Annotated in this window: 225 protein-coding genes, 1 other RNA gene and 3 pseudogenes (2 of these 229 only partly in view); 101 read left to right on the top strand and 128 right to left on the bottom strand. The window is 51.3% G+C overall.

Going from position 1 to position 228372, the window contains the following annotated elements; all coding sequences use genetic code 11:
• The 4 genes from rlmN to ilvA form a co-directional block, all read right to left on the bottom strand.
• A protein-coding gene (rlmN, locus tag H3L98_RS08135) for a dual-specificity RNA methyltransferase RlmN (RefSeq protein WP_027021577.1) crosses the window boundary here: on the bottom strand, window positions 1-766 show its 5' portion. It extends 344 nt beyond the left edge of the window; 766 of the gene's 1110 nt are visible here — the first part of the coding sequence; it begins with the start codon at window positions 764-766; its stop codon lies beyond the left edge, outside the window.
• A 30-nt stretch (window positions 767-796) separates the two neighbouring features.
• On the bottom strand, window positions 797-1579 hold the full coding sequence (locus H3L98_RS08130; RefSeq protein ID WP_027021576.1) for an ABC transporter substrate-binding protein: 783 nt from the start codon (window positions 1577-1579) through the stop codon (window positions 797-799).
• A gap of 211 nt (window positions 1580-1790) precedes the next feature.
• On the bottom strand, window positions 1791-2222 hold the full coding sequence (gene ndk / locus H3L98_RS08125) for a nucleoside-diphosphate kinase (RefSeq protein ID WP_027021575.1): 432 nt from the start codon (window positions 2220-2222) through the stop codon (window positions 1791-1793).
• Between the two features lie 146 nt (window positions 2223-2368).
• The gene (gene ilvA / locus H3L98_RS08120) at window positions 2369-3904 is read right to left on the bottom strand and encodes a threonine ammonia-lyase, biosynthetic (RefSeq protein WP_027021574.1); all 1536 of its coding nucleotides are present in this window, start codon (window positions 3902-3904) and stop codon (window positions 2369-2371) included.
• A 418-nt stretch (window positions 3905-4322) separates the two neighbouring features.
• Between ilvA and H3L98_RS08115 the strand changes: the two genes are divergently transcribed.
• The 4 genes from H3L98_RS08115 to H3L98_RS08100 are packed head-to-tail and all read left to right on the top strand — an operon-like array spanning window position 4323 to window position 8109.
• Window positions 4323-5579: a D-alanyl-D-alanine carboxypeptidase family protein gene (locus tag H3L98_RS08115; protein ID WP_027021572.1), complete on the top strand. Its 1257-nt coding sequence runs from the start codon at window positions 4323-4325 to the stop codon at window positions 5577-5579.
• 15 nt (window positions 5580-5594) lie between these two features.
• Window positions 5595-6464, top strand: a complete 870-nt coding sequence (gene lgt, locus H3L98_RS08110; RefSeq protein WP_027021571.1) for a prolipoprotein diacylglyceryl transferase — start codon at window positions 5595-5597, stop codon at window positions 6462-6464.
• A 12-nt stretch (window positions 6465-6476) separates the two neighbouring features.
• Window positions 6477-6890, top strand: a complete 414-nt coding sequence (locus tag H3L98_RS08105) for an HIT family protein (protein WP_027021570.1) — start codon at window positions 6477-6479, stop codon at window positions 6888-6890.
• A 16-nt stretch (window positions 6891-6906) separates the two neighbouring features.
• Window positions 6907-8109, top strand: coding sequence for an LD-carboxypeptidase (locus H3L98_RS08100; protein ID WP_084481875.1), 1203 nt, complete (start codon window positions 6907-6909; stop codon window positions 8107-8109).
• A gap of 62 nt (window positions 8110-8171) precedes the next feature.
• Here the strand turns inward: H3L98_RS08100 and hemN are convergent, their stop codons facing one another.
• Window positions 8172-9578 (bottom strand): oxygen-independent coproporphyrinogen III oxidase, encoded by a 1407-nt coding sequence (gene hemN, locus H3L98_RS08095; protein ID WP_034333063.1) that lies wholly within the window; start codon window positions 9576-9578, stop codon window positions 8172-8174.
• 141 nt (window positions 9579-9719) lie between these two features.
• On the opposite strand from hemN, the gene fnr reads away from it, so the two are divergent.
• Together fnr and mutY are read left to right on the top strand one after the other, a co-directional pair.
• Window positions 9720-10484, top strand: a complete 765-nt coding sequence (gene fnr, locus H3L98_RS08090; RefSeq protein ID WP_051531998.1) for a fumarate/nitrate reduction transcriptional regulator Fnr — start codon at window positions 9720-9722, stop codon at window positions 10482-10484.
• A gap of 10 nt (window positions 10485-10494) precedes the next feature.
• Window positions 10495-11562, top strand: a complete 1068-nt coding sequence (gene mutY / locus H3L98_RS08085) for an A/G-specific adenine glycosylase (protein ID WP_027021566.1) — start codon at window positions 10495-10497, stop codon at window positions 11560-11562.
• 110 nt (window positions 11563-11672) lie between these two features.
• Here the strand turns inward: mutY and H3L98_RS08080 are convergent.
• The 5 genes and pseudogenes from H3L98_RS08080 to ribBA form a co-directional block, all read right to left on the bottom strand.
• Window positions 11673-12427 (bottom strand): annotated as a pseudogene (locus H3L98_RS08080) (IS5 family transposase).
• A gap of 170 nt (window positions 12428-12597) precedes the next feature.
• Window positions 12598-13551: an asparaginase gene (locus H3L98_RS08075; RefSeq protein ID WP_027021563.1), complete on the bottom strand. Its 954-nt coding sequence runs from the start codon at window positions 13549-13551 to the stop codon at window positions 12598-12600.
• A gap of 39 nt (window positions 13552-13590) precedes the next feature.
• Window positions 13591-14457: a phosphoribosylaminoimidazolesuccinocarboxamide synthase gene (locus H3L98_RS08070; protein ID WP_027021562.1), complete on the bottom strand. Its 867-nt coding sequence runs from the start codon at window positions 14455-14457 to the stop codon at window positions 13591-13593.
• A gap of 108 nt (window positions 14458-14565) precedes the next feature.
• On the bottom strand, window positions 14566-15339 hold the full coding sequence (locus tag H3L98_RS08065; protein ID WP_027021561.1) for an inositol monophosphatase family protein: 774 nt from the start codon (window positions 15337-15339) through the stop codon (window positions 14566-14568).
• Between the two features lie 50 nt (window positions 15340-15389).
• Window positions 15390-16475 (bottom strand): bifunctional 3,4-dihydroxy-2-butanone-4-phosphate synthase/GTP cyclohydrolase II, encoded by a 1086-nt coding sequence (gene ribBA / locus H3L98_RS08060; protein ID WP_156932222.1) that lies wholly within the window; start codon window positions 16473-16475, stop codon window positions 15390-15392.
• Window positions 16476-16632: 157 nt separating this feature from the next.
• On the opposite strand from ribBA, the gene gltS reads away from it, so the two are divergent.
• The 7 genes from gltS (at window position 16633) to H3L98_RS08025 (ending at window position 22721) form a co-directional block, all read left to right on the top strand.
• A complete protein-coding gene (gltS, locus tag H3L98_RS08055) occupies window positions 16633-17889 on the top strand; it encodes a sodium/glutamate symporter (RefSeq protein ID WP_027021559.1) in 1257 nt (418 codons plus the stop codon).
• 72 nt (window positions 17890-17961) lie between these two features.
• On the top strand, window positions 17962-19059 hold the full coding sequence (locus H3L98_RS08050; protein ID WP_027021558.1) for a lysozyme inhibitor LprI family protein: 1098 nt from the start codon (window positions 17962-17964) through the stop codon (window positions 19057-19059).
• Window positions 19060-19134: 75 nt separating this feature from the next.
• The gene (locus H3L98_RS08045) at window positions 19135-20040 is read left to right on the top strand and encodes an AAA family ATPase (protein WP_027021557.1); all 906 of its coding nucleotides are present in this window, start codon (window positions 19135-19137) and stop codon (window positions 20038-20040) included.
• Window positions 20003-20968 carry a DUF58 domain-containing protein gene (locus H3L98_RS08040; protein ID WP_246327803.1) on the top strand — a complete coding sequence of 322 codons (966 nt, stop codon included), beginning with the start codon at window positions 20003-20005 and terminating at the stop codon, window positions 20966-20968. Before H3L98_RS08045 ends, H3L98_RS08040 begins: the two co-directional genes overlap by 38 nt.
• Before the next feature lie 4 nt (window positions 20969-20972).
• Window positions 20973-21554 carry an SMI1/KNR4 family protein gene (locus H3L98_RS08035; protein ID WP_182078429.1) on the top strand — a complete coding sequence of 194 codons (582 nt, stop codon included), beginning with the start codon at window positions 20973-20975 and terminating at the stop codon, window positions 21552-21554.
• A 30-nt stretch (window positions 21555-21584) separates the two neighbouring features.
• On the top strand, window positions 21585-22142 hold the full coding sequence (locus tag H3L98_RS08030; protein ID WP_220458626.1) for an SMI1/KNR4 family protein: 558 nt from the start codon (window positions 21585-21587) through the stop codon (window positions 22140-22142).
• Between the two features lie 30 nt (window positions 22143-22172).
• Window positions 22173-22721, top strand: coding sequence for an SMI1/KNR4 family protein (locus tag H3L98_RS08025; RefSeq protein ID WP_027021554.1), 549 nt, complete (start codon window positions 22173-22175; stop codon window positions 22719-22721).
• Between the two features lie 51 nt (window positions 22722-22772).
• Here the strand turns inward: H3L98_RS08025 and H3L98_RS08020 are convergent, their stop codons facing one another.
• The 5 genes from H3L98_RS08020 to H3L98_RS08000 are packed head-to-tail and all read right to left on the bottom strand — an operon-like array spanning window position 22773 to window position 25185.
• Entirely contained in the window at window positions 22773-23336 is a 564-nt protein-coding gene (locus H3L98_RS08020; RefSeq protein ID WP_027021553.1) for a tetratricopeptide repeat protein, read from the bottom strand.
• Between the two features lie 40 nt (window positions 23337-23376).
• Window positions 23377-23859 carry an aminoacyl-tRNA deacylase gene (locus H3L98_RS08015; RefSeq protein WP_027021552.1) on the bottom strand — a complete coding sequence of 161 codons (483 nt, stop codon included), beginning with the start codon at window positions 23857-23859 and terminating at the stop codon, window positions 23377-23379.
• 4 nt (window positions 23860-23863) lie between these two features.
• Window positions 23864-24439 carry an aminoacyl-tRNA hydrolase gene (gene pth, locus H3L98_RS08010; RefSeq protein ID WP_027021551.1) on the bottom strand — a complete coding sequence of 192 codons (576 nt, stop codon included), beginning with the start codon at window positions 24437-24439 and terminating at the stop codon, window positions 23864-23866.
• Between the two features lie 25 nt (window positions 24440-24464).
• Complete coding sequence (locus tag H3L98_RS08005; protein ID WP_027021550.1) at window positions 24465-24758, bottom strand: RnfH family protein; 294 nt, start codon at window positions 24756-24758, stop codon at window positions 24465-24467.
• Complete coding sequence (locus H3L98_RS08000; RefSeq protein ID WP_027021549.1) at window positions 24751-25185, bottom strand: type II toxin-antitoxin system RatA family toxin; 435 nt, start codon at window positions 25183-25185, stop codon at window positions 24751-24753. Before H3L98_RS08000 ends, H3L98_RS08005 begins: the two co-directional genes overlap by 8 nt.
• Window positions 25186-25295: 110 nt before the next feature.
• On the opposite strand from H3L98_RS08000, the gene rarD reads away from it, so the two are divergent.
• From rarD to H3L98_RS07960, 8 genes are all read left to right on the top strand, one after another.
• Window positions 25296-26204: an EamA family transporter RarD gene (gene rarD, locus H3L98_RS07995; RefSeq protein WP_027021548.1), complete on the top strand. Its 909-nt coding sequence runs from the start codon at window positions 25296-25298 to the stop codon at window positions 26202-26204.
• Between the two features lie 10 nt (window positions 26205-26214).
• Complete coding sequence (locus H3L98_RS07990) at window positions 26215-26574, top strand: hypothetical protein (RefSeq protein WP_027021547.1); 360 nt, start codon at window positions 26215-26217, stop codon at window positions 26572-26574.
• 15 nt (window positions 26575-26589) lie between these two features.
• Window positions 26590-27033 (top strand): protein YgfX, encoded by a 444-nt coding sequence (locus tag H3L98_RS07985; protein ID WP_156932220.1) that lies wholly within the window; start codon window positions 26590-26592, stop codon window positions 27031-27033.
• Window positions 27034-27109: 76 nt separating this feature from the next.
• Window positions 27110-28342, top strand: coding sequence for an aspartate kinase (locus H3L98_RS07980; RefSeq protein ID WP_027021546.1), 1233 nt, complete (start codon window positions 27110-27112; stop codon window positions 28340-28342).
• Complete coding sequence (gene deoD / locus H3L98_RS07975) at window positions 28342-29052, top strand: purine-nucleoside phosphorylase (RefSeq protein ID WP_027021545.1); 711 nt, start codon at window positions 28342-28344, stop codon at window positions 29050-29052. The genes H3L98_RS07980 and deoD overlap by 1 nt, the downstream gene beginning before the upstream one ends.
• 104 nt (window positions 29053-29156) lie before the next feature.
• Window positions 29157-31469: a Tle-like phospholipase domain-containing protein gene (locus tag H3L98_RS07970; protein WP_051531996.1), complete on the top strand. Its 2313-nt coding sequence runs from the start codon at window positions 29157-29159 to the stop codon at window positions 31467-31469.
• A gap of 154 nt (window positions 31470-31623) precedes the next feature.
• Window positions 31624-32925: a histidine--tRNA ligase gene (hisS, locus tag H3L98_RS07965; RefSeq protein WP_027021544.1), complete on the top strand. Its 1302-nt coding sequence runs from the start codon at window positions 31624-31626 to the stop codon at window positions 32923-32925.
• A 1-nt stretch (window position 32926) separates the two neighbouring features.
• Complete coding sequence (locus H3L98_RS07960) at window positions 32927-33529, top strand: YfgM family protein (RefSeq protein WP_027021543.1); 603 nt, start codon at window positions 32927-32929, stop codon at window positions 33527-33529.
• Window positions 33530-33698: 169 nt separating this feature from the next.
• Here the strand turns inward: H3L98_RS07960 and lysS are convergent, their stop codons facing one another.
• Entirely contained in the window at window positions 33699-35216 is a 1518-nt protein-coding gene (gene lysS / locus H3L98_RS07955; RefSeq protein ID WP_027021542.1) for a lysine--tRNA ligase, read from the bottom strand.
• 305 nt (window positions 35217-35521) lie between these two features.
• Between lysS and H3L98_RS07950 the strand changes: the two genes are divergently transcribed.
• From H3L98_RS07950 to H3L98_RS07940, 3 genes are read left to right on the top strand one after another with little or no spacing between them, the layout of a single operon-like run.
• Complete coding sequence (locus H3L98_RS07950; protein WP_246327802.1) at window positions 35522-36055, top strand: PAS domain-containing protein; 534 nt, start codon at window positions 35522-35524, stop codon at window positions 36053-36055.
• A 21-nt stretch (window positions 36056-36076) separates the two neighbouring features.
• Window positions 36077-36454, top strand: a complete 378-nt coding sequence (locus tag H3L98_RS07945) for a roadblock/LC7 domain-containing protein (protein WP_027021540.1) — start codon at window positions 36077-36079, stop codon at window positions 36452-36454.
• Window positions 36455-36466: 12 nt separating this feature from the next.
• Window positions 36467-37213, top strand: a complete 747-nt coding sequence (locus H3L98_RS07940; RefSeq protein WP_027021539.1) for a PhnD/SsuA/transferrin family substrate-binding protein — start codon at window positions 36467-36469, stop codon at window positions 37211-37213.
• A gap of 63 nt (window positions 37214-37276) precedes the next feature.
• Here the strand turns inward: H3L98_RS07940 and H3L98_RS07935 are convergent, their stop codons facing one another.
• Complete coding sequence (locus H3L98_RS07935) at window positions 37277-38209, bottom strand: tRNA dihydrouridine synthase (RefSeq protein ID WP_084481874.1); 933 nt, start codon at window positions 38207-38209, stop codon at window positions 37277-37279.
• A gap of 491 nt (window positions 38210-38700) precedes the next feature.
• On the opposite strand from H3L98_RS07935, the gene H3L98_RS07930 reads away from it, so the two are divergent.
• The 10 genes from H3L98_RS07930 to H3L98_RS07885 all read left to right on the top strand — a co-directional run bounded on the left by H3L98_RS07930 (window position 38701) and on the right by H3L98_RS07885 (window position 50504).
• Complete coding sequence (locus H3L98_RS07930; protein WP_027021537.1) at window positions 38701-40011, top strand: ammonium transporter; 1311 nt, start codon at window positions 38701-38703, stop codon at window positions 40009-40011.
• A gap of 220 nt (window positions 40012-40231) precedes the next feature.
• The gene (locus tag H3L98_RS07925; protein WP_027021536.1) at window positions 40232-42499 is read left to right on the top strand and encodes a Tex family protein; all 2268 of its coding nucleotides are present in this window, start codon (window positions 40232-40234) and stop codon (window positions 42497-42499) included.
• A gap of 247 nt (window positions 42500-42746) precedes the next feature.
• Window positions 42747-44480, top strand: a complete 1734-nt coding sequence (locus H3L98_RS07920; RefSeq protein ID WP_246327801.1) for an HsdM family class I SAM-dependent methyltransferase — start codon at window positions 42747-42749, stop codon at window positions 44478-44480.
• Complete coding sequence (locus H3L98_RS07915; protein WP_211247093.1) at window positions 44443-45576, top strand: restriction endonuclease subunit S; 1134 nt, start codon at window positions 44443-44445, stop codon at window positions 45574-45576. Before H3L98_RS07920 ends, H3L98_RS07915 begins: the two co-directional genes overlap by 38 nt.
• Window positions 45567-46199 carry an HI_0552 family protein gene (locus H3L98_RS07910; protein WP_034333051.1) on the top strand — a complete coding sequence of 211 codons (633 nt, stop codon included), beginning with the start codon at window positions 45567-45569 and terminating at the stop codon, window positions 46197-46199. Before H3L98_RS07915 ends, H3L98_RS07910 begins: the two co-directional genes overlap by 10 nt.
• Window positions 46199-46813, top strand: coding sequence for a uracil-DNA glycosylase family protein (locus tag H3L98_RS07905; protein WP_051531994.1), 615 nt, complete (start codon window positions 46199-46201; stop codon window positions 46811-46813). The genes H3L98_RS07910 and H3L98_RS07905 overlap by 1 nt, the downstream gene beginning before the upstream one ends.
• A gap of 46 nt (window positions 46814-46859) precedes the next feature.
• Window positions 46860-47741: a DegV family protein gene (locus tag H3L98_RS07900; RefSeq protein WP_051531993.1), complete on the top strand. Its 882-nt coding sequence runs from the start codon at window positions 46860-46862 to the stop codon at window positions 47739-47741.
• A 59-nt stretch (window positions 47742-47800) separates the two neighbouring features.
• The gene (locus H3L98_RS07895; RefSeq protein ID WP_027021533.1) at window positions 47801-48961 is read left to right on the top strand and encodes a THUMP domain-containing class I SAM-dependent RNA methyltransferase; all 1161 of its coding nucleotides are present in this window, start codon (window positions 47801-47803) and stop codon (window positions 48959-48961) included.
• A 2-nt stretch (window positions 48962-48963) separates the two neighbouring features.
• The gene (locus tag H3L98_RS07890; RefSeq protein ID WP_027021532.1) at window positions 48964-49440 is read left to right on the top strand and encodes a CinA family protein; all 477 of its coding nucleotides are present in this window, start codon (window positions 48964-48966) and stop codon (window positions 49438-49440) included.
• Window positions 49437-50504 (top strand): histone deacetylase family protein, encoded by a 1068-nt coding sequence (locus tag H3L98_RS07885; RefSeq protein ID WP_051531992.1) that lies wholly within the window; start codon window positions 49437-49439, stop codon window positions 50502-50504. The genes H3L98_RS07890 and H3L98_RS07885 overlap by 4 nt, the downstream gene beginning before the upstream one ends.
• A gap of 1 nt (window position 50505) precedes the next feature.
• Here H3L98_RS07885 and H3L98_RS07880 read toward each other — a convergent pair whose 3' ends face one another.
• From H3L98_RS07880 to H3L98_RS07815, 14 genes are all read right to left on the bottom strand, one after another.
• Window positions 50506-50841 carry a DMT family transporter gene (locus tag H3L98_RS07880; RefSeq protein ID WP_027021530.1) on the bottom strand — a complete coding sequence of 112 codons (336 nt, stop codon included), beginning with the start codon at window positions 50839-50841 and terminating at the stop codon, window positions 50506-50508.
• Window positions 50838-51371 (bottom strand): RDD family protein, encoded by a 534-nt coding sequence (locus H3L98_RS07875; RefSeq protein ID WP_027021529.1) that lies wholly within the window; start codon window positions 51369-51371, stop codon window positions 50838-50840. Before H3L98_RS07875 ends, H3L98_RS07880 begins: the two co-directional genes overlap by 4 nt.
• Before the next feature lie 151 nt (window positions 51372-51522).
• Window positions 51523-52695: a radical SAM family heme chaperone HemW gene (gene hemW / locus H3L98_RS07870; RefSeq protein WP_034333050.1), complete on the bottom strand. Its 1173-nt coding sequence runs from the start codon at window positions 52693-52695 to the stop codon at window positions 51523-51525.
• Between the two features lie 65 nt (window positions 52696-52760).
• A complete protein-coding gene (locus H3L98_RS07865) occupies window positions 52761-53096 on the bottom strand; it encodes a YbaB/EbfC family nucleoid-associated protein (RefSeq protein ID WP_027021527.1) in 336 nt (111 codons plus the stop codon).
• Window positions 53097-53221: 125 nt separating this feature from the next.
• A complete protein-coding gene (locus H3L98_RS07860) occupies window positions 53222-53698 on the bottom strand; it encodes a chorismate--pyruvate lyase family protein (protein WP_027021526.1) in 477 nt (158 codons plus the stop codon).
• On the bottom strand, window positions 53695-54729 hold the full coding sequence (purM, locus tag H3L98_RS07855; RefSeq protein WP_027021525.1) for a phosphoribosylformylglycinamidine cyclo-ligase: 1035 nt from the start codon (window positions 54727-54729) through the stop codon (window positions 53695-53697). Before purM ends, H3L98_RS07860 begins: the two co-directional genes overlap by 4 nt.
• Window positions 54730-54843: 114 nt before the next feature.
• Window positions 54844-56214, bottom strand: coding sequence for an adenylosuccinate lyase (purB, locus tag H3L98_RS07850; protein ID WP_027021524.1), 1371 nt, complete (start codon window positions 56212-56214; stop codon window positions 54844-54846).
• A 38-nt stretch (window positions 56215-56252) separates the two neighbouring features.
• Window positions 56253-57026, bottom strand: coding sequence for a substrate-binding periplasmic protein (locus tag H3L98_RS07845; RefSeq protein ID WP_169733450.1), 774 nt, complete (start codon window positions 57024-57026; stop codon window positions 56253-56255).
• A 260-nt stretch (window positions 57027-57286) separates the two neighbouring features.
• Window positions 57287-58828 carry a sigma-54-dependent transcriptional regulator gene (locus H3L98_RS07840; RefSeq protein ID WP_027021523.1) on the bottom strand — a complete coding sequence of 514 codons (1542 nt, stop codon included), beginning with the start codon at window positions 58826-58828 and terminating at the stop codon, window positions 57287-57289.
• A complete protein-coding gene (locus H3L98_RS07835; RefSeq protein WP_027021522.1) occupies window positions 58825-60459 on the bottom strand; it encodes an ATP-binding protein in 1635 nt (544 codons plus the stop codon). The genes H3L98_RS07840 and H3L98_RS07835 overlap by 4 nt, the downstream gene beginning before the upstream one ends.
• Window positions 60456-62762: a DNA topoisomerase IV subunit A gene (parC, locus tag H3L98_RS07830; RefSeq protein WP_027021521.1), complete on the bottom strand. Its 2307-nt coding sequence runs from the start codon at window positions 62760-62762 to the stop codon at window positions 60456-60458. The genes H3L98_RS07835 and parC overlap by 4 nt, the downstream gene beginning before the upstream one ends.
• 55 nt (window positions 62763-62817) lie before the next feature.
• Window positions 62818-63102 carry a class I ribonucleotide reductase maintenance protein YfaE gene (gene yfaE / locus H3L98_RS07825; protein ID WP_027021520.1) on the bottom strand — a complete coding sequence of 95 codons (285 nt, stop codon included), beginning with the start codon at window positions 63100-63102 and terminating at the stop codon, window positions 62818-62820.
• Window positions 63102-64235, bottom strand: coding sequence for a class Ia ribonucleoside-diphosphate reductase subunit beta (gene nrdB, locus H3L98_RS07820; protein WP_027021519.1), 1134 nt, complete (start codon window positions 64233-64235; stop codon window positions 63102-63104). Before nrdB ends, yfaE begins: the two co-directional genes overlap by 1 nt.
• Before the next feature lie 194 nt (window positions 64236-64429).
• A complete protein-coding gene (locus tag H3L98_RS07815; RefSeq protein ID WP_027021518.1) occupies window positions 64430-64819 on the bottom strand; it encodes a RidA family protein in 390 nt (129 codons plus the stop codon).
• Between the two features lie 186 nt (window positions 64820-65005).
• Here H3L98_RS07815 and H3L98_RS10835 point away from each other — a divergent pair, with 186 nt between their 5' ends.
• The 3 genes from H3L98_RS10835 to miaA all read left to right on the top strand — a co-directional run bounded on the left by H3L98_RS10835 (window position 65006) and on the right by miaA (window position 68478).
• A complete protein-coding gene (locus tag H3L98_RS10835) occupies window positions 65006-65932 on the top strand; it encodes a SprT-like domain-containing protein (protein ID WP_027021517.1) in 927 nt (308 codons plus the stop codon).
• A gap of 121 nt (window positions 65933-66053) precedes the next feature.
• Window positions 66054-67427 carry a UDP-N-acetylmuramate:L-alanyl-gamma-D-glutamyl-meso-diaminopimelate ligase gene (gene mpl / locus H3L98_RS07805; RefSeq protein ID WP_034333046.1) on the top strand — a complete coding sequence of 458 codons (1374 nt, stop codon included), beginning with the start codon at window positions 66054-66056 and terminating at the stop codon, window positions 67425-67427.
• Window positions 67428-67527: 100 nt separating this feature from the next.
• Window positions 67528-68478 (top strand): tRNA (adenosine(37)-N6)-dimethylallyltransferase MiaA, encoded by a 951-nt coding sequence (gene miaA, locus H3L98_RS07800; protein ID WP_027021516.1) that lies wholly within the window; start codon window positions 67528-67530, stop codon window positions 68476-68478.
• A 156-nt stretch (window positions 68479-68634) separates the two neighbouring features.
• Here the strand turns inward: miaA and H3L98_RS07795 are convergent, their stop codons facing one another.
• The 6 genes from H3L98_RS07795 to mltG form a co-directional block, all read right to left on the bottom strand.
• A complete protein-coding gene (locus tag H3L98_RS07795) occupies window positions 68635-69483 on the bottom strand; it encodes a hypothetical protein (protein ID WP_027021515.1) in 849 nt (282 codons plus the stop codon).
• Complete coding sequence (locus tag H3L98_RS07790) at window positions 69480-69908, bottom strand: hypothetical protein (RefSeq protein WP_051531990.1); 429 nt, start codon at window positions 69906-69908, stop codon at window positions 69480-69482. The genes H3L98_RS07795 and H3L98_RS07790 overlap by 4 nt, the downstream gene beginning before the upstream one ends.
• A gap of 124 nt (window positions 69909-70032) precedes the next feature.
• On the bottom strand, window positions 70033-70713 hold the full coding sequence (locus H3L98_RS07785; protein ID WP_027021514.1) for a response regulator transcription factor: 681 nt from the start codon (window positions 70711-70713) through the stop codon (window positions 70033-70035).
• Window positions 70714-70843: 130 nt separating this feature from the next.
• Window positions 70844-71515, bottom strand: coding sequence for a TIGR02117 family protein (locus H3L98_RS07780; RefSeq protein ID WP_051531989.1), 672 nt, complete (start codon window positions 71513-71515; stop codon window positions 70844-70846).
• Window positions 71516-71530: 15 nt separating this feature from the next.
• Window positions 71531-71785: a BolA family protein gene (locus tag H3L98_RS07775; protein ID WP_027021512.1), complete on the bottom strand. Its 255-nt coding sequence runs from the start codon at window positions 71783-71785 to the stop codon at window positions 71531-71533.
• A 22-nt stretch (window positions 71786-71807) separates the two neighbouring features.
• Window positions 71808-72800, bottom strand: a complete 993-nt coding sequence (gene mltG, locus H3L98_RS07770) for an endolytic transglycosylase MltG (RefSeq protein WP_027021511.1) — start codon at window positions 72798-72800, stop codon at window positions 71808-71810.
• 473 nt (window positions 72801-73273) lie between these two features.
• Between mltG and H3L98_RS07765 the strand changes: the two genes are divergently transcribed.
• Both H3L98_RS07765 and H3L98_RS07760 read left to right on the top strand, forming a co-directional pair.
• Window positions 73274-74269 carry a peptidoglycan DD-metalloendopeptidase family protein gene (locus tag H3L98_RS07765; RefSeq protein ID WP_051531988.1) on the top strand — a complete coding sequence of 332 codons (996 nt, stop codon included), beginning with the start codon at window positions 73274-73276 and terminating at the stop codon, window positions 74267-74269.
• A 68-nt stretch (window positions 74270-74337) separates the two neighbouring features.
• Window positions 74338-75198: a hypothetical protein gene (locus H3L98_RS07760; protein ID WP_027021508.1), complete on the top strand. Its 861-nt coding sequence runs from the start codon at window positions 74338-74340 to the stop codon at window positions 75196-75198.
• A 102-nt stretch (window positions 75199-75300) separates the two neighbouring features.
• On the opposite strand, the gene purF is transcribed toward H3L98_RS07760, so the two are convergent.
• The 5 genes and pseudogenes from purF to plsY all read right to left on the bottom strand — a co-directional run.
• Window positions 75301-76773: an amidophosphoribosyltransferase gene (purF, locus tag H3L98_RS07755; RefSeq protein ID WP_051531987.1), complete on the bottom strand. Its 1473-nt coding sequence runs from the start codon at window positions 76771-76773 to the stop codon at window positions 75301-75303.
• Between the two features lie 28 nt (window positions 76774-76801).
• On the bottom strand, window positions 76802-77377 hold the full coding sequence (locus H3L98_RS07750; RefSeq protein WP_051531986.1) for a CvpA family protein: 576 nt from the start codon (window positions 77375-77377) through the stop codon (window positions 76802-76804).
• Window positions 77377-78522, bottom strand: coding sequence for an SPOR domain-containing protein (locus tag H3L98_RS07745; protein ID WP_084481836.1), 1146 nt, complete (start codon window positions 78520-78522; stop codon window positions 77377-77379). Before H3L98_RS07745 ends, H3L98_RS07750 begins: the two co-directional genes overlap by 1 nt.
• Window positions 78523-78582: 60 nt before the next feature.
• Window positions 78583-79869 (bottom strand): bifunctional tetrahydrofolate synthase/dihydrofolate synthase, encoded by a 1287-nt coding sequence (folC, locus tag H3L98_RS07740; RefSeq protein WP_027021506.1) that lies wholly within the window; start codon window positions 79867-79869, stop codon window positions 78583-78585.
• Between the two features lie 336 nt (window positions 79870-80205).
• Window positions 80206-80811: pseudogene (gene plsY, locus H3L98_RS07735) on the bottom strand (glycerol-3-phosphate 1-O-acyltransferase PlsY); the annotation flags it as partial.
• A 62-nt stretch (window positions 80812-80873) separates the two neighbouring features.
• On the opposite strand from plsY, the gene folB reads away from it, so the two are divergent.
• Window positions 80874-81227, top strand: a complete 354-nt coding sequence (folB, locus tag H3L98_RS07730) for a dihydroneopterin aldolase (RefSeq protein ID WP_027021505.1) — start codon at window positions 80874-80876, stop codon at window positions 81225-81227.
• 62 nt (window positions 81228-81289) lie between these two features.
• On the opposite strand, the gene H3L98_RS07725 is transcribed toward folB, so the two are convergent.
• The 6 genes from H3L98_RS07725 to H3L98_RS07700 form a co-directional block, all read right to left on the bottom strand.
• On the bottom strand, window positions 81290-82117 hold the full coding sequence (locus H3L98_RS07725; RefSeq protein ID WP_027021504.1) for a c-type cytochrome: 828 nt from the start codon (window positions 82115-82117) through the stop codon (window positions 81290-81292).
• 352 nt (window positions 82118-82469) lie between these two features.
• Window positions 82470-85055: a bifunctional aconitate hydratase 2/2-methylisocitrate dehydratase gene (gene acnB, locus H3L98_RS07720; protein ID WP_027021503.1), complete on the bottom strand. Its 2586-nt coding sequence runs from the start codon at window positions 85053-85055 to the stop codon at window positions 82470-82472.
• Window positions 85056-85346: 291 nt separating this feature from the next.
• Window positions 85347-86198, bottom strand: coding sequence for a KPN_02809 family neutral zinc metallopeptidase (gene ypfJ / locus H3L98_RS07715; RefSeq protein WP_027021502.1), 852 nt, complete (start codon window positions 86196-86198; stop codon window positions 85347-85349).
• Window positions 86199-86306: 108 nt separating this feature from the next.
• The gene (gene apbC / locus H3L98_RS07710) at window positions 86307-87365 is read right to left on the bottom strand and encodes an iron-sulfur cluster carrier protein ApbC (protein ID WP_027021501.1); all 1059 of its coding nucleotides are present in this window, start codon (window positions 87363-87365) and stop codon (window positions 86307-86309) included.
• Complete coding sequence (grxD, locus tag H3L98_RS07705; protein WP_027021500.1) at window positions 87362-87679, bottom strand: Grx4 family monothiol glutaredoxin; 318 nt, start codon at window positions 87677-87679, stop codon at window positions 87362-87364. The genes apbC and grxD overlap by 4 nt, the downstream gene beginning before the upstream one ends.
• A 70-nt stretch (window positions 87680-87749) precedes the next feature.
• Complete coding sequence (locus tag H3L98_RS07700) at window positions 87750-88568, bottom strand: M15 family metallopeptidase (RefSeq protein ID WP_051531984.1); 819 nt, start codon at window positions 88566-88568, stop codon at window positions 87750-87752.
• Between the two features lie 170 nt (window positions 88569-88738).
• Between H3L98_RS07700 and H3L98_RS07695 the strand changes: the two genes are divergently transcribed.
• Window positions 88739-89551, top strand: coding sequence for an outer membrane protein assembly factor BamD (locus tag H3L98_RS07695; protein WP_027021499.1), 813 nt, complete (start codon window positions 88739-88741; stop codon window positions 89549-89551).
• Window positions 89552-89563: 12 nt separating this feature from the next.
• Window positions 89564-90745 (top strand): 2-methylaconitate cis-trans isomerase PrpF, encoded by a 1182-nt coding sequence (prpF, locus tag H3L98_RS07690; RefSeq protein ID WP_027021498.1) that lies wholly within the window; start codon window positions 89564-89566, stop codon window positions 90743-90745.
• Between the two features lie 161 nt (window positions 90746-90906).
• Here the strand turns inward: prpF and H3L98_RS07685 are convergent, their stop codons facing one another.
• From H3L98_RS07685 to H3L98_RS07670, 4 genes are all read right to left on the bottom strand, one after another.
• Complete coding sequence (locus H3L98_RS07685; protein ID WP_027021497.1) at window positions 90907-91833, bottom strand: 5-oxoprolinase subunit C family protein; 927 nt, start codon at window positions 91831-91833, stop codon at window positions 90907-90909.
• 10 nt (window positions 91834-91843) lie between these two features.
• Window positions 91844-92488: a 5-oxoprolinase subunit PxpB gene (gene pxpB / locus H3L98_RS07680; protein WP_027021496.1), complete on the bottom strand. Its 645-nt coding sequence runs from the start codon at window positions 92486-92488 to the stop codon at window positions 91844-91846.
• A gap of 136 nt (window positions 92489-92624) precedes the next feature.
• A complete protein-coding gene (locus tag H3L98_RS07675) occupies window positions 92625-93467 on the bottom strand; it encodes a class II glutamine amidotransferase (protein WP_027021495.1) in 843 nt (280 codons plus the stop codon).
• 27 nt (window positions 93468-93494) lie between these two features.
• On the bottom strand, window positions 93495-94067 hold the full coding sequence (locus tag H3L98_RS07670) for a toxin-antitoxin system YwqK family antitoxin (RefSeq protein WP_051531983.1): 573 nt from the start codon (window positions 94065-94067) through the stop codon (window positions 93495-93497).
• Window positions 94068-94301: 234 nt separating this feature from the next.
• Between H3L98_RS07670 and obgE the strand changes: the two genes are divergently transcribed.
• Window positions 94302-95429, top strand: a complete 1128-nt coding sequence (obgE, locus tag H3L98_RS07665; protein ID WP_027021494.1) for a GTPase ObgE — start codon at window positions 94302-94304, stop codon at window positions 95427-95429.
• 58 nt (window positions 95430-95487) lie between these two features.
• Here obgE and H3L98_RS07660 read toward each other — a convergent pair whose 3' ends face one another.
• From H3L98_RS07660 to H3L98_RS07650, 3 genes are read right to left on the bottom strand one after another with little or no spacing between them, the layout of a single operon-like run.
• On the bottom strand, window positions 95488-95757 hold the full coding sequence (locus H3L98_RS07660; protein ID WP_027021493.1) for a hypothetical protein: 270 nt from the start codon (window positions 95755-95757) through the stop codon (window positions 95488-95490).
• Window positions 95758-95761: 4 nt separating this feature from the next.
• Window positions 95762-96208 carry a phage holin family protein gene (locus H3L98_RS07655; protein WP_051531982.1) on the bottom strand — a complete coding sequence of 149 codons (447 nt, stop codon included), beginning with the start codon at window positions 96206-96208 and terminating at the stop codon, window positions 95762-95764.
• The gene (locus H3L98_RS07650; RefSeq protein ID WP_034333041.1) at window positions 96208-96450 is read right to left on the bottom strand and encodes an ElaB/YgaM/YqjD family protein; all 243 of its coding nucleotides are present in this window, start codon (window positions 96448-96450) and stop codon (window positions 96208-96210) included. The genes H3L98_RS07655 and H3L98_RS07650 overlap by 1 nt, the downstream gene beginning before the upstream one ends.
• Before the next feature lie 186 nt (window positions 96451-96636).
• On the opposite strand from H3L98_RS07650, the gene nhaC reads away from it, so the two are divergent.
• Entirely contained in the window at window positions 96637-98034 is a 1398-nt protein-coding gene (nhaC, locus tag H3L98_RS07645) for a Na+/H+ antiporter NhaC (protein WP_027021492.1), read from the top strand.
• 48 nt (window positions 98035-98082) lie between these two features.
• Here nhaC and H3L98_RS07640 read toward each other — a convergent pair whose 3' ends face one another.
• From H3L98_RS07640 to H3L98_RS07575, 14 genes are all read right to left on the bottom strand, one after another.
• Window positions 98083-99438, bottom strand: a complete 1356-nt coding sequence (locus H3L98_RS07640; RefSeq protein ID WP_027021491.1) for a PFL family protein — start codon at window positions 99436-99438, stop codon at window positions 98083-98085.
• Between the two features lie 20 nt (window positions 99439-99458).
• Window positions 99459-99731 (bottom strand): ACT domain-containing protein, encoded by a 273-nt coding sequence (locus tag H3L98_RS07635; protein ID WP_027021490.1) that lies wholly within the window; start codon window positions 99729-99731, stop codon window positions 99459-99461.
• Between the two features lie 16 nt (window positions 99732-99747).
• Window positions 99748-100143, bottom strand: coding sequence for a ClpXP protease specificity-enhancing factor (locus H3L98_RS07630; RefSeq protein WP_027021489.1), 396 nt, complete (start codon window positions 100141-100143; stop codon window positions 99748-99750).
• 13 nt (window positions 100144-100156) lie between these two features.
• Window positions 100157-100762: a glutathione S-transferase N-terminal domain-containing protein gene (locus tag H3L98_RS07625; protein ID WP_027021488.1), complete on the bottom strand. Its 606-nt coding sequence runs from the start codon at window positions 100760-100762 to the stop codon at window positions 100157-100159.
• A 138-nt stretch (window positions 100763-100900) separates the two neighbouring features.
• Window positions 100901-101896: a DNA-processing protein DprA gene (locus tag H3L98_RS07620; protein WP_051531981.1), complete on the bottom strand. Its 996-nt coding sequence runs from the start codon at window positions 101894-101896 to the stop codon at window positions 100901-100903.
• A gap of 27 nt (window positions 101897-101923) precedes the next feature.
• Window positions 101924-102652: a phosphoribosyltransferase gene (locus tag H3L98_RS07615; RefSeq protein WP_051531980.1), complete on the bottom strand. Its 729-nt coding sequence runs from the start codon at window positions 102650-102652 to the stop codon at window positions 101924-101926.
• Window positions 102653-102656: 4 nt separating this feature from the next.
• Window positions 102657-103166, bottom strand: a complete 510-nt coding sequence (locus H3L98_RS07610; protein ID WP_338025832.1) for an NIF family HAD-type phosphatase — start codon at window positions 103164-103166, stop codon at window positions 102657-102659.
• A 227-nt stretch (window positions 103167-103393) separates the two neighbouring features.
• The gene (gene pta, locus H3L98_RS07605) at window positions 103394-104884 is read right to left on the bottom strand and encodes a phosphate acetyltransferase (protein ID WP_027021486.1); all 1491 of its coding nucleotides are present in this window, start codon (window positions 104882-104884) and stop codon (window positions 103394-103396) included.
• 103 nt (window positions 104885-104987) lie between these two features.
• On the bottom strand, window positions 104988-105293 hold the full coding sequence (locus H3L98_RS07600) for a hypothetical protein (protein WP_246327800.1): 306 nt from the start codon (window positions 105291-105293) through the stop codon (window positions 104988-104990).
• Entirely contained in the window at window positions 105283-106413 is a 1131-nt protein-coding gene (locus tag H3L98_RS07595) for a methyltransferase (protein ID WP_034333039.1), read from the bottom strand. The genes H3L98_RS07600 and H3L98_RS07595 overlap by 11 nt, the downstream gene beginning before the upstream one ends.
• Window positions 106403-107032 carry a Smr/MutS family protein gene (locus H3L98_RS07590; RefSeq protein WP_034333036.1) on the bottom strand — a complete coding sequence of 210 codons (630 nt, stop codon included), beginning with the start codon at window positions 107030-107032 and terminating at the stop codon, window positions 106403-106405. Before H3L98_RS07590 ends, H3L98_RS07595 begins: the two co-directional genes overlap by 11 nt.
• Window positions 107029-107856, bottom strand: a complete 828-nt coding sequence (locus tag H3L98_RS07585; protein ID WP_027021482.1) for an alpha/beta hydrolase — start codon at window positions 107854-107856, stop codon at window positions 107029-107031. The genes H3L98_RS07590 and H3L98_RS07585 overlap by 4 nt, the downstream gene beginning before the upstream one ends.
• The gene (locus H3L98_RS07580; protein ID WP_027021481.1) at window positions 107853-109775 is read right to left on the bottom strand and encodes an ATP-binding cassette domain-containing protein; all 1923 of its coding nucleotides are present in this window, start codon (window positions 109773-109775) and stop codon (window positions 107853-107855) included. The genes H3L98_RS07585 and H3L98_RS07580 overlap by 4 nt, the downstream gene beginning before the upstream one ends.
• 24 nt (window positions 109776-109799) lie before the next feature.
• On the bottom strand, window positions 109800-110663 hold the full coding sequence (locus H3L98_RS07575; protein ID WP_027021480.1) for a lysophospholipid acyltransferase family protein: 864 nt from the start codon (window positions 110661-110663) through the stop codon (window positions 109800-109802).
• 122 nt (window positions 110664-110785) lie between these two features.
• Between H3L98_RS07575 and H3L98_RS07570 the strand changes: the two genes are divergently transcribed.
• The 4 genes from H3L98_RS07570 (at window position 110786) to H3L98_RS07555 (ending at window position 113381) form a co-directional block, all read left to right on the top strand.
• Window positions 110786-111955 (top strand): O-succinylhomoserine sulfhydrylase, encoded by a 1170-nt coding sequence (locus H3L98_RS07570; RefSeq protein ID WP_027021479.1) that lies wholly within the window; start codon window positions 110786-110788, stop codon window positions 111953-111955.
• A gap of 86 nt (window positions 111956-112041) precedes the next feature.
• Complete coding sequence (locus tag H3L98_RS07565; protein WP_027021478.1) at window positions 112042-112239, top strand: DUF2788 domain-containing protein; 198 nt, start codon at window positions 112042-112044, stop codon at window positions 112237-112239.
• A 65-nt stretch (window positions 112240-112304) separates the two neighbouring features.
• Complete coding sequence (locus H3L98_RS07560; RefSeq protein ID WP_027021477.1) at window positions 112305-112838, top strand: RNA pyrophosphohydrolase; 534 nt, start codon at window positions 112305-112307, stop codon at window positions 112836-112838.
• Between the two features lie 21 nt (window positions 112839-112859).
• On the top strand, window positions 112860-113381 hold the full coding sequence (locus tag H3L98_RS07555; RefSeq protein WP_156932216.1) for a hypothetical protein: 522 nt from the start codon (window positions 112860-112862) through the stop codon (window positions 113379-113381).
• Window positions 113382-113410: 29 nt separating this feature from the next.
• Here H3L98_RS07555 and H3L98_RS07550 read toward each other — a convergent pair whose 3' ends face one another.
• From H3L98_RS07550 to H3L98_RS07540, 3 genes are read right to left on the bottom strand one after another with little or no spacing between them, the layout of a single operon-like run.
• Window positions 113411-113734, bottom strand: a complete 324-nt coding sequence (locus H3L98_RS07550; protein WP_027021475.1) for a rhodanese-like domain-containing protein — start codon at window positions 113732-113734, stop codon at window positions 113411-113413.
• 59 nt (window positions 113735-113793) lie between these two features.
• The gene (locus H3L98_RS07545) at window positions 113794-114453 is read right to left on the bottom strand and encodes a protein-L-isoaspartate O-methyltransferase family protein (RefSeq protein WP_027021474.1); all 660 of its coding nucleotides are present in this window, start codon (window positions 114451-114453) and stop codon (window positions 113794-113796) included.
• 51 nt (window positions 114454-114504) lie between these two features.
• The gene (locus H3L98_RS07540; RefSeq protein WP_027021473.1) at window positions 114505-115164 is read right to left on the bottom strand and encodes a MarC family protein; all 660 of its coding nucleotides are present in this window, start codon (window positions 115162-115164) and stop codon (window positions 114505-114507) included.
• A gap of 205 nt (window positions 115165-115369) precedes the next feature.
• On the opposite strand from H3L98_RS07540, the gene lpdA reads away from it, so the two are divergent.
• Window positions 115370-117151 carry a dihydrolipoyl dehydrogenase gene (gene lpdA, locus H3L98_RS07535; protein ID WP_027021472.1) on the top strand — a complete coding sequence of 594 codons (1782 nt, stop codon included), beginning with the start codon at window positions 115370-115372 and terminating at the stop codon, window positions 117149-117151.
• Between the two features lie 60 nt (window positions 117152-117211).
• Here the strand turns inward: lpdA and greB are convergent, their stop codons facing one another.
• The 5 genes from greB to betB form a co-directional block, all read right to left on the bottom strand.
• On the bottom strand, window positions 117212-117703 hold the full coding sequence (greB, locus tag H3L98_RS07530; RefSeq protein WP_027021471.1) for a transcription elongation factor GreB: 492 nt from the start codon (window positions 117701-117703) through the stop codon (window positions 117212-117214).
• Window positions 117704-117729: 26 nt separating this feature from the next.
• Window positions 117730-118467, bottom strand: a complete 738-nt coding sequence (locus tag H3L98_RS07525) for a HesA/MoeB/ThiF family protein (protein WP_027021470.1) — start codon at window positions 118465-118467, stop codon at window positions 117730-117732.
• Window positions 118468-118524: 57 nt separating this feature from the next.
• Entirely contained in the window at window positions 118525-120534 is a 2010-nt protein-coding gene (gene betT / locus H3L98_RS07520) for a choline BCCT transporter BetT (protein WP_027021469.1), read from the bottom strand.
• A 39-nt stretch (window positions 120535-120573) separates the two neighbouring features.
• Complete coding sequence (gene betA, locus H3L98_RS07515; protein WP_027021468.1) at window positions 120574-122259, bottom strand: choline dehydrogenase; 1686 nt, start codon at window positions 122257-122259, stop codon at window positions 120574-120576.
• Between the two features lie 407 nt (window positions 122260-122666).
• Window positions 122667-124136 carry a betaine-aldehyde dehydrogenase gene (gene betB, locus H3L98_RS07510; RefSeq protein WP_027021467.1) on the bottom strand — a complete coding sequence of 490 codons (1470 nt, stop codon included), beginning with the start codon at window positions 124134-124136 and terminating at the stop codon, window positions 122667-122669.
• A 127-nt stretch (window positions 124137-124263) separates the two neighbouring features.
• On the opposite strand from betB, the gene H3L98_RS07505 reads away from it, so the two are divergent.
• On the top strand, window positions 124264-124800 hold the full coding sequence (locus H3L98_RS07505; RefSeq protein ID WP_027021466.1) for an NUDIX hydrolase: 537 nt from the start codon (window positions 124264-124266) through the stop codon (window positions 124798-124800).
• The gene (gene gluQRS / locus H3L98_RS07500) at window positions 124797-125687 is read left to right on the top strand and encodes a tRNA glutamyl-Q(34) synthetase GluQRS (protein WP_034333032.1); all 891 of its coding nucleotides are present in this window, start codon (window positions 124797-124799) and stop codon (window positions 125685-125687) included. The genes H3L98_RS07505 and gluQRS overlap by 4 nt, the downstream gene beginning before the upstream one ends.
• A gap of 46 nt (window positions 125688-125733) precedes the next feature.
• Here gluQRS and H3L98_RS07495 read toward each other — a convergent pair whose 3' ends face one another.
• The 6 genes from H3L98_RS07495 to dapA form a co-directional block, all read right to left on the bottom strand.
• Window positions 125734-126165 (bottom strand): protein tyrosine phosphatase family protein, encoded by a 432-nt coding sequence (locus H3L98_RS07495; protein WP_034333030.1) that lies wholly within the window; start codon window positions 126163-126165, stop codon window positions 125734-125736.
• An 80-nt stretch (window positions 126166-126245) separates the two neighbouring features.
• Window positions 126246-127658, bottom strand: coding sequence for a glutamate--tRNA ligase (gene gltX / locus H3L98_RS07490; protein ID WP_034333027.1), 1413 nt, complete (start codon window positions 127656-127658; stop codon window positions 126246-126248).
• A gap of 148 nt (window positions 127659-127806) precedes the next feature.
• Window positions 127807-128400, bottom strand: coding sequence for a non-canonical purine NTP pyrophosphatase (locus H3L98_RS07485; protein WP_027021462.1), 594 nt, complete (start codon window positions 128398-128400; stop codon window positions 127807-127809).
• 3 nt (window positions 128401-128403) lie between these two features.
• Entirely contained in the window at window positions 128404-128616 is a 213-nt protein-coding gene (locus H3L98_RS07480; protein WP_027021461.1) for an NGO_0222 family membrane protein, read from the bottom strand.
• Between the two features lie 66 nt (window positions 128617-128682).
• Window positions 128683-129777 (bottom strand): outer membrane protein assembly factor BamC, encoded by a 1095-nt coding sequence (gene bamC / locus H3L98_RS07475; RefSeq protein ID WP_027021460.1) that lies wholly within the window; start codon window positions 129775-129777, stop codon window positions 128683-128685.
• A 30-nt stretch (window positions 129778-129807) separates the two neighbouring features.
• Window positions 129808-130683 (bottom strand): 4-hydroxy-tetrahydrodipicolinate synthase, encoded by an 876-nt coding sequence (dapA, locus tag H3L98_RS07470; protein ID WP_027021459.1) that lies wholly within the window; start codon window positions 130681-130683, stop codon window positions 129808-129810.
• 130 nt (window positions 130684-130813) lie between these two features.
• On the opposite strand from dapA, the gene H3L98_RS07465 reads away from it, so the two are divergent.
• Window positions 130814-131689: a lipid A biosynthesis lauroyl acyltransferase gene (locus H3L98_RS07465; protein ID WP_027021458.1), complete on the top strand. Its 876-nt coding sequence runs from the start codon at window positions 130814-130816 to the stop codon at window positions 131687-131689.
• 2 nt (window positions 131690-131691) lie between these two features.
• On the opposite strand, the gene H3L98_RS07460 is transcribed toward H3L98_RS07465, so the two are convergent.
• The 16 genes and pseudogenes from H3L98_RS07460 to H3L98_RS07390 form a co-directional block, all read right to left on the bottom strand.
• A complete protein-coding gene (locus tag H3L98_RS07460) occupies window positions 131692-133083 on the bottom strand; it encodes an FAD-binding oxidoreductase (protein WP_027021457.1) in 1392 nt (463 codons plus the stop codon).
• 4 nt (window positions 133084-133087) lie between these two features.
• Window positions 133088-134119 (bottom strand): Holliday junction branch migration DNA helicase RuvB, encoded by a 1032-nt coding sequence (ruvB, locus tag H3L98_RS07455; protein WP_027021456.1) that lies wholly within the window; start codon window positions 134117-134119, stop codon window positions 133088-133090.
• A 59-nt stretch (window positions 134120-134178) separates the two neighbouring features.
• Window positions 134179-134919: a 5-oxoprolinase subunit PxpA gene (gene pxpA, locus H3L98_RS07450; protein WP_027021455.1), complete on the bottom strand. Its 741-nt coding sequence runs from the start codon at window positions 134917-134919 to the stop codon at window positions 134179-134181.
• 77 nt (window positions 134920-134996) lie between these two features.
• Window positions 134997-137600, bottom strand: coding sequence for a Fe/S-dependent 2-methylisocitrate dehydratase AcnD (gene acnD, locus H3L98_RS07445; protein ID WP_027021454.1), 2604 nt, complete (start codon window positions 137598-137600; stop codon window positions 134997-134999).
• Window positions 137601-137734: 134 nt separating this feature from the next.
• Window positions 137735-137980, bottom strand: a complete 246-nt coding sequence (locus H3L98_RS10830) for a DMT family transporter (protein ID WP_220458625.1) — start codon at window positions 137978-137980, stop codon at window positions 137735-137737.
• Between the two features lie 159 nt (window positions 137981-138139).
• Window positions 138140-138919 carry a trans-aconitate 2-methyltransferase gene (tam, locus tag H3L98_RS07435; protein ID WP_027021453.1) on the bottom strand — a complete coding sequence of 260 codons (780 nt, stop codon included), beginning with the start codon at window positions 138917-138919 and terminating at the stop codon, window positions 138140-138142.
• Complete coding sequence (locus H3L98_RS10945) at window positions 138916-139335, bottom strand: DMT family transporter (RefSeq protein WP_246327852.1); 420 nt, start codon at window positions 139333-139335, stop codon at window positions 138916-138918. Before H3L98_RS10945 ends, tam begins: the two co-directional genes overlap by 4 nt.
• A gap of 76 nt (window positions 139336-139411) precedes the next feature.
• Window positions 139412-139798 (bottom strand): annotated as a pseudogene (locus H3L98_RS10940) (EamA family transporter); the annotation flags it as partial.
• A gap of 18 nt (window positions 139799-139816) precedes the next feature.
• Window positions 139817-140416: an RICIN domain-containing protein gene (locus H3L98_RS07425; protein WP_027021452.1), complete on the bottom strand. Its 600-nt coding sequence runs from the start codon at window positions 140414-140416 to the stop codon at window positions 139817-139819.
• Window positions 140417-140471: 55 nt separating this feature from the next.
• Entirely contained in the window at window positions 140472-141110 is a 639-nt protein-coding gene (locus H3L98_RS07420) for a LysE family translocator (RefSeq protein WP_027021451.1), read from the bottom strand.
• 69 nt (window positions 141111-141179) lie between these two features.
• Window positions 141180-142334 carry a bifunctional 2-methylcitrate synthase/citrate synthase gene (gene prpC, locus H3L98_RS07415; RefSeq protein ID WP_027021450.1) on the bottom strand — a complete coding sequence of 385 codons (1155 nt, stop codon included), beginning with the start codon at window positions 142332-142334 and terminating at the stop codon, window positions 141180-141182.
• A 107-nt stretch (window positions 142335-142441) separates the two neighbouring features.
• The gene (locus H3L98_RS07410; RefSeq protein ID WP_027021449.1) at window positions 142442-142999 is read right to left on the bottom strand and encodes a hypothetical protein; all 558 of its coding nucleotides are present in this window, start codon (window positions 142997-142999) and stop codon (window positions 142442-142444) included.
• Between the two features lie 35 nt (window positions 143000-143034).
• The gene (locus H3L98_RS07405; RefSeq protein WP_027021448.1) at window positions 143035-143532 is read right to left on the bottom strand and encodes a lipoprotein; all 498 of its coding nucleotides are present in this window, start codon (window positions 143530-143532) and stop codon (window positions 143035-143037) included.
• 166 nt (window positions 143533-143698) lie between these two features.
• On the bottom strand, window positions 143699-144580 hold the full coding sequence (gene prpB / locus H3L98_RS07400; protein WP_027021447.1) for a methylisocitrate lyase: 882 nt from the start codon (window positions 144578-144580) through the stop codon (window positions 143699-143701).
• A 106-nt stretch (window positions 144581-144686) separates the two neighbouring features.
• On the bottom strand, window positions 144687-145247 hold the full coding sequence (locus tag H3L98_RS07395) for an adenine phosphoribosyltransferase (protein WP_027021446.1): 561 nt from the start codon (window positions 145245-145247) through the stop codon (window positions 144687-144689).
• A 119-nt stretch (window positions 145248-145366) separates the two neighbouring features.
• Window positions 145367-145681, bottom strand: coding sequence for a hypothetical protein (locus tag H3L98_RS07390; protein WP_027021445.1), 315 nt, complete (start codon window positions 145679-145681; stop codon window positions 145367-145369).
• Window positions 145682-145882: 201 nt separating this feature from the next.
• On the opposite strand from H3L98_RS07390, the gene H3L98_RS07385 reads away from it, so the two are divergent.
• Both H3L98_RS07385 and rpoH read left to right on the top strand, forming a co-directional pair.
• Window positions 145883-147541 (top strand): AMP-binding protein, encoded by a 1659-nt coding sequence (locus H3L98_RS07385; RefSeq protein ID WP_027021444.1) that lies wholly within the window; start codon window positions 145883-145885, stop codon window positions 147539-147541.
• A 168-nt stretch (window positions 147542-147709) separates the two neighbouring features.
• The gene (gene rpoH, locus H3L98_RS07380) at window positions 147710-148576 is read left to right on the top strand and encodes an RNA polymerase sigma factor RpoH (RefSeq protein WP_027021443.1); all 867 of its coding nucleotides are present in this window, start codon (window positions 147710-147712) and stop codon (window positions 148574-148576) included.
• 69 nt (window positions 148577-148645) lie between these two features.
• Here the strand turns inward: rpoH and H3L98_RS07375 are convergent, their stop codons facing one another.
• Entirely contained in the window at window positions 148646-149527 is an 882-nt protein-coding gene (locus tag H3L98_RS07375) for a hypothetical protein (RefSeq protein ID WP_027021442.1), read from the bottom strand.
• A 190-nt stretch (window positions 149528-149717) separates the two neighbouring features.
• Between H3L98_RS07375 and thrB the strand changes: the two genes are divergently transcribed.
• Window positions 149718-150638 (top strand): homoserine kinase, encoded by a 921-nt coding sequence (gene thrB, locus H3L98_RS07370; protein ID WP_027021441.1) that lies wholly within the window; start codon window positions 149718-149720, stop codon window positions 150636-150638.
• Window positions 150639-150650: 12 nt separating this feature from the next.
• On the opposite strand, the gene H3L98_RS07365 is transcribed toward thrB, so the two are convergent.
• A complete protein-coding gene (locus H3L98_RS07365; protein WP_027021440.1) occupies window positions 150651-150884 on the bottom strand; it encodes an RNA-binding S4 domain-containing protein in 234 nt (77 codons plus the stop codon).
• Window positions 150885-151242: 358 nt separating this feature from the next.
• Here H3L98_RS07365 and yccS point away from each other — a divergent pair, with 358 nt between their 5' ends.
• From yccS to argS, 4 genes are all read left to right on the top strand, one after another.
• Window positions 151243-153516, top strand: a complete 2274-nt coding sequence (yccS, locus tag H3L98_RS07360) for a YccS family putative transporter (RefSeq protein WP_027021439.1) — start codon at window positions 151243-151245, stop codon at window positions 153514-153516.
• A gap of 77 nt (window positions 153517-153593) precedes the next feature.
• A complete protein-coding gene (locus H3L98_RS07355) occupies window positions 153594-154460 on the top strand; it encodes a ParB/RepB/Spo0J family partition protein (protein ID WP_027021438.1) in 867 nt (288 codons plus the stop codon).
• Between the two features lie 4 nt (window positions 154461-154464).
• Window positions 154465-155022: a pseudouridine synthase gene (locus tag H3L98_RS07350; RefSeq protein ID WP_027021437.1), complete on the top strand. Its 558-nt coding sequence runs from the start codon at window positions 154465-154467 to the stop codon at window positions 155020-155022.
• A gap of 51 nt (window positions 155023-155073) precedes the next feature.
• The gene (argS, locus tag H3L98_RS07345; RefSeq protein ID WP_027021436.1) at window positions 155074-156792 is read left to right on the top strand and encodes an arginine--tRNA ligase; all 1719 of its coding nucleotides are present in this window, start codon (window positions 155074-155076) and stop codon (window positions 156790-156792) included.
• A 41-nt stretch (window positions 156793-156833) separates the two neighbouring features.
• Here argS and H3L98_RS07340 read toward each other — a convergent pair whose 3' ends face one another.
• From H3L98_RS07340 to H3L98_RS07325, 4 genes are all read right to left on the bottom strand, one after another.
• Window positions 156834-158027 (bottom strand): NRAMP family divalent metal transporter, encoded by a 1194-nt coding sequence (locus tag H3L98_RS07340; protein ID WP_027021435.1) that lies wholly within the window; start codon window positions 158025-158027, stop codon window positions 156834-156836.
• A 24-nt stretch (window positions 158028-158051) separates the two neighbouring features.
• A complete protein-coding gene (gene trmA / locus H3L98_RS07335) occupies window positions 158052-159164 on the bottom strand; it encodes a tRNA (uridine(54)-C5)-methyltransferase TrmA (RefSeq protein ID WP_246327799.1) in 1113 nt (370 codons plus the stop codon).
• A 51-nt stretch (window positions 159165-159215) separates the two neighbouring features.
• Complete coding sequence (metK, locus tag H3L98_RS07330; protein ID WP_027021433.1) at window positions 159216-160385, bottom strand: methionine adenosyltransferase; 1170 nt, start codon at window positions 160383-160385, stop codon at window positions 159216-159218.
• A gap of 115 nt (window positions 160386-160500) precedes the next feature.
• Window positions 160501-161301, bottom strand: a complete 801-nt coding sequence (locus tag H3L98_RS07325; protein WP_027021432.1) for an FkbM family methyltransferase — start codon at window positions 161299-161301, stop codon at window positions 160501-160503.
• 126 nt (window positions 161302-161427) lie between these two features.
• Between H3L98_RS07325 and iscX the strand changes: the two genes are divergently transcribed.
• Window positions 161428-161625 carry a Fe-S cluster assembly protein IscX gene (gene iscX, locus H3L98_RS07320; RefSeq protein WP_027021431.1) on the top strand — a complete coding sequence of 66 codons (198 nt, stop codon included), beginning with the start codon at window positions 161428-161430 and terminating at the stop codon, window positions 161623-161625.
• Window positions 161626-161659: 34 nt separating this feature from the next.
• On the opposite strand, the gene H3L98_RS11010 is transcribed toward iscX, so the two are convergent.
• From H3L98_RS11010 to H3L98_RS07290, 7 genes are all read right to left on the bottom strand, one after another.
• Window positions 161660-161782, bottom strand: coding sequence for a hypothetical protein (locus H3L98_RS11010; protein ID WP_276512624.1), 123 nt, complete (start codon window positions 161780-161782; stop codon window positions 161660-161662).
• Window positions 161783-161785: 3 nt separating this feature from the next.
• Complete coding sequence (locus tag H3L98_RS07315) at window positions 161786-163117, bottom strand: DEAD/DEAH box helicase (protein WP_027021430.1); 1332 nt, start codon at window positions 163115-163117, stop codon at window positions 161786-161788.
• Between the two features lie 79 nt (window positions 163118-163196).
• Complete coding sequence (locus H3L98_RS07310; protein ID WP_156932212.1) at window positions 163197-163376, bottom strand: hypothetical protein; 180 nt, start codon at window positions 163374-163376, stop codon at window positions 163197-163199.
• Window positions 163366-163884: a PqiC family protein gene (locus H3L98_RS07305; protein WP_027021429.1), complete on the bottom strand. Its 519-nt coding sequence runs from the start codon at window positions 163882-163884 to the stop codon at window positions 163366-163368. The genes H3L98_RS07310 and H3L98_RS07305 overlap by 11 nt, the downstream gene beginning before the upstream one ends.
• Window positions 163884-165623 carry a PqiB family protein gene (locus tag H3L98_RS07300; RefSeq protein WP_027021428.1) on the bottom strand — a complete coding sequence of 580 codons (1740 nt, stop codon included), beginning with the start codon at window positions 165621-165623 and terminating at the stop codon, window positions 163884-163886. The genes H3L98_RS07305 and H3L98_RS07300 overlap by 1 nt, the downstream gene beginning before the upstream one ends.
• A 52-nt stretch (window positions 165624-165675) precedes the next feature.
• Window positions 165676-166167, bottom strand: a complete 492-nt coding sequence (locus H3L98_RS07295; protein ID WP_156932210.1) for a hypothetical protein — start codon at window positions 166165-166167, stop codon at window positions 165676-165678.
• A 14-nt stretch (window positions 166168-166181) separates the two neighbouring features.
• Window positions 166182-167483: a paraquat-inducible protein A gene (locus H3L98_RS07290; protein ID WP_246327798.1), complete on the bottom strand. Its 1302-nt coding sequence runs from the start codon at window positions 167481-167483 to the stop codon at window positions 166182-166184.
• Between the two features lie 175 nt (window positions 167484-167658).
• Here H3L98_RS07290 and ung point away from each other — a divergent pair, with 175 nt between their 5' ends.
• The 6 genes from ung to argG all read left to right on the top strand — a co-directional run bounded on the left by ung (window position 167659) and on the right by argG (window position 175507).
• A complete protein-coding gene (ung, locus tag H3L98_RS07285) occupies window positions 167659-168318 on the top strand; it encodes a uracil-DNA glycosylase (RefSeq protein ID WP_027021425.1) in 660 nt (219 codons plus the stop codon).
• Between the two features lie 121 nt (window positions 168319-168439).
• Window positions 168440-170005 (top strand): glycerol-3-phosphate dehydrogenase/oxidase, encoded by a 1566-nt coding sequence (locus tag H3L98_RS07280; protein WP_027021424.1) that lies wholly within the window; start codon window positions 168440-168442, stop codon window positions 170003-170005.
• A gap of 158 nt (window positions 170006-170163) precedes the next feature.
• Window positions 170164-171657 (top strand): glycerol kinase GlpK, encoded by a 1494-nt coding sequence (gene glpK, locus H3L98_RS07275; protein ID WP_027021423.1) that lies wholly within the window; start codon window positions 170164-170166, stop codon window positions 171655-171657.
• A gap of 81 nt (window positions 171658-171738) precedes the next feature.
• The gene (locus tag H3L98_RS07270; RefSeq protein ID WP_027021422.1) at window positions 171739-172488 is read left to right on the top strand and encodes an MIP/aquaporin family protein; all 750 of its coding nucleotides are present in this window, start codon (window positions 171739-171741) and stop codon (window positions 172486-172488) included.
• Window positions 172489-172640: 152 nt separating this feature from the next.
• Entirely contained in the window at window positions 172641-174098 is a 1458-nt protein-coding gene (locus tag H3L98_RS07265; protein ID WP_027021421.1) for a TrkH family potassium uptake protein, read from the top strand.
• Window positions 174099-174175: 77 nt separating this feature from the next.
• Window positions 174176-175507: an argininosuccinate synthase gene (gene argG, locus H3L98_RS07260; RefSeq protein WP_027021420.1), complete on the top strand. Its 1332-nt coding sequence runs from the start codon at window positions 174176-174178 to the stop codon at window positions 175505-175507.
• 71 nt (window positions 175508-175578) lie between these two features.
• On the opposite strand, the gene H3L98_RS07255 is transcribed toward argG, so the two are convergent.
• The 4 genes from H3L98_RS07255 to H3L98_RS07240 all read right to left on the bottom strand — a co-directional run bounded on the left by H3L98_RS07255 (window position 175579) and on the right by H3L98_RS07240 (window position 179557).
• Window positions 175579-176775 (bottom strand): acetate kinase, encoded by a 1197-nt coding sequence (locus tag H3L98_RS07255; RefSeq protein ID WP_027021419.1) that lies wholly within the window; start codon window positions 176773-176775, stop codon window positions 175579-175581.
• 39 nt (window positions 176776-176814) lie between these two features.
• Entirely contained in the window at window positions 176815-178188 is a 1374-nt protein-coding gene (gene brnQ, locus H3L98_RS07250; RefSeq protein ID WP_027021418.1) for a branched-chain amino acid transport system II carrier protein, read from the bottom strand.
• A 197-nt stretch (window positions 178189-178385) separates the two neighbouring features.
• Entirely contained in the window at window positions 178386-178850 is a 465-nt protein-coding gene (gene recX / locus H3L98_RS07245; protein WP_027021417.1) for a recombination regulator RecX, read from the bottom strand.
• Window positions 178847-179557: a phosphoglycolate phosphatase gene (locus tag H3L98_RS07240; RefSeq protein ID WP_027021416.1), complete on the bottom strand. Its 711-nt coding sequence runs from the start codon at window positions 179555-179557 to the stop codon at window positions 178847-178849. Before H3L98_RS07240 ends, recX begins: the two co-directional genes overlap by 4 nt.
• 160 nt (window positions 179558-179717) lie before the next feature.
• Here H3L98_RS07240 and cysK point away from each other — a divergent pair, with 160 nt between their 5' ends.
• The 3 genes from cysK to trpE all read left to right on the top strand — a co-directional run bounded on the left by cysK (window position 179718) and on the right by trpE (window position 182637).
• Window positions 179718-180650, top strand: coding sequence for a cysteine synthase A (gene cysK / locus H3L98_RS07235; RefSeq protein ID WP_027021415.1), 933 nt, complete (start codon window positions 179718-179720; stop codon window positions 180648-180650).
• Between the two features lie 84 nt (window positions 180651-180734).
• Window positions 180735-181118: an aspartate 1-decarboxylase gene (gene panD / locus H3L98_RS07230; protein ID WP_027021414.1), complete on the top strand. Its 384-nt coding sequence runs from the start codon at window positions 180735-180737 to the stop codon at window positions 181116-181118.
• A 43-nt stretch (window positions 181119-181161) separates the two neighbouring features.
• The gene (gene trpE, locus H3L98_RS07225; protein ID WP_027021413.1) at window positions 181162-182637 is read left to right on the top strand and encodes an anthranilate synthase component I; all 1476 of its coding nucleotides are present in this window, start codon (window positions 181162-181164) and stop codon (window positions 182635-182637) included.
• 144 nt (window positions 182638-182781) lie between these two features.
• Here trpE and ssrA read toward each other — a convergent pair.
• Window positions 182782-183144: a transfer-messenger RNA gene (gene ssrA / locus H3L98_RS07220) on the bottom strand.
• Window positions 183145-183235: 91 nt separating this feature from the next.
• Here ssrA and H3L98_RS07215 point away from each other — a divergent pair.
• The 7 genes from H3L98_RS07215 to H3L98_RS07185 all read left to right on the top strand — a co-directional run bounded on the left by H3L98_RS07215 (window position 183236) and on the right by H3L98_RS07185 (window position 190698).
• Window positions 183236-183745, top strand: a complete 510-nt coding sequence (locus tag H3L98_RS07215) for a DUF1841 family protein (protein ID WP_027021412.1) — start codon at window positions 183236-183238, stop codon at window positions 183743-183745.
• The gene (locus H3L98_RS07210; protein WP_027021411.1) at window positions 183745-184464 is read left to right on the top strand and encodes a uroporphyrinogen-III synthase; all 720 of its coding nucleotides are present in this window, start codon (window positions 183745-183747) and stop codon (window positions 184462-184464) included. Before H3L98_RS07215 ends, H3L98_RS07210 begins: the two co-directional genes overlap by 1 nt.
• Before the next feature lie 76 nt (window positions 184465-184540).
• Window positions 184541-186394: a uroporphyrinogen-III C-methyltransferase gene (locus H3L98_RS07205; RefSeq protein WP_051531979.1), complete on the top strand. Its 1854-nt coding sequence runs from the start codon at window positions 184541-184543 to the stop codon at window positions 186392-186394.
• Between the two features lie 18 nt (window positions 186395-186412).
• Window positions 186413-187612 carry a heme biosynthesis HemY N-terminal domain-containing protein gene (locus H3L98_RS07200; protein WP_027021410.1) on the top strand — a complete coding sequence of 400 codons (1200 nt, stop codon included), beginning with the start codon at window positions 186413-186415 and terminating at the stop codon, window positions 187610-187612.
• 79 nt (window positions 187613-187691) lie between these two features.
• Window positions 187692-187916, top strand: a complete 225-nt coding sequence (locus H3L98_RS07195; RefSeq protein WP_027021409.1) for a YgjV family protein — start codon at window positions 187692-187694, stop codon at window positions 187914-187916.
• Window positions 187910-188680, top strand: a complete 771-nt coding sequence (locus H3L98_RS07190) for a ferredoxin--NADP reductase (RefSeq protein ID WP_084481871.1) — start codon at window positions 187910-187912, stop codon at window positions 188678-188680. Before H3L98_RS07195 ends, H3L98_RS07190 begins: the two co-directional genes overlap by 7 nt.
• Window positions 188681-188682: 2 nt before the next feature.
• On the top strand, window positions 188683-190698 hold the full coding sequence (locus H3L98_RS07185) for a UvrD-helicase domain-containing protein (RefSeq protein ID WP_156932208.1): 2016 nt from the start codon (window positions 188683-188685) through the stop codon (window positions 190696-190698).
• Window positions 190699-190756: 58 nt separating this feature from the next.
• On the opposite strand, the gene rplI is transcribed toward H3L98_RS07185, so the two are convergent.
• From rplI to rpsF, 4 genes are read right to left on the bottom strand one after another with little or no spacing between them, the layout of a single operon-like run.
• The gene (gene rplI / locus H3L98_RS07180) at window positions 190757-191209 is read right to left on the bottom strand and encodes a 50S ribosomal protein L9 (RefSeq protein ID WP_027021406.1); all 453 of its coding nucleotides are present in this window, start codon (window positions 191207-191209) and stop codon (window positions 190757-190759) included.
• A 15-nt stretch (window positions 191210-191224) separates the two neighbouring features.
• Window positions 191225-191455: a 30S ribosomal protein S18 gene (gene rpsR / locus H3L98_RS07175; protein ID WP_027008785.1), complete on the bottom strand. Its 231-nt coding sequence runs from the start codon at window positions 191453-191455 to the stop codon at window positions 191225-191227.
• 6 nt (window positions 191456-191461) lie between these two features.
• Window positions 191462-191758 carry a primosomal replication protein N gene (priB, locus tag H3L98_RS07170; protein ID WP_027021405.1) on the bottom strand — a complete coding sequence of 99 codons (297 nt, stop codon included), beginning with the start codon at window positions 191756-191758 and terminating at the stop codon, window positions 191462-191464.
• 2 nt (window positions 191759-191760) lie between these two features.
• Window positions 191761-192144 (bottom strand): 30S ribosomal protein S6, encoded by a 384-nt coding sequence (gene rpsF, locus H3L98_RS07165; protein ID WP_027021404.1) that lies wholly within the window; start codon window positions 192142-192144, stop codon window positions 191761-191763.
• Between the two features lie 224 nt (window positions 192145-192368).
• Between rpsF and H3L98_RS07160 the strand changes: the two genes are divergently transcribed.
• The 3 genes from H3L98_RS07160 (at window position 192369) to mfd (ending at window position 197009) form a co-directional block, all read left to right on the top strand.
• Window positions 192369-192938: a type IV pilin protein gene (locus H3L98_RS07160; protein ID WP_051531978.1), complete on the top strand. Its 570-nt coding sequence runs from the start codon at window positions 192369-192371 to the stop codon at window positions 192936-192938.
• A 123-nt stretch (window positions 192939-193061) separates the two neighbouring features.
• Window positions 193062-193517: a type IV pilin protein gene (locus tag H3L98_RS07155; protein ID WP_027021403.1), complete on the top strand. Its 456-nt coding sequence runs from the start codon at window positions 193062-193064 to the stop codon at window positions 193515-193517.
• A 102-nt stretch (window positions 193518-193619) separates the two neighbouring features.
• Entirely contained in the window at window positions 193620-197009 is a 3390-nt protein-coding gene (gene mfd, locus H3L98_RS07150; RefSeq protein WP_027021402.1) for a transcription-repair coupling factor, read from the top strand.
• A 344-nt stretch (window positions 197010-197353) separates the two neighbouring features.
• On the opposite strand, the gene H3L98_RS07145 is transcribed toward mfd, so the two are convergent.
• Complete coding sequence (locus H3L98_RS07145; protein ID WP_420838872.1) at window positions 197354-197851, bottom strand: acyl-CoA thioesterase; 498 nt, start codon at window positions 197849-197851, stop codon at window positions 197354-197356.
• A 146-nt stretch (window positions 197852-197997) separates the two neighbouring features.
• Here H3L98_RS07145 and H3L98_RS07140 point away from each other — a divergent pair, with 146 nt between their 5' ends.
• From H3L98_RS07140 to H3L98_RS07090, 11 genes are all read left to right on the top strand, one after another.
• Window positions 197998-199998: a serine/threonine-protein kinase gene (locus H3L98_RS07140; RefSeq protein WP_051531977.1), complete on the top strand. Its 2001-nt coding sequence runs from the start codon at window positions 197998-198000 to the stop codon at window positions 199996-199998.
• A gap of 54 nt (window positions 199999-200052) precedes the next feature.
• Window positions 200053-202023, top strand: coding sequence for a transglutaminase TgpA family protein (locus tag H3L98_RS07135; protein WP_034333018.1), 1971 nt, complete (start codon window positions 200053-200055; stop codon window positions 202021-202023).
• A gap of 30 nt (window positions 202024-202053) precedes the next feature.
• On the top strand, window positions 202054-202929 hold the full coding sequence (locus H3L98_RS07130) for a DMT family transporter (protein WP_027021399.1): 876 nt from the start codon (window positions 202054-202056) through the stop codon (window positions 202927-202929).
• 106 nt (window positions 202930-203035) lie between these two features.
• Window positions 203036-203584, top strand: a complete 549-nt coding sequence (locus H3L98_RS07125; RefSeq protein WP_027021398.1) for a carboxymuconolactone decarboxylase family protein — start codon at window positions 203036-203038, stop codon at window positions 203582-203584.
• Window positions 203585-203662: 78 nt separating this feature from the next.
• A complete protein-coding gene (locus tag H3L98_RS07120; protein WP_027021397.1) occupies window positions 203663-204766 on the top strand; it encodes an acyl-CoA dehydrogenase family protein in 1104 nt (367 codons plus the stop codon).
• A gap of 28 nt (window positions 204767-204794) precedes the next feature.
• The gene (locus H3L98_RS07115) at window positions 204795-205592 is read left to right on the top strand and encodes an ABC transporter ATP-binding protein (RefSeq protein ID WP_027021396.1); all 798 of its coding nucleotides are present in this window, start codon (window positions 204795-204797) and stop codon (window positions 205590-205592) included.
• A 67-nt stretch (window positions 205593-205659) separates the two neighbouring features.
• Window positions 205660-206454 carry an RNA ligase family protein gene (locus H3L98_RS07110; RefSeq protein WP_034333348.1) on the top strand — a complete coding sequence of 265 codons (795 nt, stop codon included), beginning with the start codon at window positions 205660-205662 and terminating at the stop codon, window positions 206452-206454.
• 1 nt (window position 206455) lies between these two features.
• Window positions 206456-207589: an AAA family ATPase gene (locus H3L98_RS07105; protein ID WP_027021394.1), complete on the top strand. Its 1134-nt coding sequence runs from the start codon at window positions 206456-206458 to the stop codon at window positions 207587-207589.
• 84 nt (window positions 207590-207673) lie between these two features.
• Complete coding sequence (locus tag H3L98_RS07100; protein WP_027021393.1) at window positions 207674-208843, top strand: ABC transporter substrate-binding protein; 1170 nt, start codon at window positions 207674-207676, stop codon at window positions 208841-208843.
• 30 nt (window positions 208844-208873) lie between these two features.
• Window positions 208874-209635, top strand: a complete 762-nt coding sequence (locus H3L98_RS07095; protein WP_027021392.1) for an ABC transporter permease — start codon at window positions 208874-208876, stop codon at window positions 209633-209635.
• Window positions 209636-209707: 72 nt separating this feature from the next.
• Window positions 209708-210055, top strand: a complete 348-nt coding sequence (locus H3L98_RS07090; RefSeq protein ID WP_027021391.1) for a carboxymuconolactone decarboxylase family protein — start codon at window positions 209708-209710, stop codon at window positions 210053-210055.
• On the opposite strand, the gene H3L98_RS10825 is transcribed toward H3L98_RS07090, so the two are convergent.
• Window positions 210014-210259: a hypothetical protein gene (locus H3L98_RS10825; protein WP_156932206.1), complete on the bottom strand. Its 246-nt coding sequence runs from the start codon at window positions 210257-210259 to the stop codon at window positions 210014-210016. The two genes, H3L98_RS07090 and H3L98_RS10825, sit on opposite strands and share 42 nt — an antisense overlap.
• Window positions 210260-210333: 74 nt before the next feature.
• Here H3L98_RS10825 and H3L98_RS07085 point away from each other — a divergent pair, with 74 nt between their 5' ends.
• From H3L98_RS07085 to recB, 5 genes are all read left to right on the top strand, one after another.
• On the top strand, window positions 210334-211179 hold the full coding sequence (locus tag H3L98_RS07085; RefSeq protein ID WP_027021390.1) for a basic amino acid ABC transporter substrate-binding protein: 846 nt from the start codon (window positions 210334-210336) through the stop codon (window positions 211177-211179).
• 50 nt (window positions 211180-211229) lie between these two features.
• Window positions 211230-212207 carry a malate dehydrogenase gene (locus tag H3L98_RS07080; protein ID WP_027021389.1) on the top strand — a complete coding sequence of 326 codons (978 nt, stop codon included), beginning with the start codon at window positions 211230-211232 and terminating at the stop codon, window positions 212205-212207.
• A 73-nt stretch (window positions 212208-212280) separates the two neighbouring features.
• On the top strand, window positions 212281-214068 hold the full coding sequence (locus H3L98_RS07075; protein ID WP_338025818.1) for a Na/Pi cotransporter family protein: 1788 nt from the start codon (window positions 212281-212283) through the stop codon (window positions 214066-214068).
• Window positions 214065-214775 carry a rhomboid family intramembrane serine protease gene (locus tag H3L98_RS07070; RefSeq protein WP_027021388.1) on the top strand — a complete coding sequence of 237 codons (711 nt, stop codon included), beginning with the start codon at window positions 214065-214067 and terminating at the stop codon, window positions 214773-214775. The genes H3L98_RS07075 and H3L98_RS07070 overlap by 4 nt, the downstream gene beginning before the upstream one ends.
• On the top strand, window positions 214772-218320 hold the full coding sequence (recB, locus tag H3L98_RS07065) for an exodeoxyribonuclease V subunit beta (RefSeq protein WP_027021387.1): 3549 nt from the start codon (window positions 214772-214774) through the stop codon (window positions 218318-218320). Before H3L98_RS07070 ends, recB begins: the two co-directional genes overlap by 4 nt.
• Window positions 218321-218393: 73 nt before the next feature.
• Here recB and H3L98_RS07060 read toward each other — a convergent pair whose 3' ends face one another.
• From H3L98_RS07060 to H3L98_RS07050, 3 genes are all read right to left on the bottom strand, one after another.
• Complete coding sequence (locus H3L98_RS07060) at window positions 218394-219455, bottom strand: protein phosphatase 2C domain-containing protein (RefSeq protein WP_027021386.1); 1062 nt, start codon at window positions 219453-219455, stop codon at window positions 218394-218396.
• A gap of 25 nt (window positions 219456-219480) precedes the next feature.
• Entirely contained in the window at window positions 219481-220452 is a 972-nt protein-coding gene (locus H3L98_RS07055) for a kinase (protein WP_027021385.1), read from the bottom strand.
• Between the two features lie 99 nt (window positions 220453-220551).
• The gene (locus H3L98_RS07050) at window positions 220552-221196 is read right to left on the bottom strand and encodes a vWA domain-containing protein (protein WP_034333015.1); all 645 of its coding nucleotides are present in this window, start codon (window positions 221194-221196) and stop codon (window positions 220552-220554) included.
• 147 nt (window positions 221197-221343) lie between these two features.
• On the opposite strand from H3L98_RS07050, the gene H3L98_RS07045 reads away from it, so the two are divergent.
• The 5 genes from H3L98_RS07045 to H3L98_RS07025 all read left to right on the top strand — a co-directional run bounded on the left by H3L98_RS07045 (window position 221344) and on the right by H3L98_RS07025 (window position 226694).
• Window positions 221344-222642: a replication-associated recombination protein A gene (locus H3L98_RS07045; protein WP_027021383.1), complete on the top strand. Its 1299-nt coding sequence runs from the start codon at window positions 221344-221346 to the stop codon at window positions 222640-222642.
• A 107-nt stretch (window positions 222643-222749) separates the two neighbouring features.
• On the top strand, window positions 222750-224540 hold the full coding sequence (gene lnt, locus H3L98_RS07040; RefSeq protein WP_084481833.1) for an apolipoprotein N-acyltransferase: 1791 nt from the start codon (window positions 222750-222752) through the stop codon (window positions 224538-224540).
• The gene (gene holB / locus H3L98_RS07035) at window positions 224537-225532 is read left to right on the top strand and encodes a DNA polymerase III subunit delta' (RefSeq protein WP_027021382.1); all 996 of its coding nucleotides are present in this window, start codon (window positions 224537-224539) and stop codon (window positions 225530-225532) included. Before lnt ends, holB begins: the two co-directional genes overlap by 4 nt.
• Window positions 225529-225918, top strand: a complete 390-nt coding sequence (locus H3L98_RS07030; protein WP_027021381.1) for a PilZ domain-containing protein — start codon at window positions 225529-225531, stop codon at window positions 225916-225918. Before holB ends, H3L98_RS07030 begins: the two co-directional genes overlap by 4 nt.
• Window positions 225919-225920: 2 nt before the next feature.
• A complete protein-coding gene (locus tag H3L98_RS07025; protein ID WP_027021380.1) occupies window positions 225921-226694 on the top strand; it encodes a TatD family hydrolase in 774 nt (257 codons plus the stop codon).
• Here H3L98_RS07025 and H3L98_RS07020 read toward each other — a convergent pair whose 3' ends face one another.
• Both H3L98_RS07020 and H3L98_RS07015 read right to left on the bottom strand, forming a co-directional pair.
• Complete coding sequence (locus tag H3L98_RS07020) at window positions 226695-227222, bottom strand: FxsA family protein (RefSeq protein WP_051531975.1); 528 nt, start codon at window positions 227220-227222, stop codon at window positions 226695-226697. It lies immediately after the preceding gene.
• An 84-nt stretch (window positions 227223-227306) separates the two neighbouring features.
• Window positions 227307-228260 (bottom strand): PhoH family protein, encoded by a 954-nt coding sequence (locus tag H3L98_RS07015; protein WP_027021379.1) that lies wholly within the window; start codon window positions 228258-228260, stop codon window positions 227307-227309.
• 109 nt (window positions 228261-228369) lie between these two features.
• On the opposite strand from H3L98_RS07015, the gene H3L98_RS07010 reads away from it, so the two are divergent.
• On the top strand, window positions 228370-228372 hold the 5' end (the start) of the coding sequence (locus H3L98_RS07010; protein ID WP_051531974.1) for a murein hydrolase activator EnvC family protein. The gene runs 1266 nt beyond the window's last position; 3 of the gene's 1269 nt are visible here — the first part of the coding sequence; it begins with the start codon at window positions 228370-228372; its stop codon lies beyond the right edge, outside the window.

The following is a 228372-nucleotide window of genomic DNA, read 5'->3' as shown; positions in this document are numbered from 1 at the left end:
CGCGTGGGGCTTTTTCCAAATAGCGGTTGCAGGCTGCCATCAGGGTTTTGAGCGGATATTTTTTGTTCAGCGGCACGATTTCATCGCGCACGGCATCGTTGGATGCATGCAACGACACCGCCAATGCCACGGGCATATCTTCTTTTAATCTGTCCATTTGCGGCACCATGCCCGAAGTGGAAACGGTAACACGGCGGCGGCTCAAACCGTAGCCGTGGTCGTCCAACATAATGGATAAGGCGGTGACAACATTGTCGTAATTCGCCAAAGGTTCGCCCATGCCCATCATCACCACATTGGAAATCACACGTTCGTTTTTGGGGGTAACGCCCAAGGCTTTGTTTGCCCACCATAATTGTCCGATGATTTCGGCGGCGGACAGGTTGCGGTTAAAGCCTTGCCGTCCGGTGGAACAAAACGTACATTCCAAAGCGCAACCCACCTGCGAGGAAATACACAGCGTGCCGCGTTCGGCTTCGGGGATAAACACGGTTTCCACGCCGTTGCCCGTACCCACATCCAACAGCCATTTGCGCGTGCCGTCTTTGGATTCCTGCGCTGCCATCAGCGCGGGAATGCCCACGGTGGCGCAGCCGTTCAATTTGGTGCGCAGGGACTTTGCCAAATCGGTCATTTGGTCAAAGTTTTCCGCGCCGCCTTGGTGTATCCAGCGCATCACTTGGCGGGCGCGGAAAGGTTTTTCGCCCATTTGGGCAAAATGTTCGGTTAGGGCGGGCAGGTTGTAATTCAGCAGGTTGGTTTTCATAAAAACAGGGCGTTTCGGTTGGGTAGGGGCTTATTGCGCTTGAGGCCAATATTTTCTGTATAGGGCATCGTAAGTGCCGTCTTGACGGACTTTAATCAAACCGTCGTTCAGTATTTTCAGCAGTTGGGTATTGCCTTTTTTTACGGCAAACACATAATGTTTTTTCGGCAGTGAGGCATCGGTTAATACAAATAAATCGGGGTGTCGGGACCGGTATTCTTTGGCGTAGTGGTACATGACCGCGCTGCTGCCGACTGCGGCGGCGGATTGTTCTGTCAGCACGTCTTTTACGGCTTCCCAAGTGGTGGTGGTGCGCACGATATTGGCATCACCCGCGCTGTTAAACATGGGAATCAGGGTTTCGGCAATGGAATCTTTTTTCAAGGCGACGTTTTTGCCGCGTAAATCGCTGAAATGACGTGCGCCTGCGGCGTCTTTGTTGGCAAGCATGGCAAATTCGTATTCAAAATGCGGTTCGGTCATATCCATGCGCTCGGCGCGTTCTTTGGAATGGGTTACTGCGCCTGCCACAATATCGGCTTGATTATTGTTCAAAGTATCAAAAATGCCCTGCCAGCCGTGCAGCTCAAACGTTAATTTGATGTTTTGTTTTTCGGCAATGGCTTGTAAAAGCTCCAATTCAAAGCCGCTGATGTCTTGTCCGTTGCGTATCACCAGCGGGATATTAAGCATTTCGGTGGCAACGCGGTAGCTGGGTGTGATATCGGCGGGGGCGGCTTGTGCTGTTTTTTTCTTGTCGCCGCAAGCTGCCAGCAGGGTGCTGCACAACAGTACCGCTATCCATTTGTTCATCTTATTCCTTTTCGGTTTGAAACCCTGCCGTTTACGGCGGTAAAATCAGTTTTTGTTCGGGCGGGGGTGTTACCCCGTCCGAATCGGGGCGACACATCGGGCTGTGCTTGATGTGCAGTCCTGTGTGTTGAAATAAATATTACGGGGGCAGATGCAATGTCAATATGCGCCGCTGCGCCGCTTGGCAACCAGCGGCGCAGCGGTCGGGCGTTTAGCGGGTGCGCGGGCAAAGCTCGGTAGCGGCAAAGAAATAGGCGATTTCAATGGCGGCGTTTTCCAAGCTGTCGGAACCGTGTACGGCGTTTTCGTCAATCGATTCGGCAAAATCGGCGCGAATCGTGCCAGCTGCGGCGTCTTTGGGATTGGTTGCGCCCATAATTTCGCGGTTTTTGGCAACGGCGTTTTCGCCTTCCAATACCTGAATCATCACAGGACCGCTCATCATAAAGCTAACCAAATCATTGAAAAAAGGACGCTCTTTGTGTACGGCGTAAAAGCCTTCGGCTTCGCTGCGCGACAGGTGCTTCATTTTGGCGGCAACGATTTTCAAACCTTGCTCTTCAAAACGGCTGTAAATTTTACCGATAACGTTTTTGCCTACGGCATCGGGTTTGATGATGGAAATGGTGCGTTCAATGGCCATTTGGATTCCTTACAAATTACAAAGACGGCAGCAAAACTGCCGCAGTGGGTAAAAAACGGGCGTTTTGCCCGCGTTTGCCGTGAAAGCGGAAAACGGCGGGTATTTTAGCAAGTTTTAAGCGGTTTAAACAGGTGTGCGGCGGCGCATCAGCCCTGTCCCAAAAACAGGCGGTAGGCGATGTTGTCGGTTTGTTCTTCGTAGGTATAACCCAAACGCTGCAAAAAGCTTTCAAAAGCGTGATTGTCGCACGGCGGCACGTCAATGCCCACCAAAATGCGCCCGTAATCGGCACCGTGGTTGCGGTAATGAAACAGGCTGATGTTCCATTGCTCGTGCATGTGGTTGAGAAAACGCGCCAATGCACCAGGGCGTTCGGGGAACTCAAAGCTAATCACGCGCTCGTGGGCGACTTTGTGGGTGCGTCCGCCCACCATATAGCGCAGGTGGACTTTTGCCATTTCGTTGTCGCTCAAATCGGTGTTGTCCAACCCTGCGGCAGTCAGTTCGGCACTGATGCGGGCGTTGTCGCCGCTGCTGGCGGTTTGAATGCCGACAAAAATATGCGCGGTGTCGTCGTCGCCGTAACGGTAGTTGAATTCGGTGATGTTGCGCGAACCGAGAATATCAATAAAGTGGCGGAAGCTGCCGGGGCGTTCGGGAATGGCAACGGCAAAAATGGCTTCGTTGCCTTCGCCCAGTTCGCTGCGTTCGGAAACGTGGCGTAAACGGTGGAAATTCATGTTGGCGCCGCTGGTGACGGCAATCACGCTGTTGCCGTTGCCGCGCCCTTCGGCAAGGTATTTTTTCAAACCCGCCAACGCCAGTGCGCCCGAGGGTTCGCAAATGCTGCGGGTGTCGTCAAAAATATCTTTGAGTGCGCCGCACACGGTATCGGTATCCACGGTAATGATGCCGTCCAACAGGTCGCGGCACAGGCGGAAGGTTTCGTCGCCCACGCGCTTCACGGCGGTGCCGTCGGCAAACAATCCGACATCGGGCAGGGTAACGGGATATCCTGCTTCAATGGATTGCTTCATGGCGCAGGAATCTTCGGTTTGTACGCCGAATACTTGGATTTCGGGACGGATTTGTTTGATACACGCTGCCACGCCCGCTGCCAGTCCGCCGCCGCCAATGGCAACAAACACGGCATCAATGGGTTTGGCGTGCTGGCGCACGATTTCCATGCCTACCGTGCCTTGTCCTGCAATCACATCGGGGTCGTCAAACGGGGGGATATAGGTTTGTCCGCTTTGGGCAAGCAGTTGCATGGCGTGGTCGTAAGCATCGTTATAGGATACGCCGTGCAACACCACTTCCGCACCCAAGGCGCGTACGGCATCAATTTTGATTTGCGGGGTGGTTTCGGGCATCACAATGGTGGCGCGACAGCCCAGTTTTTGTGCCGACAGGGCAACGCCTTGAGCATGGTTGCCCGCGCTGGCGGCAATCACGCCTTTGGCAAGGGCGTGTTCGGGCAGTTTTGCCATTTTGTTGTACGCGCCGCGAATCTTAAAGGAAAACACGGGTTGCAGGTCTTCGCGTTTTAAAAACACGGGGGTGTCCAGCCGCCGCGACAGGTTGGCGGCGCGGGTGAGCGGGGTTTCGCGTGCCACGTCATACACGGCGGCGGTGGCGATGCGGGTTAGGTAGTCGGCATGGGGAAAGGGCTTGGCGGTCATGGGTGTACCTTTTGTTGAGCGTGGCGGATAAGACGGTAAAACGATGGTTTTTCTGCCAAAGTCAAGCAACTTGACAGGAAAACGCTAAAAAAGCCGTTACCTTAACGGCTGTGCGTGGGGAATGCAAGCCCTGCGCGGCTGTGGCGTTTGTTGCGCGAAAAACAACAGCACCCGCCCCGAAAATTGGGAAACGGCGGGTTGTCGGGTTATAATCGGCGGCTAACTGGCTTGCCTTTTGGCGGGCAACGAGGGTGTTTGGATGGAAATTACTGTATCGGTAACAAGGTGTTAGCCTGATGACCTTGCGCCATGCCACCCTCGGAATCATGATAACTGCACCATGCGGGTGTATTCCCGCAGGCAGCCGTCCTGCCGCCATCACCTCAATGGCGGGGTTTTAAACCAAAAAGGAATTTTGATGAAGTTTCCCCTTTTGCTGCTGGGCGTAAGCACCTTGCTGGTGTTGCCCGCGTCTGCCGACAATAAAAAAGATGCCTCTGCCCCGCAAGCGACTTCGGCTGTGCAGGCTTCTGCTGCGTCTGCGCCTGCCGCCGCTTCTGCCCCCGCCGCACCGTCTGCATCACTGAAAATTGACGTGGATTCGCCCCCCGAAATTGCTGCTGCCGCCTATTTGGTTAAAGACTTGCACAGCAATCAAGTATTGCTGTCCAAAAATGCCGACCAACCCATTGAACCCGCTTCACTCACCAAGCTGATGACGGCATATTTAACGTTCAAAGCTTTGGAAAGCGGCAAGCTGCAACCCGAACAAATGCTGAAAGTATCCGAAAAAGCGTGGAAAGCAGAAGGCTCGCGCATGTTTTTGGAAATCAAAAAGCCCGTGAGCGTGAGTGATTTGATTAAAGGGCTGATTGTTCAGTCGGGCAACGATGCCGCGATTACGCTGGCAGAAGCCTTGGGCGGTAGCGAAGAAGAATTTGCCAAACAAATGAACGCCGAAGCCAAACGCTTGGGCATGATGCACACCCACTTTGAAAACAGCACGGGTTTACCGGGCAAATCCCACCTGACCACCGTGCAGGATTTGATGACGCTAACCGCCGCCATTATCCGCGATTATCCGCAGTATTACCCGATTTACGGTATTAAAACCTTTACTTACAACAGCATTACCCAGCCCAACCGCAATCTGCTGCTTTACCGCGACCCCAGTGTGGACGGTTTGAAAACAGGGCATACCGCCAGCGCAGGTTACAACCTGATTGCTTCCAGCAAACGCAACGGGCGCAGGGTGGTATCGGTGGTGGTGGGTACGTCCAGCGAAGAAGCACGCGCCACCGAAAGCAGCAAACTGCTGAACTATGCCCTGCAAAACTTTGATACCCCGCAAATGTATCAAGCAGGGCAGAGCGTGGCACGGGTAAAAGTGTATAAAGGCGCGGAAAAAGAACTGGCTGTGGGTTTTCTCGACAATATTTACATTACCCTACCGCACCAAAACGCCGAACGCATCAAACCGGTATTGGAAACCCGCCAGCCCGTACTCGCCCCCATCCGCAAAGGCAGCGAAATGGGTACGCTGAAATTTATGGACGGCGATAAGGTATTGGCAGAAAAGAAAGTGGTCGCCTTAAACGATGTGTCGGAAGCAGGCTTTTTCGGCAGGTTGTGGGACGGCATCATGCTGTGGTTCCGCGATATTTTTTCAGATTAAACAGAAAGTAACATCATGTTTATTCATCCGCAGTTTGACCCTGTTGCCGTGGCGTTGGGACCTTTGGCAATCCGTTGGTATGCCTTGAGCTATATTGTTGGTTTTGTGTTGTTTGTGTGGTTGGGGCGCAAACGCATCCGCCAAGGCGTAGCGCCGTTAAATGCCACGCAGCTGGACGATTTGCTGACTTGGGGCGTGGCGGGCGTGATTTTGGGCGGACGTTTGGGCTATGTGCTGTTTTATCAGCGCGATGCGTATTTGGCAGACCCTTTGTCCATCTTAAAAATTTGGGAAGGCGGTATGTCGTTTCACGGCGGATTTTTGGGCGTGGTGCTGGCGATTTTGCTGTATGCGCGCAAACACCGTATTCCGTTTTTGAAATTATTGGATTTTGTTGCGCCTTTAGTGCCTTTGGGCTTGGCATCGGGGCGCATCGGCAATTTTATCAACGGCGAACTGTGGGGGCGCGTAACTGACCCGTCGCGTTTTTGGGCAACGGGTTTTCCGCAAGCTGCCTACGCCGACCAAGCACTCGCCGCTGCCAATTCCCAATATGCGGCTTGGTACGCGCAATTCGGTATGCTGCCGCGCCACCCGTCACAACTGTATCAATTTGCTTTGGAAGGGCTGTGCCTGTTTGTGCTGCTGTGGTGGTTTTCTAAAAAACCGCGTGCGGCGGGGCAGGTGTCGGCGCTGTTTTTGGCGGGCTACGGCGTGTTCCGTTTTATCGCCGAATTCGCCCGCCAGCCCGATGCCCATTTGGGCTTGTTGGGTGCGGGTTTGTCGATGGGGCAGTGGCTGAGTGTGCCGATGATGGTGTTGGGTGTGTTGATGTTTGTGTTGTCGGGCATGTATGCGGACAAGCCAAAAAACCTGTCTAAATAATGGGATAAAATCATGTCGGATTGTCCTTTGTGCTGTCCTGTAGGCGAAGAAGTTTTGTGGGAAACGCCGCAGTTGCGCGTGATTGCGGTACACGATGAAGCCAATGCGCCTGCGTTTTGCCGCGTGATTTGGCGTGAACACATTGCCGAAATGTCCGATTTGCCACCCGCCGACCGTGCCACGCTGATGGATGCGGTGTTTCGTGTGGAAACGGCGATGCGGCAGGTATTGCACCCTACCAAAATCAATTTGGCGAGTTTGGGTAATGTCGTACCGCATCTGCATTGGCATATTATTGCGCGTTTTGCCGATGATGCCTGTTTCCCCGCGCCTGTGTGGGCGCAAGCAGTACGCACCCACGGCACGCTTCCGCCTGACAACTGGGCGCAACAGGTTGCCGCTCTATTAAATCATTCTGAAACATAACAATAAAGGAATCATGATGAACATGCTTTTTTCGCGCCGCCGCCTGTTGCAAGGTGCAGCGGCAGCCGCGGGCAGCAGCCTGTTGGCAGCGTGTGGCAGCGGCGGTAAAACCGTTACTGTTCAACCGCGCCCGCAGCAGCCCAATTTCCCCCCCGCAGGCAGTGGTAAAAAACCTACCTCGTCCGTTAAAACCCCGCCGCAAGTGAGTAATGGCTTTGACAACAGTTTGCGCCTGTTTGCCAGTTCGGGCTATGCCGAAGACTCATCCCGCTTGGAAACAGGCTTAAACCGCTTGTTTCAAGCAGGATTTGCCGTCAGCAACCACCAAGCCGCTTACCGCCGTTTTCAACGTTTTGCGGGCAGCGATGCCGAGCGCATTGCCGATTTACAAAATGTTGCCAACGGACGCGCCCCCGTTCCCAAAGTGCTGATGGGCGTACGCGGCGGTTACGGCGCAGCGCGGCTGCTGCCGCATATTGATTGGGCAAGCCTTGCCGCCAAAATGCGCGACAAACAAACCTTATTGTTTGGATTCAGCGATGTAACTGCCATTCAAACCGCCTTGCTGGCACACGGTATGCCCAGCTTTGCCGGTCCCATGCTTTACAGCGAGTTTGCCAAAGCCGTGCCTTCGCCCTACACCATGGACAGCTTTATCCAAACCACCACATCCACCCATACCACTGTTACCGTTTCTGCCTTTCAAAGCAGTCCCGTACGTAATATGGAAGGCACATTGTGGGGCGGTAATTTAAGCGTATTGGCATCTTTGGCGGGAAGCCCTTATCTTCCTGACGTAAAAGGCGGGATTTTGTTTTTGGAAGACGTATCCGAGCAGCCCTACCGCATAGAACGCATGCTCTATACCCTGTTATTGTCGGGCATATTGAAAAAACAGCAAGCCATTGTGTTGGGCGATTTCCGCATGGGCAATATCCGCGACACCTACGACAGCAGCTACAACCTGACCGCCGTGGCGCAAACCGTTTCCCGTGCGGCGGGGATTCCTGTTTATACGGGTTTTCCGTTTGGGCATATCGCCAACAAAACCACTTTCCCCTTGGGCGCACACGCCCGTTTGCAAGGCATAGGCGGCGGTTATCAGATTAGCTTTAGCGGCTATCCCACCTTGAATCCCAATGCCCTGAATCTGGAAGCCCTGCGCCCGCCACCTGTGGGCTTGGAAACAGGCAATGAATGGGGTGAAAGCGAATTTTAATCAACTATCATAAAAACAATGCCATTCCCGATGATTGCGGAATGGCATTTTTGATTGTGGGATTAAACGGTTTGCGAATACTTGGCGGCGGTTTCGCGGTGGCGCAAATGGTAGTCAAATACCATAGCGATATTGCGGATTAAAAAACGTCCTTTGGCGCTCACGGTCAATCCTGTGTCGTGCAAATCCAGCAAGCCCGATTGTGCCAATCCGCGCAAATCTTTTAGTTCGGCGGCGAAATAGTCGGCAAAACTTGTGCCTGCTTCGTTTTCGTAATCGGCAAAATCCAGCGCGAAACGGCACATTAAATCTTGAATCAGGCGACGGCGCAGGACGTCGTCGCTGTTTAAGGCGTAACCGCGCAATACGGGCAAACGTCCTTCGTCTATCGCGGCGTAATATTGCGCCAAATCTTTTTCGTTTTGGCTGTAGGTATCGCCCACTTTGCCAATGGACGAAACACCCACTGCCACCAAATCGCAATCGGCGTGGGTGGAATAGCCTTGGAAATTGCGTTGCAAACGTCCTTCGCGCAGGGCAAGGGCAAGTTCGTCTTCGGGTTTGGCAAAGTGGTCCATGCCGATAAAGACATAGCCGCGTTCGTCCAGCAGCTGCACGGCGTATTGCAAAATATCCAGTTTTTCTTCGCTGGACGGTACAACGGCGGTATCAATGCGCCGCTGCGGTTTGAACACATGGGGCAGGTGGGCGTAGTGGTAAAGGGCGAGACGGTCGGGGTTCAGCGATAAAACGGTGTCGAGGGTGGGTTTGATGCTGTCGGTGCTTTGGTGGGGCAGTCCGTAAATCAAATCCACGCTGACGGATTTAAACCCTGCTTCACGCGCAGCTTCAATCACGTTGCGGGTTTCGTCCAAACTTTGAATGCGGTTGACGGCTTTTTGTACTTTGGGGTCAAAATCCTGAATGCCGACACTCATGCGGTTAAAGCCTAGCTTGCCCAAACGGTGGACGCTTTCGCGGCTGACTTTGCGCGGGTCAATTTCAATAGAATATTCGCCTTCGGGCATCAGGGTAAAGTGGCGGCGTATCATGTCGAATACGCGCTCAAGCTGTTCATCGCTTAAAAAGGTGGGCGTGCCGCCGCCAAAGTGCAGTTGTGCCAAGGGGTGTGCGCCGCCCAAATGGGGGGCGAGCAGGGCAAATTCGCGTTCCAAATAATCCAAATAGGCATCGGCGCGGCTTTTGTCTTTGGTGATGATTTTGTTGCAGCCGCAGTAGTAACAGATGGTGGTGCAAAAGGGAATGTGGATATACAGCGAAACGGGTTTGCTAGGGTGGGCGGCAAGCGTGTGGTGCAGGGTGTCACGGTATTGGCTTTCGCCAAAACCCTGATGAAAACGGTCGGCGGTGGGGTAGGATGTGTAGCGTGGTCCGCTGGCGGGCAGTGAAGCAATCAGTTTGCGGTCAAAATCAATGCGCGGGGCAGGGGTAATGGCAATGGTCGGCATGGTGGTTCGTGTTTTGTTCTAGGGCAAATTTTGTTAGAATAGGTTTATTTATATAACGCTGCTTTGATTTATGTCAATTGCAAAATTTGTGTTTTGCAATGATGTCAAATGCTCATACACACACGCTTCCTACGGTCTGTTATGTCCAAATCCCTATGCCAACCCAAAACCGAATGTGCGCATTGTTCCCTGCGCGAACTGTGCCTGCCTGCGGGATTAAGTCCCGACGAGTTCCGACAGGTAGATGATATGATGCGCCAAAGCCGCCGTTTGAAAAAAGGCGAATACCTGTTTCACGCGGGCGAGAAATTTTTATCGCTGTATGCGGTGCGTACGGGCTTTTTTAAAACTTCGGTAGGCACGCACGACGGGCGCGACCAAGTGACGGGCTTTTTTATGTCGGGCGAGCTGATGGGCATGGACGGGATTTATGCGTCCCGACACACTTGCGATGCGGTGGCGTTGGAAGACGGCGAAGTGTGCGAATTGCCGTTTGGCTGCTTGGAAGAACTGGGGCAGCGGCTGCCGCAGCTGCATACCCATGTGTTGCGCCTGATGAGCCGCGAGCTGATACGCGACCAAAATGTGATGCTGCTGTTGGGGAATATGCGCGCAGAAGAGCGTTTGGCGGCGTTTTTGCTGAATTTGTCGCAGCGGCTGCACCTGCGCGGTTTTGCTGCCAATGATTTTATTTTGCGGATGTCGCGTGAGGAAATCGGCAGTTATTTGGGCTTAAAGCTGGAAACGGTAAGCCGTACTTTGTCGCGTTTTAATCAAGACGGGCTGATTGCGGTGGAACACAAACACATTCGCTTGTTACAACCGCAGCGTTTGCAGGATATGGTGTCGGGGCAGCAGGAAAAACCCAGCAGCGGCTGCGGCGATTGTCCGTCCCGCCGTGTGTGAGACTGTGCCGATGTCGTCTCAACATTCTCAAGATTTTTCACAACGCCTGATTACTTGGCAGAAACAGCACGGCCGCCACGATTTGCCGTGGCAGGTGTCTGACCCTTACCGCGTGTGGCTGTCGGAAATCATGTTGCAGCAAACGCAAGTGGCGACTGTGCGCGATTATTATCCGCGTTTTGTGGCGGCGTTTCCCGATGTGGCGGCGTTGGCGGCGGCGGAACAAGATGCGGTGCTGGCGTTGTGGGCGGGATTGGGCTATTACAGCCGTGCCCGCAATTTGCACAAAGCCGCACAACAAATCATCAGCGATTTTAACGGCGGGTTTCCGCAACAGCGCAGCCAATTGGAACAATTGTGCGGGGTGGGGCGCAGCACGGCTGCGGCGATTGCGGCATTTGCTTTCCGCCAGCGCGAAACCATTTTAGACGGCAATGTGAAGCGCGTACTCTGTCGCGTTTTTGCTTTGGACGGCAATCCTGCCGATAAAGCCTTTGAAAAACAATTGTGGGCGGTGGCAGAAAATCTGTTGCCTGCGCGGGCAGACGACATGCCTGCTTACACGCAGGGTTTGATGGATTTGGGTGCGACCGTGTGCAAACGCAGCCGTCCCGATTGTGCGGTTTGCCCGATGGCGGACATCTGCCAAGCCAAAGCGCAAAACCGCACCGCCGAACTGCCGCGTAGAAAAACCGCCGCTGCCGTTGCGGAAATGCCGCTGTTTTGGTTGCAACTGCGTAACGCGCAGGGGAAAATCCTGCTGCACAAACGCCCGCAGCGGGGCATTTGGGCGGGTTTGTATTGCTTGCCTTGTTTTGATTCGGCAGACGAGATGCACCGTTTTGCGGAAAATGCGGGCGTGGCAGGGGCTGTGCGGACAGATACGCCGTTTAGCCACCGTTTAACCCACCGTTTGTTGCAGGTTCAGCCGTTTGCAGCAGATTTGCCTGATGATTCGGCTTTGTCTTGGGCAGACGGGGTGTGGGTCAATCCGCAGGATTTAAGGGATTATGCTTTGCCCAAGCCATTGATGCGTTATTTGGGCGAGGCGGTGCGGCAGGCGGATTTATTTGGTTAGAGTTGCTACAAATTAAATAGATACTCCCTCCCCCGTGCAAACGGGGGAGAGTTGGGGTGGGGGAATGTGCTATGAATCAAGCATTCCCCCACCCTAGGGCGTGTCATCATTTAATCCAAAGAAACGGCAGCAGCCAAACAAATTCCCCCAAAAAAAGCTGCTGCCGTTTTGTCATAACGGGTCGCAAGCGCACGGTATTGTTTCAAACGGGCAAAGAAATTCTCAATCAAATGCCGCCTGCGGTACAAAAACCTGTCGTACTCCCGCCGTTGCCTGCGGTTACACAAACTCGGAATCACAACCTGTCTGCCCGAATCAAGCAAGGGTTTGACCACCCTCGCGTGTGCATCATAGCCTTTATCCGCAATCAAAACCTTGGCTTTCAAATGGGGCAGCAGCCTGTCTGCCCCATCTAAATCCGAATACTGCCCTGCCGTCAAAACAATCCGCAACGGTCTGCCCGACCCGTCTGCCAATACATGTATCTTGGTACTCAATCCGCCCCTGCTGCGCCCGATGCACCGCCCCCTTTTTCCGCACCTGAACTGTGTTGGTGAGCGCGTATGATGGTGGAATCAATCATGGCATATTCGTTATCCGCATCTTGGCTCAGTACCTCAAGCACTTTTTCCCATACGCCGCTTTTACTCCAACGCATATGGCGCAGATGCACGACACGGAAATCTCCGAAGCGTTCGGGCAAATCCCGCCACGATATTCCCGCACGGTATCTGTACAATACCGCATCCACAAACAACCTGTTGTTTTTTGCCGTAACACCGACACAGCCTGCCCTGCCCGGCAGCAGGTCTTTTATCCGTTCCCATTGGCTGTCTGTCAGCGCATATCTTCTGTTCGTATTCATGACTTGAGATTATAGGCGAATATTAAATGATGACACACCCTAGCCCTCCCCCACTTTGGCGGGGGAGGGAGCAGCTTGAGGCGAAAAAAATCGTTTGAACTCCATTCTCTAGGCAAAAAATAGGCGGCAATCTGAATATCGGATTACCGCCTGTGCCATATCATCTGAATTTAAATCAGTTTCAAACGTTGCAGTTCCTCCTGCAAATCGGCGGCGAGCCAGCCGTTGCCCGATGCCAAACGCAGTAGGGCGGTGGCGGTTTCCACATTGCAATAACCACCGTTAATCGCGCCCGATGCGCGTAAACGGCTGCCTTGCGCGTACACGGCTGCTGCTTGACCTTCAGGCACTTGGCTGATGTTTAACACCAAACGGCTGGGGTTTTGCGAAGTAAACTGGTGAATCGCGTCCAATAAATCAATATCGGCGGGGGAATTGCCGTGTCCGTAACTCATCAGCACCGCGCCATTGAGCGGAAAGGTGCGCAGGGTGTGGGCGGCGGCTTTGATGCCGATGCCGGGGGTAAGCAGCAGGGCGGCCACGCGCTGACCCGAATCCAAACGGCGCGGCAGGTGATTAAAGGCAGGTGCGGGGCGTTCGGGCGACCATTCGCCAAAATGCGGGTTGGCAAAGCCGTCAGAACGGACGGTGCTGGTTTTGCTGCTGCCTACAGCGGGGAAGAGTTTGCCGTTAAACGCCAGCAACACTTCGTGTACATCATCGCGCAGCAGGGCAGAAACGGCGGTTTCCAAATTGCAGGGGGCATCGCTGCCGTCCGTACCAAACGGGATTTGTGCGCCTGTGAGTACCACGGGTTTGCCTTGGGTGTCCAAGCTGAGGGCAAGGACGTTGGCGGTATAGGCGAGTGTGTCGGTGCCGTGCAGCACCAGTACGCCGTCATAATCGGGCAGGGCGTTTTCCAGTATCGTCAGCCATTCTGCCCAGTGCTGCGGCGATACGGCGGAACTGTCAATCAGGGGGTTGCAGATGTGCCAGTGAAAATGGATTTGCTGCTGATAGGGCTGTAGGGCGGTGTGGACGATGGCGGTGTCGGGTTTCAGCCCGTCTGGGCTTTGGGTCATGCCGATGCTGCCGCCTGTGTAAAGCACAAAAATGTTTTTCACGGTTTGGATTCCTTGTTTTTATTTGAATTACAAATAGGGTCAGTCTGCCGCTGTCAGGATGGCAAACGCTTCGCGGTATTTTGCCAAGGTTTTGTCAATCACGTCTTGGGGAACGGTGGGGGCGGGGGGCTGTTTGTTCCAACCGCTTTGTTCCAGCCAGTCGCGCACAAACTGTTTGTCAAACGACGGCGGATTCGTGCCTGCCTGATAGCTGTTTACCGACCAAAAACGGCTGGAATCGGGGGTCAGCACTTCGTCCATCAGCGTTAATGTGCCATTTTCGTCCACACCAAATTCAAATTTGGTATCGCAGATAATAATGCCGCGTTGGGCTGCGTAGGCAGCGGCTTCGCGGTAAAGCTGTAGCGATTTGTCGCGCACCTGCTCTGCCAGCTCTGTACCGACAATGGCGCAGGCTTGGGCAAAATCAATGTTTTCATCGTGTTCGCCTGCTTCGGCTTTGGTAGAGGGGGTAAACAGCGGTTCGGGCAGTTTGTCGGCTTCGCGCAGATTGGCAGGTAAGGCAATGCCGCACACTGTGCCGTGTTGGCGGTATTCTTTCCAACCGCTGCCCGCCAAATAACCGCGCACCACCGCTTCAATTTTCACGGGCGTGAGGCGTTTGGCAACCACGGCGCGTTTTTCGATGGCGCGGGCTTCGGCTTCGGGCAACACGTCGTACACGCTTTGTCCGGTAAAGTGGTTGGGCATGATGTGTGCCAGTTTGTCAAACCAGAAATTGGAAATTTGAGTCAGGATTTCGCCTTTGCCAACAATGGGCGCGGGCAGAATTACGTCAAAAGCAGACAAACGGTCGCTGGCGACAATCAGCATGGTGTGTTCGTCAATTTCGTATAAATCGCGCACTTTGCCAGAATAGAGTTTGGGCAGGCTGATGGTGGTCATGGTGCTTCCTTGCGGCAGAGTCAAAAAATTATTTTACCGCGAATAAGAGCGGCTTTGAAGCGGGTTTGCGCCCGTAAAAAACGCCCGAACAGGATTCGGGCGCGGGATTTAAGCGTGTTGGGCGGCGATGTGCAGCAGCTGGGCGAGAATTTTTGGATTGGCAGCAAATGCTTCGCCTTTATCCAACCAATGTTCGTTGCCTTCGGCATCTGTCACAATGCCGCCTGCTTCCTGCACCAGCAACGCACCCGCAGCGGCTTGGCAGGGGTGCAGCTTAAAACGCACCAAACCATCGCGGCGACCCGCAGCCACGGCGCAGAAATCCAATACCGCTGCGCCTTCGCAACGCACACCGGCGGTACGCGCCGACAAACCGTTTAACAGGCTGTCGTTTTCGCGGTCAAAACCTGCTGCCACCAGTGCGTTGGTGGCTTCAATGCGGGCAGACACGCGCAAACGCCGTCCGTTCAGCCACGCGCCTTTGCCGCGTGAAGCGGTGTAAAGCTCGTTGCGTTCGGGGGAAAACACCAGCGCATCTTGCAAGATACCTTTGTGACGCAGGGCGATGGCAACGGCATAATGGGCGCTGCCGTGCAGGTAGTCGCTTTCGCCTTCCAGCGGGGCAATCAGCCATTCGTGACCTTTGCCCGTCAGTTCGCCGCCGTTGTCGGCACTGATGATGCGGTGGTCGGGATAGGCTTCGCACAGGATTTCGGTAATGGTGTGGGCGGCGTGGCTGCGGATTTCGGCGGCAAAGTCGTTAAAGGCTTTGCTGTCGGGTTTGAATTCCAGCAGGTTGTTGGCGGCGCGTAAGGTGTTGTCACCCGCACGGCGGGCGGCTTTAAACGCGGTATTGAGGGCGGGGCTGTGAAGTTGGCTCATGGCGGGCTTTCGGAACGGGTCAGACGCAAAGGGGCGGGATTATACGCGATTCAGGCAGGCTCTTCAAAACCCGCAATTTCCAAGCCAAAGCCCGTCAATCCGTTTAATGAAGAGGTTTTGCCCATCACGCGCATTTTTTTCACTTGCAAACCCGCTAAAATTTGTGCGCCGATGCCATAGGTTTTTTTGTCCCACTTTTTGATTTGAAAGCTGTTTTTCGGCAAAGTGCGTTCCAGCAGTGCGCTGCCGTCTTCGGTGCGGTGCAATAAAATCAACACCCCGCATTCGGCTTCCTGAATCCGTTCCAAAGCAGCGGGCAACTGCCAAGAATGGCTGGGGTCGGACATCAAAAAATCCATCGCGCTAAAAGGTTCGTGAACGCGCACCAGCGTTTCTTCGGCGTGAACGGGGTCGCCTTTGACCAATGCCAAATGGGTATCGCCATTCAGTTTATCCACATAAACATGCTGGCGGAATTCGCCCCACGGTGTGTCAATGCGGGTGTCGCCCATTTCTTCCAACAGGCTTTCGGTGCGGCTGCGGTATTCAATCAGGTCGGCAATCGTGCCGATTTTTAAACCATGTGTTTCGGCAAAACGCATCAGTTCGGGCATACGCGCCATCGTGCCGTCATCATTTAAAATTTCGCAAATCACGCCTGCGCCCGCCAAACCCGCCATCTGTGCCAAATCCACAGCGGCTTCGGTGTGTCCTGCGCGTACCAGCACGCCGCCTTTTTGGGCGCGTAAGGGGAAAATATGCCCTGGTTGAACAATGTGTTCGGGCTTAACCGCAGGCGAGACGGCGGTGCGGATGGTGTGGGCACGGTCGGCGGCGGAAATGCCCGTACTGATGCCGTCTGCCGCTTCAATCGACACGGTAAAATTGGTGCCGTATTGTGCGCCGTTGTGTTGGGTCATCATTGGCAGGCCCAGTTTGTCAATTAGCGCGTTTTCCATCGGCAAACACACCAAACCACGGGCGTGTTTAATCATAAAATTAATGGCTTCGGGTGTTACAAACTGCGCTGCCATCACCAAATCGCCTTCGTTTTCACGGTCTTCGGCATCGGTAATAATCACCATTTTGCCAGCGGCAATATCGGCAAGAATATCGGGAATGGGGGAAATATGCATAATAAATTGGGAGACAAGGTGGAATATCAGGGCGCGATTGTACGGCATTTGACGGTAGGCTTTCAAATGCCCGCGCCTGTGTATTTTGACTTTTTACCGTATAAAAGTTTATGATGCGCCTATTTTATATTGATAAAACAGAAACGGAGTAAGGATTATGAATCCGACCACTGTAGAACCGATTGTATTAAACGGTTATTACACCCTGATTGCCGCCACGCTGGTGTTGCTGTTGGGTAAATTTTTGGTATCGCGCATCAAGTTTTTGCGCGATTTTAATATTCCCGAACCTGTGGCGGGCGGTTTGCTGACCGCGCTGCTGGTAACGGTATTACACGCCGCTTTCGGCTTGGAATTTCAAATTGAAAAATCGCTGCAAGACGCCTTTATGCTGATTTTCTTTGCTTCTATCGGTTTGTCGGCAGATTTTTCGCGTTTGAAACAAGGCGGTTTGCCTTTGCTGGTGTTTTTGGCGCTGGTAAGCGGCTTTATCGTGGTGCAAAACGCTGTGGGCGTGGGCATGGCATCTGCCTTGGGACTGGACCCGCTGGTGGGCTTGATTACCGGCTCGATTACGCTGGTGGGCGGACACGGCACGGGCGCGACTTACGGCGATATCCTTACCAAACAATACGGCATTGTCGGCGCATCGGAAATGGCGATTGTGTCGGCAACATTCGGTTTGGTGGCGGGCGGTTTGATTGGCGGACCCGTGGCACGTCGTTTGGTGAATAATATGGGGCGCAAACCCGTACAGGAAACCACAGCTAAAAGCACATCTGCCGATGCACCGGGGCGTTATGACGACCAAACCTTTGAAAGCGCGCGCCATCAACGCTTAATTACCGCTGAATCGGCAGTGGAAACCATGGCACTGTTTGCCGCGTGTTTGGCATTTTCGGCAGTGATGAAAGGCATGTTTGCCGAACATGAAGTGTTGAAAAAATTGCCACAATTTGTGTGGGCTTTGGGTTTTGGCGTGGTGTTGCGCAACCTGCTGACCACCGTGTTTAAATTTGATATGTTTGACCGTGCCATTGACGTGTTCGGTAATGCTTCGTTAAGCCTGTTTTTGGCAATGGCGCTGATGAGCATGAAGCTGTGGCAGTTGTCGGGCATGGTGGGTGCGATGTCGGCAATTTTGGCGGTGCAAACGGTGGTAATGATTTTGTTTGCCTATTTTGTCACTTTCCGTGTGATGGGTAAAAACTACGATGCGGCGGTGCTGGCAGCGGGACATTGCGGTTTCGGTATGGGCGCAACGCCTACGGCGGTTGCCAATATGCAGTCTATTACCAATACTTTTGGCGCATCGCACAAGGCGTTTTTGATTGTGCCTTTGGTGGGCGCGTTCTTTATCGATTTTGTCAATTTTGCCTTAATCGGTGTGTTTATGGAAATGTTTGGTAAATAACGGCTGTTGTGCCGATGCCTGAAAACGCGGGGTGTGAACGGGAAAATCCGCACGCTCCGCGTATTTTTTGTTATGATTGATACACGTTTGTTCAGTATTCAGGAACCCGTGATGATGCCAAAGCGCACGATAGCGAAAACCGCTTCGTTTTTGGGTACGGCGCTGTTGTTGTGTGCCTGCCCCGCCGATTCCGACCGCGAACCGGCCGTTTCCAAAGAAGTCCGCGAACTGGCAGACTGCCGCCATCCTGCGGTGCTGCCCGATATCCGCGACAACCTGCGTCAAACCATGCGCCGCGAAGCGCAGCGTTTGGCAGAACAGGACAAACGCCGTTTTGTGGATGCCGATAAGGTAACGGCGGCTGCCGACCGTTTGCAGGTGCGTATGCAGTCGGTGCAGGCAGATTCCAAATTGTGTACCGCGCAAATCAGCGTGATTATTCCGCAAGCGGTACTGGACACCGCCGAGCGTTACGCGCCAATTTTGGAAAGTGCTGGTCCCGCTGAAATTATTTTAAACCGCACCGCCAACAACAACCTGCGTTTTGACGGACAAGCGGTGATGGCGCAGTTGGATTACCGCGTTAATCCCGACAACCGCCATTTTGCCGTTAATTACAGCGACGGTAATTTGAGTTTGTTGGGCAATGTGCTGACTGCTGCGCTGTTGTCTTATGGCGTTAAAGACATAATTATGGTAAACGGCAAAGCCGTGAACCGCGATGCCGCCTTGCGTAATATGGATTTTCCGAAAGTTCAAGCGGTGATTCGTCCGCACGAAGTGGAAACCTTACAACCCCCGCCACCTGCTGCCGTGCCTGCCGCGCCGCGTGTGTCTGACGATGCCGCGCCCGTTGAAACCGCCCCGCCGCCGCCCGTTGCCGAAGAAGAACCCGTCAGCCGCATCAGCGAAAGCCGCTTGCAGCAAGCCCGTTCCGACCACGAAAACGCCGACCGCGACATCAAAAACGCTTGGCACAATATTGACCCGCAGGTACAGCAAAACCTGATGGAAGACCAACGCGCTTGGGAAGACCGCAAAAACAGCAGCTGCCGCAAATCCGCCGCCAGAGGCGCAGACGAATCGGAAAGCCAATTTTTGCACATTCAATGCGATATCCGCGAAACACGGAAACGCATCAAAGAGTTAAACGAATACAGCATTCGTTAAACCATTCGCTTTTGCAGGCTTTGCCTTTGGGTTAAGTCTGCAAAATTTTTATTTTTCTTTTTTTAATAGAAACTGATGAATAAGACTTTTGAACCCGTATTCAAGCAGTTGGATACGGTGATTTTGGGTAAGCAGGCTCTGTTGAAACAACTGATTGCCTGCGTGCTGGCAGGCGGACACGTTTTGCTGGAAGACGTACCGGGTGTGGGCAAAACCACCTTGGCGAGTGCATTGGCGGGCGTGTTGGGGATTCCGCTGCGGCGGGTGCAGTTTACCAACGATATGTTGCCTGCTGATTTATTGGGCGTAAACGTGTTTCAGCCTGCCGATGCCGCGTTTAAATTTCACCCTGGTCCCGTGTTTACCCCCTTTGTGCTGGCAGACGAAATCAACCGCGCCCCTCCCAAAGTGCAATCTGCCCTGCTGGAAGCCATGGAAGAAGGGCAAGTGTCGGTAGATGGCAAAACCTACCGCCTGCCCAAGCCGTTTTTGGTGGTGGCGACACAAAACCCCAGCGAACAATTGGGCACATTCCCCCTGCCCGAATCGCAGCTTGACCGCTTTATGATGCGTTTGAGCATGGGTTATCCCGTGCAAGCTGCCGAAACACAGTTGTACCATCAGGGCGACCGCCGCCGTTTGTTACCTAAAATTCAAGCTGTTGCCTCGCCGCAGATTTTGTTGCAATGGCAGCAGCAAGCCGCCGCGCAAACCGTTTCCGAAGCCGTGGCAGCTTATGTGTACCGCTTGGTATCGGCAACGCGCCGTCCGGGGGTGTTTGCCTTGGGATTAAGCCCGCGTGCGGGTTTGGCGGTGATTAAAGCCGCCAAAGCATGGTCGCTGCTGGAAGGGCGCAATTTTGTTTTGCCCGAAGACGTAAAAGCCGTGTGGGTATCGGTCGCGAACCACCGTTTACAAACCCTGCACCGCCAAAATTCCGCCGATGCCTTGGCAGAGATGCTTGACCATGTTGCCGTCTAAAGCCGATTCACACGAAGTTTTGCTGTTGCACCCCGAAGGCGCGGTATCGCGCCGCCATTTGCGTTTGCGCCCGACCAAGCTGTGTGTGGGTTTGGCGGTGGTGTGCGCGGCAGTGTGGGTGGGCGCAGCCAATTATCAAGTAAACGTGGCGTATGCGGTCAGTTTTTGGCTGGCGGGATTTATCGGCGTGGCAGCGCTGATGACGGTGCGCCAATTGTCGGGTTTGACCTTATCGGCAGATTTTCAAGAAGAAGTGTTTGCGGGCGACCACGCCGCCGTGCGTTTACGCGCCCGTTCCACCGCCAAACGCCCACGCGTATTTTGGTGGCGCGGCGCAGGGGCAGGCGAAACCGCGCAATGGCAACGTGCCGATGTACACAGCGAAACCTATGAAACCCAGTGGGCAATCGCCGTGTCGCGGCGCGGACACTTTCCCGCCCCTTTGTTGCTGGAAATCGCCAGTACCGCCCCTTTCGGCTTGTTTTACATCCGTTTGCACGCCGAATGGCAAACCGATGCCGTCGTTTTTCCCGCACCCCTAGCGCACGATGTGCCTACTGCAGAACGCCCCGCCACCAGCGAAGATGCCCCCGTCCGCAGCGGTGGCAACGGCGACGATATTGCCTTTTTAAGCCAACATATTGACGGCGTATCTTTACAGCATGTGGCGTGGAAAAGCTATGCCAAAACAGGCGAATTAATGGATAAAGTGTTTGAAGCACCGCAGCCCGAAGCCGATAAGGAAACCTTTTCCTACCGCGATTATCCCGCAGGCACGCCCAAAGACAAGCTGGCATCGTGGCTGACCTACCGCGTATTGCAGGCAGAACAAGCAGGCAGACCCTACACGCTGGAGCTGCCCGATGGTGCTATTACCCCGCAAAACGGTCAGCGCGAAAAATGTTTGAATGCCTTGGCGTTTCTGTAGGATTGTGGCTCAATTAACCAAACATAAGCAATCAATGAATAACTTAATTCAAATGCTATTAAGCATTAAAAATCCTGCAAATCATTTTATTGAACGCCCTGAATTGATTCGGGGCTATACAGAAGATGAAATTAAGCAGATTGAACAAAAATATAACTTTCCTGTTCATGGTCAATTTAAAGAACTATTGATGACAATGGGTAAATGTTCTGGTGGTCTCTTGTTAAGTGATGATATATACATATATCGAGAGGGCTATGCAAACCATCATTTAGATGGTTATGTGAGAGATAGTATACAACACGATAAGGACTATGAATATTTTATGCAGTCCATTGGTAATGTTAATTTAACTGAAAAAAGATTCTTTATATTTGCAGGTATTAATGAACATATTGTTCAATATTTTATGTTTGCATCAGATGGTAATGACATAGTTTATGAATGGGATGAGAATGAAGAAACAGTAAAAGAATTTGGCACATTATTTGATTTTTTAAAATATTACCGAAAAATTACCACATCACAAATTACTGGGGAAGAAAACAATGATTTTAAAGAATTAACAACAGGCAAATTGTTATAGTGGCGTTTTATTAACAACCAAGTCAGCATAATGAAAATGGACAATTTAATTCAAATACTATTAAGCATTAAAAATTCTGCAAATCATTTCATTGAACGTCCTGAACTGATTCAGGGCTATACCGAAGATGAAATTAAGCAGATTGAACAAAAATATAACTTTCCTGTTCATGGTCAATTTAAAGAACTATTGATGACAATGGGTAAATGTTCTGGTGGGTTATTATTCGGAGATGATGTTTATCTATATAGAGATGCAATAGATACTTATTATTTCTCTAATATTTCAAACATGGAAATACAAGAAGACCCCGATTGCCAAGAATTTATTAAAAAAATGGGAAATATTAATCTAGTGGAAAAGAAATATTTTGTCCTTGCTGGTATCAATGAACATCGGTTTCAATATTTTATGCTTCTTGAAAATAAGAATAACATTATTTATGAATGGGATACAGATACCGATGAAGTGAAAGAATTTGGTACATTATTTGATTTTTTAAAATATTACCGTCAAATTACTATATGTCCTATTACTGGGGAAAACAATCATGTTTTTGAAAGCCTCACAACAGGCAGATTGTTATAATGGCGTTTTATTAAAAACCAAGGCAGCATAATGAAAATGGACAACTTAATTCAAATGCTATTAAGCATTAAAAATCCTGAAAATCATTTCATTGAACGTCCTGAACTGATTCAGGGCTATACCGAAGATGAAATTAAGCAGATTGAACAAAAATATAACTTTCCTGTTCATGGTCAATTTAAAGAACTATTGATGACAATGGGTAAATGTTCTGGTGGACTATTATTTGGGGAGGATATTTATATATATAAAAGTGGTGTGGAATATTATTTTGGAGAATCATCAAGGGTAGAATTAATTAATGACCAAGATTGCCAAGCATTTATTTGTGCTGTTGGTGATGTTGTTAAAAGAAAAATAATTACGGTGGCTGGAATAAATGAAAATATAGTTTCCTACTTTATGTTTGCATCAGATGATAATGATATGGTTTATGAATGGGATGAGAATGAAGAGACACTAAAAGAATTTGGTACATTATTTGATTTTTTAAAATATTATCGCCAAATTACTATATGTCCTATTACTGGGGAAAGTAATAATGATTTTAAGGAATTAACAACAGGTAGATTGTTATAATGGCGTTTTATTAACAAGCAAGGCACCGTAATTGAAACGGTGCCTTGGTTTTTATTTTTTGCCTGAAGACTGCTGCTTTTCCAGCTGCTGCAATTCGCGCAGGGAAGCGGCGGCGGTGGGGTGTCCGCGCATGGCGGCTTGCCCGAACCAGTATTTTGCTTGAAAAAGATTGCGTTCTACGCCCGTGCCGCTGGCATAACGCACGGCAAGATTGTTTTGTGCTTCGGGGTGTCCTTGCTTGGCGGCGAGTGTGTACCATTTGGCGGCTTGGGCGAAATCTTGTTTTGTGCCTTGTCCGCGTGCGTGCATCAGTCCTGCTTCAAACTGGGCTTCGGCAATGCCTTGGGCGGCGGCTTTGCTGTACCATTTTAGGGCTTGGGTGTTGTCGGCTTTTACGCCCAAACCGTCGCGGTAAAGCACGGCGATATTGTTTTGTGCTACGGCATCGCCACGGTCTGCCAAGGGCTTGAGCAGGAGGAAGGCGCGGCGGTAATCGCCTTTTTGTCCTGCTTGAACGGCTTGGCGGTACACGGTTTGGGTGTCGGCAGCGGGGGCGGCGGGCGCGGCGTGGGCGAATACCAGCGCGGCAGCGGCAAGCCACAGGGTGCGTTTCATGGCGGATTCCTTTTCTTGATGTTGAAAACAACAAACGGGTTTAATCGGCAGCGGCATCAACGGCGGTAGCGGGCAGGCTGTGCAGCGCATCGGGGCGCAACGACACTAAAAAGCCGCGTTTGCCGCCGTTGATGTAGATTTCGGGCAGTGCAAAAATGCTGTGTTGGGCATACACAGGCAAGGCGGCTTTGATACCGAACGGGCTGATTCCCCCCACCAGATAGCCTGTCCATTTGTTTGCCTGCTGCGGGGTGGCAGGTTCAAGGTGGCGCATACCCAGCAGCCGCGCCAGCTTGCGGGTGGATACCTGACGGTCGCCGTGCATCAGCATAATGCAGCCTTGTTTGGCTTCGTTTTGCAACACAATGGTTTTAATCACACAATGTTCGTCCACGCCCAAACACTGCGCCGAATGCGCGGTGCCGCCGTGTTCGCGGTAAGGGTAGGGGTGCGGGGTGAAATCAATTTGCTGTGTTCGCAAAAAGCGCACGGCAGGGGTAATGGGATAATCGGGCTTTGCCATGCCGTTATGCCCCGCTGTGTAGGGCGCGTACCGCTGCTTCGCGCTCGCCGTTTAAAATTAAGGGCAGGTGTTGCAGGGATTGCTCAATGGCGCGGTCTAACAGCTCGCGCTCGGCGGCAGAGGGTTTGTTTAACACATAGCCCGTTACCAAATTGCGGTCGCCGGGGTGTCCGATGCCCAAGCGCAAACGGTAAAAATCGGGCGTACCCAAACGCGCCTGTATGTCTTTCAAACCGTTGTGTCCGCCGTTGCCGCCGCCTTGTTTGAAACGGATGCGCCCGCAGGGAATGTCCAATTCATCGTGTACTGCCAAAATTTCATCGGGGGCGATTTTGTAAAACTGCGCCAACGCTGCCACTGCCTTGCCCGACAAATTCATATAGGTTTCGGGCTTGAGCAGGTAAATCTCGCGCCCTGCGGCACGCGCCCGCGCCATGTCGCCAAAAAATTTCTTTTCGTTGCGCCAGCTTACCTGCCATTGCTGCGCCAATTGGTCTAACAGCCAAAAGCCTGCGTTGTGGCGGGTGTCGCGGTATTCGTTGCCGGGGTTGCCCAAACCGACAATCATTCTGATGTTCATCAAAAATTCCTTAAATGGTTGAAAGCTATGCTTGGTGTTGCTTGGCTTGGGCGGCGCGTTTGCGCCGTGCCTGTTTGGGGTTGGCGATTAGGGCGCGATACACTTCAATGCGGTCGTGCGCCTGTAAAACGGTGTGGTCGTCTGCCCGCTTGCCGAAAATCCCCAGCGGTACGCCATTGGTGTCCAATTCGGGAAAATCCTGTGCTAAAGGGCTTTTGTGCAGGGCGTGGCGCACGGTTGTCCCCGCAGGCACGCGCAAACGGTACAACACCTGCTTTTCGGGGCAGGCGTAGGCAATTTCAATATCAATGTCAGCCATAACGTTTGTCCGCTTCTTTGACAAAGGCATCAACGAGTTTGCGGCAAATGCCGTCAAACACAGGACGGATTAAACGCGCCAGCAAGCCCGTTAATTCGTAATGTAGGGAAAATTCAATTTTACAGGCATCGTCGCCCACGGGGGTAAAACGCCACGTTCCGTGTAGGCTTTTAAACGGACCTTCCAACAGGTTCATGCGGATTTCGCTGTAAGGGGTGTTGGTGTTGCGGGTGGCAAACGATTGGCGCAAACCCATGTAGTCTATGTGCAAACGGGCTTGCAATTCGGTGTTGCTGCGGCTGATGACTTCGGTTTTGCCGTACCACGGCAGAAAATCGGGATAGTGTTCCACTTCGTCAACCAAGCGGTACATGTGTTCGGCGCTGTGCAAAACCAGCATCGATTTGTGAATGTGGGCGGCAGACATGGCGTTTAATCGGCAAAAATAAATATTATAACCGATGTTGTGCAGGGTGCGTTTTGGCGTGAGGCTTCGGGCTTTTTGTTATAATCGCCGATTTTGGCGGAAGGACGGCTATGGATGAGGCGGCGCGTTATCGGCAGGGTCTGTATTATTCGCTGTTATGCTATGTGATATGGGGCTTGTTTCCGATTTATTGGTATCCTTTAAACCAGTCTGCTATGCCTGCGGAACAGATTTTGGCGCAACGGGTGTTGTGGTCGGCGCTGTTTACCTTGGGACTGATGTTGTGGCTGAAACAGGGCAAGGCGGTAATCAATGCGTTGCGCCGTCCGAAACTGTTGGCGGTGTTTGTGCTGTCGGGGCTGCTGATTGGTTTGAACTGGCTGGTGTATTTGTGGGCGATTGTGAATAACCGTGTTTTGGAAGCCAGTTTGGGCTATTTTATCAATCCTTTGTTCAGTGTATTTTTGGGCAGGGTGGTGTTGAAAGAAGGCTTAAACCGTATTCAAATGATTGCGCTGGTGTTGGCGGGGGCAGGCATTGCGTGGCTTGCCGTGCCTGCGGGCAACGTGCCTTGGGTGGCGATACTGCTGACTGCCAGCTTTGGGCTGTATGGTTTAATCCGCAAACTCGCGCCCATGGACGCTTTACCTGGATTGTTTTTGGAAACGTGGTTGCTGCTGCCTGTGGCAGGTGCGTATCTGCTGTGGTGCGCCGTGCAGGGGCAATTGTTTGGTTTTGCCGAACTGAATCCGCTGCAAAACGCGGTACTGCTCGGTTCGGGCGCGGCAACCACCTTGCCTTTGCTGCTGTTTGCGGCGGGGGCAAAACGCATTTCCCTGTCGCTGTTGGGGGTGCTGCAATATATTTCGCCCACGCTGCAACTGCTGTCGGGGCTGCTGCTGTTTGGCGAACGTTTGGACGAGCAACGTTTGACGGGCTATGTGCTGGTGTGGCTGGCGGTGGGCGTGTTTTTGTGGGGGCTTCGGCGAGCGGCTTCCGTTCCGTCAAAATCATCTTGAGGAAAGAACCATGTATCTGATTGACCGTACCGCTGTGGTGCTGAAACCCACCGAAGTGTTTTTAAACTGGCTCAAAAGCTGCGACGACGACCTGCCCGATTTAACGCTGGCGCAGTTACGCGCCAATTGCAGCGTGTTTCTCGTGCCACAGTTTGACGAACCCGAACAGGCAGTAGCGTATTTTGATGAAAAATACCAATGGATTTTTGAAGCAGAATTAAGCTCTTGGGCGATTGAGCGTCCTTTGTGGCCCAAGCAGATGGATTTGCAGACGTTTTGGGAATTTTTTGATTTGGAAGTGCATGATACGGTAACGGATTTGGAAGAGGCGCAATGGCACGTTTCGCCCTTGCCCGATAATATGGCGTAAGCAGCGGTGCGCGGCTTGGAATTTGCTTTCCGTCCGTCCCAATGGCGGCGAATCGGTTGTATGTTGCTGTTTGCGCTGCTGATGGGCTGTTGTGTGTGGTATCTGCACGGCGGGGCGCGGGCATTGGTGCTGGTGTTATTATTGGCAACGGCGGCGTATGCGTGGCGCGAACCGTCTGTGGTGGTACGCAAACTGCGTATTGATGCTTACGGGCGGGTGTGGCTGTATGTGGCGGGCAGGCGCAAACCTTTGGCGGTAACGCTGGCATCAGGCAGCTTTATACACGTTTACGGCTGTTTTTTGTGTTGGCGCACCGAAAAAGGACGGCGCATTGACCAAATGGTCTTGCCCGATATGCTGTCGCGCGATGATTTCCGCAAACTGCGCGTGTGGGCGCGTTTCGGACAGGAAAAAATCCGCCCGCGCCGTCCGCAAGCGGATACGTCATCAGCGGGTTAATCTGCTATACTGGCACACTCGCCGTACAGCTGCGGCGGGGTAAAGATTTTTTGCTCTAAATATTGAGAACATCATTATGGCTTTAATTGTACAAAAATACGGCGGTACGTCTGTCGGTTCGGTAGAACGCATCAAAAACGTTGCCAAACGTGTTGCCAAAACCCGTGCCGAAGGGCATGACGTGGTGGTGGTGGTGTCGGCGATGAGCGGCGAAACCAACCGTTTGGTGGCATTGGCAAACGAAATGCAGGCGTTCCCCGACCCGCGTGAATTGGATGTGGTGCTGTCCACTGGTGAACAGGTTACCATCGGGCTGCTGGCAATGGCGTTGAAAGACATCGGCGTAGATGCCAAAAGCTACACGGGCTGGCAGGTGGCGGTGCAAACCGATACCGCACACAGCAAGGCTCGCATCGAGCAGATTGACGACAGCAAAATGCGCGCCGACCTGCAAGCGGGCAGGGTGGTGATTGTGGCGGGTTTCCAAGGCGTTACCGCCGATGGCGACATCAGCACTTTGGGGCGCGGCGGTTCGGACACTTCTGCTGTGGCATTGGCGGCAGCGTTAAAAGCAGACGAATGCCAGATTTACACCGATGTGGACGGCGTTTACACCACCGACCCGCGTGTCGTACCCGAAGCACGGCGCATGGACACCGTCAGCTTTGACGAAATGTTGGAATTGGCGAGTTTGGGCAGCAAAGTGCTGCAAATCCGCTCGGTGGAATTTGCGGGCAAATACAAAGTCCGTTTGCGCGTGCTCAGCAGCCTGCAGGAAGGCGGCGACGGCACGCTGATTACTTTTGAGGAAGACGAAAACATGGAACAAGCCATCGTATCAGGCATTGCCTTTGACAAAAACCAAGCCCGCATCAATGTGCGCGGTGTACCCGACAAGCCCGGCATCGCCTATCAGATTTTGGGCGCGGTTGCCGATGCCAATATTGATGTGGATATGATTATCCAAAATGTCGGCAACGAAGGCACGACTGATTTTTCCTTTACCGTACCGCGCGGCGACTACCAACCCACTTTGGATTTGCTCGGCAAACTCAAAGACACCATCGGCGCAGAAGAAGTCAGCGGCGACGACAGCGTGTGCAAAGTTTCCATTGTGGGCGTGGGTATGCGTTCGCATGTGGGCGTGGCATCGCGCATGTTCCGCGCCTTGGCTGCCGACAACATCAATATCCAAATGATTTCCACATCAGAAATCAAAATTTCGGTGCTGATTGACGAAAAATACATGGAATTGGCGACCCGTGTCTTGCACAAAGAGTTTGAATTGGATAAAGAAAAGGAAGCCTGATGTCCACCCCGCATATTTCCGCCCCCGCAGGCGCGTTTGCCGAAACCGTGCTGATGCCGGGCGACCCCTTACGCGCCCAATACATCGCCGAAACCTTTTTGGAAAACGCCGAACAAGTGACTGCCGTGCGTAATATGTACGGCTACACAGGCACTTATCAAGGCAAACGCCTGTCGGTGATGGGACACGGCATGGGCATTCCGTCTTGTTCCATTTACGCCAAAGAACTGATTACCGAATACGGTGTAAAAAACCTGATTCGCGTGGGTTCGTGCGGCGCGGTGCTGGACGATGTGCATGTGCGCGATGTGGTAATTGGCATGGGCGCGTGTACCGACAGCAAAGTGAACCGTATGCGTTTTAACGGACATGATTTTGCCGCGATTGCCGATTTCGGTTTAACACGGGCACTGGTGCAGTCGGCGCAGCAAAACGGCATTGCCGCCAAAGTGGGTAATCTGTTTTCGTCTGATTTGTTCTACCACCCCGACCGCAGCCTGACCGACACCCTGCGCCGTTATGGTATTCTCGGTGTGGAGATGGAAGCAGCGGGACTGTACGGCGTGGCAGCCGAATTCGGCGCGAAAGCCGCCTGTATCTGCACCGTTTCCGACCACATTGTTCGCGAAGAATACACCACGTCCGAAGAGCGTCAGCGCACCTTTAATGACATGATTACCATCGCTTTAGACGCTGCGAAAAACCTGTAAACCACACGGTTTATAGAAAATCAGGCTGTTTTACCCCGTGTAAAACAGCCTGTGTTATTATGCGTAATTTTTACCCCTGTTTCTAAACCGTTTGGAGTTACAGAATGTCCACACCCAAAGGCAAACCCCAAGCCCGTTTGCAAACCGAAATCCCCGAACAAGGCGTAGAACTGCTGCCGATTGAAGCAGAAAACCCCACGCCCGCTGCCGAAAATAGCGCTATCCTTACCGAAGAAATCCCCGAAGCAGCAGCCGTTAGCAATACACGCACCTCTTATGTGTCTGATGCGTTGCCCAGTGCTGCCGTGCCAACTGCTGCCCCCGCCGCAGTGAAAGCATCAAGCATTCCCGTAATGCCTTTTGGCGTGGCGGGCGGATTGCTGGCGTTGGGCGGATTTGCCCTAGCTGCCAAAGGCAGCGGCTCGGACAGCGGAAAATCCGACCAAGCCCCCAATAATTCTGCCAATCAAGGCAACGACAACGGCAGTAATCCCCCGCCTGCCGAGCCTGTTGCCAACCACATCCGCTTGGTGTATGGCAACGACAGCCAGCAAATCAAGCCCTTGGACAAATGGCAAGACAATGTATTGCATGCAGGCAAAAAGTTAACCGTAGCCGATGTGCCTGAAAACAATATTTTGGCGCAATACACCCAAAAACACGGCGCAAGCAAAGTGCAAAGCAATATCCGTCAAGCCTACCTGCCCGACAGCGACGGCGACGGTATTATTGACCACCATGACAGCAATCCTAATGTCTGGAATGTGTCTGACCGTGATTTGCGGATGTTTGCCACATTGGCATACGAAAAGCCCCAAGCCTTATCTAATATCTTTGATGAAAAAGATAGCTATAGTATTCAAAGCGTGGGCAGCGACCCAAAACGCTTTAACGGAGCAACCGACCCCAGAGAACTGGTTGAACATTGGCAGTTATTAAAAGCCTATAACGGTCATGATTTGTTTGGTACGGGCTTGGACTATGCCGTTTTCGGTAACGGCAAAACCGCCAACGGTTATCAGAATGTTGTGGTGGCATTTCGTGGCACAAGCAATGTTGCAGATATTACTGCCGATGCAAAATTGGCAGTAGGCGTAAGACCAAGCCAGGTATTTGAGCTTTCAGAAAAAGTAACGGCTGATTTAGCACGTTTTAATCCTGAGAAAGTTTATTCTACAGGACATTCTTTGGGTGGTTATTTGGCACAATATTTTGCCGCGCACAATATGAAAAATAATGAAGCATTTAAGCACAGTGCTTTATTTAATCCTGCCATTTTAAAAACAGGATTACAGTCCAGTTCGGATTTGAAAGAAGCCCGCCGTTTAACCGACCGTTGGCTGACCCGCGAAGCCGATTTAGACCACACCGATAAATCCGACCCCAAACAGATTACCAAAACCACGTCTTTTGTTATTACTGGCGAATGGTTAAGCGATGTTTTCGGTGCATATGACAGAACCACTTGGGTATCTGCCCAAGCCGGTAATCAGGAATCCAAACATGCGATGGCAAATTTTTATGCCGAAGACAGCGAAATCCGCCAACATTTCAGTTCGGGCTATCGCACCGATAAATACTATGAAAACCAAGATGATGACGGCGATGGCTTAAGCTATTCGCAGGAAAAACACCTTGGCTTGAATGTCGGCAAAAACGACAACCAAACCGATACCGACCGCGACGGTTTTTCAGATGCTTTGGAAGTAAAAGTCGGCAGCGACCGCTTTAATGCGGAAATTGATATTGATTTGCGCGATTACTACAACATCAAACCCAATGAAGAAGTGGTGCTTGCCATTGCAGGCAAAGAAACCGCAACAGGGGATTTGATTGAAGCCTTGGGCGTGGAATTGTCGGCGCAGGTGCAGGATAACCAATTGGTTTATACCCCGTCGGGTGCGCCGCCGCTGACTTTGGGCATCAATAACGCAGAATGGGCGCAATGGCTGGCGCATAACAAAATCATTATCAACGGTACACAGGGTGGCGACACTTTGGCGGGTGTGCAGGATAAAGCGGCGGTGCTGTACGGCGCGGCAGGCGATGATGTGTTGGCGGCGGGCAGCGGTTTGGATGTGATGGCAGGTGGGGCGGGCAACGACACCTTCCGTTTTTCGGCGGACAAACTCAACCGAGACGGCAGCGCGGACGTGATTAGCGATTTTTCGGCAGGCGATCGTTTGGATTTAAGCGGTATGCGTTCTTTGTTTGCCGACCACGGCGGCGGTTTTCAGTTTGGCGATATTCTGTTTGACAATACCAAACATTTGTTTGAAAAGAAATCTGCGCTGGTGTGGAATCAGAGCGAACAAACTTTGTCGTACAAAACCGCCGATTCCGACACTTTGCACGCCTTTGTGCGCTTTGATGATGAGCAGAATCTGGCAGCCGTACACGCTGCTTTGATTGGCTAAATCCAAAGAACATTACGCAGCCGCCAAATGGTTTGGCTGCGTGATTTTTTTGTCCGATACATCAATCAGGCAAACAGCGCAGGTTTATTGGGTTATAATAAAAGCTGTTTTATCTTTAACTTGCCGCGCCGTTTGTGGCTGCGGTTGCGTGTTTATGAGCCAAAAAATCCAAGCCGTTAAAGGCATGAATGATTTGCTTCCTGTAGAGCAAAAAGATTTTAAACTGACCGCTGCGTTTTGGCAGGCGTTTGAAAACACCGTGCAAAAATGGGCGAAACGCTACGGCTACCGTCAAATCCGCACCCCGATTGTGGAACAGACGGGGCTGTTTGTGCGTTCCATCGGCGAAGAAACCGATGTGGTCGGCAAAGAAATGTACACTTTTTCCGACAGCAACGACCGTTTGAGTTTGAGCCTGCGCCCCGAAGGCACAGCAAGCTGTTTACGCGCGGTGGTGGAACACAATTTAACCCACGAGTCGCCGCAAAAACTGTGGTATATGGGACCGATGTTCCGCCGCGAACGCCCGCAAAAAGGGCGTTACCGCCAGTTTCATCAGGTGGGCGTGGAAGCCTTGGGCTTTGATAATGTGCAGATTGATGCGGAAATCATTGCCATGTGTGCCGATTTGTGGCGCGAATTGGGGATTGCTGAATTTTTAACGCTGGAAATCAACTGTTTGGGCAACCGTGAAGAACGCGCCGCCCATCGCAGTGCTTTAGTGGCGTATCTGACCGAACACGAAGCGGCTTTAGACGAAGACAGCCGCCGCCGTCTGCACACCAATCCTTTGCGCGTGTTGGACACCAAAAATCCCGATTTACAAACCATTGCCAACCAAGCACCGCGTTTGGCGGATTATTTGGGCGAACAGTCGCGCGGGCATTATCAGCAGTTTAAAGCATTGCTGGACGGTTTGGGGATTGCCTATGTGGAAAACCACCGTTTGGTGCGCGGTTTGGATTATTATAATCACACGGTATTTGAATGGGTTACCGATAAATTGGGCGCACAGGCAACCGTGTGTGGCGGCGGACGTTATGACGGGTTGATGGCGGAATTGGGCGGAAAAGACACGCCGTCTATCGGTTTTGCCATGGGCGTGGAACGTCTGCTGCTGCTGGTGCGCGAATACGGAAGTTTACACGTTGATACTGCGCCCGATGTGTTTGTGATGCAGCAGGGCGAAGGCGCGGCGTTGCAAGCGATGAAATACGCAGCGTTGCTGCGCGAAGCGGGTTGGGACGTGTTGCAGTTTTCAGGCGGTGGAAAATTGCAAAAGCAGTTTAAACACGCCGATAAAAGCGGGGCGCGTTTTGCCCTGATTGTGGCGGAACAGGAATTGGCAGACGGCAGTGTTACCCTGAAAGATTTGCGCGGTAACAGCGGTCAGACCACCGTGTCTGCCGATGCGGTAATTTCTCAATTAGAACAATGGCAACAAAAGGATAATTAAAATGTCAGCACATCATGACGAACAACAGGATATTGAAAATGCCAAGTATTTTTGGCGCAACGGCGGTAAATGGCTGTTTGCTGCGCTGGTGGCGGGGGCATTGGGTTATTTGGGGCATGTGATATACCAAAACCATCAGCAAAACCGCAATGAAGAGGCTTCTTTAATGGCATTAAAAGCCCAGCAAAGCGGCGATGCGGCGCAGTTGGCAACGTTGCAGCAGCAGTTTGACGGCAGTGCCGCTGCCGCGCAAGCCACTTTAAACGCTGCACAGCAGGCGTTTGACAAAGGCAATTATGAGGAAGCAGCCAAAGCCTACCGTTGGGTGTTGGAACATCAAAAAAATGATGTTTTCCAAGCCGTTGCCGCGCAAAATTTGGCAAATGTGCTGGTGCAGCAAAAGCAGTACGAACAGGCTTTAAGCGTGTTGGCAACGCCTGTTGCGGCGGCGTTTGTGCCTTTGGCAGACGAGGGGCGCGGCGATGTGTATGCCGCGCAGGGCAAACAGGCGGAAGCCAAAACCGCTTATCAGGCTGCTTTGGACAAACTGCCGCAAGATGCGCCCAACCGTGAAGCCTTGCAATTAAAATTGGCACAGCTTTAAAACTATAGTTGATTAAAATCGCAACGATACGGCGTTGCCAACGCCCTGATGTACTACCCGTACACGGCGGGCGTTGTCGCCTTGTCTCGTTTTATTTTAATCAACTATATATGGTTGATTAAAATCCCCGATAAGTGATTTATCGGGGATAATTTAATGCTTGAATCTATCAGGCTTCGGGGCGCATTTGCGGGAACAGCACCACATCGCGAATGGTTTGTGCATCGGTCAGCAGCATGACCAAACGGTCAATGCCGATGCCGCAGCCGCCTGTGGGGGGCAAACCGTATTCCATGGCACGGATATAGTCGGCATCATAGTGCATGGCTTCATCATCGCCTGCGTCTTTTTGTGCCACTTGCGCTTTAAAACGCGCCGCTTGGTCTTCGGGGTCGTTTAACTCCGAATAGCCGTTTGCTAACTCGCGCCCGACTACAAACAATTCAAAACGCTCGGTCAGACCCGCCTGTGTATCGGAAGCGCGCGCCAAAGGCGACACTTCCACAGGGTAGTCCACAATAAAAGTGGGGTTCCACAATTTGCTTTCGGCGCAACCTTCAAATAATGCCAGTTGCAAACTGCCGATACCGGGGCTGGGTGGCAGGCTTTCGCCGTGTTTCACAATTTCCTGTTTCAGCCATTCGGGGTCGTTTAACTGCTCGTCCGTGTAATGCGGATTGTATTTTTTAATCGCCTGCAAAATGGTTAAACGTTCAAACGGGCTTTCCAAATCCACTTCCTTGCCGTTATAAGTCAGTTTCAGGCTGCCTGAAACCGCTTGGGCGGCGGCGCGAATCACGTTTTCCGTCATTTCCATCATGCGTTGGTAGCCGCAAAACGCCTCGTAAAACTCCATCATGGTAAATTCGGGATTGTGGCGCACGCTCATGCCTTCGTTGCGGAAATTGCGGTTGATTTCAAACACGCGCTCCAAACCGCCCACCACCAGCCGTTTTAAATACAATTCGGGCGCAATGCGCAGATACAGGGGCATATCCAAGGCATTGTGATGGGTCACAAACGGTTTTGCCGTTGCCCCGCCCGGAATCGGGTGCATCATCGGCGTTTCCACTTCCAAATAACGCTCGTCCACCATAAATTGACGGATGGCCTGCACAATTTGGCTGCGTTTGATAAAAATATCGCGGCTGTCGGCGTTGGCAATCAAATCCACATAACGCTGACGGTATTTGGTTTCTTGGTCGGACAAGCCTTTGTGTTTGTCGGGCAGCGGGCGCAGCGATTTGCTTAACAAGCGAATGTGCGCCACGCGCACGGTTAATTCGCCGTGATTGGTTTTAAACAGCGTGCCTTCCGCGCCGATAATGTCGCCCATATCCCAATGATTGAACGCGTCCAATACTTCTTGGCTCACGCCTTTATTGTTTAAATACAACTGGATTTGCCCGCTGACGTCTTGAATGGTGGCAAAACTCGCCTTACCCATTTGGCGTTTGAGCATCATGCGCCCCGCGATTTTCACGGGAATATTTTGCGGGTCCAGTTCGTCTTTGCTGATGTCGCCGTATTGCGCCTGCAAATCGCCCGCAAAGGCATCGCGGCGGAAATCATTCGGAAAGGCAATGCCTTGGCTGCGGATGGCGTTCAGTTTTTCGCGGCGGACGGCGATGATTTGGTTTTCGTCCAAAATCGTTTCTTCGGCGGCGGAATGCTGTGTTTCGCTCATGCTGAATCTTTCTTGAAAATAATCGTGTTTGATAAAACAAAACTTTAAATTGTACGCGTTTTGGCGGTTTTTTGAAAGAACTGCGCCTGCGCGGAATATGGCGTATGTTTGACCGATGTCAAAATTTTTGTGCAGCGCAAACGGGTGGTTTTGTGTATATTTGCCTGCCCGCCAACATCAAACCCAATGGGTGTGATTGTTTTTTGCTTTCAGCAGAAACAATGATTTGTGCGGGGACGTGAATCCGTACCAACACTGGCAGTGTGCGCTGCGGATTTGGTTACATTAAAAATCAAGGACAATAAATGACCGAAAAGAAAACCCAAACGATGTCTGTCAGGGTGTTGCAGATGCCCGAGCCGCAAGGGGCGAATCGGGCTGTGTCGCGGAAAAATTATTATGGCGAGGAATATCGGGTGTTTGTTACCGATTATGAAGCCGAATATCCCGACGGCTGCCTGATTACTTCGCGCACCGATTTGAACGGCATCATCACACACGCCAACGAGCCTTTTGTGGAATTGAGCGGCTGGACGCGCGAAGAGCTGATTGGCAGTCCGCATTGTGTGCTGCGCCATCCGGATATGCCCGAAGCTGTGTTCCGCGATTTGTGGGAAACGCTGCAGGCAGGCAAAAAATGGTACGGCTATGTGAAAAACCTGCGTAAAGACGGCGGCTGTTATTGGGTGTATGCCACCGTGATTCCCAATATCCGCAAAGGCGAAGTGCAGGGTTATACCTCGGTGCGCCGCAAACCCGCCCGCAGCAAAATTGAAGAAGTCAGCGCCCTGTATGCCGAAATGCTGGCGCAGGAACAAAACCATACCGCTGCAGCATAACACATATTTCAGGAGTTTCTGATGAATAAGCGTTACATCCAACGTGTGTTGGAAGATTTAAACCATTCCACCGCCGACATTACCGCTTCGGCACTGATTTCTACCGACGGTTTGGCAATTGCCGAAGCCTTGCGCCAAGGCACGGATATTGACCGTGTGGGCGGTGTGTCGGCGGCATTGCAGGCATTGGGCAACCGCGCCACCAAAGAATTAAGCTGCGGCAAACTGGACCAAATTATGGTAAAGGGCGACGACGGCTATATTTTGCTGGTTCGCGCCGGCGAAGAAGCGGTGCTGATGCTCACTGCCCGCGAAGATGCCAAATTGGGCATGATTTTGCTTAAAGCGCGTCAGGCAGTCAAAGAATTGGCGCAGCACGACTTGTCCAAAGCCTTCTAACGGGGGCGCGATATGTTGAATTTTCTGATTGCCCCCGATTTTCCGCCCGAAAACTTTTCCGGCTGGCACATTTTCAATACCCTGCTGCAAAAGCGCACCGGTTTGCGTATCCGCTTGCTTACCCCTGCCGATTCGCAGGAAGAAAGCCAAATGTATCAGCAAAACCGCGTGGATTTGGTGTATGCCAATCCCTTTCACGCTGCCGAGTTAATCCGCCGCGAAGGTTATCTGCCTGTGGTGCGCCCGATTGACTGCCCCGATGAAATGGTAATTGCCACCTATGCCGATGCGCCGTTTCAGCATTCGGACGAGCTGCCCGAACAATCGCGTATTTTGGTAACCGACAATGCCGATGTGCGTTTGGTGGGTTTGCGTTTGTTGGAATCGGCGGCTTTGTCGGAATACGATATCCGTTGGGAAAAAGCCGCTACTTTTCAGGCTGCTGCACGCCGTTTGATTGCGCGTGAAGCCGAGGCTGCATTTTTTCTGTCTTCTGCCTACCGCGCGTTTAACACCAGCACCCGCGAGCGTTTGCACGTACTGATGGAAAGCCGTTTGGACGACATCAGCCATGTGTTGGTGGTACACCCCGATTCGGCGGCGCACCGCCGTCCCCTGTGCGATGCCTTTACACAAATGCGCCGCGACAGGGCAGGCGAAATGGTGTTGGCAGATTTGGGGATTAGTCAAGGTTTTGAGCAGCTTGATGAAGAAGATGCGGAATTTATGATTGATTTGATGGATACTTTGCGCGACTAAACGGCGCAGGTTTTTTCAATGAAAACAACGGCAGCAGAAGTGGATGTTTCTGCTGCCGTTTGGTTATTGGAAACTGGCGATGATTGGTTGAATACGGGCAATATCGGTTTCTTTGCGGATAAGCGTAAACAGGGTTTCGGCTTCGGGATAGGCGGTTTTCATCATACCCAGCCATTGTTTTAAACGGGCGATGGCGTATTTGCCTTGGGCTTCGTGCTGTAGGCACAAATCAATAAACAACTGAATCCATGTGATAATTTCATTTTGGAATTGAGCTTCATCAATGGGAAGACCTTGTTCGTATCGCCAAATTTGTCGCGCCAAATCGGGACGCATTACTGCACCGCGCCCCAGCATAATGTGGGTGCAACCGCTGGTTTGGCGGATGGCGTGGTAGTCTTGCAGGGTAAACACGTCGCCGTTTGCCATCACGGGAATGCGGATATGTTGGCGGATGCGCGGCAGCCATGCCCAATCGGCAGGGGGACGGTAGCCTTGCGCTTTGGTGCGGGCGTGGACGGTGAGCAGCGATGCCCCGCCTGCTTCGGCGGCTTGGGCGTTTTCCAATGCCAAATCGGTGTGGTCGTAACCCAAACGCATTTTGGCGGTCAGTACAACCGTGTCGGGCAGGGCTTGGCGTACGCTGCGGACAATGCGGTACACTTTTTCGGGTTCTTTTAATAATACCGCACCGCCTTGATGTTTATTAACGGTGGGGGCAGGGCAGCCGAAATTTAAATCAATATGCCTTGCACCAAAACGCACAGCTTCACAGGCGTTTTGTGCCATCATGGCTTCGTCGCTGCCCAAAATCTGCACGGCGCACGGCACGCCTGCGGGGGTTAAGTTGGCGTGCGCCAGTTCGGGAACATGGCGCAGCCACGCAGCGCGTCCGTGTATGGTGTGGGTAATGCGGACAAATTCGCTCACGCAGCCGTGATAGCCGCCGATGCGGGTCAGCAAATCGCGCATGACGGGGTCGCATAAGCCTTGCATGGGCGCAAGCCAAATTTGTATTACTTCTTTTGAATCGGTTAATGGATTGTTTTCTGTTTGTTTTACTTCGGGAATCATTTTGTGCTTACCTGTGTGTTTTCGGGTACGGTGGCTGAAAACAGCCAAATATTGACGGTTCGGATTATCGCTGTTTGGGGTTTTATCACAAGGTGGGGTGGATATAAACCGTTACGGATTTTGTAGTTATATGTTTTCTTTCGCTAATCAATAAATTGTTAAATTGGTGTTTAAACTTCTTTACAAAAATTGTCAATTGGGCGGAAAAGTGCGGTAAGATAATTTGGTCTTTCCTGAACCATATGGCAAGACCAAAATATGACGGGAATATGCAAAAGTCTAAAATTTCCTAAATGTTTTATGCTGTTGTGTGATTCGGGATAATATGGCAAGGTTGGGGAACAGCTTTGTCTGACCCAATCTGATTTGGCTTTTTTAAACAGCAAAAATCAAACAGTAGAAAGGAATAAACCATGAAACGAGGTGTATGGGTATCAAGCCTTATCTTTCCAACAGTGGTACAGGCTGCGGCAACAGACGGGTGGAGGCAGCCGTTTTCGGTATTGGATTCGGGCGATACGGCTTGGGTGATGGTGTCGGCGATACTGGTGTTGTTTATGACGCTGCCGGGTTTGGCATTGTTTTATGGCGGCATGGTCAGGAAGAAAAATCTGTTGTCGACCATGATGCACAGCTTTTCGGCGGCGGCATTGGTCAGTGTGTTGTGGGCGGCGGTGGGCTATTCGCTGGCGTTTGTGCCGAATAATGCGCTGATTGGCGGTACGGGACGTTTGTTTTTGGCGGGCATGGGGGTGGATGCGGCGGCACAAACGGCAACCGTAATGCCCAACGCGCCGACAGTCCCGGAAACGGTGTTTATGTTTTTTCAGATGACGTTTGCGATTATCGGGGCGGCGATTATTTCAGGGGCGTTTGCCGAGCGGATGCGCTTTGGTGCGATGATGTGGTTTACGGGGGCGTGGTTTTTGCTGGTGTATGTGCCGGTGTGCCATTGGGTGTGGGGCGGCGGCTTTATGGCTAATGGCGGTGTATTGGATTATGCGGGCGGTACGGTGGTGCATGTGAATGCGGGCGTGGCGGGTTTGGTGGCGTGTTTGATGTTGGGACGGCGCGTGGGTTACGGGCGCGAAGCGATGCCGCCGCACAATATGGCGTTTACTTTGGTGGGCGCAGCGATGTTGTGGGTGGGCTGGTTCGGTTTTAACGGCGGTTCGGCGGTGGCGGCGAATGCGGCGGCGGGAATGGCGGTGGCAACCACGCAGATTGCAGCAGCAACAGGGGCGTTGGCATGGATGGTGTGTGAAAAAGTGGTCGGACACCGCCCGTCTGCTTTGGGTTTGGCTTCGGGCGCAGTGGCAGGCTTGGTGGGGATTACACCCGCAGCGGGTTTTGTAAATTTACAGGGAGCGTTTGCCATTGGCGCACTCACAGCGGCAGCGTGTTATCTTTCTGTCGCAGTGTTGAAACGCAAATTGGGTTATGACGACAGCTTGGACGCTTTCGGTATTCACGGTTTTGGCGGGATTGTCGGGGCATTGCTGACGGGGCTGTGTTTTGACAATTCGGTTTTCGGCGGTACGGCAGAACCGATGCGGCAATTGTGGATTCAGTTTAAAGATGTGGCGGTAACGGCGGTGTACAGCGGTGTGGTCAGTGCGGGCGTGCTGTGGCTGATTCAGCGTTTTGGCGGCGGTTTGCGGGTGGAATACGATGTCGAGCGTGAAGGCTTGGATTTGCATATTCACGGCGAACGTGTTGAATAACGTTCTTTTGCGGCTGCCTGTTTCTGTTTGACGGTTTGTTACCCTGTCAAACAGAAACAGGCAGCCAAATCAAATCATAGCGTACGCATCGCGTATGCCATTTTCTGCCTGATTTCCTTTTGCTTCTTTTGGGTTTGGAATTCCGCCGTTTGCAGCGGTAAAATAAAACTTTTTTCAGGCAGGGCGACACCCTGTCTGTGCGTTTAACCGAAAGACTGTAATGGATATTCACGCCCTGCTTGCCACCGAATTGGCTGCTTCCCCCGCTCAAATCACCGCCGCCGTTGCCTTGTTGGACGAAGGCGCAACCGTGCCTTTTATCGCCCGCTACCGCAAAGAAGCCACAGGCGGTTTGGACGACACACAATTACGCCAACTGTCTGAACGCCTGACTTATCTGCGCGAACTGCAAGAGCGCAAAACCACCGTGTTAAACAGCATCAGCGAGCAAGGCAAACTTACTGCCGAACTGCAAGCCGCCATTGAAGCCTGCGACAACAAAACCGCGTTGGAAGACCTGTATCTGCCCTACAAACCCAAACGCCGCACCAAAGCTCAAATCGCACGCGAACACGGTTTGCAGCCTTTGGCAGATGCCTTGCTGTCTGACCCCACGCGCCAGCCTGAAAGCGAAGCCGCCGCCTATCTGAACGAACACATTGCCGACACCAAAGCCGCTTTGGACGGCGCACGCGCCATTTTAATCGAGCAATTTGCCGAAGATGCCGAACTGGTCGGGCGTTTGCGCGAAAAACTGTGGCACGAAGCCGAAATCCGTGCCGAAGTGCTGGCAGGCAAAGAAGCTGAAGGCGAAAAATTCCGCGATTATTTTGACCACCGCGAAGCCCTGTGCCGCATGCCCGGCCACCGTGCCTTGGCGGTGCTGCGCGGACGCAATGAAGGCGTGTTGCGCGTATTTTTAAGCTATCAGGACGACCACGCCCTCGCCGCCGAAGATGCCTATGCCGACACCGTTGCCGCCCATTTCGGCATTGCCGAGCGCGGACGTGCCGCCGATGCGTGGTTGCGCGACACCGTGCGGCTGGCGTGGCGCGGCAAACTGTTTGTTTCCTTGGAAACCGAAGCCCTGTCTGCCTTAAAAGAACAGGCGGATGCCGATGCCATTACCGTTTTTGCCAAAAACCTCAAAGACCTGCTGCTTGCCGCCCCCGCAGGACGTTTGCCCACTTTGGGTCTTGACCCTGGTTTCCGCACAGGCATCAAAACCGCCGTCGTGGACGACACAGGCAAATTATTGGACACCGCCGTTGTCTATCTGCACCAACAGGAAAACGCCCTGAACACCTTGGCGCGTTTGGTTAAACAACATCACATCAAACTGATTGCCATCGGCAACGGCACCGCCAGCCGCGAAACCGACAAACTCGCCGCCGAACTGTTGCACAGGCTGCCTGAAAGCGGCTTGCACAAAATCACCGTATCCGAAGCGGGCGCGTCTGTCTATTCCGCTTCCGAGCTTGCCGCCGCCGAGTTTCCCGATTTGGACGTGAGCCTGCGCGGTGCCGTTTCCATCGCCCGCCGCCTGCAAGACCCGCTTGCCGAACTGGTGAAAATTGACCCCAAATCCATCGGTGTCGGGCAGTATCAACACGATGTCAATCAAAGCCGTTTGGCAAAATCGCTGGATGCCGTGGTGGAAGACTGCGTCAACGCCGTGGGTGTGGACGTAAACACCGCTTCTGCGCCCTTGCTGGCACGGATTTCAGGTTTAAACAACACTTTAGCCAAAAACATCGTTGCTTATCGCGATGCCAACGGCGCATTTGCCAACCGAAATGCCCTGCTTAAAGTCCCCCGTTTGGGCGAAAAAACCTTTGAACAGGCAGCAGGTTTTCTGCGTATTAACGGCGGCAGCGAACCTTTGGACGCCTCTGCCGTCCACCCCGAAGCCTATCCCGTGGTTGCCAAAATGCTGGCGCAGCAAAAACTGACCGCCGCCGAACTGATTGGCAACCGCGACCAAATCCGCCAAATTAAAGCCACCGATTTTATTGACGAACGTTTTGGTTTGCCCACCATCAGCGATATTTTGGCAGAGCTGGAAAAACCGGGGCGCGACCCACGCGGCGAATTTAAAACCGCCGCTTTTGCCGAAGGCATTAACGAAATCAGCGATTTGCAGGTAGGCATGATTTTGGAAGGCGTGGTGTCCAATGTCGCCAATTTCGGCGCATTTGTCGATATCGGCGTGCATCAGGACGGCTTGGTGCATATTTCCGCACTGGCGGATAAATTTGTGCAAGATCCGCGCGAAGTGGTGAAAGCGGGCGACGTGGTAAAAGTGAAAGTGCTGGAAGTAGATGCCCCGCGCAAACGCATTGCCCTGTCTATGCGCCTGAACGACGATGCCCCCGCCAAAAGCCAAAACACACAGCCTGAAAAACGCCGCGCCCCGCGCCCAGACAAACGCGAAACCGCCCCGCGCAATTCCGCTATGGCAGATGCGTTTGCCAAGTTGAAGAGGTAAAATAGAGACTGCTTTAAAACTTTTTGTACTTTATATTCAATTTTATAACTTTAACGTAATAAAAATTATGGCAAAAAAAGAAGTCAAAACCGATTTATGGGTTTATGAATTATTGAAAGAAGCTGGTATTTCATTAGACCCACAAGGCAGTTCCATTAAAGAATTGGATGACGCACTCAAAACTGCGTCCAAATCAGGCAAAGGTAATACAGGTTTTCCTGAATATTGTGGTGTGGTACAAGATTTCGTGATTGTGATTGAAGACAAAGCGGATATTGCCAAACACATTCAACGCAATACCGAACAACTGATTTGCCAAGAAAAGAAAAGCATTACCGATTTTGCGGTTAATGGTGCTTTGCATTATGGCATTCATTTGGCGAAAAAAACCAGTTATAACAAAGTGATTGCGATTGGTGTGTCAGGTGATGACAAACGCCACAAAATTTCACCCTTGTTTATCAATGAGCGGGGTGAATACAAAGAGTTGGAAGATGTTGAGACATTTACGCTTTTTAATGAGAAAAACATCAAAGGATATTACACCAAATACATTTTGAAAGAACAAACGGACGAAGAGAGAACCACCGCTGAAATTTTAAAAGATGCCAAAGCCTTGCATGAAGATTTACGCAATTATGGCAGCATTCAAGATAAAGACAAACCATTGATTGTTTCTGGTATTTTGTTGGCATTGCGCGAAATTGATTTTCAAAATTTCAGTTTAGATTTGTTGAATGGAGATGATGTCAAAACCGATGGGCAGAAAATTTGTGAAGCGATTGCCAGCAATTTGCAACGCGCTCAAGTTCAACCCGAAGTCAAAAAAGACAAATTGCTCAGTCAATTTTTGGTAATTAAAGATACCAAAGCGATTAACGAAGTCAATCCTACTTTGGGTAAAACGCCTTTGAAACATTACGCCCAATTTATTTATGAGCATATTTATAAAAACATCAAAAACATTCAATCGTCAGAAGACTATTTAGGGCGGTTTTATGGCGAATTTATGTCGTATTCAGGTGGCGATGGGCAAACGCTTGGTATTATACTAACTCCACGTCATGTTGTTGAGTTATTTTGTGAATTGATTGATCTAAAGCCGAGTGATAAGGTTTTTGACCCTTGCTGCGGTACGGCAGGTTTTTTGATTGCAGCCATGCACCATATGTTGGAAAAAACCGATAAAGATGTGGAAAAACGCCGTATTCGCAAAGAAAACTTACACGGCATTGAATTACAACCGTATATGTTTACCATTGCTACCACCAATATGATTTTGCGTGGCGATGGTAAAAGTAATTTAGAGCAAGAAGATTTTTTAAAACAAAATCCTGCACAATTACAGCTAAAAGGCTGCAATATCGGCATGATGAATCCGCCGTATTCGCAAGGCTCAACAAACAATCCAAATTTATATGAAATGGCTTTTACCGAACGTTTGCTGGATTCTTTGACGGCAGACGGCAAAGCAATTGTGATTGTGCCACAATCATCAATGACAGGAAAAACCAAAGAGGAACAATCTATTAAAGAAAATATTTTGAAAAAACACACGTTGGAAGGTGTGATTACGTTGAATAAAAATACTTTTTACGGTGTAGGAACCAACCCTTGTATCGCCATTTTCACCACTGGCATCGCGCATGATAAAGACAAAATGGTCAAATTTATCAATTTTGAAAATGACGGTTTTGAAGTGCAAAAACACATTGGTTTGGTGGAAACGGTTAGTGCAAAAGACAAAAAAGAACATTTATTGGACGTTTGGCATGGCAGGCTGTCTGCGGAAAGCAAATTCTGCGTGGAAACCACGATTGAAGCCGATGATGAATGGCTGCATTCGTTTTACTATTTCAATGATGAAATTCCAACGGAAGCGGATTTTGAACAAGTGATTGCCGATTATTTGACTTTTGAAGTCAATATGATAACACATGGTCGTGGGTATTTATTTGGATTGGGGAAAGATGATGAGTGAGTTGAGGACACATTCAGGCAACTTGAAAGAAATTGAATGGCGTGAATTTTTTATTTCCGATATTTTTACCAAAATTCAACGTGGGAAGCGATTAACCAAAGGCAATCAACAAGCTGGTGAAATGCCATATGTTTCATCAACTGCGAGTAACAATGGCGTGGATAATTTCATTGGTAATTCGTTAGGTGTCCGCATTTTTGAGAATTGTTTGACATTGGCAAACAGTGGCAGTGTTGGCTCAACTTTTTTTCATCATTATCGATTCGTTGCCAGCGACCATGTTACTGCTTTGCAAATGGAACAGCCTAATAAATATGTTTATCTATTTCTTTCAACTTTACTTAAACGGTTGGAAGAAAAATATTCATTTAATCGTGAAATCAATGATAAACGGATTCAGCGAGAGAAAATCTTATTGCCAGTTAATTCAGAAGGAAAACCCGATTGGCAATTTATGGAAAATTTTATGCGCCAAATTGAGCAAAATAAAATTCACACTCTATTAAAATATTATAATTCATTGAATTATATTGAAAATTTCGTGCAGGGGGGGGTAGCGTTTTGCAAAACTCAAATTAAGTGGGCGGTTTTTGCGATTGAAGAGGTTTGCGAGATTTTGTCAGGTGTTCGGCTAACCAAACAGGATATGATTATTGGTAATATGCCATTTGTTGGTGCAAGCGACAGCAATAATGGCATTACTGCTTTTGTTGCCAATCAAAACAGCAGTTTGGATAAAAATGTTTTGGGTGTGAATTACAATGGTAGCGTGGTGGAAAATTTTTATCATCCGTATGAATGTTTGTTTTCCGATGATGTGAAACGCTTGAAAATCAAATCTGAAAATGCGGATAAATATGCTTATTTGTTTTTAAAAGCGGCGATTTTGCAACAAAAATCCAAATATCAATATGGCTATAAATTCAATGCCACACGAATGTCGCGTCAAAAAATCATGCTGCCTGAAAATGGAAATGGGCAACCTGATTGGGTGTATATGTCGCAGTATATGGAACAAATTAAACTACGACAAATTATGCATTATTTGACATGTCTCAAGCTATCTGTAAAACGAAAGTGTCAAACATGCAATTAAGTGAACAGCACTGCGATTTACTCAGCCAACCCTTCTATCAATTTGTGCAATTAAAACAATATTGCCCCGAACAAATCGAACCGTTAAAAGCGGCTTATAAAGCGGCGTGGCAGGATTGGCGCGAAACGGTCAATGCAGCGGCGCAGGTTTTGGGTGCGCCGTTTGCGCCGCCGCATATTGAACGCTGGTGTAACGGCTGGCAGGTACGCGCTCATTTTTTTGCCTTTCTCAAATATGCACATTATCAGGATTCGGCGGCGATTTTATCGCTGTTGCTCAACCGCCGCCGTTTAACCGTCAGTTTGGATTGGCACGCCCACCGCGCCGACCGTTCCGCCTACACTTTGGCGGATTACCAAAACGGTTTTATTGCGTTGGACAAAAAGCGTTTTGCCGATTTTGAGTTTTGGCGCGACAGCGAGGGCGAGTATGCCGATTACATCACGGTAAACCAGTTGCCTGAAAACGGTTTGCCCTTGCGTGATCAGCAAGACTTTTACTGTATCGGCAAACACATCGCCAAAGAAAATTTGGCGGATACCAATGCGGTTGTGTGGATAGCGGACACGGTGCGGGATTTGTTGCCTTTATACGAAGCCTGCCATATTCAAACGGATAAATAATGAACAGTGAAAATATTGCCATTGAACCCCACCCGCTGCCGCCGTTTGCGCCGCCGCATACCAAATTGCTGATGCTCGGCAGTTTTCCGCCACCGCGCGGGCGTTGGAAAATGGATTTTTATTATCCCAATTTTCAAAACGATATGTGGCGGATTTTCGGGCTGGTGTTTTTTGGCGATAAGGATTATTTTGTGGATACGGCTGCCAAAACGTTTCGCGAACAGGCAATCCGTGCGTTTTTAAATCAAGCGGGCATTGCGGTGGGCGATGCGGCGGCGCAAGTGCGCCGTTTGCGCGGTAATGCTTCCGACCGTTTTTTGGAAGTGGTGCAGGCAGTGGATTTATCCGAGCTGCTGACACGGCTGCCGCAGTGTCAAACTGTGGCGTTTACCGGCGATAAGGCGGCGCAAATCCTGCTGCCGCAGTTGGGCGCAGGGGCGAAATTGCCAACTATTGCTGCGCCCGTTACCGCCTGCTGTGCGGGGCGTGAGCTGACTTTATACCGTCTGCCTTCTTCATCACGCGCCTATCCTTTGCCTTTGCTGCAAAAGGCGCAAGCCTACCGCAAAGTTATGGCAGCGGCATCGCTGCCGTTGTATATCAATTTACGTTAAAATTCTTTACAATAACGGTATGACTGTGCATTAGGAAACTGTCTGTATGGGTAAAAAACTGGTTGTGGCAATGTCCACTTCGTGTTTGGATTATCACCCTTATCAACACAATATCCGTATTTTGCGTTTAAATATTGAATTGGGCAACAGGCGTTATATTGACGGTTTGAGCCTGAAAAACGGTGATTTTCAGAACTGGATGTTGGAAAATCCGCAGGCATTGGCGAAAACCTCGCCGCCGAGCCGTTTGGAAATTACCAAATTTTTCTTAAAAATTATGGATGAAGGCTATCGGGAAGTGCTGTTTGTGGGCATGTCGGAAGCCTTGAGCAAAACCTGCGCCCGTGTGCGCGAAATTATTCCGCTGTTTGAAGGAAAAATGATTATCCGTGTGTTTGACAGCCGCAGCGGAACGTTTATTGAGGGCATGATGGCATTGGAAGCAGACCGTTGTTTTAAAAAGGGTCTGTCTATGGAACAAACTTTGTCGCGCTTGGATGAGCTGCGCAGCGACTGCCAAGTGATGTTCGGGGTGTCGGATTTGAGCTATCTGCTGTATAACGGGCGTTTGTCGCGGGTGTCGGGCTTTGTTGCCAATCTGTTGCGCTTAAAACCGCTGATTCATATCAACCGCAGGGGCGAGGCGGAAGTGGCGGAACGGATTATGACGACGGCGCGGGCAATGCGGGTGTTGTCCGACCGTGTGGCGCGGGTGTTGGAACACGGCAGTTATTCGGTGTTTACGCTGTATTCGGGCGATTTGGAACTGCACCGCGATTTGGAAGATATTTTGGAATCGCGTAATCAGTTGCGCCATCTGCCGTCTTATCCCATCAGCCCTGTGGTGGCGGCGCATATCGGTCCGCATGCGTTTGGGGTGGGCTTGATTCGCGCCCCCGTGCATGAAACGGCAAAAAACGCTGCCTGACAGACACGCTGCGGCAAACGCAGTATAATCGCTGCTGACTGCTTTTTTGAAATGTTTTCATGATTTATACTTTATTTGCCACTTGCCCGCGCGGTTTGGAAGGCGTGTTGGCGCAAGAATTAAGCGCAATCGGCTGTACGGCGGTTCGGGCGACAGATGGCGGGGTGTCGTGTGTGGGCGGTTTGGCGGAAGTGTACCGCGCCAATTTGCACAGCCGCACCGCTTCACGTGTGTTATTGGAACTGGCGCGGGGCAAGTACCGCAGCGAACAGGATATTTATGGCTTGGCGCAGCGTTGTGCGTGGACACAATGGTTTGATGTGCAACAGCGTTTTAAAATCCATATCGAGGGCAAACGTTCGCCGTTAAAAAGCCTGAACTTTGCTGCTTTAAAAGTAAAAGACGCGGTGTGCGATGTGTTCCGTGCGGAAACGGGCGCACGTCCGAGCGTGAGCAAAGAGCAACCTGATGTGCGTATTCATGTGTTTGCGGGCGAGCGTGAAGCGGTGCTGCTGTTGGACACCAGCGGCGAGGCATTGTTTAAACGCGGTTATCGCCGCGAGCAGGGCGATGCGCCTTTGCGTGAGAATTTGGCGGCGGGACTGCTGGTGTTGGCGGGATATAACGGTACGCAGCCGTTTCAAGACCCGTTTTGCGGCAGCGGCACAATTGCCATTGAAGCGGCTTGGCTGGCACAAAATCGCGCCCCCGGATTGATGCGTGGTTTTGCGTTTGAGCATTTAAAGGGCTTTGATGCGGGGCTGTGGCAGCAGGTGCGTGATGAAGCGCGTGCTGCGGTGCGCGATGTGCCTGTTGCGCCGATTGCTGCGTCCGACCACGACCGCGCCATGATTGCCGCTGCGCGTAGCAATGCGGCGGCGGCAGGGGTGGCAGATGTGATTGCGTTTTCCTGTCAAGACGTATGCGATACGCGCCCGCCTGCCGAGGCGGGCATTCTGCTGTCTAATCCGCCTTACGGCGTGCGTTTGGCGGAAGTACAGGCTTTGCACGCGCTGTATCCGCAGTTGGGTAGCTGGCTGAAACAGCATTATGCAGGTTGGATGGCGGCACTGCTCAGCAGCGACCGCGAAATGACCAAGCTGATGCGCTTGTCGCCCAAACGCAAAATCCCTGTGTTTAACGGCAATTTGGATTGCCGTTTGTATCTGCTTGAAATGGTGGCGGGCGCAAACCGCCGCAAAGCGTCTGAAAACCTGTAACCATGACCCGAATCGAATACATCGCCCGCGAACTCACTGCCCGCAAACAAACCGTTACCACTGCTGAATCCTGCACGGGTGGGCTGTTGGCGGCGGAACTGACCTCGCAAGCGGGCAGTTCTGCCTTTTTCCAACGCGGTTTTGTCACTTATTCCAACCAAGCCAAAACCGAACAGCTCAATGTGATGCCCGCCACTTTGCGCCATTACGGTGCAGTCAGCGAAGAAACCGTGCGTGAAATGGCATTGGGCGCACTGGTGGCGACCCGCAACGATTATGCCTTGGCGATAACGGGCATTGCTGGACCGGACGGCGGCAGCGAAGCCAAACCCGTAGGAACAGTGTGGTTCGGGTTTGCCACCAAACAGCGTATTTGGGCGAAACAATACCGTTTTGACGGCGACCGCCGCCAAATCCGCACCCAAGCCGTGCAATACGCGCTGGCGATGTTGGAACACTATTTAAAAACATCCGCATGAAGCCCTTACGCCTACCGCCGCGCTTGATGCGCTTGTTTTTACTGCCTGTGCGTTATCTGCGTTTTTTCAAACGCCGCCTGTTACGCGCCGTGGGCTACCGCGGGCGTACCGCGTGGGTCAGTTCCCCGCACTGCTTGGCAGCCTTTACCGATGCCCTGCACCCCGAACAGCCCGAACGCATCACCGTAATTGAACAGGCATTAAAAAAATCGCCGCTGTGGGCGCGTTTGCAAAAAACCGATGCCCCCGAAGTATCGGACATCCAATTGGCGCGGGTGCACAGCCGCCGTTATTTGGCGGATTTGGAAAACCGTTTGCCCACGGATAACGGCGTGGTTAAAATCAATGAAGACACCTATTTGGCTCACAATACCTTAAACGCAGCCCGTTACGCAGCGGGTGCGGTGGTCAAAGCCGTAGATATGGTCATGCGCAAACACGCCAAGAACGCCTTTTGTGCCGTGCGTCCACCGGGGCATCACGCCGCTGCCGACCAAGCATCGGGTTTTTGTTTTATCAATAATATTGCCGTAGGCGTGATGCACGCCGTTGCCGAATACCGTCTTAAACGCATTGCCGTGATTGATTTTGACCTGCACCACGGCGACGGCACAGAAAATATTTTTGCGGGCGACCCGCGTGTGTTGATGCTGTCGTCTTTTGAATTTCCGCTTTATCCCTTTAACGGCAGCGAAACCGATGCCGTGCGCGGCGACCGCCACCATATTTTCAATTATCCGTTACAGGCAGGTGACGGCAGTGCCGCGTTCCGTTATTTGGTGCGGGCGCAATGGTTGCCGAAACTGGCTTCGTTTAATCCGCAGATGATTTTCTTGTCGGCGGGATTTGACGCACACCGTGATGATGACATCGGACATTTGTGTTTGACCGAAGCCGATTTTGCTTGGCTAACCCGAAAAATTGTGTTGATTGCCGAACGTCACGCGCAGGGGCGTATTGTGTCGGTGCTGGAAGGGGGCTATTACCTGCCGTCGTTAGCGGCTTCGGCGAAAGCCCATATCGGCGCGTTGATACAGGCGCGGGGTTTTAAAAAATGGTTGTAAATCAATGTCCGCCTGTTGAGCGCGAAAACAATTGAATCACCACCACCCCGCCGATAATCATTGCCATGCCTGCCAAGGCGGGAAAATCAGGTTTTTGTCCCCAAAACGCCCAGCCGATTAAAGCCGTCAGCACAATGCCCGAGCCCGACCAAATGGCATAAGTAATGCCTACGGGCAAGGTGCGGAATACCAGCGACACCAGATAAAACGCCACCGCGAATGCCACCAACGCGCCCAATGTGGGCGCGATGCGGGTAAAGCCGTTGCTGTATTTCAATAAGCTGGTACCGCATACTTCCGCAGCAATCGCACACGCCAGCAGTATCCAGTGATTCATGGTGTGTTCCTTAAGTCTTCCAAGCGCGTTCCCGCCAAATGGTCGTATAAAAACTGCCGTTGCGGATGAAACAGCGCAAATCCCCACGGCAAAATCCACCACAGCAGCGCGGTAAAAAACGCCATGCGCGGGGCAACGCCCATGTGTTTAAAAGCGATATACGCCATCAGCGGAATAAAAATCAAAAAGATACTCGCCCAAGCAAAACGCAGGCGCAAACGTGCCAAGCTGGGGCGTGCGCCGTCTGCCGCGCTTAAACCAATGCGCCACACCCGCATCGGCAGCGTTTGCGATTCGCGCCGCCAATTCAGTCTGAAATACAGCCACCATCCGCCCAACAGCAATACGGCTTGTATCACGGGCATAAAGGGCAATAAGGCGGGCAAACGGTGTTGCGCGAGGGTTTGCAGCACGGCGGCGGGCAACAGTGCCACCATACCGACTGCGCCCACCAGCAAAGATTCGTAACTGAGGGCAAACAGGCGGCGGCGCAGCGGCGCAGGACGGAAATCGGAACGGTTGTCGGACATTATTGGGGCGGGTGTGGGTAAAAACGGGGATTATACCCAGCCTGTGCCGTCTATAGTCAATATGCTTTATTTCTCATACGGCGTTGGCTCGCCTTGCCGTATTACCCATACTGTCTGCGGCATCGCCGCCTTGTATGAAAAATAAATCACATTAACTATATAAAAATAATCCGATTAAATCGTTTAAAAAACGTCTGCCTAAAGCGGTGGCGCGGAAATAACGCGGGTCGCTGTCGAGCAGACCTTTTTGTTGGGCTTGGGCGATGGCGCGGGCGATACGGGCAGGGGAAACGCCTGTGCGTTCGGGCAACCACGCGGCAGGCACGCCGTCCTGCAGGCGCAGCGCGTTCATCATAAATTCGCCCGCCAAATCCTGAACGGGAATATCGCGGCGCACAATCGCATCGGCGGGATTACCGTGCATGGCGCGTAAATAGTCGTTGGGGTGACGGCTGCGGACGGTGCGTTCGATGCGCTGCGGATAGGAAATTTTGCCATGTGCGCCCGCGCCGATGCCGATGTAGTCGCCAAACTGCCAATAATTCAGATTGTGGCGGGCGCGTTGGCTGGTGTGTTTGGCAAACGCGCTGGTTTCGTAAGCCTGAAAACCGTTTTGGGTGAGGGTGTGATGAACGGCATCTTCAATGTCTTGCGCGGCATCATCTACAGGCAAACCTGATGGCGGACGGTGGGCGAAAGCGGTATTGGGTTCTAAAGTGAGGTGGTAGGCACTGATGTGCGACACGCCCAAATCGCAAGCGGTTTGTACATCATGTTGTGCTTGTGTGGGGGTTTGCTGGGGTAGGGCATACATTAAATCAATGTTTACCCGTTCAAAAATCTGGGTGGCAGTGTGCAGCGCGGCGCGGGCTTCATCGGCGTTGTGAATGCGCCCAAGGGTGTGCAGTTTGTCGTTGTCAAAACTTTGCACGCCGACGGATAAGCGGTTGATGCCTGCTTCTTTAAAACCTTGAAAACGCTCGCGTTCAAATGTACCGGGGTTGGCTTCTAAAGTGATTTCGGCTTCGGGATTGAGTTTGACCAGCGCACGGATGCCGCTGAGTAAGGTGTTAATCGATTCGGCACTGAATACGCTGGGCGTGCCGCCGCCGATAAACACGGTTTCCACGCTGCGCCCCCAAATATTGGGTAATTCTTGTTGTAAATCAATCAATAGGGCGTTGATATAGTGTGTTTCGTCTAACACGGCGGGCAAGCGGTGCGAATTAAAATCGCAATAGGGACATTTTTGTACGCACCACGGAATATGGACGTATAGGGACAAGGGCGGCAGCGCGGGCAGGGAAGCGGCGGATAGGGGCATAATGGATGTTCCGATAAAAAATAACGGCATCGGCGGCGCACCGATGCCGTTGTCAGCAGAATGATTTATTTAAAGAAATCGCCCATACCGGGGGGCAAACCTTGGGTAAATTGCGACATCCGCGCAGAAGTGGCGGCTTCGGCTTTATCGTGGGCTTCATTGAGCGCGGCAAGCACCAAATCTTCCAACATTTCTGCATCGTCTGCGGCTTCGGCAATCAGGTCGGGGCTGATGTGTACGGCGCGGACAGCGTGGTTACAGGTGGCGGTAATGCGAACCAAGCCGTTGCCCGCTTCGCCCACCACTTCGGTTTGTGCCAATTCGGCTTGGGCTTTTTTGATGTTGTCCTGCATTCTTTGCGCCTGCTGCATCAGGCCGCCGAGTCCGGCTTTTCCAAACATGGGGATATTCCTTTTGTGTGATTCAATAAACGGCTGCCTGTGCAGACAGCGTGAAAAAAGGCGGATTATAGCGCGTTTTGCGGCAGCGGTAGGGATTGCGTGTAGTGGGTGTGGTAAAAATGCCGTTAAACAAAATCTGCCATTGCTGCCAAAAAACATTCCGCCAAATACAAAATTTCCCCGTTCGGATTACCAAACCACGACCGCCGCGCCAGCACACTGCCTGAAAGTGCTATGCTGTATTGCATCGGGCTGCGTGTCCATTGGCAAGCCTTATCGCCAAATAAAATTTCCCCCAAAGGGCGGCTGCCGCAATGCAATACGGTTTGCCACGCCGAACCGATGGCGCAGGCGCTGTAGGCGCGTACCACCGCCGTGCCGTTTAAGCGCAAATCCACTTCGCGGATAAAGGCTTGTGTGTTGGGTAAACAGTCCTGCAAACAGGCAGGCACGTCCGCCACGCCCAAATAACGCAAATCCACATCAAACGCCGCCCCCGTGGCGCGTAGGGCTTGGGTCAGCGATTGCTGCGTTGCCAAGCGGTAGAGTGCGCTGTCGGGGGCGGCGGGGCAGTTTTCCTGCCAAATTAGGGCAGGATTCATGCGATTTGGGTTTGATGTTCGTCGCCATTGCGGGTGCGGATTTCGCCCAAGCGGTACACGGTTTCGCCCAATTCGCTTAACAGGGCGGCAACGGCATCCGCCACTTCGGCAGACACCACCAGCGTCATGCCGATGCCGCAGTTAAAGGTGCGGTACATTTCCTGCGTGTCCACATTGCCTGCCTGTTGCAGCCATTGGAACAGCTTGGGCATCTGCCATGCGGAAGCCTTGATTTGAGCAACGCAGTTTTCAGGCAGCACGCGCGGCAGGTTTTCGGTGATGCCGCCGCCCGTGATGTGTGCCATACCTTTGATTTCGTATTGTTTTAAGACTTGTAAAATCGGTTTCACATACAAGCGTGTCGGCGCAATAATGGCTTCGCGCAGGGTTTTGCCGCCGTCAAACGGAGCGTCCAAATCGGGTTTGTCCCGCGCCAAAATTTTGCGAATCAATGAATAACCGTTGGAATGGGCGCCGTTGGATGCCAAGCCCAGCACCACATCGCCTGTGGCAATGCTGCGCCCGTTAATCACTTGGTCTTTTTCCACCACGCCCACGGCAAAGCCCGCCAAATCGTATTCGCCTTCGGGGTACATTCCGGGCATTTCGGCGGTTTCGCCGCCAATCAGGGCGCAACCCGATTGTTCGCAGCCTTCGGCAATGCCTTTAATCACATCGGTGGCGCGCGCCACATCCAGCTTGCCGCAGGCGAAATAATCTAGGAAAAACAAAGGTTCTGCACCTTGAACCAAAATATCGTTTACGCTCATCGCCACCAAATCAATGCCAACGGTGTCGTGTTTGTCCCATTCAAACGCCAGCTTGAGTTTCGTCCCCACGCCGTCCGTGCCGCTGACCAACACGGGATTGCGGTATTTGCGGCTGATTTCCACCAGTGCGCCAAATCCGCCCAAATCGCCCAATACTTCGGGGCGCAGGGTGCGTTTGGCAAAAGGCTTGATGTTTTCAACCAGTTGGTCGCCGGCGGCGATGTCCACGCCGGCATCGCGGTAGCTGAGGGATTGGCTCATAATGGGCTTTCCTGAAAAAGACATGGGTAGCAAAGCTGCCTAAACGTGCGGAAAAACCACATATTCAGGCAGCAGAAAAACGGCGTATATTATACGGAAAGGCGGGGATTTTGTCTAAATCCGCTTCGCCAAATCCGCTGCTTTACCGATGTAAAGCGCGGGCGTGAGTGCCAGCAATTCCTGTTTGGCTTCGGCGGGAATCGCCAAAGTTTCAATAAATTGGCGCAAGGATTCGGGCGTGATGCCGTCTTTACCGCGTGTCAGGGCTTTTAACTGTTCATAAGCCTGCGGCACGGCGTAGCGGCGCATCACGGTTTGAATCGGCTCGGCAAGCAGTTCCCAAGTGGCATCCAAATCGGCGGCAAGCGCGGCGGGATTGGCTTCCAGCTTGTTCAGACCGCGCAGATGCGCCACCCAGCCCAGCAGGGTGTAACCCGCCGCCACGCCCATATTGCGCAACACGGTGCTGTCGGTCAAATCACGCTGCCAGCGTGAAACGGGTAGTTTTTCCGCCAAAAAGCCGAGTAGGGCATTAGCAACGCCCAGATTACCTTCGGAATTTTCAAAATCAATCGGATTGACTTTGTGCGGCATGGTAGATGAACCGACTTCGCCTTCTTTCACTTTTTGCTTGAAATAGCCCAGCGAAATATAACCCCACACATCGCGGTTGAAATCAATCAAAATGGTGTTGATGCGGGAGAGAACTTGGAATAATTCCGCCATATAATCATGTGGTTCAATCTGAATGGTGTAGGGATTGAAGGTCAAGCCCAAAGCCTGTTCCACAAAGTTGCGGCAATGGTTTTCCCAATCAAAATCAGGATACGCGCTTAAATGGGCGTTGTAGTTGCCGACTGCGCCGTTGATTTTGCCCAAGCATTCTTGGTTTTGCAACTGTTTGATTTGACGTTGCAAACGGTAAAGCACATTGGCGATTTCTTTGCCCAGCGTGGTGGGGGTGGCGGGCTGACCGTGGGTGCGGCTCATCATCGGCACGTCTGCCAAAGCGTGTGCCATTTCGCGCAACTTGGCGCAGATTTCGTCCAACTTCGGCAGCAGCACTTCATCGCGGGCTTGGCGCAACATCAGCGCGTGCGACAGGTTGTTGATGTCTTCGCTGGTGCAGGCAAAATGGATAAATTCGGCGGCGGCGGCGATTTCGGCATGGTCGGCAAAACGTTGTTTCAACCAATATTCAATGGCTTTGACATCGTGGTTGGTGGTGGCTTCAATGGCTTTGACGGCAGCGGCATCGTTTAAGTCAAAATCGCGCATCACCGCGTCAATTTCGCTGACGGTGGCGGCGGAAAACGGCGGCACTTCGGCGATTTGCGGCGCGGCGGCAAGGGTTTTAAGCCATTCCAGTTCCACGCGCACGCGGGCTTTCATCAGCCCGTATTCGGAAAACACGGGGCGCAGCGGTTCGGCGGCGGCGGCATAGCGGCCGTCTAGGGGGGAAAGGGCAAAAATGGGGTCAATCATGGGTAATACTTTATTATGTGGTTAGGTAAATCAATGGTTTATTTGTGGGTTTCGCCAAACCATTTTTGGTAAATGCGTTCGTAGCTGCCATCGGCTTTGATTTTTGCCAAGCCGCTGTTGAGTTTGCCTTGCAATTCGCTATTGCCTAATTTGACGGCGAAAGCCAGTTGTTCTTTAACGGCTTTGGGGTCGCGTATCAGTTCCAAACCGTATTGCGAACCGTATTGTTTGGTGTAGTACTGCATCACGCCGAAGTCGCCCACTGCACCGTCGGTTTGGGCGGTCATGGTGCGGCTTACGCTCATCCAAGTGGTCGGAATATCCACCACTTGCCCGTAGCCTTTTTGGTATTGCTGGACAATCTGTTCCTGTACCGTGCCTTTTTTGGCGGCGATTTTTTTACCGATAATATCGTTAAAGCTCTTGATATTGCTGTTTTTATGCACCAGCAGCACCGATTCGGTTTCAAAATGCGGGTTGGCAAACAGCATTTTGCTTTTACGCGCATCGGTTACGGTAATGCCTGCGCTGATAATATCGGCTTTGCCCTGTTGTAAGGCATCAAACAGTTCTGCCCACAAATAGGGGGTGTAGTGCAAGGAAAATCCTTCTTTTTTGCCGATGGCTTCCAATATTTCGTATTCAAAACCGCTGGCTTGGTCGCCGCCGTGCATGATAAACGGCGGATGCGACTGCTCAATAAACACGCGGTATTGCGTTTTGGGCGCGGGGGCATCGGCAGCGGGCGCGTCTTCAGGCGAACAGCCCTGCAAACAGGGCAGCAACAAAAAAACAGACAACAGGCGTTTCATCAGGATTCCTTTTTGGTTTGAAACCCCGCCGTTCACGGCGGTAAAATAAGCCTTTTTTATTCGGGCGGGGACAACCCCGTCCGAATCGGGGCAACACATAGGGCTGTGCTTGATGTGCAGCCCTGTGTGTTGAAACGGCAAGTAACAGGGAAATACCGATTATCGCGCCAAATGGAGCTGTGTGAATGTTGTCGCAGCAGTTTGGTGGTAAATTGTGTTTTTATGTTGTGTAGTTGCAACAAAACGGCTGGTGTAGTCGCTTATTCGATTGACAAACGGTCCAAGCGGTAGCGCATGCTGCGGAAGCTGATGCCCAATACTTTGGCGGCTTGGGTGCGGTTGTAGCGGGTGTGCGTGAGTGCCAATTGCAAAATCTGGCGTTCCACATCGTCCAAATAGTCTTGCAATTGGGTGTGCCCCATCTGAAAACCGGGTAAGCCTGTGCTTTCGGCAGGTTCTTCCACCAGCAGGTGTTCGCTGCCGAGGCTCATCGGTTCGCTGTGGATTTGTAAATCTTCCACGTCAATCACATTATCGGCGGCAAGGGCAACGGCACGTTCCAAAATATTTTCCAGCTCGCGGAAATTGCCCGGATAGTTGTAGTGCAACAGGGCATCGCGGGCGGCGGCAGTCATTTTGATGCCTTGTCCGCCGTGGTGTTTTTTCAGCAGGTAAACAATCAGTTGTTCTAAATCTTCATGCATTTCGCGCAGCGGCGGCATGTGCAGCGACACCACGTTTAAGCGGTAGAACAAGTCTTGGCGGAAGCTGCCGTCCTGCACCAGCGCGGCAAGGTTTTTGTGGGTGGCGGAAATAATGCGCACATCAACTTTGACTTCTTGGGCATCGCCGATGCGGCGCACGGCTTTTTCCTGAATGGCACGTAACAGCTTGACCTGCATGGCTAAAGGCAAATCCGCCACTTCGTCTAAAAACAGCGTGCCGCCGTGGGCGTGTTGGAAAAAGCCCAAACGGTCTTGGTCTGCGCCCGTAAAACTGCCTTTTTTGTAGCCGAAAAATTCGCTTTCCATCAGGTTTTCGGGAATCGCGCCGCAGTTTACCGCGATAAAGGGCTTGTCGCGGCGGGCGGAAAGCTCGTGAATACTGCGCGCAGCCTGTTCTTTGCCCGAACCGCTTTCGCCTGAAATATACACGGGCACTTGGGTTTGCGACAGTTTGCGGATGAGGCGGCGGGCTTCTTCAATCTGCTGCGATTTGCCGAGAATGCGCGGAATATCGTGTTCGTGTTTGAGTCCGTGCAGGGCGGGCGCGGCGGGTTCGGTAAACACGTCAATACGGCTTTGCTCGGAAAACGCGGGTGTTTCGGGTGCGGGGCGCACGGGGGGAGGTGTAACGGGTGCGGGCGCGGCTGGCGCGGCTTCGGCAGGACGCTGCGGCGGTGTGAGCGGACGGTTGCTTTCGTCCTGTACTTTTACGGCAGATTTTACCAAAGTCCGCAGCTGTGCCAGCGTGATGGGTTTTTGCAGGTAGTCAAACGCGCCGATTTTTAAGGCTTGCACGGCTTGGTCGGCATTGCCGAAAGCGGTAATCACCGCCACGGGGGTGTCGTGTCCGCCGTTCATAATGTGTTCCACCACTTCCAAGCCCGAACCGTCGGGCATGCGCATATCGGTGAGCACCAGCGAATAGCGGTTTTCGTCCAGTTTTTTCTTGGCAATGGTCACACCTTCGGCGGTGTCCACGTCCAAACCCATTTTCATCAGGGTCATTTCCATCAAGTCGCGGATATCGGCTTCATCGTCCACCACCAGCACGGGGCGGTTAAGGCTGTTTCGGGTCATGATTCGGCTTTCGGTAAAATCAGTTCAAAGGCTTTTTTGTCGGGCAGGTAGCGCAAATCGCCTTTATTGGCGTGTGCCAGCTCGCGGGCAATATACAGCCCCAAGCCCGTACCTTCTGCTTGTGTGGTGTAAAACGGTTCAAATAAATGTTGGATGATATTGTCGGGCACGCCGCCGCCATCGTCAAATACCCGCAGCGAAAAATTGCCGTTTTTGTGCGGATACACGGTAAGCGTAACCGAATGTTTGCGTTTGCTGCCGTGCCGCCACGCATTGTTGCACAAATTCCATAGGATTTGCTGCAGGTGCATGGCATCAAAAATTACGGCGGTATTTTTAACAATACTCACGGCAATGCCGTTGGCGGCTTCGGGACGGGTGAGCAGGAATTCCTGATAAAAATTATTCCAAAACTCTTCAAAAATAATGGTCTGACGGTTAATGCGGTCGCGCTTGTTCAGGCTGGACACTTCTTCAATCATCTTGTCGATACGGGCAATGTTTTTATCGATGATGCCGCATAATTTGGCAGTCATCGGGTCGGGACGTTCTTCGTTGTCGTTGTTTTCAATCATCAGCCCGTTGGCTTGGCGCACGGCGGAAAGCGGATTGCGGATTTCGTGGGCAAAATTGGCGGTAAGCAGCCCCAGCGATGCCAGTTTGACCGATTGCGCTTCCAGCTGGCGTTCTTTTTCGGCACGGATAAACAAAATCAGCAGTTCTGTGTTTTCCTGAATCACAGGAACGGCGCGCACGTTCATGTCGCGCTCGTTAATCATCAAACCAGTTTCAAACAATTGCTTGCTGTTGCCCTGCCAGCGGCGGATGACATCACGCAAAAACGGGGCGCGGCTGTTTGCCTTGATATTGGAAAAATACTGCAGGGTTTGGCGGTTGTGCAGCCACACGCGGCAATCGGCGTCCACCACCAGCACCGCTTCCTGCATACGGTTCAATACCACCTTATTGAGTGCGCTGATGCGTTCAAACGCCGTGCGGTGTTTTTTAACCGATTCGCCTGCGCGTGATAAAAACGATGCCGAATAAGACGTCAGCAGCGACACCAGATAACAGCCCGCAATCAGCAAAATATTGCCTGTAATGCTATTGAAATAACTGGGTGCTTCCGAAGAAAACGGCCATTCGCGCCAAATCAGAAACAGCAACAGCAAAATCGCCGCATAACCCGCATACAGCATGGGATAACGCCCGTAACTGAGCAGGCACGAAATCGCCAAAAACGGCAAAATCAAAATCGCAAAGCCCGAATTCACCCCGCCCAAAAGGTGTGTCAGCAGTACCATCATGGTAATATCGGCAACGGCAGAAGCACTGGGCGTTTCACTGTGCTTCTGCTTTTGCCAATTGGGTTGGATGATGCAGAAAATGGTCATAATACCGTAAGTCCACAGCCAAACATGCATGCCGTTGGAATTCAGGTAGGTAAAGACGGGCGACAAATGGTTATTTTGGATTTCAAACAATTCGCTTAACTGCTGCGAAAAAGCAGTAAACATCATCAATGTAAAAAAAATGGTGATGCGGGCGATATTGGTAAAACCGATGATGCGGTCAATTTGTTCTTCCCAATCACGCGCCTGCCAAGGGCGCTGCTGTACGGATTCGCTCATAGGGTTGGTTCCGATTGATGGGCAATGGCGGCGTACACAGCATAGGGCGTACCGCTGATGTTCAACAGCTTGCCTTTACGCCCGCGCTTGCCCGCAATATCCGCCACGCGCAAGGTTTCGCGGCTGATGCCCCCGCGTTTGCCTGCGGTTTCCAAAACATATTCGGCAGACGACACCACCGCACACAATGCCAAATGGTCGTCTGCATCCAAGGCGGTCAGCTGCAAACCGCGTCCTTTTGCCATTTCTTTCAAATCGCGCAGCGGAAAGGCACTCAAACGCTTGTTTGCGCTGGCAAGCACCACATGGCTGGTTGGGTCGGCTTGCGCGGAACGGTACACGCGCACGGGCGGCAGCACTGTCTCGCCGCTTTCCAAACGCATGATTTCCTTACCTGCTTTTACCCGCGACACCATATCGCCCAACGTGCAGATAAAACCGTATCCCCCCGAATGGGCGAGTAAATAACGGTCTTCGGGCGCACCTGCCAGCAGACACAACACCGCCGCGCCTGTTTGCAAAGCAATTAAAGAAGCCAATGGCACACCGTCGCCGCGCCCGCGCGGAATATCTGCCGCATCCACCGTATAACTGCGCCCCAGCGTGTCCAGCACCACCACGGGGCGCACGCTGCGGATTTCCAAAACCTGCTGCAAGGCATCGCCTTCTTTAAACGCCGTTTGCGACACATCCAAACCGTGTCCCGCACGGCTGCGAATCCAGCCTTGTTGCGACACAATCAGTGTCAGCGGTTCATCGGCAGTGGTTTGGGTAAGGGTGGCGCGTTCGGCAGCTTGCAGCAGCGTGCGCCGTTCATCGCCAAAGCGTTTGGCATCGGCTTGAATTTCTTTAATAATCAGTTTTTTCTTATCCGATTCGCTGGCAAGCAGATTTTGCAAACTTTCCGCTTCTTCACGCAGTTTGTCCAATTCTTGTTCTAACTTGATGCCTTCCAAACGTGCCAATTGGCGCAAACGGATTTCCAAAATATCTTCTGCCTGAATGTCGCTTAAGGCAAAACGCGCCATCAGCTCGCCTTTGGGTTCGTCTGATTCGCGGATTAAGGCAATCACTTCATCTAAATGCAGAAAAACGGTGTGTCGCCCTTCCAAAATATGTACCCGTTTTTCCACCTGCGCCAAACGGTGCGCCAAACGGCGGGTAACGGTTTGGGTGCGGAAATCCAGCCATTCCTGCAAAATGGTTTTCAGGTTTTTTTGTGCGGGACGGTTGTCTGCGCCCATCATCACCAAATTGACCGATACATTGCCTTCCAGCGAGGTTTGCGCCATCAGGGTGTTCATCAGTGCTTCGGGCTGAATGCGGGAAGATTTGGGTTCAAAAACCAAACGCACGGGCTGTTCGCTGTCGCTTTCGTCGCGCACGCGTTCCAGCAAATCCAACATCAGTTTTTTGGTATTGACTTGTTCTTGCGAAAGCTGTTTTTTGCCTGCTTTGGGTTTGGGATTGGTTTGCTCTTCAATTTCGGCAAGGATTTTTTGGGCGTTGGTTTGCGGGGGCAGTTCATATACGATGATGCGCCATTGTCCGCGTGCCAGCTGTTCTACACGGTAGCGGGCGCGGACGCGGATGCTGCCTTTGCCGCTGTCGTACAGGCGTTGCAAATCGGCGGGGGCGGTGATGATGTGTCCGCCACCCGCAAAATCGGGGGCAGGCAGATAGGCAGTGAGCGCAGCGGTGTCCAGTTCGGGATTTTTCAGCAGGGCAACGGCTGCGGCTGCGGTTTCGTTGAGATTGTGAGAAGGGATTTCGGTTGCCATGCCCACGGCAATGCCCGATGCGCCATTGAGCAGCAGCATGGGCAAACGGGCAGGCAGACAGTCAGGCTCGCGGAATGCGCCGTCATAATTGGGAATAAAATCGGCAGTGCCTTGGTCCAGTTCGTCTAACAGCAGTTCCGCCAAGGGCGTGAGACGGGCTTCGGTGTAACGCATTGCCGCTGCGCCGTCGCCGTCACGCGAACCAAAATTGCCGATGCCGTCAATCAGCGGATAACGCAGGGTAAAATCCTGTGCCATGCGCACCATGGCATCGTAGGCGGAAGCGTCGCCGTGGGGGTGGTATTTACCAAGAATTTCGCCCACCACCCGCGCCGATTTAACGGGCTTGGCGGCGTGGGTCAGCCCCATGTCTTTCATGGCAAACAAAATGCGCCGCTGTACGGGCTTTTGTCCGTCGCGCACATCGGGCAGGGCGCGTCCTTTGACCACGCTCATGGCGTATTCAAGATAGGCGCGTTGGGCATATTCGGCAAGGGCTAGGTGGTCGGCGTGTTCGGTCATGGCGCAACTGGGTAAAATGGCTTATTGTAAACCAAATCGGCAGTTGCGCGAATCCTTATTCTGGGAATGGCTGGGTGTGTGCTTGGATAAGACCACACACCACTTCCACTTCGCTTGTGGCGGCGTGGCAGCAGCAGGGCAATACCTCGCCCGCCGCCACAAACGCCATCGGCATTTCCGAGTACACCACTTCGCCCGACACCAGCCGCAGCCGACACGACCCGCAATAACCGCTGCGGCATTGGTATTCTACCGCGTGTCCCGTGCGTTCCAAGCCTTCTAACAGCGTTTCGCCCTCGCGCAACACAAATTCCGTATCGGCGGTGCGTACCCGCGCCATCATAGCTCAAAGTCGCCCAAATCTTCCGCGTTTACTTTCGCATCAATTTGACCGATTAAATAAGACGAAATTTCCACTTCCTGCGGCGCAACCTGCACATTGTCGGACGACAGCCACGCATTAATCCACGGAATCGGATTTTGGTTTGCCCCCGGAAACGCCTGCGGCAAGCCCACTGCGCCCATTCGTAAATTGGTAATATACTCAATATATTGACTGAGAATATCTTTGTTCAGACCAATCATTGAGCCATCTTTAAACAGGTATTCTGCCCATTCTTTTTCCTGCTGCGCCGCTTTTTTAAACAATTCAAAACTTTCGTTTTGCAATTCGGCGGCGATTTCTGCCATTTCGGGGTCGTCTGCGCCGTTACGCATCAGGTTCAACATATGTTGGGTAGAAGTCAGGTGCAAGGCTTCATCACGCGCAATCAGCTTGATAATCTTGGCATTGCCTTCCATCAACTCGCGTTCGGCAAAGGCAAACGAGCAGGCAAACGACACATAAAAACGAATGGCTTCCAACACATTCACGCACATCAGGCACACATACAGTTTTTTCTTTAATTCGCGCAGCGAAACGGTAATGCTTTTGCCGTTTACCGTGTGTTTGCCTTCGCCCAACAGATTGTAATATTGGGTGTATTCAATCAAATCATCGTAATAGCAGGCAATGTCTTCGGCGCGGGCGATGATGTATTCGTTTTGCACAATATCGTCAAACACAATGGACGGGTCGTTAACAATATTGCGGATAATGTGGGTGTAGCTGCGTGAGTGAATGGTTTCGGAAAAAGACCATGTTTCAATCCATGTTTCCAGCTCGGGAATGGACACCAAGGGCAGTAAAGCAACATTGGGACTGCGCCCTTGAATGGAATCTAATAAGGTTTGGTATTTTAAATTGCTGATAAAAATGTGTTTTTCGTGGTCGGGCAGATTGGCGTAGTCAATACGGTCGCGGGAAACGTCAATCTCTTCGGGACGCCAAAAGAAAGACAGTTGTTTTTCAATTAGTTTTTCAAAAATTTCGTATTTTTGTTGGTCGTAACGCGCCACATTAACGGATTGTCCGAAAAACATGGGTTCGTTCAGGGCGTTGTTGGCTTCTTTGCTGAAGGTGCTGTAGTGCATGGTGAGGTGTTCGCAAGACATGGTGTTTCCAATTTAAAGCGGGTAAAAAAATCGGGGGCTATTTTACGCCAATTGCGGGGGAAGTGTAGAACGCAAAAAAACGACCGCAGCGGCGGTCGCAAAGGGATTTTTTTGTGTTTCAAGCACTCACGATATGGGCTTTATGCTGGGGATTAAGGATGACAATATTGGCATTATTCGGGCAACACCAGCACGGCTTCGGCTTCTACCAGTGCGCCTTTGGGCAGCGAGGCAACGCCAACGGCAGCGCGGGCAGGGTAGGGCTGGGCGAAATATTGTGCCATGACTTCGTTAAAGGTGGCGAAGTGGGACAGGTCGGTAAGATAGGCGTTGATTTTGACAATGTCGTCCAAACTGCCGCCTGCGGCTTGACACATGGCACGCAGGTTTTTGAAAACTTGGTGGGTTTGTGCGGCAAAATCGTTGTCGGAAACGAGTTGCATGGTGGTGGGGTCAAGCGGGATTTGTCCGCTTAAATACACGGTGTTGCCGCTGCGGACGGCTTGGCTGTATGCGCCGATGGCGGCGGGGGCTTGGTCGGTGTGGATAATGGTTTTGGACATGATGTGCCTTTCGCAAGGTGGAGAAAAGGGTATTATAGCGGTTGCAGCGGAGCGGGGGAAAGGTTGTGAACGGTAAGGCATGGTGTGTTTAAGAAATTGGCTTTATCGGGGCAATACGGATAGGGATATTGTTTGACGGGATAAAAGCGCCGATAATTTGTATTTTTCTGTTTTGAGTGTGCCGCCATGACTGTTTCTGCCCCACCGCCACCCGCGCCCACCACGCAAACGCATCAGGCTTTGCAGTTTGCTTATGATTTTTTTAACCGCAGCCTGTTTCACGGACAACTGCCGCCGTGTTTGATTTCGCTGCAACGCAAGGCGAAAACGCAGGGTTATTTTTCGTTCCGCCGCTTTATTGACGACAACGGGCGTTATACCGATGAAATCGCGCTCAATCCTGAATTTTTCGGCGTGTTGCCTGTGTTGGATACGCTTTCTACACTGGTGCATGAAATGTGCCATTTGTGGCAGCAGCATTTTGGCAAACCGGGGCGGCGCGGTTATCACAATAAAGAATGGGCAGACAAAATGGAAGCCATCGGGCTGATGCCTTCCGACACCCACAAACCAGGTGGCAAGCGCACGGGCGAGCACATGGGCGACTATATTATTGAAGACGGGCTGTTTATGCAGGCAGCGCGGAATCTGCTGCGTACCGAGTTTTCGATACATTGGTATGACGTGTATCCGCCCTATTCGGCATCGTTTGGTCAGGCGATGACGCACACGCAATATTTGAATATTGACGGCGATTTAAAACGTCCGCCTGCCTTGGCAGTGGAAAAGGGGATGCGCCCGATGTATCAATTGCCACAACAGCCTTATCATCTGGTGCGCGAACAGCCTTTGGCATTGCTGACGGGACAGCCTTCGCCCTATCACACGCCCGCGCCGCCGCCTGCTGCCCCGCCTGCGCCTGTGGATTTACCTGAAGTGTTGGACCCCGCTGCGGTGCGCCGTTTGCTGTACGCACAAGACGGCGCAGCCAGCGAAAACCGCAGCAACCGTTTGAAATACCAATGCCCGTCTTGCCTGAATGCAGTGTGGGGCAAACCCAAACTCAATATTATTTGCGGCGATTGTTCGGTGCATTTTGAAGTGTGTTCGTAAGGCAATTTGTCGGCATTTCGCCACAACTACCCAGCATGGCAGACACAGGCGCAACGGCGCGGACGGGTTTTGTTATAATTTGGCGGTTTGATGACCTGTTTTTTATTCTGAATTTTTATTTATGAAACACATTCACATTATCGGCATTGGCGGTACGTTTATGGGCGGGCTGGCGGCATTGGCACAGGCAGCGGGCTTCCGCGTGAGCGGCTGCGACGGCAAACTCTATCCGCCGATGAGCACCCAGTTGGCACAATTGGGCATTGACGTTCATGAAGGCTACGATGCCGAACAGCTTTCTTTATTTCCTGCCGATGTGTATGTGATTGGTAATGTTGCCAAACGCGGCATGGCGGTGGTGGAAGCGATATTAAATCAAAACCTGCCTTACACTTCCGGACCGCAATGGTTGGCAGAAAATATTTTACAAGGCAAACAAGTGTTTGCTGTAGCAGGTACGCACGGTAAAACCACCACGGCATCCATGTTGGCGTGGGTGCTGGAGTGCAGCGGACACGCAGCGGGTTTTCTGATTGGCGGCATTCCGCAAAATTTTGGTATTTCTGCCCGTTTGTCCGCAAACCATTCGCCTTATTTTGTAATGGAAGCAGACGAATACGACACCGCGTTTTTTGACAAACGTTCCAAATTTGTCCATTACCGTCCGCGTGTGGCGGTGCTGAACAATCTGGAATACGACCACGCCGATATTTTCCCCGATTTAAACGCCATTCAAACCCAGTTTCACCACTTGGTGCGTACCGTACCCGCGCAGGGGCTGATTGTTGCCAACGCGCGCGAAACCGCGCTTGCCGACACCCTGCAACGCGGTTGCTGGTCGCCCGTTGTGCCGTTTGGTGACAGCACGGGTTGGCACGGCGGCACAGCGGATGCCGACGGTGCGTTTGACGTGTATTACCAAGGGCAGAAACAAGGGCGCATCACATGGGATTTAAGCGGCGAACACAACCGCTTAAACGCGCTTGCCGCCATTGCCGCTGCCGCGCATATTGGTGTGGACGCTGCGGCTGCCTGTGCCGCGCTCAGCCGTTTTGAAAACGTGAAACGGCGCATGGAAATCAAAGGGCGCGTGGCGGATATTACCGTGTATGATGATTTCGCCCATCATCCCACCGCCATTGCCACCACCGTGGCGGGTTTGCGCCACAAAATCGGCGCGGCGCGTTTGCTTGCCGTGCTGGAACCGCGTTCCAACACCATGAAATTAGGCACGATGAAAGCTGCTTTGCCCGAAAGCCTGCGCGATGCTGACCATGTGTTCTGCTACGGCGGCGGTGTGGATTGGGATGTGGCAGACGCGCTTGCCCCTTTGGGCGACAAACTCAGTTGCGACAGCGATTTTGACCGTTTTGTCGCCCAAATCGCCGCGCACGCACAGGCAGGCGACCATATTTTGGTGATGAGTAATGGCGGTTTTGGCGGCATTCACGGCAAATTGTTGGACGCATTGGCGCAACGTTTTATAGTTGATTAAAATCGCAACGATACCGCGAACGCCCTGATGTACTGCCCGTACACGGCGGGCGTTTCCGCCTTGTCTCGTTTTTATTTTCATCAACTATAGCAGTTAAATCATGAATAGCTTTCCCCGCGCTTTTGCGATATTGGGCGCAACCGCCACAGGCAAAACCGCGCTTGCCCTGCATATTGCCAAGCACTTCCCCTGCGAAATCATCAGTTTGGACAGTGCGCTGGTGTACCGCGACATGGACATCGGTACCGCCAAGCCCACGCCCGCCGAACGTGCTGCTGTTCCACATCATCTGATTGATATTATTAGCCCTTTACAAAGCTATAGCGCAGCAGAATTTGTGGACGACTGCACCCGTTTGGTGGCGGAAATCCGCGCCCGCGGGCGTATTCCGCTGATTGTTGGCGGTACAATGATGTATTTTCAGGCATTAACGCAAGGGCTGAATGCCTTGCCTGCCGCTGATGCCGCTGTCCGCGCCGAGTTGCAAACCTTAAAACAACAACACGGACTGCCTTTTTTATACCATCAATTGCAAGAAATTGACCCCGAAACCGCTGCCCGCCTAAAGCCTGCCGACAGCCAACGCATTGAACGTGCTTTAGAAGTGTGGCGACTGACGGGCAAGCCATTAAGCCAGCATCTTGCCGAGCAGCAACACACGCCTGCCGTGCAGCTGCATACGCTGGTGTTGATGCCAAACGACCGCGCCGAGTTGCACTGCCGCATTGCTCTGCGTTTTGAACAAATGTTGGCGCAAGGCTTTGTCAATGAAGTGGAAAATCTGAAAGCGCGTTATCCTGAATTGCACGGCGGATTGCCCGCGCTGCGCTGCACGGGCTATCGGCAGGTATGGGATTTCTTAAACGGCGCAAGCACTTATCCGCAGTTTGTGGAACAGGGCATCGCCGCCACACGCCAGCTTGCCAAACGCCAGCTGACATGGCTGCGCCGTTTGCCTGCCGATACTGTGGCAGACCCGTTTGCGCTGTCATCCGCGCAGTTGGCAGATGTGGCGTTGTCTGCCTTGCAAACATTTGAAAAGCAATTATAAAAAAACAACCGCCGCTGTGTTTGGTAACAGCGGCGATTTTTAAAAATATATAGTTGATAAAAATAAAAACGAGACAAGGCGATAACGCCTGCCGTGTACGAGTAGTACATCAGGGTGTTGGCAACGCCGTATCGTTGCGATTTTAATCAACTATATTTATTTGGCGGCGTGCGAAACACAACCCAATGTTACCGCATTTAATTTATCGTTAAACGCCGCTTCGGGGCGCATGATTTGGCTGATGATTTTATCGGGCTTGCCACCTGCTTTTTTGCTGACTGCACGCGCCTGTTCTTCAGTAGCGAACGGTCCTGACCACACATCTTTTTCAGGCGGAATATCAGCATAATACACCGTTTGTTCGGCGGGGCTGTAGCGGCGCAACGCTTGTTTGATTTTGCTGAAATCGTCTTGAATCACCAAATACGGCGTTTGCCAACCCAAAAGCTCGTTGCGGCTTTCGGTTTCTACACGCACCGCCAACATGGACACGGGCATGCCGTGGTAAGCGGCTTTGTGCAGCGGCATCAGATAGTGCATATCCGACCAGCCTTCGCCCGTGTCCAACTGCACTTTTACCGCGCCCAAAGTGTCGTCAAACGGCGCGGGCAGGGTAGGCTTGAAACGCAGCGAATCTTTTTCCACACAGGCTTTATCGATTTCGCCGCTGTCGTTGACACATGATTCAAAAGGAAAATCAAATTTCATTGCCAAGCGGTTGATGGCGGAATCGGGGCGGCACATTTCGTCTGCCAGCGCCGACCAATCCACTGCATCGTCTGCCACCTGTGCCGCCGATGCCGCAGACGGCGCATCTGCATCTTTTATCGGCGGATTTTTCCACATAAAAAACAATGAAGTCAGCACCACGCCGCCGAAAAACGCGCCAATGTGAGAATAATACGGGCGTAAGGTTTGGTGTAGGCGCAGGGCAAGCGGTTTCACTTTTACGGCAATTGCTTTGCCTTTGGCGGCGAGTGGTGCAAGTTTTTCTTTCAATTTCATTGTGATGCCCCTTTAGCTTGAGTAGCCAGCGTGTTCAGACACTGTTTGTCGCGTGCGGTAAACGCGGCTTCGCCACCCAATAACGCCAATTGCTGCGGCGCGTCCAATTTGGCAAACGAACGGATTTGTTCCGCACTTAATTTTTGCAAAGGCTCGTCCCACATGCAGCGGCAGTATTCGCCCACCAATTTGCCCTCGCTGTCTTGCAGTTTGCGCGACTGCAATTGCTGCTGCCAATGCGGGGCAAACGGTACGTTTTTGATGCAGCTGTCGATAATGGCGGCTTTGGCGCGGGGTTTGCTCATGCCGCATTGGCTCAAAAAGAACAAGCCCGCAAACAGCAGTGCGATGACCCGCAGCCAAATCATGATGGTGCGGTATCGGCGTGAGGGTTGCGGTGTTTCGTTTGGGGTGGTTTCGGTCATGCGGAAATCGGGTGGAAACAGAATGGGCGCATCTTACACATTACATTGGCAATTGTACAGATTGCCAGCCAAACAAAAAGGCTTGAATCGGGACTTCAAGCCTGTATATGTGTATGAATAATTTCTAGTTTTTAACAAACAGATAACCCAAGCCGCGCACGGTTTGAATCAATGAAGGGTCGCCCAGTTTGTGACGGATGCTGGAAATATGCACGTCAATGCTGCGGTCAAATTTGGCAAGTTTGCGGTCAAGGGCTTCCAGCGACAGGGTTTCTTTGCTGACAACTTGTCCCGCGTGGCGCATCAGGGCTTCCAGCAGGTTAAATTCGGTGCTGGTTAATTCCAAAGGGGTGTCGCCGATGGCGGCTTGGCGTTTGGCGGGATACAGGGTTACGTTGCTGACCGACAGGCTGTTGGCGGTGCTGCCGTTGTCGCTGCCTTGTTGGGCGCGGCGCAAAATGGCGTTGATACGCGCCAGTAGTTCGCGGGGGGTGCAGGGCTTGGGAACATAGTCGTCCGCGCCCATTTCCAAGCCGATAATGCGGTCAATGTCGTCGCCTTTGGCAGTCAGCATGATAATGGGGATTTTGCTTTGGGCGCGGACGGTTTTGAGAACGTCCAAGCCGCTCATTTTCGGCATCATCGAATCCAAAATCACCACATCGTAGCCGTTGCCGCCGAGAATTTCCTTCACGCCGCTTTCGCCGTCGGGCATGCGGTTCACTTCCAAACCTTCGGCGGTCAGGTATTCGGCGAGCAGTTCGGTTAGGGTATCGTCGTCATCGACCAATAATACGCGGCTCATGATTGTTCCTTATGTGACGGATGAGGGTTCAAAACGCGGTATCTTAACAGTTATAGGCGTTTATTCCTAGCGTGGCGGGCGGGGCTTTTGCGTGTTTTTGCAAAAGGCGGATTGTCTTAACAATTGGGTTTTAGCGGTAGCCGTCCAGCACATCGCCCGAAAACGGTGTCCAAATCACGGCGGTTAAGCCGCTTTTTTTCAACACATTATTGGTCCAGCTATTGCAGGTGTTGAATAGATGATAACGCCCGTTTGCTTCGTAAAACAGGTCTTTATCGCCATAACCTGCGGCGGCAAACACGGCTTCGCCGTTGGGCGAAAGCGGCAGCGACGCACGGATTTGCTCAACAATACGGGCGTATTCGGCGGCACTGACGTGTATGGAAACGGTGCGCCGCTTGTCGGTAATCAGTGCAGACGGATAATAGGAAACGTGCATCACGCTCTGCCCCGTGCCGCTCAAGGCTTCCAAGGCAGTCAGCGCGTCCAAATCGCCCCAAGTGCGGGTGTGCAGGAAAAAACGGCGGCTGCCCCAACCAATGCCAATGTATTCGGCTAATTCGGCGTGCAACGGGTCTGCCAAACGCTGCGGCGGAAACACGGTGTGCCAGTCGTGTCCGTTTTGGCGCACGGGCAACACAATATCGCTGTGTACGCCGTTGTCCACCAAAAAGATTTCAATATCGCCCATATCGGGCGAACGGCTGGCGTGAACGGGCAAGTTGCCCAGCAGCAGGGCGGCGGCAAAATACAAGCCGACACACCAGCACAGGGCAAGCAGAGTGATTTTCAGCGCGCGCATGGCAATAATCAGGGCTTAAGCTTGGCTTTGACGCGCCTGCCATTCGGCGGGGGTGGCAGCGGTGCTGATGGACAGGGCATGCAGTTCGTTGCTTGCCAATTGCGCCGCCAAACCGTCTTTAATCAGGCGGTGACGCGCCAAGCGGTTTTTGCCTTCAAAAGCAGACGAAACAATCACGGCAAAAAAATGGTGTCCGTCGCCTTCCACTTCAATGTGTTCGCAGGCAATCAGTTGTTCAATCATGGCTTTGACTTGTTCGGGGTGCAGCATGGGTGTTCCTTAATATCGGGGTTTATTTTTTCAAGATGTATTTTCGTACGGCGGCATTGTGTTCTTCAAGCGAATGACTGAAATAACTCTTGCCACTGTTGTCCATTTTGGCAACAAAATACAGGTATTTGGCATCGCTGGGGTGAGCGGCGGCGTGCAAGGCGTCTTTACCAGGGAGGGCGATGGGGGTAGGCGTGAGTCCGCTGCGGGTATAGGTGTTGTAGGGGGTGTCGCGCTGCAAATCGGCGCGGCGGATATTGCCTTTGTAATCGTCGCCCATGCCGTAAATCACGGTGGGGTCGGTTTGCAGGCGCATACCAATGTTCAAGCGGTTGCGGAACACGGCGGCAACGTGGTTGCGGTCGTCGGGGTGTCCCGTTTCTTTTTCCACAATGCTTGCCATAATCAGCAGTTCGTAAGGATTTTTATAGGGCAGGTCTTTTTCGCGCCCCTGCCATGCCTGTTGTAAACGGTTTTGCATGGTGCGATAAGCGCTGCGGTAAATTTGTAAATCACTACTGCCTTGGTCGGCTTCATAGCTGTCGGGGAAAAATAATCCTTCGGGGTGCTTGTAGGCGATGTTGGGGTCGATGGCTTTGAGCAGTTTTTCATCGCTCCAACCTAGGGTGTCGTGCTGCAAATCGGGATTGGCATCCATGATTTTACGCATTTGGGCAAAGCGCATGCCTTCAATAATTTTGACTTTGGTGGTTTGTGGGCGTTGTTGCAGCAGTTGTGCCAGCTGCCATGTGGAAACATTGTTTGGAATTTTGTAATTGCCCGCGTGCAGGCGTTGGCTCAAACCTTGAAAACGGGCAGCAAAGGCAAATGCCAAGCGGTTGTGAATAATATGGTTGTCTGCCAAGCGGGACGATACGGCAGATATGCCTTGCCCTTTTTCAATTTTAAGCACGAAAACGCCGTTATTGCTTTTGGGGACGAAGAGGGCGGTGGCAAACAGTGCGGCGGCAACAATGCCGAGTAATGTACCTAATAAGATGATTTTTTTCATCAATATTCCTTTGGGTTAACATGTCGCCATTGGCGGCGACAAGATAAGGTTTGGGCTATGCGGTGCTGCGGAACAGCTCCGTGTTTGAATATCCTGCACGGCGGGTGCAGAAAAGTGTTTTTACGGCATATTTTTTAGAAACTGTAATTAAGTTTTTAAAAATCAGTTGGTTATATTAAAATTTAAACGCGGACACAAGTGTGGCGCGTTTGCATCGTTTTGGTGGGGGCAGGCGGATTTTATTGGCAGCGCTCAGGCAGGCAACAGTATAATCGCCAACGGGCGGACTTTGCTGCCGCGTGTGCGGCGCAGCCGAATAAAACCCGCAGTATAAAGGATATGCCCGTTCGGAACAAATGGCGCGGCGCATTCCCGATATAGGGCGGACAAGGGCATAGCAAACTTGAGAAAAGCCTGAAGTTTGATTATGATGGCGGCTGATTATTTTTTAACTCGAGATGAAGGCAGATTCGATTATGTTTCATTCCCAATTTTCCTGCGCGATGACGGTTACTGCCGCTCTGGTCTTGAGCGCGTGCGCCGCCCAGCATCAGGCACCCGCGCCCGTAGTAGCCGGCGGTTTTGACGGCGCGGTCGGCGGCGTGGCGTATAATCCCTATACTACCGTTGATTACTCCGCTACTACTCCCGTTCCCCCCCCTGTTGCAGGTTCTAATCCTTACGGTGCTGCCCCCTATGTGCCTTCTGGCAGCGCGGCGGTTCCGTCTAATATTTACAATCCTGCTGTTGCCCCCCTGCCGCAGATTCCCGGTTTGAAAGGCGTAAACAGCGTTGGGCAGACCGTGGGCAACGTAAACGGTCATTACATCGGCAACTATGCCCCTGTTGACCCCAATGCCAGCACTCACCGCGTCAGCGCGGGCGACACCGTGTACAATATTGCCAAACGCTACAACATCAGCCAAGACAGCCTGCGCGCGTGGAACAATATGCACGACAACACCATCAGTATCGGGCAAGTGTTGCGTGTCAAAGCCCCCGGCAGCAAACCTGCTCCTGCTGTTAAGTCTGCACCTGCCATCAACCCCGTTTTCACTCCCCCGCCCGTACCCAAAAAATCATCCGTGCCCGATATTCCCTCTTCACAAATCGTGTGGACCTCGCCCGTCAGCAGCGGCAGCATCATCCGCTCGTTTGGCGGCGAAAACAAAGGCATTGACGTAGCAGGCACGCGCGGTCAGCCCGTCTTGGCCGCCGCAGACGGACAAGTCGTGTACAGTGGTACTAACTTACGCGGTTACGGCAACTTGGTGATTATCCAACACAATGCCGTTTACTTAACCGCTTACGGACACAACGATGCACTGCTGGTGCGCGAAGGTCAATATGTCCGCCGTGGTCAGCAAATCGCCCGCATGGGCAGCAGCGATTCCAGCAGCGGTGTCAAACTGCATTTTGAAGTGCGCGAAAACGGCAATCCCGTTAATCCCGCCCGTTTTGTGAAATTCTAAACGGCACAGCTAACCCGATTTCAGGATATCCCGCAGCGGCATATCCTGATTTTTTTGGAAGAAAAACCATGATTATCGTGATGTGCGCCGATGCGGACGAACAAGACATCAGCCAAGTGGTATCGGCAATCCGCAGCAAAGGTTTGCGCGAACACATTTCGCGCGGCGACGAATGCACCATTATCGGCGCGTTGGGCGACGAGCGCGTTTTTGATACCGCGCAAATGGAAGCCCTGCCCAAAGTACAAAAAGCCATTCGTGTGGTACACGATTGGCGTTTGGTCAGCCGAGAAGCACAGGCGCACGATACCGTTTTAACCGTGCGCGGCATTCGTTTTGGCGGTGGAAACAAACAGCAGGTACACAGCGGCGGCGATGCAAGCAGCAGCGCATCTGCCGTGTACCTTGACCCGTTTTTTGTTTCTGCCAACCCCTATGCTGCCGATTCTGAAGCCGTTTTTTCCTTGCCCGACTGCAAGCGCCACATTGAAGCCTGCCATCAGGCAGAAAAAGCCGTGTGGGTACGCATCCGCGATGGCAGACATATTGAAACCGCTTTATCCGCGCAGGCAGATGTTTTGTGTTTGGGGGGCGAAATGATGGACAACCGCAGCCTGTTACAAGAATTGGGCAGCTTAAACACCCCTGTGGTGGTGTACAAAAACAAGCATCACACCGTACGCGATTGGCTGTTGGCAGCCGAACAGGTGGTAATGTGCGGCAACCGTCATGTATTATTGGGCGAAGCTGGCACATTAAGTTTGCATGGCGAACCGCTGCGTTTGGATGCAGATGCGATTGCCAAAGCCAAGAAACTCAGCCATTTACCGATTGTGGCAGACGTTTCCCGATTGGCGCACCGTTATATGGACACGGACACTTTACAGGCGCTGGCATGGGCAGCGGGCGCAGATGTGGTGGTGGTGTAAACGTTTCAATACACAGGGCAACACATAAAGCATCGTTCTATGTGTTGCCCTGATTGGTACGGGCTTGCGTTTCGCCCGAATAAAAAGCAATCTTAATGAAATTTAAGCAGATTTCTTGCTCTGCGCCAACGCCAACAAATATTGGTCGTCAATATCCCCTGTTAAATAACAGCCGCTAAAGCAGGAATTATCAAAGCCTTCAATCGCGGGATTGAGTTGGCGAACCACGCGTTCCAAATCGTCCAGATTTTGGAAAATACAGATATCTGCGCTGATTTCGCGGGCAATTTCTTCGGCAGTGCGCCCGTTGGCAATCAGCTCTTCGCGGGTAGGCATATCAATACCGTAAACATTGGGATAGCGCACTTCGGGGGCGGCGGAAGCAAAAAAGATTTTTTTCGCGCCCGATGCGCGTACCATTTCCACAATTTCGCGGCTGGTGGTGCCGCGCACAATGGAATCATCAACCAACAGTACGTTTTTACCTTCAAACTCGCTGGGAATGGGGTTGAGCTTTTGGCGGACGGATTTTTTGCGCGTTGCCTGCCCCGGCATAATAAAGGTGCGCCCGATGTAGCGGTTTTTAATCAGTCCTTCGCGGTAGGGCTTGCCCAAGTGGTGCGCCAGCTCCATGGCGATGGGACGGCTGGTGTCGGGAATGGGCATCACCACGTCAATTTCGCTGATGTCCATGCTTTGTTTGACTTTTTCTGCCAGTGCCACGCCCATATCAGCGCGCGCCTGATGCACGGCTACGCCGTCTAACACGGCATCGGGACGGGCAAAATAAACGTATTCAAACAAACAGGGCATCAAACGGGCGTTGGGGGCGCATTGGCGGGTGTGTAATTGTCCGTCAAGGGTAACGAACACGGCTTCACCAGGGGCGATGTCGCGCAAGAATTCAAACGACAGGGTGCTGAATACCACGTTTTCTGAAGCAACGGCATAGGCGGTTTTGCCGTTTTGTTCGGCTTTGCCTAATGCTAGGGGACGGATGCCGTTGGGGTCGCGGAAAGCCAGCAAGCCATAACCTGCAATCATGGCAACAACGGCATACGCACCGCGTACCTGTGCTTGCACTTGGGCAACGGCATGGAAAATATCGTCAATTTTCAGGTGGAAAGGGGTATCGCTGTGGCTGACTTGCTGGCGCAGTTCGTGGGCGAAAACATTGAGAAAAACTTCGGAATCGGATTGGGTATTGACGTGGCGCAGGTATTGGCGGTACACGGTGTCGTGCAGTTGCGCGGTGTTGGTCAGGTTGCCGTTGTGGGCAAACACAATGCCAAACGGCGAACCTGCGTAAAAGGGCTGGGCTTCGGCTGAACTTTTGGCGTCGCCAGAGGTGGGGTAGCGCACATGGGCGATACCGGCATTGCCGAGCAGGTTACGCATATTGCGGGTGCGGAACACTTCGCGCACCATGCCTTTGTCTTTGTGAATGTGAAAACGGTTGTTTTCAAGGGTAACGATGCCTGCGGCATCCTGACCGCGGTGCTGTAAGACTTGCAGACCGTCATACAGTAATTGGTTTACGGGTTCGTGTGCTACTAATCCGAATACGCCACACATAAGGGTAAGACTCCGTGGGAAGGGTAAATCAGGGTTGAAGTTTTTCAACTTCGGGGGGGCGCCTGCGGGGTTTGCGCGGGGGCGGTTCGCTGCTGCCGTTGACATCGCGGGCGGGAAAGTGGACTTGGTCGGCAAACACTTCGGGCAGCATGGGGGTTGCGCCTTTGACGAGGTTTTCAAAAAATTCGGAAGTGTGGGCGTCGCGCCAGTCGTCTGAATAGGGCAAATTGCTGAATGAGCAGACAAAAACTGCCAAGCAGACAAATAAAATGCCTTTGAGTATGCCCAACAGCCCGCCAAGCATGCGGTTGACATTGGTGAGTTTGGCTTTGCTGATGGCAGAATGTAGGGCAAAACGCACAAAGTGCTGCAACAGCCGTGCGCCGACAAACACAATCACAAACGAACAGACCACTGCCATTTGGCGCGGCTGCATGGTGGGCAGCACGGCATCGGCAACTGATGAAGCCAGCATTCTGGCGAGTATCAGCGACACAATCCAGCCGAAAAAATTGAACAGTTCGTCAATCAGTCCGCGCGAGGTGGCAATCAGCAAACATACGGTAATGGTGCCGACGGCAAGCAGGTCAAAAAGGGTAAACATTATTTGCCGACCACTACGCCGTTCATGCCTTTGTCTTTGATGCGTTCAAGGGCATTTTTGGCTTCGTTTTGATTGGCAAACGTGCCGGTACGCACGCGGTAAACCGTGCCTTTGGCGGTTTGCACTTCTTCAATGCGCGAGCTGTAGTTGATGCCTTTGAGCTGCTGCTGCACGCGCAGGGCGTGGTTTTTGTCGGCAAACGCGCCTGCCTGAATGGTGACACGGCGGTTACCTGAAGCGGGGGCTTCGGCGGTTTTGTCGCTGCTGCGTTTGGCTTCGGTTTTGGCTTTGTCGTTGGCAGCGGTTTTGTTTTGTTTTTCCAGCTTGGCGCGTTCGGCGGCGCGTTGTTTGTCGGCAGCGGTTTGGGCTTCACGGGCTTTGGCGGCGGCGGCGTTTTCTTTGGCATTGCGCTCGGCGGCGGCTTTGTCGCTTAAGGCTTGGGCTTTTTTGCGGCGTTGTTCTTCTTCGCGCTCTTTGCTGCGTTCGGCGGCGGTGTTGCGTTTGGGGTCTTTTTTGGCATCGGCAACAAGGGTTTTGTCGCTGTTTTCTTTGCCTTTGGGGTCTTTATTCTCTTTGGCGGCTTGTTCGGCGCGTTCGGCTTCTTGTTTACGCTGCTGTGCCAAACGTTGGGCTTTGGCGCGTTGCTGACGGGCTTCTAAAGCGGCTTTTTCTTCGGGCGACAGGGGCGCGGCGGCTTGAATTTTTTTGCTTAAACGGATGGGGTCGTTTTTGCTGTCGTCAATATTGTGCAGGGGCGCGGCGGCAGAAGCTTTGTTGTCGGGATAGAGGATTTCGGCGGTTACGCGGTTTTCGGCGGTTTGCGCTTCGGGAGCAAGTGCGGGGGTAACGGGGGCGTTGTTTTGTTGCGAAGCGGCGGCAAACAGCCCGCCGGCAATCAGCACCAATGCGCCTGCACCCACCAAACGGCGGCGGTTTTTGCGTTTGAAGGATTCGTATTCTTCTACAATGTAATCACTGCTGCGGTCGGGCTGCGGGGCGGCGGCGGGCGTGGTTTCGGCATCAATAATGCCGTCGTCCTGCCCGTTATTCTGATGGTTGTCGGGCATGGGGGCATTGGGGTGGGCGGCGGTTACATCGTATTCTTGTTCGTCGTCGCCGGATGGTGTGCGGTGCATCGGTCTCATCAATTTTCCTTTTGGGTGGGCGCGGAAAACGCCGTCAGTCTGTGTTGAATCGGTGGCGGGCTAATGACACACGGCGGCGGCTTCCGCAACGGTGTGGAACGAGCCGAATACAACGATTCTATCATTTTCCGCCGCGCCTGATAAGGCGGCACGGCAGGCAGTGGCAATATCGGGGAAGCTGGTGTGGCAAATTATGCCCTGCGCGTTCATTTTGGCGACCAATTCGGGCAAACCGATGGCACGGGGGACGTTGAGCGGGGCGATATACCACTCGTCAAACTGGTCTTTCAAAATATCCAACACCGTATCAATGTCTTTATCGGCAAGCATGGCAAATACCGCGATGCGGCGGGCAGCGTAGGGCAGGGCAATCAGATTTTGGCGCAGGGCGCGTGCCGCGTGCGGATTGTGTGCCACATCCAACACCACCAGCGGTCGCCCTGGTAATACCTGAAAACGCCCTGGATTTTCCGCCGTCAGCAAACCGCGCTTGATGGCGCCGATGTCCACGGGCAAACGCTCGTTTAAACATTCTACCGCTGCCAAAGCACAAGCGGCGTTGCGGATTTGGCAGCTGCCGCGCAGCGCGGGCGTGGGCAAGGCATGGCGTTTGCGCGGTGCCAATCCTGTTCCCGCAGGCGCAAAACGGAACGACCATTGCAGGCTGTCCAACACGCTGTGGTCAAAATCCTGTTTGGCTAAAATCAGTTGTGCGCCAATGTCGCGGGCATGGGCTTTCAAACGGGCGGGCGGCGGCGTGTGTCCGCATACGGCGGGTTTGCCTGTGCGGAAAATGCCTGCTTTTTCAAAAGCGATGTCTTCAATATTGTCGCCCAAATACGCCTGATGGTCCAAATCCACCGCCGTGACCACCGCGCAATCGGCATCAAACACATTTACCGCGTCCAAGCGTCCGCCCAAACCCACTTCCAAAATCATCACATCAACCTGTTCGCGGATAAAAATATCCACCGCTGCCAAGGTATTGAATTCAAAATAGGTAAGCGATACATCGCCCCGCGCCGCTTCAATGCGTTCAAACGCCGCCACAATGGTGCTGTCGGACACGGGACGGCAGTTTACCGCGATGCGCTCGTTAAAACGCAGCAGGTGCGGGCTGGTAAGCGTGCCCGTTTTGTAACCCGCTTCGCGGTAGATTTTGGACAAAAACGCACACACCGAACCTTTGCCGTTGGTGCCTGCCACCGCAATTACGGGGCAATGCGGGTGCAAGTGCATGGCATCACGCACTTGCGCGATGCGTTCCAAGCCCATATCAATCAAACCTTTGCTGTGAGCGGTTTCCAGATGGGCAAGCCATTGTTCCAAAGTATTCGGGCGGGTCATGATGCGGATTCCTTTCGTTGGGCGTAATGTAATGATTGATTTATAACGGTTTCAGGCTGCCTGAAACGGTAAAATTGCATCAGACAGCCTGTGTTTGTTTTACTGCTTAAAACGTGTTTAAGATTGTTTTTCGGCAGGTTTGTTGTCGGTGTTTGCCGCTTTTACAGCAGCTTCGGCGTTTTGTGCTGCAGCATCAGCGTTTTCAGTAACAGCCGTTGTAGCAGCCGTTTCAGCGGGTGTTTCCGCAACGGTTTCATCTGCTTTAGCCGCAACTTCGGTATTTTCGGCAGCAGTTTGTTCGTTCTGTCCGTTTTCAGCCAAAGGCTTGGCGGTTTCGCCAATCAGCAGTTCTTTGCCTTCACGCAAACGCTTGATATTGTCTTTGTGGCGGTACAGTACCAACGCAGCAATCAGCATCAGCGCCCAACCCATTTTCGGGTGGTGCGGTTCAATAATAAAGAACAGGAACGGCGCACACGCTGCCGCCACCAGTGCTGCCAGCGATGATTTTTTGTATTTAAACGCAATCACCAGCCAAATCGCCAACGCAAATAAAGTTGTCCAAAACGACATGCCCAAAATCACGCCCAGCGCAGTGGCAACGCCTTTTCCGCCTTTAAATTCAAAGAACATCGGGTACATATGCCCTAAAACCACGGCAATCGCCGCCACTGCCACAATGCCGTCGCCCACGCTGTCAAACATGGCGCGGAAAGCATAGGCAATCCATACTGCCAGCAAGCCCTTGAGCGCATCGCCCGCCAAAGTGTAGGCAGCGGCATCTTTGCGTCCGCTGCGCAACATATTGCTGGCGCCGGGATTGCCTGAGCCGTAGGTGCGCGGGTCGTCCATGCCAAACCAGCGCGATACGATAATGGCGCTGGATAGCGAACCCAAGGCATACGCCGCCGCAGCCACCAAGGGAATCAACAAAAAACTCATAACATTCACTCCAAAGTTTTGGTTTACAATAGCAGACTGCTATTTTAACGGAACTTAACGCGATGGACAAAATTTTCCTGCACGGTATGCGTGTCAGCACCTTAATCGGTGTGTACGATTGGGAACGCCAGCACAAGCAAGAACTTGTTTTTGATTTGGATATTGGCGTATCGGCGCGTTCGGTACAGCATGACGATATTGCACGAACCGTGCATTACGGGCTGGTGTGCGAGCGTTTGCGGCAGGATTTGGCGGCGCGTGATTTCCTACTGCTGGAAAGTTTGGCGGAACACACGGCGCAATTTTTGTTTGCGGCGTTTGAACCTGTGCAGTGGCTGCGTATCCGTATTATTAAGCCCGGTATTTTGCCAGCTGTGCGCGAAGTAGGGGTGGAAATTGAACGCAACCGCGTTTAAATGTGGCAAATAAAAAACAGCGCATGGGAAAAATGCGCTGTTTTTGGTTTTTGATGATGAGTTTAAAGTTTTTCGCCAGCTTCTTGAGCCATGTAAGTGACCACGGCTTTAACTTGTTCGTCAGTTAATTGGGCTGCACCGCCTTTGGGGGGCATTACACCGCCTTTGGGGTTGGTAAAGCCTTCAATAGCGTGTTTGAACAAAACTTCTTTGCCCTGTTTGATGCGGGGCAGCCAATCGCTTTTATTACCCAGCTTGGGGGCGAAAGGAATAGCGGAAGTCGCACCGTGGCAGGCAGAACAGGAAATTTGGAAAATATCCTGCGCAGCAGCCATATCGGTTTGTGGGGCTGCGGTATCAGATTCAGAGGTAGCATCGGAAGCCGCTGCGCCTTCTGCTTTAACAGGCGGTTCGGTAAAGTTCGCGCCGCTTTGGTTCGCCATATAGGCAACGGCACGCGCCACTTCATCATCGGTCAAGCTGGTGTCGCCGCCTTTGGCTGGCATATCGCCCTGACCTTTAAAACCGTTTACTGCATTGCTGACCAAAGTGGTAAAACCTTTGGCAATGCGCGGTGCCCATTCGCCGTTATTACCCAGTTTGGGAGAGAAAGCAACGGTTTTGTCTGCGCCGTGGCACTGAATACACACTTTGTCAAAAACCTGCTTGCCGGTGCGCTGACCGGGGGGCGTACCATCGCCCATGGTAATCTGTCCGCTGGGCATAATGCGGGTTTGAGTAGCCTCTTTGCCCATTTTGGCAATATCGGAAACAAAGTAACCGCCAGTGGCTAATTTAACCAGTAAAAACAATACGGAAACTAAAATTACCAAGCCGCTGACGGCGGTAAACAGGGCAGAACCCCGTTGTTTGTGTTGGGAAGAAGTCATTTGGAACGTCCTTGCCGTTTGGTATGGGGTGGTTTGTGTTTTGTGTTGCGTGGATTAACACGAACTTGCAGAATTATACTGAAATTGGCGAGGCTTTCCAATTGTAAAATTTGGTTTGCATCAAAAAATGTGCGGAATGGGGAAATGGGCAACAGGGTTGAACAACCCTGTTATTTTGTGTTTTGCAATGTGAAAAGAAAGAAGGCATGGAGCAAAAATGGCGGGAGAAACCGTTTGGCGAGAAACGTGTAAAAATACGTAGGAAAGAAAAATAATAAGCAGTTAAACAGGCTGCCTGAAAACCCAAACTTCGGTTTTTCAGGCAGCCTGTTTTGATTTACACGTTAAACACTTATACGTTTACTTTTTCAGCCACTTCGTTGTAGCTGTCAATTTCGTTAAAGTTCATGTAGCGGTAAATTTGTTCGCCTTGCTCGTTGATGATGCCGATATTGGCTTGGTATTCTTCCACGGTGGGGATTTTGCCCAGTTTGGAGCAAATCGCCGCTAATTCCGCCGAACCCAAGAACACATTGGTGTTTTTACCCAAGCGGTTGGGGAAGTTGCGGGTGGAAGTGGACATCACGGTTGCGCCTTCGCGTACTTGGGCTTGGTTACCCATACACAACGAACAACCCGGCATTTCCATACGCGCACCCGCACGTCCCAACACGCCGTAGTGTCCTTCATCGGAAAGCTGTTTGGCGTCCATTTTGGTGGGGGGCGCAATCCACAGGCGCACAGGGGTGTCGGTTTTGCCTTCCAGCAGCTTGGATGCGGCGCGGAAGTGTCCGATATTGGTCATGCACGAACCGATAAATACTTCGTCAATCACGGTGCCGGAACGCTCGGACATAAAGCATACGTCGTCGGGGTCGTTGGGGCATGCGATAATCGGTTCTTTGATGTCGTCCATATTGATTTCAATCACGGCGGCGTACTCGGCATCGGCATCGGCTTCCAGCAGTTGCGGATTCGCCAGCCATGCTTCCATGGCTTTGATGCGGCGTTCCAGCGTGCGGGCATCGGCGTAATTGTCGGCAATCATGTTTTTCATCAACACGATATTGGACTTCATGTATTCAATAATCGGCTCTTGGTTCAGCTTAACGGTACAGCCTGCGGCAGAACGTTCGGCAGAAGCATCAGACAGCTCAAATGCTTGTTCCACTTTCAAATCGGGCAAGCCTTCAATTTCCAAAATGCGACCCGAGAAGATGTTTTTCTTACCTGCTTTGGCAACGGTCAGCAAGCCTTGTTTGATGGCGTACAGGGGAATGGCGTTCACCAAGTCGCGCAGGGTTACACCTGGTTGCAGGCTGCCTGAAAAGCGCACCAGCACGGATTCGGGCATATCCAAGGGCATCACGCCTGTGGCAGCGGCAAACGCCACCAAGCCTGAACCTGCGGGGAAGGAAATACCCAAGGGGAAACGGGTGTGCGAGTCGCCGCCTGTGCCGACGGTATCGGGCAACAACAGACGGTTCAGCCACGAGTGAATCACGCCGTCACCAGGGCGCAGCGACACGCCGCCGCGTGTAGCGATAAATTCGGGCAGTTCTTTGTGGGTTTTGACGTCCACAGGCTTGGGATAAGCGGCGGTGTGGCAGAAGGACTGCATCACCAAATCGGCAGAAAAGCCCAAGCACGCCAAGTCTTTCAACTCGTCGCGGGTCATCGGACCGGTGGTGTCTTGCGAGCCGACTGTGGTCATGCGCGGTTCGCAGTAAGTGCCGGGGCGCACGCCTTGACCTTCAGGCAGACCGCAGGCGCGACCCACCATTTTTTGTGCCAGCGTAAAGCCTGCTTTGCTTTCGGCGGGGGCTTGCGGCAAACGGAATACTTCAGAAGCAGGCAAGCCCAAGGCTTCACGCGCTTTGGCGGTTAAGCCGCGACCGATAATCAGGTTAATACGACCGCCTGCCTGAACTTCGTCCAGCAACACTTGCGATTTCAATTCAAATTCGGCAACGGTTTCGCCGTTTTTCACGATTTTGCCTTCATAGGGCAAAATATCCACCACGTCGCCCATTTTCAGCGCGGAAACATCCACTTCAATCGGCAATGCGCCTGAATCTTCTTGGGTGTTGAAGAAAATCGGGGCGATTTTTCCGCCCAAGCACACGCCGCCGTAGCGTTTGTTCGGCACATAGGGAATGTCCAAACCCGTATGCCAAATCACGGAATTGGTTGCAGATTTGCGCGAAGAACCCGTACCGACTACGTCGCCCACATAAGCCACGGGGTGACCTTTGGCTTTCAGTTCTTCCAACAGCTTAATCGGACCGATTTCGCCTGCTTTATCAGGCACAATGCCGTCACGCGGGTTTTTCAGCATCGCCAGCGCGTGCAGGGGAATGTCGGGGCGCGACCACGCATCGGGCGCGGGCGACAAATCATCGGTATTGGTTTCGCCGTCCACTTTAAACACGGTAACGGTGATTTTTTCGGGCACTTTTTCGCGGCTGGTAAACCATTCGGCATCCGCCCATGATTGCAACACGGCTTGGGCGTGGGCGTTGCCTTTTTCGGCTTTTTCCTGCACGTCGTGGAAAGCGTCAAACATCAGCAGGGTGTGTTTCAGACCTTCGGCGGCAACGGGGGCAAGCTGTTCGTTGTCCAGCAGTTCAATCAGCGGATGGATGTTGTAACCGCCGAGCATGGTACCCAGCAGTTTGGCGGCAAATTCGGGCGATACCAAGGGGCTTTGCACCGAACCTTCGGCAACGGCTGCCAAAAATGAGGCTTTCACTTTGGAAGCATCGTCCACACCGGGGGGGATGCGGTTGGCCAGTAAATCAACTAAAAATTCGCCTTCGCCTGCGGGCGGGTTTTTCAGCAGTTCCACCAGTTCGGCAGTTTGCTGCGCGGTAAGCGGCAGGGCGGGAATACCGAGGGCTTCGCGCTCGGCGGCGGCTTTGCGGTACGCTTCTAACATTTTCCGGTTCCTTGTTTGACAAAGTGTTTTTCTTTTTGGGGAAAGGCAGTTATGTGATTTATGCCCCATAAGGGAAATCAAGCACTCACTGCAACCGAAATCGGCTGTGTGCCGACGGTTAAGCCCAATCATAACCTAATTTTACAAAATGCGGAATAAGCGGCGGGAAAATGGTGGCGGCGGGGTTTGACGGAATTGGTTTTTTCGGCAGGCAAACGGGCAACGGCGGATTACATTTTAAAAAAAAACAAAAACCGATACCCAAGGGCATCGGTTGCGGAAAGTGTCCGTTTAAGAACGGGCAAAGGTATTGCACTGCTCAATATCGCCGCTGTTCAACCCACGTTGAAACCACGCTTTGCGCTGGGCAGACGTGCCGTGGGTGTAAGTGTGCGGTACGGTATAGCCTTGGGCGCGGTGCTGCAAACGGTCGTCGCCCACCGCTTCGGCAGCGTTAAACGCTTCTTCCAAGTCGCCCGCTTCAAACAAACCGTCTTTTTCGGCGTAATGCGCCCAAATGCCCGCATAACAATCCGCCTGCAATTCCAGTTTAACCGACAAAGCATTGGCTTCACGTTTGCTGACAACCTGTTGTGCTTTGTGTACTTCACTAATCGTGCCAAGTACCGTTTGAACATGGTGTCCCACTTCGTGCGCCAACACATAGGCAAACGCCGCATCGCCTTCCGCGCCCAATTCGTTTTTCATGGTGTTGTAAAACGACAGGTCAATATACAGTTTTTGGTCGGCGGGGCAGTAAAACGGACCTGCTGAAGCGTGTCCCGCGCCACAGGCGGTACGGGTTGCGCCCGAATACAGGCGCATGGTGGGCATTTGGTAGTGCGCCCCGTGGCGGCGGAAATAGTCGCTCCACACTTTTTCAGTTTCGCGCAACACCACCGAACTGAATTTCGCCAATTCCTCTTCTTGTTGTGAGTATTTTCTCGGTGCGCTTTGTTCTTGAATAGACATGGGCGCACCACCACCCACCAGCCCGCTTAAATCCACACCGTAATACGCGCCCACCAGCATCACAATCAAACCGATAATGCCCATGCCGCCGCGTCCGCCACCGCCCCCGCCGCCGCTGCGCCCGCGATGGTCTTCTACATTCTGACTGCCTTCTCTATCCTGCCAACGCATAATCTGTTCCTTTATTTTGATTTGTCAAATAACAAGAATAAGGCGAATGCGCTGTTTGTTCAAGTTTGGAAACTGAAAAACAGGCATTCGCCACGATGTGAAACGGTGTTATTCCACCACGATTTTGGGAAAACGGCTGCTGAAGTCGCGGCGTTTGTCGGATACGGCGGCAGCCACATCAAACGCAGCGCGGCGGTACAACGCGGCGATTTCGGGGCGTTGCCGGTGTAGTGTGGCACTCGCACCCGTGTCCATGGCTTCGCGCAGCGGTAAACTAAGCGGCAGTTGCCCCAATAGCGGCACGCCCAATGTTTCCGCCAAATGCTTGCCGCCATCACTGCCAAATAGGGCTTCGCGGCAACCGCATTGCGAACAGATATGCACCGACATATTTTCCAGCACGCCCAATACGGGAATATGCACTTTTTCAAACATATCCACGGCTTTGCGGGCATCCAGCAAGGCAATATCCTGCGGCGTGGTCACGACTACCGCGCCCGTGACGGGGATTTTTTGCGACAAGGTTAATTGAATGTCACCCGTACCGGGGGGCAAGTCCACCAGCAGGTAATCCACATCGTCCCATTCGCTCTGGAACAGCAGTTGTTGCAGGGCTTGCGACACCATTGGTCCGCGCCACACCACGGCTTGATTGGGGTCAATCAAAAAACCGATGGACATCACTTGTATGCCTTGCGCGTTACGCACGGGGATAAAGCGTTGGTTTTGCTGCTGCGGCTGCTGTTGCGTCACGCCCAACATGGTGGGCTGGCTGGGACCGTATAAATCGGCATCCAACACGCCCACTTTCGCGCCCATATCGTGCAGGGCTTGGGCGAGGTTGGCGGTGGTGGTGGATTTGCCCACGCCGCCTTTGCCCGAAGCCACAGCAATAATGTTTTTTACGCCTTTTACCGTGGCAAGATTGGCTTGCACCTGATGGCTGACAATCTGCGTTTCCAGCTGTACTTCGGCGTTATCCTGCCCCAAAGCGGCGCGTACCTGTGCGGTCAGCACATCGGCAAGATGGGCAACGGGAAAACCGAAATGCAGCACCACGCGGCAATGATTGCCGTGCTGTTTGTAAGCGGCAACGGCTTTTTCACTGCCCAGCGTGCGCCCGCTGTCGCCAATGGCAACCGCGTCTAATGCGGCGGGGTGGCTCATGCCGCGTTGCTGCCCAACAGGGCTTGCAGTTCGCCTGCTTCAAACATTTCGGTCATGATGTCGCTGCCGCCTTGAAATTCGCCATTAACATACAGCTGCGGAATGGTGGGCCAATCGGAAAATACTTTAATGCCTTGGCGGATGGCATCGTCTTCCAATACGTTTACGGTAACAAAATCCTGACAGCCTGCGGCTTGCAAAATTTGTACGGCACGGGCAGAAAAACCGCATTGCGGAAACTGTTTGCTGCCTTTCATAAACAAAACCACGCGGTTTTCGCTAACGAGTTGGCGGATGTGTTCTTGAACGTCCATTTGAAAATTCCTTAAAAAGTTGTGTGTGAAAAGTGGGCGATTATAACGATAATCGGCGTGGGGTGTTTAGTTAATTCACGCATTCAGGCGCAAGCGAATCCACAAAAGGGCGCAATAATTCGGGCTTTTGCTGCAAAACGGCGTGTCCTGCCAAATCGGGATACAAAGCCTCGTGTAAACGTGCCGAGCGTTGGCGATGCAGCGCTTCGGCAGAAGGCAGGTGCGACCAATGCCACGCTTCGTCTTCGTGTCCGCCGCTGCGCTGTCCTTGGGCGCGTCCGTCATACACTTGGCAAAAGCTGTAACGGTGGGCGTTTTGCCGCAGCCATTGCCAAACTTTCTGCCCTTCGGGGCTGTGCCAATAGGCGGTTTCCACGCTGTTAAAATCCACGTCTGTACCCCAATGGTGACGGCTAAACCCCGGTACGGCAGAAAATTGCGTCAATTTTTCTACTCGTGCCGTTTCGTCAGGGATTTCACGGGCGTATTGTTGCCATTTCTTGTCCCAAATATTTTTTTGATGCCAATACGAACGGAAACCCGATACCACTTTGAGGGGAATGTTGTCGCGCTGCGCCGCTGCCATCAGTGCGCTTAAATCTTCCAAGGCATCGCGGTGGACGAAAGTGGCTTTGTTGGCAAGGGCATCGGGCAGGCGTACCAAATGGGTGCTTTGTGAAGGCAGAATGCGCCCGTCTAAAATTTCGGCGGGTATCGGTGCTTCGGCGGGGCGCGGTTTGGGTGCTGGTGGCGGCGCAGGAACAGACGGCGCAGCGGGCGGAACGGCATCGCGGCTGTTTTCAAACCCACTTCGCAACCACAGCCCAATGCCTAGCGCAATCAGCAAAACCATTAACACCATTACTGCCACCGTCACACGGCGGCGCATTCGCCCGTTTATCCTACGCACACCAACCACCTGTTAGCCAAAAGCGCGATTATAACCGTCTGCCGCCGTCGCGTATCGCGTATGATTCCCAAATTCGGCGAAAAATGGCAAAATAGCCTTTCTTATATCAAGTATCAAGCCACAATCAATAAAAGGAAAAAGGAATCCTGATGAAAAAACATTTAGCGGTGCTGGTGTTCGGTTCGTTGCTGTTGAGCGCCTGCGCCGGCACCAGCCAAAGTAAAATTGACAAAGATGCCCGTTTAACCCAAGACTGGACGGCAGACAGCGTCTATTCCGAAGCCCGCAAAGAATTGGACGCAGGCAATTACAGCCGCGCCGTTTCCCTGTTTGAAGTGCTGCGTTCGCGCCAGCCCGAAGGACGTTATGTGGAACAGGCACTGATGGAAGAAGCCTACGCCCATTACAAAAACGAAGAACCTGTAAAAGCCTTGGCAGCTTTGGCGCGATTTGAACGACACTTTCCCGCCAGTGCCAATATGGATTACGCCTTGTATTTGCGCGGTTTGGTGCAATTTGCCGAAGATACCTCTTTTTTAAACAAACTTTCCGCACAAGATTGGTCTGACCGCGACCCCGAAGCCAACCGCAAAGCCTTTCAAACTTTTGAAACGCTGGTGAAACGCTTTCCCAACAGCAAATACGCTAACGATGCCCGCAAACGCATGAAACGGCTGGTAGAAGCCTTGGGCGGACACGAAATCGCCATTGCCCGTTATTACGCCAAACGCGGCGCGTATCTGGCTGCCAACAACCGCGCCCAAAGCATTCTCAAACAATACCAAAACACTTCTTATCCCGAAGAAGCCTTGGCGATTATGATTTTTACCTACAACAAAATGAACAAACCGCAATTGGCAGACGACAGCCGCCGCGTCTTGGAAAAAAGTTTCCCGCAAAGCGCCTACCTGCAAAAAGGGTGGGTGGCAGACGATATGCCGTGGTGGCGTTATTGGAAATAGAAGGATAACATCATGAAACAAATCAAAATCCCCGCCGTGTATTACCGTGGCGGCACATCCAAAGGCGTATTTTTTAAGCTGGGCGATTTGCCCGCAGCGGCGCAAAGTGCAGGCAAGGTACGCGACCAAATCCTGTTGCGCGTGCTGGGCAGTCCCGACCCCTACGGCAAGCAGATTGACGGCTTGGGCAACGCCAGTTCTTCTACCAGCAAGGCGGTGATTTTGGATAAATCGTCCAAACCTGACCACGATGTGGATTATCTGTTTGGGCAAGTGTCTGTGGATAAACCGTTTGTGGATTGGAGCGGCAACTGCGGCAATTTAACCGCTGCGGTGGGTGCGTTTGCCATTTCGCAAGGCTTGGTGGATAAAGCAAAAATTCCCGATAACGGCGTTTGTACGGTGCGGATTTGGCAGGCGAATATCGGTAAAACCATTGTCGCTAAAATCCCCATCACAGACGGCGAAGTACAGGAATGCGGTGATTTTGAATTGGACGGTGTTACCTTTCCCGCTGCCGAAGTGGAAATTGCCTTTCTTGACCCCGCAGACGGCGAAGGTGATATGTTTCCCACAGGCAATGTGGTGGACGAATTGGACATTCCCGAATGGGGACGTTTACGCGCCACGCTGATTAATTCGGGGATTCCCACGATTTTTGTGAATGCGGCGGATTTGGGCTACAGCGGTACGGAGTTGCAGGACGACATCAATGCTCATCCTGCGGAATTGGCAAAATTGGAAACCATCCGCGCTTATGGGGCGTTGAAAATGGGTTTGATTAACGATGTGTCGGAAGCGGCAAACCGCGCCCATACGCCCAAAATTGCTTGGGTAGCCCCGCCGCAGGATTATGTGTCGTCTGCGGGCAAAACGGTGGCGGCGGCAGACGTGGATTTGCTGGTGCGGGCAATGAGCATGGGCAAGCTGCATCATGCCATGATGGGGACGGCTTCGGTGGCGATTGCCACGGCGGCGGCGGTGTCGGGAACACTGGTGCATGCGGCGGCGGGCGGCGGTACGCGCGAATCGGTGCGTTTCGGTCATCCTTCGGGAACGCTGCGCGTGGGCGCGGCGGCGCAGCAGGGCGCAGACGGCAGATGGCGGGCGGCAAAAGCGGTGATGAGCCGCAGCGCACGGGTGATTATGGAAGGTTGGGTGCGTGTGCCTGAAGATTGTTTGCAGGAAGTATAGTTGATTAAAATTGCAACGATAAGGCGTTGCCAATGCCCTGATGTACTGCGCGTACACGGCGGGCGTTGTCGTCTTATCTCGTTTTTATTTTCATCAACTATAAGATTAAGGTGTTGAGATAAAAAATTCCCCCGAATCAGATGGTTCGGGGGAATTTTTTATCACTGATTGGCAATCATGCGGATTTGGTTGAGATAGGCTTCGTTGCGGCGGCGCAGTTTGGCAGCTTCTTCGGCGGTGGCGATTTGAAAATAAATGCGGCTGCCAAAGCGCACTTGTGCCAGCCTTCCCAAATCGGCTTGGGCGATGCAGGCGATTTTGGGATAGCCGCCTGTGGTTTGGGTGTCTGCCATCAGCACGATGGGTTGTCCGTTGGGGGGAACTTGTACCGTGCCGAATTGTACGGCGTGGGACGGCATTTCTTCGTGCTGGGCGCGTTCCAGCACGCCGCCGCCGAAACGGTAGCCCATGCGGTTGCTGTTGCTTTGCAGCGTCCATGCGTTTTGCCAAAAGCGGTAATGGGCTTTGCGGGTAAAGTGGCTGTATTCAGACGAAATCACGGCATGAATGCGGTGGGTAAACCCGATGGGGGCGATGCCGATGCGCGATTGCGGGGTGGGTTGGCTGCTGCCTAGGGGCAGAATGTCGCCCGCTTGCAAGGCGCGACCGTGCCATCCGCCAAACTGTGCTTTGGCATCGGTGCTGCGCGAGCCCAACACTTCTTCTACGGCGAATCCGCCACGTATGCACACATAACCATACATGCCTTGCACGGCGCGAATCAGGCGCAGGGTTTGCCCTTTACGCACGGGATAACGCCAATAGGAATGCACGGCTGCGCCGTCTAATTCGGCTTGATAGAGTGCGCCCGTGATGCAAAAGCTGCTGTCGCACTCAAAACGCAGGGTTAGTCCGCCCAGTGCAGTTTCAATGGCGGCGGCGGATTCGGGGTTGCCGAGTAAAATATTGCCTGCGCGTAGGGCAAGCGTATCCATTGCGCCCGCATGACCGATACCGTGGCGGCGCAGTCCGTGTCGTCCGAGGTCTTGCAGGGTGGAAAAGGCGGGGGTGTCGAGAACGGTAATCATGGCGGGAAAATCAGAGGGTCAGGGAAGCAAGGGTAAACGACACGGTGTCGCCCGCTGCCAGCAGGGCAGGCGGTTCGGCATCGGCACGAAACAGCGGCAGTTCGGTGCGCCCGATAATCTGCCACCCCCCCGGTGAGGCAAAGGGATAAATCCCCGTTTGGCTGCCACCGATGCCCACCGAACCCGCTGCTACCTGTGTGCGCGGCACATCACGGCGTGGGGTGTGCAGGTGTTCGGGCAAGCCGCCCAAATAGGGAAACCCCGGTTGAAAACCCATCATAAACACCGTGTAAACGGGTTGGGTGTGGCGTGCCACCACTTCGGCGGGTGTGATGCCGTGATAGGTTGCCACCGCCGCCAAATCTTCCCCGTATTCGCCGCCGTAATGCACGGGAATCTCAATGTGTTTGCCTTGAAAATCGGTTGCTGCGGTGTGAGACCACTGTTCGCGCAACACATCGGCGAGCGCGTGTAAATCCGCATCGGGGTGGGCGAATACGGTAACATTATTCATGCCGACAATGCTTTCGGCAACATCAGACAAACGGGCAGCGGCATCGGCAAATGCCCACCATTTGCGTTGGGCAGACAAATCCGCCACATCATCGTGGCAGCACAATAGGGCGTTTTCGCTGACGGGGGTGATTGTGAGCATGGTTTTGTTAAGGTTTGTGTGTTTTTGTAAGCTGCGTTTATAAAATGTTAGGGGGTTTTTGTCAATTCCCCAATCGGCAGAGCAATAAAAGGCGGACACCGCTGTTGTTCGCCTTGTTGCGTTTTTTTGTTACCAATTAAAGTGCCGCACCCACACTGCGGGCAATCCGCAAACCTTCTTCTTTGCTTAAATACACAGGCAAGTCGGGTCTGTCGCGGCAGACGATTTCGCCCTGTTGAAACAACACCAATTCATTTTGTGCCAACTGAGTCCACGTTTCGTTGTCGGTAAGCGGCAGCGTGGCAATCACCGCCACACGGTCTTTGGGCGTGGTCACTTCGGTAAAGTCAATCGACACTTCCGCATCCGATAAATTCGCCTTGCCAAACGGCGCTTGGCGCACAATATAAAACAACAGCGTGCTGGTGTGGGCAAACAGCATTTCGCCGTTAGACAACATCATATTAAACAAACCGTGGGCGCGGATTTCGCCAACCAAATCGCGCACAGCAGCAAACAAAACATCGCGTTCGGGCTGCTCGGTAAAACGTTGGCGCAGTTGTTCCAAAATATAGCAAAACGCTCGTTCCGAATCGGTATTGCCCACGGGGGTAAAATACTCGCCCTGTGGTGGAACAAAACCGTTTAAATGTCCGTTGTGGGCGAACAGCCAGTAGCGTCCCCACAATTCGCGACGGAAAGGGTGGGTGTTTTCCAATAACACTTGCCCTTGCGTGGCTTTGCGGATGTGGGCAATCACGTTTTCGGATTTGATTTGGTATTGGCGTATCAGCTCGGCAACGGGCGAATGGGCGCTGGGGCGGTTGTCGAGAAACAGGCGCAAGCCGCGTCCTTCAAAAAAACCGATGCCGAAGCCGTCCGTGTGGTGGTCGGTCAGTCCGCCGCGTTTGCTAAAGCCTTCAAACGAAAACACGATATCAGTAGGGGTATTGCAGTTCATTCCCAGCAGTTGGCACATAACACTATCCTTTTGATGATTCGGGGCTTATTCGTCGTCGTTGTTTTGACCGCCGATGGGATTGCCCTGTTCGTCCCAACTTTGCTCGGACACCAACACGCCTTCCACATACACGCGCTCGGAACGTTTGTTGCCGTTGTTGTGCCATGCCATGCTCATGCCCGTGCGTTTGCCGTCTGTGACATGAAATTCGGCGGTCAGGTTGCCATTGGCGTTCCAAGTGATGATATTGACGGGTTCGCCGTGGCGCATTTCAATTTCCTGCTGTTTGCCGCCGTTGGGGTACCACGCCCGCGACGTGCCGTGTTCCACATTGTTTTCAAAATACTTTTCGCTGCGTTTGCTGCCGTTGCGGTACCACATGGTGCCTTTGCCTTCAATTTTGCCTTCGCGGTACACCAGCTCTTCGGATTTGTTGCCGTTGTCGTGCCAGCGCGTCCAAGTGCCGTCCGGCTGCCCGTTTTTAAACGATGCGGTGAGTTTTTTGCTGCCGTTGGGATAGTGTTGGACGATATTGCCGTTGTCGGGGTGGGTGCTTTGCGCCCAAACGCTGCCGCAGCACAAAATGGCAGCGGCGGTCAGAAACGTTTTTGCGAACATGATTTCGGAAAAATAGAAAATAAGGGTATGAAAAAAAGCAAGATGATAACACAGCTGCTGCGTGGTTTAAAGTTTACTGTTTGAATTAACTGGAAAAAAGCCAAAAATGCCTGCGCAGGGGCGAAAAGGGCGAAAAAATGTGGCGTTTTCGCTATAATGTTTGGCAGTTTTTTAATCTTGCCAACACGGTGAAAACGCAGCAGCGTTCGCCCGTGCCGGCAAAAAGGAATGTGAATGAAATTTATTGACGAAGCCAAAATCGATGTGGCGGCGGGGCGCGGCGGCAACGGTGCAGTCAGCTTCCGCCGTGAAAAATTTGTCCCGCGCGGCGGACCAGACGGCGGCGACGGCGGCAAGGGCGGCAGCGTGTATGCGGTGGCAGACGAAAACGTCAATACCTTGGTGGAATACCGTTTTGTCAAACGCTATCAGGCAAAAAACGGCGAAAAAGGACACGGTTCTGACCGCTACGGCGCAGGCGCAGACGATATTGAGTTAAAAATGCCTGTTGGTACGCTGATACGCGATGCCGACACGGGCGAAACCGTTGCCGATTTAACCACACACGGACAGCGCGTGTGCTTGGCGCGTGGCGGGCGCGGCGGTTTGGGTAATATCCATTTTAAATCATCGGTCAATCGCGCCCCCAAGCAAGCCACTCCCGGTGAAGAAGGCGAAGTGCGTACCCTGTTGTTAGAATTGAAAGTCTTGGCAGATGTGGGCTTGTTGGGTATGCCTAATGCGGGCAAATCTACCCTGATTCGCGCCGTTTCCGCCGCCCGCCCGAAAGTGGCGGATTATCCGTTTACCACCTTGCACCCCAATTTGGGCGTGGTGCGCTTGGACGACAACAACAGCTTTGTGATGGCGGATATTCCGGGATTGATTGAAGGTGCAGCCGAAGGAGCGGGCTTGGGACACCGCTTTTTGCGCCATTTGTCGCGCACGGGTTTGCTGCTGCACGTTGTTGATTTGGCACCGTTTGACGAAAGCACCGACCCTGCCGCCGAAGCCTTGGCGATTGTGGGCGAATTGGAAAAATACAGCGCGGATTTGGCAGACAAACCGCGTTGGCTGGTGTTGAACAAAACCGATATGTTGGACGAAGACGAATTGGAAGCGCGTACCGCCGAATTTTTACAGCGCACAGGCTGGGCGTTTCCGCCGCCTGACGACCGTTTCGGTTTTGACCTGAACGCCCCGCGCCTGTTCCGCATCAGTGCCTTGGCGCATCAGGGTACGCAGGATTTGGTACACAGCATCAGCCTGTATTTGGCGGAAAGCAAAAAATTGGCAGCGCAACAGCAGGCAGAACCCGTTGCGCCCGTGCCAACCGATACTTCGGTTTTGCAAGCCGAATAAATCGCCGTTAAAAAACCACGCCCCTTGTTCTCAACACAAGGGGCGTTTTGATTGTAGATTATTTTTTGCGTTTTGCCAACTGCCAAGCCGTCATCAGTACCGCCGCAGCAATGCGCTTTTTCTTACCCACGGGCAATGCCCCGATAATGGCACGGCTGACGGGCGAGCGGCGCACGGCAGCAACGGTTTGCGCCAATTGCGCGGCACGTTGCAGGGTGTCGGCGGCTTTTTGAGCCTGTTGGCGCACCGAAGACTGCGGTGGCGGCGAAGTATCAATATGGCGGCGCAATTGGCTGCAACGGGCTTCTATTTCTTCACGTTTGTCCATAATGTTATTTTCCTTGTGGTGGTGCAACAGCAGGTTTCTCTGATGCTTCAACAATCTCGGCATCGTGGCTATCGGGGCGCAACTGGCGTTGCAGCAGACGTAAATCGCCACCGATGGCGTTTAAAGTGTGCGTGGTTTGAGCCGCGCATTGTCGCCACAAAGCAGGTACGCGCCGCAGCAGCCACGCGCCTGCCAACAGCGTCAGTACGCCCAAGCTGCCGAATACCCACACTTTGGCTTGTGCAGGCAGCCAAACATATAAGGCAATCATCAGCGCAGTCAGTGCTACCATCAGCAAAACTGCTGCTGCTGCTACCATGATGGCAATTTTAACCATCTGCGCCATTTGTCCGCGCAAATCCCAGCGCAGCAGGCGCAAACGCAGCCACAGTAATTCGCTGCCTTGCGCCAACAGCCATTTAGTGCGCTGCCAATCGTGTCGGATACCCATTATTTGCGCCGCTTCTTGAATAATGTGCCCATCAGCAAACCGAATAAGGCGGCAATGCCTACCGCGTGATAGGGTTTTTCTTTAATCAAACGGTCGGCGCGTTGCGCGTGCGGCTGCAACTGCTTTTGCGCTTCTTGTTTTAAAGCATTTAATTTGTTGCACCAATCGCCTTGTTGTTTGGCAGACTGCTGCTGTGTTTGCACGGGAACGGGCAGGGTGTTGGGTTGGGAATCGGGTTTCATGTTTTTACTCTCGTTGTGGTTGATGATGGGTGTGTGAACAAATGATATGGGGTTATGAACAGGCTTTGCAAGGCATGATTGCGGACAGACTGCGTTTTTTTCTGCAAAGGTTGTGCAAATTTTTGTATTGTCAATTGGGGGAATACGCAGTATAAAGCCGTTTACAAGCAAATTGGAGACACGCTTATGAGCGAAACTTTATTAAAAATGAAACCTGCCGAAGCGCTAACGATTGCGGTGGCGATTGTGGCGGTGATGGGCTTTACCATGATTGGTTTGGGCTGGGTACCGCATTTGTCGATTATTTTGGTGATGTGCGGGTTGTTGGCTTACGGCGCGTTTAAACGCCAAAGTTTTGCCGATATGCAGGAACAGATGGCAAAAGGGGTGGTGTCGGGCATTGGCGCGATTTACCTGTTTTTCTTTATCGGGCTGCTGGTGTCGGCGCTGATGATGTCGGGGGCGATTCCCACGCTGATGTATTATGGTTTTGACTGGTTGTCGCCGCAGTTTTTTTATTTGTCGGCGTTTGTGCTGTGTTCGGTGATTGGTGTGTCTTTGGGCAGCGGTTTCACCACTTGTGCCACGGCGGGGGTGGCGTTTATGGGCATGGCATCGGCATTTGATGCCAATCCTGCGGTGGTGGCGGGTGCGGTGGTGTCGGGGGCGTTGTTTGGCGACAAAATGTCGCCGCTGTCGGACACCACGGGTATCGCCGCTTCCATTGTGGGGATTGATTTGTTTGAACACATCAAAAACATGATGTACACCACCGTTCCCGCATGGCTGCTGACGGCGTTGTTGTTTTGGCTGATGGCGGGACAAACGGTACAGGCGGATTTAGCGGAAACGGCGGCGTTGCAGCAAAAATTGCTGGACAGCGGTTTGGTGCATACTTATGCACTGATTCCGTTTGCGGTGCTGCTGGTGTTGGCAGTGCGTAAGGTAAACGCCGTTTACACCATTATCGCCACGATTTTTACGGCGGTGGCGATTACCTTTATTCACAGCAATCCGAGCATGGCGCAATTGGGCGGCTGGTTTTTTGGCGGTTACAAACCCGCTGAAGGCGTGGATTTGGGCGCGGTAGGCAAGCTGGTGTCGCGCGGCGGCATGGAAAGCATGTTTTTTACGCAAACCATTGTGATTTTGGCATTGAGTTTGGGGGGATTGTTGCACGGTTTGGGGATTTTGCCTGCTTTGTTGGCGGGTATTGCCCATTTGCTGACAGGCGTGGGACGTGCTACTGCCACCGCTGCTGCCACTGCCTTTGGTATCAATGTGTTAATCGGCGAACAATATTTAAGCCTGCTGCTGACAGGTAATACCTTTAAACCTTTGTATCAAAAACTAAACCTGCACCCGCGCAATTTGGCGCGTACCATTGAAGATGCGGGAACGGTTATCAATCCTTTGGTGCCTTGGGGCGTGTATGGTGCGTTTTTGGCGGGAATTTTGGGTGTGCCTGTGATTGACTATGTGCCTTATGCGTTTTTCTGCTATTTAAGTCTGATTTTAACGCTGGCTTACGGCTTTACGGGGTTTACCATCAGCCGCAGCGATGAAGCAGGCAAGGAACACTAAAAACCATGCCCGCCGTTTTTGGCGGGCATGGTTTTTGAGCAATAGACTTTAGTTTTTTAAAGCCTGAACAGGCGCGGGAATGCGTCCGCCGCGATTGACAAATACTTCGCACGAACCTGATTTCACAGGCATAATCGGCGCGTAACCGAGCAAACCGCCAAATTCCACGCTTTCGCCCACGTCTTTGCCCGTAACGGGAATAATACGCACGGCGGTGGTTTTGCCGTTAATCATGCCGATGGCGGCTTCGTCAGCAATAATGCCTGCGATGGTGGAAGCGGGCGTGTGTCCGGGAACGGCAATCATGTCCAAACCCACCGAGCAAACTGCAGTCATCGCTTCCAATTTGTCTAAAGTGAGTATGCCTGCTTCGGCAGCGGCAATCATGCCTTCGTCTTCAGAAACGGGAATAAACGCACCGCTTAAACCGCCCACCGTGCTGCTTGCCATCATGCCGCCTTTTTTAACTGCATCGTTGAGCAATGCCAACGCCGCCGTGGTGCCGTGCGTACCGCAGACACTCAAGCCCATCGCTTCCAAAATCCGCGCCACGCTGTCGCCCACCGCAGGGGTTGGCGCGAGCGACAAGTCCAAAATGCTAAACGGAATATTCAGCCGTTTTGCCGCTTCGTGTCCGATTAACTCGCCCACACGCGTGATTTTAAACGCCGTTTTTTTCACGATTTCGGCGATTTCGGTTAAATCTTCCGCATTACGTCCCGCCAAGGCGGCTTGAACCACTCCCGGTCCCGACACGCCCACATTCAGCATCACATCGCCTTCGCCCGCACCGTGAAACGCGCCCGCCATAAACGGATTGTCGTTTACCGCATTGCAAAACACCACGATTTTGGCACAGCCGAAACCTTCGGGCGTGGCTTCGGCAGTGCGTTTGATGGTTTCGCCCATCAGTTTTACCGCATCCATATTGATGCCTGCGCGGGTGCTGCCGATGTTTACCGAAGCACACACAATATCCGTTTGCGCCATCGCTTCAGGCAAGGAATCAATCAACACCTTGCCCGATGGGGTTAAACCCTTTTGCGCCAGCGTGGAAAATCCGCCGATAAACGACACACCGATGGCTTTCGCAGCCTTATCCAGCGTTTGCGCGATGGAAACATAGCTGTTTGCCCCTGTTGCCGCCGCGATTTGCGCGATGGGCGTAACCGAAATGCGCTGATTCACAATCGGCACGCCGTATTTTGCCGACAAATCGTGTGCCGTTTGCACCAAATTTGCCCCTGTGCGGGTGATTTTGTCGTAAATTTTCTGATTTAAGGTGTGAATATCGCTGCTGATGCAGTCGTGTAAATCAATGCCGATGGTAAGCGTACGCACATCAAAATTTTGGTCGGCAACCATTTTCACGGTTTCCAAAATTTCAGCCGATTGAAAACTCATCTTGTTCCTTAAAAGTGGAATTAAATACGGTGCATGGCATCAAACAAAGCCTCATTCTGCATGCGGATATCCAATTGCAGTTCTTGGCTTTTTTGTGCAAACAAATCCAACATCGCTTGGCGCGGCTGCGGGCATTGCGCCGTATCCACCAAAATAATCATGGTAAAAAAATCGTCCATCAGCTGCTGGCTGATATTTAAAATATTTAAGCGGTGTTCCGCCAAAATTTTAGACACATCATACACAATCCCGACACGGTCTTTGCCGATAACGGTAATTACGGAACGCGACACAGGGTTTCCTTTCTGTTTATTTAACCAGTTTTAAGTTTTTCTTTTTCTTGGGTTTGGCAGGTGCAGATTCGGCAGCGTCTTTCGGCTGCCATTCTTCCACCTCAAAGCCCATGCCTTCGCCCGTTTCCTTGGCGAAAATTCCCATCACATGCCCTGTGGGAATCCAAATTTCCTGCGATTCGCCCTGAAAACGCGCATGAAAACTAATCCATTCCGCATCAATCTGCAAATCTTTGGTTGCCGCCGCGCTGATGCTCAACACAATCTGATTGTCCTGTACAAACTGCATCGGCACGCGCGTGTGTTCGTTTACCCAAACGGCAATATGCGGCGTGTAGCCATTGTCGTAACACCACTCGTACAGGGCGCGTAACAAATAAGGCTTGGTAGAAAGTGATTTGGTTTCAGACATATCAGCCCTTTCATTAGCGGCGCATGGCTTTTTCGGCGGGGGTAAGCGCATCAATAAACGCAGGGCGTTGGAAAATACGCTCGGCAGATTTCAAAATCGGCGCAGCGGATTTGCCCAACTTAATTTCATAATGGTTCAAACGCCACAATAAGGGCGCAAGTGCCACATCAATCATGGAAAAATCGTCGCCCAATACATATTTGTTTTTGGTAAACGCGGGTGCAATCATGGTTAAACCATTGGCGATGGCTTCACGGGCTTTGCTTTGTTCTTTGCTGGTGGCGGCAGGGTTTTCCAAGGTTTGCACATGCACAAACAGCTCTTTTTCCAAACGGTGCAACACCAAACGCCCGCGCCCGCGCATCACGGGGTCGCCCGGCATCAGCTGCGGGTGGGGGAAACGCTCGTCAATGTATTCGTTGATAATATTGGATTCAAACAGGATTAAATCGCGTTCTACCAGCACGGGAACTTGATTGTAGGGGTTCATCATAGCAAGGTCTTCGGGCTTGTTGAACACATCTACATCTTTGATTTCAAAGTCCATGCCTTTTTCATATAAAACAAAGCGGCAGCGGTGGCTAAACGGGCAGGTAATACCTGAATACAGGGTCATCATAATCGGGATTCCTATAAAGGTGTTTGAAAACTAAAGGGAAATAATAGCAAAATCGGCGCGTTTTTGCTAGAAAAACGCGCCAAGTGATTTATTTAATTAGGAAAGTTTTGTTTACGCTCGTGATGTTAAGCGCTATTTTTAAAATCCTAAATTAGCTTGTTCAGATGATTTTAATATAGCTGTCTCCTGTTTAAGGGATTGTTTCAGCCAATTATGAAATGATGATGGTTGCTCAGGAGAAATAATAATGGCATTCGGACTATCTTCTTTGATAATTTGTCTATTTAAATCAAACATTGGATGGGAAGTATATTTTTCATGGTACATGACTGCACGGGGCAAATTGTATTCCTTGGCTTTTGCCAAAGCATGGCGAGCTCCACTGTCAATTTTAGAGTTATTAGGATCTTTACTGTCGGGTGAATAACTGGCTGCCAAAACTGTACAGTCACTAAATAATGCTTGTAAACGGTCGCGCTCAATGTAATATTTACTTTGTGTGCGGAAATCTAATGCAGGCTTGTAATATTCGCTAATGACCAATCCACCTTGTTCAACAATTTCGTTTGCTAATTGAATATGCTGTTTGGGAAGAATTTGATTAAGTGGGCTGGGTAAGATAGCAATAGTTTTACCTCCAGATAGCAATGCCTGATGGTGAGCGATACCGTCACAACCTAATGCCAATCCACTAACGATATTGGCACCATCATGAACGAAAGAATCTACCATTTGACGTTCATCTTGTTCAATTTGTTTATCAGGTGTGAGTACACCAATTACCGCTAGATTGGTATGGTGTTTGCTTAAAAGTTCTAAATTTCCTTTATAAAATATGACAATAGGCTGATTGCTGTCTTTTACGTTTCCTCGAACAATAGGAAAGTCACTATCACCTAATGCAGTAACACCATCACAGTTCATGCCTAAGTTTTCTATTTGTTGGCAAATGTCATTGTATCTTTGGCGAAAAATATGTTCATTTACAGGTTCATTTACCTTTTTTTCTAACAATTCACAGATTTCTACGGAATGTTTAAGGTGTTTTAGGTTATTAAATGCCCATGCATTACCAATATTCTTAAAAGTTAATGCGGTTAAGATATTAATTGCATTTTCAGAAATATGAGTCATTTTTTTAATCCAATTGATTTGTTTAATTTATTTATTGAGAAATTCGCGTAGTAGTTGTAGACAATATTGATTATATTGCTTGTCTAGGGGGTTTATGTCTGAATTTGATTCATTTGCTTGGTAAGTGGCATAGCCTTTATAAACAGTTCTGGCGATGGCGAAAAATGTAACATTTTGTGCTCCACAATCCAGTAAGGCTTGGATGGCATCTTCATCTACATTAATTGTTTTTGTGTAAATATCATCAATCAGCAAAATATTTTTCCCTTTTATCTCTGGTGATAAGGTGCAAGTATTTTTTGTAATACCAGGATAGGGGTCAGAACCATTGCCTGCATCATTGGGTAAATGGGTGGTACGGGTATCAGTATGGCGCACAATATAATTTGTGCCGTCAATGATATTAGGGTAATGTTGTTGTAGTTTTAAAATAATATGTTGGATAGTTAATCGAAATAGAAGCTGGCTTGGGGCATAGCTGTCTAGACTTTTTGCACGGGGCACGACACAAATTGCTATAGATTGCTGTTTGGATAGGGATAAAATTTCTAGAACTTCATCAGTTAAAGTGGATGCAAGCTGGTTGACTGCTGACTTTAATTGGGATTCCGATAGATTTTTAAAGGTATTTTTTAGAGTTACCAAATAATCAGGATTGTTAGGTTGTTTGTATTTAATGTAGTCGCAACGGTAATATGCTTGAATATTCTGTTGTAAATATTCGTTTGCCTCAATGGTGAATGATTGCAATGTCATGGTATTAAATCCTTGGGAAAGTTACAAAAAATAGTTGAGAGGTAGGAATATTGCATTGGGATGCATATTGCAACTCATTTAAATTGTCGTCAAAAATTACAACTTGATTCGGATTCAAACGCAATTTTCTTATCATGAAGGGATATTTTGCTTGTGATTTGTCACAAAAATAAGTGGCTTTAAATAAGTTGTTAAGTTGCAAATGGGTGAGAATTTGTCGGGCGCGTTGTTCTAAACTGTGACTGATTAGATAAACGGGTATATGTGAATGAACAATATGGATAAAGTTAGTCAGATCTGTATTAACCGTAATTTGAGACAGGAAGTTTGGAAAAACTTTCTGTTTATATGTGATGATTTGGTTTGATTGCTTGGGATAGTTTATTTTGATGGTTTCAGCAGTAATGCGTTTTACTGTTAAGGGGGAAGAGTTTGGATAATAGTGGAATATGGCTTCTTGATAAGCTAAATTATTGGCAGTATCGCTTGATACTAATGTTCCATCCATATCCACAAAAATGATAGGATTATTGGGAAGTGTCAAATCAGATTGCAGATTGCAGATTGCAGATTGCAGATTATACTTTCCATTTTATCTTTTTTTAAGATTATCTAAATTTCTTCTAATACTAACATGCTTTGATGGTTGTGACAACATTAATATGTGGTAATATATAAAATATAGCTGTTTGAAATTGGTAAAACCTATTTCAAACAGCTGTTTATTTTTAAATGGTCGCTTTATTGTTCCATCTGCACTGCTTGAATCGCGGTCAGGGCGATGGTGTAAACAATATCTTCCACCAATGCGCCGCGCGACAGGTCGTTTACGGGCTTGCGCAAGCCTTGCAGCATGGGTCCCACACTCAAGACATTGGCGTTGCGCTGTACCGCTTTATAAGTGCAGTTGCCCGTGTTCAGGTCGGGGAAGACAAACACGGTGGCCTTGCCTGCCACGGGGCTGTTCGGGGCTTTGGATTTGGCAACGCTTTCCACCACGGCGGCATCGTATTGCAAAGGTCCGTCTACCGCCAAATCGGGGCGTTTTTCTTTCACCAATTTAGTGGCTTCAGCAACGGCATCCACGTCTGCGCCTGCGCCTGATGTGCCTGTGGAATAGGAAATCATGGCAACACGCGGTTCAATACCAAAGGCTTTGGCGGAATCAGCAGACTGAATGGCGATTTCGGCAAGCTGTTCGGGGGTGGGGTTGGGATTCACGGCGCAGTCGCCATAGACGACGGTTTGCCCTGGCAGCAACATAAAGAAAACGCTGGACACAATGCTGGCACCGGGGGCGGTTTTAATCAGTTGTAGGGCGGGGCGGATGGTGTTGGCGGTGGTGTGTACCGCGCCCGATACCAAGCCGTCCACGTCGTTTTGCGCCATCATCATGGTGCCGAGAACTACGGTGTCTTTCAGTTGCTCACGTGCCTGTTCGGGGGTTAAGCCTTTGGATTTGCGCAGTTCGCACATCGGTTCAACGTATTGTTCGGCAATGCTTTCGGGGTCAATAATTTCCAAGCTGTCGGGCAGTTTGATACCCAGTTCTTCGGCAACGGCGTGGACGGCGGCGCGGCTGGACAGCAGCACGCAACGGGCAATGCCTTTGTCGTGGCAGATGGCGGCGGCGCGGACGGTGCGCGGTTCTGCGCCTTCAGGCAGCACGATGCGTTTGTTGGCTTTGCGTGCGGCTTCCATCATATTGAAACGGAATTGCGCGGGCGACACGCGGTCGTGGCTGTCGTGAATCAGGCTGTCGGTGTTTTGCAGTTGCGCGGCAGAACCCAAATAGGGCAGTTTGCACAGTTCGGCAACTTTGGGGTTATCCGCCACCACGCCCGCAAAACGAACGGGGGCATGGGCAAATAATTGCCGGGCTGCCTGAACGCGGGCGGCGGTTTCGGCAGACGAGCCGCCTGATGTTGCCAACAGCACGATTTGCGCGTTAAACGAAGTCGCCAGTTCAACGTTTTGTGATGACAACAGCAGGTTGTCGGCATCGGGGTCAATGCCTTGAATCACCAAATGTTGTGCGCCTGAAGCAGCGGCTTCGCCAATCAGCAGGTCAAACCAGTCGTCGTTTTTGCCTGCTGCCAGCAGTTCGGCGGCGCGGTCGGCTTGGGCAAGCGGATTGAACACGGCGGCATCGGGCAGGGATTTTGCCAATGCGGCGGCAACGGCGGCGGTGTTCGCATGGCGGCCGGTGGGGACGATAATCAGTTTCGCCATCAGGGAGTTCCTTTGCTAAAAAATGGAGACGGAATAGGCGGCAGGCAAAGCCTGCACAGCCTGTGAGAAGTGTGCCACGATATGGCAGCGGCGGCAAGCGCGTTTACGGTGCATCGGCAAAGCAGGCAGCGGGCGCACGGCAAAAACGCTCAATCTGTTGCAGCAATTCGGCGCGACTGTGCGGATGTAAACGCAATTCGTGTTCAATAAAACCCCATTCATCGTTGATTTGCATTAGCGTGAGTACAAAACCAGCACGTTCGGGCGTGTAAACGGCATCGAAAATAAAGCGGGCATCGGCAGACGCGCCGCGCATTAACTGCGGATGAAGGTAATCTGCCAAATTATCGGCGCAAGGTTCGTCTGCGGGCAAATGCGATTCGGTGTGCCAAATGAGATTATCGGGCATGGCTTAAACGGTATAAAAACGTGCGTTCGCGGTGGCGGGCGAATGCCAGTGGGTCGTTGCGGTCGGCGGATTTGGGGTGGACGGGGTGGGTGTGTTCGGTGGCAATCAGGCGCAAACCTGCTTGTTCAAACCATTGCGGCAGCGCATCGGCAGCGCGTAAACCCAAATGTTCAGCCAAATCCGACAGTATCAGCCAAACTTCGCCGCTGGGATTCAAATGCTGCGGCGCAGCGTGCAAAAATGCCCGCAACATGGCGTGGTCAGGGTCGTATAAAGCGGTTTCTATGGTAGAGGTGGGCTGTGCGGGCAACCACGGCGGATTGCACACAATCAAATCGGCACGCGCTGCGGGAAACAAATCCTGTTCCAACACATCAATTTGTGCGCCCAAACCAAAACGCTGCACATTGGCACGGGCGCAGGCAAGGGCGCGGCGGTTGGTGTCGGTGGCGGTGATGTGCGCGATGCCGCGTTGAGCCAGCAGCAGCGCAATCACACCGCTGCCCGTACCGATGTCAAATGCCTGCCGACAAGACGGCGGCAAGGGCGCGTGTTGCAGCAAATGCAAATATTCGCCACGCACAGGCGAAAACACCCCAAACGGCACATGCACCCGTCCGCCCAAGGCAGGCAAATCAACGCCTTGTTGATGCCATTGATACGCGCCCATCATGCCCAACAGCAGGTTAAACGGCATAAGAAAATGTTTATCCGCCCATTCCGCATCCAAAGCATCGGCAAGCGCGGCGGACACATCGGGGGCGCGTGGTAGCCGCAGGGCAAAATCGGGGTGGATTTCCAGCAGCAGCATATTGATGTCGCGGCTTTGTTGCGATTGGCGCAAACGGTGGCGGTGAAACCACTCGCGCGGGTTGTCGGGAAAGGTGTGTTGTGGTGCAGTCGGACAGCGCAGCCGTTTTTTAACCGCATCTAACAGGGTTTTGCCCTGATAAAAATCGCCCTGCCACACGGTGGCGCAGCTTTGGCGGGCGTGTTGCAGCAGCTCGGCGGCGGAAGCAGCGCTACACAGGCGGGCGCGTTGCGGTGGGCGGTGACGGTTTTCGCTGTAATAGGGCAGGGCAAGCCCGTTGTTCAGCGTGAGAACGGTGTTATGCTTCATTATCGTTAGGGTCGCGGCGGAAAGGGCGTTTGAGTAGAATGCGGACAGCGCCGTCATTATTGGGATGCGGTTCGGTATAAGCCAAGACATCAGGATGTTGCATCAGCCAGCGGCGCACCAGCGATTTTAAAATCGGCGTATAACCGCGCGAACCCAAACCGCTGCCGTGAATGATTTCGCCACACACGCCGCGTTTTTGCACAAAGCGGATAAATTCGTTTAATACCTGCTGGGCTTCTTCTTGGGTGTAGCCGTGCAAATCCACATCCGCCACCACCTGCCAATGCCCTGCCTGCAAACGTTTGATGTCGTTTGCACCTTGCCCGTTTTTGCTGAAGCTGGCGGGGATATCAATGTGTGCGCCGCCTTCGCCAATATAGAAATTTTGATTGTCGTCCTGCTGGTGTGGGTCGTGGCGGCGCGGTTTGATGGGGCTGCGGTCGGGGGGCGGATAGTATTGGTTATGGTGTTTTAAGGGGGTAACGTCTGCCATTAAGGTGGCAAAATCAGGCTCTTGTACCTGCTGCTGGGCGCGGGCTTGGCGTTCGGCTTGGCGGCGTTGTTCCGCATCGGCTTGTGCCTGTTGGTGCAGGGCTTTGAGTTGGTCGTGAAAAGTCATAAAGCGGATTGGAAAAAATCGGTTAAAACGTGTCGGTAGTGTGTGCGGTGATGCGGATGGCTGAGGGCGTCAATGTGTTCGCCGTTTGGCACAATAATCAGCTTTTTCGGCGCACGAGCAGCGGCAAATAGGGCGTGGGCATGTTTCACGTGAATCACGCTGTCGGCATCGCCATGTATCAGCAGCAGCGGTATTGGCGAAATGCTGGCAATGTGGCGGTCGGCGCTGTAACGGTTATTCATCAACAACCCCGCGCCTGTGATTTTGTCGTTGGCAATGGCGGCGTAATTGGCAAAGGTGGCTTCAATCGCCACAGCGCGAATGCCTTGTTTGTTGCCCGCGCCCACGGCGGCAATGGCATTGGTGCCGCCCAAACTCTGCCCGAACACCAATAGTTTATTGGCGTCAAGGTCGCGGCGGCTGCGGATATAGTCCAAAGCGGCATGGGTGTCGTCAAACAAACCGCGCACATCGGGCTTGCCTTCGCTGCGCCCGTAGCCGCGATAATCAAAAGCAAAGACATTGTAGCCCTGTGCAGGCAGCCACGACACAAAATCCCAATGGGCGCTCAGGTTTTGTGCGTTGCCGTGAACGTGAATCACCGTGCCTTTGGCTGTGCCTGTGGCAGGGGCAAAACGCCCGTGCAGTTTGGTGCCGTCTTTGCTGTGAAAAAACACATCCTGCCATGTTTGTATGGTGTGCTCAGGACGTGTGTAGTCGTGACGGTCGGGGTGGTAAAAAGCCTGTTGTGCGCACGAGGGCAACACCGCTAGGGCAAGACCTGCCACCAGTATTCCACTCCAAAACAGACGATTTTTTTTCATGCGCTCTGTTCCTTGCCCGACTGCTTCGCTTCCAGCCATTCCCAGCGTTCCAAACACTCCAGCAATTCCATTTCAATTGCTTCAGCACGGTTTTGCAGTAGGGCAGCGGCTTCGTAATCTTTAAACACTTCGGGGTCGGACAAGCGCGTATTCAGTTCCGCCTGTTCGCTTTCCAAGGCGGCGATGCGTTCGGGCAGCCCATCCAATTCGCGCTGTTCTTTAAACGACAATTTAACGGCGCGGTTTTTCGGTTTGGCGGATTTTTCGGGTTTATCGGTGGCAGCGGTTTTATCCTTGCTGTGCTGTAAAACCTGTTCACGGCTTTTCGCATCCAAATAATCCTGATAACCGCCGATGTACTCGCGCAAACCGCCTTTGCCGTCAAACACAATGCTTTGTGTCACGACATTATCCAAAAACATCCGGTCGTGGCTGACTAAAAACACCGTGCCAGCGTAATCGCGCAACAGTTCTTCCAACAATTCCTGCGTATCAATATCCAAATCGTTGGTCGGTTCGTCCAGCACCAAAATATTGGCGGGACGGGTAAACAGTTTGGCTAGTAACAAGCGGTTGCGCTCGCCGCCCGACAGCGACGACACGGGGCTGTGCGCCCGCGCAGGGTGAAACAGGAAATCTTCCAAATAGCCCATAATATGGCGTTTTTTGCCACCGATTTCCACATAATCGTTGCCCTGCCCCAAAGTGTAAAACACAGTATCGTTTTCGTTCAGCGCACTGCGGAACTGGTCAAAATACGCCACTTCCTGTTTGCTGCCGATGCGGATGCGCCCGAAAGTGGGTTGCAACTCGCCCAAAATCAGTTTTAAAAAGGTGGTTTTGCCCACGCCGTTGGCACCGATTAAACCGATTTTGTCGCCGCGTTGAATCACGGCGGAAAATTTGTCCATAATGATTTTGTCGCCGTAGGCAAACGAGGCGTGTTCCAGTTCGGCGACGATTTTTCCGCTTTTTTCGCCTGCATCCAGCTTAAAGCTGACTTGCCCCTGACGTTCGCGGCGGGCGGCACGTTGGCGGCGCAGTTCCTCCAAACGGCGTACGCGCCCTTCATTGCGGGTGCGCCGTGCTTCAATGCCTTTGCGTATCCATGCTTCTTCTTGGGCGTGGAATTTGTCAAACAGGCGGTTGTGTTCGGCTTCTACGGCTAATTCTTGCGCTTTCTTTTCGCTGTATTGGGCGAAATTGCCTGAATAGGAACGCAGTTTGCCACGGTCCAGTTCCACAATGCGGGTAACGGTGTTGTCCAAAAAGCGGCGGTCGTGGGTAATCAGCACCAAGCTGCCGCCAAATTGCGCCAACAGGTTTTCCAGCCAGATAATGGCATCAATATCCAAATGGTTGGTGGGTTCGTCCAATAATAAAATATCAGGCTTTTGCACCCATGCTTGTGCCAACGCCAGCCGTTTTTTTTGTCCGCCGCTTAAATTGGACACGGTTTCGTGTTCGGGCAAACCCAACTCGGCGATGGTTTGACGGATGGCGGCATCAAACTGCCAGCCGTCTTGTACCTCAATTTGGTTGTGTAATTCGTTGAGTTGTTTGATAAGGGCTTCACTGTCGCCCTGCTGCGCCAGCTCGCGCGACACTTGATGATAACGGCGCAACACATCGCGCAGTGCGCCCAAGCCTTCGGATACGGCGTCAAACACGCTGGTGTCGGGGTCAAACGTGCTTTCCTGCGGTACATACACGGTTTTTAAACCGTTTTGCAGAATTAGTTGTCCGTCGTCCAGCTTTTGTACGCCCGCCAGTATTTTCAGCAGCGAGGATTTGCCTGCGCCATTGCGCCCGATTAAGCCGATTTTTTCGCCTGCTTCCAGTTGTAAGGCGGTGTCGTCCAGCAGTGGAACGTGTCCGACCGCAAACGAGGCGTGTTCTAGGGAAAGAATGGTACTCATGTTTTGATTGACAGAAAAATGGGTTTAACGGGGCGGCAGCGGTGCGCCTGCGGGGTGTTTGTAACGGTTGTAGGCAAACAGGTATTGGGCGGGCGATTGCCGTATCAGGTGTTCTATATTGCGGTTGAGCCACAAGGCATCGGCGGCGGCATCGCCCACGGGTGCGCCCTGCGGCGGCACAATATGCAGCACAAAGCCTTGTCCCTGCGGTAGGCGTTCGCCGTAAAACAGCAACACGCGCACTTTAGGCAATTGCGCCAATCGTGCCGCTAAAGTGGCGGTATAGGCGGGACGGTGAAAAAAATCCGCCCACACGCCGCCGCCTTCGTGCGGGTCGGGAACGTGGTCGGGCAACACCACCACGGCTTCGCCGCCGCGCAGGGCTTTGATGATTTGTTTCACGCCTTGTGTGGTGGCAGGTGCGGTGCGCCCTTTGCCGCGTTGTCGCCCTTGCTGCATGATTTGGTTTAAAGCGGCGGATTTGGGCGGTTTATACAACGCGGTCAGCGGAAACGGCAAACGTTCACTCAAACAACGCCCCGCCAAATCATAACTGCCCAAATGCGGGGTTAGCAGCAGTAAACCTTCGCCTGCGGCTTGGGCAGCGTCCAAATGTTCCTGTCCGTGGCTACGCACAAATAAGGCGCTAATCTGTTCGGGTGGCAGGCAAAACGCCAAGGGCAGTTCCATTGCCCCTTTAGCCGTTTCCACCAATACCGCACGCACCGCCGCCGCATCGGCAGGCAAACGGGCAAGGCGCAAATGTTGGCGGATGCGCCTGCGGGTGGCGGGTAACAGATAATACGCCAATACCCCCAATCCCGCACCGATGCGGTGCAGCAGCGGCAGCGGCAAACGCGCCACCCAATTAAACACACGGGCAAGCATAAGCATACCAAAAACCTTTATTTTAGCACACGCGCCCGCCGCCGCTGCGTTTGGCGATTGAAACCGCCGCGCAAAAGGCGCACAATCGCCCTTTTTGCCCTCATTCACAGGAGAAAAATGCCATGTCCCGCCCCCTGCATCCGCAAACCCTTGCCATTCGCGGCGGTAAAAGCCAAACCGAATACAATGAACACCATCAAGCCCTGTTTTTAAGCAGCAGTTTTATGTTTGACACCGCTGCTGATGGTGCAGCCCTGTTTGCCAAAACCAAAGCGGGTTACACCTATTCGCGCACCGCCAATCCCACCGTGGCAGCGTTTCAACAGCGCGTTGCCGCTTTGGAACACGCCGAAGCCGCCATTGCCACCACCACAGGCATGGCAGCCATTCAGGCTGCGCTGCTGACCTTTTTAAGTGCGGGCGACCACTTAATCAGCAGCCAAAGCCTGTTTGGCACCACCGCAGGGCTGTTAAGCGGACACATTGCCCGCTTTGGGATTGAGATTAGCTTTGTTCCGCAAACCGATTTGCAAGCGTGGCGCGATGCTGTGCGCCCTAATACCAAAATGCTGTTTTTGGAAACCCCGTCCAATCCCTTGGGCGAAGTAGCAGATTTATCTGCTTTGGCGCAGATTGCCCGTGAAGCAGGCGCATTGTTGGCAGTGGATAATTGTTTCTGCTCGCCCGCCATTCAACGCCCCTTGGATTTGGGCGCGGATTTGTCGGTGCAATCTGCCACCAAAGCCATAGACGGACAAGGGCGCGTATTGGGCGGCGTGGTGTGCGGCAAAGCCGATTTGGTGCAACAAATCGCCTTATACGTCAATTCAGCGGGTTTAAGCCTGTCGCCGTTTAATGCGTGGCAATTATTGGGCGGATTGGAAACGTTAGCCTTGCGCGTGGAAAAACAATCGCAACACGCGCTGGCGTTGGCAAACTGGTTGAAAACGCAGCCGCAAGTTCAAAAGGTCTATTACGCAGGTTTGCCCGAACACCCGCAGGCAGATTTGGTTGCCAAGCAGCAAGCATCGGGTGGCATGGTGCTGGCGTTTGAAGTGGCAGGCGGACAAGATGCCGCATGGCGCGTGATTGACCGTGTCAAACTGTTTTCCAAAACCGCCAATTTCGGCGATGTGCGTTCCACCATCACCCACCCGTGGACAACCACCCACGGGCGCATGAGCGCGGAAGACAAACACGCCGCAGGCATTAGCGAAGGGCTGTTGCGCCTGTCGGCAGGTTTGGAATACATTGACGATTTGATTGATGATTTGGCGCAGGCGTTGGCGTAATGCCGATTAAGTGAAAAAAAGGGGTGCACGCACACCTATGTGCGCCCTGTTGAGTAATTATTTCAAGAAACAGAAAGGATAAGAAAATGTCAGAAGCCGAATTTGCCGCGTGGGCATTAAAAATCTGCTTGGGCGTGCTGATTGTATTTTTATTTTTTATTATCTGGGATTTGGGTAAAAAGGCACAAGTAGGCAAGCTGGGCATGTTTATTTTGTTTTTGGTGCTGGGCTTGGGCATTGCGGGATTTTTATTTAAAAACGTATTGGTGCGCCTGTTGATGTAAGCGGTTTTGTTTCCCCGCAAAGTGTGGGAAAATCCGCCCCCAAACCATTTAACAGGACGCACACCATGCTCGACCGCCACGGCTACCGCCCCAATGTGGGTATTATTTTATTAAACGAAAACAATCAGGTGTTTTGGGGCAAGCGCGTGCGCGAGCAGTCTTGGCAGTTTCCGCAAGGGGGGATTAAACCCGGTGAAAGCCCCGAAACGGCGATGTACCGCGAGCTGACAGAAGAAACGGGTTTGCTGCCGCAGCATGTGAAAGTGTTGGGGCGCACCCGCGATTGGCTGCGCTATGATGTGCCGAATCATTGGGTAAGGCGCGAGTGGCGCGGCAGTTATCGCGGGCAAAAGCAGATTTGGTTTTTGCTGCGACTGGTGGGGCGTGAGAGCGATATTTATTTGAATGCCGACCCCAGCCCCGAATTTGATGGCTGGTGTTGGCACGAATATTGGGCACCTGTTGATGAAGTGATTGACTTTAAAAGAAACGTGTATGAACGAGCTCTAACCGAGCTGGCAGGATTCGTCCGCAATTTGGAAAGCATGGGCGAATATCGCGGGCGTATTTTGGAAGAGCGCAAACAGCGAAAGGCTTAATTTTTAATCAGGATGATTCAGATGAATATTAAAAAATTACTTTTTCCAATTGTTTTAATTGGTACATGGAATATTTCATATGCTGAAAAGGTAACCCAATCACCTTTAGAAAAAGTTTTATCTATGTATTCAAGTAAAGAAAATATAGATACTTATTACAGTATCCCTAATATTGAATGGGGTAATAAGGTAAATAGGACACCCAATAGATTTTTTAGTTTAGGCAAGTTAAATCTGGAAGTAATGGGGCAATCTGAAATTAGTGTGTCAGGTAATGGAAATCAGGTTAATGATATAGAGTTATCTAATAATAGACCCAGTAAAAAATTTAAAATTATTTTAGAAAAGAATTTGAAATCCTATCAAATTTTTGAATTACCTAAATGTCATCAAGGTGAAAATAGTCAATTTTTTTATGTGGTGGGTAAAAATAAAGTACCCATTTATGTAATGGCAATAGCAAATTTTACAGAAGAACCTTATATGTCGCCGCTATATACTCAATTTGAATTTTCTTTGCAAAAGCCTAGTGAATGTAAATAAATTTCAAATCAGCCCACCACCAATGGGGTTTAATAACGCGGCATGGCGGGGTCAATTTCTTGCGCCCATGCGTCAATGCCGCCGCTTAAATTATAGAGCTGTTCAAAGCCTGCGTTTTCTAAATAGCGGGCAACGTTTAAGCTGCGGATGCCGTGATGACAATACACCACAATCGGCACGTCGTCAGGCAGTTCGTTGTGGCACAGGGGAATGCGGTTCATGGCAATATGAGTATGATGGGGCAGGGCGCACAGGGCGACTTCTTCGTCTTCGCGCACGTCCAGCAATACGGTATCGGGCTGTTGTTGCAGCAAATCTTGCAGCTGCTGCGGGCTGATGGCTTGAATGCTCATATATAATGGCTCACAAAACAAAAAATGCGCCGTGTCGGAACAGCACGGCGCATTCAATATTAGAATTTAAAACGGCTGCCGTTGGCGGGAACGGCTTTGGCATCCAAGCCGGTTACCAAGGTGTCAAACAATACGGTTTGGCTGAATTCGTCGCCGTGGCGGGTAATCAGCAGACAGTGTTGCACGGGGGCTTTGCCTGCGACTACTACCATGCGTCCGCCGTCGTTTAAGCGGGCTTTCAGGTTTTCGGGAACAACGGGCAAACCGCCGCCGATATATACGGCATCGTAGCGGTTGTGGCTGTGTTGTTCGGCAAAACCGTCGCCGTGTTCGTAGCGGATATTGTGAAAATCCAAGCGGTCCAATACGGCTTTGGCGGTTTGCAATTGGGTGTTGTCGGTGTCAAAGGTTTGCACTTGCGCGGCAAGGCTTGCCAATAGGGCGGTGGCGTAGCCCGAACCTGTGCCGACTTCCAATACTTGGTCGGTTTTTTTCAATGCCAAACCCTGCACCATGCGGGCGATGATTTTGGGTTCTAACATATAGCCGCCGTTGGGCAGCACCAGCGGCATATCGGCATAGGCGTAGCCGCGTTGGTTTTCCATCACAAAGGCTTCGCGGGGGATGTCGCTGACGGCGTCCAATACGTCAAAATCCAGCACATTCCACGGGCGGATTTGCTGTTCGACCATATTGAAACGGGCTTGTTCAAAGTCCATATTCTGCTCCAAAATTGGGTTGGCGGATTGAAAACGCAAAATTATAGCGGATTAACCCAGTTGCGGGAACAGTTCGCGCAGCCCCGCCACAATAATTTCCACCGATACGGCTGCCAGCAGCATACCCATCACGCGGTTGAGTACGGTTAGCCCTGTTTCGCCCAAAATATCGCTGACTTTGGTGGCGGCAAGCAGGGTAAGGTAACACAGCAGCGCAATCACGCCCCCTGCGATAATCACGGCGGCGATGTCCCAATAGCTTTTGGCGGTGGCGGTGTAAATAACTACGGTGGAAATTCCGCCCGGACCAATCATCATGGGAATTGCCAAAGGCACAACGGCAATCGCACCGATATTCACGGCGGGTTGGCGGGCAATGGTGATTTCGCTGGCATCGTCGGTGCCGATATCGGGCTTGGCGGGATTGTTGCCGCTGCTCATCATGGAAATGGCGATTAAAAATACCAAAATCCCGCCACCCACGCGAAACGCGCCTGTACTGATGCCTAATAGGCTTAACAACCCCCCGCCCACCAAGGCAAACACGGCAATGGTCACAAATACGCTAAAAGAAGCGATTTGCGCGGCGCGGGTGCGTTCGCGTTTGCTGTAATTATGGGTTAAATCCAAAAAAATCGGCAGTGCGCTAAACGGATTAACCAGCACCACCAATGCCAGAAAAATTTTGGCGATTTCCAGCTCCAAAGACACGGCGTTCTCCTGTATAACGATAAGCAACGCGAAAATTTTGACGAAATCAAATGGGTTGAAACCCAAGCTGTCATCTTACCGAATTTTGCTGCGCCTGAAAACGGATTTGCGCGGACGATGGGGCAAGTGCGGTATAATTAGGCGTTTCGGCAGCAGGCAATCTGCCGTTGCCCGATTTTTGCAACTCTGTAAAAGGTAGAACATCATGAGCTTAATTGAATTAACTGTCCCCGATATCGGCGGACACGAAAATGTAGACATTATCGCCGTGGAAATCAAAGCAGGCGACACGGTAAACGTGGAAGACACGCTGATTACCTTGGAAACCGACAAAGCCACCATGGACGTACCCGCTACCGCCGCAGGCGTGGTGAAAGAAGTGCGCGTACAAGTGGGCGGTAAAATTTCCGAAGGCGGCGTAATTGCCGTGATTGAAGCGGCTGCCGCACAAGAAGCCGCACCGCAGCCCGTTCAGGCAGCCCCCGAACAAACCGAAACTGCCGCCCCTGCGCCGCAAGCCGCCGCGTTTAACGGCAATGCCGATGCCGAATACGACGTGGTGGTGTTGGGTGGCGGGCCGGGCGGTTATTCCGCCGCGTTTGCCGCTGCCGACCAAGGTTTAAAAACCGCCATTATCGAGCAATACGCCACTTTGGGCGGCGTGTGTTTGAACGTTGGCTGTATTCCGTCTAAAGCCCTGCTGCACAACGCTGCCGTAATTGATGAAGTCAAACATTTGGCCGCCAACGGCATCAAATACCCCGCGCCCGAAATTGATATGGATATGTTGCGCGGCTACAAAGAAAAAGTCATCGGCAAACTCACAGGCGGTTTGGCGGGCATGGCAAAAGCGCGTAAGGTGGACATTATCCGCGGACGCGGCGAATTTGTTTCCGCCAACCATATTCAGGTTGCCCTGACCGAATCCACCCAATACGAACAAGCCAGCGAAACGGGCGAACACAAAACCGTTGCCTTTAAAAACGCCATTATCGCCGTCGGCAGCCGCGTGGTAAACCTGCCGTTTATTCCGCAAGACCCGCGCATTGTAGACAGCACAGGCGCATTGGAACTGCGTCAAGTGCCTGAAAAAATGCTGATTATCGGCGGCGGCATTATCGGCTTGGAAATGGGTACGGTGTACAGCACCTTGGGCGCACGTCTGGACGTGGTGGAAATGATGGACGGACTGATGCAGGGCGCAGACCGCGATTTGGTAAAAGTGTGGGAAAAAATGAACGCCCATCGCTTTGACAACATCATGACCGAAACCAAAACCGTTGCCGTAGAAGCCAAAGCAGACGGCATTTATGTGACGTTTGAAGGCAAAAAAGCCCCTGCCGAGCCGCAACGTTACGATTTGGTGCTGGTGGCGGCTGGACGTGCGCCCAACGGCAAATTGTGCGGCGCGGAAAAAGCAGGTGTGGCGGTTACCGAGCGCGGCTTTATTGAAGTCGATAAACAACAGCGCACCAACGTCCCCCATATTTACGCCATCGGCGATGTGGTCGGACAACCGATGTTGGCGCACAAAGCCGTTCACGAAGGACACGTTGCCGCCGAAAACTGTGCGGGACACAAAGCCTTTTTTGATGCGCGTGTGATTCCGGGTGTGGCGTACACCGACCCCGAAGTGGCTTGGGTGGGCGTTACCGAAGAAATCGCCAAACGCGACGGCATCGCCATTGCCAAATCCGTGTTCCCATGGGCGGCCAGCGGTCGCGCCATTGCCAATGGTCGTGACGAAGGCTTTACCAAGCTGATTTTTGATGCGGAAACAGGTCGCGTGATTGGCGGCGGCATTGTCGGCACGCACGCAGGCGATATGATTGGCGAAATCTGCTTGGCGATTGAAATGGGCTGCGATGCCGAAGACATCGGCAAAACCATTCACCCGCACCCCACTTTGGGCGAAAGCATCGGCATGAGCGCAGAAGTGGCATTGGGCGTGTGTACCGATTTGCCGCCGCAGCGCAAAAAGAAATAATCCTGTCTTAAATGGATAAAAACCAGCCTGTTTTTTTATTGAAAACAGGCTGTTGTTTTTTTAGTCAATTTTTTCGTAACGCACCGCCAAAACCTCAATTTCTTCGTGCTGTTCGGGGGTACGCAGCCACACGCTGTCGCCCTCACGGGCTTTAATCAGGGCGCGCGCCAAAGGCGAACGCCACGAAATTTTATGGCGCGGGGTGTCAATTTCGTCCTCGCCCACAATCCGTACCGTCTGTTCGCTGCCATCACCGCGTAAAATATCCACCGTGGCAGCAAAAAAGATTTGGTCGGTGTATTCGCGGGTTTCGGGGTCAATTACTTCCGCGCTTTCTAAACGCTTGGTTAAAAAACGAATGCGGCGGTCAATTTCACGCATCCGCCGTTTGCCGTACAAATAATCGCCGTTTTCGCTGCGGTCGCCATTACTGGCAGCCCAATTGACAATTTGCACGATTTCGGGGCGTTCTTTGTGTACCAGTTGATACAATTCGTCTTTTAATGCTTGCCAGCCTTGCGGGGTAATATAGTTTTTGGGAATATCGCTCATGATGTGCGTGGGAAAAAACCTTTATTTTAACAAAGACCGCTGCAAACAGGGCAATCATGGCGGCGGGAAAATGCAAACGGCTGCCAATTGCCGCGTTTGGCATCATAGCAATGCAAAACATTGGCAGCGGGCAGTTGCCCCAATAATAGATTTAAGGCTGCCGCTGCCTGCGCCGTGCCGATGACACCCACCAACGGCGAAAACACACCAAAAGTGGCGCAAGCCTGTTCAGTGGCGACTTCTTCGCCGAATAAGCAGGCATAACAGCCCTGCTGCGGGCGAAACACCGCCAGTTGTCCACCAAAACCCACTGCTGCCCCCGATACCAAAGGCACGTCCGCTGCCACCGCCGCAGCGTTTACCGCGTGGCGGGTAGCGAAATTATCGCTGCAATCCAGCACCACATCACAGCGCGGCAGCAGTTTCGCCAAATCTTCTGCTGTTAAACGTGTAGCATGGCATTCAATATGGCAATCGCGGTTGCGGGCGCGTAAAAAGTCCCTTATGGCTTCGGCTTTATTGCGCCCGATGTCGGCTTCGCTAAAACAGATTTGCCGCTGCAAATTGGTATCATCTACTTCGTCGTGGTCAGCGATAATCAATGTACCGACACCCGCCGCCGCCAAATAGGGCAGGGCAGCATTGCCTAATCCGCCACAGCCTACCACCAATACTGTGGCATTTAAAAGCTTCTGTTGTCCCTCAATGCCAATTTCGTCCAATAAAATATGGCGGCTGTAACGCAATAACTGACGGTCGTCCATGTTTATTTTCCTGTTTGATGAAAAAAGGGCGTACCCTGTGCAGATACGCCCCTTATTTTACCGTTCCAAATGCAAAAACTGCATATGCCGTTCGTACTGGTTCAGAATATCGATAATAATCTGCTCGGTGGTATAGCCCACCAAATCATAATCCTGACTGCCTTCTTGTAAAAACACTTCGGCGCGGTAGTATTTTTCGGCATCGGCGGCGATATTGCCCGATTGTCCCAAAGCAAAAATCGGTTTAACCGCTTCCACCAAACGCACTTCATACACAAAGTCCACTTCGCCATTGTGTTGCACACTTAAAGTAACCGTGTATTGTTCCGACACGGGCGAGACTTCGGTTTGCAAACCTTTTTGCTGCAATTCGCTTGCCACTTCCAGCATGGCAGGGTGTAACTGCCTGTTCATAAACCGTTGCGCAGTTTCGGCAGTGGGAAAATCCACCAAACGGTGCAAACGGTTGCGCCAATTGCGCCCGTCGTCCAACACCATGGCTTTATCCACCTGATTGGCTTTGCGTTTATTGCCTTCCTGCCGTAAACACAGCCACAGCGATGCCATATACATCAGCAGCACCAGCGAAAACGGCAAGCCTGCCACCACCGATACCGATTGCAGCGAAGAAAATCCGCCTGCCAGCAACAAGCCCAAAGTCACCAAACCCGTTGCCGCTGCCCAAAACAGGCGCAACCACACAGGTGCATCTGCCCCGCTGCTTAAACTGCGCGAACTTAAATTTGCCAACACCAATGCGCCCGAATCGGCAGAGGTAACAAAGAAAATCAAACCGATTAACACCGACAAGCCCGACCAAAACGCTGCCCAAGGATAATGTTCAAACAGCGCAAACATTCCCATCGCAGGGTTTTCCAATGCCGTTTTGCCCAATTGCGCTGCGCCGTGATTGGCAACCAAATCAATGCCGCTGTTTCCAAAAATAGAAAACCACGCAAAAATAAAGCCCAAGGGAATAAACATCACGCCAAACACAAACTCGCGCAAGGTACGCCCGCGTGAAATCCGCGCGATAAACAAGCCCACAAACGGCGCCCATGCCACCCACCAAGCCCAGAAAAACACCGTCCAAAACGATTTCCATTCTGCGCCTGCATTGCCTTGATAGGCATAGACCTGAAAGGTTTTACCCAATACATTTTGGAAATAATCGCCAATGTTTTCGGTAAAAGCGTTGAGCAAAAACACGGTGGGACCCATAATCAATAAGGCAAGCAGCAAAAAAGTTGCGCCCAACATATTGATTTCCGACAAACGGCGCACGCCTTTTTCCACGCCCGACATAGCACTGATGCCAGCCGCAGCCGTTACCGCCAAAATAATCGCTGCTTGTACGCCTTTGCTGGTGTCAATACCAAACACATGGCTTAAACCTGCGTTTGCCTGCAATACGCCAATACCCAAGCTGGTGGCAATCCCCAACAGCGTACACACCACGCCAAAAGTATCTACGGTATTGCCTAACCAGCCTTCCGTGCGTTTTTTACCAAACAAAGGTACTAAAGCACTACGCAGGGACAAAGGCATATTTTTACGGTAGGCAAAATATGCCAACGCCATGCCAATCAGCGCGTAAATACCCCAGCCGTGCAAACCCCAATGCAAAAAGGTTTGTACAAAAGCAGCGCGAGCCGCTTCGGGCGTACTGCCTGTTCCCATATTGGGCGTTAAATAATGGGTAAGCGGTTCGGATACACCGAAAAACAGCAAATCAATGCCGATGCCTGCCGAAAACAACATCGCTGCCCATGCCAAAAAGGGAAAATCGGGCTTGTCTTGGTCTTGCCCCAGCTTGATGTCGCCATAGCGGGAAATCCCCACAAACAGCGCAAACACGGTATAAACCGCCACCACCAGCATGTAATACCAACCAAAACGGTCGGAAACCCAGCGCAGCGAGTTACCCAGAATATTTTCACTGAAAGCGGGAAAAGCCGTGGTCAGCACAATCAGCAAAATACTGATGACTGAAGCGGCGGTAAACACGGTTTTGTTCAGCATAAAGCTGGTGTTTTTATCCGCAGCAGAAGAGGGCGGACTGTTCATATTTCGATTCCTTTTGATGTGTGTATCAGTTCTATTTGCTTATGCAGAACGCTGTGGCGTACCGCGTACAGGCGCACCGTTCGCCACATAATAATCGGCGTTTGATTTTGGCAAGGGTGCACGTCCGCGAATCTTATCGGCAATTTTTTCTGCCAACATAATAGTGGTGGCGTTTAAGTTGCCTGTAATAATATTCGGCATAATGGAAGCATCTACCACACGCAGCGCTTCAATTCCGTGAACACGCCCTTGTCCATCTACCACGGCGTTATTGTCTTCGCCCATGGCGCAGGTGCAAGATGGGTGATAAGCGGTTTCTGCATGGTTACGGACATATTCGTCCAACTGCTCATCGCTTTGCACCGATTCTAATGGCGTAATCACATTGCCACGGTAGCGGTCTAAAGCAGGTTGGTTCATGATTTCGCGGGTAATGCGGATAGCAGCGCGGAATTCTTCCCAATCTTGTTCGTGGCTCATGTAGTTGAACAAAATGCTGGGGTGTTCGGCGGGATTGCGCGATTGAATTTTAATGCGCCCGCGACTGGGGGAACGCATAGAACCCACGTGCGCTTGAAAACTGTGGGCTTTGCTGGCGTTGCGTCCGTCATAACGTACAGCGATGGGTAAAAAGTGATACTGAATATTGGGCCATTCAAATTTTTCATGGCTGCGGATAAATCCCCCACCTTCAAAATGATTGGTCGCACCCAAACCTGTGCCGTTAAACAGCCATTCCGCACCGATAGCGGGTTTATTCCACCAATTGGTGGCAGGGGAAATAGACACAGGCTCTTTGCATTCATACTGCATATACAGTTCCAAATGGTCTTGCAAATTATTGCCCACGCCTTGCAAATCCAATACTTCGTTAATGCCTGCTTCTTTTAACCAAGCGCCCGGACCGACACCGCTGCGCTGTAAAATCTGCGGGGAAGCAATCGCGCCTGCACACAACAATACTTCTTTATTAGCATTGACAGTATGGGTTTGCCCCTTATGTTGAAAACGCACACCACGGGCGCGTTTACCGTCAAACAGAATAACATCGGTTAATGCGCCAGTCAGAATGGTTAAGCGGGAACGGTGTTTTGCCATATCCAAATAACCACGCGCAGTAGAGCTACGCCGTCCGTTGGGGGTTACAAAACGGTCCATCGGACCAAAGCCTTCTTGTTGATAACCGTTTAAATCCACTGTGCGCGGATAACCTGCTTGCACGCCCGCTTCAATCATCGCTTCAAACAGCGGATTAACATTGGGTTTGGCAGTGGTAACGTGAATCGGACCTTCACTGCCGTGATAAGCATTTTCGCCTGCATCACGATGCTCTGCTTTTTTGAAATAGGGTAAGCAGTCCAAGTACGTCCAATCTTCCAAACCTTGGATTTTTGCCCAGTGGTCAAAATCCAAAGCATTGCCGCGAATGTAGCACATACCGTTAATTAAAGACGAACCGCCCAAACCTTTACCGCGTCCGCAATCCATACGGCGGTTGTTCATATACGGTTCAGGGTCAGTTTTGTAGCCCCAGTTATAGGTTGTACCCTGCAAAGGCATGGCTAACGCAGCAGGCATTTGTGTACGAAAATCCAAACGATAGTCAGGCAAACCTGCTTCCAGCAGTAAAACGCTGGTGTTTTCATCTTCGCTTAAACGCGCAGCCAACACATTGCCTGCACTGCCTGCACCGATAATAATGTAGTCATAATGAGATTGATTCATAGGAAAAATCCTTTTTTGAATAAGTTTCTTAAGTTTACGGTAATAAATATAAACCCAAACAGGCATCAGCATCAGTATTGCGCCCAATCCGCCAACCATCACAATCAAAACAGTCATACCCACGCAGGACAACAGCAGCTCTATGGCAACCATTCCCAGCCAATCAGCACCACTACCCGCAAGGGCATCACGTTCAGATGTTTTAAGCAAACGATAGTGACCAGTAAAGATACGGTACAGCACAAAGATTAGGGCAAGCAGTGCATATAAGCCCGCACATAGGGCAATCAGCGTATCAGAACCCCAAATACACACCGCCACTAAAATGCTAATTGCACTCCAAACAATTAAAGCGCGTTTTAGTTGCAGACGATTTGGCGAATGGGTTTGATTCATTTTTTAAATTCTCAAAATACAGACTGATACCCACCAAGTTCCACCAAAACAGACTTGGTTTGCGTGTAGTGCATCAAGGTTTGTACACCGTTTTCACGTCCGATGCCCGATTGTTTGTAGCCACCCACAGGCATTTGCGCAGGCGATTCCCCCCAAGCATTAATCCAACAAATTCCTGCTTGCAATTTGCCAATGATACGGTGGGCGCGAGTTAAATCAGGTGTTACCACCCCTGCTGCCAAACCATATTCCGTTTGATTGGAACGGGCAATCACTTCTTCTTCGCTGGTGTAGCTCAAAATACACATTACCGGACCAAAAATTTCTTCACGGCAAACTGTCATTTCATCAGTACAATCCGTAAACACCGTAGGCGCAACATACGCCCCGTCAGCCCATTCCCCGTTCAAACGTTCCCCACCAATCAATAATTTCGCGCCTTCCTGTTTACCTTTTTCAATATAATTCAACACTTTTTGCATATGCGCAAAACCTGCCAACGGACCAAAGTTGGTTTCTTCATCTAAAGGATTGCCGATACGGATACGTGCAACACGTTCCAATACCTTATTTTCAAAAGTAGCTTTTAAAGATTGTGGGATAAATACCCGTGTACCATTGGTACAAACTTGCCCCGAACTATAAAAATTCGCCATCAGCGCAATATCTGCTGCCAAATCCAAATCAGCGTCTTCGCAGATAATCAGTGGCGATTTTCCACCTAATTCCATAGTAACTTCTTTTAAGGACGATGCAGCAGCTTGCGCCATCACTTTTTTGCCTGTCGCCACACCACCTGTAAACGACACTTTCGCAATTTCCGCATGATTGCTTAACATCTTGCCCACACGCCAATCGCCTTGCACCACATTAAACACTCCGTTTGGCAAACCTGCTTCAGTAAAAATTTCCGCTAATTTCAGTGCGCCTGTCGGGGTTAATTCACTGGGCTTAAAAATCATGGCATTACCTGCAGCCAAAGCAGGTGCGGCTTTCCACATGGCAATTTGAATCGGATAATTCCACGCACCAATTCCCGCGACAATGCCCAAAGGTTCTTGACGGGTATAAGCAAATGCTGTTTCGCGCAACGGGATTTGACGACCTTCAATCGCTTGAGCCAAACCTGCATAATATTCAATGACATCAGCACCTGTTACAATATCCACATACAAGGTTTCTGACAAAGGTTTGCCTGTATCTAAAGTTTCAATGATTGCCAATTCACGATTGCGTTCACGTAAAATATCAACGGCTTTTAATAAAATACGGCTACGCTCAACAGCAGTCATCGCAGCCCAAACAATTTGTCCTTTACGCGCAGCAGCAATTGCAGCTTTCACTTCAGCCGAATTACTTTGCTGTACTTTTGCCAGCACTTTGCCATTGGCGGGATTAATATTATCAAACGTTTCTGCGTCAGTACGAGCAGCAACATAAGCACCATCAATATAAGCACATAACAGGGTAGGGGACATCATTTATTCCTTGAAAAAGCAAATTAAAAAATACAATTAACATGTATTTGCAGGAATGTCAAATATGCGCTTAACGTGATTTTCGTTATAATAAGCCTTAATCAAGCATTTATTAAGCAGAAAGAAAACAATGCATTTACAAGAAACCAAAATTGACGGTCAATTGATTTTTGAAGGAAGTTTTATTAATATTCATCAAGATACTGTCAAATTACCCAATGGAAAACACAGTCAAAGAGTATGGATTAGCCATCCGGGAGCAGCTTGCGTATTGGCAATTACACCCGAGCAACAAGTTGTATTAGTACGACAATGGCGTTACGCCACCCAACAAGCATTATTAGAAGTGCCTGCAGGAAAATTAGATGCAGGTGAAGACCCTGAGGTATGCGCTTTACGAGAATTGGCAGAGGAAACCCCTTTTACTGCTGAAAGAGTAGAAAAATTGACACAATTTTATACAGCCCCTGGATTTTGCAATGAAATCATGTATGTTTACCGTGCCATTGACGTTAACAAAAACAGTCAATTAAGTGCTGATGAAGATGAATTCACTGAAACCATTTTATTAAACATTGATGAAACCCGAAAAGCCATTGCCAATGGCGAGATTCAAGATGCAAAAACCTTAATTGCTTTGAATTTTTGGTTATCCGAACATTTATGAGTGCTTACATCGGACGTTTTGCGCCCAGTCCCACAGGACATTTACATATCGGTTCATTATTAGCAGCTTTTGCCTCTTATGTAGATGCAAAAGCACATAATGGTCGTTGGCTAGTACGCATAGAAGACCTTGACCCACCAAGGGAAATAGCAGGTGCAGCGGATAATATATTGCGCACATTAGAAGCATTTGGTTTTCAAAGGGACAATGAAATCGTCTATCAAAGCAAACGCCATTATTTATATGAAAACGCTTTAGAAATATTAAAAAAACAAAATCTTATCTATTCATGTTTTTGCAGTCGCAAAAAATGGCAACAAAATGCCAAGCAAGGTATAGATGGTTGGATTTACAACGGACATTGTTCATATATACAACAAACAATCAGTAATAAAACACCTGCATGGCGTTTGCGGGTAAATAATCAAATAATTGGTTTTCAAGATAGAATTATCGGATTTTATTCTCAAAATCTAGCTAAAGAAATTGGTGATTTTGTTTTATTACGGGCAGACGGATTTTGGGCATATCAATTGGCGGTGGTAGTAGATGATGCAGAACAGGGCATTACACATATTGTTAGGGGACAAGATTTATTGGTTTCCACACCACGGCAAATATTTTTGCAACAATGCTTAAATTTTCCACAAATACAATATGCTCATTTACCTTTATTAACCAATGCTGATGGACAAAAATGGTCTAAACAAACATTAGCACCTGCATTAGATTTAACACAACAAGAAAAATTATTAAGACAAGTATCTCATTATTTGGGTATTCCACAAGCACCATCAGTATCACGTCCTCAAGATTTATTGGAATGGGCAATCCAACACTGGAAAATTCAAAATATTCCCAAACAAGCGATTTGTAGTGAAAAATAAAAACCTTACTTATAATAAGTAAGGTTTTTCTCTAGAAAATAAGGTTTTAGCGTTTGTCGTAAGCCTGTTGCAATTTTTCACGCATTGGGGTTAAATCAATTCCCGCTAAATCTGCAGCACGCAGCAAACTGTTTACTTCTACACCCCGTTTGGCTTGATTTAAGGCCCACATTAAAGCAGAGCGAGTTCCAGAGCGACAATATGCCAAAATAGGGGCAGGGGATTGCGCAATCGTTTCTTGAAATTCACGCAATTGTTCATCAGTAATGGTATCTGCGGTAACAGGCAGATAAACAATATTTTCTACACCTGCAGTTTCAAGCCATTGTTTAACAGTTTCAAAATCAGGTTGTCCTTCTTCTTCACTGTCGGGGCGATTGCAAATAACGGTTTTAATATCATAAAACTGTGCCGCTTGCTTGGCACTGCGTTCATTTAACTGACGTGAAACATACAAATAATCGGCAATTTTATCCATACAACAATACTCCTCAAAAAGGTCAATTATATACACACTTTTACCAAGTTTGTAGCCAAACTTATACAGAATTGTCCTTTTTAATCGCTAACAAAGTCCTCACCCAAACGGCGCAATACTTCTTCTTTACCGATTAAGGCTAAAACAGCATCTACTGAAGGTGTTTTGGCAGTTCCGCATACAGCCAAACGCAAGGGCATACCTAATTTTCCCATTTTAATTCCTTCTTTTTCACAAAACGGCGCAAATAAAGCATGGATATTTTCAGCAGTCCAATCAGTTACATCAGCTAAACATTCAGCAAAACGCTGCATTCGCGCAAATGTAGAATCCTCCCAATGTTTGGCAATATCAGCAGCATTAGGAACTTGTTTTTGATAAAAATAAATACATTCTAATGCCAAAGCATTTAAATCTTGTGCGCGATCTTTTACCAAATCTAAAACATCTGATAGGGTAGGGGATTCAAATTGTGTAATACCTAAATTTTGCAAACGGGGCTTTACCCATTCTGCCAATTGTTTATTATCAGTATGTTTAATGTGTTCTCCATTAATCCACAAAAGTTTTTTTCCATCCATACGGCTGGCAGAAGGCGAAACATCCTTTAAATCAAACCATTCAATAAATTGTTTGATGGTAAAAAATTCATCATCGCCATGAGCCCAACCTAAATGAGCCAAATAATTTAGCATAGCTTCAGGTAAAATACCTAAAGTATCAAATTCAGTGATTGCAACAGTATCACCACTTCGTTTAGAAATCTTTTTACCTGATTCATTTAAAATCATCGGCAAATGAGCATATTGAGGCGCTTCTACACCTAATGCTTTGAAAATATTAATTTGTTTTGGTGTATTATTTACATGGTCATCACCACGAATAACGTGAGTAATTCCCATATCATAATCATCAGCTACCACACAAAAATTATATGTTGGTGTACCATCTGCACGGGCAATAATTAAATCATCTAAAGCAGCATTGGGAATGCGAATTTCCCCTTTAACCAAATCTTGCCAAACAGTTACGCCATCAATCGGATTTTTAAAGCGGATAACAGGTTGACGATTATCAGGAATTTCGGGTAAAGTTTTACCAGTTTCAGGACGCCAACGGCGATCATAAGTAGCCGTTCCTTTGCGTTCTGCTTTTTCACGCATTTCTGCTAATTCTTCTACACTGCAATAGCAGTAGTAAGCATGTCCATTATCTAATAATTGCTTAATTAGCGATTGATAACGTTGCATATTTTTACTTTGATAAACAATATTATCGGCGTTATCAGGTTTTAATCCCACCCAATTCATACCATCTAAAATAATTTGTACAGATTCTGTAGTTGAACGGGCAGTATCCGTATCTTCAATGCGTAATAAAAATTCGCCATTATGATGTTTGGCAAATGCCCAAGAATAAAGGGCTGTACGAACACCACCAATATGTAAATATCCGGTAGGACTGGGGGCAAAACGCGTTTTAACGGTTTTCATAATTTTGAGAAACAATGGAAATGACAAACCATAATTTTAATCAAAATTGACGTTTTTCACTACCAACTTTTTTTGGATTGCACAATCCAAAAATTATTAATGGATAATTAAATTTAACATAATATCCATTATAGGAATAATAATGAGATTAAAATCCTTTTAATTTTTCAAATAATTCCGACAAAGCTTGCCCTCGATGACTAACTTTATTTTTGAATTCTGGAGATAATTGAGCAGCTGTTTTTTGATATTTTGGTAAATAAAAATGGGGATCATAGCCAAAACCATATTCGCCTACTGCTTGATTTTGCCATTGCCCTTGCCAAATTCCTTCAGAAATGATTGGTTGGGGATCTTTAGGAAATCTTACCAAAACCAAAACACAAACATAATAACAGCTTTTATCTCGATGTTGTAAAATTTCTTTGGAAACTTTTATATTGTTTGCCAAATCAGATTTGATTTTTTCATTAGCAAAGCGAGCAGATAATACTCCAGGTGCACCGTTTAATGCTGGAAAACAAATACCGCTGTCATCAGCTAATGCAGGCAAACCACTATATTGAGCTGCATTTCTGGCTTTTGCTAAGGCATTTTCTATAAAAGTTTGATAAGGTTCAGGACATTCTGGAACATCAAATTCTGACTGTAAAATTAACTGAATATTTCTATAAGAAAATAATTCTGCAAATTCCTTGCCTTTCCCTATATTATTACTGGCTAATACTATTCTTGAAAACATTTTTTATCCTTTTTTATTTTGTTTAATGGCTTTATTACGAATAAATAAAGCTAAACTTACCATTTGTCCGATTGCAGATGCAAAAGCAAATAAAAATAAGGCTATTGCTAATAATTTATTATTTATAGATAATAAATGACTTCCTGCTGCAATTAAAGCTATAAATAATAATGAAAATAAAATAATTAATATTAAATATAAACGTGGACGATTCATGATTTTTATGTAAAATGAATAGTTGAACCGCTTACTTATAAAAGTAAGCGGCATTCTTATTAATGATTAACGTAATTCACGATAGATATTTTGCAACCATATCTTTTTATTTTCACCTTGATATAGTTTTCCATCTTGATTTAATAAATGAATACGTTGTCCGTTTTCTACAGCTTCTAAAGCAATCAGAATTTGTGGTGGTTGTTCAATTTTATCAATTTCTTCTTTATCTTTTCCAAACCATTTATCGAACCAACCTGTTTTTTTATTGGTTGCGCGAATAACATCGCTCTCTTTGGGTGCAGGTTGAACAATGAATGTGCCACGTTCTGCAATAAATTCACGAACTGTTAAACCAATACGGTCTAATGCTGATGCAATACGGTTTACATTACGCTCTGCACTACCTGCTACCCAAACCGAATCTTGTTCTAATTTAGCAAAGGCAGTACCTTGATTTTCATCTTCTTTCTTGCTAATTTGTTGTTGGGCTACTGCTTCATCTACGCCTAAATATTGCATAAAACGGGATAAAAATACTGCTTCTAAGTTAGGATCATTGGCACGTGGTTGCCAAACAGTGCGGTCTTTATTCTTACTATCATAAACTTCTTCCAAGCCTTTATGACTAAAGAAAATATCTACCCCACCTTTTTTATTCTGCTCCATACGGATTAAGAATTTATCACGCTCGCTGGTGCTATATACGCTGCCCAATCCTACTTTATCAAATAATTTGCGTAATCCTTGATGAGCTAATTTGGCACGGTTTTCTGCCCAATCGGTTTCCATTACACCGATTTTAGGTTCTTCAGAATAAATGGTAAAACCACTTTCTTGCCAAAAAGTTCTTAATACAGACCAAACTTCTGACGCTTTTTTATTGTCAATAACCAACCAACGCTGACTGCCGCTGCGTTCAATATGGGCATTTTTTACTTGTGTTAAAACATTGTTATTTGTTTGACCTGATACATTTTCTTCTGGTAAAACATACAAATTACCTTGATTTGGATCGCGTAAATCGGGTGGAATTTCCAAGCTGGCTGTTTTTTTATTATCTGATTCATAATCTGTTTGAGCCGATTTGGGGCTGCTGGCAGAACAAGCCGCTAAAATCATGCTGGCAGCAATAAGGCTTAATGTGTGTTTTTTCATCATTTTTTTATCCTTTTCATTAAATTATTTATTTTAAAGTAATTTGCTGGCATATAATGCCTGTTCTACTTTTTTCTGCCCTGCTTCGCTTAATTCAATAATGGGTAAACGAACGTGTGCTTGGGCTTGTCCTAAGCGTTGAACAGCCCATTTTGCAGGTGCTGGACTGGCTTCACAAAACATAACATCATATACAGGCATAATTTGATTATTTAAATCGCGGGCTTGAGCAATATTTCCTGCCATCGCGGCAGTACACATTTGGGCGAATTCTTTAGGTCCAACATTCGCTGCAACACTAATGACACCATCTCCGCCACACAATAAAAACGGCATGGCTGTAGGATCATCCCCTGAATATACAGCAAAATTATCAGGTACTTGTTTAAATAAATCCAAAGCACGGGCAATATCGCCACTGGCTTCTTTTACCCCAACAATATTGGGAATATCCGCCAAGCGTAAAATGGTTTCATTGCTCATATCCACCACGGTTCTTCCCGGAACATTGTAAATAATCATGGGGATAGAACAGGCTTCGGCTATGGTTTTAAAATGTTGGTAAATCCCTTCTTGAGAAGGTTTATTGTAATAAGGTACAACCGATAAGGTGTAATCTGCGCCAATTTTTTCCGCTTCACAAGATAACTCTATGGCCTCACGGGTATTATTTGCCCCTGCGCCTGCGATAATCGGAATGCGTTTGGCAGCATGTTTAACGGTTGCTTCAATTACTGCTAAATGTTCTTCAACAGACAAAGTGGAGTTTTCGCCTGTTGTACCCATAGAAACAATACCATGTGTGCCTGCTTCAATATGCCAGTCAATTAATGAGCGCAGACGCTCAAAATCAATAGCGCCATCTGCTTTCATCGGCGTAATCAGGGCAACTAAACTGCCTTTCAACATGATAAAACCTTGTGTGTAATGGATTGTGGAACGGGCATTTTAGCGGAATCGGGGGAACTTGTCAGCATACTTACCACATCGTTGCGATGGGTTATAATGATTGTTTGTTTTGATTGATGTGCTAATTTGAATGAAAATTGCTTTTTTTATTTTAAACTTAATCCGTTTTCTGCCCCGCCCTGCCCTATTAATGTTGGCAAACTTTTTGGGCTGGCTGGCTTATTATTTAGTTATTCCACGCCGAAAAGTGGGACAAATCAATTTGCGCTTTTGTTTTCCTGAATTTCCTGAAAAACAAAGAAAAAAAATATTGAAAAAACACTTTCAGCACATGGCATTATTAATTTTGGAATATGGTACTTATTGGTATGCTTCTGCGGAAGAAATCCGACAATTGGTTGATTATCAAGATAAAGAATATTTAGATAAGTATCTGGCGCAAAAACGGTCTGTGATTTTGCTGTATCCGCATTTTACAGCTTTTGAATTGGCTGTTTATGCTTTAAATCAAGATGTTCCTTTAACCAGTGTTTATTCTCATCAAAAAAATCCTGTTTTAGACCAACAGATTTTACAGGGCAGACACCGTTATCAAAATGTATTTTTGGTAGGCAGAACAGAAGGTTTGCGTTCCATTGTGCGCCGTTTGCGAGATTATCCTGATGCCCCTTTGTTGTATTTGCCTGATCAAGATTTCGGCGCACAAAATTCTGTTTTTGTGGATTTTTTTAATATTCCTACGGCAACAACGACAGGATTGGCGCGCTTAGCGCGTTTAACTGATGCGGTTGTGATACCTGTAATTCCGCAACGTTTGGCAGATGGGCGGGTAAATTTGCGTTTTTATCCTGCTTGGACGGATTTTCCATCAGGAAATGATTATGCTGATGCGGAAAAAATGAATGCGTTTATTGAAGCCAGAATTCGGGAAATGCCCGAACAGTATTTTTGGCTGCATAAACGTTTTAAAACGCGCCCTAATCAGGAACCCAGTTTTTATCAGTAAAATCAATTTTCTTTTGGCAATAAAACATTGGGATTTAAAATACTGTGGGGGTCTAGTTGCGCCTTAATGGCACGCATTAAGGCAACTTCAGCTGGCAAACGCACTGAATTTAAGTGATGCGCTTTTAAACTGCCGATACCGTGTTCTGCGGCAATTGTTCCGCCACATGCCAAAACGTATTGATAAACAATCTGATTCACCGCGTTTTCACTTTCGTAAGCGCGATTATCCAGCACATTTGACAGAAAAGTATTGTAATGTAGTGAACCATCACCCAAATGTCCAAAAACCACAATTTGAATTTGGGGAAATGCTGTATTAAGTGCTTGTCCACATTGTTGGATAAATTCGGTAACGCGTTCAATTGGTATGGCAATATCGTGTTTGATGCTAACACCCAAGCCTCTTTGTGCGGCGGAAATATTTTCGCGTAAAGTCCATAAATCTTGGCGTTGCTGTTCGGATTGTGCCAAGACAGTATGATGAAAACCGTGATGGTACAAATGTTCGCCTAAATATTCGTCAAGGGGAATATCAGGCAAACTGTCGCTTAATTCTATTAAGATATGCCATTCTGCATCAATTGGTTGGGAAATTTGGCTAAAACGAGACGATAAATCCAAAGCAAAATGGCTGACTAATTCACAACTTATCAGGCGTTCAGCAAAGGCGTTACGCACGGAAATCAATAATGCTATGGCTTGATTGATGTTTTCTACGCCTACCCAAGCGGTTGCGATGCTGCGCAGCTGGGGAAACAGTTTAAGCGTGGCAGCGGTAATGACGCCTAATGTGCCTTCGCTACCGATAAAAAGGTGTTTGATTTCATAACCTGTGGTGTTTTTGTGTAAAGGTTCTAAATGGGACACCAGCGTGCCATCTGCTAACACCACTTCCAAACCCAACACCAAATCGCGCATAGTGCCATAACGCAAAACGTTTAATCCACCCGCATTGCAAGCAATATTACCTCCGATTTGACAACTGCCTTCGCTGGCAAGGCTTAAAGGGAATAATCTGCCTGCTTCGGCAGCAGCGTTTTGTACTTGTGCCAAAACACAGCCTGCTTCTACAGTAATGGCATTATCGGGCAAATTGATGCGGCGGATTTGGTTTAAACGGGATAAGTTAAGCAATACGCCACCTTGCGCTACGCTTCCGCCAACCAATCCTGTATTGCCACCTTGCGGGGTAACAGAAATGTGGTTTTCGTGGCAAAAACGCATGATTTTTTGCACACCAGCGACACTATCGGGCATCAGGGCTATGGCGTTTTGACTGTGATAACGGCGGCGTTGGTCAATAAACAGGGCTTGTGCATCTGCATCACCCAGTAATTCATGCGGGGCAACAAGTAGGTTTTGTAGGGCTTTTTTCAGGGCATTGGGGGACATGGCATTATTTGGGAACGGGTAAGTTAAAATGGGAATAGGCGTGTTCGGTTGCCATACGCCCGCGTGGGGTGCGTTGCAATAAGCCTTGTTGGATAAGATAGGGTTCAATCACGTCTTCAATGGTGTCGGTGCTTTCGCCAATGGCTGCGGCAACATTATCCAAACCCACAGGTCCGCCACTAAATTTGTGCAATACGGCTTCCAGAAATTTTCTGTCCATCATATCCAAGCCTGCATGATCCACATCTAATAAGGTAAGCGCAGCATCAGCAATTTCTGCATCAATGCGTCCACTGTGTTTAACTTCGGCATAATCGCGCACGCGCCGCAATAGACGGTTGGCAATGCGCGGTGTACCACGGCTACGGCGAGCGATTTCGTCTGCACCCGTATCGTCCAAGTCCATACCCAATAATTGCGCGGAACGGCGCACAATGGTTGCCAAATCTTCACGCTGATAAAATTCCAAACGAGCCACAATACCAAAACGATCGCGCAGGGGATTGGTAAGCATACCCGCACGGGTGGTTGCGCCTACCAAAGTAAACGGCGGTAAGTCAATTTTAACGGAACGCGCAGCAGGACCTTCGCCTATCATGATGTCCAGTTGAAAATCTTCCAGCGCAGGATAAAGGATTTCTTCCACCACAGGACTGAGACGGTGAATTTCGTCAATAAACAGCACATCATGGGGTTCAAGATTGGTCAGCAATGCCGCTAAATCGCCTGCTCGTTCCAATACAGGTCCTGATGTTTGACGTAAATTCACGTCCAATTCTTTGGCGATAATATTGGCAAGCGTGGTTTTGCCTAATCCCGGTGGTCCAAACAGTAAAGTATGATCCAAGGCTTCGCCACGGTTTTTGGCTGCTTGAATAAAAATACCCAGTTGCTCTTTGGCTTTGTGTTGCCCGATATAATCAGCAAGGCTTTTGGGGCGCAAGGCGCGTTCAAGCTGTTCTTCTTGTTTAGACAGGTTCTGTGGGGAAATGACACGGGTGGGACGGGTGGCGGTAAGCGAATCGGTATGCAGCATGGCGCGGACAAATCGGCAGAAAATAGGATTATACCGCAGCCCGCGCCTTTTGACGGCGTTTATCCCGCGCTGATGCGAATGCCTTTATCGTGTACGGCTTGACGAATTAAATCGGCAAACACCAGCGCGTGTTCGCCGTCGCCGTGTAAGCAAATACTGTCGGCGCGAACGGGAACACGGCTGCCGTCTGTTGCGGTTACCGTGCCTTCTGTTACCATTTGCAAAACTTGTGCAACGGCTTCATCGTTGTTGTCAATTTGTGCATCGGCACGGCTGCGTGGGACTAATGTACCATCAGGTTGATAACGGCGGTCAGCGAACACTTCGGAAATCGTTCCCAAACCTGCGCCCTGCCCTGCTTGCAACAGCAAACTGCCCGATAATGCCATCAGTTTTAAAGCGGGGTTAAAGCTACGCACAGTATCGGCAATCACTTCCGCCAAATCGGCATCTTTCGCGGCTTGGTTATACAAAGCACCATGCGGTTTAACATAAGCCATTTCCACACTCGCAGCACGACACAGCGCATCTAACGCACCCAACTGGTAACGCAGCCATGCGCGTAATTCATCAGCAGGCAAATCCATATTGCTGCGCCCGAAATTGGCACGGTCGGGAAAAGACGGATGTGCGCCAATGCGGACATGGTTTTCCTTTGCACATTGCAATGCTGCTGCCATATCCGCTGCACTGCCTGCGTGTATGCCGCAGCAAATATTGGCAGAGGTTACCCGTTGCAGTAATTCACGGTCGCTGCCGCAGCCTTCAGCAAGGTCAGCGTTTAAATCTACGCTAATCATATTCGTTCCTTATTGATTGACAACAAAGCTGCTTGAGACAATCAAGCAGCTATTATTTTAAGGGCTACAGACGAACTTTACACCTTTCCTTCTAAAAAGTCCTGCGCAAAGCGTTGCAACACGCCGCCAGCTTCGTAAATCAACACTTCTTCAGCTGTATCCAAACGGCAGGTAACAGACACTGCCAACGTTTCGCCATTTTTACGGTGGATAAGCAGCGTTAAATCGCCACGCGGTTGGAGTTCGCCGACTACATCATAGGTTTCCGTGCCGTCCAGTTGCAAGGTATGGCGGTTGGTGCCGTCTTTAAACTGCAAAGGCAATACGCCCATGCCAATCAGATTAGTGCGGTGAATGCGTTCAAAACCTTCCGCCGCAATCGCTTCCACCCCAGCTAAACGCACACCTTTTGCCGCCCAGTCGCGGCTGGAACCCTGCCCGTAATCCGCGCCCGCAATAATAATCAGCGGCTGTTTGCGGTTCATATAGGTTTCAATCGCTTCCCACATCCGCATCACTTCGCCTTCTGGTTCTACCCGTGCCAACGAGCCTTGACGGGTGCTGCCGTCGGGGTTTTTCACCATTTCGTTAAACAGCTTGGGATTGGCAAAAGTGGCGCGTTGCGCGGTTAAATGGTCGCCGCGGTGGGTGGCGTAGCTGTTAAAGTCTTCTTCAGGCAGCCCCATTTTCGCCAAATATTCACCTGCCGCGCTGGTGGGCAGAATGGCATTGGACGGCGACAGGTGGTCGGTAGTAATGTTGTCGGGCAAAATCGCCAAGGGGCGCATGCCTTTTAGCGTGCGTTCGCCTGCCAACGCGCCTTCCCAATACGGCGGACGGCGGATATAGGTGGACATCGGACGCCAGTCGTATAAGGGCGAAGCGGCTTTTTCCGCCGTTCCCATGTCAAACATGGGGATATAGACATCGCGGAACTGCTGCGGTTTCACATATTGAGCGACAATTTCGTCAATTTCTTCATCGGCAGGCCAAATGTCTTTCAGGCGAATTTCTTTGCCATCAACCACGCCCAACACGTCTTTTTCAATATCAAAACGGATGCTGCCTGCAATGGCGTAGGCAACTACCAAGGGCGGCGATGCTAAAAACGCTTGTTTGGCATAGGGATGAATGCGTCCGTCAAAATTGCGGTTGCCCGACAACACGGCGGTGGCGTACAAATCGCGGTCAATGATTTCCTGCTGGATTTTGGGGTCCAGTGCGCCGCTCATGCCGTTGCAGGTGGTGCAGGCAAAGGCGACAATGCCGAAGCCCAGTTGTTCTAATTCAGGCAGCAAATTGGCTTCTTTAAGATAAATTTCCGCCACTTTGGAACCGGGGGCGAATGATGATTTCACCCACGGTTTGCGCGTTAAACCCAAGCGGTTGGCATTACGTGCCAGCAAAGCAGCGGCAACCACATTGCGCGGATTAGAAGTATTGGTGCAAGAGGTAATCGCGGCAATAATCACCGCACCATCAGGCATTTTGCCGTCTGTGGGTGTTTCGTAGGGCGCAGCAATGCCTTTGGCGGCTAAATCGGCGGTGGCAACGCGGGCATGTGGATTGGACGGTCCTGCCATATTGCGTGTTACCGTTGCCAAATCAAAGCTCAAAACACGCGGATAAACGGCGGTTTTCAGGCTGTCTGCCCATAAACCTGCGGTTTTGGCGTAGTTTTCCACCAGTTTGACTTGTTCGTCATCGCGCCCCGTTAATTTCAGGTAATCAATGGTTTGCTGGTCAATGGCGAACATGGCGGCGGTCGCGCCGTATTCGGGGGTCATATTGGAAATGGTGGCGCGGTCGCCCACCGACAGGCTGCTTGCGCCTTCGCCGAAAAATTCCACAAACGCGCCCACCACGCGCTCTTTACGCAAAAACTCGGTCAGTGCCAGCACAATATCGGTGGCGGTAATGCCTGCTTGGCGTTTGCCCGTCAGTTCCACGCCGACAATATCGGGCAGGCGCATCATGGAAGCCCGTCCCAACATCACGGTTTCGGCTTCCAAACCGCCCACGCCCACGGAAATCACGCCCAGCGCGTCCACATGCGGCGTGTGCGAATCCGTACCCACGCAGGTATCAGGAAATGCCACGCCGTTTTTCACTTGCACCACAGGCGACATTTTTTCCAAGTTAATCTGGTGCATAATGCCATTGCCTGCGGGAATTACGTCCACATTTTCAAAAGCGGTTTTCGTCCAGTTGATAAAGTGGAAACGGTCTTCGTTGCGGCGGTCTTCAATGGCGCGGTTTTTGGCAAAGGCATCGGGGTCATAGCCGCCGCATTCCACCGCTAAAGAGTGGTCAACAATTAATTGCGTTTGCACCACAGGATTGACTTTGGACGGGTCGCCGCCTTTTTCGGCAATGGCATCGCGCAATCCCGCCAAATCCACCAGCGCAGTCTGCCCCAAAATATCGTGGCAGACCACGCGGGCGGGATACCACGGAAAATCCAGTTCCTGCTTGCGTTCAATCAGTTGGCGCAACCAGCTTTGCAGGGTGGGCAAATCGGTTTGGTCGGCACGGTGTACCAGATTTTCGGCGAGAATGCGGCTGGTATAAGGCAGCGTATCATACGAGCCTGCCTGAATATCCTCACAAGCGGCGCGGGCATCGTAGTAATGCAAATCGCTGTTCGGTAAAGGTTTGCGGTAGGTTTGGTTTGCGGACATGGTTTCTTCCTTCTCTATGTTTTTCTTGTACAAATTAAAAAATCAGCATTTAACGGCGGTTTTCTGCCCAAATCATCAGCAATCCGCCGATAATAATCAGGCTTAAGCCCAATAATTTTACGGGTTCAAGTTTTCTAAGCTCCAAACCCAAAAAAACCAAAATGCGCTAAAGCCGTGGCAAACACCATCTGCCCCACAAACACCCACAATAAGGTGTTTGCAGAACCGATTTTAGGCGCAGCAACAAACATCAGCACAATATATGCGCTGCCCAATACGCCGGTCAGCCAGTGCCACCATTGGGCATGTTGCACATCGGGCGGTTTTATTCCCCCGCCGAATACCAACACCAACACCAGCGATGCCAGCGTTCCGCCCAAATACAAGTAAAACGTGACTTAGATTTGGCTTGCCTGCGTGCTGTGGCGGAAAGCATTTACCACTGCCAGTTGAAAAGGAACAATCGCCCCACCCAGCAGGCTGATAACAACATAAGGCAACAGTTTCATTTTCGCCCTTTTTCCAGCAAAAATCGGATTTCAGACTGATGTTTTTTCTGCCACGATAAACAATCGCGGTAATGCCAACAAAACTTTACCGTCGGCGCGTGGCGGATAGGCTTGGCGCAAACGTGCCAGATAATCGGCAAAAAATGCGGCACGGTCGGGTCCGGACAGTGCGTTCAAATACGGGCGCAGCGCGGTACTGCCAAACCAATCGGCAATGTCTGCCACATCGGACAAGGTGTAGTAATACACGGTGCGCCAAATTTCGGCACGGCAACCTGCCCGCATCAAAATATCGTAATACTCTGCCACAGCAGGCAAAGGCGGGCGCACCGCCACACCTGTCAGCTTATCCTGCCATTGCGCGGCGGTTTCGCGCATCAGGGCGTGAGAGGGCTCGTTTAAATTATCGGGCATCTGCACTGCCAGCACACCGGCAGGGGCAAGCTGTTCCAGCAGTTGCGGGAATAAAACATCGTGCCTGTCTGCCCATTGCAGCGAAGCATTGGCAAAAATAATGTCTAAAGGGGCATCGGCGCGCCAACAGGTAAAATCTGCCTGCACAAAACGACACCACGGCAAGGTTTCCCGTGCTTTTGCCAGCATCGCGGCAGAATGGTCCACACCGGTAATCTGCGCCTGCGCCCAAGTACGGCGCAATAATTCGGTGCTGTTGCCCGGTCCGCAGCCCAAATCAGCAATCCGCGTGGCGCGGCGGTGGCGGATATGCGCCAGCAAATCGGTGGCGGGACGGGTGCGCTCTTGCACAAAACGCAGATAATGTTGCGGATTCCAATCCTGATTATGGTTCATCGTCTTTTTTTCCTGCCCACACAGGCATCAAACAGTCCGTTCATTAAAGCAATACCCAAAACAATACACCCTGCTCCCGCCCAAAATCCGCCTTGCGGTAATTCCCCCAACAGCAGCCACGCCAATAAAGCAGCAAATAACGGTTCGGACAACTCGCTGACCTGCACTTGCGCCGCGCTTAAGGCATTCAGGGCTTTGGTGGTGCAGTAAAACCCCAGCACCGTAGGCAGCAGCACCAAGCCCGATAATGCGGCAACGGTGGCGGCATTCCAAATGATGCCCTGCGTATGCTGCACAAACGGAATCAGCAAAAATGCCGCTCCGCCCCACATCACAGCACGGGTTAAGCGCAAACCGCCGTTTAAACAGAATTTTTTTACCAGCACCGAAAACGCACCATAACCCGCGCCCGCCATTGCCCCCGCCCGTCCACGACACCAGCGTAATCCCGACAACTGCCGCTGCCGTTCCCAATACTGCCGATAAAACAATCTGCTCACCCAATAAGATTCTTCCCAACACCAGCGCAGAAACGGCTGCCGAAGCCATCAGCACCACCACCACATTGGCAGCGTTGCCGTATTGATAAGCCACAGTTTCAAAATAAAACAGGGTAAAAATCCCCAAAAACGCACACAAAGCGATGTGCAGCCCTATTCGGGCGCGACCAAGCACCGGCACTGCATACAGCGCAACTTGCTGTTTGGCAAACGGACGGTAGGCAAACAACACAGTCAGCAGCAGCGCCGCGCTTAAGGTTTTAATAAACGCAATATCTTGCGCGTTCCAACCGTATGCCAACAAAATTTTACTGAAAATCCCGACAGAGGCATTCAAAGCTGCCGCAGCAGTAGCAAACCCAAAACCTTGAATCAACATACGGGACGACATCATGATTTATTCTTTCGGTTCAAAAAACTGCCACTGCGATTGTGCCAAAGGCGCATCTTCGCATTTTTGCATGGACAGGCTACGCCAGCGGTGGCTGGGGTCAAAGGTGGAAGCGGAATCTGCGCCGGCGGTTAAGCACAAGCCCGAACCCGATAATTCCACCCGTTTATCGGCGCGGAAAACAAAGTGTTGCAAATATTGGGCTTCCAAAAACGGGCTGCGTTCGCCGCAACCGCGCGGCATCACGGCTGCGCCCGCCAATACGGTTTTATTGACACCAGCAGCGGTGGCGCACACGCCATAAGCGGGAAAATAGATTTTGCCGTCTGCTGCCAACATCACGGCTTCGTCTTCATACAAACCCGGTTTGCAGTTGTGTACCGTCAGCGGCATATCGGTGCGGATGTGGTCGCCCGAACCGAGAATATCCAAGCAATAGCCGTCGGCACGGTCAAGATTGTCTGCCAAACGCAGCTGCCCGATTTTACCGACAGGCGGTTTTTGGAAAGATGCAGATGATGCAGCGGGCGAGGTGGCGGCGGATTCGTTACAGGCAGTCAAAACGGCGCACATGCCCAAAACGGCGGCAAAACGGGAAACAGACATGGTTATCCTTTTGGTAAAAAACCTTATTGTAAAGCAATTTGATTATTCTCATTGGCTACTGCAGAAAAAATAAAACACCTTTCAGCAACATCCACAATCCAAACAATAACAACGAAATCCCCGACACAGCTTCCAAGCCCCAACGGAATTTGGGGCTGTTCATTTTACGGTTGATTGCATCTAAAGCCACGCAAAAACACAACCACCACAGCAAACCCACCCCAATATCCACACTGCCCAATAAAAACAACTGCAACGCCGCATTACCCTTCGGGTGGATAAACTGCGGCAAAATACTGATAAAAAAGATAGCGGCTTTCGGATTTAAGACATTGACCAGCAAACCTTTTAAATACACGGTTTGATAATGCGCCGCCGCCAAACGCACCATTTGCGGCGCATTGTCGGATTGCTTTAAGCCCCGCAAAGTATGCACGCCTAAATACACCAAATACCCCGCCCCCGCCAATTGCAGCGCGTAAAAAGCCTGTGGCGACACCAGCAAAACCGCCGTTGCCCCCGCCGCGCCCACCAACATATGAAACAGCAAACCCGACTGTATCCCCAATGCCGCCACCCAACCCGCTTTACGCGAATGCAGCGTATGCCCCGCGATATACAGCCAATCAGGACCGGGAATCACATAAGAAAACACAGCCAGCCAAATATACAGCACCAGTGATTCTAAAGACATTAACATCATCCAATCAAAAAACTGCCTGAAAGTTTAAAGCCATTTTTGCTTTCAGGCAGCCGCAGTCTGTTAACGCTTATCCATTGCCACAAACGCCAAATCATCAGGACCGGTATAATTCGCGCTGGGGCGGATAATCTTACCGTCTTGGCGTTGTTCCAAAACGTGTGCGCTCCAGCCCGTAGTACGCGAAATCACAAACAGCGGCGTAAACATCGCGGTCGGCACGCCCAGTTTTTGATACGACACCGCGCTGAACCAATCCAAATTGGGGAACATTTTTTTCTCGTTCCACATCAGCGTTTCCAAACGCTCGGCAATATCAAACAAACGCATATCGCCCGTTTCTTGGCTCAAATCACGCGCCACTTCTTTAATCACCACATTGCGCGGGTCGGAAACGGTGTAAACGGGGTGTCCGAAACCGATAATAATTTCTTTCCGCGCAATGCGTTCACGGATATCGGCTTCCGCTTCATCGGCGTTGCGGTAGCGTTTTTGAATATCGTAGGCCACTTCGTTGGCACCGCCGTGTTTCGGACCTTTCAACGCACCAATCGCACCCGTAATGCAGGAATAAATATCCGAACCCGTACCCGCAATCACGCGGCTGGTAAAGGTGGAAGCGTTAAACTCATGTTCTGCATACAAAATCAAGCTGATGTGCATGGCTTTGATATGGCTTGCGCTGGGGCGTTTGCCGTGCAACATGTGCAGGAAATGTCCGCCGATGCTGTCTTCCTCGCTTTCCACGTTAATGCGTTTGCCGTTGTGCGAATACTGATACCAATACAACAACATACTGCCCAAGCTGGCAATCAGTTTGTCGGCGATGTCGCGGGCTTCACTGGACGGGTGGCTTTCGCGTTCGGGATGCACGCAACCGAGCATGGACACGCCCGTACGCATCACGTCCATCGGGTGTGTGTGGGCAGGCAGGCTTTCCAGCACTTCAATCACGCGAATCGGCAAACCGCGCAGGGATTTCAGTTTTTGCTTGTAGGCAGCCAGTTCAAACTGATTAGGCAGATGACCGTGAATCAGCAAATGCGCCACTTCTTCAAATTCGCAGTGTTTCGCCAAATCCAAAATATCGTAGCCGCGATAGCTTAAATCGTTGCCGCTGCGCCCGACGGTACACAGCGCGGTATTGCCCGCAGCCACGCCCGACAGGGCAACGGATTTTTTCGGTTTGAAAGTGGGGGTTGGGGTTTCGGCAGACATGGTTTGCGCTCCTAAAGATAAATTACTGCTTTTACACACAAATATTGATTTTCAAGCCAGCTGAAAATCGCTCAAACACTTCTTTGAGTAGAACAGGAACTAAAACTTTATTTATTAAACAAATCAAAAAACCAATACCAAATTTTTTCCCACCAATTAGGCTCAAACTGCGGATTCGGTTTGGGCTGATATTTAACGCTTAACGGCTTCTCACTACAAATTAAACCACTATTATCTTGATTATATTTAACTTCAGAAATATAAAGTTGATTATCCCTTTTTCTTTTCCTAATACAAAATTTTTCGCTATGAGCAAAAAAAGAAGAAGGTCGTTCTTTTTCCCAGATATTGACATCATAAGGGATATCCAATACAAACTTTACTTCATCAACGATAATACAATGCTGAACATCATAGCCAGTTTTCTGATTTTCCGGCGAAAGAAAACCTCCAATATAATTATACCCTTGATTTTCGTGAATACCTTTTACATAGTCGGAATATATTGAAACACCATGAATGGCAACATTACCATGTAAATAAAAGCAAGGCTGTTCCTCTTTTACAGCAATACCAATTTGATAAGGTTCAGCTTCATTCCATGATACTGCATATACTTTTCCAAAAAGACACAATAACCCAATAGAAAAAATAATTTTATACATCAATCACTTCCCCATTGTTTATTGCTCAATTATCGCTAAAATACTTCTTTGGTATAGCCGTTCAAATTAAACAGCCAATCCCAAAAACGCTCAATTTCGGCAAACACACCAAAATAAGATTTCACTGGCTTCCAAGCCAAATCGGTACAAATAGCATGACCTTGTTCATTTCTTTTGGTTTGCACCAAACGCATGATATTATTTTTATTTTCCACACAAAATTGAACCAAATGAATGTCTTCTGATTGTTTGCCCCACAAATCAGAATCAATTACTTGATTATATTTTAATAACTTTTTTCCACCTTCCCATAAAACGCATTGTTCTCGGCTACTGCCGTCGGGCATGGTGGGAATAAAAGCATGAACATCTGAACCCATGCGTGCAATTGGCTGACCATTGTTTAAATACAGACAAGGATAACCGTTTTTTAAAATGACCCGCCCCACACCGTCAGGTAAGTTTTTTTCAGAACAAGATGTTAAAAAAAATGTTAGTGAAAGAAATAAAAATATTTTTTTCCAATTAAGCATAAACTTACCAATCCCCCTTATCCAAAACAGTTTTATTGACATTTGCAGATTTGGGTACAAGTTTATTCCAATATATATATCTTAGAAAATTAAATATTTACACAAACCAACAGCGCATTTTCAAAAATATTTGTCTGTTTAAAAAACACGCTGTTGGCGATTTCAATCACTTATTTTGACTAAATAATTTGTCTAGCTTGTTTTCAAAATCGTGATAATTGAGATAGTCGTAGAGTTCGGCGCGGGTCTGCATGGTGTCCACCACATTCGCCTGTGTGCCGTCGCGCAAAATGGCTTGATATACATTCAGCGCGGCTTTGCTGGCGGCGCGGAAAGACGACAGGGGGTACAACACCAGCTTCACGCCGTTGTCGGCGAGTTCCTGCTGGGTGTAAAGCGGCGTGGCGCCAAATTCGGTGATGTTTGCCAATACGGGCACTTTAACCGCTTCGGCAAAGCGTTGGTACATGGAAAGCTCGGTCATGGCTTCGGGAAAAATCATGTCCGCGCCCGCTTCTACGCAGGCTTGGGCGCGTTCAATCGCGGCATCCAACCCTTCCACCGCCAAAGCATCGGTACGCGCCATAATGACAAAGTTTTCATCGTGGCGTGCATCGGTGGCGGCTTTGATTCTGTCCACCATTTCATTTTGTGAAACAATGGCTTTATTGGGACGGTGTCCGCAGCGTTTTTGTGCCACTTGGTCTTCGATATGCACCGCCGCCACGCCTGCTTTTTCAAAAGCGCGGATAGTGCGGGCAATATTAAACGCGCCGCCCCAACCCACATCAATATCCACCAGCAAAGGGGTATCGACATTGTCGGTAATGCGGCGCGCATCAATCAGCACGTCTTCCATCGCGGTAATGCCCAAATCGGGAATCCCGCACGAACAGGCAGCCACGCCGCCGCCTGAAAGATAAATCGCTTGAAAGCCGCTTTGGGTCGCCAAACGCGCAAAATAGGCGTTTACGCAACCGCCCACGGCTAGGGGATGATTGGTTTCAACAGCACGGCGGAATGCCGCACCAGCAGAATAACGGGTCATGGTTGTCTCCGTAGTTTGGGTGTATTTTTCTTATGTAAGAAAATGTAATCCAAATCAGGAAACGTGTAAAATCGTTTATTCCGATGCCCGATATCAGCCAAACCGATTACAGCGAACCGTCGTTTTGCAGCAAGGTAAACAAAGGCACGCCCGCCGCACGGATATTGGCAGCCCCTGGCAAATCAGCAAATTCCAAAATCGCGCAAGCTTCCGCCACATCGCCACCCAAACGGCGAATCAGCTCCACCCCTGCCATCATCGTTCCGCCCGTTGCCACCAAATCATCTACCAACAGCACCCGTGCGCCTGTTTTAATCGCATCTTTATGGATTTCCACCGTGGCTTCGCCATATTCCAATGAATAGGTTTGCGAAATGGTGTCGTAAGGCAGCTTACCTTTTTTGCGAATCGGCACAAAACCCACGTTCAACTGATACGCCAGCGCCGCGCCGATAATAAAGCCACGCGCATCCAAACCCGCCACCACATCAATTTTTTGACCCATATAGCGGTAAGTAAACAAATCCACCAGCAAGCGGAAATATTCGGGGCTTTGCAGCACGGGGGTAATATCGTGAAACAAAATCCCTTCTTTGGGCCAATTGGGGATTTTGCGGATTTTTTCGGCAAGTGCGCTCACGCCCATCACATCAGGGTGGAAAACCATCATAATCGGAAACCTCGTTTCGTTTACAAAAACCAAAACGCTATTTTAGCAGTTTCGGCGGCGGAAAAAACAAGAAAAACCCGCTGCGGTAACAGCGGGTGTGTGTCAGGATTTAAGGTTTATTGGAGCGTATCGGCAATTTGGCGACCTTGTTTGTTAATATCAAACTTCTCGCCATTTAATTTTACTTTCGCCCGTCCGTTTTTCACCGCCTCCCAGCCCTCACGCAAACAATCAACATCACCATACCCGTTTATCTCCAGTTTCTCATCACAAGAACCAGAAGGTCCCAGACAAAAATCTTCTAAATATAGTTTATTAGGTTCAGGAGATTTCAGGCAAAAATCATCACACGCCGCTGCCACAGGTACCAATCCCAATGTACCTGCTACCGTTGCCGTCAAGCACAATTGACGAAAATAAAAAATTTTCATTATCCAATCCTTGTTTAACCAAGACAAAACAAATAAACACAGCCATTTTCTTTTAACATATATCCGCTTTTTTAGCAAGCTGCTTTCCCACGCCCATTTTAACGGGATTTTGCACAAGCCAATCTGCCTTTGTTGCGGGGAAAAATAAGCAACTGGGTTATAATGATGGCGTTTAAAACACGATAACGAACCCGCTTCATTATGGAAAAAATCTGGTTAAACAGCTATGAAGACAATATCCGCGCCGAAATTGATGTGCGCCGCTTCACTTCCATCGTGGATATTTTCCGCCAAAGCTGCGACAAATACGGCGATAAAACCGCGTTTTACAATATGGGTAAAACTTTAAGTTACCGCGAAACGGCGCGTTTGTCGGCGGATTTTGCGGCGTATCTGCAACAGGTGCTCAAGCTGGAACGCGGGGCGCGGGTAGCGGTAATGATGCCCAATGTGTTGCAATATCCTTTGGCAGTATTTGGCATTTTGCAGGCGGGCATGGTGGTGGTCAATACCAATCCACTTTACACCCCGCGCGAATTGGAACACCAGCTTAACGACAGCGGCGCAGAAGCCATTATTGTGCTGGAAAATTTTGCCAATACTTTGGAACTGGTGCTGCCGCGCACGCAGGTCAAACATGTGATTATTGCCAGCATTGGCGAGATGTTTGGCTTAAAAGGTTTGCTGATGAATTTAGTTATCCGCAAAGTGAAAAAAATGGTACCCGATTACCAAATTCCCCATGCGGTAACGTTTAAACAGGCATTGGCACAAGGCGCGGCGCATACTTTGCAAGCGGTTGAACCCACTTTAGACGATTTGGCGTTTTTGCAATACACGGGCGGAACCACAGGCGTTGCCAAAGGTGCGATGCTGACTCACGGCAATATCTGCGCCAATATGCTGCAAGCGGCAGAATGGATTAAAAACCGTTTGCGCGAGGGCGAAGAAACGGTGATTACTGCCCTGCCCCTGTATCATATTCTGTCGCTCACAGTAAACCTGATGATTTTTTTCCAAGCGGGGGGAACGAATATCCTGATTACCAATCCGCGCGATTTGCCTGCCTTTATCGCCGAATTGAAAAAACATCCGACCACCGTGTTTGTGGGTTTGAATACGCTGTTTAATGCGCTGTTGAATCAGAAAGATTTTCACAGTGTGGATTTCAGCACTTGGAAATTGACTTTGGGTGGCGGCATGGCAACCCAGCAGGCAGTGGCGGAAAAATGGTTTGCTGCCACAGGTACACCTATTGTGGAAGCCTATGGGCTCACCGAAGCCAGCCCCGGCGTATGCGTGAATCCGCTGAATATTGAAGCCTATACAGGCTGTATTGGTTTACCCATTCCCAATACCGACGTGGAAGTGCGCGACGGTAACGGCAATCCCGTTGCCATCGGCGAAGCGGGCGAATTGTGGGTACGCGGTCCACAAGTGATGCAGGGCTATTGGCAACGCCCCGAAGAAACCGCCAAGGTCTTAAAAGACGGCTGGTTGGAAACGGGCGATATTGTAACCATGAACGAACAAGGTTGGGTCAAAATCGTGGACCGCAAAAAAGATTTGATTGTGGTATCGGGTTTTAATGTCTATCCCAACGAAATTGAAGACGTGGTGGCTTCTCACCCGAAAGTACAGGAAACCGCCTGCATCGGTGTTGCCAGTGACAAAACGGGCGAAGCACTCAAGCTGTTTGTGGTAAAAAAAGACGAAACGCTGACCCGCGATGAACTGATTGAATACTGTCGCACCCAGCTGACTGCATACAAAGTACCGCGCGATATTGAGTTCCGCGACGAACTGCCCAAATCCAATGTGGGTAAAATCCTGCGCCGCGAATTGCGCCATCCCAATTAAGCCCGTTCCCATCAACCAAACACACGCACCCATTGCGTGTGTTTGTTTTTTTCTACCGCTAACACAACTTTACCCGTCAGGCAAGACTTTTTATCAAAAAAGTGCTATAATTTGTTCTTTGAATACCTAACACAAGAAAAACAACACCAGAGGAAAAGGACAATACAGATGGCAAATGCATTCACCCTGCCCGTTCCCAGCGGACACGGCAGTCTCGACCAATACATCCACACTGTTAATAATATCCCCATGCTTACCGCCGAAGAAGAAACTTCTTTGGCAGAACGGCAGATGAAAGGCGATTTGGAAGCTGCCAAACAATTGATTTTGTCGCATCTGCGCGTGGTGGTGTCTATTGCCCGCGGGTATGATGGCTATGGTTTGAACCAAGCGGATTTGATTCAGGAAGGCAATATCGGGCTGATGAAAGCGGTGAAACGCTTTGAACCCGCACGTGGGGCGCGTTTGTTTTCTTTTGCCGTGCATTGGATTAAAGCCGAAATCCACGAATTTATTTTACGCAACTGGCGTTTGGTGCGTGTCGCTACCACCAAACCGCAACGCAAGCTGTTTTTTAACCTGCGCAGCATGCGTAAAAGCCTGAACGCGCTCTCGCCCAAAGAAGCACAGGAAATTGCCGATGATTTGGGCGTGAAGCTGTCGGAAGTGCTGGAAATGGAACAGCGCATGACGGGGCGCGATATCGGTTTGCTGGCAGACAACAGCGACAATGACGAAGACGGCGGTTTTGCGCCGATTGATTGGTTGGCAGACCAAGACAGCCAGCCCGACCATCAGCTTGCCAAGCAAGCGCACTATGCGCTGCAAACCGAAGGTTTGCAAAAAGCTTTGGCGCAATTGGACGAGCGCAGCCGCCGCATTGTGGAAAGCCGTTGGCTGCAAGACGACGGTGGATTAACCTTGCATGAATTGGCGGCAGAATACGGTGTTTCCGCCGAGCGTATCCGCCAAATTGAAGCCAAAGCCATGCAGAAACTGCGCGGATTTTTAGCGGAAGAAGCAGAAAATATCTGATAGTACAAACACCCGCAATAAAGGGCGCGAAAGTGATTTTTCGCGCCCTTGCTTTTTTATGTCATTGCTTTATCCGCCAAATAATGCCGTCCAAAAGTACAAGCACACCATCGCCAGCAATGCCAACACAATGCCTAACGCATTAATTTTACTGATGCGTTCGCGATAAAGCAGCGCCCCCGCCAGCGTTCCCAAGACAATCACGCCCATATTCATGCCTGCAAACACCAGCGTGGGATTGTCTTTAAATACCTGATGTGCCTTGATATAAAACAGGATATTGGCAAAATTCAGCACCCCCAGCAGCAAACCCGCCAGCATACTGGCTTTATGCCACGCCGTTTTGCGGAAAAACAAATAGGCAAACATCAGCATTCCCGCCAATACAAACGCCAGCAGCAAACTGGCAGGCAAAGCGGTTTTTAATTTGGATAATTGTTTGAATAAAATATCAATTACGCCATAACCTGCCCACACGCCAAACAGCAGCAGCGCAGTTTGGCGCGGCGACACATCGGCAGCAGGCACAGCAGATGCACCTTCTTGTTTTTTATACAATAAACACAGCAAAGCAGCAAATGCCAACACCACACCTGCCAAGGTATTGGCTTTTAATACTTCGCCAAACAGCACAAACGCCGCCACAATCGGCAAAAACAACGACAAACGTTGTGCCGCATCGGATTTGACAATGCCCGCATGCGCCACCGCTTTACCCATAATCACAAACACACTCGGCAGCAGCACACCCAACAGCACAAACAGCCACAAATGCGGCAGCGCACCTGTTAAAGCGGCGGCATCGGGGCGCAACAGCAGCAGCGTCATCAGCGTGGTTACAATGTAGTTAAACGCCACCATTTGTTCTACATGCCAACCGCGCTGCCGTGCGCTTTTCAGCAACACCGACACCGACACGCTGGCGATAATGCTCATTACTAAATACAACATAGCTAAACCTTTTTAAAAAATAAAAAAACCGCCAAATCCCAATGATTTGAACGGTGCGACAGGCAATCTGCCGCAGCGGGTTTATAGCAAATTTCGTGCAGAAACTCAAGTCTGAAAAACACGGCGGCTGTCAAAAAAACGGGCGTTTTGGTATAGTTGCCCCTTTACCGACCCTCACGGATACCCGCCCATGTCTGTTTATACCCGCGTGGACGACGCCCAAATGCAGCAGTTGCTCGAACACTATGCCATCGGGCGTTTTCAGTCGCTGCAAGGCATTGCCCAAGGCATTACCAACAGCAATTATTTTTTGCATACCGACCAAGGCAGCTATGTGCTGACCCTCTTTGAAGTGCTTACCCAAGCCGAACTGCCGTTTTTTTTACATTTAAAACAGCATTTAAGTCAAAAAGGCGTTGCCTGTCCCGCGCCTGTGGCACAAAAAAATGGCAGATTGGACACCGAAGTGGCGGGTAAACCTGCCTGTATTGTCAGCCGCTTAAACGGGCGCGACACCTCTTTTCCCACCGCCGCGCAATGTTTTCACACAGGCGCGATGCTGGCAAAAATGCACTTGGCGGGCGCAGATTTTCCCGAACAAATGCCCAATCCCCGCCATGCCGCATGGTGGAACGCCGCCGCCACCCAATTGCTGCCCCTGTTAGATGCTGAAGATGCTGCCCTGCTTGCCGAAGAAACCGCCTTTCTCGCCCAGCACCCCGACCATCACTTACCACAAGGCATTATTCACGCCGATTTATTTAAAGACAATGTGTTATTAGATGGCGACCAAGTTGCCGGATTGATTGATTTTTATTACGCCTGCAACGGCAGTTTGGTCTATGATTTGGCGATTGCCCTAAACGATTGGGCGCGTTGTGCCGACAACACCCTTGATACAGAACTTTATCAAGCCTTTTTACAAGGCTATGAATCGGTGCGCCCGCTGACCACCGCCGAGCGCGATTACCTGCCCACCGCCCACCGTGCAGGTTGTTTGCGCTTTTGGGTATCGCGGCTGCTGGATTACCATTTCCCCGCTGAAGGCGAAATGACCTTTATCAAAGACCCCAATGTTTTCCGCGATTTACTGCTGACATTTAAAGCCTAATCCGCACAGGCATCAGGACGCACCATCAGCACCTGATGCCACTTCAATACATTCGCCCGCATATTCCACCGTTTCGCCTGCGCGGATTTTGGCGGTTTTGCGGGTTTCTACTGCGCCATTGCGCCACACTTCGCCCGCAGCAATCACGGTTTTGGCGTGTCCGCCGCTGTTAACCACACCAGCCAGTTTTAATAAATCACACAGGGCAATGTATTCCTGCCCTTCCAAATCCACCAAGATGCTCATGGCATGGTTCCTTATCAAAAACAGTCATTATAAAGCAAAAAAATACCCCTTGTTGGGGGAACAAGGGGCACAAAAGGAACACAAACCACTACCAAAATCACTACAAACGGTGGTTGTCGGACAGACAATTCAGTGCGTGTGTAGCTGGTATTGAGAATAATACCCGTTTCCTGAAAAAATAGCAAATGATAATTATTACCAATATTAAAAATAAAACCATATTACTGATTTTAAAATAAATTTATTTATTAAAAACTGCTACCACACCAGCAGACAAGCCATCATCGCTTTTATCCATTCGCTTTTTTATGCCAAACTGCGATATAATAAAGGTTTTTTGCTACAAAACGCCCTTGCCATGCGTACCCCCGCCGTCAGTTCCAAAGTTATCGCTACCCTGCCCGTGCTGCTGAGTACGGGAACGGTGTCGGCGTTTATTTATCTTGACCCGCGCTTTACCCATTGGTTTTCGCCCTTGATTTTGGGGATTATTTCGGGTGGATTGGTGGATTTGGACAATGGCTTGGGCGGCAAAGTCAAAAATATTTTGTTTACGCTGTCGGCATTTGCCGTGGCTTCGGTATCGGTGCAGCAAACTTTGCACAATCCCGTGTGGCTTGCGGCAACGCTGACGGCATTGGCGTTTTTCTTTACCCTAATCGGCGTGGCTGGATTGCGTTACCGAACCATTGCTTTTGGTACTTTGGCAGTGGCGATTTATACGGCATTGATTTCTCAAGCCCATATTGATGAACGATGGTATGTGAATCCCGCGCTGATTACGGGTGGGGCGTTGCTGTACAGCGGCGCAACCGTGCTGACGCATATTTTGTTTCCGCACCGTCCCGTGCAGGAAAACACCGCCGCCGCTTACGAAGCCTTATCGGGCTATTTGGCTGCCAAGGCAGATTTTTTTGACCCAGACGAAGCGGAACACCTTGAACCGCAGCAAATCAAGCTGGCAATGGGCAACAGCCAAGTCATCAATGCGTTTAACCTGTGCCGTCATTCGCTGTTTTACCGTATGCGCGGACAACACCGCCACCCGCGCACCACGCGTATGCTGCGTTATTATTTTGTCGCGCAGGATATTCACGAGCGCATCAGTTCCAGCCATGTGCATTATCAGGCATTTGCCGAACAGATGCGCCACAGCGATTTGATTTACCGCATTCAACGGCTGCTGCGTTTGCAGGCACAGGCTTGTGGCGAGTTTGCTGCTGCCCTGCGTGATGACAGCACTTACAGCTACGCCGCCAAGCTGGAACGCGCCACCAAAGGCGCGGAACAGTCGCTCAAACACTATGCTGAACACGCCGACAGTCGCCACATTGCGCCCTATCGCGTCCAGCGTTTGTTGGACAATATTATTCACGTTAGTTTGCAGTTTTCGCATTTGGGGCGCACTGATAACGAAACTTTGGGCGAAGGCGACCGCATCCGTCTCAGTTCACCCGAAAGCGGCGGCATCAAGGGCGCGTGGCGCATGCTTAAAGGACAGATTACCCCGCAGTCGCCCGTGTTCCGCCACGCTGTACGTATGGCGGTAACGGTATTGGCTGCCTGTGCCTTATTGCAGTTTGCCCCTACCATTAACGCCTATTTGTTGCCCGAAAATGTGGAAGACCATTTAAACTTGGGCTTTTGGATTTTGCTGACGGGGATTTTTGTGTGTCAGCCCAACTATTCTGCCACCAAAAAACGGCTGGTACAGCGGATTATCGGCACAGTGGCGGGCGTGGCTGTGGGTTCGCTCCTGCCGCTGCTCAATCCCACCATGGAAATCAAGCTGGCAGTGGTAATTATCACCACCATGCTGTTTTTTTACTTTCGTACCAATAAACACAGTTTTTCTACTTTTTTTATTACCATTCAGGCAATTATTGGTTTTTCGGTAATGGGTTATGATGTGACGGTGTTTTTGCTGCCGCGTATTGCCGACACGGTAGTAGGCGCGTTGATTGCGGGCGCGGCAGTATATTGGATTTGGCCCGACTGGAAATTTTTGTCTTTAGAAAAAACAGGGGCGCAAGCGGTACAAGCCAATGCAGGCTATTTAAAAGCCATTTTGAACGAATTGCAGCAATACGGTTTGCGCGATGATATTACCTACCGCCATGCGCGGCGGCTCAGCCACGACCGCGCCGCTGCCTTGTCCACCACTTTGTCGGATATGTCGGGCGAACCGAAAAAATACGGCAGCCGTTTGCAAGATGCGTTTTTGTTGTTAAAAATCAATTACTCGCTGATTAGCTATATTTCCGCCTTGGGCGCGTACCGCAACAAAATGCACGGCAGCCTGTGCGAAGCCGAAGAAACCTTTTTACAGCGTTTTTTCCCCGTGGCAGAACAATTGGTAGATGCCATGAGCCACATCGGCACATGGGATGCGGAACAGTTTGGCGAAGCGCAACGCCATATTCAAAACGGTTTGGCGGATTTGCGTGAAGCCTTGTCTGAAAACGAACAGCAAGACGATTGGCAAAGCCAAGTGCTGTGGCAGCAACTGACCATGATTGCCGAAGTGTTGCCGCCCTATTACGATGCCCTACACCGCGAAATCCGCGCCGCCGAAGACGCAGGGCAAACGTCTGCCACACAAAACAACGAACCCGACACCGTCCCCACATAAGGCATATCCGTTGCCACAAAAGCAATTCAATATTATTATGCTGGGGCGCAACAACAACCCGAACAGAAAGAGCAGCGATGGCAGCAAAACCCAAAGGACTCGGGCGCGGCTTGGACAGCCTGATTTCCTTTACCAGCATCGATGACGACAGCGGCGACCGCTTAAACACCGTCCCCATCAGCCAAGTGCGCCCAGGGCGCTATCAGCCGCGTGTGCAAATGGACGACGACGCCCTGCGCGAATTATCCGAATCCATCCGCGCCCAAGGCGTGATTCAACCCGTGGTGGTGCGCCAGTTAAGCCGTCACGATTACGAACTGATTGCAGGCGAACGGCGTTGGCGCGCCGCACAAATGGCAGGTTTGGACGAAATCCCCGTTGTGATTAAAAACACAGACGACAAAACCGCCATGGCAATGGGCTTGATTGAGAACATTCAAAGGGAAAACCTCAATCCCATTGAAGAAGCCCAAGGCTTCCGCCGTTTGATTGACGAGTTTGAACTCACCCACGAAACCGTTGCCGAAGTGGTGGGACGCAGCCGCAGTGCCGTTTCCAACAGTCTGCGCCTGCTCAAACTGCCCGAACCCGTGCAGGAAATGCTGTTTGACCGTCAATTGGAAATGGGGCACGCCCGCGCCCTGATTAACCTTTCCGTAGAAGAACAACTGGATTTGGCAAACAAAGCCGTGCGCCACGGCTGGTCGGTGCGCGAAATGGAACGCCGTTGCCAAAATACCGACAAACCCGCCGCACCGCCGCCGCGCCGTCTGGACCCCGACATCAGCCGTTTGGCAGACAATTTAACCGAACAACTGGGCGTAACCGCCAATATTCAAACCCGCGACCGCAAAAAAGGCAAAATCGTTTTGCATTTTGATTCTGCCGATGCCTTTGACACCCTGATGGCGCGTTTAGGCGTGGACACCCGCGAAACCGAATAATGCCATGCCCCTAATTGCGTTTAACAAACCCTATGGCGTGGTGTGTCAGTTTTCCGTGCACGACAAACATCAGAGTTTAAAAGACTTTATTGATTTGCCCGATGTGTATCCCGCAGGACGTTTGGACACCGACAGTGAAGGTTTGCTGTTACTGACCGATGATGGCAAACAGCAAGCCCGCATCGCCGACCCGCGCCACAAAACCCTAAAAACCTATTGGGCGCAATTGGAAGGCACGCCCCTCGCCGAACAACTTGCCCTGCTGCAACAGCCCATGAATTTGGGCGACTTTACCGCCCGTCCCGCGCAAATCCGCCTGTTGGCAGACAGCGAAACCGCCCAACTGTGGGCGCGACAACCGCCCGTGCGCTTTCGCAAAAGCGTTCCCGATTTTTGGTTGGAAATCCGCATCGCCGAAGGCAAAAACCGTCAAGTGCGCCGCATGACCGCCAAAGCGGGTTATCCCTGCCTGCGCTTGGTGCGCGTGGGCATCGGCAGAATCAATCTGTTTGATTTGCAACTAGAATTGGGGCAATGGCAAATCTGCGGGCAACTGCCTTAAATCTTTAGCTTTTATCAAGTTTTATCTATATTTAAATTCAATCAATTGTTTATGAAACTGCAACACACCCTTATCCAAGAAGCCGAAGCCGCTTTTGCCGCAGCAGGCATCGGCGGTAGCCCTGTCGTCCTGCAAGCCGCAAAAAATCCCGATTTTGGCGATTATCAAATCAACGGCGTGATGGGCGCAGCCAAAGCCGCCAAGCAAAATCCGCGCGAGTTGGCACAAAAAGTTGCCGATGCGCTGGCAGGTAGCAGCGTGATTGCCACCGCCGAAGTAGCAGGACCGGGCTTTATCAATCTGCGCCTGCACCCCGAATTTTTGGCGAAAAACCTAGTTCACGCTCTAAACCATAAAAACCTGAATATTCAAGCTGCTGCCAATCCGCAAACCGTGGTGATTGACTACTCTTCGCCCAATCTCGCCAAAGAAATGCACGTCGGGCATCTGCGTTCCAGCATTATCGGCGACAGCATCGCCCGCATTCTTGGTTTTCTCGGACACAAAGTGATTCGCCAAAACCATGTGGGCGACTGGGGCACGCAATTCGGTATGCTGATTGCCTACTTATTGGAACAGCAGCAAAGCAACCGCGATTTTCAATTATCTGATTTGGAACAGTTTTACCGCAATGCCAAAGTGCGTTTTGATGAAGATGCGGCTTTTGCTGACCGCGCCCGCGATTATGTGGTGAAGTTGCAAAGCGGCAATACCGAAGTTTTGCAATGGTGGCAGCAGTTTGTGGATTTGTCGCTGCAACATGCTGAAAATGTGTATCAAATGCTTAATTTGCTACTGGAACGCAGCGATGTCTGCGGCGAATCGTTTTACAACAACGATTTGCAAAACGTGGTCAATGAATTAAGCGCGATGGGCTTGGCAGTGGACGACGACGGCGCAAAAGTGGTGTTCTTGCCCGAATTTAAAAATAAAGACGGCGAAGCAGCAGCATTTATTATTCAAAAACAAGGCGGTGGCTTTTTGTATGCCAGCACCGATTTGGCGTGTATGCGTTACCGCGTAAACCAATTAAAAGCCGACCGCCTGATGTATGTGGTGGACCACCGCCAAGCCCTGCATTTTCAACAGCTTTTTGCCGTTTCCCGCCAAGCGGGCTGGCTGCCTGAACACGTTTCTGCCGAATTTGTTGGCTTTGGTACGATGATGGGCAAAGACGGCAAACCGTTTAAAACCCGTTCGGGCGACACGGTAAAACTGATTGATTTGCTTGATGAAGCGGTACAACGCGCTACTGATTTGGTTCGCAGCAAAAATGCCGATTTAGACGACCAAGCCGCTGCCCTGATTGGGCGTACGGTGGGCATCGGCGCTGTTAAATACGCCGATTTAAGCAAAAACCGTACCAGCGATTATGTATTTGATTGGGAACAGATGTTGTCGTTTGAAGGCAATACTGCGCCCTATTTGCAATATGCTTATACCCGCGTGCAAAGTGTGTTTAAAAAAGCAGGCGAATGGGCGCAACCCGAAACGCTGTTGCTCAATGATAAGTTAGAACAACAACTTGCTGTGGAATTGCTGCGTTTTGAAGATGTATTGGACGGCGCGGCAAGCAGTGCCAGCCCGCACCATTTGGCAAGCTATTTATACCATTTGGCGACTTTGTTCAGCCGTTTTTACGAAGCCTGCCCGATTTTAAAAGCCGAAGGCGCGGTACGCAACAGCCGTTTGGCATTGGCAAAACTAACGGGCGAAACGCTGCAAACGGGTTTAGATTTATTAGGCATTGAAACTTTAGAAGTGATGTAATCCAAAACAGGCTGTTATCCAACAGCCTGTTTTGGATTGTTTTAACTGCCGATAAAGTATTTCCACAAGGTTTGTGCGCTTAATACCGCCATTGCCACCACTACCACCATACCCGATACAGTCATCCAAACAGGGTGTTTGTAGTCGCCGACAATTTTGCGTTTGTGTGCCGCCAGCAGCACCAAGCCCAAAGACACAGGCAGAATCAAACCATTTAGCGTACCGACAAACACCAGCACTTTGGCGGGTTTACCCACCGTTGCCAACACCAGCGTGGACAAAACGATAAAGGCGATAATCACATGGTTTTTGTGTTTTTCAATCCACGGGTGAAAGCCTGAAATAAACGATACGGACGTGTAAGCCGCGCCAATTACCGAGGTAATCGATGCCGCCCAAATCACCACGCCGAAAATCAGCAAACCCACATTGCCCGCCACATATTGAAACGGAGTGGCAGCGGGGTTTTTCGGGTCAAGTGCCACGCCTTGCGATACCACGCCCAGTACCGCCAAAAACAGCATCACCCGCATCACGGAAGCAATCAAAATCGCCGAAACCGAGCTTTTATTGACTTCGGGCAAGGCTTGTTGTCCTTTTACGCCTGCATCCAACAAACGGTGTGCGCCCGCAAAAGTGATGTAGCCGCCTACCGTTCCGCCCACCAAGGTTACAATCGCCACCGCGTCCAATTTATCGGGGGCAAACGTACCAACCGCCGCTGCTGCCACAGGCGGATTGGCGCGGAACGCCACATACAGCGTCAGCGCAATCATCACAAAACCCATAATTTGCGCGAAACGGTCCATAATGCGCCCTGCTTCGCGGAACAAAAACACTGCAACCGCTATCGCACCCGAAATTACTGCGCCCATTTCCGCCGACAATGCGCCGCCGCTTAATACGTTTACACCCAAGCCCGCGCCGCCCACATTGCCGATATTAAACGCCAAACCGCCCATCACAATCAACGCCGCCAAAAAATACCCCGCGCCCGGAAACACCTCATTGGCAATATCTTGGGCGCGTTTGCCCGACACCGCGATAATGCGCCAAATATTCAGCTGTGCACCAATGTCCAACACAATGGACAACAAAATCACAAAACCGAAACTTGCCAACAATTTTTCGGTAAACGTGGCGGTTTGTGTGAGAAACCCTGGACCGATGGCGGAAGTTGCCATCAAAAATGCCGCGCCCAACAGGGCATTGCGGCGGTTATTCGGTTGAGACATTATATTCCCCTGTTATCAAGAAAGTTAAATAGATTCAGCCGTTTTACGCTGCAAATACACACCACATTCAATGTGTTCGGTAAACGGAAACTGGTCAAACAAAGCACTGCGTACCACCTGATGCGTGGCGCATAGCTGCTTTAAATTGTCTGCCAGCGAATGCGGATTGCAGGAAATATACAGAATATTATCAAAATCTGCCAACAGCTTTAAGGTATCACTGTCCACACCGGCACGGGGCGGGTCCACAAACACGGTAGAAAAATCAAAATCAGACAAATCAATATTTTGCTCTGCCAAACGGCGGAACACCCGTTCCCCCGCAAACGCCTGCGCCAACTCTTCTGCCGACAAACGCGCCAACTGCACATTATCTGCGCTGTTGGTCGCCAAATTCCATTGCGCTGCTTTAACAGATGTTTTCGACAATTCGGTTGCCAGCACACGGCGGAAACGGCGCGACAGCGGCACGGTAAAATTGCCGTTGCCACAATACAGTTCCAACAAATCGCCACCCAAATTTTGGGCGCAATCGCTTGCCCAAGCCAACATTTTTTCGCACACCAGCGCATTGGGCTGACTGAAACCGCCTTCAATCTGACGATAATGCAGTGTTTCGCCGTTTACTTTCAGGCTTTCAGTCACAAAATCGCGCTTTAACACGATTTTTTGTCCACGGCTGCGCCCAATCAGGGCAATCCCCAGATCATCTTGCAAACGTTGCGCCGCTGCCGTCCAATCATCGCCCAATTTTTTATGGTAAATCAAGGTAATCAGCATATCGCCGCTTAAAGTTGCCAAAAATTCGCACTGATACAGGCGTTCGCGCAACACGGCATCGCCACGCACCGCCGCCAACAGGCGCGGCATCAGCGCGTTAATGCTTTCTGCCGCTGCGGGAAATTGCTGCAAACGAATCAGCGAAGCAGTTGCGGCTTTTTGTCCGCGTTCAAACATGGCATAACAAATCTCGTCGCCATCGTGCCAAATGCGGAATTCGGCGCGCATGCGGTAATGCTGCGGCGGTGAGGCAAACACTTCGGGCGCGGGTGCGTCAAAAGGCGCCAGCAGGTTTTGCAAACGGGCGGTTTTTTCGGCAAGTTGGGCGGAATAATCAGAGTGCATACGGTTTTCCATGTAAAAAACGGCTTGCCCGATGCTTCTAGGGCAAGCCGCAGATGGTTGGTTTTACAATTGGGCAGCGGCTTTCAACACGGCTGCTTTATCGGTTTTTTCCCAAGTAAATTCGGGTTCTTCGCGCCCGAAATGTCCGTAAGCGGCGGATTTGCTGTAAATCGGGCGTTGCAAATCCAGCATTTGGATAATACCTTTCGGGCGCAAATCAAAGTGTTCGCGCACCAAGGCAATCAGTTCTGCTTCATTCAGCTTGCCTGTGCCAAATGTGTCGATGGCGATGGACGTGGGTTCTGCCACGCCGATGGCGTAAGACACTTGAATTTGACATTGGCTCGCCAAACCTGCTGCGACAATATTTTTGGCAACATAACGGCAGGCATAAGCAGCGGAACGGTCCACTTTAGTGGGGTCTTTACCCGAAAATGCGCCGCCGCCGTGCGGGGCAGCACCGCCATAGGTATCCACAATAATTTTGCGCCCTGTCAAACCGCAGTCGCCCTGCGGTCCGCCAATGACAAAATTTCCGGTCGGATTAATGTGATAAGTGGTATTTTCGCTCAACATATCCGCAGGCAGAACGGGGAAAATAATGTGTTGTTTAACCGCTTCCACCAAATCGGCATGGCTGATGCTTTCATCGTGCTGGGTAGATAATACCACCGTATCAATGCGTTTCACTTTGCCGGTTTCGCTGTCGTACACGCAGGTCAATTGCGCTTTGGCATCGGGGCGCAGCCACGGCAGCAAACCGCTTTTACGCACTTCGCTCTGACGCTGCATCAGGCGGTGGCTGTAATAAATGGCAAAAGGCATCAGCGCGGGGGTTTCATCACAGGCATAGCCGAACATCAAACCTTGGTCGCCAGCACCCTGATTCAAATCAATGCCTTCGCCTTCGTTGACACCTTGGGCGATGTCGGGCGACTGCTCGCCATAGTTCAGAACGATTTTGCAGGTATCGGCAGCAAAACCCAATGCGGGGTCGTTGTAGCCGATGCGTGCGATGGTTTCACGGGCGATTTTTTCATAGTCCACTTGTGCGGTGGTGGTAATTTCGCCTGCCAACACGCATAAATCGGTGGCAACCAAGGTTTCGGCGGCAACGCGGGCAGTTGGGTCTTGCGCCAAAATCGCGTCCAGTACGGCATCGGAAATCTGGTCAGCCACTTTATCGGGATGACCTTCGGAAACGGATTCGGAAGTAAACAGGTATTCGCTCATAGCATACTCAAATAATTGTGTTAAAAAATAAATTTTTACCGCCCACACAGCGGCAAGCGCAGCAGGATAACCCTATCTGCGACACTTGTCCAGCGCATTATTTTCCGCACCAAACTCAAGATGATTCATTTTGCCATGCGCCCAACGCCACTTCGGGCCAATCTGCCCGACACGGCGCATCTAAAGGCGTGGGGAAGAGGTCTGTACAGGGGCGAAAATCAAAATCGCGGCGGCGCACATAGCTCACTTCATAGGCATCGCCATAGCCCACCAAACCCTGCGCCGCGCTGTTTGCCAAACCGTAATTATTGATGTGCACATGCACGGGTACATGGGTTTGTGCCATTTTCCGCAGCACTGCCAAGCGCGTATCCAAACCTTCAATCAGTGGCGACAGTCCGTGCCATTCCACAATAATCTGTTTAAACTGATTGAGTTGTTCGGCATCGGCTTCAGCAAATACTGCCCATTCCGCACCTTCTACATCAATCTGCAAAATCAAATTATCGTGCTGGGTGTGTCCGTCATCTTGGATAATTTGTGCCAACGTTTTGGCATCGCTATCGGTATGCGCTTGCGAGGGCGCAATAATATTGTGGCGGCGAAAAAACAAATTGGGGTGAACATCAGGCGGTGCGTCTATCGTGCCATCGTATTGGTAAACGGGAATGCCCCGTTCTGCCATGTCCCAATCCCACGGGCTGTAGTCGGACACGCCCAAACTGTACGCCACATCGCCCGCCACAGGCGGCAGCATCACATAACCGCCATCGTGCTTGCCACCGATACGGACTTTTTCCACCCCGCAGTCATACGGGCGCAAAACATCTAAAATCTCGCCAATACGGGCGTAGTGGCGCACCATATCATGCACGCTGTGCAATGGTATTTTCCCCGAAATATCCAGTAAATTCATATTATTTCCTAAAACATCAAAAGATTTCCTGATTTAAGGCGCAAGCATAACACCGCTCAGCCATAGCCCAACACCCCGATTGTTTGTTAGAATGATTGCCCCTTGTTTACCTAAAGAAAGCCCTATATGAAATGGACCGATTCCCGCCAAATCGCTGAAGCCCTGTACGACAGCCACGGCGACAGCATTGACCCGAAAACCGTGCGTTTTACCCAATTGCGCGATTTGATTCTGGCATTGCCCGAATTTGACGACGACCCTGCCCGCTGCGGCGAAAAGATTTTGGAAGCTGTGCAGCAGGCTTGGATTGACGAAGCCGAATAAGGCAAAAGGCTGTTCCACACGGAACAGCCTGATTTTATTTTTCGCAGACTTTAGAGGCTTCGTTATAGCTGCCGCCTGCATCCAAGCAAGCATCTTTGGCATCGCAAGCCGCTAAAGCACACACCAGCATCACGGGCAGAAGATATTTTTTCAACATAGCTTAACGTCCACTGCGTTTTTCGCTGCTTTTGCCACGAAAACCGTCTTTTTTCGCGCCGTCTTTGCGCCAACCACCTTCACGGCGTGCGCCATGCGGTTTTTTGTCTTTACTCCAACGGTCGCCCCCGCCGCTTTTCGCGCCCCAACCGCCTTTGCCACACCCTTTGCTGTGGGCGGTTTTGCTGCGTTTGCGCGTGGGTTCCATGCCTTCTACAGTCATTTCGGGCAATTTGCGCTCAATATAGCGTTCAATTTTATGCACTGCCATGTATTCATTGACTTCGGCAAAGGAAATCGCCAAACCCGTGCGCCCTGCACGACCCGTGCGCCCGATACGGTGCACATAGTCTTCTGCCTGTTTGGGCAAGTCGTAGTTAATCACATGGGTAATGGTGGGTACATCAATACCACGCGCCGCCACATCGGTTGCCACCAAAATTTTGCAACGCCCTTTACGCAAATCCATCAAGGTGCGGTTACGCCAGCCCTGCGGCATATCGCCGTGTAAACAATTGGCAGCAAAGCCTTTGTCGTACAGCTCATCGGCAATCACTTCGGTCATGGCTTTGGTAGCGGTAAAAATCACGCACTGATTGATGTTGGCATCGCGCAAAATATGGTCTAACAGGCGGTTTTTGTGGTTTTTGTCATCGCAATACAGCAATTGTTCTTCAATTTTGCCCTGCGCGTCCACGCGCTCGATGTCAATCACTTCGGGATTTTTGGTCAGCTTACGCGCCAGTTTGCCAACTGCGCCGTCCCAAGTAGCAGAAAACAATAAGGTTTGACGGCTTTCGGGGGTGGCGGCGACAATGGTTTCAATGTCATCAATAAAGCCCATGTCCAACATGCGGTCGGCTTCGTCCAAAATCAGCACTTCCAAGCGGTCAAAATCAATGCGTCCTGCGCGCATGTGGTCCATCAAACGCCCCGGTGTGGCGACAATCATGTCAATGGGACGACTTAATGATTTGATTTGATAGCCGAAAGATGAACCGCCTACCAAGGTTACGCTGCGCAGCCATTTCAGGTTTTGTGCGTAAATTTGGGCGTTTTTTTCCACTTGCGCCGCCAGTTCGCGGGTGGGGGTGAGAATCAGGGCACGGGGTCCTTTGCCTGATTTTTCGCTGCGCTGCATCAGGCGTTGCAGGGTGGGCAGCAGAAAAGCGGCGGTTTTGCCTGAACCGGTTTGCGCCGATGCCATGATGTCGGCACCACGCAAAGCGGCGGGTACGGCTTGCGCCTGTACGGGGGTGGGACTGTCGTAGCCCGCAGCGGTGAGCGCGGACAGCAGGTTTTTGTCGAGATGAAGGTCGCTGAATTTAATTGACATTTTCTTCCTAAAAGAAACAACAACTTTCCGCCTGAACGGTGTTCAGGCAGCCTTGAAGCATGGGTGTCGGGTAAAAAAATTACGGACAAGCGTTGTCGCTGGCTGAACCAGTGGTTACATCGGCGACAACCTGCAATCGGAAACGCGCCGCATAGGGCGCAAAACAGAATACCAAACGGTAATGGGGTTGGCTGAAGACGATGGCTTCATAAAGAAGCGGCGGATAATACAAGGCACGGGCGCAAAAGTCAAGGCGCAATCTGCCGTGCCACTTCGTCCAAGCCCTGATTCAAGCTGTCCAACATCGCGCCATAGCCGTCGCCCTGCTGCGGGGTTTGCACCTGAAAAGACTGAATGCTGCCATTGCTGAGCTGTGCGTAACCGCTGATTTCGGTATGCCCGTGAAACGTGCCTTGAAAGCGGTCAAGATACACGGTCAGCGTGGCGGTTTTGCCTGCTGCCAAATGCTGCGGCTGAAACGCACCACCCATGCGGTTGAGTTTGTTTGCCAAAGCAGACGACAAAGCCTGTTGCAAAGGTTCTGCCCACAGGTTTTTTTGGGCGATATTGACGCGGTGCGGGTCAGTCTGATACAGCAAACCGCTGCTGTTTAAAGGTTCTGCCAACACCACATTTAATACAGTAAGCGTTTGGCGCGGCGCGTGAAAAGCGCTGTCGGGCAATTGGTAATATTCTGTTTGCGGGGCAGCGGCGCAGGCACTCAATAATGCCGCCGCTGCCGCCAGCGTAAAGGCAAAACGGCGCATCAGGGTTTTCCTTTCGGGGTGGGGTCGGTGGTGTGGCTGTCAAAAATCAAGGAATTGGGCTTGGCTTTCAAGGTATCAATCACAGGTTTGACATCTTTTAACGTTCGATCAATGCCTTGCAGCGTTTGCTGTACATCGCGGTAAACGGGCGATTCGGGCGACACGCCTTTTAAGGTTTGGCGCAATTCTTGCAAGGTGCGGTTTAACTCGGCGGGCATTTGCTGAATTTCGCGGCTGCTGACCAATTTACCTGCCGAACCAATGGTTTTGTCGGCAGAACGAATGGTTTTATCAGCAGACTGCACAGCGCGTTCGGCTGAAGCCAGCATTTTTTGCGCCGATTTTAAGGTGGTTTGCAATTCTGCCAAATTGCCGTTAATCCCGCCAAGGGTTTGTTCAATCGGCAGTTTGTTTAATTTATCCAATAATTTACCCAACTGCGCCTGCAAAGCGTCCAAACCGCTGCCGTTGCGGGTGGGAATCACCGTGTGTCCGTGGTATTCGGCAGCGGGGCGCAACAGCTCATCGCCTGCCGCCGCATCGCCCAACTCAATCATTTTACTGCCCAAAACCAAATTATTGGACACAATGGACGCGCTTAAGCCACGGTTTAACGCCGTTTGCAACTGCTGCTGCCAATACTCACGGCTTTGGCGGGTATCGCGGCTGCCGTTGCTTTCCAACAAATACGGTTCAAGGCGCAAACGCACGGGAATACGCCCGTTTTCCAACAGTTTCAGGTTGTCGCCATCTTCAAAATAAGGCACATCGGCAACCGTACCGATTTTCAAGCCCTTGTATTCCACAGGCGCACCCGCTTCCAAACCGCGCACCGAGTCGCTGAAAAACGCGGTGTAATACAGGGTGCGCTCCCCTGGTTCGCGTTCCAATGCCTGACGGTTTTCGTAAATTTTAAACTCGTCGCCACTTTTGGCGGGCTGGGAAGTGGTTTCGCCGTTGTGCGGGGTGTGGAAGGCAATCGCGCCCGACAGCAACGCGCCCAAAGGCGGGCTTTGCACATTGATGCCCGTGCCGTCTGTGCGGATGCTGATGCCGCTGTCCAACCAAAATTGGCTGGACGCAGTCAACAGGCTTTCATTGGGACTGCGGATAAACACCGTATAATGAACGGTTTGGTCTTCGGGGCGGAAATGGGCGTTTTCCACCGTTCCCACCACATGATTTTCAAACAAAACGGGACTGCCCGCGCCAATCATGCGGCTGTTTTTCCCCGACAAATACACACGGATACCGCTTTGTCCGATGGCGGTAACGGGCGGCAGTTCCGCCACGGCAAATTCCCGCGCTTCCTTACGGCTTTTCCCCGGCGAAAAGGCAATATACGCCCCCGACACCAGCGTACCCAAACCCGTAATACCGTTTTGGTCAATACGCGGTTTCACAATCCAAAACTGCGTGTCTTCACGCATCAGCTCTTCCACGTCTTTGTTTAAACGCGCCGTGATTTCCACGCCTTTTTGGTCGGGTTGCAAACGGATGCGGGTAACACGCCCCACGTCCACATTTAAAATCCGCACCGAAGTATTATTGACTTCAATGCCTTCTGCATTATCCATCAGCAGCGTGATTTCAGGACCTTTGCTGCGGATGTTTTGCGCCAGCAGCCACGCCGCCACAATCGCAGCAAACAGGGGAATCAGCCACACGGTAGAAACCAAAGTGGCGGTTTGGCGCACTTTGGCGGGGCTGGGGGGAGGGTCTTGATTGGTTTGATTCATCATATCAGCTTATTTTAAAACTATTATTGGTTTATATTTTTTGAAAATAAATTTATTTGTCTGTTTCGGGTTTGGGCAGAAAGATGGACAGCAGCGCAGTCGATACGCCACCGCAAAACGCAGTCAGCAGCATACTGTATATAATCACAATATACCAAGGCGGCACATTGCCTGCCTCAAAAAGTATCACAAAAGCAAAAAATAGCATGCTAAATAATATACCCAATGTCCACGCGTTCCACCATGCGCCCCAAGCGGCGGTTTTCAGGCAGCCTTGCCAATTACGCCGCAAGCCGCGTTTGCGTACTGAACGCGCCGTCAGGGATGACGCAGGCATACCCAGCACCCAAGCCCAGATACCAAATTTAAACAAATAATCCCCTATTTCCCTAATGCTCATATTAACAATGTTCACGTTAATAATTAGCAACATAAACACACAACCGCTGATTATACCCCCCAACTGTTCCATTGTTACAATAAATACATCATATAAGCTGTCTTTCGCGTTCGGACTGCTTTGTTCCGTTATCTGCTTATCCATTATGTTTCTCTTTTCTAGTCATTTGTATGCTGCCGTGTTTTCCAATCCCAAATCAGGCGCACGTCAAAAAAATACGCCGACCACATGGTGAGCAGCACCACCAAGCAAAAATACATCGCCGCAGGACCGGGCGTTACCCGCGCCACAGGCGTGTGAAACGCACTCATCAGGATAATAATCACAAAAATATCAATCATCGACCACCGCCCCACCGCTTCGGTTAAACGGTATTGCAGCGACAGCCGTTCCACCGACAGCAGCGGCTTCACTTTCGCGCTGTACAGTAGCAGTGCCATAGAAATAATTTTTAAGCTGGGTACGGCAATGCTGGCACTAAAAATAATTACCGCAATCAGCTTGTCGCCCTCGCCCCACATATACAGAATGCCGCCCAAAATGGTACTCACGTCTTTGGCAAGCGGGTTTTCCGAAATCATAATCGGCAGCAGATTAGCGGGAATATACAAAATCGTTGCCGCCAGCAAAAAATAAAACGACAGCTTCAGGCTGTGTGGACGGCGGTCAAACACATCCGAACCGCACACCCCGCATTCCGCTTCGTCTTGCGGACGAAAATACAGGCAGCGCGTACAACACACCGTTTGGCTGTGTGCAGCCGTTTGAAACAAATCGTGGTTTTCGCTGCGGCGGATTTGAAAATACAGCCAATGCGCGGGAACAGCTTGCACCAATCTCAATAAAATCAACGCCAACACAGGCATCAGCCAAAACGCCGCGCCAAATTTTACCTGTGCCACCGCGCTCATTTTGATGTCTGCCACCAACACCGAAATAAAAAACACATCTGCCATCAGCCAATGGCGCAAACGCGTCAGCGCACGCGCCACATACAACAAATAGGGAAACGGCGCTTGGCTCAACAGTGACCAATACACATACAGGCACATCAGCAAAAACAAGGCGGGTACGCCAAAGGTAAACACCACCAACACCGTACCGAGAAAGCCGTCGTCCTGCCCCACCAGCGATGCCACCATCTGCGGCAGCGTTAAATAGGCAAACGCACTGCCCAAACGCACGGTGGCAAACATCTGGCTGTACACCAGCGCCATCACAATCAATCCCGCCAATGCCAATGCCAATGGCAGTAAATAAGGGTTGTACTCTACCCGCACCAAATGTCCGCCGCAACGCGGACAATCCGCCTGCTGCCCCTGCCGCAATTTGGGCAGCGACACGCGCAAACCGCATTCGGGACAATCCACCTGATGCGCGGGCAGGGTTGCCGAAGGCAGGTAACGTTGCAGCCATTTTTGCTGGGCGTAACGTTTGGCAATACGGACGGGCAGTTTCAAAACCAAGCCTTTTCAAACTCAAACGTCCCATTATAATCACACACACAGCCATTTTTTCAAGCACTTTTACCCAATAGGCACACACGCCTTGCCCCAAAGCACAGTGTCCGCGTTATAATCCCCCTTCCCTATTTCACCCGATTTCGGCGGCGTTCCGTCCCTTTTTACCATGATGATGCAAACTTGGCAGCAAGCCATCGGCGCGGAAAAAGCGCAACCTTATTTCCAACAGATTTTGCAGCGCGTACGCGCCGAACGCGAAAGCGGACAAACCGTTTATCCGCCTGCCGCCGATGTGTTTAACGCTTTCCGCCACACCGAATTTGCCGATGTTAAAGTGGTGATTTTGGGGCAAGACCCTTATCACAATGTCAATCAGGCGCACGGTTTGGCGTTTTCGGTACAAAAAGGCGTGGTGGTGCCGCCGTCTTTATTAAATATTTACAAAGAACTTTCTGAAGATATTGCAGGCTTTACCGCGCCCGCGCACGGTTGCCTGACTTCGTGGGCGCAACAGGGCGTACTGCTGCTCAACACCGTGTTGACCGTCCGCGCCCACCAAGCCAATTCCCACGCCGATTACGGTTGGGAAACCTTTACCGACCGCGTCATTGCCCAATTGGACGCACACCGCGAGCATTTGGTTTTTATGCTGTGGGGCGGACACGCACAACGCAAAGCCGCATTTGTGGATACGCAACGCCATTTGGTGTTAAAAGCGCCTCACCCTTCGCCCCTGTCTGCCTACCGAGGCTTTTTCGGCTGCCGTCATTTTTCGCAGGCAAATGCCTATCTGCAACAACACGGTTTAACGCCCATTAATTGGCAGAATTAGTGTTTGAGACTTATCAAAAAATCCGCATACAAACCAATCTTCCCGCACAATGCCCTTGCCCGCGCCCCTGCGAATGGTGCAGAATGCCGCCACCGTCTTAAGGTTAAATTAAGGAAATTTGATGAATAGAAATGAGATGCTGGCGCGTTTAAACGCGCAACAAACATGGGATGTGGTGGTGATCGGCGGCGGCGCAACGGGTTTGGGCGTGGCGTTGGATGCCGTTACCCGTGGTTTTACCACCCTGCTGCTGGAAGCCCACGATTTTGCCAAAGGCACGTCCAGCCGTTCCACCAAGCTACTACACGGCGGTGTGCGTTATTTGGCACAAGGCAATCTGCCTTTGGTAATGGAAGCCCTGCGCGAACGCGGACGCTTGGCGCGTAACGCCCCGCACCTGTTTCACGCCCAACCGTTTATTATCCCCAGCCCCAACACCTGCAAAAGTGCCTACTATATGGCGGGCTTGTGGCTGTACGACCGTTTGGCGGGCAAATTGGGCATCGGGCGCACCCGTTATTTGGGCTATGGCGAAACCGCTTCACGCCTGCCTGCGGTACGCGCCGAAAAACGCGCTTCGGGCGTGTGCTATTTTGACGGACAATTTGACGATGCCCGTTTGGCATTATCCTTGGCACGCAGCATTGCCGACCACGGTGGCACAGTATTAAACCATTGCGCGGTTACCGCTTTAGACAAAAACGATGCAGGCAAAATCTGCGGCGTGCGTTGCCGCGACACACTCGGCGGCGGCGAATATACTGTATCCGCCAAATGTGTGGTGAATGCAGCGGGCGCGTTTACCGCCGATGTGCTGGCGTGGGACGATGCCGCTGCTGCGCCGCGCATTTTGCTCAGTCAGGGCATTCATTTGGTATTGGACGGCGACTTTTTGGCTGGCACAGACGCGCTGATGGTGCCTGAAACCAGCGATGGGCGCGTGTTGTTCGCCATTCCGTGGCATGGCAAGCTGTTGGCAGGCACGACGGATACCCCCGTTCCCGCTGCCGATTACGAACCCAAACCCTTGGCGGAAGAAGTGCAGTTTATTTTGGACACCTTGGGCGAATATTTAAGCCGCGCCCCCACCGCAGCAGATGTGAAAAGCGTGTTTGCGGGCTTGCGCCCCTTGGTGAAACCTGCCGACAGCGGACAAAGCAGTAAGGAAGTATCACGCAGCCATCAGGTAGAAATCAGCGCATCGGGATTGGTGAATATTTTTGGCGGAAAATGGACGACTTACCGTCAAATGGCGCAAGACGGTATCGATAAAGCCATCGCCCACGGTCTGCTGCCTGCCGCTGCTTGTCGCACCGAAAACCTGCCCCTGCACGGCGCAGCGGGCGCAAAAGAATCGTTCGGGCAATCGCGTCTGTCGGTTTACGGTGGCGAAGCCGAACAGATTACCGCTTTAGAACAAAGCGATGCACAACTGGCGCAAACCCTGCACCCCGCCCACCCCTACACCTATGCACAAGTGCAATGGGCATTAGAACACGAAGCCGCGCACAGCTTGGAAGACGTTTTGGCACGCCGCATCCGTCTGCTGTTTTTAGACGCGGCTGCCGCCGCCGAATGCGCCCCCGCCGTTGCCCGCTTTATCGGCGAACGTTTGGGCTGGGACGAAGCCAAAGTTCACAGCGAAACCGAGCAGTTCCGCGCATTAGCCCAACAGTATTTACTTTAAATTTAAAAGATTGTGTAGTTAGTTAAAAGGATTGATTTTCCAGACAAGGCGGCGCTGCCGCAGACAGTATGAAGAATACGGCAAGGCAGCGCCAACGCGGTATGGGAAATCAAGCATTTTAACTATATTTCTTCAGCCAACCCATTGGGAGCCACGTTATGCCCAAATACATTATTTCACTTGACCAAGGCACCACCTCATCACGCGCCATTGTTTTTGACCACGCAGGTTCGGTTATCAATGTCGCCCAAAAAGACTTCCCCCAATACTTCCCCGAACCGGGCTGGGTGGAACACGACCCGCACGAAATTTGGAGTTCGCAGGTTTCCGTGTTGAGCGAAGTCATCGCCAAAACCGATATTCCCGCCGATGAAATCGCTGCCGTAGGCATTACCAACCAGCGCGAAACCACCATGGTGTGGGACAGACACACGGGCGAACCGATTGCCAACGCCATTGTGTGGCAGGACCGCCGCACCGCGCGTTTTTGCGACACGCTGAAAGAGCCTTATGGCGAGCTGATTCGCCACAAAACAGGCTTGGTGATTGACGCTTATTTTTCTGCCAGCAAAATCCGCTGGTTGCTGGACAATGTAGCAGGCGCGCGCGAAAAAGCCGAGCGCGGAGAACTGGCATTCGGTACGGTAGATACTTGGCTGCTGTGGAAGCTGACGGGCGGAAAAGTACACGTTACCGACCCCAGCAACGCCAGCCGTACCATGTTGTTTAATATCCGCGACATGGCGTGGGACGATGAACTGCTGCAACTGTTTAATATTCCGCGTTCGCTGTTGCCCGAAGTCAAATCCAGCAGCGAGGTTTACGGCTATGTGGATTCGCGCTTTATCAGTGGCGGCAAAGTACCGATTGCAGGCATTGCGGGCGACCAGCAAGCCGCTTTGTTCGGGCAGATGTGTACCGAAAAAGGCATGGTGAAAAACACTTACGGCACAGGCTGTTTCCTGCTGATGAACACAGGCAGCGAAGTGGTGGAATCGCAAAACAACCTGCTTTCTACCGTGGCATGGCAAATCGGCGGCGAAACCACGTACGCGCTGGAAGGCGGCGTATTTGTCGGCGGTGCGGCGGTGCAGTGGGTGCGTGACGGCTTGCGCTTGGTGCGTACTTCTGATGCCATCAACAGCTTGGCGGAAACGGTGGAAGACAACGGCGGCGTGTATTTTGTGCCGTGTTTGGCGGGCATGGGCGCACCTTATTGGGACCAATACGCACGCGGTACGATTATGGGCATCACCCGCGGCACCACAGACGGACACATCGCTCGCGCCACTTTGGAAGGCATCGCCCTGCAAGTGTTTGATATTGTGAAAGCGATGGAAAAAGACGTAGGCGCATCCACCAAAGAATTCCGTGTGGACGGCGGCGCCAGCGCCAGCGACCTGCTGATGCAGATTCAGGCAGACGTGTTCCAATTTGATACCGTGCGCCCGAAAATCTTGGAAACCACCGCTTTGGGCGCAGCGTATTTGGCGGGTTTGGCGGTCGGCTTCTGGAAAGACACCGCAGAAATCGCCCAGCAATGGCAAAAAGACCGCGTGTTCCAACCCGAAATGAGTGCGGAACGCGCCGCCCATGTGCTGCATTACTGGCATAAAGCCGTTAAAGCGGCACAAAACTGGATTGAAGAGTAAATCTTCCCTACGGGGCAGCGGCAATCATCACGCGCCGCGCCCCGACCGTTTTCCCCGTCAAATTCAAAAAAGGAACACAAAATGAATCCGTTTACCGCAGAAGTAATTGGCACCGCCCTGATGATTTTACTCGGCAACGGTGTAGTAGCAGGCTGTGTGTTGAAAAACACCAAAATCGGCACGGGCGGCGGCTGGATGGTGATTACCACCGCTTGGGCGTTTGCCGTGTATGCGGCGGTGGTGGTGGCTGGTCCTGCTTCGGGGGCGCATCTGAATCCCGCCGTCAGCATCGGCTTGGCAACCGCAGGGCTGTTTGAGTGGGCGAAAGTGCCGATGTACATTGTGGCGCAGTTTATCGGTGCGATGTTGGGTGCGGGTTTGGTGTGGCTGTTTTACGCCGACCACTTCGCCATCACCGACGATGAAGGCGCAAAACGTGCCTGTTTCTGCACCGAGCCTGCCATCCGCAATCTGCCACGCAATTTTATGAATGAAGTGGTGGGCGCGTTTGTGCTGCTGTTTGTGATTTACTATCTGGTCGGCAACGGCGAAATTACCCTGCCGCAACAAAGCCAAGCCACACCCATCGGTTTGGGTTCGCTGGGGGCGTTGCCCGTAGCCATTTTGGTGTGGGTGATTGGTTTGAGCTTGGGCAGCACCACGGGCTATGCCATCAACCCCGCCCGTGACGGCGGTCCGCGTATGGTATTGACGCTGTTGGGTAAAAAACTCGGCGGCGTCAAACCCGATTGGCAATACGGCATTATTCCGCTGACTGCGCCGATTGTGGGCGCGGTATTGGCGGGACTGTTGTTTTTGTGTTTAAAATAAGCAACTGATTCTAAAACACGCACGGTCTTTTGCCCCCGCGCAAAAGACCGTTTTCTTTTCCTGTTTGACACCGTTTTCCTGATTTCCCTGCATTTCCTGCGCTGCCGCAATATGGCACAATAAACGCCAAACACAACACCCCTACCCCACCCATGCACAAACTGCTGCCGATTTTTCACGTTTTATCCAAATTCAACCTGCTGTTTGCCCTGCTTACGCTGTTGCCCGCTGTGGTGTCGCAATTGTACGGCGACGGCACACTGCCCGCATTTGCGCTGACTGCGCTGGTGCTGACGGTATGGTCGCTGGTGATGCGTTTTTTAACTTACCGACACCAGCGCGAACTTAAACCGCGTGACGGTTTCACGCTGGTGGTGCTGCTGTGGCTGATGTTTGCCGCCGCTGCCGCCATGCCGTTTTACCTGTATTTTTATCCCACGCTCAAATTTACCGATGCCTTTTTTGAAGCCATGAGCGGGCTGACCACCACAGGCGCAACCGTATTTGGCAACTTGGACAAACTCGCCCCTGCCCTAAATTTTTGGCGGCACATGCTTAATTGGTTGGGCGGAATGGGTTTGATTGTGCTGGCGGTTGCGGTGCTGCCGATGTTGGGCGTGGGGGGAACGCAGTTGTTTAAAGCCGAAATCCCCGGTATTCAAAAAGACAATAAAACCGCCCCGCGCATTTCCCAAACCGCCAAACGGCTGTGGCTGGTGTATTTGGGTTTTACCGTATTGACCTGTTTGGCATTACGCGCTGCAGGCATGAGCTGGTTTGATGCCGTGTGCCACGCCATGGCGGTGTTTTCTTTGGGCGGATTTTCCACCCACGACAGCAGCATCGCCCATTTTGATTCTACTGCTGTGGAAGGCGTGATTATGCTGGCAACGCTGGCAGGCGGCATCAATTTTGCCAACCACTTTGCCGCCATCAGCCAACGTTCCCTACGCAGCTACTGGCGCGATGAAGAAGTGCGTACCATGTTGTTTTTGCTGTGCAGCAGCATCGTCTGCGCCAGCCTGTATCTGGCGTTTAAAGGCTTTTACCGTTTGGACGAGGCCTTCCGTTTTGTGGCGTTTAACTATGTTTCCATCGGCATGGCAAGCGGGTTCGCCAACGCCGATTTTGCCCAATGGCCTTTAATTGTTTCTTTGTGGATGTTTTTTCTGTCCAATATTTTGGCGGGAACAGGCTCGATGGGCGGCGGCATCAAATTGGCACGCGGTTTGGTGTTGGCAAAATTTTCCCTGCGCGAAACCACGCTGCTGCTGCACCCCAACGCCGTGCGTACCGTGAAAGTAAACGGCAGCCGTGTCAGCGAACGGGTGGCGATGGCGGTGATGGCGTTTATTTTTGTGTATTTTGCCACCGTGGTGGTGTTTACTTTTGCGCTGATGATGTCGGGTTTGGACTTGATTACCGCGCTCACGGCAACCGTGGCGTGCATCACCAACGCAGGACCAGGTTTGGGTTCGGTCGGACCCGCGCAAAACTACGCTGCCCTATCCGATATGCAAAAATGGCTGTGTATGGCAGTGATGCTACTGGGACGTTTGGAAATTTTTACCGTATTTGTGCTGTTTACCCCCGGATATTGGAAAAAATAACGCTCAGTTTGCCGCCGATGCCGTGTGTTTACCCGCATGCGGCGGTATAATCGCGCTTTTTCGCACAGGAGAACGCCATGACCCACACCATTTTGCAAAACCTGCCTGTCGGCAAAAAAGTCGGCATCGCCTTTTCGGGCGGTTTGGACACATCTGCCGCGCTGCTGTGGATGAAGCTCAAAGGCGCACAGCCCTACGCCTACACCGCCAATCTCGGTCAGCCCGATGAAGACGACTACAACGCCATTCCCGCCAAAGCCAAACAATACGGCGCAGTAGAAGCCCGTTTGATTGACTGCCGCCGCCAACTGGTGCATGAAGGCATCGCCGCCATTCAATGCGGCGCGTTTCACGTTGCCACCGGCGGCGTGCCTTATTTCAACACCACCCCGCTGGGTCGTGCCGTAACAGGCACCATGCTGGTTGCCGCCATGCAGCAGGACGACGTGCATATTTGGGGCGACGGCAGCACCTACAAAGGCAACGACATCGAGCGTTTCTACCGCTACGGCTTAATGACCAATCCCGCCTTAAAAATCTACAAACCGTGGCTGGACCAACAATTTATTGACGAATTGGGCGGACGTCAGGAAATGTCCGAATTTCTGATTGCCAGCGGCTTTGACTACAAAATGTCAGTAGAAAAAGCCTATTCCACCGATTCCAACCTGCTTGGTGCCACCCACGAAGCCAAAGATTTGGAATTTCTCAACAGCAGTGTCAAAATTGTCAAGCCCATTATGGGTGTCGCGTTTTGGGACGAAAACGTCGCCATCAAAGCCGAAACCGTTAGCGTGCGTTTTGAAGAAGGCGTACCCGTTGCCCTAAACGACAACAGCTTCGACAACCCCGTGGAACTGATGTTGGAAGCCAACCGCATCGGCGGACGGCACGGCTTGGGCATGAGCGACCAAATTGAAAACCGCATTATTGAAGCCAAATCGCGCGGCATTTACGAAGCCCCCGGTATGGCATTGCTGCACATTGCTTACGAACGTTTGGTAACAGGCATTCACAACGAAGACACCATCGAGCAATACCGCATCAACGGCTTGTGCCTCGGACGTTTGCTGTATCAAGGACGCTGGTTTGACCCACAAGCACTGATGCTGCGCGAAACCGCCCAACGTTGGGTTGCCAAAGCCATTACAGGCGAAGTTACATTAGAGCTGCGCCGTGGCAACGACTATTCATTGTTGAATACCGAATCGCCCAACCTGACCTATGCGCCCGAACGTTTGAGCATGGAAAAAGTGGAAAACGCCGCCTTTACCCCGCTGGACCGCATCGGACAATTAACCATGCGTAATCTGGACATCAGCGACACCCGCGCCAAATTGGGCGTGTATTCGCAAACAGGCTTAATCGGCACAGGCGACAACGCACTGCTGCCGCAGTTGGACAAATAAACCCTTAATCCCATAAAAAAACCCGCGCCCAATTGGACGCGGGTTTGATTTTTTAACGCATTAACAATCGTTTAGATTCCCGACAAACGCGCAGTATCCTGTGCAATCATCAGTTCTTCATTGGTGGGAATAACCACCGCTACTGCACCGCCGTTGTCAGCAGTAATCACGCCTGCATTGCCAAAACGCGCTGCCAAGTTTTTCTCTTCGTCCAGCTGCAAGCCCAAGAAGGTACAGTAGTTCACCACTTTGGCACGAATCAGCGAAGAGTTTTCGCCGATGCCACCGGTAAACACCAGCGCATCCAAACCGCCTGCTGCCACTGCCATTGCCGCCACATATTTCGCCAAACGGTAAGAGAACACTTCCAATGCCAACAATGCGCCTTCATGACCTTGTTCCGCCGCTTCTTCAATAGCACGGCAGTCGTTAGACAATTCGGAAATCCCCAGCAAACCGCTTTGTTTGTTCAACATATCGCTTAATTGCTGAATGTCCATGCCTGTGCTTTGCGCCAGATAAGGCAGAACGCCCGCATCCAAATCGCCTGCGCGAGTACCCATCACCAAGCCTTCCAGCGGGGTCAAGCCCATGCTGGTGTCTTTAGATTCGCCGTTGGCAATGGCGGCAACCGATGCGCCGTTACCCAAGTGGGCAATCACCATACGCAAATCTTTTTTGTCTTTACCCAAGAAACGCGCGGTTTCATCGGCAACAAAACGGTAGCTGGTGCCGTGGAAACCGTAACGGCGCACGCCTTGTTCGCGGTAGTATTTGCGCGGAACGGCGTAAGTGTAGGCGTGAGCGGGCATGGTTTGGTGGAAAGAGGTGTCAAACACCGCCACATTCGGCAGACCGCTGAAAATGGCTTGTGCGGCGCGGATACCCAGCAGGTTGGCGGGATTGTGCAGCGGCGCAAGCGGGCTGCACTGTTCAATTACGTCAATCACTTTATCGTCAATCAATACCGATTCGCTGTAGGCTTCGCCACCCATTACCACGCGATGACCGATGGCGGCGATGCGGCTGTCCAAACCGTGTTTTTTCAATTCTTGCAGCAATGCGCCTACTGCGCCCGTGTGGTTGGGCTCGTCCGCCAATTCCGAGCGTTCTTTTTCACCATTGATTTTAAAAGTAATAAAAGCATCGGGCAGATTGAGTTTTTCTGCCAAGCAGCTTAACAGCACATCGCCGTTGCTGCTGTCAATCACTGCGCCTTTCAGCGACGAGCTGCCGCAGTTTAAAACCAAAATCAGTTTTTCCGACATAATAGGGTACTCCGTAAAGTTTTGTTGTGTAGAGAAAAATCAGGCTTTTTTGCCAATCATGCGGGCAATCAACATACCGATAATCAGACCTGCCAGCGCGGGCAATACCCAGCCCAAGCCCGATTCGTGCAGCGGCAGCGCACCTTTAAGCGATGCGTCCCATTGCATTATCAGCGCATCTTTCGGACCTTTCAGCATTTCGTGCAGGGTTTTCAATCCGCTAAACAATGCCATCGGCAAGGTAAACAGCATGGTGGTCACATACACCAACCGTTGTCCACCAAAGAGATTGTGCAAAAACACCAAGGCAATCAGTGCCACCGTCAGCGGATACAGCAGCATCAGCACGGGAACGGAATATTTAATCAGGTTGCTCAAACCAAAATTGGCAAACACCAGCGACACCAGTGTAAACACCACCACCCATTGATGATAGGTAATTTCGGGCAACAAGCGGTTAAAGTATTCGCCGCAAGCGGTAATCAAACCTACTGAAGTGGACAAACACGCCAAAAACACAATAATCGCCAACAGCACTTTGCCCGTGCCACCGAAATAATGTTCGGCACTTTTTGCCAACACCGCCGCGCCGCTTTCCTGCATCTGAATGCCTGCTACGCTGGTCGCGCCCATATAGGCGATAAACACATACACCACCGCCAAGCAGCCCGCCGCCACCAAACCTGCACGGGTGGTCAGGCTTAAAATTTGTTTTTTATCAGATACGCCCATGCCGCGCACCGCTTCAATCACAATAATGGCAAACACCAGCGATGCCAGTGCGTCCATGGTACCGTAGCCTTCAATCATACCTTTGGCAAATACGTTTTGCTGATAGGCTTCGTCAGGAGCAGGCGGTGCGCCCATCGGGGCGAGTGCGGCATAACCCACCAAAACGGCAATGGATACCAGCAGCGCGGGGGTTAAGATTTTGCCGATACGCTCCACCAGCTTACCAGGGGACACCGCCAACCAGTACGACAGGGCAAAAAACACCAGCGTAAACCCTGCCAATGCGATTGCTTTCCAAAAGGCAGCGACTTTTTCGTCCAAACCTTCCAAATTCAAAAATGGCTCAACACCGATGCCGAATGACACTGTTGCTGTGCGCGGAGTGGCAAACAACGGTCCGATTGCCAAATACAGCGACACCGCAAACGCCACACCAAACCACGGCGCAACCCGCGAAGCCATTTCCTGCACGTCGCGCGAGCCGGAATAGCCCACCGCAATCACACCCAGCAGCGGCAAACCCGCGCCCGTCAGCAAAAAACCCGCCATGGCGGTAAACACATTGCTGCCTGCCTGCTGCCCCATAAAAGCGGGAAAAATCAAATTGCCCGCCCCGAAAAACAGGGCGAACAGCATCAGCCCCGTTGCCACGAAAGCCGATTTGTGGGTATTGCCGTTCATAAGAACATTCCTTATATGCGTGAGGGGCATCGGTGCAGACATTACACATTTTTACACAAGCAAAGCCCGCGCCCCAATCCCCAATTGAGTGTTGTAAACTATTTTTCTATTCAACAGCTTGGCAGGCAGAAAAACGGCAAATGCCCCTTGTGCAGACCAAACTGACCTGCCGAATATAGCAGAGTTTGTAAAGAAAGTTAAGCAAAAAAAGTATCTTGCGCGTCTTCGTCCCACGCTTGCCGCACAGCCGCCTGCACCGTGTCTGCGGCAAAACCGCGATAACTCAAAAAACGCATTTGTTTGGCGCGTTCTGCTGCATCGGCGGGCGCAGCTTTAAATTTTTTACGCAACACTGCCACCGCGTGCAGGCGTTCCGCTTCGGCATCGGGCAGAAATTCCGCCACCGTTTCCCGCGCCACACCACGCGCCGCCAAATCCTGCTGCAAACGCAAACGTCCGTGTTTGCGGCTTTTGCTGTTTACCCACATTTCAGTAAAACGCTGGTCAGATTGCCAACCCGATTCCGCCAATTCGTCTAACAGCGCGTCCAATTCCGCCGCATCGGCAGCGTGGGGCGCGAGTTTGCGGCGCAACTCTTCCCGTCCTGCTTCGCGCCGCGCCAATATCGCCAAGGCGCGCGCTTTCAAACTGAGCGGCTTCACGCTCTGTCCTTTGCGGCAGCGGCGTTGCGTTGGCGCACCCAATCATATAATTCGGGCAAATGGCTGATGCTGTGGTCGGGACGGGTGTCGTGATGGCGCGACAATTCCACTACATCGCCATAACCAAATGTTACCAATACATTTGGACAACGCGCCGCTTTGGCAGCCAACATATCATTGGCGGAATCGCCCACCATCAGCATGTGTTCAGGTTCAACGCCTAAAATTTCCGCCACATGGCGCAAAGGTTCAGGCGACGGTTTGCGTTCGGGCAAGGTGTCGCCGCCCACCACCATACTGAAATAAGCATCCAAACCCAAATCGCGCAGCAGTTTCACGGCTAAAGTTTCGTTTTTATTGGTAATCACTGCCAAAGGCAAACCCAAACTTTTTAACAAACCCAAAGCGGCTTCGGCTTCGGGATAAGGACGGGTGGCGTTGGCAAGATTGGCGGCGTAATGGCGGGCAAACACGCTCAAACCTTGTTGAAACAACACCATATCGGCTTGGGCGTGGCGCGAACCTGTTAAAGCGCGATGCACCAGCACGGGAATGCCATCGCCAACAAAATCCTGTATTTCGTTTTGTGGCAACGCGGGCAAGCCCAGCTCGGTACGCATGGCATTGGCAGAAGCTGCCAAATCGGGAACGGAATCAACCAAAGTGCCGTCCAAATCAAAGGCAACGGCGCGGATGGGGGTAGTCATCGGGCAGGTATCCTGTTTCAAACAAACGGTGCGATTATATCAGGCGCAGCCGCCATATAACTGCGGCAGCTAATTTTAAGCATGGTAAATTCTTTCGGTTTAGCACGGCATCGGTTAAGATGTGCGCTTTTAAATAGCCTGCTTTAAAGGAAGGAATGTTATGAACATCGCCAACAGCATTACCGATTTAATCGGCAACACCCCTTTGGTACAACTGAACCGCCTGTCGGAAGGTTTGCCTGCCCGCGTGGTGGCAAAGCTGGAATTTTTTAACCCTGGTAACAGCGTCAAAGACCGCATCGCCGCCGCCATGATTGAAGCCGCCGAACAAAGCGGGCGCATCAACGCCGATACCATTATTGTTGAGCCCACCAGCGGCAACACGGGCATTGGTTTGGCAATGGTGTGCGCCGCCAAAGGCTACAAACTGGTCATCACCATGCCCGAAAGCATGAGCCAAGAACGCCGTATGCTGTTACGCGCCTTTGGTGCGGAACTGGTGCTGACCCCCGCCGCCGAAGGCATGGGTGGCGCAATTGCCAAAGCCCAAGAGCTTGCCGACAGCGACCCAAGCCGTTATTTTATGCCGCAGCAGTTTGAAAATGCTGCCAATCCCGAAGTCCACCGCCGCACCACCGCCGAAGAAATCTGGAACGATACCGATGGACAAGTGGATATTTTTGTTGGTGGTGTCGGCACAGGCGGCACGATTACAGGCGTAGGCGAAGTGCTGAAAGCCAAAAAAAGCAGCGTACAGGTTTTTGCCGTTGAACCCGATGCCTCGCCCGTATTAAGCGGCGGTGCCAAAGGTCCGCACCCCATTCAAGGCATTGGCGCGGGCTTTATCCCCAAAAACTTAAATACCGAAATTTATGACGGCGTGATTCGCGTGAGCAACGACGATGCGCTGGAAACCGCCCGCGCCATGGCACGTCAGGAAGGCGTATTGGTGGGTATTTCATCGGGCGCAGCCGTGTGGTCTGCCCTGCAATTGGCCGCCAAACCCGAAAACGCAGGCAAACTGATTGTGGTGCTGATTCCCTCTTACGGCGAACGCTACCTTTCTACCGCCCTGTTTGCCGATTTAGCCTAAAATCCGCCAGATTCCCCACACACACCCGCCATCAGGCGGGTTTTTTGCTAAAATAGCGGCTTTTTTACGCCGATACCAAACACCATGTTCCGTACCCTTTTAGGCGGTAAAATCCACCGCGCCACCGTTACCCAAGCCGATTTAAACTATGTCGGCAGTATTACCGTTGATTTGGATTTGCTGGATGCCGCCGGCATTTTGGTCAATGAAAAAGTACAAATTGTCAATAACAACAACGGTGAACGTTTTGAAACCTACACCATTGCAGGCGAACGCGGCAGCGGTGTGATTTGCTTAAACGGCGCGGCGGCGCGGCGTGTACAGGCGGGCGATATTGTGATTATTATGTCGTATGTGATGTTGTCCGAACCCGAAATCGCCGCCCACCAGCCCAAAGTGGTGCTGGTAAACGAACACAACCAAATCCGCGAAGTGATTCATTACGAACCCGCACATACCATTTTGTAAACCGTTTTCAGGCTACCAACCGTCCCACCCGAACCCCGTCATCATGATTAGCAAAACCGAATACCTTGCCCAAGCCGCCCAAGGCTATAACCGCATTCCCTTGGTGCAAGAACTGCTTGCCGATTTGGACACGCCCCTGTCGCTGTATTTAAAACTTGCCAACCGCCCGTTCAGCTATCTGCTTGAATCGGTAGTCGGCGGCGAACGCTTCGGGCGTTATTCCTTTATCGGACTGCCCTGCCATACCTATTTAAAAGTGTCGGGGCAGCGCACCGAAGTGTATGAACAGCACCAACTCACCGAAACCCACGAGGGCAATCCCCTGCCCTTTATTGAAGCCTACCACGCCCGTTTTAAAACGCCCGAGATTCCGCAACTGCCGCGTTTTACTGGCGGATTGGTGGGCTATTTCGGTTACGAAAGCATTTACTATTTTGAACATCTGGCGCACCGCCTTTCAGGCAGCCTGAAAAACGACCCTTTAGGCACGCCTGATATTCTGCTGATGCTGTCGCAAGAATTGGCGGTGATTGACAATTTAAGCGGCAAAATCTACCTGATTGTTTACGCCGACCCCGCCGACCCGCTCGGTTACGAACACGCCCGCAGCCGTTTGGAAGATTTGCGCGAACAACTGCGCCAAAGCGTTGCCATTCCCCTGTCGCTCGGCAGCGCACACACCACGCCCGAACACCTCACAGGCGAAGCGCATTACAAAGATTACGTCCGCCGCGTGCGCGACTATATTTTGGACGGCGACTGTATGCAGGTTGTCCCCAGCCAGCGCATCAGCCTGCCGTTTACCGATTTGCCGCTCGCGCTCTACCGCGCCTTACGCACGCTCAATCCCTCGCCCTATCTGTTTTATTATGATTTTGGCGATTTCCATATTGTCGGTTCATCACCCGAAATTTTGGTGCGCCGCGAACGCGACAAAGTGATTGTGCGCCCGATTGCGGGAACGCGCCTGCGCGGTGCCACGCCCGAACAGGACGCGCAACACGCCGCCGAATTGCTCGCCGACCCGAAAGAAACCGCCGAACACACCATGCTGATTGATTTGGGGCGCAACGATGTCGGACGCATCAGCCAAACGGGTTCGGTACAGGTTACCGACAAAATGGTGATTGAAAAATATTCGCATGTGATGCACATCGTTTCCAATGTGGAAGGACGTCTGCGCGACAACATCAACAATATGGATATTCTCGCCGCCACTTTCCCCGCTGGTACGCTATCGGGTGCGCCCAAAGTCCGCGCCTTGGAAATTATTGAAGAATTAGAACCCGAAAAACGCAATATTTACGGCGGCGCAGTGGGCGTGTGGGGCTTTAACAACGATATGGATTTGGCGATTGCCATCCGCACCGCCGTGATTAAAAACCAAACCCTGTATGTACAAAGCGGCGGCGGCATTGTTGCCGATTCGGAAGAAGAAGCCGAATGGCAGGAAACGCAAAACAAAGCCCGCGCCGTTTTAAAAGCGGCGCAAATGGTGCAAGACGGTTTGGATAAATAAGCGCATTGCAGCCAAAACAAAAGAAAGCAGCCCGTTCATCTGAAACAGGCTGCTTTTTAAAGCAAAAACTTTATCAAAAATATGCCAATTTTGTGCCAGAAAGCGGGTGCAAAATTGCAACTATTTGATTTAATTGAAAATCTGTGGTGGAGGCGGGGGGAATTGAACCCCCGTCCGAAAGTCCTCTACAAAGCGTTCTACATACTTAGTCTTGTCTATTGGAATCTTGTTTCCCTTGTGCCGACAGACAGGCGCGTAGGAAACCAGTTACCTTCAATCTTATCCCCTGCCAAGTAACCCGACAGGAAACCAGTCAATGAAAAATGACGTTGCCGTAGCTTGCGCTACACAGCCCATTGACCGACTGTTGCAACGGCTTGGCATTAAGCAGCCAGAGCGTAAGTTTCGTCGTTTGCGACTATTTTCGTTTCAGAGTTTTACGGGCGTCTGAGACCCCGGTATGCCCGCATCTGCTTCGCAACCCCCGTCGAAACCAAGATCGCCCCCAGATAGGAAAGGCAGAGTGTACACGCTTTGCCTGTAAAACGCAAAGTTTTTTCGCGTATAATCGCCGTTTTGCCCCATTGGTTTGCCCGATATGTATGATGTAAACACACAGGACGTGCGCCGTTTTTTTGCCGGCGTGTGGCAGCAGCGTTTTGCCCCTGCCGCATTAGATGCATTGCAACAAAAAGCCCTACGCATTGCCCAAGCCCATCCCGAATACGCGTATTATTTAGATAATATTGAAAAATATTTGGATTACACTTGGACACCCGAGCAGGGCGAAACCAATCCTTTTTTGCATATGTCGCTGCATTTATCGGTACAGGAACAGGCAGGCATTGACCAACCCCCCGGTATCCGTGCCATTCACGAAAAACTGTGTGCCAAATACAGCGGCGATTGGGTACGCGCCGAACACGATATGATGGACGCGCTTGCTGAAACGGTGTGGGAAGCGCAACGTTTCGGGCAAGGTTTGGACGTAAACGCCTATATGACACGTCTGCGCCGTTTGGTGGGTTTGGGTCAGGAAGACGAAGCGCGTTTAAATCCGCATGAAGTGCCTGTTTCAGAACGCATCAGTGCGCGGGACGAGGATTAATGACACAACAGGTTTTGCTGTTGCGCCCGCAGCAGCGTTTGGCGGACGATTTGGCGGCGTGTGCGGCGTTAGGTTGGCAAGGTGTGCCGTTTTCGCCGATGGCAATTGAAGCGCAACCCGATGCTTTGGCACAGTTGCCCGCACAAATTGCCGCAGCAGATGCGGTATTTTGGGTCAGCCCTACAGCCGTGGAAACGGCGGCTTGGGATTTTTCGGATACGCTGCCGCATATTGCCGTAGGCGCAGCCACGGCACGGGTTTTGCGGGCAGCGGGCGCGGCGCAGGTTTATTGCCCCGATGTAGGTCAAGACAGCGAAGCCGTGATGCGCTTGCCCGTATGGGACAGCTTACCCGCCGCCGCCACGGTACTGATTGTGCGGGGATGTGGCGGACGTGAAGCCTTGGCACAATTTTTGCGTGGGCGTGGCTTGAATGTGGCATTTGCCGAAATTTACCGCCGCATTCCGCAAGCAGTGGATTGGGCGCTTTTTCAAACACTTCCATCACCCTGCGTGTGGGTAACTTCAGCACAGGCAGCACACATGCTGTTCGCCCAAACGCCACCGCCGCTTATGCAAAAACTGAAATCCTTGTTATACTTGACCCATCATCCGCGTATTGCTGCCGCTTTACAGGCACAGGGCATCACACGAATACAGCAAGCAGCAGATTTAACACAAGCCTTGTGCGCTGCCCACAAATGCGCGGATAATGTATAATCTATACCGTTTTGACAAATCCCCTTGCCCGATTGATGCGGCAGGGGCGGTACATATTATTAAGGTACGAGACACTATGTCGGAAAAACAAACACCCGAAACCACTGCCGATGCCTTGACGCACGGCGAACAAAACCTTCCCCAACAGCCTGGTTTCAGCCAGCCGATTATCATCGAACGCAAACACAACAGCGGACGCGGTTTGGCAGTGGGCGCATTGACGCTGTCGGTGATTGCCTTGGGCGCAAGCGGCTTTTTGTTTGTGCAGGGGCAAAACATTTTCCGCATGCAGGAAGTCAAAATCCATCAGGAATTGGATAAAGCGGCTTTGGGCGAAAGCGAAAATGCCCGCAAGCTGGCAACTTCTTTGGAAGAGCAAAAGAAAATCAATGAATTGGTCAGCAAATTAGACGTGGGTCAGCGCGACAACCGCAGCCATCTTGCCGATATTCAAAACGCCTACCGCGAACTGCTGCAAGGGCGCGTAAACTGGCTGGTAGATGAAGTGGAAGTTACGCTTAACCTTGCTGCACAACAACTTACCCTGTCAGGCAATATTCCGGTGGCGGTAACGGCACTGGAAAGCATCGAGCAGCGTTTGAGCCGTTTTGAACAGGCAGAACTTTTACCGATTAAACGCGCCGTCAGTCAAGATTTGGCGGTGTTAAAGCAAAACAGCGGCAGCTATGCCGATATTTCAGGCATGGTATTGAAGCTGGATGCGTTGGAAAAAGCCGTTGCGGGTCTGCCCTTGGTGGTGGATAACACCTTGCAGGAAAAAAATACCCAAGCTGCGCCCGCTGCCGAATCGGCTGATTTTTGGACGCGCACTTGGAACAAAACCCTGCACCTGCTGCAAAGCATGGTGGAAATCCGCAAACTGGACAGCAACGATGCCATGTTGCTCGCCCCCGAACAAATTTACTTTGTCCGCGCCAACTTGCGCCTGCGCCTGCTGGACGCCCGTTTAGCATTGATGCAGCACAATAACGAATCCTACAAAAGCAATTTGGTAGTGGTGGAAAACACGGTAAAAGAATACTTTGATACCGCTTCGCCCACCACCAAAAAATGGTTGGATGATTTGGCACAATTAAACGCACAAAATTTGAGCATTGTGTCGGATGATGTGTTGAAAGACAGTTTGGCAGCAGTGCGCGATTACCAAAATCAAACCCGTACTGCCACGCCTGTGAATCTGAAGCCTGTGGACCAACTGCCTGCGGTAGTGTTGGGTACGGCGGTTGCCATGGCAGAACAGGCTGCGGCACAAACCGAGCAGCACCGCGCCGCTTCTGCAACAGCACAAGCCGCCGAAGCCGTTGAAAGCAAGGAAAAACCTGCTTCCGAACCCGCCAAACCTGCCGCAGAAAGTGAAGCCGCCAAAACCGCGCCTGCCGCTTCTGAAGTAGCGCCTGCCCCGATTTCCGAAACTTCCGAGAAAAAGGCAGACAACGCGGGAAAGCCGCAAACCGGTAAGCAAAATGCAGCAGGCTTGGCTGTTCATGCGGCGGTTTTCGCCGCGCTTGCTGAATCGGCAGATGCCGAACCGGTGGCTTCACAACAATCTTCCCAAGCATTATCAAACGCAGCATTGGCTGCCGCGCCGGTAGCGGCATTGGCAGCCGCTGCAGGCAGCAAAAAACCAGCGGACGCAACGGCAGAAAAAGCCAAGCCCACTGAAGAAGATGCACGTAAAGCCCGCCGCGAACGGGAACGCGCTGCCGAAAAACGCGCCGCCGAGCAGAAAGAACGGCGCGAACGCCGCCGTGAGCGCGAACGCGCCAACGCCGCCAAACGCGAAACCCGCGAAGCGCGTAGCGAAAAACCTGCCCGTCCCGCCAAACGCAGCGAAGACAAACCCGTACGCAAAGCCGTCAGTGCCAAACCTGCTGCCACAGGCGGCGGCGAAGCCGACGCGCAACCGTAACAAGGAGACTTAAGCATTATGCAAGGCTTAATCTGGATTATTGCCCTATTTGCCACGGCAGTGGGCGTGGCGGTGGCCGCGCACCTGTATTCGGGCAATGTATATATTCAAGTTGAACAAACCCTTATCCGCATGAACCTGCACTTGTTTGCAGTGGGATTGGTATTGGCGGTTGGTTTGTTGTATTTTTTCATCAAATTCCTGTACGGCATTATCGCCACCCCCGGTAAAATCGGACGTTTCGGCAGCACGCGCAAATACCGCAAATCGGTGGAAGCCTTAAATCAGGCAGGTGTGGCGTTTTTTGAAGGACGTTACGACAAAGCAGGCAATGAAGCTGCCAAAGTGCTTGCCAACAAACACGCTGGCGACAACCGCGTTTTGGCGTTGATGATTGCCGCGCAAGCCGCACAGCAAAGCAACAACCACACGCTGATGAACCGTTATTTAACGCAAATGGCGGATAACCTGCCCGAAAAAGCCCAACTGCCCCGCTATCTACTGGGAGCAGAAAACGCATTGGCATCAGGTAATTATCAAGAAGCTGCCAGCCAATTAAAAGCCGCTGAAAATATTGAACGCCATTCCAATGTTTTGTTGCGCCTACAATTGCGCTTGGCACAAGAAAAAGGCGATGCCGTTGATATTTTGGAAAAAACCGACCGTTTGCAAAAAAATGGCGCGATTGGCGAAGAAAAAGCCAATCAATACCGTGATGCTGCGTTTACTCAACTGATTGCCGCTGCAGACGACAGTGCCGCACTTAAAGCTGCGCTCAAACGCATTCCCAATGCTCAAAAAGCAGGCACGTTGTGCGTACCGATTGCCGAACAATATGAAACACTTGGCTTATATGCCGATGCCGTTTCATGGATTGGCAGTTACTACCCGCATACCCACCATCGTGGTTTGTTACCCGTGTTTTCGCGCAGCGTGCGCTATTTAAGCGATATTGAACAGCGTAAAGCCATTGATACTGCTGAAAGCTGGTTAAAAACCTGTTCCGAAGATGCCGATTTGCTGCTGTGCTTGGGCGAACTGGCATACAGCAAACAGCTTTGGGGTAAGGCGCAAAACTACTTTGAAGCCAGCATTGCCGTCAAACCCAGCGTACAAGCGCGTTTGGCATTGGCAAAAGTGTTTGACGAAGTCAATACCGGTGCTTTGGCAGACGAGCAGCGTCAATTGGCATTGGGTGCAATGACACAAGCCCAATAAAATCAATTGCTTTTAAGCCATTGAACAGGCTGCTGAAACCTTGTTTTCGGCAGCCTGTTTGTATCAGGAAAAGGGAAAAATGAACGCAACCGAAATACTTGGCTATGCCGCTTCCGTGATTGTTGCCATTTCGTTTTTGGTTGGCAATGTGCGCTTGCTGCGGATTTGGAACTCGGCAGGTGCAGCGTGTTTTGTGGTTTATGGCGTACTAATTGGCAGCTATCCTATTGCTTTATTAAATGTTTTTATCGTTATGGTCAATATCTGGCACATTATCCGTTTGCAGCGGGAGGAAAAATCGTGAGCGCAGCCGAAAAATTTACCGAAGAAACCGTATTGTGGGTAAAACGCCACAGTGCCAAACACCTAACTTTTGCCATTACCCGCCCCGAATCCTACCGTTTTTCGGCAGGACAATTTTCGCGCTTGGGCGTGCGTGAAGGTGCAGGATTTTTATGGCGTGCCTATTCCGTTATTTCCGCCGAATATGCCGAAACCCTTGAATATTTTGTAGTATTGATTGACGGCGGACCCATGTCCGCACATTTGGCGCAATTGCAGGCAGGCGATACGTTGTTGTTGGACAAAACCGCACAAGGTTTTTTCCTGCCCGAGCGTTTTCCTGACGGACAGGATTTGATTATGCTGTCCACAGGTTCGGGCATTGCGCCGTTTTTAAGCATTTTGCAGCAGCCCGAAATTTGGCAACGTTTTGACACTTTGGCTTTGGTGCATTCTGTTTCTTATGCCAATGAGTTGATTTTTAATGATTCATTGGCAGAATTGGCAGAACATCCTTTGGTGGGTGAAGATTTTTTCAAGCTGCGTTTTCTTCCTGTAACCACCCGCGAACAGGGCGAGGGACTGCATCAGCGTTTGCCCGACAGCATCAGCAGTGGCGCATTGGCGCAGGCGTTGAAAATGGATTTTAACCGCGAGCACAGCCGTTTTATGATTTGCGGCAATCCTGCGATGGTGCAAGATACTTTCCAAGCCCTTTTGAATCAAGGTTTTGCCATGCACCGCAACCGTTTACCGGGACAAATTATGATGGAAAACGGGTTTTAATTATGTTGAATCCGCAACAACGCGAAGCCGTGCATTATTTGGGCGGACCTTTGTTTGTGCTGGCGGGCGCAGGCAGCGGCAAAACCCGCGTGATTACCGAAAAAATCGCCTATCTGCTCACGCAGGCAGGATATGCGCCACACAGTGTCGCCGCGATTACCTTTACCAACAAAGCCGCTGCCGAAATGCGCGAACGCATCAACGCATTGTTGGGCGCACAGCAAACCAAAGGGCTGACGGTATCCACCTTTCACGCCTTTGGTATGCGCTTGCTGCGCGAAGAAGCCACGCATTTGGGTTATCAAAAAGATTTTTCGGTGTTTGATGCTTCCGACAGCGGTAAAATCATCGCCGAATTGCTGGAAGACAATAAGCGCGACAGCATTTTCCGCACCCAACAGCAAATTTCTTTGTGGAAAAATGCCCTACTTTCCCCCGAACAGGCAGCATTGGCGGCGCGGGACGACTGGCAGGCGCAAACCGCGCAAATTTATGTGGAATATCAAGATACGCTGTGCCGTTATCAGGCGGTGGATTTTGATGATTTGATTGTTTTACCCACTTTATTATTGAAACAAAATAATGATTTACGCCTGAAATGGCAACGGCGTTTGCGTTATCTGCTGGTAGATGAATGTCAAGACACCAACACCTGCCAATACCTGCTGATGCGCCTGTTGTGCGGGGCGGAAGGCAGGTTTACCGTAGTGGGCGACGACGACCAAAGCATTTACGCATGGCGCGGTGCGGATATGGAAAACCTGAAACGTCTGCAGCAGGATTATCCGCAGTTAAAAATCATTAAGTTGGAACAAAATTATCGTTCCAGCGCACGGATTTTGCGCGTTGCCAACGGCTTGATTGCCAATAATCCGAAATTGTTTGCCAAAACCTTGTGGTCGCAATTGGGCGAAGGCGATGCGGTGCGCGTGGTGGCGTGTCAAAATGAAGAACACGAAGCGGATTATGTGGCGCGGCAAATTGTGCTGTACAAGCTGACACGCGGGGAAAAAGGGCGTTATGCCGATTGTGCGGTGCTGTACCGCAGCAACCATCAGGCGCGTTTGTTTGAAGAAGCCTTACGCGCGGCGCGGATTCCTTACCGCGTGTCGGGTGGGCAGAGTTTTTTTGACAAAACCGAAATCAAAGATATTTTGGCGTATTTGCGCCTACTCGCCAATCCCAATGATAATCCAGCGTTTTTACGCGCCGCCACCACACCCAAATGCGGGATTGGCGCAACCACTTTGGGCAAACTCAATCTTTATGCCGCGCAACATCAGGTTTCCCTGCTTACCGCCGCGCAACAGTTTGAAACATCCATGGCAGATGCCCCCGTTAAAAGCCGCGAAGCGGTAGCACGGTTTGCCAAACTAATGGCGCGTTACCGCCAACGTGCCGAAAACGAAGCCGCAGGCGATGTGATTCATGCCCTGCTTGCCGATATCGGCTATCACGATTATTTGATTCAACACGCCGAGACTTCCCGCGCCGCCGAAAGCCGTTGGCGCAATGTGGGCGATTTGGCGGATTGGTTGGCACGCAAAGGCACGGAAGACGATAAAAACCTAATTGAATTGGCACAAACCATTGCGCTGATGACTTTGCTGGAAGGCAAAAACGAAGAAGAAACCGATGCCGTGCGCCTGTCCACTCTACACGCTTCCAAAGGTTTGGAATACGAAAATGTATTTTTGGCAGGCTGCGAAGAAGGGCTGTTCCCTCATGCCGACAGCATAGATGAAGGGCGCACAGATGAAGAACGCCGCTTAATGTATGTAGGCATTACCCGTGCCAAACAACAACTTACCTTATTGCATTGCATTAAACGGAAATACCGTGGCGAATGGTCGTTTCCCGAACCCAGCCGCTTTATTGGCGAACTGCCACAGCACGAATTGCAGATTTTCGGGCGTAAAGGCAGCGAACCCGTGATTAGCAAAGCAGAAGGACGGGCGCGTTTGGGCGGAATGTTAGCCGTTTTAAATCAAAAAATTGCCGATAAGCAATCCAAATAAATTTTCCCCGAAACACCAACAAGGTATTTCGGGGAAATTCGTCAGCTCAAGCGAAAGATTATTCCGCAGCAGCCACAACAGCAACGGTAATTACCGCAACGGCATCGCTGTGCAGTGCCACTTCCACTTCGTACTCGCCTACGGCTTTGAACGGACCGTCAGGCAAACGCACATTGGCTTTAGCTACTTCTACGCCAGTTGCACGGATGGCTTCGGCGATGTCGGCATTGGTTACAGAACCGAACAGACGACCGTCCACACCGGCTTTTTGTGCCACGGTAACGGTTTGACCGTCCAATTTGGCATGACGGGCTTGCGCATCTGCCAATACGGCAGCTTGTTTGGCTTCCCACTCAGCGCGGCGTGCTTCAAACTCTTTCAAGTTTGCTTCGGTAGCGCGCTTGGCTTTACCTTGGGGAATCAGATAGTTGCGGGCATAACCGTTTTTCACGGTTACCACATCGCCCAAATTGCCCAAAGCCGCGATGCGTTCCAACAGGATAATTTGCATGATTTGGTCTCCCGATTATTTGTGTTGGTCGGTGTAGGGCAACAGCGCCAAGAAGCGCGCGCGTTTTACTGCTACCGCCAATTGACGTTGGTAATGCGCTTTGGTGCCAGTGATGCGAGCGGGAATGATTTTGCCGTTTTCAGTGATAAAATCTTTCAGCAAATCCACATTTTTATAATCCACTTCTTGGATTTTTTCGGCGGTAAAACGGCAGAATTTTCTGCGTTTGAAGGTTTGACGTGCCATAATAATTCAACCTTTATATTCTTGAATGGTTTGGATATGCAGCAGGGGGCGGGGATTTTGACGACCGCTTTGTACCAAAAAGCCGCCAATATGTACCATAACGCCCTGTCTGTGCTGCCATGCCTGTGCCTCGTTGCCGACTATTTTGGCGGCGAGGGTAAATTTCGCCAAATATGGTGTGCCGTTTTCGTGCTGCCACGATTCGTGTGCCAGTAATACGTCTAAAACGGCAGTGCCTGCGGGGGTGCGGCGCAATGCGCCCACTTGGACAAGCTCGGCGGTGAGGCTGAAACGGTTTTCCAAAATCAGGCTTCTGCGGGGGTTTCTTCTGCAGCGGCTTGGATGGCGTTATCCAGCAGGTTTTTGGATTTTTCCTCTTTCATCATCGGCGAGGCTTCGGTAACGGCATGCTTGGTTTGGATGGTGAGGTGGCGCAATACGGCATCGTTGAAGCGGAAACCAGTTTCCAGCTCTTCAATCACAGCGGGGGTGGTTTCTACGTTCATCAGCACATAGTGCGCTTTGTGAATTTTGTTGATGGGATAGGCCAGTTGGCGGCGACCCCAGTCTTCAAGGCGGTGGATTTTGCCTTGATTGTCGTTAATCAGTGTTTTGTAACGCTCTACCATGGCGGGCACTTGCTCGCTTTGGTCGGGGTGAACGATAAACACGATCTCGTAATGACGCATGTTATCTCCTTGCGGTTTAAAAGCAGCCTTCCGCACATGCGGCGCGTGAAGGCAAGGGTTGCAAAAGCGGCGAATTCTAACACAAGACACATCAGCGGCGCAAGTGCTGGCGATGTGGGGAAAAGGCTGCGCCAATACATCGTAAACTGCGGCAGATTCGGCATTGGCATATTTTTTGCGTATAATCTGCAAACGCTAGTTTTCATTAAACGGGACGAATAAAAATGACACATTCAGACAAAAAACGCCTGCAAAGCGGCTTCACTTTAATCGAACTGATGGTAACCATTGCCATTATAGCGGTACTGGCTTTGATGGCGTATCCTTCCTACCAGCGTTTTGTGCAAATGGGTCGCATGGAAAAAGCCCGTGAAATCATGGTTAAAAATACACACATGATGGAACAGCTTTATGCGCGGCACAGCAGCTTTACCTGTCCGGCATCGGGCGGTTCGCTGCCTGGCTGCAAAGGGCGCGGCGGACAAGTACCGCAGGCGGAAGGCGATAAAACCCACGCTGCCGCAGGCAATGTGCATACGGGCTTTTATGAAATCGGTATTCAAACCCCCTCTCCCAATAGGGGGAACGACAGTTATTGGGTGTACGCCAAACCCAACAACAACGCCAAACGCGGCGCATTTTCCGATAACGAACTGAATAACCAAGAAATTTATCTACTTTATTTTTCGGGTACAGGTACGTTCAGCAAATGCACCAGAGCGGGTTTGGATGCGGCGATGAAGCCTTTAAACGCTGCCAATGCCAACGCAGAACCTGCTTGCAGCCCGTGGTAATCAATTGAATTAAAAAGAACCTTAATCTCACACAACGCATCAGGCTTTTTAGGCTTGGTGCGTTTTTGCCGTTTACGATAGAATACTCCACTTTAACCATCAAAACGGGTGTCAAACGGTAAAATGCGCGGGTTTGTATTAAGCGAGCTGCTGGTTACGCTGGCGATTGTGGCGGTGTTGGCATTGGCGGCGTATCCGGGTTACGAGGCCTATGTGCGGCGGGCGCGTCTGTATGAAGCGCAGCAGGCGATGATACTGAATATGCGCCATTTGGAACAGCATTATATGCAGCGGTTTTCGTTTAAGAAAAACCGCCGCGAATGGGCGGATTTGCCTGTGGTGCAAACCAAGCATTTCTGTATCCGTATGCAGGGCGACCCAAGTAGTACCAAGCGGTATGATGACAGCTACACCATGAAAGCAGTGGCATTTGACCGCCAACGCGAGCCGCGTGTACTGGTGGTCAGTCAGGACGGACGTTGGCGCATTTGCGGGCACAGCCACAGCAGTTGCAGCGATACGGGGTATTTTACCAATCCCAATAACCAAAGCGGCGACAGCGCGTGCATCGCACAATAGCCTTGCCTATACCACACCTGTTTTCCGTAAAATTTTGATTTTTTTTAACAGGCTGCCTGAATGTGTTTTGGGCAGCCCGTCTGTATTTTGCCCTAATCTACTATGACAACCGATTTCCCCCTACCACAGCCGCAACGCAAAGCCGATTGGACACAACTTTCTTCAGGCAGTTTGCCGTTTTTGCTGGCGCAACACCTGCCCGCACAAGGCACGCACCTGATTTTAACCGCCGATAACAATCAGGCGCACCGTTTGCACCAAGCGTGGCAGTTTTTCCGCCCGCAAGACCATGCCTTATTTTTTCCCGATTGGGAAACTTTGCCTTACGAACATTTTTCCCCGCATCAGGATTTGGTTTCGGAACGGCTGTCGGCGTTGTGGCAATTAAAACATGGTTTGGTCAATGCGCTGTTTGTGCCTGTGGCAACGGCAATGCAGTATCTGCCGCCGCCGTCTTTTCTGCTGGGGCGCACGTTCCGCGTGCAAAAAGGCATGAATTTACCCATTGACACGCTGCGGACAAATTTAGTGGAAGCGGGTTATCATCATGTTTCCAATGTGTTAAGCGCGGGCGAATTTGCCGTTCGTGGCGGCATGGCAGACGTGTTCCCGATGGGTAGCAGCGAGCCTTACCGCTTGGAATGGTTTGACAACGAAATTGACAGCATTCGCACCTTTAATCCCGAAAGCCAGCGCAGTTTGGCGGCGGTGGACGAAATCCGTTTGCTGCCCGCGCACGAATTTCCCACCGATGCACCCGAAGTGTTCCGCCGCCGTTTTCGTGAAGAAATAGAAGGCGACCCGTCTGCCGCTGTGGTGTATAACGCTGTAGGAAAAGGACAATTTGGCGCGGGCGCAGAATATTATCTGCCTTTGTTTTTTGATGAAGCATGTGCCACGCTGTTTGATTATGCGGGCGAGAACGCGCTGATTGTATGCGCCGCCGATGTGCATGATTGCGCTCAAACTTTTTGGGCTGATGCCAATGCGCGTTTTCGTTTGGCACAGGGCGACAGTGCTTATCCGCCGCTGCCGACAGCGCGTTTGTGGCTTGCCCCCGACCGTTTTGCCGCCGCCATCAAACCCTTGGCAAACATACGCATACGCGCTGCCGACAGCCGCCACAATCTGCCCGAAATTGCCGTAAACCGTCAGTCCAAAACGCCTTTGACGGCGTTGCAGCAATTTTGTGACGGATTTGACGGGCGCGTGTTGGTGTGCGCCGACAGCTTGGGACGGCGCGAAACCATGGGCGCGTTTTTCCGTCAGCAGGGTTTGCACGCCAAAGCCGCTGCCGATTGGCAACATTTTCTGCACGATGATGCGCCTTTGATGTTGGCAGCTGCGCCGTTGGCAGAAAGTTTCCAATTGCCCGAACAGCGTTTGGCAGTCGTTACCGAAAGCGAATTGTATCAATACATTGCCCGCACACCCGTGCGCCGCCGCAAACACGCCGCCGTATCAGACGGTGCATTGCGCGATTTGGCAGAAATCAGCGTGGGCGACCCCGTGGTGCATCAGGAACACGGCATCGGACGTTATGCGGGCTTGGTCAACATGGATTTTGGCGATGGCGACAGCGAAATGATGTTGTTGGAATACGCAGGCGGTTCGCAATTGTATGTGCCTGTGGCGCAACTGCATTTAATCAGCCGTTACGCAGGGGGAAAACACGAAAACGTCAGCCTGCACAAGCTGGGCAACAGCGCGTGGGGCAAAGCCAAACGCAAAGCCGCCGAAAAAGCCCGCGACACTGCCGCCGAGCTGTTGGATTTGTACGCCCGCCGCGCCGCTCAACAAGGTTACGCCGTTGATTTGGATGTGGAAGCCTATCAAGCCTTTGCCGACGGTTTCGGCTATGAAGAAACCGAAGACCAAGCCGCCGCCATTGCCGCCGTGTTGCGTGATTTAAGCCACAGCAAACCCATGGACAGGCTGGTGTGCGGCGATGTCGGTTTTGGCAAAACCGAAGTGGCGTTACGCGCCGCCTTTGCCGCCGTGATGGGCGGACGACAAGTCGCCGTACTCGCCCCCACCACCTTGCTGGTGGAACAACACGCCAAAAACTTTGCGGGACGTTTTGCCGATTTTCCCGTAAAAGTGGGCGTGTTGTCGCGTTTTAACCAAAGCAAGGAAACCCAAGCCACTTTAGCAGGCATGGCAGACGGCACAGTGGATATCGTGATTGGCACACACAAACTGATTCAAGACAATATCGCCTTTAAAAATCTAGGCTTGGTTATTATTGACGAAGAACACCGTTTTGGCGTTCGTCAAAAAGAACAATTAAAACAACTGCGCGCCAATGTGGATTTGCTCACCCTTACCGCCACGCCCATTCCACGCACCTTAAGCATGGCATTGGACGGACTGCGCGATTTTTCCCTGATTGCCACCGCACCCAGCCGCCGCCTAGCCGTGAAAACCTTTGTCAAACCCTTTAGCGAAGCAGGCATACGCGAAGCCGTGTTGCGCGAATTAAAGCGTGGCGGACAAGTGTTTTTTCTGCACAACGAAGTAGAAACCATTGAAAATATGCGTGAAAAACTGGAAACGCTGTTGCCCGAAGCCCGCATCGGCGTGGCACACGGACAATTGCGCGAACGCGAATTGGAACAGCGTATGCGCCAGTTTTTACAACAGCAATTCAATGTGTTGCTGTGTTCCACCATTATTGAAACAGGTATTGACATTCCCAATGCCAACACCATTATCATCAACCGCGCCGACCGTTTCGGCATCGCCCAACTGCACCAATTGCGCGGACGGGTCGGGCGCAGCCACCACCAAGCCTATGCCTATCTGCTCACGCCCGAAAGCATCAGCAAAGATGCAGAAAAACGTTTGGACGCCATTGCCTCGGCAGACGAATTGGGCGCAGGTTTCAGCTTGGCAATGCAGGATTTGGAAATTCGCGGCGCAGGCGAAATTTTGGGCGAAGGACAAAGCGGCGACATGATGCAAGTGGGTTTGACACTCTATACCGAAATGCTCAAACAAGCGGTGCGCGATTTGAAAAAAGGGCGCGTTCCCGATTTGGACGCGCCTTTGGGGGTCAGCACCGAAGTCAAACTGCACGCGCCCGCGCTGTTGCCCGAAAGCTACTGCCCCGACGTGCATGAACGGCTGGTGCTGTACAAACGCCTTGCCGCCGCCGAAACCAACAAACAAATCAATGAAATCCACGAAGAACTGGTTGACCGCTTCGGCTTAACAGACGCGCATCCGCCCGTGCAAACGCTGCTGGAAAGCCACCGCATCCGCTTAATGGCGCAAGATTTGGGGATTGACAGCGTGGACGTGTCGGCTACCGCCGCCACCTTAAACTTTAGCAAAAACACCAGCGTGTCGCCTGCTGCGGTGATTGCGCTGATGCAGTCGGGACGACATTACCGTATGCTGGGTGCAGATAAGCTGCGTTTGGATTCGCCGATGCCCGAAGTGCAGCAGCGCATTGAGACAGCGAAAACCCTGCTGCGGAAATTATTGTGAATAAAATGGAAAATGTAACACTTTTCAGGGAATGTTGCACGTACTTGTATTGATAATTTATGAAAAAGAATCAATAAATTAATTAACAAATTTCACTCTGTGATATTTTATTCAACTTGTGCAATTTTCAGATGAATTGACAATAAAAGAATAAGCAAGTAATTGGGGGACGACAGCAGCACAATCCCCTCCCCCGTAAAACGGGGGAGGGCTAGGGTGGGGGAAAATTGTTTGATAAATAGAGAACCCCCACCCTAACCCTTATATATTAGCCCCTTATATATTAGCCCCTCCCCCATTAGCATGAGGGAGGGAATCACATTCAAGCAAGGGGAAAATGGTATTTAACTGCCTTGCAAACGCTGCTGTTTACGCTGTTCGGCAGCAGCAAAACGGCGTTTTTGCGCTTCGGTTTTCAGTGCCAAAGCAGGCACGGGAACGGGTTTGCCGTTTTCCACTGCCACCATAGTGAAATAACAAGAATTGGTGTGGCGCACGGTGCGGTTGCGGATATGTTGCGCTTCCACGCGGATGCCGATTTCCATAGACGTGCGCCCAACATGATTCACGCTGGCGAGAAACGCCACCAGTTCGCCCACATAAATCGGTTCTTTAAAGGTCACTTTGTCCACCGAAAGGGTAACACAATAATGCCCCGAATAACGGCAGGCGCAAGAGTACGCCACTTGGTCTAATAATTTGAGCAAATCGCCGCCGTGTACATTGCCGCTAAAATTTGCCATCGCGGGGGTCATCAACACCGTCATTTGCAATTCGTGAGAGGGCAGCGTACCCGCGCAAGGCGGACAGTCGGGACGGGGTTCGTGTTCGTGATTCATCATAATTGGGGTAAAAGTGTGGAAAAGGTTTATTGTAACGGTTTGGGGAAAACAGGCAAAATGATTTGGTGGCATCAAATCATTAAATAGAAAGTTTTGCCAAGTAATGTTATATTGATGTTGTTGTTTGCTTTATCAGGAAATGAAAAATGTCTCATCCCTATCCGCTGCCTATAGGCGTTTTATTAAACAACCAATACCGCATTCAACACGTAATTGGTTCGGGAGGTTTTGGTATTACCTATTTGGCAGAAGACATCCACTTGCGCGAACTTTTTGCCGTTAAAGAATATTTCCCAAACGGTTCTGCCGTCCGCTATGCAGACAACAGTTTGAATATTCACAAAGATGATAAAGCATCCTTTCAGGATGGGCTGCACTATTTTTACAATGAGGCGCGCAAAGCCAAAAAGCTGAACCAGCCCAATATTGTACAGATAAGCGCCTTATTTAAAGAAAATAATACCGCCTATTTGGTTATGCCCTATCTGCACGGCGAAACCTTGCGGGCGTGGCTGAAGCGGTACCCGCAGCCTGTATTGGCGGATTTGCAGAATATCTTTCTGCCCCTGCTGGATGCACTGGCGTATATGCACCACGCCAAAATTGAATTTTATGATGAAAGAAAAAGACAAAATGTAAATACAACAGGCATACTACATCTGGACATTAAGCCCGACAATATCCTGCTGGCGCAGACACCAACGGGACAAACGCCGATGCTGATTGATTTCGGCGCCGCCCGCCACAGCACCAAAAGCCACGGCTATGCCTTCCGCAGCAACAGCTTTCCGCAGTTTACCCCGAACTATGCCGCCGGCGAACACGGTACGCCGCGCATCTCGCCTGCCACCGATATTTACAGCCTGTCTGCCTGCCTGTATGAAGCGGTAAGCGGCTACATTCCCGACCGCGCCGCAGCCCGTATCGGCAAGGACGACCGCCTAGCCGCCTGTTCCGACTATTGCCGCCGCTATCCGAAAGCGTGGCTGAAAGTAATTGACAAAGGATTTGATTTAAATCAGCAAAACCGTTATCAAAGCGCAGATGAAATGCGCCAAGCCTTAGCTGCAGCATCGGGACAACGCACCCGCAAGCCAAACACCACCACAACCATTCCACCCAAAAGCAGCAAAGGCAGACTGCTGGCACTGTGGGCGGGCATCGGCGCGGGGGCGGCGCTGGGCTGGGGCATTTACCAATATGATGGCGCAAGCGACGAACCCTATCCCGAACCTGCGCCGCCGCACGCATCGGCAGCTGCCTACCCTGATGCGGCAGCCTTGTTGGCAAAAGAAATAGCCGCCGAAGCTGCTTCAAAAGTAGCTGCCGAAACCGCGCCCGCCGCCCCCGATGCCGCAGAAATTAAATCGCTATATAAGCAAGCCAAAGACGGCAACACACAGGCGCGGGAACGGCTGCAAAAACTGGCGGAACAGGGGATTGCTGAAGCGCAAAATTGGTTGGGTGAAATATATTATTATGGATACGGCGTAGATAAAGATTATGAACAGGCAGTGGCGTGGTACCGCAAGGCGGCCGAACAGGGGGATGCATCGGCGCAGTACAATTTGGGCGTGATGTACGAAAAGGGATACGGCGTAGAAAAAGATTATAAGCAGGCGGTGAAATGGTACCGCAAGGCGGCCGAACAGGGGGAGGCATCGGCACAAAACAATTTGGGCGTTATGTACAAAAAGGGAAACGGTGTAGATAAAGATGATGAGCAGGCGGTGAAATGGTTCCGCAAGGCGGCCGAACAGGGGGAGGCATTGGCGCAAAACAATTTGGGCTTGATGTACAAAAATGGGTACGGTGTAGCTCAAGATTATGGGCAGGCGGTGGAATGGTTCCGCAAGGCGGCCGAACAGGGGAATACATCGGGTCAAGGCAATTTGGGCGTGATGTACAAAAATGGATACGGTGTAGCTCAAGATGATGAGCAGGCGGTGGAATGGTTCCGGAAAGCGGCCGAACAGGGGGATGCAAGGGGGCAATTTAGTTTGGGCGTGATGTACGAACACGGCAAAGGCGTTGCCCAAGACCGTGAGCAGGCTGTTTATTGGTATCGTCAGGTTGCACGGCAAAATGACGAGAAAATGGTCAAAGAATTTGCCCAACGTGCCCTAAAACGCCTGCAAGCCGACTAACTATCCTACGCTATCAAACCACACTTCCACAAACTGACACTGATAAGAAAACCCATGACTTCATCTGCCCCAGCCGATTTTTTGAATACCCGTCCCCGTTTCCATGCCATGCTGTTTACGCTGTTTGCTTTGGCGGCGGTGGCGTTGCCTTTGCTGATGCAGTTGCCTGCGGCGGTGGCGGGGGTGTTTGCGGTGTGCTGGCTGGTGCGGACGGGTTTGTTGAAAGCGGGTGTGCGGGCATTGGCATCGTGGCAGTTGCTGTTGCTGTTGGCGGCGGTAATGCTGTTGGTGTGGCGGCTGTTGGGGACGCTGTTTGGTTTACAGGGTGGCATCGCGTTTTTGCTGATGCTGGCGTTACTGAAGTCGTTTGAAGGCAAAAACCGCCGCGATTGGCAGGTGCTGGTGTTGGCAATGCTGTTTTTAACGGCGGGCGCGGTGCTGTTTGACCAAGATTTGCTGGTGGGCGTGTGGGTGCTGGTGTGTTTGATGCTGATGGCGGTGTCGCTGGCATTGTTAAACGATACGCCTTGGCGGGCTGCGTGGCGACAAAGTGCGTTGGCGTTTGCGCTGACTTTGCCTGTGATGGCGGTGCTGTTTGCCGCTGCGCCCCGCCGCGATGCGCCTTTGTGGGGCGTACCGCAAAACAACGGCAAAAAAAGTGGCACAGGTATGTCGGAAGTGATGAAACCCGGTAGCATCGGCGAATTGGTACAGAGCAACGAACCCGCGTTTTCCGCCACTTTTGACAACGGCTTTATGCCCCAACAGCAGCAGCTTTATTGGCGGGTCATGTTGTTGTCTGACTACAAAAACGGCGCGTGGCACATGGCATTAGACGAGTATAACGACCAATCTTTGCCATCGGGCAGCGGGAAAACCGTTTCTTATCAAATTATTGCCGAAGACGAAAAAGGGCGTTTGCCCGTGCTGGAACACGCCGAGCCTGTGTCGCAACGCGGTATGTGGCGCGAAGTGGGCGGGGTGTTGCGGGTACGCAGCCGTTTGGGGGTGCGCCGTGTGCGTTTGCAGGCAGATTTGGACGGTAAATTGGTGCAACGCGAGCTGTCGCGCTATGAACAGCGTCTTTACACTTCCCTGCCCGCCAACACCAATCCGCGCACACGCGCTTTAGCGCAGCAGCTGTGGCAGCAAAGCGGTGGCGACACTGCCCGTTTTGCCCAAGCTGCCTACCGTTATTTCCAAAAAGGCTTTACCTATACGCTCAGACCGCCTGTTTTGTCCGAACAAGACAGCACCGACCAATTTTTATTCGGCAGCAAACAAGGCTTTTGCGAACACTATGCCGATGCCTTTACCGTGCTGATGCGTTCTGCTGGCGTGGCGGCGCGGGTGGTGGGCGGTTATCAGGGTGGCGAATACAATGAAGCGGGCGGATTTTGGCAAATCCGCAGCAAAGATGCCCACGCTTGGACGGAAATCTGGTTGCCCGAAACCCAAACTTGGCAGCGCATAGACCCCACCGCCGCCGTGTCTGCCGCCCGCATTGACGGCGGATTGGAACAAGCCCTGTCCGCAGGCGAAGCCGCCCCGTTTGGCGAGAACCGCACATGGACGCGCCTGCTGGACCGCAGCCGTTTTTACTGGCAACAATGGGTGATTAACTATGACGGCGACCGTCAGCGTAACTTATTGGCGCGTTTGGGTTTGGGTAACTTACCTGCCGTGGGCGTGGCGGGTGTTGCCGCGTTGGCACTGCTGGCAGCGATGTTGCCCCTGTTCCTATGGTGGCGACGCGCCAAACGCCAAGACCTGCGCCCCTTGGAAGACGGTTTTGCCCTGCTCAAACGCACCCTACTGCCCGATGCCGACAACGAACAACTCGCCACATTAGGACCTTTGGAACTGGCACAGGAAACCGATTTGCCCGATTCCGCTCACGCCTTACTGCAAAGCTATATCGCCCTGCACTACGGACAACACAGCACCCCTGCCCCGCGCGATGCCCGCCGCTGGTATACCCAAGTGGTCAAATGGGCGCGACAGCAGCGGCGCAAAGCGGGATAATCCTTCATTTACACAACGGTACACCAGCATATGAACCTTACCCCCCGCACCGCCCCCATCGGGCTGATTGTCGGCTGCATTATTTTCGGACTGGGCAGCGTTATTGTTGCCCGTGTGCCTGTGGGCGCGTATGCCATGGCGTTTTGGCGGCTGGCGGTAGCGGGCGTGATTTTTTGGCTGTTGTCGCGCCATTTCGGACAAACCTTCCCCGCCAACCGCCGCGCCAAACAATACGCCCTGCTGGCAGGTGCCAGTTTAGGCTTGGATTTGGCATTGTGGCACGAAAGCATTTACGCAGTCGGACCCGGTATTTCCACCCTGCTCAACAGCCTGCAAATTTTTTGGCTTTCTGCCATCGGCTTAATGTTCTTTGGCGAACGCTTAAGCTCCGCCCAATACGCCAGCCTGATTTTGGCAACGGCAGGCGTGGCAATGATAGGCAGTCCCGAATTTGGACACAACGGGCAAGCCCTATGGGGTTTTGTTTCAGGCGTGGTATCGGGGCTGATGCTGGCGTTGTCGATGGTATTTGTCCGCAAAACCCAGCAAGCCGCACACACACCCATTTTCCCGCTGATGTTGCACATCAGTTTGGGTGGCATGCTGACACTGATTGCACCCATGTTATTCTTTAACCACAGCAATTTTTTACCCACCACTTGGACGGATTTGGGCTGGATTATCGTGTATGGCGCAGTGATGCAGTGCATGGCATGGGGTTTGATTGCCTATTCCATTCCCATGCTGTCGCTGGCATTAACAGGATTGCTGCTGTTGTCCGAACCCGTTGCCGCGCTGTTGATTGACGCCTTTTTACTCGGCAAACCGATTAACACACTGCAATGGACAGGCGCAGCCCTAACCCTGTTAGCAATTTACTTGGGTTCACTCAAACCCAAATCATAACGATTGCTTCTATGGTATAGCACCGCAAAATCTTTCCCCTGCCGCCACACTTGCCTTAACATGGCACTTGGATTTTTTCACCATGTGATTTGTTAAGGATTTGAATATGGCACGTTTAACCGTCCACACCGCCGCCACCGCCCCCGAAGCCGCCCGCGCCCGCGTAGAAGCCGCCGAACAAGCCAACGGCTTTTTGCCCAATCTGATTGGCGTACTCGCCAACTCGCCCGAAGCCCTTGCTTTTTATCAAGAAGTGGGCAAACTAAACGGCAACACCAGCTTAAGCGCAGGCGAGCGCGAAGTGGTTCAAATTATCGCCGCCAAACGCAATGCCTGCGCCTTTTGCGTAGCGGGACACACCAAATTAGCCACTCTGAAAAAACTGCTTTCCGAACAAAATATTGCGGCATCACGCGCCGTAGATGTTAGCGCGTTTGACGATGCCAAATTGTCTGCACTGGCAGAATTTACCGTTGCTGTGTTAAACGACAAAGGCGCGGTATCCGATGCCGCTTTACAAGCGTTTTTTGATGCAGGCTACAGCCAACAGCAGGCTTTGGAAGTGGTGTTGGGCGTGGCATTGGCAACCTTATGCAATTACGCCAATAATTTGGCACAAACCGAAATCAATCCGCAATTGCAAGAATTTGCTTGATTTTCTGTTGATTTCTCTGTCCCTTGTTTGCGGGTGCGTGTTTCTTCCGCACCCATTCCCGTTTTAGGAATCCCCGCCATGCCGCAAACCGCTTTTCAAAACCGCATTTCCGAACTTGTCCGCAACCAACTCGCCCCGCTTGCCCCGCGCATTGACCGTGAAGGCTTTTATCCCGAAGCATTTATGCGCGCATTGGGCGAAGCAGGCGGTTATGCCAGTGTCGGCACGCCCGATGAAGGCGGCAACGGCTATGGTTTGGCGGCACAAATCGGCGTGATTCGCAGTGTGGGCGCAGCGTGTGGCTCGACTGCGTTTTCTGTTTGGTGTCAAAGTGCCTGCGCGTGGTATCTGCACCAAACACCCAACGCCCCTGTACGCCAACGCTATTTGGCAGACGTATTGCAGGGCAAAGTGTTGGCAGGTACGGGCATGTCCAATACTGTCAAGCATTTGGCGGGCATTGAAGACCACCAGTTGCAAGCCGAAGCGGTGGCAGGCGGTTGGCGCGTAAACGGCGTGTTGCCGTGGGTGTCCAATTTGGGCGAAAACCATATTTGGGCGAATACCGCGCAAACTTCAGACGGTTATGTGATGTTTATCACGGGCGCACAACGCGAAGGCGTGTCGCTCAATCCCTGCCCCGAATTTTGCGCTTTGGAAGGCACGCGCACCTTTGCGCTGAAATTTGACAATGTGTTTGTCCCGCAAGAAGACGTGTTGGCGACACCGCGGCAATTTGTCGATTATATTCAATCCATTAAAGCGGGATTTGTTTTATTGCAAATCGGCATCGGTGCAGGCATTATTGACGGTTGCATCAACGATATCCGTTTGGCAGATGTGGCATTGGGCGACAGCAATTTTTATTTGGACAACGGCGCAGACGAACTACAAAGCCGTTTGGACACTTTAAGCGCGAAAACCGCTGCGCTGGCAGAGGCAGCATGGCGCGGCGAAGCGCATTTGTTGGAAACCCTGCAAACCCGTTTGGGCGCATCGGAACTGTGTCTTGCCGCCGCCGAATCCGCCGCTTTACACGCGGGCGCAAAAGGTTATTTAATCAGCAGTCCCGTACAACGCCGCCGCCGTGAAGCGATGTTTGTCTCCATTGTTACCCCGTCTATCAAGCATTTAAAACGCGAAATCAGCGAATTGGAATTTATCGGCGAGTTTTCCATTTGATTTGCCCCTACCGCAGAAAGCACGCATCATGACCGTTTTGTCCGTTCACAACCTTTCCCTAGGCTACACCGAAAACGGTGCGCCCAAAACCATTTTGCGCGATTTTTCGCTACAGGCGGGCGCGGGCGAATTGATTAGCCTGTTGGGTCCCAGCGGCGTGGGCAAATCGTCGCTGTTGCGCGTGCTGGCGGGGCTGAACCGTCCGCAAACGGGCGAAGTTACCCTGTTTGGCGAAGCCTTAAACCGTCCGCATCCGCGTGTGGGGCTGGTGTTTCAAAGTGCTGCGTTGCTGCCGTGGCTGAATGTGCGCGACAATGTTGCCTTTGGTTTGGATTTTAAAAAGCAACCTGAAATTGACCGCGCCGAATTAGAACAACGAGTGCAAACCGCTTTGGAAGAAGTGGGCTTGGCACACGCTGCCGCCAAATTTCCTGCCGAGCTGTCGGGTGGTATGGCACAACGCGCCGCCCTTGCCCGCGCTTTGGCACGTCGTCCGCAAGTGCTGCTGCTGGACGAACCGTTTTCTGCTTTAGATGCCGTGATTCGGATGCAGATGCAGGATATGTTGCGCCAAATTGTCAGCCACCACCAAACCGCCGCCGTGATGGTTACCCACGATATTGATGAAGCCCTGCTGGTGTCTGACCGCATTATCTTAATCGGGCGTATGCCAGGGCGGATTTTGGGCGAATGGCAGCCGCAAGCCGATTTTCCGCGCCACAATAAATTATTGGCAATGAACGAAATGCGCGGCGAAATCTTACAAGCCTTGTATTTGGCGCAACAATATACCGCGCAAACGCAAACGGTGGAATTTGTGATTTAACGCGCCATTTGAGTAAGCAGTCAAAATCTTTTAAAATCAAGATTTGATTTCGTTCAAACTGTTTATCATGTCCGCCGCCAAATACCCGCGCAGCCTGCACGCCCCCATCAGCTTGGGGACGACATCCGACGACCGCTTTATGCCCGCAGGCTATCTGCGCCACTTTGCCCAGCTGCCACAACTGCTGATTACCGAAAAGCTGGACGGGCAGAATAACTGCTTTAACCGCCACGGCTTGTTTGCCCGTTCCCACGCCGCGCCCAGCCAACACCCTTGGGACAAACCCCTGCTGGCACGTTGGCAGCAAATCCGCCACGATTTGGGTGATATTGAATTATTCGGCGAAAGCCTGTACGGGATTCATTCTATTGCTTATTCACGTTTGGAATCGTTTTTCTACCTGTTTGGCGTGCGCCAAAACGGACGTTGGCTAGATTGGGACGAAGTCAAATTTTATGCCGCGCTGTTTGATTTTCCCACCGTTCCCGAAATTCCCGTGCGTTTTCCCCTGTCGGAAAGCTGCGCCCGTTTTGCCGACGATAATCAGGCGTTGGCGCATTGGCTGCAAGGGAATTTGGGCATGGCTTGGCAGGATTACACGCAAACGGCAGGCGCATTGGGCGGTTACGACCCCAAAAGCGGTTTGCCCTGCTGCGAAGGCTTGGTGATACGCAACCGCGCCGCTTTTTTCGCCAACAACGGCGATTTACCCGTGCAGCCCAACGAGTTTGATAATATTTTCAAACTGGTACGCGCCAAACACGTTCAAACCGACGTGCATTGGAGCAAAACGTGGCAGCCTGCACAACTGATTGATTATCAAAAATACGGCTGGCAGGCGCAGCAATTTGAAAGGAAATAAGATGTGGACGTTTCCGCATTATGTTCAAGGCACTGCGCCCGATTGGACGGCACTGATTGCCCGTTTTGACTGGTTGGACGAGATGCGCCATGTGCCGCAAGACCCCGAATGGCACGGCGAAGGCGATGCGTTAATCCATACCAAAATGGTTGCCGAAGCCCTGATTGCCCTGCCTGAATACCAAGCATTAGACGGGCAAACGCAACATATCCTGTTTGCTGCCGCTCTGTTGCACGATGTGGAAAAGCGTTCCACCACCGTGCGCGAAATCATTGACGGGCGCGAGCGTATTGTGTCGCCGCGCCACGCCAAAAAAGGCGAAAAAACCGCCCGCCGTCTGCTTTACACCGAATTAAACGCCCCGTTTGCCGTACGCGAACAGATTGCCAAACTGGTGCGCTGGCACGGTTTGCCGCTGTGGGCGCACGAAAAAAGCAATCCCGACAAAGCCGTGATTGCCGTGTCGCAAATGCTGGATACGCGCCTGCTGGCGATGTTGGCAAAAGCCGATGTATTGGGACGCATCTGCGCCGACCAAGACGATTTGTTGCTGCGGATTGAACTGTTTGAAACGCTGTGCCGCGACAACGGCTGTTGGGGCGAAGCGCGGGCGTTTGCTTCCGATTACGGGCGTTTTTGGTATTTAAGCCGCGAGAATGTGCTGCCTGACTATCAGCCGTTTGACGATGCCCAAACCGATGTTTACCTATTGTCGGCATTACCCGGAAGCGGTAAAGATACTTATATCCGCCAACATTTTGCCGATTTGCCCGTAGTGTCGATTGACAACATCCGCCGCGCCAACGGCTTAAATCCCACCGACAAAAAAGACAACGGTCGCGCCATACAGCTTGCTAAAGAGCAAGCAAAACAGTATTTGCGCCAACAGCAAAGTTTTGTGTTTAACGCCACCAACACCACCCGTGAAATGCGCGGCAAATGGCTGCAATTGTTTCACGACTACCATGCCCGCACCCATCTGCTGTATTTGGAAGTGCCTTATCCGCAACTGCTCACGCAAAACCGCAATCGCCGCCACGCCGTTCCCGATAATGTGCTGCACCGTTTGCTGGATAAGCTGGATATACCCGAATATGGCGAAGCCCATACGCTGACGTTTATCGTATATAGTTGAAATGCTTTATTGCTCATACGGCGTTGGCTCGCCTTGTCTGAAAAATAAATCATTTCAACCATCAGCCCTTACTGAAAGCCCCTTATGTCTGCCACCCGCCGCGATTTTCTCAAACTGTCTGCCCTGTTTGGTGCAACTGCTGCTTTGCCCTTGCTGCAAGCCTGCTCCCGCCGCGCCGCCGCCGACCCCAACGCCCCCGTTACCATCGGTTATCTGCCGATTTTAGATGCTTCGCCGCTGCTGCTGGCACACGGTTTGGGTTTGTTCCAACAAGCAGGCATTGCCGCTGTCAAACCTGTTTTGTTCCGTTCGTGGGCGGGTTTAGTAGAAGCCTTTTTAAGCGGACAAGTCAATTTAATTCACGTTTTGTCGCCAATGAGCGTGTGGATGCGTTACAGCAGCCAAGCCCCCGTGCGTGCGCTGATGTGGAACCACACTTGCGGTTCAGCGCTGACGGTTCGCCCCGATGTACGCCAACTCAACGATTTGCAAGGCAAAACCGTTGCCATTCCGTTTTGGTATTCCATACACAATATTATCGTGCAACAAATGCTGCGGCAGACGGGTTTGCGCGTGGTGGAAAAAAATCCGCAAGCGGGCGAAGTGCGTTTAACCGTGATGCCGCCGTCAGACATGGTGGCGGCGTTGGCGGCAGGCACGATTGCAGGATTTATTGTTGCCGAGCCGTTTAACGCGCTGGCAGAAGCCAAAGGCGTGGGCAAAGTGCTGCGTTTTAGCGGCGATATTTGGCGCGAACACGCCTGCTGTTTAACCATGATGCACGACCACGATATTGAAAACCGTCCCGAATGGGTGCAAAAGGTAATCAACGCACTGGTACAAGCAGCGGCATGGGCGAAAAGCCACCGCACCCAAGCCGCTGATATGCTTGCCAAACAAGGCATTCAAAAATACACCCCCCACGATGCCAAAGTGCTTCGCGCCGTGTTGCAGCCCGAACCCGTGGTTTGGGCGAAATACGAACGCAGCGGCGCGGTGCGCCACCCCGATTGGCAACAGCAACGCATTGATTTTCAGCCTTATCCGTTTCCATCTTACAGCCAATTGCTGATTGAGCTGTTGCAGCAGACACATTTGGCGGGCGTAAACACCTTTTTGCAGCAGCTTCACCCCGCCGCTGCCGCACAAGAATTGTTTGACACCCGTTTTGTAGAACAGGCATTAAAACAGCAGGGCTTGATGTCCGCATTTGGTTTACAGGGCTGGGAACGGCAGGAAACTTTTGTCATTTAAGGCGTTTCAACACACAGGACAACACAGAAAATGAATATTCGCAAAATACCGATGCCCTATGTTTACGGTTTGGGCGGACTGCTGGGGCTGCTGGCAGTGTGGCAATTGGGCGTGTGGCTGTTGGCGCAAACCATGCCTTTGGCAAACCTGCTCGCCCCCGCCGCCGCGTTGAGCAGTTTGCTGACTTTATTAACAGAGGGACATTTGTCGCCGCATATTTGGGCGAGTTTGCAAAGGGTGGCGGTGGGCTTGCTGGCGGCTTTGGCGGTGGGCGTGCCTTTGGGTTTTGCGCTGGGTTTGTCGCCACGCGCCGAACAGTCGCTCAGTCCGCCGTTTCAGTTTTTACGCATGATTTCACCGCTGTCGTGGATGCCTGTGGCGGTAATGCTGTTTGGTATCGGCGATGCGCCCGTGTATTTTTTGCTGGCGTTTGCGGCGGTGTGGCCGTTGATGTTAAACACCGCTTCAGGGGTAAAAAACATTAACCGTCAATGGCTGGAGCTGGGGCGTTCGCTGTCTGCCACCAAAACGGAAATGCTGTTTAAAATCATGTTTCCCGCTGTGGTGGGCGATATTTTAAACGGGCTGCGGCTGGCAATCGGTATTGTGTGGGTGGTACTTGTCCCCTGCGAAATGCTGGGCGTAAACGAGGGCTTGGGCTACTTTATTTTGGATACCCGCGACCGTTTGGCGTATGCGGAACTGATGGCGGCGATTGTATTAATCGGCATCATCGGTTGGGCATTGGATGCGGCGGCGCGTTATTTGGGACGACGCTGGCGGCACGGCTAGGACACGCCCTAGAATCACGCTTGACTGCAGTGCTATAATGGCGTTTTCTACCTTAAATTGAGGAAAATCCCAATGAGCGCTTTTCAAAATTGGTCCGAACACACCGCACACGTTAAATCGTCTTTCGCCGCTTTAGGCAAAAGCCACCCCAAAATGCTGCAAGCCTACAGTGCTTTGGAACAGGCTGCCGCCGCCGAAGCCCTTGACCGCAAAACCCGCGAACTGATTGCCTTGGCAGTTGCCATTACCACCCGTTGCGAAAGCTGCATCAGCGTACACGCCGAAGCCGCCGCCAAAGCAGGTGCTACCGAAAGCGAAATCGCAGGCGCATTGGCAACCGCTATTTCCCTGAACGCGGGCGCAGCCTACACCTATGCGCTACGCGCCATTGAAGCGGTAAAAGCCCAAAGCCCCGAATAAATCCTTGCTTTTGCATTTAAAAATATCATAACGGATTGCCGTCTGCTGCACTTGGCTTGCACACGGCAATCCGTTTTTTATTGAAAAACCAATCTTTTTACCATACCAACCCGCCGCAATCCGCCCAAGACCGCCCCAACACAGGATTTCAAACCGTAAAGAAACTGTGATAAACTGCAAATGTTTTGCAGAACCTGTTTGCACAGGTAAAACGGGGCGGCGCACCCGCCCCCAATGTATTGACCGCCGTCCATGGCGGGGTTTCACACCGAAAAGGAATGACGATGAAAACTTGGTTGGCGGCAGGCGTATCCTGCGCAGTATTGGCATTGGCAGGCTGCGGCGGCGGCAACTCAAGCGGCAGCGCCGCTTCTTCCGCGCCCGCATCATCAGCAAGCAGCGGCAAAAAAACCTTAACCGTTGCCATGAATGCCGAATTTGCCCCTTTTGAATCGCAAGACGAAAACAAAAACATCCACGGTTTTGACGTGGATTTGCTCAACGCCATGGCAAAAGCAGGCGGATTTGAAGTCGTTTTCCGCCACCAGCCGTGGGACAGCCTGTTCCCCGCTTTGGGCAACGGCGATGTGGATATGCTGGCTTCGGCGATTACCATTACCGACGACCGCAAGCAAAGCATGGATTTTTCCGAGCCCTATTACCAAATCAAACAAGTGGTGCTGGTGCCCGCATCTAAAAACGTCCAATCCATTGAAGACGTGAAGAAACTGCCTAAAGTGGGCGCAGTTACAGGACAAACAGGCGATTTTGCCGCGCAAAAACTGTTTGGTGCCACCAGCCCCAATATTACCCGTTTTGAAAACGTTAACCTGATGATTAAAGAAGTGGAAAACGGCGGACTGTCTGCCGCCATCAGCGATAGTGCCGTGATTGCCCACTACATCAAAAACAATGCCAACAAAGGCTTTACCATGGTAGAAGTTCCTGATTTTGAAACCGAAAACTATGGTTTTGCCGTGCGTAAGGGCGACAGCGAAAAACTGAATATGCTCAACGATGCCCTAAAAAAAGTGCGCGAAAGCGGCGAATACGCCCAAATTGAAAGCAAATATTTTGCTGACGGTTCCGCGCCCGCATCGGCTGCCGCCTCTGCCGCCAAATAATCCTTTTTAAGAAAAACAGCCTTCCTTCCCCCACTTGGAGAATTGATGTTATGAAACAACCCGTTCGTGTTGCCGTAACTGGTGCTGCCGGTCAAATCGGCTATGCTTTGCTGTTCCGCATTGCTTCAGGCGAAATGCTGGGCAAAGACCAACCCGTGATTTTGCAGCTGTTGGATTTGCCGCAAGCGCAAAACGCCGTAAAAGGCGTGATGATGGAATTGCAAGATTGCGCCTTCCCGCTATTGGCAGACATGATTGCCACCGACGACCCCGAAGTGGCGTTTAAAGATGCCGATGTTGCCATTTTGGTGGGCGCGCGTCCGCGTGGTCCTGGTATGGAACGTGCCGATTTGTTGCAAGCCAACGCGCAAATCTTTACCGTTCAAGGTGCGGCATTGAACAAAGTCGCCAGCCGCGATGTGAAAGTTTTGGTGGTCGGCAACCCCGCCAACACCAATGCCTACATCGCCATGAAATCTGCCCCCGACCTGCCCGCGAAAAACTTTACCGCCATGCTGCGCCTTGACCACAACCGCGCCGCCAGCCAAATCGCGGAAAAAACAGGCAAAGCCGTTGGCAGCATTGAAAAACTGTGCGTATGGGGCAACCACTCACCCACCATGTACGCCGATTACCGTTTTGCCAGCATCGGCGGCGAAAGCGTAAAAGAGCTGATTAACGACCAAGTGTGGAACGCCGAAGTGTTCCTGCCTACCGTAGGCAAACGCGGTGCGGCGATTATTGAAGCGCGTGGTTTGTCTTCTGCCGCTTCTGCTGCCAATGCCGCGATTGACCACATCCGCGATTGGGTGCTGGGTACAAACGGTCAATGGGTAACCATGGGCGTACCGTCTGACGGCTCTTACGGCATTCCCGAAGGCATTGTGTTCGGCTTCCCCGTAACCTGCGCCAACGGCGAATACCAAATCGTGCAAGGTTTGGAAATTGACGCATTCAGCCAAGAGCGCATCAACAAAACGCTGAAAGAGCTGGAAGAAGAAAAAGACGGCGTGAAAGATTTGCTGTAATGTTTGATTGACCCGCTTTCAGGCAGCCCCGCACACCGTGGGGCTGCCTGAAAAACCGTTTGGAAGAGTGCTTATGATGTCCCGCCCCGCTTTAAAAATACTCAAACCCCTGATCATTCTTGCCATACTCGCCGCCTTGGGTGCTTCGTTCTGGTATAGCGAAGCGTGGCTGAAACTGTGTTACGGCTTGGCGTTGTTTTTATTCGGTATGCAGTGCATTGAAGAAGGACTGCACAGCGCCGCAGGCGGTACGCTGGAAAAACTGATGGCAAAAAGCACCGCCACCCCCGCCAAAGGACTGTTGTTCGGTATTGGCGCAACCTTTATCCTGCAATCCAGCACCCTTGTTTCGCTGCTGACCATTGCCTTTTTAAGCACGGGCATGATTACGCTGGCAGGCGGTTTGGCGATTATTTTCGGTACGAATTTGGGCGCGACCAGCGGTATTTGGCTGTTGGCACTGGCAGGACAAAGCATCAGTCTGTCGCCTGCCGCCGTTCCCATGCTGGTATTCGGTATTTTGGCGGGATTTTTCAATAATAAGGCAAAAGCTATTGGACGGGTGTTGGTGGGGATTTCGCTGATTTTTCTCGGTATTGATGCCATTAAAAATGGTTTCCAAGCCATAGGCGGACAAATTGACTTTACCACCATACAAGTCAGCGGCGTTGCCGAAATCCTGATTTTTTGCGGCATCGGTTTGGTCTTGACGCTGGTGCTGCAATCGTCCCACGCCACACTGATTTTAACGCTGGCGGCACTGGCAGGCGGACAAATCAATATGGAACAAGGCTTTGCGATTGCCATGGGTTCCAATGTCGGCACATCGGCCTCCACCGCCGTGGTGGGTATGCTCGGCAGCGAACGCAGCGGACAACGTTTGGCGTTGGCGCACCTGATTTTTAACAGCGTAACCGCGCTGCTGTCGCTGCTGCTGTGGCTGCCGCTGACCAAGCTGGTGGCGGTGGTCGCCAATGCCACAGGCATGAGTAATCTACTGCAACTGGCGTTGTTTCACACCTTGTTTAACGTATTTGGTTTGGCAGTGTTTTGGCGTTTGCAGGGGCGTTTGGCAGACAAATTGCAACAATGGCTGCCCGAACCCGCCCAACGCAGCGGTTTACTGCCCGAAAGCAGCGAAGCCGTGCGCCCGCGTTTCTTAAACGACAATATGTTACGCGCTGGCGATACCGCTTTACGCGCCGTCAGTCAGGAAATCCGCCATTTGTCTGATTTAAGTTTGGAAGTGGTGTGCCATGCCCTGTATGTGCCTGCCAGCAGTTTGGACGACTATTGCGGCAGCGGCGTTCTGCCTGCCCCGCAAATGCCTTTGGAAACCAATGTACAATCGTTTTACGAATGGCAGATTAAGCCCCTATACAGCGATATTTTGGACTTTACCAGCAAAATTGATATTGACGACAACGAGTCGCGCCGCCATAAACTCACTACTGCCCACCTTGCCGCGTTTCAAATGGTTGAAAACGTAAAAGAAAGCAAACATTTACAAAAAAACCTGCAACGCTTCCTGCAAACCCCCAATGATGCCGCGTATGCCGATTATCTGGCATTGCGCCAACACCTTGTTGCCACCTTGTGCCGTTTTCACCACGCGGGCGCACTGCACGCCCACACCCCCGCATGGCAGGAACACCTTGACGGCATGAGCCGCCACGCCGAAAGTTTGGAAAGCCTGCGCGACCAAGTGTTAGACAAACTGCGCCACAACCAAATTGACGGTTTGCAGGCTTCTTCGCTGATGAACGACATCAACTACGCCCGCCGCATCAATGCAGGCTTGTTGGAAGTATTGCACAGCGCCGCCGATATTTTTGCTGCCCCCGAAAGCCAATCCGCATGATAAAACGCTATTTTATTCACGCCTTAATCGCCCTGAACGTGCTGATGTTTGTTGGCTGCCAAGTCATGCCCGAATTAGCAGGCTTGCTGGCGCACTACCAACCCCAGCACTCCCACTACCGCCATTGGCAATGGCTTAGCAGCTTGTTTTTACACAAAGACATCATGCACCTGCTGATGAATATGTATGCTTTGTGGCTGTTTGGTACGCCCTTGCTGCAAACATGGGGGACACGCCGTTTTGCGCTGCTGTATTTCGGCAGCGGACTGGCGGGTTCGCTGCTGGATACCGCTTGGCACAGCTGGCAGATTGAGCAAACGCTGCACACTTTGGCAAACGGCGCATCGCGCCAATGGGTGTGGCAGCAGTTGGAAGCTGGCACGATGCAAGCACCAATGGCATTTTGGCAAGCCTTAAACAGCCATTCCATTGGTGCATCGGGCGCGGTATTCGGGCTATTGGCGGCGTTTTCGCTGCGTTTTGCCGATGTGCGCCTGTCGCTGTTTCTGATTCCTGTGTCGTTCCGTGCCAAATATTTTGCCATGGCGCTGGTGGGCTATGAAATTTTTGCCCAAATCAGCGGGATTTCGGTATTTGGCGCAAATATCAACCATTTGGCGCATATTGGCGGGGCGTTGCTCGGGTGGGCATTGGCGGCTTGGTGGAAAATGCGTCCGCGCCGCCGCTTGCGGATGGTGAAATCATGACTGCGCCGTTTGCGCCTTTAGACGTACCGCTTAACGGCACCAACTTAATTGAAGCCTCGGCAGGCACGGGCAAAACATGGAACATCGCTGCGCTGTTTGCGCGGCTGGTGGTGCTGGAACAGGCAGATGTGTCGCAAATTTTGGTGGTGACCTTTACCAAAGCCGCCACTGCGGAACTGAAAACCCGTTTGCGGGCGCGTTTGGATGAAGCCTTAAACGTGTTGCGCCGCTGTGCCGATGCCGATAATCCTGACGATGCCTTGATACACGAATGCGGCGGCGACGATTTTTTATACCGTTTATTGCAACGCGGTTTGCAACAAGAAGGGCTGGCGCGGCTAATGCTGCGTTTGCAAGCGGCGGTAAGCGGTTTTGACAATGCTTCGGTTTACACCATTCACGGTTTTTGCCAACGGGTGTTACAGGATTATGCGTTTTTTTGCCAAGTGCCGTTTGATATTGAATTAGACGAACAAGGCGACCGCGCTGAAAACTTAAACGCGGCGCAGGATTTTTGGCGCGGGCGCATTGCCGATGACGATGTGTGGGCGCAGTTAAGCTACCGCCACCGTTACACGCCGCAGCAGGCTTTAGACGAGTTGGAAAGCTATATCGCCCGTCCTTATCTGCACACGCCCGTATCGGCGCAGGCGCAGGACTTTGCAGCGGCGCAGGCACGGTTGGCGGAATGTTGGCAAAACACGGTGGCGCAGTTGCCTGAAATTGAAGCGGCATTTTGGCGGATACATCCGTCCCTCAACAGCAATGTGTTCCGCATCAACTCGTTTACCGATAAATTTGCTATGTTGCACCAATTATCGACACAGCACGCCCCCGATGCGGCAACTTTACGCCAACTGTTGCAGCACAAAGATGGTCATTTGCTGTTTGACGAGGGATTTGTTAGAGAAAAAGTCAAAAAAAATGCCCTTGCCCCTGAACCATCTGACCTTGACCAAATACAGATTTTGGCAGAACTGGGCAACGCCGCTGCCGAAGCTGCCACAGCGGAAACCGCTGCATGGGCGGATATGCAGCGGCAGTTGCTGACCTATTTGCACGAAAGCCGCCGCGTACACAAACAAAGCCACCCGCGCCGCGTGTTTGACGACCTTTTATTAGACGTTGCCGCCGCACTCGCGCCCGATGCGCCACACGTGCACACGCTGGCACGCGCACTGTCGGCGCAATGGCGTTTTGCGCTGATAGACGAATTTCAAGACACAGACCCGCTGCAATACGCCATTTTCCGCACCGCGTTTGCTGCCACAGATACGCCCTTGTTTTTGGTGGGCGACCCCAAACAGGCAATTTACGGTTTTCGCGGCGCGGATATTTTTGCCTATCTGCAAGCAGCAGGCGATGCCGCCGAACGCCATTACACTTTAGACACCAACCGCCGCAACCATCACGCTTTAAATCAAGGCATTGACGCACTGTTTGCGCGGGCGCAGCCGTTTGTGCTGCCGCAAATTGCCTATCCGCCCGTACGCGCCAGCCGCGAAGTTTCGCGTTTGCACGGTGCAGACGGCAATCCCGCCCTTGCCATACGCTGGCTGAATGAAGGCTCGGAAACCGCCGCCGTGCTGGAAGCCCGCGCCGCCGATTGGTCTGCCGCCGAAACCGCCGCGCTGCTAGGTGGCAGTCACACCCTAGACACCGACAACGGCACACGTCCGCTGTTGGCAAACGACATTGCCATATTGGTGCGCCGCCGCAAAGATGGCGAACTGGTGCGCCGTGCCTTAAAAAAACACGGTATTCAAAGCGTTTTACTCAGTCAAAACAATATTTTTGCCGAAGCCGAAGCCGAAGCCTGCGCCGCGCTGCTGGATTTTTTTATCCAACCGCAACAAAGTGATACGCTTAATTTTGTGCTGGCAGGCTGTTTGTTCCAATACAGCGCCGCCGATTTGCAGGCACTCAACGACAACGAACACCAGCGTTCGGCGTGGACGGATTCGGCACAGCGCAGTTTGGCGCATTGGCAACAAGCGGGTATTTACGCCGCTTTACAGCATTTTTGCCGCGAACACGGCGTGGAAACCCGTTTGCTGGCGCAGCGCAACGAACGCAGTCTGACCAATCTGCATCAGGTGATGGAACTTCTCGCCGCCGAAGACGAACTCAGCCACAGCCCCGTGTCGCTGCAACAATGGCTGCACCGTCAAATTGAATCTGCCAAACAGGGCAGCGGCACACAAGCCCACACGCTGCGTTTGGAAAGCGACAATGATTTGGTCAAAATCGTGACCATTCATGCGTCTAAAGGCTTGCAATATCCTGTGGTGATTTGTCCGTTTATTTGGAAAGCCGCCGCCGCACCGCGCAGCGAATGGCATATTGTCCACCGTGGCAGCGAAGCGGTGTTGTTGCACGACAGCCAGTTTGACGAAGCCGACCGCGAACAGCAGCAGCGCGAACACCTGTCGGAAGACCTGCGTTTGCTGTATGTGGCACTTACCCGTGCCGAAGAACGGTTGTATTTGTATGCGGGGGCTTATCGGGACGGCAAGGGCAGCGCACCCGCCTATCTGCTGGATATGCCCGACAAAACCACCACCAACGACAACGCTTGCCGCGAACATTGGCAGCAGTTCGCGCAAACGCATGGTTTGACATGGTACGGACATCAAGCCCCTTCCGCCGTCCGCGCCGATTGGTCTGCCCTTGCTCGCCCCGTTTACCGCGCCGCCGAATACGCGCCGCGCCGTTTCGGTTTTATCCGCCACACCAGCTTTACAGGTTTGCTGCGCCAAAGTGAACGCCTTGCCGCTGCCCGCGCCGAACTGCCGCCGTCCGACAGCCCCGCCGACCTACCCGACCCCGCTCCCCTTACGCCCGCCGCCAATGCCGAAGGCATACACGCCTTTCCCCACGGCAGCAATGCGGGGATTTGCCTACACTCCCTGTTGGAAAACAGGCTGTTTGCCCCTGCCGACCCCGCCGCCGATGCGCTGATACTGGAACGTTACGGTTTTGACCCCGAACAATGGTGCGACACCGTTGGCGAACTGTTGCAGCGCACCCGCCGCACCCCGCTGCTGCCTGACCACACCACTTTGGCAGATTTTTCGCCGCAGCAACGTCTAACCGAAACCGAATTCGTTTTACATACCGATTTCCGCCTTGCCGACATCCGCCGTTTGCTGGCTCACAGCGGTTTATCGCCCCATATTATTCAAGCTGCTGCTGCTTTGCAGTTTCAAGACCTGCACGGTTATTTAAACGGCGCAATTGACCTGATGTGCCGCACCGCAGACGGGCGCGTGCTGATTATTGACTACAAATCCAACCGTTTGGGCGACCACGCCGCCGCCTACACACCCGCCGCGCTCGATGAAGCCGTTGCCGACCATCATTACTATCTGCAAGCCCTGATTTACAGCATCGCCGCCGCCCGTTATCTGCACAGCCGCCACGCCCTGCCCGAGCAAATCGGCGTGCGCTACCTGTTTTTGCGCGGGCTGGACGGACACAGCAGCCACAGCGTGTGGTCGTGGGACATCCACACTGCCGATTTGTCGCCGTGGCTGATCGTATAATTAAAAAAAAGAAAGATCATAATTTCCAATAACAGAATTATGATCTCATCACACAAGCAACTAATAAATTATATTAACATTCATTAAATTTAGATGAAATTATCGCTACACTACAATCATCACCTGTATGGTTATTTAAGAATGCATCAGAATAAAAGGTTGTCGTTAGAATGCGTCTATTTAACTTATTATTACGCAACAAATCAGCCCAACTAACCAAACGATCCGCAATTTTCGTACCGTCATTCGCCACCAACTTTTCTGCTGCTCCATCACTCATAGCAAATAAAGCACATATCTTATCAGAAGATAATACACCACTTTGTACATCTTCAAATTGAATATTTTCATCAATAAAAGTTGTATAATTTGCAAATTCTCCTTTTCCAACTTCCCCTAGCATCTGCAATTCAGATTTTATTTCTTCTCCTTCAATATATTTTTTTTCAACAACCAAAGCACCGTCTCCTACTTTTAACCACATTGTCTTAGCTTTACCAACAACTCCCAATAATAAAGTACAACGAAAATCCTTAATTGGTCTACGATGTAATATAGACAAATCTTCCAAAATACCTTTAGCATGTTTGACAATCAACAATGAAAAAGTACGAATACCATCATCTTCCTTATCAGAAGTTTCACCATCTAATAAGTTGACCAAACTCCGCTCCATAGTATATAAGAATCTAGCAACACCAGTAATTACACTTACCGCTCCTAAATCAGAGACTACCGAACTACCTGCACCATCAGCAATCATAATCATTGGACGAGGTGAAGAAGTAGCAAAAGCTGCATCTTGACAAGGAATAGAAATAACAGGCTTCTTATGATTCAGACCAACAACCATATCATATTGTGCAAGCCACATGTATCTATTACCCAAGTACCTTATAGCTTCATATTGAGATTTCTCATCTCCTAAGGTATTAAGATCATTATCTATAGAAGAGCCACTTCCCGTATTTATATTCTTGCTTTCCAAGTCCCTGTTTCCCGAAATACCTCCATCATTACTTCTCATCAATAATGTTTTATTTTCTCTTTTTGTCTCTTGTGAATTATTATCGCACTCCAAACATTTGTTTTCCAATGATTTTTTATCCAATTGTTTTTTATTACTTTTAGACATAGCACGCTCTTTTACTAAATATTAATTAATTGTAAGTATTGCTACCACGATAACTTTTTTCTTTGGGGTGAGATGGAATAATCTCAACAGCATGCCACCCTTTCTCCATTTCTTTCCTGTATTGCTTTAATTCTCTCAACCACTCATCTATGGAAGCCCGTTTGCTGGGATCAGAAGCACCATCTTTAAACGTCTGTATAAACAATGATTTTAATTTATATGGCATGTGACTCCAAATATTATACCACTGCCCTTTAGGAATACCTTTTCCATCCTGACCATAAGGAAACTGACCATTACACAAATTTTTAACAGGATCTGTGCCACCAATAACATCGTAAGGATGCCTACCCAACATCAATGCTTTAAACAAGATAATTGCGATAGAAAAATACTCACTCTCAAAAGTACGGACAATGTTTCTAAACTCCGTATTTTGATGTTCTTTTGGTGTTAAATCCGCACTTCCTACTTCACATGGAAAATATTGTCCTCTAAATGAAATTTGATAACTATCACAGTCAATTAAAGTAATTTTCCCTGATTGCGGATGAATTAAGATATTTTGTAAATTATAATCACCGATCATAATTTCCAATTCATGCAACTTTTTTATTTCCATTAACAACGAGATTAGATAAGTTACTATTGCTTTCCTATCTAAATTTGGAAAGTATTTCTTATAAAGAACAGCATGAGATAATTTAAACAATGTCTCACCATCAGCGCGATACATACAATAACCAATCCAATTTTTCTTTTCATCAAAAACATTGAGTAAAGGCCAACTTAGATTCTTATTTTCTCTCAAACCCATAGCACACATACACTCAACTTTCTTACGCAGCTGCCCTCCTCTCGTATTTAAGATAGATTGATGATATCTTTTAAATAAAACATCAGGTCGATCTAATAATTGATAGATTTCTGCTTCACCACCTTGCCCAAAAAGCCTAGATAAACTTTGTGCTACACCATGTGAGTCATAAATTTTCATAAATATCTTTTACCTTTAAACCATCATTTATTAATGACAGCCAATGCAGTAACACTCTTAACACATAATCAAACCGCATTGGCTATATTAATATCAGTATTAAATAGAAGCCCAACTATCTATAGGAGGTAAATTTACAGTTGTAGCAGTAGAATTAGAAGAAGAAACCCGACTCATACTGGCAGAAAGCCATTGAAAAAAATCCCCAAATCTTAACCCATCAAGCTTTAATGCTGGGCGGTTACTAAATTGACCTAATTTATCCATGTCCGCATCTTCAACACCTACCATTAGCGAAACTAATTTTTTATTTTCGGATAACGTTCGGCAATTTTGAGCAGCACTTTGCCAAGCATCTGTTGGCGCACCATCACTAATCATTACCAACCAAGGTTGGTAATAAGCAATGCCATTTTTCTGATATTCGCTTTTTCGTTTTTCCAACATATCCAGCCCTTTTTCTACTGCCATTCCTAAAGGTGTCCCACCCTGTGCAGTAAAAGTACTGGTATAGTCTAAATCCATTACAGTTGTAAATGGCAGTATTTCCTCAACATGTCCCCCTGCTGCCAAAATCGCCACTTCAACAGAGCAAGCTGCAACTTCATCATTTTGCAAAGCTTGAATAAATGACTGAACACCAAAATTTAATTGGCGAATGGGTTCGCCGTCCATTGATCCCGAAGTATCCAAAACTAATAAACATGGGCAACGAGGAGATGGGTTATCAATCAAATCATGCATGATTTATATCCTTATATAAAATTGTTTATTTATTTAAAGAAGTTTAATATATTGTAAAAAAAAAAAAAAAAAACGTCAACAATCTCATTATAATTATTCCTCTTCATAATCAAACCATTCCAATCAATTTAAATTATGGAATATATTTTGCCTGATTTATTTACCCAACCGCCCGCCGCCCCGCTTGCCGAACGCCTGCGCCCGCACACTTTAGACGATGTTGTCGGACAAAACCACCTAACCGACACGGGCAAGCCCTTACGCACCGCCTTGGAAAGCGGTATGCCCCATTCCATGATTTTGTGGGGCGCACCCGGTATCGGCAAAACCACCTTGGCGCAGATTGTCGCGCAAGGTTTTCAAGCCCATTTTGAGCCCTTATCCGCCGTGTTTTCAGGGGTAAAAGACATACGCGAAGCGGTGGAGCAAGCCCAGTCCCGCCACGCCGCAGGACAACGCACCGTGTTGTTTGTAGATGAAATCCACCGTTTCAATAAATCCCAGCAAGATGCCTTTTTGCCCTATGTGGAAAACGGCGTCTTGGTGTTTATCGGCGCGACCACCGAAAACCCGTCTTTTGAAGTCAATGCCGCGCTGCTCAGCCGCACACAGGTTTATACGCTCAAACCCTTGGGCGAAAATGATTTAAACACCTTGTGCAACAAAGCCCTCAACTTGCCCGAATACGCAGGTTTAACTTTGGCGGACGACACCCGCGCATGGTTGCTCAACAGCGCAGGCGGCGATGCACGGCGTTTGCTCAACCATTTGGAACGGATTTTGTCGGCAAGCACGCCCGACAAACCTTTAAATGTGGCAGAAGCCGCTGCTCTGCTCGGCGACACCCCCGCCCGTTTTGACAAAAACGGCGACGTGTTTTACCAGCAGATTTCCGCCCTGCACAAATCGGTGCGCGGTTCACATCCCAATGCTGCGCTGTACTGGTTTTGCCGCATGCTGGACGGCGGCGCAGACCCGCGTTATATCGGACGGCGCTTGGTGCGTATGGCATGGGAAGACATCGGTTTGGCAGACCCACGCGCACTAGAATTAGCGAACACCGCCTTGGACACCTACGAACGGCTCGGCTCGCCCGAAGGCGAACTGGCATTGGCGCAAACCGTGCTGTATCTGGCAAGCGCCGCTAAATCCAACGCAGGCTATACCGCCTTTAACGAAATGCGCGAATTCATCCGCCACAGCCGCCATGCGCCCGTACCGCCACATTTGTGCAACGCCCCCACCGCATGGATGCAAGAACAAGGCTTTGGCGCAACCTACCGTTATCCCCACGACGAAGCCCACGCCTATGCCGCTGCTGCCGACTATATGCCCGCAGGCATGGCAGAACCCGACTGCTACCGTCCCACCTCACGCGGTTTGGAAGCCAAAATCGCCGAAAAGCTCGCATGGCTCAAACAGCTTGACCAAGCCGCACAAGCTTAAAGCCGCGATATTCGGGCGTTCCGCCGTTTGCCCCTTTAATTTGTTTTTAAACACAGACAGTTTGCGATACAATCTCGCCCAAATTACCCAACCCCTTACCTTTATCCATGCGTCTATTGTCCCGATTGCAGCAGCGGCTTGACCGATTCTTCCAAAAGCCGCTGATTTACTTTATTACCCTTACCGCGCTTGCCGCTGCCACCCCCCGCGCATTCGCCCCCTATTATCAGTTTTGGCTGATGCCGCTGCTGTTTGGCGCACTGATTGCCCTTACCGAACTCAAACCGCACCGCCGCGTGTCCACTGCCTACTGGTTTGGGCTGATTGCCTACACCGCCCAATTTTGGTGGATACACACCGCCTTGCACGACGTGTCGGGACTCCCCAATGTCTATGCCGTACCGCTTACCTTTTTACTGCCCGCGTTTTTAGCCCTGTTTCCCGCCATTGCCTTTTGGCTGTATGGCAAACAACGCCTGCCGCGCCCGCTTGCCATCGGTTTGCTGCTGCCCATGCTGTGGACACTGACCGAATTTGCCCGCGAGCGCGTGTTTACCGGCTTTGGCTGGGGCGCACTCGGTTACAGCCAAATCGCCGATTACAGCCCGCTTGCCGCGCTTGCCCCGATTGGCGGGATTCATTTGGTCACTTTTGCTACCGCCTTGGCGGGCGCATGGCTGCTGCTGATGGTGCGTAACCATTCTTTGGTGCAACGCATTATTTTCGCGCTATTGTTCTGCATTATGCTGCAACAAACCAACATCCGCCGCGAAAAAAACTATACCGATAAAAATTCCCTGCCCGTTAGCGTGGCATTGGCGCAAGGCAATATCGCCCAAAGCCTGAAATTTGACGAAAACGCCGCTATCGCCACTTACCAGCGTTATTTTGAACAAGTGTCTGCCACCAAAGCGCAAATCGTCGTTTTGCCCGAAACCGCTTTTCCGCAATTTTTGCAAACTGTTCCCACCGAATTGGTCGCACGTTTTGCCGAAAAAGCGCGTGAAAACGGCAGCGCCTTGGCAATCGGCATTCCCGCCTTTACCGAAGACGGCAAAAGCCATCTGAATACCATGGTGAATTTGAGCGATTACTACCCCGAACACCCCGCGCAAATTCAAATTTACGCCAAAAATCATCTAGTACCGTTTGGCGAATTCAAGCCCATTCCGCAGCTGACCGAACCGCTGTACCGCAAAATGAATATGCCCCTGTCGGATTTCAAACGCGGCGGCATCGGGCAAGAACCCTTTGATATGGCGGGACAAAAAGTCGCGTTCAATATTTGCTATGAAGACGGTTTTGGCGACGAACTGATTGATTCGGCAAGAAAATCCACTTTATTGGCAAACGCCAGCAATATGGCTTGGTACGGGCGTTCTGATGCGATGTGGCAGCAGTTGCAGCAATCGCAGGCGCGCGCTTTGGAATTGGGTCGCTATATGATTCGCGCCACCAATACGGGCGCAACGGCAATTGTTGCCCCCAACGGCAGAGTGGTTAAATTTGCCAAACCCAATACTGCTACCGTGCTGGAAGGCGAAGTGTTTGGCATGACGGGCGACACGCCTTATATGAAATTGGGCAGCTCGTGGCCATTATTTTACGCACTGTTGATTGTAACGGGCTTGCTGATGGCATTCCGTTCAGGCAGTAAAAAAACCCAAACTACTGCACCTGTGCACAGCGCAACGCATACGCCTGTTGCCACACCACCGTTTACGGAACAAACGGCGGAAACGGAAACCGCTGCCGTACCGCCTGCCGCACAAGCGCATCATGCGCCTGCCGCTTATCCCCAGCAACAGCCTGCTGATACCAACAGCCGTCCGCCGCGCCGCCGCAAACGCACCCGCAGCGGACATGGCAAACGCAAAAAAAGCGGACGCAGAAAATGATTTATCCTTGGCACGACCGCACATGGCGCGAATTGCTCGCGCAAGCGCCACCGCCTGCATTGCTGTTGTATGGCGCGGCAGACACAGGCAAAACCGCCTTTGCCCGCGCTTACGCCCGCTTTTTGTTGTGCGAAAGCCCCTTAAATCAAGGGGCTTGCGGCGAATGTGCGTCCTGTCGCCTGTTTGAACACCACGCCCACCCCGATTTTTACCTGCTCGCCCCCGATGGCGACGACGGCAGCAGCACAGGGCGCAAACTGCCACAAATCAAAATTGATGCCGTGCGCGAACTGCTGGAACCCTTAAACCAATCGTCTGTGCGCGGCGGACGGCGCGTGGTGCTGATTGCCCCCGCCGACAGCCTGAACGTACAAGCCGCCAACGCGCTGTTAAAAATTCTGGAAGAGCCCCCGCAAGCGGTGATGTTTCTGCTGGTTTCGCACCGCCGCGAACGGCTGCTGCCTACCGTCCGCAGCCGTTGCCGTCCGCTGCTGCTGCCCGCACCCAACCACACCCAAGCCCTGCAATTTTTACAGCAGCAACACATCAGCGATGCCGAAAACCTGCTTGCCTTTCACGGTGGTGCGCCGCTGTTCGCCCACGAACCCGAACAAGACAGCTTACGCGCCACCCTGTTAGACCTGCTCGCCCAACCGCGCCTGCTTGCCATATTGGATTTTGCTGCCGATTTTGACAAACACAAATACCCCCTTGCCCTGTTGCTTGATTGGCTGCACAAATGGCTTGCCGACCTCGCCCTCGCCCTGCACGCCCTACCGCCGCGGTATTATCCCGCCCACGCCCAAGCCGTCGCCGCCCTTGCCGCCCGCACCCATCCCGCCACACTTTTCCGTTTTCAAGACCACTTAAACCGTCTTGCCCCTTACGGACACCACAGCCTCAATGTTAGAATGCAGGCAGAAGCCCTGTTAAGCAGCTACTTACTGATGCTGCAAAACAAACCCTTTCACTTTCAAGGAAATCCCCCATGAGTTCAGCCAAACCCGCCCCTGCCGCGCCCGCCGCAGGACAAGTTCCCGGTCGTATGGTCAGCCTGCGCCTCGAAAGCAAACCCGTGATTTACGCCAGCTATATGTCGTTTACCGAACACGGCGGCGTCTTCCTGCCCACGTCCGACAGCTACGAAATGGGCGAAGAAGTATTATTGGTTTTGGAACTGGTTACCCCCGCCAAAACCGAAAAATTATTTGTTAAAACCAACGTTTGCTGGATTAACAGCAACCCCAGCGCAGGCGGACGACCCAAAGGCATCGGCTTGGCATTTGGCAGCGACGACAACAGCATCAAAACCAAAAACATCTTTGAAGCCCTGTTAAGCGGACTGCTGCACAGCGACCACCCCACCTACACCATGTAACCATGTATCTGATTGATTCCCATTGCCATTTAAATTTTGAAGGCTTGGCAGAACGCCTGCCCGAAGTGTTTGACAATATGGCAAAAAACCAAGTTCGCCAAGCACTTGCCATCAGCGTCAGCCGCGACAGTTTCGCGCAGGTGCTGGCGATTGCCCAAGCCCATGACCACGTTTACGCCACCGTAGGCATCCACCCCGACAGCGAAAGTGCCGCCGAATTCAGTTTTGACGAATTGGTGGAACACGCCCGTCACCCCAAAGTCGCCGCCATCGGCGAAACGGGTTTGGATTACCATTGGTGCAGCGGCGATTTAACGTGGCAGCACCGCCGTTTTATTACCCATATTGAAGCGGCAAACGCAGCAGGTTTGCCCTTGGTGATACACACGCGCAAATCGGCGGACGACACCCTTGCCCTGATGCGCGAACACCGCGCCCAAAGCGCGGTGATGCACTGTTTCGCCGAAGACGTGCGCGTGGCAAAGATGGCTTTGGATTTAGGCTATTACCTGTCGTTTTCAGGCATTGTTACCTTTAAAAACGCTGCTGATGTGCAAGCGGCTGCCCGTTATTGTCCTGCCGACCGCCTGCTGGTGGAAACCGATTCGCCGTTTCTCGCGCCCGTCCCCTACCGTGGCAAGCGCAACGAACCCGCCTATGTGCGCCACACCGCCGAATTTTTGGCACAACTGCGCGGCGAAACGTTGGAACACATCATGCAGCACACCAGCGACAATTTTTACCGCTTGTTTCCCAAAGTGCCACGCCTGACCTAATCAACGAAAATCATCATTGTGCTCAATCACATTGTGCTGATTTTGCGTATGGGACGGGCGTTTGTTATTGCCCTGAACGGTGGTAAAGTCGCCTTCAATAATGTCTTCATCGTTTTGACGGCTGCTGCGGGTTTCGTAGCGGAACGCACCAAAGCTGCCGTTGCCTGAAAAAGTCTGTTGCTGACTGCCCTTGTCGCCGATGTTTTGACCGCCGCGCACAGGCAGCAGCAGGCAGACAGCCAAAATATCGGATAAAAACCCAGGTAACATCAGCAGCATACCCGCCAAAGGAATCCGCAGCGGCCACAGCAGCTGATACAGCGACACCTGTCCCGCGCCGCGCATCACCGCCGCGCCCATCAGTGTCCGCGCCACATTACCGCGCCCGCTCATCAGTTTGATGCCGATAAAAAAGCTCAACCCCATCAAGACAATGGCAGTTAATCCGCCCAACAGCTTTACCGCCATCACAATGGATAAGATTTCCAAGATTCCGAATAACAGAACAAACACACCTAAAAAACGCATCGCTTATTTCCTTTGACTACATTATTTGATAAATGGCGGCAAATCATACAGCATCAAGCCCGCCAAATGTTTGATTATGTAAAGTTATGCTTCTTCTGCTGCATCATAGGCATCCACAATTTTTTGCACCAAAGGATGACGTACCACGTCTTCGCTGGTAAAGGTATGAAAATAAATACCTTCCACTGCCGAAAGTTTTTCTTTGGCATCGCGCAAACCCGATTTGATTTGGCGCGGCAGGTCAATCTGGCTTAAATCGCCCGTAATCACGGCTTTTGTGCCAAAACCGATGCGGGTTAAAAACATTTTCATTTGTTCGGGCGTGGTGTTTTGCGCTTCGTCCAAAATCACATACGCGCCGTTGAGTGTGCGTCCGCGCATATACGCCAAAGGGGCGATTTCAATTAAGCCTTTTTCCATCAGCTTGGTGACACGGTCAAAACCCATTAAGTCATACAGCGCGTCATACAATGGGCGCAGATAGGGGTCCACTTTTTGCGCCAAATCCCCCGGTAAAAAGCCGAGTTTTTCGCCTGCTTCCACCGCAGGGCGCACCAATACAATGCGTTCCACTTGGTGTTTATCTACGGCATCAACGGCAGCTGCCACCGCCAAATAGGTTTTGCCTGTGCCTGCTGGTCCTAAACCAAATACCACATCGTGATTGAGTAGGGCGCGGATGTAGCCGTTTTGACGGGGCGTGCGTCCGCCGATGCTGCCGCGTTTGGTGTGGAAATGGTAGGCGCGGGGGCTGTCCTGGGGTGCGGGTGCGGTGTCGGCGGCTTTGGCTTCTACGGCTGCCAGATGAATGGCTTCATCGTCCAACTCGCCCTGCCCTGCCAACACCAGCAGGGCTTCCAAGGCGCGTTTGCCCGCGTGGGCGTGTTCGCCGCTAAGGGTAAAATCATCAAAATGGCGGCTGATACTGATATTTAAGGCTTGCGCCAAGGTGTCGATGTGGCTATCGAGCACGCCGCACAGGCGTTGCAAAACGGTATTGTCGGTGTGTTCGGCGTGGAAACGGACGGTATGGGTCATGTTGTTTTCGTGTGCAAAATAAGGGCGAATGGTAAAGCAATCGGGCGTTTGTGGCAAAAAATCCGCTATAATCGGCAGTGTTTTTCTTTATTTTTAGAAGCGCACCGCCATG

The organism is Conchiformibius steedae (assembly GCF_014054725.1).
GTDB lineage: Bacteria > Pseudomonadota > Gammaproteobacteria > Burkholderiales > Neisseriaceae > Conchiformibius > Conchiformibius steedae.
The sequence above is the reverse complement of the archived record's forward strand: the minus strand, read 5'-3'. Positions and strand labels throughout refer to the sequence as shown.

What these genes read in the sequence shown, in the direction of transcription:
- H3L98_RS08130 (WP_027021576.1), bottom strand. Translation starts at nt 1,579, where the DNA reads ATGAACAAATGGATAGCGGTACTGTTGTGCAGCACCCTGCTGGCAGCT.
- ndk (WP_027021575.1), bottom strand. Translation starts at nt 2,222, where the DNA reads ATGGCCATTGAACGCACCATTTCCATCATCAAACCCGATGCCGTAGGC.
- ilvA (WP_027021574.1), bottom strand. Translation starts at nt 3,904, where the DNA reads ATGACCGCCAAGCCCTTTCCCCATGCCGACTACCTAACCCGCATCGCC.
- H3L98_RS08115 (WP_027021572.1), top strand. Translation starts at nt 4,323, where the DNA reads ATGAAGTTTCCCCTTTTGCTGCTGGGCGTAAGCACCTTGCTGGTGTTG.
- lgt (WP_027021571.1), top strand. Translation starts at nt 5,595, where the DNA reads ATGTTTATTCATCCGCAGTTTGACCCTGTTGCCGTGGCGTTGGGACCT.
- H3L98_RS08105 (WP_027021570.1), top strand. Translation starts at nt 6,477, where the DNA reads ATGTCGGATTGTCCTTTGTGCTGTCCTGTAGGCGAAGAAGTTTTGTGG.
- H3L98_RS08100 (WP_084481875.1), top strand. Translation starts at nt 6,907, where the DNA reads ATGAACATGCTTTTTTCGCGCCGCCGCCTGTTGCAAGGTGCAGCGGCA.
- hemN (WP_034333063.1), bottom strand. Translation starts at nt 9,578, where the DNA reads ATGCCGACCATTGCCATTACCCCTGCCCCGCGCATTGATTTTGACCGC.
- fnr (WP_051531998.1), top strand. Translation starts at nt 9,720, where the DNA reads ATGTCCAAATCCCTATGCCAACCCAAAACCGAATGTGCGCATTGTTCC.
- mutY (WP_027021566.1), top strand. Translation starts at nt 10,495, where the DNA reads ATGTCGTCTCAACATTCTCAAGATTTTTCACAACGCCTGATTACTTGG.
- H3L98_RS08070 (WP_027021562.1), bottom strand. Translation starts at nt 14,457, where the DNA reads ATGACCACCATCAGCCTGCCCAAACTCTATTCTGGCAAAGTGCGCGAT.
- H3L98_RS08065 (WP_027021561.1), bottom strand. Translation starts at nt 15,339, where the DNA reads ATGAGCCAACTTCACAGCCCCGCCCTCAATACCGCGTTTAAAGCCGCC.
- ribBA (WP_156932222.1), bottom strand. Translation starts at nt 16,475, where the DNA reads ATGCATATTTCCCCCATTCCCGATATTCTTGCCGATATTGCCGCTGGC.
- gltS (WP_027021559.1), top strand. Translation starts at nt 16,633, where the DNA reads ATGAATCCGACCACTGTAGAACCGATTGTATTAAACGGTTATTACACC.
- H3L98_RS08050 (WP_027021558.1), top strand. Translation starts at nt 17,962, where the DNA reads ATGATTGATACACGTTTGTTCAGTATTCAGGAACCCGTGATGATGCCA.
- H3L98_RS08045 (WP_027021557.1), top strand. Translation starts at nt 19,135, where the DNA reads ATGAATAAGACTTTTGAACCCGTATTCAAGCAGTTGGATACGGTGATT.
- H3L98_RS08040 (WP_246327803.1), top strand. Translation starts at nt 20,003, where the DNA reads ATGCCTTGGCAGAGATGCTTGACCATGTTGCCGTCTAAAGCCGATTCA.
- H3L98_RS08030 (WP_220458626.1), top strand. Translation starts at nt 21,585, where the DNA reads ATGAAAATGGACAATTTAATTCAAATACTATTAAGCATTAAAAATTCT.
- H3L98_RS08025 (WP_027021554.1), top strand. Translation starts at nt 22,173, where the DNA reads ATGAAAATGGACAACTTAATTCAAATGCTATTAAGCATTAAAAATCCT.
- H3L98_RS08020 (WP_027021553.1), bottom strand. Translation starts at nt 23,336, where the DNA reads ATGAAACGCACCCTGTGGCTTGCCGCTGCCGCGCTGGTATTCGCCCAC.
- H3L98_RS08015 (WP_027021552.1), bottom strand. Translation starts at nt 23,859, where the DNA reads ATGGCAAAGCCCGATTATCCCATTACCCCTGCCGTGCGCTTTTTGCGA.
- pth (WP_027021551.1), bottom strand. Translation starts at nt 24,439, where the DNA reads ATGAACATCAGAATGATTGTCGGTTTGGGCAACCCCGGCAACGAATAC.
- H3L98_RS08005 (WP_027021550.1), bottom strand. Translation starts at nt 24,758, where the DNA reads ATGGCTGACATTGATATTGAAATTGCCTACGCCTGCCCCGAAAAGCAG.
- H3L98_RS08000 (WP_027021549.1), bottom strand. Translation starts at nt 25,185, where the DNA reads ATGTCTGCCGCCCACATTCACAAATCGATGCTGGTTTTGCACAGCGCC.
- rarD (WP_027021548.1), top strand. Translation starts at nt 25,296, where the DNA reads ATGGATGAGGCGGCGCGTTATCGGCAGGGTCTGTATTATTCGCTGTTA.
- H3L98_RS07990 (WP_027021547.1), top strand. Translation starts at nt 26,215, where the DNA reads ATGTATCTGATTGACCGTACCGCTGTGGTGCTGAAACCCACCGAAGTG.
- H3L98_RS07980 (WP_027021546.1), top strand. Translation starts at nt 27,110, where the DNA reads ATGGCTTTAATTGTACAAAAATACGGCGGTACGTCTGTCGGTTCGGTA.
- deoD (WP_027021545.1), top strand. Translation starts at nt 28,342, where the DNA reads ATGTCCACCCCGCATATTTCCGCCCCCGCAGGCGCGTTTGCCGAAACC.
- H3L98_RS07970 (WP_051531996.1), top strand. Translation starts at nt 29,157, where the DNA reads ATGTCCACACCCAAAGGCAAACCCCAAGCCCGTTTGCAAACCGAAATC.
- hisS (WP_027021544.1), top strand. Translation starts at nt 31,624, where the DNA reads ATGAGCCAAAAAATCCAAGCCGTTAAAGGCATGAATGATTTGCTTCCT.
- H3L98_RS07960 (WP_027021543.1), top strand. Translation starts at nt 32,927, where the DNA reads ATGTCAGCACATCATGACGAACAACAGGATATTGAAAATGCCAAGTAT.
- lysS (WP_027021542.1), bottom strand. Translation starts at nt 35,216, where the DNA reads ATGAGCGAAACACAGCATTCCGCCGCCGAAGAAACGATTTTGGACGAA.
- H3L98_RS07950 (WP_246327802.1), top strand. Translation starts at nt 35,522, where the DNA reads ATGACCGAAAAGAAAACCCAAACGATGTCTGTCAGGGTGTTGCAGATG.
- H3L98_RS07945 (WP_027021540.1), top strand. Translation starts at nt 36,077, where the DNA reads ATGAATAAGCGTTACATCCAACGTGTGTTGGAAGATTTAAACCATTCC.
- H3L98_RS07940 (WP_027021539.1), top strand. Translation starts at nt 36,467, where the DNA reads ATGTTGAATTTTCTGATTGCCCCCGATTTTCCGCCCGAAAACTTTTCC.
- H3L98_RS07935 (WP_084481874.1), bottom strand. Translation starts at nt 38,209, where the DNA reads ATGCAAGGCTTATGCGACCCCGTCATGCGCGATTTGCTGACCCGCATC.
- H3L98_RS07930 (WP_027021537.1), top strand. Translation starts at nt 38,701, where the DNA reads ATGAAACGAGGTGTATGGGTATCAAGCCTTATCTTTCCAACAGTGGTA.
- H3L98_RS07925 (WP_027021536.1), top strand. Translation starts at nt 40,232, where the DNA reads ATGGATATTCACGCCCTGCTTGCCACCGAATTGGCTGCTTCCCCCGCT.
- H3L98_RS07910 (WP_034333051.1), top strand. Translation starts at nt 45,567, where the DNA reads ATGCAATTAAGTGAACAGCACTGCGATTTACTCAGCCAACCCTTCTAT.
- H3L98_RS07905 (WP_051531994.1), top strand. Translation starts at nt 46,199, where the DNA reads ATGAACAGTGAAAATATTGCCATTGAACCCCACCCGCTGCCGCCGTTT.
- H3L98_RS07900 (WP_051531993.1), top strand. Translation starts at nt 46,860, where the DNA reads ATGGGTAAAAAACTGGTTGTGGCAATGTCCACTTCGTGTTTGGATTAT.
- H3L98_RS07895 (WP_027021533.1), top strand. Translation starts at nt 47,801, where the DNA reads ATGATTTATACTTTATTTGCCACTTGCCCGCGCGGTTTGGAAGGCGTG.
- H3L98_RS07890 (WP_027021532.1), top strand. Translation starts at nt 48,964, where the DNA reads ATGACCCGAATCGAATACATCGCCCGCGAACTCACTGCCCGCAAACAA.
- H3L98_RS07885 (WP_051531992.1), top strand. Translation starts at nt 49,437, where the DNA reads ATGAAGCCCTTACGCCTACCGCCGCGCTTGATGCGCTTGTTTTTACTG.
- H3L98_RS07880 (WP_027021530.1), bottom strand. Translation starts at nt 50,841, where the DNA reads ATGAATCACTGGATACTGCTGGCGTGTGCGATTGCTGCGGAAGTATGC.
- H3L98_RS07875 (WP_027021529.1), bottom strand. Translation starts at nt 51,371, where the DNA reads ATGTCCGACAACCGTTCCGATTTCCGTCCTGCGCCGCTGCGCCGCCGC.
- hemW (WP_034333050.1), bottom strand. Translation starts at nt 52,695, where the DNA reads ATGCCCCTATCCGCCGCTTCCCTGCCCGCGCTGCCGCCCTTGTCCCTA.
- H3L98_RS07865 (WP_027021527.1), bottom strand. Translation starts at nt 53,096, where the DNA reads ATGTTTGGAAAAGCCGGACTCGGCGGCCTGATGCAGCAGGCGCAAAGA.
- H3L98_RS07860 (WP_027021526.1), bottom strand. Translation starts at nt 53,698, where the DNA reads ATGAATCCTGCCCTAATTTGGCAGGAAAACTGCCCCGCCGCCCCCGAC.
- purM (WP_027021525.1), bottom strand. Translation starts at nt 54,729, where the DNA reads ATGAGCCAATCCCTCAGCTACCGCGATGCCGGCGTGGACATCGCCGCC.
- purB (WP_027021524.1), bottom strand. Translation starts at nt 56,214, where the DNA reads ATGATTGACCCCATTTTTGCCCTTTCCCCCCTAGACGGCCGCTATGCC.
- H3L98_RS07845 (WP_169733450.1), bottom strand. Translation starts at nt 57,026, where the DNA reads ATGAAACGCCTGTTGTCTGTTTTTTTGTTGCTGCCCTGTTTGCAGGGC.
- H3L98_RS07840 (WP_027021523.1), bottom strand. Translation starts at nt 58,828, where the DNA reads ATGACCCGAAACAGCCTTAACCGCCCCGTGCTGGTGGTGGACGATGAA.
- H3L98_RS07835 (WP_027021522.1), bottom strand. Translation starts at nt 60,459, where the DNA reads ATGAGCGAATCCGTACAGCAGCGCCCTTGGCAGGCGCGTGATTGGGAA.
- parC (WP_027021521.1), bottom strand. Translation starts at nt 62,762, where the DNA reads ATGACCGAACACGCCGACCACCTAGCCCTTGCCGAATATGCCCAACGC.
- yfaE (WP_027021520.1), bottom strand. Translation starts at nt 63,102, where the DNA reads ATGGCGCGGGTACGCACCGCCGATACGGAATTTGTGTTGCGCGAGGGC.
- nrdB (WP_027021519.1), bottom strand. Translation starts at nt 64,235, where the DNA reads ATGCACTACAGCACCTTCAGCAAAGAAGCCAACAACGCCCTGAACGAA.
- H3L98_RS07815 (WP_027021518.1), bottom strand. Translation starts at nt 64,819, where the DNA reads ATGTCCAAAACCATTATCCACACCGACCAAGCCCCCGCCGCCATCGGC.
- H3L98_RS10835 (WP_027021517.1), top strand. Translation starts at nt 65,006, where the DNA reads ATGACTGTTTCTGCCCCACCGCCACCCGCGCCCACCACGCAAACGCAT.
- mpl (WP_034333046.1), top strand. Translation starts at nt 66,054, where the DNA reads ATGAAACACATTCACATTATCGGCATTGGCGGTACGTTTATGGGCGGG.
- miaA (WP_027021516.1), top strand. Translation starts at nt 67,528, where the DNA reads ATGAATAGCTTTCCCCGCGCTTTTGCGATATTGGGCGCAACCGCCACA.
- H3L98_RS07795 (WP_027021515.1), bottom strand. Translation starts at nt 69,483, where the DNA reads ATGAAATTGAAAGAAAAACTTGCACCACTCGCCGCCAAAGGCAAAGCA.
- H3L98_RS07790 (WP_051531990.1), bottom strand. Translation starts at nt 69,908, where the DNA reads ATGACCGAAACCACCCCAAACGAAACACCGCAACCCTCACGCCGATAC.
- H3L98_RS07785 (WP_027021514.1), bottom strand. Translation starts at nt 70,713, where the DNA reads ATGAGCCGCGTATTATTGGTCGATGACGACGATACCCTAACCGAACTG.
- H3L98_RS07780 (WP_051531989.1), bottom strand. Translation starts at nt 71,515, where the DNA reads ATGCGCGCGCTGAAAATCACTCTGCTTGCCCTGTGCTGGTGTGTCGGC.
- H3L98_RS07775 (WP_027021512.1), bottom strand. Translation starts at nt 71,785, where the DNA reads ATGCTGCACCCCGAACAAGTCAAAGCCATGATTGAACAACTGATTGCC.
- H3L98_RS07765 (WP_051531988.1), top strand. Translation starts at nt 73,274, where the DNA reads ATGTTTCATTCCCAATTTTCCTGCGCGATGACGGTTACTGCCGCTCTG.
- H3L98_RS07760 (WP_027021508.1), top strand. Translation starts at nt 74,338, where the DNA reads ATGATTATCGTGATGTGCGCCGATGCGGACGAACAAGACATCAGCCAA.
- purF (WP_051531987.1), bottom strand. Translation starts at nt 76,773, where the DNA reads ATGTGTGGCGTATTCGGATTAGTAGCACACGAACCCGTAAACCAATTA.
- H3L98_RS07750 (WP_051531986.1), bottom strand. Translation starts at nt 77,377, where the DNA reads ATGTTTACCCTTTTTGACCTGCTTGCCGTCGGCACCATTACCGTATGT.
- H3L98_RS07745 (WP_084481836.1), bottom strand. Translation starts at nt 78,522, where the DNA reads ATGAGACCGATGCACCGCACACCATCCGGCGACGACGAACAAGAATAC.
- folC (WP_027021506.1), bottom strand. Translation starts at nt 79,869, where the DNA reads ATGACCCGCCCGAATACTTTGGAACAATGGCTTGCCCATCTGGAAACC.
- folB (WP_027021505.1), top strand. Translation starts at nt 80,874, where the DNA reads ATGGACAAAATTTTCCTGCACGGTATGCGTGTCAGCACCTTAATCGGT.
- H3L98_RS07725 (WP_027021504.1), bottom strand. Translation starts at nt 82,117, where the DNA reads ATGACTTCTTCCCAACACAAACAACGGGGTTCTGCCCTGTTTACCGCC.
- acnB (WP_027021503.1), bottom strand. Translation starts at nt 85,055, where the DNA reads ATGTTAGAAGCGTACCGCAAAGCCGCCGCCGAGCGCGAAGCCCTCGGT.
- ypfJ (WP_027021502.1), bottom strand. Translation starts at nt 86,198, where the DNA reads ATGCGTTGGCAGGATAGAGAAGGCAGTCAGAATGTAGAAGACCATCGC.
- apbC (WP_027021501.1), bottom strand. Translation starts at nt 87,365, where the DNA reads ATGAGCCACCCCGCCGCATTAGACGCGGTTGCCATTGGCGACAGCGGG.
- grxD (WP_027021500.1), bottom strand. Translation starts at nt 87,679, where the DNA reads ATGGACGTTCAAGAACACATCCGCCAACTCGTTAGCGAAAACCGCGTG.
- H3L98_RS07700 (WP_051531984.1), bottom strand. Translation starts at nt 88,568, where the DNA reads ATGCGCCGCCGTGTGACGGTGGCAGTAATGGTGTTAATGGTTTTGCTG.
- H3L98_RS07695 (WP_027021499.1), top strand. Translation starts at nt 88,739, where the DNA reads ATGAAAAAACATTTAGCGGTGCTGGTGTTCGGTTCGTTGCTGTTGAGC.
- prpF (WP_027021498.1), top strand. Translation starts at nt 89,564, where the DNA reads ATGAAACAAATCAAAATCCCCGCCGTGTATTACCGTGGCGGCACATCC.
- H3L98_RS07685 (WP_027021497.1), bottom strand. Translation starts at nt 91,833, where the DNA reads ATGATTACCGTTCTCGACACCCCCGCCTTTTCCACCCTGCAAGACCTC.
- pxpB (WP_027021496.1), bottom strand. Translation starts at nt 92,488, where the DNA reads ATGCTCACAATCACCCCCGTCAGCGAAAACGCCCTATTGTGCTGCCAC.
- H3L98_RS07675 (WP_027021495.1), bottom strand. Translation starts at nt 93,467, where the DNA reads ATGTGCCAACTGCTGGGAATGAACTGCAATACCCCTACTGATATCGTG.
- H3L98_RS07670 (WP_051531983.1), bottom strand. Translation starts at nt 94,067, where the DNA reads ATGTTCGCAAAAACGTTTCTGACCGCCGCTGCCATTTTGTGCTGCGGC.
- obgE (WP_027021494.1), top strand. Translation starts at nt 94,302, where the DNA reads ATGAAATTTATTGACGAAGCCAAAATCGATGTGGCGGCGGGGCGCGGC.
- H3L98_RS07660 (WP_027021493.1), bottom strand. Translation starts at nt 95,757, where the DNA reads ATGGACAAACGTGAAGAAATAGAAGCCCGTTGCAGCCAATTGCGCCGC.
- H3L98_RS07655 (WP_051531982.1), bottom strand. Translation starts at nt 96,208, where the DNA reads ATGGGTATCCGACACGATTGGCAGCGCACTAAATGGCTGTTGGCGCAA.
- H3L98_RS07650 (WP_034333041.1), bottom strand. Translation starts at nt 96,450, where the DNA reads ATGAAACCCGATTCCCAACCCAACACCCTGCCCGTTCCCGTGCAAACA.
- nhaC (WP_027021492.1), top strand. Translation starts at nt 96,637, where the DNA reads ATGAGCGAAACTTTATTAAAAATGAAACCTGCCGAAGCGCTAACGATT.
- H3L98_RS07640 (WP_027021491.1), bottom strand. Translation starts at nt 99,438, where the DNA reads ATGAGTTTTCAATCGGCTGAAATTTTGGAAACCGTGAAAATGGTTGCC.
- H3L98_RS07630 (WP_027021489.1), bottom strand. Translation starts at nt 100,143, where the DNA reads ATGTCTGAAACCAAATCACTTTCTACCAAGCCTTATTTGTTACGCGCC.
- H3L98_RS07625 (WP_027021488.1), bottom strand. Translation starts at nt 100,762, where the DNA reads ATGATGACCCTGTATTCAGGTATTACCTGCCCGTTTAGCCACCGCTGC.
- H3L98_RS07620 (WP_051531981.1), bottom strand. Translation starts at nt 101,896, where the DNA reads ATGACTCATATTTCTGAAAATGCAATTAATATCTTAACCGCATTAACT.
- H3L98_RS07615 (WP_051531980.1), bottom strand. Translation starts at nt 102,652, where the DNA reads ATGACATTGCAATCATTCACCATTGAGGCAAACGAATATTTACAACAG.
- pta (WP_027021486.1), bottom strand. Translation starts at nt 104,884, where the DNA reads ATGGCGAAACTGATTATCGTCCCCACCGGCCGCCATGCGAACACCGCC.
- H3L98_RS07600 (WP_246327800.1), bottom strand. Translation starts at nt 105,293, where the DNA reads ATGCCCGATAATCTCATTTGGCACACCGAATCGCATTTGCCCGCAGAC.
- H3L98_RS07595 (WP_034333039.1), bottom strand. Translation starts at nt 106,413, where the DNA reads ATGAAGCATAACACCGTTCTCACGCTGAACAACGGGCTTGCCCTGCCC.
- H3L98_RS07590 (WP_034333036.1), bottom strand. Translation starts at nt 107,032, where the DNA reads ATGACTTTTCACGACCAACTCAAAGCCCTGCACCAACAGGCACAAGCC.
- H3L98_RS07585 (WP_027021482.1), bottom strand. Translation starts at nt 107,856, where the DNA reads ATGAAAAAAAATCGTCTGTTTTGGAGTGGAATACTGGTGGCAGGTCTT.
- H3L98_RS07580 (WP_027021481.1), bottom strand. Translation starts at nt 109,775, where the DNA reads ATGAGTACCATTCTTTCCCTAGAACACGCCTCGTTTGCGGTCGGACAC.
- H3L98_RS07575 (WP_027021480.1), bottom strand. Translation starts at nt 110,663, where the DNA reads ATGCTTGCCCGTGTGTTTAATTGGGTGGCGCGTTTGCCGCTGCCGCTG.
- H3L98_RS07570 (WP_027021479.1), top strand. Translation starts at nt 110,786, where the DNA reads ATGTCCCGCCCCCTGCATCCGCAAACCCTTGCCATTCGCGGCGGTAAA.
- H3L98_RS07565 (WP_027021478.1), top strand. Translation starts at nt 112,042, where the DNA reads ATGTCAGAAGCCGAATTTGCCGCGTGGGCATTAAAAATCTGCTTGGGC.
- H3L98_RS07560 (WP_027021477.1), top strand. Translation starts at nt 112,305, where the DNA reads ATGCTCGACCGCCACGGCTACCGCCCCAATGTGGGTATTATTTTATTA.
- H3L98_RS07555 (WP_156932216.1), top strand. Translation starts at nt 112,860, where the DNA reads ATGAATATTAAAAAATTACTTTTTCCAATTGTTTTAATTGGTACATGG.
- H3L98_RS07550 (WP_027021475.1), bottom strand. Translation starts at nt 113,734, where the DNA reads ATGAGCATTCAAGCCATCAGCCCGCAGCAGCTGCAAGATTTGCTGCAA.
- H3L98_RS07545 (WP_027021474.1), bottom strand. Translation starts at nt 114,453, where the DNA reads ATGGACTTTGAACAAGCCCGTTTCAATATGGTCGAACAGCAAATCCGC.
- lpdA (WP_027021472.1), top strand. Translation starts at nt 115,370, where the DNA reads ATGAGCTTAATTGAATTAACTGTCCCCGATATCGGCGGACACGAAAAT.
- greB (WP_027021471.1), bottom strand. Translation starts at nt 117,703, where the DNA reads ATGAGCGATATTCCCAAAAACTATATTACCCCGCAAGGCTGGCAAGCA.
- H3L98_RS07525 (WP_027021470.1), bottom strand. Translation starts at nt 118,467, where the DNA reads ATGGACGACCGTCAGTTATTGCGTTACAGCCGCCATATTTTATTGGAC.
- betT (WP_027021469.1), bottom strand. Translation starts at nt 120,534, where the DNA reads ATGAACAGTCCGCCCTCTTCTGCTGCGGATAAAAACACCAGCTTTATG.
- betA (WP_027021468.1), bottom strand. Translation starts at nt 122,259, where the DNA reads ATGAATCAATCTCATTATGACTACATTATTATCGGTGCAGGCAGTGCA.
- betB (WP_027021467.1), bottom strand. Translation starts at nt 124,136, where the DNA reads ATGATGTCCCCTACCCTGTTATGTGCTTATATTGATGGTGCTTATGTT.
- H3L98_RS07505 (WP_027021466.1), top strand. Translation starts at nt 124,264, where the DNA reads ATGCATTTACAAGAAACCAAAATTGACGGTCAATTGATTTTTGAAGGA.
- gluQRS (WP_034333032.1), top strand. Translation starts at nt 124,797, where the DNA reads ATGAGTGCTTACATCGGACGTTTTGCGCCCAGTCCCACAGGACATTTA.
- H3L98_RS07495 (WP_034333030.1), bottom strand. Translation starts at nt 126,165, where the DNA reads ATGGATAAAATTGCCGATTATTTGTATGTTTCACGTCAGTTAAATGAA.
- gltX (WP_034333027.1), bottom strand. Translation starts at nt 127,658, where the DNA reads ATGAAAACCGTTAAAACGCGTTTTGCCCCCAGTCCTACCGGATATTTA.
- H3L98_RS07485 (WP_027021462.1), bottom strand. Translation starts at nt 128,400, where the DNA reads ATGTTTTCAAGAATAGTATTAGCCAGTAATAATATAGGGAAAGGCAAG.
- H3L98_RS07480 (WP_027021461.1), bottom strand. Translation starts at nt 128,616, where the DNA reads ATGAATCGTCCACGTTTATATTTAATATTAATTATTTTATTTTCATTA.
- bamC (WP_027021460.1), bottom strand. Translation starts at nt 129,777, where the DNA reads ATGATGAAAAAACACACATTAAGCCTTATTGCTGCCAGCATGATTTTA.
- dapA (WP_027021459.1), bottom strand. Translation starts at nt 130,683, where the DNA reads ATGTTGAAAGGCAGTTTAGTTGCCCTGATTACGCCGATGAAAGCAGAT.
- H3L98_RS07465 (WP_027021458.1), top strand. Translation starts at nt 130,814, where the DNA reads ATGAAAATTGCTTTTTTTATTTTAAACTTAATCCGTTTTCTGCCCCGC.
- H3L98_RS07460 (WP_027021457.1), bottom strand. Translation starts at nt 133,083, where the DNA reads ATGTCCCCCAATGCCCTGAAAAAAGCCCTACAAAACCTACTTGTTGCC.
- ruvB (WP_027021456.1), bottom strand. Translation starts at nt 134,119, where the DNA reads ATGCTGCATACCGATTCGCTTACCGCCACCCGTCCCACCCGTGTCATT.
- pxpA (WP_027021455.1), bottom strand. Translation starts at nt 134,919, where the DNA reads ATGATTAGCGTAGATTTAAACGCTGACCTTGCTGAAGGCTGCGGCAGC.
- acnD (WP_027021454.1), bottom strand. Translation starts at nt 137,600, where the DNA reads ATGTCCGCAAACCAAACCTACCGCAAACCTTTACCGAACAGCGATTTG.
- tam (WP_027021453.1), bottom strand. Translation starts at nt 138,919, where the DNA reads ATGAACCATAATCAGGATTGGAATCCGCAACATTATCTGCGTTTTGTG.
- H3L98_RS10945 (WP_246327852.1), bottom strand. Translation starts at nt 139,335, where the DNA reads ATGGCGGGCGCGGGTTATGGTGCGTTTTCGGTGCTGGTAAAAAAATTC.
- H3L98_RS07425 (WP_027021452.1), bottom strand. Translation starts at nt 140,416, where the DNA reads ATGTCTGTTTCCCGTTTTGCCGCCGTTTTGGGCATGTGCGCCGTTTTG.
- H3L98_RS07420 (WP_027021451.1), bottom strand. Translation starts at nt 141,110, where the DNA reads ATGTCTTTAGAATCACTGGTGCTGTATATTTGGCTGGCTGTGTTTTCT.
- prpC (WP_027021450.1), bottom strand. Translation starts at nt 142,334, where the DNA reads ATGTCTGCCGAAACCCCAACCCCCACTTTCAAACCGAAAAAATCCGTT.
- H3L98_RS07410 (WP_027021449.1), bottom strand. Translation starts at nt 142,999, where the DNA reads ATGTATAAAATTATTTTTTCTATTGGGTTATTGTGTCTTTTTGGAAAA.
- H3L98_RS07405 (WP_027021448.1), bottom strand. Translation starts at nt 143,532, where the DNA reads ATGCTTAATTGGAAAAAAATATTTTTATTTCTTTCACTAACATTTTTT.
- prpB (WP_027021447.1), bottom strand. Translation starts at nt 144,580, where the DNA reads ATGACCCGTTATTCTGCTGGTGCGGCATTCCGCCGTGCTGTTGAAACC.
- H3L98_RS07395 (WP_027021446.1), bottom strand. Translation starts at nt 145,247, where the DNA reads ATGGTTTTCCACCCTGATGTGATGGGCGTGAGCGCACTTGCCGAAAAA.
- H3L98_RS07390 (WP_027021445.1), bottom strand. Translation starts at nt 145,681, where the DNA reads ATGAAAATTTTTTATTTTCGTCAATTGTGCTTGACGGCAACGGTAGCA.
- H3L98_RS07385 (WP_027021444.1), top strand. Translation starts at nt 145,883, where the DNA reads ATGGAAAAAATCTGGTTAAACAGCTATGAAGACAATATCCGCGCCGAA.
- rpoH (WP_027021443.1), top strand. Translation starts at nt 147,710, where the DNA reads ATGGCAAATGCATTCACCCTGCCCGTTCCCAGCGGACACGGCAGTCTC.
- H3L98_RS07375 (WP_027021442.1), bottom strand. Translation starts at nt 149,527, where the DNA reads ATGTTGTATTTAGTAATGAGCATTATCGCCAGCGTGTCGGTGTCGGTG.
- thrB (WP_027021441.1), top strand. Translation starts at nt 149,718, where the DNA reads ATGTCTGTTTATACCCGCGTGGACGACGCCCAAATGCAGCAGTTGCTC.
- H3L98_RS07365 (WP_027021440.1), bottom strand. Translation starts at nt 150,884, where the DNA reads ATGAGCATCTTGGTGGATTTGGAAGGGCAGGAATACATTGCCCTGTGT.
- yccS (WP_027021439.1), top strand. Translation starts at nt 151,243, where the DNA reads ATGCGTACCCCCGCCGTCAGTTCCAAAGTTATCGCTACCCTGCCCGTG.
- H3L98_RS07355 (WP_027021438.1), top strand. Translation starts at nt 153,594, where the DNA reads ATGGCAGCAAAACCCAAAGGACTCGGGCGCGGCTTGGACAGCCTGATT.
- H3L98_RS07350 (WP_027021437.1), top strand. Translation starts at nt 154,465, where the DNA reads ATGCCCCTAATTGCGTTTAACAAACCCTATGGCGTGGTGTGTCAGTTT.
- argS (WP_027021436.1), top strand. Translation starts at nt 155,074, where the DNA reads ATGAAACTGCAACACACCCTTATCCAAGAAGCCGAAGCCGCTTTTGCC.
- H3L98_RS07340 (WP_027021435.1), bottom strand. Translation starts at nt 158,027, where the DNA reads ATGTCTCAACCGAATAACCGCCGCAATGCCCTGTTGGGCGCGGCATTT.
- trmA (WP_246327799.1), bottom strand. Translation starts at nt 159,164, where the DNA reads ATGGAAAACCGTATGCACTCTGATTATTCCGCCCAACTTGCCGAAAAA.
- metK (WP_027021433.1), bottom strand. Translation starts at nt 160,385, where the DNA reads ATGAGCGAATACCTGTTTACTTCCGAATCCGTTTCCGAAGGTCATCCC.
- H3L98_RS07325 (WP_027021432.1), bottom strand. Translation starts at nt 161,301, where the DNA reads ATGAATTTACTGGATATTTCGGGGAAAATACCATTGCACAGCGTGCAT.
- iscX (WP_027021431.1), top strand. Translation starts at nt 161,428, where the DNA reads ATGAAATGGACCGATTCCCGCCAAATCGCTGAAGCCCTGTACGACAGC.
- H3L98_RS11010 (WP_276512624.1), bottom strand. Translation starts at nt 161,782, where the DNA reads ATGTTGAAAAAATATCTTCTGCCCGTGATGCTGGTGTGTGCTTTAGCG.
- H3L98_RS07315 (WP_027021430.1), bottom strand. Translation starts at nt 163,117, where the DNA reads ATGTCAATTAAATTCAGCGACCTTCATCTCGACAAAAACCTGCTGTCC.
- H3L98_RS07305 (WP_027021429.1), bottom strand. Translation starts at nt 163,884, where the DNA reads ATGCGCCGTTTTGCCTTTACGCTGGCGGCAGCGGCGGCATTATTGAGT.
- H3L98_RS07300 (WP_027021428.1), bottom strand. Translation starts at nt 165,623, where the DNA reads ATGAATCAAACCAATCAAGACCCTCCCCCCAGCCCCGCCAAAGTGCGC.
- H3L98_RS07295 (WP_156932210.1), bottom strand. Translation starts at nt 166,167, where the DNA reads ATGGATAAGCAGATAACGGAACAAAGCAGTCCGAACGCGAAAGACAGC.
- ung (WP_027021425.1), top strand. Translation starts at nt 167,659, where the DNA reads ATGCAAACTTGGCAGCAAGCCATCGGCGCGGAAAAAGCGCAACCTTAT.
- H3L98_RS07280 (WP_027021424.1), top strand. Translation starts at nt 168,440, where the DNA reads ATGAATAGAAATGAGATGCTGGCGCGTTTAAACGCGCAACAAACATGG.
- glpK (WP_027021423.1), top strand. Translation starts at nt 170,164, where the DNA reads ATGCCCAAATACATTATTTCACTTGACCAAGGCACCACCTCATCACGC.
- H3L98_RS07270 (WP_027021422.1), top strand. Translation starts at nt 171,739, where the DNA reads ATGAATCCGTTTACCGCAGAAGTAATTGGCACCGCCCTGATGATTTTA.
- H3L98_RS07265 (WP_027021421.1), top strand. Translation starts at nt 172,641, where the DNA reads ATGCACAAACTGCTGCCGATTTTTCACGTTTTATCCAAATTCAACCTG.
- argG (WP_027021420.1), top strand. Translation starts at nt 174,176, where the DNA reads ATGACCCACACCATTTTGCAAAACCTGCCTGTCGGCAAAAAAGTCGGC.
- H3L98_RS07255 (WP_027021419.1), bottom strand. Translation starts at nt 176,775, where the DNA reads ATGTCGGAAAAACTGATTTTGGTTTTAAACTGCGGCAGCTCGTCGCTG.
- brnQ (WP_027021418.1), bottom strand. Translation starts at nt 178,188, where the DNA reads ATGAACGGCAATACCCACAAATCGGCTTTCGTGGCAACGGGGCTGATG.
- H3L98_RS07240 (WP_027021416.1), bottom strand. Translation starts at nt 179,557, where the DNA reads ATGACTACCCCCATCCGCGCCGTTGCCTTTGATTTGGACGGCACTTTG.
- cysK (WP_027021415.1), top strand. Translation starts at nt 179,718, where the DNA reads ATGAACATCGCCAACAGCATTACCGATTTAATCGGCAACACCCCTTTG.
- panD (WP_027021414.1), top strand. Translation starts at nt 180,735, where the DNA reads ATGTTCCGTACCCTTTTAGGCGGTAAAATCCACCGCGCCACCGTTACC.
- trpE (WP_027021413.1), top strand. Translation starts at nt 181,162, where the DNA reads ATGATTAGCAAAACCGAATACCTTGCCCAAGCCGCCCAAGGCTATAAC.
- H3L98_RS07215 (WP_027021412.1), top strand. Translation starts at nt 183,236, where the DNA reads ATGTATGATGTAAACACACAGGACGTGCGCCGTTTTTTTGCCGGCGTG.
- H3L98_RS07210 (WP_027021411.1), top strand. Translation starts at nt 183,745, where the DNA reads ATGACACAACAGGTTTTGCTGTTGCGCCCGCAGCAGCGTTTGGCGGAC.
- H3L98_RS07205 (WP_051531979.1), top strand. Translation starts at nt 184,541, where the DNA reads ATGTCGGAAAAACAAACACCCGAAACCACTGCCGATGCCTTGACGCAC.
- H3L98_RS07200 (WP_027021410.1), top strand. Translation starts at nt 186,413, where the DNA reads ATGCAAGGCTTAATCTGGATTATTGCCCTATTTGCCACGGCAGTGGGC.
- H3L98_RS07195 (WP_027021409.1), top strand. Translation starts at nt 187,692, where the DNA reads ATGAACGCAACCGAAATACTTGGCTATGCCGCTTCCGTGATTGTTGCC.
- H3L98_RS07185 (WP_156932208.1), top strand. Translation starts at nt 188,683, where the DNA reads ATGTTGAATCCGCAACAACGCGAAGCCGTGCATTATTTGGGCGGACCT.
- rplI (WP_027021406.1), bottom strand. Translation starts at nt 191,209, where the DNA reads ATGCAAATTATCCTGTTGGAACGCATCGCGGCTTTGGGCAATTTGGGC.
- rpsR (WP_027008785.1), bottom strand. Translation starts at nt 191,455, where the DNA reads ATGGCACGTCAAACCTTCAAACGCAGAAAATTCTGCCGTTTTACCGCC.
- rpsF (WP_027021404.1), bottom strand. Translation starts at nt 192,144, where the DNA reads ATGCGTCATTACGAGATCGTGTTTATCGTTCACCCCGACCAAAGCGAG.
- H3L98_RS07160 (WP_051531978.1), top strand. Translation starts at nt 192,369, where the DNA reads ATGACACATTCAGACAAAAAACGCCTGCAAAGCGGCTTCACTTTAATC.
- H3L98_RS07155 (WP_027021403.1), top strand. Translation starts at nt 193,062, where the DNA reads ATGCGCGGGTTTGTATTAAGCGAGCTGCTGGTTACGCTGGCGATTGTG.
- mfd (WP_027021402.1), top strand. Translation starts at nt 193,620, where the DNA reads ATGACAACCGATTTCCCCCTACCACAGCCGCAACGCAAAGCCGATTGG.
- H3L98_RS07145 (WP_420838872.1), bottom strand. Translation starts at nt 197,851, where the DNA reads ATGATGAATCACGAACACGAACCCCGTCCCGACTGTCCGCCTTGCGCG.
- H3L98_RS07140 (WP_051531977.1), top strand. Translation starts at nt 197,998, where the DNA reads ATGTCTCATCCCTATCCGCTGCCTATAGGCGTTTTATTAAACAACCAA.
- H3L98_RS07135 (WP_034333018.1), top strand. Translation starts at nt 200,053, where the DNA reads ATGACTTCATCTGCCCCAGCCGATTTTTTGAATACCCGTCCCCGTTTC.
- H3L98_RS07130 (WP_027021399.1), top strand. Translation starts at nt 202,054, where the DNA reads ATGAACCTTACCCCCCGCACCGCCCCCATCGGGCTGATTGTCGGCTGC.
- H3L98_RS07125 (WP_027021398.1), top strand. Translation starts at nt 203,036, where the DNA reads ATGGCACGTTTAACCGTCCACACCGCCGCCACCGCCCCCGAAGCCGCC.
- H3L98_RS07120 (WP_027021397.1), top strand. Translation starts at nt 203,663, where the DNA reads ATGCCGCAAACCGCTTTTCAAAACCGCATTTCCGAACTTGTCCGCAAC.
- H3L98_RS07115 (WP_027021396.1), top strand. Translation starts at nt 204,795, where the DNA reads ATGACCGTTTTGTCCGTTCACAACCTTTCCCTAGGCTACACCGAAAAC.
- H3L98_RS07110 (WP_034333348.1), top strand. Translation starts at nt 205,660, where the DNA reads ATGTCCGCCGCCAAATACCCGCGCAGCCTGCACGCCCCCATCAGCTTG.
- H3L98_RS07105 (WP_027021394.1), top strand. Translation starts at nt 206,456, where the DNA reads ATGTGGACGTTTCCGCATTATGTTCAAGGCACTGCGCCCGATTGGACG.
- H3L98_RS07100 (WP_027021393.1), top strand. Translation starts at nt 207,674, where the DNA reads ATGTCTGCCACCCGCCGCGATTTTCTCAAACTGTCTGCCCTGTTTGGT.
- H3L98_RS07095 (WP_027021392.1), top strand. Translation starts at nt 208,874, where the DNA reads ATGAATATTCGCAAAATACCGATGCCCTATGTTTACGGTTTGGGCGGA.
- H3L98_RS07090 (WP_027021391.1), top strand. Translation starts at nt 209,708, where the DNA reads ATGAGCGCTTTTCAAAATTGGTCCGAACACACCGCACACGTTAAATCG.
- H3L98_RS07085 (WP_027021390.1), top strand. Translation starts at nt 210,334, where the DNA reads ATGACGATGAAAACTTGGTTGGCGGCAGGCGTATCCTGCGCAGTATTG.
- H3L98_RS07080 (WP_027021389.1), top strand. Translation starts at nt 211,230, where the DNA reads ATGAAACAACCCGTTCGTGTTGCCGTAACTGGTGCTGCCGGTCAAATC.
- H3L98_RS07075 (WP_338025818.1), top strand. Translation starts at nt 212,281, where the DNA reads ATGATGTCCCGCCCCGCTTTAAAAATACTCAAACCCCTGATCATTCTT.
- H3L98_RS07070 (WP_027021388.1), top strand. Translation starts at nt 214,065, where the DNA reads ATGATAAAACGCTATTTTATTCACGCCTTAATCGCCCTGAACGTGCTG.
- recB (WP_027021387.1), top strand. Translation starts at nt 214,772, where the DNA reads ATGACTGCGCCGTTTGCGCCTTTAGACGTACCGCTTAACGGCACCAAC.
- H3L98_RS07060 (WP_027021386.1), bottom strand. Translation starts at nt 219,455, where the DNA reads ATGTCTAAAAGTAATAAAAAACAATTGGATAAAAAATCATTGGAAAAC.
- H3L98_RS07055 (WP_027021385.1), bottom strand. Translation starts at nt 220,452, where the DNA reads ATGAAAATTTATGACTCACATGGTGTAGCACAAAGTTTATCTAGGCTT.
- H3L98_RS07050 (WP_034333015.1), bottom strand. Translation starts at nt 221,196, where the DNA reads ATGCATGATTTGATTGATAACCCATCTCCTCGTTGCCCATGTTTATTA.
- lnt (WP_084481833.1), top strand. Translation starts at nt 222,750, where the DNA reads ATGCGTCTATTGTCCCGATTGCAGCAGCGGCTTGACCGATTCTTCCAA.
- holB (WP_027021382.1), top strand. Translation starts at nt 224,537, where the DNA reads ATGATTTATCCTTGGCACGACCGCACATGGCGCGAATTGCTCGCGCAA.
- H3L98_RS07030 (WP_027021381.1), top strand. Translation starts at nt 225,529, where the DNA reads ATGAGTTCAGCCAAACCCGCCCCTGCCGCGCCCGCCGCAGGACAAGTT.
- H3L98_RS07025 (WP_027021380.1), top strand. Translation starts at nt 225,921, where the DNA reads ATGTATCTGATTGATTCCCATTGCCATTTAAATTTTGAAGGCTTGGCA.
- H3L98_RS07020 (WP_051531975.1), bottom strand. Translation starts at nt 227,222, where the DNA reads ATGCGTTTTTTAGGTGTGTTTGTTCTGTTATTCGGAATCTTGGAAATC.
- H3L98_RS07015 (WP_027021379.1), bottom strand. Translation starts at nt 228,260, where the DNA reads ATGACCCATACCGTCCGTTTCCACGCCGAACACACCGACAATACCGTT.